The following is a 223774-nucleotide window of genomic DNA, read 5'->3' on the forward strand; positions in this document are numbered from 1 at the left end:
GGAGCGTGGGTGCCGGAACAGCCGTTCGTTTGATGTTGAACGCGAAGGTCTGGTCAAGCTCCTCTCATCGTGCCTCTCCCCCACCGCCCATACGCTGAGCACGCCAGGGCACCACCCTACAGGAGGCACGCATGTCATACGTCACGGTCGGGCAGGAAAACGGGCAGAACATCGACCTCTACTTCGAGGACCACGGCAGTGGCCAACCCGTCGTGCTGATCCACGGCTTCCCCCTCAACGGCCACTCCTGGGAGCGCCAGGAAGCCGCGCTCCTCGACGCCGGCCACCGCGTCATCACGTATGACCGTCGCGGCTTCGGCGCCAGCAGCAAACCCAGCAGCGGCTACGACTACGACACCTTCACCGCCGACCTCCACGCGCTCCTCACGCACCTCGACGTGGAGGGCGCCACCCTCGTCGGCTTCTCGATGGGCACCGGCGAAGTCACCCGCTACATCGCCCAGCACGGCACCGAACGCGTCCGTAAAGCCGTCCTAATGGGCCCCATTCCACCCTACCTCCTCAAGACCGACGACAACCCCGAAGGCGTGGACGGAAGCGTCTTCGAGGGCATCAAGGCCGCCATCCGCCAGGACCGCGCCGCGTACCTCACGGAATTCCTCCAGAACTTCTACAACGCCGACGCCCTGCTCGGCACGCGCGTCAGCGAGGAGGTGCTGCGCATGAGCTGGAACGTCGCGGCGCGCGCTTCCGCCCGGGCGACCCTCGCGTGCGTGGACACGTGGCTCACGGACTTCCGCGCGGACGTGGACGCCTTCGCGCGCACCCACGTCCCCACACTCATCATTCACGGCGACGCCGACCGCATCCTGCCGTTCGACGCCACCGCCGCGCGCCTCCCCGCCCTGATTCCCGGCAGTGAACTCGTCGTCCTGAAGGACGGCCCGCACAACATCCTCTGGACGTTCGCCGAGGAAGTGAACGCCGCGCTCCTGAGCTTCCTCAGGAAATAACCGCGGCGCTGGCCTGCCCTTCCCGAGCTTGAGCGCCCGTAACCGGGCGCTCAAGCGCCGCGCTCAGCGGTGCTCGACGTTCTGGACGGTGTAGTCCTTCTGGCGGTCGCCGAGGTCCACCGTGAAGGTGTCGCCGCGCTGTCGGCCCAGCAGGGCCTTCCCGACGGGGCTGTCGTCACTCACGTGCGTGATGCCCTCGTCGAGCAGCGTCGTCTCCACGGCGCTGACCAGCTGGACGCGCACGTCGCGGTTCTGCGTGTTGTCGTGCAGGTCCACGACGGAGCCGATGCGGACGTGACCGTCCGCGTCATCCACGGTGTCCACGATTTCCGCGCGGACGAGCGCGTCCTCCAGTTCCATGATGCGGGCGTCCATGCCCGCGAAGTCATGCTGCGCGGCCTGCAAGGAGCGGTCCTCCAGGTCGATGGCGTCGTCGAGGACGGCGGCCATGCTGGCGGTCGCTTCGTCGCGGCGCTGGCGTTCGTGTTCGAGGGCGCGCTCGAGGCGTTCGTAGCCTTCGCGGGTCATCTGGATTTTCTGGGTCATGGTCAGGCCTTTCTGGAGCGGGAGTCTGGTGTAGCCGTCAATGTAGGGGGCCGTTCCTGAAGGGCGATGATGCGAAGCTCAAGAGGAGGAGGGGAGTTGCCCCGAGGCAGCCCCGCGTCCGCAGGGCTGCCGGGGCTTCAGGCGTCGGGCTCGCCGGTGGTGGATTCGTGCTGCCGCTCGACGGTGTCCTCCTGCTCGGGCACGCGCGCGCCCTTGTGGAAGCGTGCGCCCTCGCGCAGTCGGGCGTCGTGGATCAGGCGGGTGTTCACGGCGACGGCGACGGTCATGCCACTCGCGGCGGCGCTCATGACGTACTGCGGCGCGCCCGTCATGTCCCCGACGGCGTACACGCCGGGCACGCTGGTCTCGCCGGTCACGTCGTCCGTGAGGACGCGACCCTTGTCGTTCAGGTCACACCCGAGCCGTGCGGGCAGCGCGGACGCCTGCTCCTGCTTCGGGCTGAGCAGCAACGCCGTGATCGCAAACGCGCCGTCATCGGTGTACGCGCACGCGAGGTTCTCCCCGTCGCCCTCCAGGCGGCGCAGGGGCGCCTCCACGACGTTCAGGCCGAGGCGTTCGAAGTCGAGCCGCTGCTCGTCCGTGAACTGCGAGGGGCCGTCCGTGAAGATCGTCACCTCCCGCGTCCACGACGTGAGCGACAGCGCGAGGTGGTGCGTGGCGTCGTCCGTGCCGAGCACGCCCACGGCCTGCCCGCGCAGCTCCCACCCGTCGCAGTACGGGCAGTGGTAGACGCTCCTGCCCCAGCGTTCCCGCAAGCCCGGAATGTCCGGGAGGAGGTCACGGACGCCCGTGGCGAACAGCACCTTCGTGGCGAGGACGTCCTGGCCGTCCTCGAGGAACACGCGAAACGCGTCCCCTTCCGGTTGCACGTCCGCGACCTGCACTTCGAGGTGCGTGACGGGGTACGGCTGGAGTTGCGCGAGCGCTTCGCGTTTCAGGTCGAGGGGCGCGGCGCCGTCGCGGGTGAACACGCCGTGCGCGGCGCGTGTGGGGGCGTTGCGGGGCGGGCCGCCGTCGAGGAGGAGCGTGTCTCGGCGGGCGCGGCCCAGGACGAGCGCGGCGTTCAGGCCCGAGGGGCCGGCGCCGATGACGGCCACATCGCAGGGCGGAAGGGCGTCGGGCAGGGGAAGCGACATGCCTTTCAGGTTCCGGGATGCAGGGGGCGCCGTGCGGGGGGACCGAGCACAATATGGGTGACGTCCCGTAAATCTCTTAAGACGTACTCCGGGTGCACCCCCGGCGGGAGGGCATGACTGGTGGGCAGGTGCGCCGCGTGCAGCCCGATCGCCTGAGGGCCGGCAATGTCGTTCCTGGGGCTGTCCCCGACGAACAGCGCCTGCGCGGGCGTGACCCCCAGGGCGTTCAGGGCAAGATGGTAGATGCGCGCCGCGGGTTTGCTGACACCGACCTCCTCGCTGATCACGACCGCATCGACGCGGCGCGTCAGGTCCAGGCGGTCCAGGCAGGTGCGTTGCGCGTCGCTCCACCCGTTCGTGACGACGCCCACACGGACGCCGTGCGCGCGCAGGTCATCCACCACCGCGTGCGCGTGCGGCATGCACGCGGGCCGCGCGAGCGAGTGGGTGCAGTAGTCGGCGTACAGGGCGTCCGGATCGTGCAGCAGCGCGAACTCGCGGACGAGTTGCGGGAACACCTCGCGTTTCGAGCGGTACCCGAAATCGTCGAGGGTCAGGAAGCGCGCGCCGTACGCGGCGGGGGCGGGGTAACGCTTCACGTGCCCCTGCAGGTAGGCGCGCACCGTGGCGTCGCGGTCGTGGAGGGTGCCGTCCAGGTCGAACAGGACAGCGCGGTAGGCGGAAGGGAGCACCCTTCATGCAAGCATATGGGCGGCCCGAAGTCAGGCGCCAGCGGGCGCCGTCCGCCGCGCGGCGCCCTGAGGCCCTCGCGTCGGACGTTCGGCGCGGCAGGGCTACTGCGGGAGTTGCAGGTGGTACACCGTGCCGCTCAGGTCGTCACTGAGGTACAGCCCGCCGTCCGGGGCGACCGCGGCGTCCACGGGGCGGCCCCAGCGGACCTTGTTGACGGCGTCCGTCACGAAACCCGTCACGAGGTCGCGGGCCGGCCCGAGGCCGCCTGCAGTGTTCGGGAACAGCACGAACGCGTGCCCGCTGAAGCTGGTGCGGTTCCAGGAGCCGTGCTGCCCGACGACGGCAGCACCCTGGAACGGCGCGGGGACGCTCGCGCCCGTCCAGAACGTCAGGCCGAGTGGCGCGGCGTGCGCGGTCATGCCGACGGTCACTCGATCGGCGCTGCTGCAGTCGAGTCGGCTGCCGTCGGCGTTCGTCTGCACGTCGCGTTCGAGCGGCATGTTCAGCCACCCGCCGTCCGGGTTCGGGTTGCAGAACGGCCAGCCGTAGTTGCCGCCGTCGCGCACGCGGATGAGCTCCTCGGGCGGGTAATTGTCGACGAAGCCCTGCAGGACCTTGCCGTAGTCGTCACTGCCGTCCCCGTCGATGTCCGCGTGGCGGGGGAAGGCGACGTTGTCGCGGTTGTTCACGGCCACCCACAGGTCCCGCGTGCCCGGCTGGATGGCGAGGCCCTCGGCGTTGCGGAGGCCCTGCGCGACCAGGCGTCCGGCCGGGCCGTCCTGGGCGGGCGTGTCGGCGTTGTAAGCGTACACGGCGCCGCGTTTGGGGGTGCCGGCAAGGTCCGCCGGGTCGGCGTTCGTGGCGGACGCGATGGCCACGTACAGCGTGTCGCCGTCCAGGGCAATGTTCTTCAGTTCGTGGCCGTACGCACCCTTGAGTTCGGGCGTGCTGGCGTCCGGGAGGTTCGCGACGATCACCTGCGCGGCGCTGGCATTGGGAATGCCGTTCACGAGCGGGTAGCGGGCGACGCGGTGCGTTTCACTGACGTACAGGTACGTTGTGCCGCCGCGCGTGGCGAGCACGAGATCATGCGGTTTGCGCAGGTTCGTGAGCAGTGGCGTGGGCGCGCCGCCCCCGGCGGGGATGCGGGCAACCTGTCCGGCGCCCGGCTGGGACACGAGGACGTCCCCGTTCGGGAGGACCAGCAGGAAGCGCGCGCCGGGCACGCGGGCGAGCACGCGGACGCGGCTGCCGCTGGGGACGTTGAGGGTGCGGGGCACGTTGAACGGGGCGCTGCGCAGCCCTTCGGGAACGGTGACGGTGGTGGGCGCGAGCGTGAAGTCCGTGGGGGGCGGTGTGCCGCCGGTGGGTGGGCCGTTGCCGTCGCTCGGAGTGGTGCCGGGGGTGGTGCAGGCGGTGAGGAGCGCGGCTGTGAGTGGAGCCGTCAACCAGCGTCGGTGCATACGTGAGCCTCCCTTGACGATGCGTCGAGTTCACTGTGCGGACGGCGCGGCCGGTTCGGATGAAGTGGCCGTTCAGGGGCGTTTAGCTCTGCAGTGCGCCCCTCCTGAGCAGGCCGGTGGGGCGCGCCGACGTGGCGCGCCCCACCTTGAGACACTCGCAATCAGCGCACGCCGGGGCGGACGGTCACGTCCGTGAGGTCCGCGTCGCGCGGCGCGTGCAGCACGAACCGGACGGTCGCGGCGACGCTGCGCGCATCGATGTACGCGTCCTGCTGGTACTCGCCGCCCTCCTGCGTGCGCACCTTGCGCTGCATGTCGGTGTCCGTGCGGCCCGGGTAGACGGTGGTGACGCGCACGCCGTGCGCCGCTTCCTCTTCGCGCAGGACGTCCGCGAGGGCGCGCAGTGCGAACTTGCTGGCAGCGTAGCTGCCCCAGCCGGCGTTCGCGCGCAGGCCCGCGCCGCTGTTGATGAATACGGCGTGGCCGCGCGCGGCGCGCAGTTGCGGGAGGAGCGCGCGGGTGAGCGCGGCAGGCGCAACGACGTTCACGGCGAGGGTGCGCGTCCACACGTCCGCGTCCTGCTCCGCGACGCGGCCCAGGTCGACGACGCCGGCGTTGTGGATGACGTTCGTGATCACGCCGAGGTCTTGGAGGGCGTCCGCGAACGTTTCGGGGTGGTGCAGGTCGAGCGTGAGGGTGTGGGCGTTCGGGAGGGCTTCGGCGAGGGCGCGGAGCTTGTCGGCGTCGCGACCGGCGAGGATCAGCTGGTGGTCGTGGAGGGCGTCCGCGAGGGCGCGGCCGATGCCGCCGGTCGCGCCGGTGATGAGGGTGGTGGGGGTGCTCACGCGCCCAGCGTACCGGGAATCAGTCGGCTCCCGGCGAAGTGCCGCTCCTGGAAGTGCACGGCGGCGCGCAGCTGCTCGGCCGTGCACGCCGCGCCTGTGGGCACGACGATGAGTTTGTCCTCGTGGTCGCCGGGGCGGATGACGATGGCCGCGACGGTGCCTTCGGCCTCGCGGAGGGGCACGTCCCAGCCGACGAGGTACGCGTCGATGGGGTGCCCGTCGCCGCTGGTCGTGCCGGGCAGCTCGCCGTAATTCACGGGGTACGTGAGGTCCGGGTGGCGCGGGTGGACGCTCCCGAGCGGCCGGTCGACGATGACGCGGACACGCTGCCCGAGGTAGGGCGTCAAGTCGGGTTTGCGGGGGGCGGTCATGGCCGGGCGGGCGCGGGGTGGAACACGAACACGTGCCCGTCCGGGTCGCGCGCCGCGAGCGCCCCGCCGGGCAGGGTGACGTGCGGGAGCCCTTCGGCCTGCACGCGCCGGGTCACGTCAGGCACGTCCGCGTAGAAGCTGACGGTGGCGTGGTCCCCGCCGGGCATGTCCGCGAGGCCGATTTGCGGGTCCCACGCGTACAGCCAGCGGCGGGGCGTGCCGTTCCCGTCCTCCTCGGCGCTCGGCCCGAGGGTGAACTGCGCGAAGTCGCGGCCGTCCTGCTCCTTCGCGAACGCGAAGCCGTACGCGCGGGGCAGGCGAGTCTTCATGGCGGCGTAGTCCTCGAAGGCGAGGGCGACCTCGCGCAGGCCCAGGATCGGCAGTGCCCAGGTGGGGCGCGGCACGGGCCGCACGGGCAGGAATGGGCGGCGCTCGTCGTCGGGGTTCACGCCGCGCAGCTCCAAGCCGTGGCCGCAGGGGTCGAGGAAGTACAGGCCGACGTCCGGGTGGTCGTCGGTGCCGAGGTTGATGGCCTGCCACGGCACGCCGTGCGCGTCGAGGGTGGCTTTGCAGGCGTCGAGGTCGTCCTGGTGAACCTGCCAGGCGTAATGGAGGTGCGACGCGCCGCGTGCCCGCAGGGGCGCGAGCGTGTCGTCCGGGTGGGTGCGGGTGGTGGGGCGCCACAGTGTGAGGGTCTGGTGGTCGTTCACGCGCAGGGTGGCGACGCCGCGTTCGTCGTCAAGGGTTTCCAGCGTCAGGCCGAACAGTTGCGCGTAGTACCGCGCGGCGCGTGGGAGGTGGTTGACGTCCAGCGTCACGCCCGCAAGGTCGAGGATCGGCGAGGTCATGCGCGCACCGTACCGCACGCGCGCGCGCCGTGCCTTCCCGGGCCGTTAAGGGCTTGCGAACGAAACGCACAGGCGCGCGCGTCCGTCCGGGAGGCACCCCGCACCGGCTCTTTTGCGGGGCGCCTCCCCGCCCAGGTCCACGCGCATGAGGAGGGGCGGGCCGGACGGCCCGCCCCTCCTGCAGTGCGGGTTACTCCGCCAGCCAGATGTAGCGTGCGAGCAGCAGCGCGGCGACGATGTACAGCGCGGGGTGAACGTCGCGGGCGCGGCCGCTGAGGGCCTTGATGGCGACGTAGCTGATGACGCCGAAGCTGACGCCGTTCGCGATGCTGTACGTGAGCGGCATGGCGATGACCGCGAGGAACGCGGGGATGCCGTCGCTCGCGTCGTCCCAGTGGACGTGGCGCAGGCCGTCGAACATCAGCGCGCCCACGAGGATCAGCGCGGGGGCGGTCGCGGCGGCGGGGATGGCGCCCGCGAGCGGCCAGAGGAACATGGCGAGCAGGAACAGCACGCCGACGGTCACGGCGGTGAGGCCGGTACGTCCGCCTTCCTCGATGCCGCTGGCGCTTTCGATGTACGCGGTGGTGGTGCTGGTGCCCATGAGGGCGCCGAACATGGCGGCGAGGCCGTCCATGGCGAAGGCGCGGCGCGCGCGCGGCAGGTCGCCGGTTTCGCTGAGGTACCCGCTTTTCTGCGCGAGGCCGGTGAGAGTGCCGGTCGCGTCGAAGAAGTCCACGAAGAAGAACGTGAAGACGACGCCGAGCACGCCGAGGCCCAGGGCGCCGCCGAGGTCGAGTTTGAACACGAGGTCGGCGGGCCACACGGGCGCGGCGATCAGGCCGTTCGTGAAGCCCGCGAACGGCGCGAACGTGCCTTCTTTCGCGCCGGGGTACACGGGCGCGCGGGTGATGATCGCGAGGACGGTGCTGGCAAGGATGCCCCACAGGATCGCGGCTTTCACGCGGCGGGCGAGCAGGACGGCAGTGATGATCAGGCCCGCGACGGCGATCAGGACGGGGGCGCTGCTGAACTTCCCGAGGCTGACGAACGTGGCGGGGTTGCTGATGACGATGCCGGCGTTCTTCAGGCCGATGAACGCGAGGAACGCGCCGATGCCGGCGGTGATGGCGAACTTCAGGCTGTTGGGGATGGCGCGCACGATGGCCTGCCGCGCGCCGATGACGCTGAGCAGGACGAATAGCAGGCCGGAGATGAACACGGCGCCGAGGGCGGTCTGCCAGGGGATCTTCTGGCCGAGGACGACGCTGAAGGCGAAGAAGGCGTTCAGGCCCATGCCGGGTGCCTGCGCGAACGGGTACTTCGCGACGAGGCCCATCATCAGGCTGCCGAACGCGGCGGCGATGGCGGTGACCATCAGCAGCTGCACGAAGGCGTTGTCGACGGGAATGGCGAGGCTGAGCGTCTGCGGGTTGACGAACAGGATGTAGCTCATCGTCAGGAACGTCGTGAGGCCGGCGCGCAGTTCGCGGCGGACGGTCGAGCCGTGTTCCGAGATGCCGAAGTAGCGGTCGAGGCCGCTCCGCGGGGTGGTAGTCATAGGTCCTCTTTCTCCCATCTCACGTGGTGGGATCAGCTGTTGCTCACGCCTCACGCGGCGTGAACGTTCCGACTGTAGCAGGAGAAACCTCAGGTGGGGTCAGGGGGCGGGCTGGAACGCACGGAGGCGCCCGATCATGCCGGGCGCCTCCGTGGTTGCGGGTGGGTTCAGGGGCAGAGGTTCGCGTCGGTGCTGCTGTTGCGGGGCGTGGGCGCCGCGACGCTGAAGTCAGTGCTGTTCTGGTTGGTGTCCGTGCAGCCGGCGTTCTTGCGTTGCGCGCCGGTGCTGTTGCTGAGGGCGCTGACGCCGGCGGTGCCTTCGAATTCGTTGGCGCTGCCGTACCCGACGAAGTCGAGGACGCTCGCGTCACTCTTGCCGCTGATGGCGGCGGTGCTGCTGGCGAGAGCGACCTTGCCGTTCGTGCCGCCGAGCGCGAGGGCGCCGGTGGCGTCCGGGGTGGGGAGGTCCACGGTGCCGCCGGTGCCGGCGGCGAGCTGCACGAGCACGTAACGGCCGGGCTGGACGGTCAGCGCGGGCAGCGCGAAGACGTTCGCGGTGCCGAACGCGCCGGTGGGGCCGGCGTATTGCAGGCTCAGGCCCTGCGTGCTGATGGGGCCGCTGCCGGCGTTGAACAGCTCGATGAAGTCGTTTTTGTACTGCGCGCCGTTGTTGCCGCCGCCGCCGTACACCTGGCTGATGACGAGGCGGCCCACACCGGCCTGCGCGGCGCTCACGGTGACGTTCACGGTTTTGCTGTCGCTGACGCCGGTGCCAGTGGCGGTGAGCGTGATGGGGTACGTGCCGGCGGGTACGGCGCTGTCGGCACTCACGTTGACGCTGAGCGCGGTGGTGCCGTTGCCGGCGGTGGCGGGCGTGACGGTGGCGCTCAGGCCGCTCTGGGCGGTGGCGGCGGTGACGGTGACGCTGCCGAGGTTGTACGCGGCACTCAGCGTGGCGCTCAGGGTGGTGCCGCTGCCGATGGTGACGGCGGCGGTGGCGGGCGCGGTGAGGGTCACGGTGGCGTCGCCGACGGTGACGTTTTGCGTGGCGGTCTGCGTTTCGGTGCCGCGCGTGGCGGTCACGGTGATGGTGCGCGCGCCGGCGCTGGCGTACGCGTGGCTGGCGCTGGTGGCGTTCGCCGCGACGGGTTCGGTGGTGCCGTCACCCCAGTCGACGCTGAGGGCGGTGGGGGTGCCGGTCGAGCTGATGGTGAGGGTGTACGGCTGGCCGGTGGTGGCGGTGCCCGCGCCGGTGGCGTTCACGCCGAGGGCATTGGTGGGCGTGAGGTTCAGGCCGACGAGGACGGGATCGTGGTCGCTCGCGCGGAACGGGCCGGGGCCGTAGAGGTCCAGGCCGGTGCAGCTGGCGGAGGTGCAGCCGGGGACGTTCTTGAATTCGACGTTGTAGTCGGCGACAGTGGGTTCATCGCTGTTGATGTGCCACTCGGTGATGCCCGTGACCTGCCCCGCGAGGGTGTTGGTGGCGAGGGCGTGATCGAGATACCCGAACAGGCTGCCGAACTGGTAGCTGTAGCGGTCCTCGGCGGGAATGCGCTTGTTGAGGCTCTCGAAGCCGCCCGCGACGATGGTGTTGATGGGGTCCTCGTTGCCGTACGCGTTGAAGTCGCCCATGAGCAGGACGTCCTGGTCGCCGGTGGCGGTCTTGAGGGTGTCCACGAAGTTCAGCAGCGCCTGCGCCTGCTGGACGCGCAGGGTGTTCCAGCAGCCCTGGCCGTTGTCGATGTCGCCGCTGGTGGGGCAGCTGCCTTTGCTCTTGAGGTGATTGGCGACGACGGTGAACACGCCGCCGTGGTTGTCCTTGAAGGTCTGAGCGAGCGGCGGGCGGGAGTACACGTTGTTGTTGTCGATGCGGTACGCGCCGACGGGCGTGACGTTCGCGGGCTTGTAGATCATGGCGACGTGGATGGCGTCGGTGCCGATAGTGCCCGTGTGGATGTAGTCGTACGTGCCGGCGCCGACGGCGGCGTTGAGGGCGTCGGTGAGGTTGGCGAGGGCCTTGTCGCCGTTGTTCTGCACCTCCATCAGGGTGACGACGTCGGCGTTGAGGCCCTTGAGGGCAGCGACGACTTTGGCCTGCTGGCGCAGGAATTCACCGCAGTTGTTCGCGCCGCGGGCGTTCGCGTCGACGCCGTCGGTCGTGCAGCCGGTGTTGCTGTTGACGAGTGCCGTGAAGTAGTTGAGGACGTTCGCGCCGGCCACGCGGACGGTGGCGTTCTGGCCGACGTCGTTGGGGCTGTCCTGGCGGGGGTTCGCGTCGGTGAACGCGACGAGGCCGGTGGGTTCGAGCATGTAGCCGCCGCTGTTCTGCGCCCAGATGCCGGCGAGGTCGGCGGTGGTGCTGCCGGTGCGGCGGGTGTTCTGGTCGCTGAGGTACGCGAGCGTGCCGGGGTTCTGGCTGCTGACGCCGTCGTCGAGGATGATCTTGCGGCGGGTGTTGAGGTCGGCGGTGCTGGCGTCGTTGCCGTTGGTGGGGTTGTACAGGCGGCCGCCGCTGCTGAGGCCAAGCTGGCCGTAGCGGCCGTAGCCGTAGTTGTCGGTGACGGTCAAGGTGCCGGGGAAGCGCAGGCGCATGCCTTCGTAGCGTTCCCAGGTGCCGGTGGTGGCGACGGGGAGGGTCACGTCGACGGGCGCGGGGAGCGGCTGGTTGGTGGCCATGACGTCGAGGCGCGTGACCGTGCCGAGTTGCGTGCCGCCGCCGAATTCGGCGAGGGTGCCGCTCACGCGCACGAGGTCGCCGACGTTCACGTCGGTGCAGGTGGACGTGCCGCCGCAGTACACGAACAGGCCTTCGCTGGTGGTGGGGTCGGCGTCCGCGTCGGCGTCGGGCGCCTGAATGTAGAAGCCGTTGAGTTTCCCGGCGCCGCTGTAGTTGCCGGTGACGACGCCCTGCACCGTGACGGCCTGGCCGTTCAGGGGGGTGGCGGCGTCGCCGTTGGGCGTGGCGCCCTGCGCGGCGTGAATGGCGGTGAGGGTGATGGGCTGCGGTTCGTCCGCGGCCGTGACGACGACGCTGAACGCGAAGGGGTCGCCGGCGGGCGTCTGGGCCATGTCGAGGCTGACGGCGAAGGTGACGACGCTGCTCGCGCCGGGCGCGAGGAAGGTGCTGGCGCGCCAGCCGGCGGGGGCGACGAAGTTCGCGCTGAGGCCGGCGGGGGCGTCGGGCGTGAGGGCGCTGGTGTCGAGGCCGGTGAGGTACGGCGTGGCGCTGGCGTCGTTGCTGACGCTGTTGGTGTTGGGGTCGTAGGTTTGCGCGCGGGTGGGCGTAAGGGCCGTGGCGCGGGCGCTGGCGTCGCTGCCGTCGTAGTAGCGGACGTCCTTGAAGGCGGTGGCGCCGACGGTGGGGGTGGTGGCGTTGTTGCTGGCGTCGCCGTCGGTGTCGTCGGTGTTGAGGGGCACGAACGTCAGGTTCTCGATGGCGCGGCCGGTGTTGTTCGTGACGCGGTACGTGGCGCGCACGTAGCGTTTGCCGGTGCTTTCGACCGTGAAGGTGTCGACGCTGAGCTTGCTGAAGTTCAGGGCGCCGCTGACGTTGCCGAGGGTCTGGCCGCGCAGGCTGGCGGTCGGCAGGGCGGTGACGCGCGTATCAGCATTCTTGCTGAAGGCGTTCAGGAAGCTGACTTCGTACACGCCGGCGCTGGCGGGTTGCGCGGGAGCGGGCTGGGGGCGTTGGGTGGTGGGCTGGCTGCACGCGGCGAGGGCGAGCAGGGCCATGAGGGGCAGCGCTTTTCGGGTCATGGGGGGTCCTGTCAGGTGTCCTGGGGGGTCTGGGGGTTGCTGAGGCCGTAGAAGATGCGGCTGCCGGGTCCAATGGGGACCGAGATGGCCAGCGTGACGTTCGTCCAGGCGCCGAGCGGCTTGATGGTGGGTTTCTGGTAGGGCGGGCGCATAGCGGAAGGCGCCCGAGAGGTCGTCTCGCGGGGGGTAAAAGTCATGGTTTTCTCCGGACCTGAGTTTAATGTGATTTTTGTCAAAATTATATATGCCTACTGGTCTGACCATCAGACGTTGGCCAGGGACGCTATGCTGCGCCCATGTGGACGCCCACCCCCGACGCCCTGGCCACCGACCTCGACGACGAACTGGTCCTCCTACACGCCAACACCGGCGACATGGTCAGCCTCAACGGCACCGCCCGCGCCATCTGGAACGCCCTGCCCGCCACCACCCACACCATCACGCAACTCCTGCAGGACCTCGGCGCCCCCACCCACGACGCCCAAGCTGACGCGCAGACCACGCTCGACGACCTGCATCGCCGGCACTTCGTCACGCACGCGTGAACCACTTCCGCAGCCTGCACACCACCGTCACTGTGCACGGCCCGGACCGCCCCGCCCTGCGCGCCGAATGGGCCCGGGCCACCACCCCCGCCCCCGCCCGGCACACCCTCCACGTGCGCCCTCCCCTGCCCCGCGCGGCGCACGGCGCTGCACGCACCATCACCACCGCCCAGGGCCCCCTCCCCCTGATCGCCGACGGCGCCCACTGGGCACTTGCTGGCTCCACCCTCGCCTTCCAGGTGGACGCGCACACCAGCACGCTGCACCTCCCCGACCACCCCAGCGCGCAGGAAACCCTCGCCGCGCACCTCGCCTTCACTGAGGCGCACCGCGCCAGCGGCCTCCTGCCCCTGCACGCCGCCATCCTCACGCGCGGCGCGCACACCGTCGCCCTCACCGGCGAGAGCGGCGCCGGGAAAAGCACCGCCGCGCTCCGCCTGCTCACCTCCGGCTGGCAGCTCATCGCCGAAGACGCCGCGTGGCTCGACCCCGCCACCCGGCAGACCTACGGCTGGGATGACGGCCTGCGCCTGCACGACACCAGCCTCCAGCGGTTTGCCCCCCACGTGAACCCCGCCGCCCTCCCCCGCGACGCGCACGGCAAGGTCATCCTGCCCGTGACCACGACCGCCGGTCCGCCCCTGCGGACGCTCATGGTGCTCGGCGCGCCCGCCCACCTGAGCGCCGCCGAACGCGTGCAGGCGCTGTGGGGCGCCACCGGCGTGCCCCTCACCACCGCCGCGCGCGCCGCCGTGACCGCCGCACTCCCGGGGGTCCTGCGCCACCTGCAGATCCGCGGCGCCACCCGCGAGGACGTCGTCCACCCGGACTTTCCCCACCACTGACCCGCTCAGCCCGCGCCGGCCGGACCGCCGACTGAACGGACGCGCTACGCCTCCCGGCCGCCGGGCCCTTATGGGCGCGGACGCGCGAAAGCGGCCCGTACCTGCCGAGCTGTCAACTCCAGCAGCGCGCGCTCGTTGAGCGTCCACGCGCGCCGCGCGAACCGCAGCGCCACCAGCAGGTACGTGCTGCCGTGCACAGCGCCCACCGGCACCCAGGCGGCCCCCTGCACACGCACCTCGGCCTGCAACGGGAACGGCGCCGCCAACGGCTGCAATGCGTACTCGTCCACGTACTGCGCGTCCGCCAGGGTCGGGAGCGCCTGCGTGAACACGTCGTCCGCCGCCCGCAGGTACGCCTCCAGCCGCGACACTTCCACGTCAAGGTCGGCTGGAACGTGCGCCGAATGCACCCGCACCACCCCAGCCCCGAACTGCACCAGGCCTACCCAGTCCACATCCAGCGTCTCGCCCACCACCCTGAGGGCCGCGACGCCCGCCTCCACCACCGAGTCCGCCTCCACCGCCCCCTGCACCGCCTGCACGGCCTGCACGTACCGTTCGTCCTCCACCTCGTTTGCGGTGTTCATGAGGCGCAACTGGCGGGCCTCCAGCACATCCACGGTCAGGGCCGCGAGGTCCTGCAACGTTTCGAGCGCTTCCTCACTGACGTCACGGGGCGCCTGATCCACGATACACAGCGCGCCGATCCGGTGCCCGCCAGCAGTGGTGAGCGGCACGCCGGCATACAGACGAATCCCCGGCTCACCAAGCACCAACGGGTTCGACGTGAAGCGCGGATCCTGCGTGGCATCCGGAACGACCAGCGGCGCGTCCTGACGGATCGTCCAGGCGCAGAAGGCCTGCTCACGCGGCGTGTCGCCCCGCGACAGCCCCACAGCCGCCTTCGCCCACTGACGATCCACGTCAATGAAGTTGATCGCCGCCATGGGCACATTCAGCAGGCGCGCTGCGAGACGCACGATACGGTCGAAGCTGGCCTCGGCAGCGCTGTCCAGAATGGAGGTGCGTGCCAGGTCAAAGAGCCGCGCAGGCTCATCGGGCGGGAGAGAAGCACCGGACATGCCTCAGTGTGCCGCACCGGGCAGGCCGGCGTCGTGTGTGCTGGATCAATACGCCACCCCTGAGCGGCCCTCGCCATTCCGGGCAAAACGAGCGAGGGGTGCACCCAGGCGGGCCGATGGGGTGCACGGAGAGGCCGCCGGGCGCTGCCAGCCGCCTTCCCGGCTGGCGCCGCGCGCCTCCACGGCACCCGGGGACCCTCCGGCGTCAGGCCTGCCCGGCCATCCGGGCCTCTATGACAGCTGCAGCGCGCGTGGGACCGCCGGCCTGCTCGAACGCCTGCCGGAGCGCACGGCAGCGCGAACGCACCGCTGCGTCGGCCACGAGGGCGTCCGTGGCGGCCCTCAGGTGCCGAGCACGCCGCTGGAACGGCAGCAGATTCCGGCCCACACCCAGGGCCGCCACGCGCTGCGCAATCGTGAACTGATCCGCCGCCTGCGGCACCGCGACCACCGGGACCTCGTGAGCCATGGCTTCCGACACGCTGTTCATGCCGGCGTGCGTGATGAATACCGCCGCGCGGGCGAGCACGTCCAGCTGCGGTACGTACGCCCGGGCATGCATGTGCGGCGGCAGCGGCCCGAGCGCTGCCGGGTCCGTGCTCTGCCCGACCGACAAAATCACCTGATACTGCCCATCCGCGAACGCATGAACGCACTCACGGAAGAAATCGAGTTTGTGGTTGAACACGGTGCCCAGCGAGACGTACACCAGGGGCCGCTCGTCCAGCCGGGGGAGGTCCGTGGTGGCCTCGCGGGCGCGGGGCGCGACGGACGGGCCCACAAACTGGAACCGCTCGCCGAAGCGTTCCGCGTGCGGCTGGAAGGCGCGCGCAGTGCACACCAGCACGTCGTCCCCGTCCATGGACAGCAGATCAAACTGGGTCCGAAGGTCCGCCTGGCGGTACTGACGCGACAGGCGTTGCGTGGTGCGCCGCACGGCCAGCACCTCGCGGGCACCCTGCAGGGGAGCGCCGGCGAGGTCGAGGGCCATGAGAACGGGACGTGGGGGCAGCACGCCCGGACCCAGCGCGAAGCTGCTGCTGAGGTTCACGGTGGGAAGCTGAAGGGTGCGCGCCACGATGCGACCCCAGAAGCACATGAAGTCGACCATGACGCACGCGGGGTTGAGGTCTTGCAGCTCCTTGAGGAGCTGGGGCAGCAGCGTTTCGGCACAGCGTGCCTGCTCAAGGGCGTACGCGCTCAGCCGGGGCCGCGGCGCCCGCTCGACAGGCGTGAAGTCCCAGGGCACGGCGCGCCACTCAGCGCCCGTCGCTTCGATCTTCTGGCGGACTGCCTCACCGCAGTAGTACACGACGCGGTGGCCGCGCCGGACCAGTTCAGCAACGATGGGCAGCGTGGGGTGAACGTGGCCAAGGGCCGATAATGTGAAAACGGCAACAATGCTCATACGCTGTTCTATCAGCAGCGCTGATGGTCCCGTACTGCCCGGCCAGACAAACCCGCAGTCCCACGGCTCCTGGCAGAACGCACCTGCCCCGGCAGCCCAGGCGCAGGCGACCCTCAGCGTTCGGGGCTGACCTTGAACGTCACCCGGTAGGCGTCCCGCACCCTCGGTTCCTCGAAGTCACGCAGTTCCCGTGGCCACTCCACCCATGCGTGCCCGGCAATGCCGTCCGCCGCGCGGCGAACACCACTGACGAATGTCGCGTGCAGGCCACGGCGCAGAAGCGCGTGGTACAGCGCGAGCGAGCGCGGCAGGCACACACCACGTTCACTCGCGTGGGGGTACAGCAGCCGCGTCACCCACGTGACGCCACGCACGGCAGACACCACCTGCGCGAACTGCGGCCCACGCGAACTGCGGAGGGTTAGGCGCTGCGGGGCGGCGCGCACGTCACCGCCTGCGCGTACTGCTCGGTGCGCCCACAGGATGTCCGGTGTGGCCATGAGCACATCATGCGCGGCGACCGGCAGCGTCCGCCATCGGTACCGCCGCTGCGCGGCGCGGGCATTCAGGCCGTCCCGTCGGAGCGCCGCGTCATTATCCGCGCGCGCGTGGGGTTCGTCGAGTGTGAGCGTGCCGGCCCACGGGTTTACGCGCTTCAGGAACGCCGCCCAGGTGTGCGCCGCTCCGAGGGCCGCCGCGCGCCGCGCGACCTGCTCGGGCTGCACGCTGAAACGCTCGTGCAGTGCGCGCAGGTCGAGGTAATCGGCGGGTTTCGGCTGACCGGCGTCCGCGCTCCAGCAGCGTGTGAGGGCGACCAACAGCGCGGCGTCCACGGGGGTGAGCACGCGCGCGCGGGCGTCCCCAGGGCCACGTCGTGCGCGTCGTGAATCATTGCCCGCGTGACGCGCCGGACGTGGGCGTCGCGGCCCATACCGAATCCGGTGATGCAGCGGTGCACGTCGAGGCGCGCGTGCCCGCTGGGGCTGTACGCGTGAGCGACCTCGTGCGTCCACAGGGCGCGCGTCGATCAGGCCGTCGTCCGTCCAGCCGTGGTGCCGCGCCACCAGGAGCGCGCGCGGAGCGTGCGGCGCAGGGAGCCACAGGTCCACATCCCCGTAGGGGCGCGCGGCTGGGTCCGCGTGCGTGAAGAGGGCGTGCGCGAAGCCCTTCAGCAGCACGGGCGTGATCCCGGCGGCGTTCCAGGCACGCAGCAGGAAGGTGACGTCCGCACGGACGCGCATGTGCCGGGCGAGCAGCGCAAGCCGTGGGCGGTCCAGCGCGGCCCGCAGCGGGTGCGCGTCCGTGAGCTGCGCGCGGATGGCGGCGGCGAGCCCGAGCGCGATCATGGCGGGGGCGTCTTCGAGGCGCAGGTGGTTGGCCGGGCCGGTCAGTGCGCGCGCGAGGGCGTCAGGGGTCACGCCCTGACGATAGCGCCCAGCCCGTGCATACGGCTTCAGCGTTCCATGGGTGCCGCGCTCGGTGGTCCGGCCTGCTTGCGGGACGCCCTGCCAATGCAAGCAGGGTGCCTTTACGCTCACGGTATGGTTTCTCGTTTTGTCCGCTGGGGGGCAGCCCTCGCCCTCGTTCTGTCTTCCGCTGTGCACGCCGAGACGCAGGAAAAGCGGATTCCTGGCACGAAGGCGTTCTACTGGGCTTTCCGGGATCCGTACACCGGGCAGAACATGGGGACGGTCATTCTGGACGCCGAGCAGACCAACCGCGCCAGCCTGTTCATGAAGTGTCTCGGGGACGGCAACCTGAACTTCTTCGTTTCGACACCGGTACGGCTTCTGGCGGACGATGACCGCCCGTACGACCTGCGAAAACAGATCGGGAACCTGTACCGCGTGACGGTGCAGTTCGGCGCGGAGACGGTCACGCCCACGCTGGGGATCGTCGGGTACCTGCCGGTGCAGACGCAGGCGCTCGCGTTCGACGAGGACACTTCAGCCCGCATCTATAGCGCGTTCGTGGAAGGCCGCCTTGTAAAGGTCCGCATCGAGGGGCGCGGGGGGGCACTGCAGCGCGACCTGAACGTGTCGTACACCTTCTCTCCCGAAGGGTTCGTGGACGCCTCCGAGGCCGTGGACGCCTGCGACGCGGGCTGAGCCCTGGCGAGCGCGCAGTCCGAGGTGGGACGGCCCCGGGGTGGCGCACATTGAGGGGCGTGCTCCCGGACAATCCACAGGAGTGAGAGGGCACGCAGGATGGAAGGGCACGGTGTGCCGCCTCTCCGGTTTCGAGGGGCGCTGGCCATCGCCGCTTCAGGCGTCAAGATGGCCCGCGCGGGCCACTGACGCTGCGCTGCGCACCGTGTTTTGTCATCAGGCTCTAAGGATCAGGGCAACGTTTCTTCAAGGAATGCGTCATGCAAGGGTCAGTCTGGCTGCCTACACTCAACTCATCTAAGGAGGACGGAGCACATGAGCAACTTCATGATTTATATGATCGGGATCATCGTTCTGATCGTCGCGCTGTTCATTGCGGGGAACACCTTCGGGTGGCCGCAGTCGTATGTGCTGATCGGCGCGGTCATCCTGCTGGGGATCGGCATTCTCGCGGGCGTCACCAGCACGAAGCGCCGCGACCCGCCCGCCGGCGACCCCCCCATCCGCTAACCCCACAGGAGAAGGCCCCACGGAGTGTCCGTGGGGCCTTCTCCTGTGGGGTTACTGCAGGCTGCGGAGCGTTTCGCGCATGATGTTCAGGCCGGTTTCGGCGTCCTCGCGGGTGAGGATCAGCGGCGGGCTGATGCGAATGACGGATTCGCCGCAGTCGAGGTTCAGCAGGCCGCGTTCGAACATCGCCATGCTGGCGGCGTCGCGGAGTTTCCCGTCGGGGCTGCCGTCGGGCTTCACGAACTCCAGGCCGATGAAGAGGCCCTGGCCGCGCACGTCGCCGAGGAAGGGGAATTCGGTCTGCATGTCGCGCAGTTCGCTGAGGATGTAGTCGCCGACCGTGCGGGCGTTGTCCATCAGGTTGTCGCCGCAGCCGGGGTGTTTCACGGCGCCTTCGAGCAGGTCCAGGGTGGCGTGCGCGGCGGCGGCGGCGACGGGGTTCCCGCCGAAGGTGCTGCCGTGCGACCCGACGGGCCAGGTCATGACGCTTTCTTTGGCCATCATGGCGCTGATGGGCAGGCCCGACGCGATGCCTTTGGCGAGCGTGATGATGTCCGGCTGCACGCCGTCGAAGTTCTGGTAGCTGAACATCTTGCCGGTGCGGCCCATGCCGGCCTGCACCTCGTCGAAGATCAGCATGATGCCGTGGCGGTCGCACAGGGCGCGCAGGCCAGGCAGGAAGTCGGCGGGCGGCACGATGTACCCGCCTTCGCCCTGCATGGGTTCGACGATGATCGCGGCGACCTCGTCGGCGGGGATGACCGTCTGGAACAGCACGTCTTCCAGGTAGTTGAGGACAGCCTGACCGCACGTTTCGGCGGTGCTGCCGAGGGGCGGGCGGAAGGGGTTCGGGTACGGGACGTGGCTGACGTTCGGGAGCAGCGGGCCGAAGCCGCGTTTGTACTTCGTTTTGCTGCCGGTGAGGGTGATGGCGCCGTACGTGCGTCCGTGGAAGGAGCCGATGGTGCTGATGATGTGGCTGCGGCCGGTGTGGTTGCGGGCGAGTTTCACGGCGGCCTCGACGGCTTCGGCGCCGCTGTTGCCGAGGAACACGCGCCACTTCTCATGGCGGCCGTCCGGGAGGGTGCGCTCGACGTGCCGCACGAGGCGCTCGGCGAGGCTGGTGGTGATTTCCTGCGGGTAGTCGGTGAGGCACACGTGCGCGAAACGCTCGATCTGTGCCTGCACGGCCTGCACGACGTGCGGGTGGGCGTGGCCGGTGGTGCTCACGGCGATGCCGGCGAAGAAGTCCAGCATGGTGTTGCCGTCCACATCGGTGAGCCACACGCCTTCGCCGCGGTCGGGCACGAACGGGTAGGGGCGCATGTAGCTGGTGGAGAGGTGCTTCGCGTCGCGCTCCATGATGGCCTTGGTGTTCGGGCCGGGCAGGGCGGTTTTCAGTTCGGGTTGGCGGGCGGTGGTGGCGGTCATGCGAACTCCTTTGGGGGCAGGGCCGGAGGGTGGTGCCCCTCGGCCCTGTGGGTGGTGCGGGTGAGGTTCAGTCGGCGCTGTGGGCGGGCTCGGGTTCGTTGGTCATGCCGTCCGGAGCAGTGTCCGTGACGGTGCTGGTCCCGCCGACGCCGAACGCCTGCCATTTGTCCTCGCGGCTGTTCAGGCGGTGCTGCATGGCGCCGGGGCGGACGCGGCTCTCGCTGAACTCCTTCGGTTCGATGCTGATGCGTTCGCCCTGCATCAGGCCGTACACGCCGCTCTGACCAGGTTCGTGGCGCACCCATTCCTGCGGGACGGCCATGTCCGGACCGGTGTAGTCCTCGGGTTCGGTGTACGCGGCGATGTAGCCCTCGAAGTTGCGGAGGATGACCTTGCCGCCGCCCTGCGCGAGGACGTAGTTCGGCATGACGGGAATCTTGCCGCCGCCGCCGGGGGCGTCCACGACGTACGTGGGGATGCTGTAGCCGCTGGTGTGGCCGCGCAGGCTCTCCATGATTTCGAGGCCTTTGGCGACGGTGGTGCGCAGGTGGCCAGCGCCGTGCACGAGGTCGCACTGGTAGATGTAGTACGGGCGCACGCGGATCTTCACGAGTTCACGCATGAGCTTCTGCATGATGACCGGGTGGTCGTTCACGCCGCGCAGCAGCACCGCCTGGTTCCCGAGGGGCACGCCGGCGCGGGTGAGGCGGTCGCAGGCTTCGGCGACTTCCGGGGTGATTTCCTTGGGGTGGTTCACGTGGATGTTCATCCACACGGGGTGGTTCTCGGAGAGGACGTCGCAGAGTTCCTGTGTGACGCGCATGGGCATGAACACGGGGACGCGCGTGCCGATGCGGATGATCTCGATGTGCGGGATCTTGCGGAGTTCCGCGAGCAGGCCGCCGAGGACCTTGGGCGCGAGGGTGAGCGGGTCGCCGCCCGAGAGGAGCACGTCGCGGACCTGGGGGGTGTTGCGCAGGTACTCGAGCTGGAGTTTGTACTCGTCGGGTTTGAAGGTTTCGGTGGGGTCGCCGACGATGCGGCTGCGGGTGCAGTAGCGGCAGTAGCTGGCGCACTGCGTGGTGACGAGCATCAGCACGCGGTCCGGGTAGCGGTGCACGAGGCCGGGCACGGGGCTGTGCTTATCTTCCGCGAGGGAGTCCTCCATCATGCTGGTGAAGTTCTCGAGCTCGTGGTGCGTGGGGATCACCTGGCGGCGCACCGGGCAGGTGGGGTCCTCGGGGTCCATGAGGGACGCGAAGTACGGCGTGATGTCGAGGCGGAAGATGCCGTCGGCGCTGGCGCCCTGGCGTTCGCTGTCGGTGAGGCGCAGGACTTCTTCGAGTTCCTCGACGCTGTTGATGCGGTTCTTGAGCTGCCATTTCCAGTCGTACCACTGTTCGTCGGGGACGTCGGCCCATTTGGGCGCGCGGTGGTTGCGGGGCAGCAGCATCTGGCTGCGGATGGTCGCTTCGGGGTGCACGGTCATGGCGGCTCCTTGTGGGGGAAGGGGTCGGTGGGTGGGCCGCGCGGGCGGCTTGAGAACGCTGTTCATTCAGTGTATGGGGGCCTAACACACGTTTGAATGTCGGGCGCGGGGGTCGTGGAGGCGTTTCGGCGGTGGCGCGAGCCCCGGACTTCCCGCCCGGCTTTACATTTGTTAAGATGTGGTTCATGAAGAATCACGGCGGTCCACTGGACGCCATCGATCAACGGGTGCTGACTGAACTCCAGCAGGACGCTCGCCTGAGCATGCGTGAACTGGGTCGCCGCGTCGGCCTGAGCGCGCCGGCCGTCACGGAACGCGTGCGCCGCCTGGAGGACGCCGGCGTCATCCTCGGCTACGGCGCGCGCGTCGCCACGAAACCCCTCGGGCGCGGCATCACCGCCTTTATCGGCGTGCAGGACAGCGGCAAACGCGACCCGGAACTCCTCAAGTGGGCGCAGAAACGCGACGGCGTCATGGAGTGCCACAGCGTCACCGGCGAGAACTCCTGCATGCTGAAGGTGGCCGTGCCGGACGTGCAGGCCTTGGAGGACCTGCTCGGCGAACTCATCCACCTGGGGTTCACGTGCAGCACCAGCATCGTGCTGAGCACGCCGCTCGCCACGAAGATGCTCCTGCCCCCCAGGTAACGCCCGCCCCAGCAGGCACGCCCGGCATACACTCCGGGCGTGCCTGCTTCGTTTCAGCCTTCGGCGATCCTGACCTTTCAACTGACACGCGTGCCTGCGAGAACATCGACAACGCAGCCGCTGTGGCTTACGGGCCGCCACGTGAACTGGCAGGACCGGGCGGACGGCTGGCAGATGACGCCCACGCCCGGCGGGTGGACGCTCACGCGCCCGGTGCCGCTCGGGACGCTGCTGGAGTTCAAGGTGCGCCGCGACGACGGCGTGGAGGAAGGCGACGTTCACGGCGGGCGGGCGCTCGCGCACCAGCACGTCGTCACCGGGGACGCCACCGTCCCCTTCGAAGTGACCGGCTGGCAGAACGGTCAGGGAGGCGCGCGGCCCTCCACGCGCCCGGCGCGCACAGTGGCCTTCACGCTGTGGTCACCGGAACTGCACGAGGACCGGGAGGTGCTCGTGCACCTTCCCCCGTCGTACCCGGCGGGTGGACCGTATCCGGTGCTGTACCTCCACGACGGGCAGAACATGTTCGACGAGGCGACCGCGTTCTCGGGTGTCACGTGGCGGGCGGACCGCGCGGCGGACACCCTGGCGCGCGGCGGCCGGGAGGTCATCCTGGTGGCGGTGCCGTGCGGCCCCCGGCGCTCGCAGCTGTACACGCCGTTCCGCAGTCGCGTGAACGCCTACGCGCCCTTGGCAGACGCGTACCTCGCGTTCCTGACGGGCACGCTCAAGGCGCACGTGGACCGCACGTACCGCACGCGCCCGGAGCGGCCCTTTACGGGCGTCGCCGGGTCATCGTTTGGGGGGCTGATCAGTCTGTACGCGGCGTTCACGCACGCGGACACGTACGGCGCGGCGGGCGTCTTCTCCCCTTCCCTGTGGGTGGGAGATCACGAGGTGTGGCCGTGGCTGGCCACGCGGGCGCGCGGCGCGGACCGCGTATACGTGGACATGGGCACGCATGAGGGGGACGACGTGGACGCGTCGCGGATGCTGGTGCGGCACGCGCTTGCCCTCGCGGACACCCTGAGCGACAAGGGCAGCCGGGTGCGCGCGCAGGTGGGCGAGGGGCACTGGCATGACGAGGTGGCGTGGGCGGAGCGGTTCCCGGCGTTCCTGCGCTTCTTCCTGGAGACTTGCCGAGCGTAAAGCGAGCGTTCATGAAAGCGGCACGGGCGCTCAGCGGCGCCGCCCGCTTTTTTCCGCTTGAGAACGCGCTTGAGCACGCCCGCGAACGCGTGTTAGGCTCGCGGCAATCCGACCCGGATGCCCACAAAGGAGACGCGCATGACCAGCACCCTCATGGACGGCCTGCTGCCGTTCCAGCACGAACCGTACTTCAACTACGCCGACCCGGCTGTCGCCGACGCGCAGCGCGCCGCCTTCCGCGACGTGCGCGCCCGTTACGTCGGCCGGACCTTCCCGCTGCTCCTCGACGGGCAGCCCGTGGAGGGCCCGTCCACCTTCGAGGTCCGCAACCCCGCCGACACGCGCGAGGTCGTGTGGCACTTCCAGAGCGGCACCGCCGAGCAGCGTGAGCAGGCTGTCGCGGGCGCCCTGCGCGCCTTCGAGACGTGGCAGTTCAGTGACCCGCTGCAGCGCGCCAGCATCTTCCTGCGCGCCGCGCAGCTGCTGCGCGCGCGCCGCATGGAATTCAACGCCGTCATGACCCTCGAGAACGCCAAGAACTGGGCCGAGGCGGACGGCGAGGTCGCCGAGTGCGTCGACCACTTCGAGATTTTCGCGCGCGAAACGCTGAAGTGGGCGCAGGGCAAGGCCGTCTCCCCCATGCCGACCGAGCACGTCACGACGGTGTACGAGCCGCTGGGCGTCGTCGTCGTCATCAGCCCCTGGAACTACCCGGGGGCGATTCCGCTGGGCATGGCGCTCGGCGCCATCGCCGCCGGCAACACCGTCGTGTGGAAACCCGCGAGTGAAACGCCGCTCAGCAGCCTGCTGCTGGTCGAACTGCTGCACGAGGCGGGCCTGCCGCGCGGCGTCATCCAGTTCGTGACCGGCAGTGACGACGTGTACGGCGATCCGCTCGTGGACCACAAGGACGTCCGCATGATCGCGTTCACGGGCAGCAAGGAAATTGGCAGCCGCATCTACGAGCGCGCCGCGAAGGTCCAGCCGGGCCAGCGCTGGCTCAAGCGCGTCATTGCCGAAATGGGCGGCAAGGGCGCCACCGTCGTGTGCGCCGACGCGGACCTCGACGCCGCCGCGACCGGCATCGTGCAGGCCGCGTTCGGGTACGCCGGGCAGAAGTGCAGCGCGTGCTCGCGCGTCATCGCCGAAGACCGCGTGTACGACGCGCTGCTTGAGAAGGTCAAGGCCCTGACCGAGCAGCTCACCGTTGGCCTGCCCGAGGACAACGCCCCGGTCGGCCCGGTCATCCACGCGGGCAGCGCCCAGCGCATCCTCGGGTACCTGGAGCGTGGGCAGCAGACCGCCCGCCTCGTCACGGGCGGCGCGCGCGCCGACATGGGTGACGCGCAGGGCGGCTACCTGCAGCCGACCATCTTCGCGGACGTGCCCAGCAGCGACCCGCTGTTCCAGGAGGAGATCTTCGGGCCGGTCCTGGCGTTCACGCGCGCCGCCGACTGGCAGGACGCCATCCGCCTGTCGAACGACAGCGAGTACGGCCTGACGTCGTCGTTCTACAGCCGCGACCCCCTGAAGATCGCCGAGGCGCGCCGCCGCATGCACGTCGGGAACCTGTACATCAACCGCAAGTGCACGGGCGCGCTGAGCGGCACGCACGCGTTCGGCGGGTACGGCATGAGCGGCACGAACGCGAAGGTCGGCGGGCCGGACTACCTGTTCTGGTTCGTGCAGACCAAGACCGTCGCGCAGGCGTACTGAAGTTCGCCGCGGCCGGTCTGGCACAATGACCCCCATGACGACCCCTCCTGACGACCGCGCCGCGCGCGCCCAGACGGCCCTCGCCCGCCTGATCCCGAAACTCTTCCGGGGCGGGCAGGCGTTCGTGGGCGTCGAGCGCGCCCTCGCGGGCCTCGACGCCGACACCGCCACGCGCCGCGCCGACGCACTCCCGCACTCCGTCGCGGAACTGCTCGCGCACACGAACTGGTGGCTGGGGTGGATGCTGGACATCATCGAGACCGGCGCGCCCGTCCCGTACCCCCAGCACGCCTCGGACACGTGGCCGACCGTCACCGCCGAGCAGTGGCCGGCGCTCAAGAACGCCTTCTACGACCTGCTGACGCGCGTGGACGTGCACGCCGCCCGCCCGGACCTCGCGAACCCCGTGAACCACGAGGAAACCATCGGGGAGCTCCTCGCGGACATGGCGCTGCACACCGCGCATCACTTCGGGCAGATCATCAGCGTGCGGCAGGCGCTCGGCGCGTGGCCCCCTCCGGGCGGCGGCGACACGTGGTGACCCCCACCGCGTAACGGGCAGCGGCGACCACAGGGCGTCCGGCGGTCAGTCCCAGCCCGATTCAACCCGTTTCCTTCTTCCAGCGCAGGACGTGCGGGCCGTCCCCGTGGCTCCGCGCGGTCCTGCCGCTCACCTCAAGGAGCCCCATGAGCAGTGTCTTCTACCGTTCCAAGAAGCCCTATCCGGTCGCGGTGCGCGGCGAGGGCGCCTACCTGATCGACGAGCACGGTCGGCGCTACCTGGACGGCGCGTCCGGCGCGCTCGTCGCGAACCTCGGGCACGGCAACGCGCGCATCGCGGACGCCATGCGCGCGCAGGCGCTCACGCTGCCGTTCGTGCACGGCTCGCAGTTCACGTCTCCGGTGCTGGAGGCGTACGCCGCACGCCTCGCCGGGCTCCTCTCCACGCCCGGGTACCGATTTTGGGCGGTGTCCGGCGGGTCCGAGGCGACGGAAAGCGCCATTAAACTCGCGCGGCAGTACCACGCGGAACGCGGGGACACCGGGCGGTACAAGATCATCACGCGCCGCCCCAGCTACCACGGCGCGTCCCTCGGGTCGCTCGCCGCGAGCGGGATGGGAGCGCGCCGGGAACTGTACACGCCCCTCATGAACGATGCCGCGTGGCCGAAAATGCCCAAACCCGACCCTCAGCTCGATGGCCGTGAGGACGCGCGCCGCCTTGAAGCGGTCATTCAGGAAGCCGGCGCGGGCACGGTCGCGGCGTTCATGGCCGAGCCGGTCGTGGGCGCCTCCGACGCCGCGCTCGCCCCAAACAGCGGGTACTACGCGGAAATCGCGGCCATCTGCGCGCGGCACGGCATGCTGTTCATCGCGGACGAGGTCATGACGGGCCTCGGGCGCGCCGGGAGCCTATTCGCGACGGCGCAGTGGGCGACCCCAGAGTGGAACGGCACGCCGGACATCGTGGTGCTCGGCAAGGGCCTCGCCGCCGGGTACGCGCCGCTCGCAGGCCTGCTGGCCAGCCCGGACGTCTACGACACTGTCATGGGCGGGTCGGGGGCGTTCAAGCACGGCTTCACGTACGCGGGGCACCCCGTGAGCGTCGCGGCGGGCGCGGCGGCGCTGGACATCCTGCAGGAACAGGACCTCGTGACCCGCAGCGCCACGCTGGGCACGCGCCTGCTGGACGGCCTGCGCGACCTGCAACGCGAGGCTCCGGCAATTCTGGAAGTGCGCGGGCGCGGCCTGATGCTCGGCCTGGTGCTGGGCGACCCGGACACCGGCGAAGCCTACGCCGCCCCCGGCATCGCGGAGCGTGTGGGCCGCGCGGCCATGGCCGCGGGCCTGATCACGTACCCGGGGTCGGGCGCGGTGGACGGCGTGCGCGGCGACCACCTGCTGCTCGGGCCGCCGCTGACCCTGCAGGACACCGAGGCGGACGAGCTGCTGGCGCTCCTGCGCGAGGCCTTCCGCACCGCCTGAAGGCCGACACCCAACTCCCGGCCGGTGCGCTGCCGTGCGGGGCTGGGGACACAGCAGATCAGGAGGGGGCCGCCATCGTCGCGGCCCCCTCTCCCTGCGCGGTCCGGCTTCAGGCGGGCCGGGTGCCCTGTTTCTTCGCGGCCTGCACGAGCCGCACGAACTTCAGGAGGCGGGGCGCGCGGTTCCAGCGTTTACGGTTCCCGGCGACGCGCCAGATCCATTCGACGCCCGCGCGCCGCGTCCAGCCGGGCGCGAGGTCGGCGGTGCCTGCCAGCACGTCGAGGGTGCCGCCCACGCCGATCATGACGGGTACGTTCATGACCTGCCGCCAGTACTGGTTGAAGGTCTCCTGCCGGGGGGCGCCCATGCCGCTGAGCAGCAGGTGGGCGCCGCTGTCGCGCACGAGTTCCGCGACGCGCTGGTCCTCGCTCATCTCGAAGTAGCCGTGGTGCACGCCGGCGATGCTGACGCCGTGCTGCTCCTGCGCCTTGCGGGCGGCCGCTTCGGGCACGCCGGGTTTCCCGCCGAGGAAGAAGACGCGCAGGGCGGCGCCGTGGCGGGCCATCAGGTGCGTGGCGAGGTCGAACCCGGGCGCGCGGGGCACCTCGGTGCCGCGCAGTTGCCGCGCGGCCCACTGGATGCCGACGCCGTCGGCGGTGACGAGGTCTGCGACGCGAATGGCGCGGCCGAGCGTCTCGTCGGTGCGGGACTGCACGACGATTTCCGGGTTGAGGGTGATGACGGTGTGCGGCTCGCGCTGCGGCGCGAACATCCAGGCGCTGAGCTGGTCGCTGGCGGCCTCGAGCGTAACAGGGTCGAGGGGGAGGTCCAGCAGGTCGAGGCGCGTCGTGGTGGGGTCGGTGGTCATACGGTGGGGGTCTCCGTCGGTCGAGCGAGGGCGGTGAAGGTGTGAACGGCGTGCTCGTGCTGGCGGGTGATGTGCGCGAGCACCGGGACGGTGGGCGTCTGGCCGATCAGGCTGGCGACGGCGAGGTCCTCGTGCAGGCCGAGGCGCATGAGGGTCTGGCCGCTGCGGGATTGCGCGAGCGCCTCCTGCGGGTCGGGGTAGGCGCGCAGCAGGGTGCGGGCGAGGTGCGCGCTGCCGCCGACGTTCAGGGGAACGGCGCGGACGCGCGCCTCGCGTTCGATCAGGTCGGTGATCAGCGCGGCGCACACGATGTCCTCGGTGGCTTCCTCGCCGCGTACGCCGGCGCACACGACGCGAATCTCGCTGGTGGCGAGGTCGAGGGCGGCGCGCGCGGCGGCGGGGGCGTTCTGGAAACTGCCGAGCAGCAGCGTACGTGGCGCGCCGGTTTCGGTGAGGACGTCGAGGGCGCGCGGGCCGTTTTCGCTGGTGAAGACGGTGTCGCGCTCAAGGGTGGCGGCGCGCAGTTGCGCGGGGCTGGCGCTCAGATGGAAGCCCTGCGGGGGGAGGCCGTCGCGTTCGCCAGCGAGCAGCAGGTCGTTCGCGGCGGCGTACGTACGGGCGGCTTGGAGGGAGGCCGTTACGTGCAGGCGCGGGTCGGGGGTGCTGCGGGTGCGGACGTCGAGGACGATGGGGGCGCAGGTGGTGGCGCGCAGCACGTCGACGAGCAGCACGACGTCCTGTGCGCCCGTACGCGGGAGCAGATCGAGGGTGAGTTGCATGGGTCCTCCGGAAGGCGGGGATGAGGGGATGACCGGCAAAGTGCGCGGATTCTACCACGCAGCCTGCGGAGCGCTTTCCGTAGCGGTCCGTTCCGGTGTCAGCGGCACCCCGCACGAGCTGAATCGTGCATTGCGCTTCGTTCTGGTGTAGGCCAACTCCCAATACTGGGCGCATGCTGCCCGAGTTTCTGACTGCGTTGCCCGAGGACGGACGGGCCGCCGTGCTGTCCGCCTGCCGTCACGGTGCGTGGTCCCGGGGAAGCCTGCTGTACCACAGCGAGGACGCTGCGGACACACTCTTCCTGCTGTCAAAAGGCTACGTGCGCCTGTACCGCCTGGGGTCCGGCGCGCGCGAGGTGACCGTGAACGTGCATGGCCCCGGGGACCTGCTGGGCACCGGCGCGGTCGCGCCCGGCCGCGCGTACGGCCTGGATGCCGAGGCCATGGAGGACACCGAGGCGCTGCTGCTCGGCGGGGAACTCCTGCGGGACCTCGTGCGCGCCCACCCGACGCTCGGCGTGGCGCTGAGCGCGCAGCTGACGCGGCAGACACGCTCGCTGCAGGAGCGCCTCACGCATCTGGTGTTCCTGGAAGTGTCGCAGCGGCTCGCGCTGGCGCTGCTGGACCTGGCCGTGCAGAGCGGCGGGGACCTGACTGCCGGACCGGTCGCGCTCAGCAACCGCATCTCCCACCAGGACCTCGCGCACCTCGTGGGCAGCACCCGCGAGACCATCACGAAGCTGCTGGGCGAGTTCAAGGCGCGCGGCATTCTGGATCTCGGGTACCGCCGGATCGTGATCATGGATGAAGCGGCGCTGCGGGCCGCCGCGAGGGAGCCACTGAGCGCGTGAGGAGCATTGCCGACGCTTACCGCGCGGGCGATCTGCCCGCGTTTTTCAGGCTCACGCCCGACCAGTTGACCATCGCGGACGCGCACACGCGCCCGGATGTGGACCGGGGCCGGCTCGTGGAGGCCCTGCGGGCGTACCACGCGGACCTGGGCACGCTGGACCGGTTCGTGGAGGCGCAACTGGCGCGCCTCGCGGACCCGGCGGCCATGACGGTCGTGACGGGGCAGCAGGCGGGGCTGCTGGGCGGCCCCGCGTACAGCGTGCATAAGGGCGCGGACGCCCTGCTGCTCGCGCGCACGCTGAACCGCGAGGACCGGCCGGTGGTGGGGGTGTACTGGGTGGCGAGCCAGGACCACGATGCGGACGAGGTCGCGTCCGTGACGGTCGTGGACGCGGGCGACGAGGTACGGCGCCTCACGCTGGACCTGCCGCGCGGCGTGCCGGTGGGGCGCGTGCCGTGGCGCGCGGCGTGGACGGCCGAGGTCGTGGCGTTCCTGAACAGCCTCGACGTTCCGGACGAGCACCGCGCGCGCGTACTCGCGGACGTCACGTGGGCGGCGGCGGGTGAGCGCTCCTACGCGGACGTGTTCGCCCGTTTGCTGCACCGCACGCTCGGGCCGAGCGCCGAGCGTGCGGACGGCGTGCTGCTGTTCGACCCGCTGCACCCGGCGCTCGCCGCGCTGTTTGTGCCCGCCCTCGAACGCGAACTGGCGCAGCCCACCACCGGCCCCGCGTGCATTGAGGCGGCGGCGGGCGCACTGGAACGCCTGGGGTTCACGCCGCAACTGCGGCGTCCGCCGGGCAGCACGAACCTGTTCCTTGAGGGTGACGACGGGGTACGCCGCCTGCTGCGCGCCGAGGGGCGCGCGTTCGTTGCGGAGCGCCCCTACACCCGTGAGGAGCTACTGGCCCTTGTGCGCGCTGCGCCGGGGCGACTGACGCCCGCCGCGGGCCTCCGCCCGATCCTGCAGGACGCCGTGCTGCCCACAGCCGCGTTCGTGGTCGGGCCGGGCGAGATCGCGTACGGCGCGCAACTGCGCGAAGTGTACGCTCTGCATGGCCTGGAGCAGCCGCTGCTGTGGCCGCGCCTGAGCGTCACGTGGCTGGAACCGAACGTCGCGCGGCTCCTCACGCGTTTCGGCGTGGACGCCGGGGCGTTCCAGCGTGACCCGGAAGGCAGCCTGGGCCGCGCGCTCGCGCGCGAACAGGGCGCGCACAGCGTCACGCAGGAGCGCCTGGACGCGGTCCGCGCCCTGTTCGACGCGACGGTGGCGGACATCGCGCAGCTCGACCCAACCCTCGCGGGCGCCGCCACCCGCACGCGGGACCGCAGCCTCGCGCGCCTCGCGCGGCTGCAGACGCAGGCGGCGCGCGCCCTCGCGCGGCAGGAGAACGACCGCGCGCGGCAGCTCACGCGCCTGCGCGCCCATCTGCTCCCGAACGGCGCGCCGCAGGAACGCGAGGCGGCGTACCTGACCTACACCCTCAAACACGGGGACGCCCCGCAGAAGCTGCTGCTGGCGCTCACGCCGGGCGCCCACGCCACCCTCACGATCCCTTGATGCCACCACGCAAGTGACGGCGTCCACGCGCCGCCCGCGCTAAGATTCGGGCGTGCGCTCCAATCTTCCCCGTGCCGTCCTGACCCGCCTGGAAACAGGGCGGCTGGTCGTGTACGCCCTCGTGGCGGGCGTCATCGTCGGCGTGCTCGGCGCCGGGCTGCGCGCCGCGTTCGGCTGGCTCGGCCCGCACGTGGGGCAGATCATCGGGTACACGCCCCCCGGCACGCCCGGCGAGGGGGGCCTGCTCATGGCCTTCAGCACCGGCACCCCGTGGGGCCTGCTGCTGCTGCCCGTCGTGGCGGCCGCGTGCGCGCTGCTGTTCCCCGCAGCGGGCGGCGACAGCCTCGCGCAGCTCGTGAACGGCTACCACACGCGCGGGCAGTGGCCGCGCGCGCTCGATCAGGTGCGGACGCTTGCCGCGGCCGTGCTCGGCAGCAGCGCCGGCCTGCTGATCGGCCGGGACGCGGCCTTCACGTCCGTCGGGCAGCTCAGCGCGCGCCTGCTCGCGCGCCTCACGCGCCTCGACGCGGTCGAGTTCCGCACGCTGACGCTCGCGAGCGCCGGCGCGGCCCTCGGGCTGGTGCTGCACGCGCCACTCGCCGCCGCCGTACTGATCGCCGAGGTGCTGTACCGCCGCTTCGAATTCGAGTTTGAGGTGCTGATGCCGTGCGTGCTCGCGGCGGTCGCTGCGTACGCTGTGTACGGCGTGATCTACAACTTCGACCCGCTGCTGAGCGTGAACACGCTGCAACCCCCAACGGCCGCGCAGGTGCCCGCGTACACCCTGCTGGCGCTCGGCATCACGTTCACGGCGTGGGCCGCGATGCAGGTCAGCCGCCTGCTCCCGGACGCCATCCTGGCCGGCTGGTGGCGCGTCGCGGCGGCGTTCGCGTTCGGGGCGGTCACGGCCCTCATCGCGTGGGGTACGCCCGAGGTGCTGGGCGGCGGCGCCGGCTGGCTGCAGCTGTCCGTCAGCGGGTTCGTGGCGGACGAAGGCATCGGGTACGGCGCGTGGCGGTGGGTGCTGCTGGCCCTCGGTGTGCGCCTGTGCTTCGGGGGCGGCGTGCTCCCCAGCGTCGCGATCGGCGGCCTGCTCGGCGCGGGCCTCGCGAACGCCGTGCCCGGGCTGGCGCTCGACCCGGTCGTCGCGGCACTCGTCGGCGCTGTCGCATTCCTGACGGTCACGATCAACACGCCCGTCGGCGCGACGCTGCTCGCCACCACCTGGGGCGGGGACGCCATGCTGCCAGCCGCGCTCGCCGCGAGTGCCATGGCGCACGCGCTGAGCGGCAACCTGAGCCTGATTCCCGGCCAGGTCCGCTCCCGCGCGGACAGCCCCGTCCACCAGGCGGCCACCCTGCCCACCGAGGTACTTCGCGACCCGTCGGACGTGGCCATCGAGGGCCTGCCGGAACCCGAAGGGGCCGAGCAGCTGTACCGCCTCGCCGTCCCGAGCGCCTGGGCCGGGGCGCGCGCGAACGTCGTGGCGTGGCCGGACGGCGTGACGTTCGTGGGCGTCGTCCGTGACGGCGACGTGCACCTCGTCGCGGACGACGAACCGCTCGGGGCGCACGACGAACTGGTGCTGCTGGCCACCCCGGACGCCTTCCGGGTGCTGGAGGCCAACCTCAGTGTGCAGGCGAGCCCCGTCACGCCGACCGCCTGAGCCGGCAGCGCCCCAGAATCCCCAGGGTCGTTCGCCGCGCCGCAGCGGACGTCTGACAGGGATGAGGACAGCCACGTCCACTGACGCCGTGCCCACACGCGGGCAGCTGCGCCGGGAGGGCCCGACGATCATCACGCGGCCGCTCACTCGTCTGCTTCGTCGGCGGCACGGAGCTTTCTCGCAGCCCACCTCGTTCCCTGCGTACCCCTTCTGCGTCATCCCCTGAAGCCGTTACGGTGTACGCATTGGTGGGAGGTTGCCGCCTCCTGGGCGTCTTCTCTGCCGAAACCCTGGGCCCACAGCTCAGAAGGCCTTTCACAGCGAGCGGCTTTGTCAGGGCCAGGCGGCGAGCCCTAAGGAGCTCACCGCCTGGCCTGCATGTTTACGCGGGGGCGTTTATTCGGTTTTCTTTTTGGGCTGCCATTTCGGGCGTTCACCGGTGGTGGGCGCTTCCGGCGCAGCGTCCGGGGTGGCATCCGGTTCGGCGGGCGCCAATGCGGCTTGTTCCGGGGCTTTCGCTTTGGGCGCCCATTTGGGGCGGGCGGTTTCGGCGGGTGCGTCGGCGGGGGACGCCGGGGCCGGCGCCGCCGTGGGTTCCGGGGTGGGCGTGGCGGACGTGGTGGGGGCCGCTTTGGGCGCCCACTTCTTGCGCGCTCCCTCCTCAGCGGGGGCGGAGGTGGGGGCCGCACTGGTGGTTTCGGTGATTGAGGTCGTCTGCACGTCGTCGCTGCTGGCTTTGCCACCCCACTTCTTGCGCGCGGGCGCACTTTCAGTCGAGGCGGCCTGAGGCGTGGGGGCGTCCGGGGTGGGGGTCGGTGCGGGGGTCGTCGTCTGCACGTCGTCGGTGCTGGCTTTGCCGCCCCACTTCTTGCGGGTGGGGGTGGCGTCCGCGCTCGCCTCGGGAGCCGGGGCCGGGGTGGGCTGCACGTCGTCCGCGCTGGCTTTCGCGCCCCACTTCTTGCGGGCGGGTGCCGCTTCGGTCGCCGGGGCTGGCTGGTCGGCGTTGGGGACGGGTGCGGGGTTCACGTCGTCACCGCTGGGCGCGGCTTTGCCCCACTTCTTGCGCGCGGGGGCGGCGTCCGCGGCGGGGGCGGGGCTGTCCTGGCCGGCGGTCAGGTCCGCGCCCTGCGGGATGGCGGGCGAGCCGGGCTGCTGGTGTTCGGCGTCCGCGCGGGTTTCACCGACGATGTCAGGGCTGTCGTGCGTGTTGCGGTCGGGGGTGTCCTGGGCGACGCTGAGCGCGGCGTTCGGGACGTAGGGGGTTTCGGCGGCGATGGTGTCGGCGGGGCCGGCGGGTGCGGGGGCGTTCTGCGCGATGGGCGCCTCGACCCAGTCGCCGCTCTTGCGCTGCACGCTTTCGAGCATCAGTTCGGCGATGTCCTTGACGACAATGTCGTCTGCTTCGGCCTTGCTGGGCGTGCTGTTCATCATGCTCTTGCAGAATGGGCAGCCGACGGCGAGGACTTTGCCTTCTTTGGCGGCGTCGAGGCGCGCCTGGATTTCGCGGAAGCGGTTGTCGCTGATGCGTTCGCGGCCTTCTTCTTCTTCCTTCCAGAATTGCGCGCCGCCGGCGCCGCAGCAGAAGCTGGCTTCGCGGGTGCGTTCGAGTTCGAGGATTTCGAGGCCCATGCTGCGGATGACGCTGCGGGGGGCGTCGTACACGCCGTTGTGGCGGCCGAGGTAGCAGGGGTCGTGGTAGGTGATGCTGGCGTCGAGGGGGGCGGTGTCGAGCTGGCCGCCGCTGACGAGCAGGTCGAGGTACTGCGTGTGGTGCATGACCTGGTAGTCGCCGCCGAGCTGCTTGTACTCGTTGCCGATGGCGTTCATGCAGTGCGGGCAGGTGGCGACAATGAGTTTCGGTTCGACGCGGTTGAGGGTTTCGATGTTCTCGGTGGCGAGCTGCTGGTACAGGAATTCGTTGCCGGCGCGGCGGGCGCTGTCGCCGGTGCAGGCTTCCTTTTTACCGAGGACGGCGTAGTTGACGCCGGCCTTGTCGAGGAGCTGTACGAAGCTGCGGGCGACTTTCTGCGCGCCGGGGTCGTAGGACGCGGCGCAGCCGACCCAGTAGATGACGTCGGGGGTGGGGTTTTCGTCGATGGTGGGGACCTTGAGGCCTTCGGCCCATTCCAGGCGTTTGTCACGGCTGATGCCCCAGGGGTTCGCGGCGCGTTCCATGCCGCGGAAGGCGGTCTGGAGTTGCGCGGGGAATTCACCTTCGACCATGACCTGGCGGCGGCGGATGTCGATGATGTCGAGCATCTGTTCGTCCTGCACGGGGCAGACCTGCATGCAGGCGCCGCAGGTGGTGCAGGCCCAGACGGCTTCGTCGCTGATGGCGAATTCGAGGAGGGGGCGGGCGGTGCTGGCGCCGCCTTCGAACGCGGCGGTTTGCGTGAGGCGGAACGGGCTGGGGTGCGCGCCGATCACGTTGAGTTCCATGCGTTTGTTGATTTCGAGCGCGGCGGGCGAAAGGGCCTTGCCGGTGGCGCTGCCGGGGCAGACGTCCTGGCAGCGGTTGCACTGGATGCAGGCGTACGCGTCGAGCAGGCGGGGCCATTCGAGGTCTTCGAGGTGCTGCGCGCCGAGTTTGGGTTCCTCGCTTTCCATGGCGGCTTCCAGGCCGGGCATGGGCGGGAGGACGCCGCTGTGGACGGGGCGCCGCAGGAAGTAGTTCACGGGCGCCATGAAGATGTGGATGTGTTTGGTGTAGGGGAAGTACGCGAGGAACGCGAGGATGCTGCCGAGGGCGCCCCAGTAGCCGGCGACGCGCCACGCCATCAGGGTCTGTTCGGTGGCGCCGTTGAACAGGGCGTTTGCGACGGCGCTGGTGAGGGGTTGCCAGGCGTCGGTGCCTTCCTGGGCGAGTTTGGCAGCCTGGCCGATGATGCGGCTGCCGACGTGGAAGGTGATGAAACTGCTGACGATGGCGCTGTCGCGGGTGATGAAGCGGTTCTTGACGCTTTCGTGCAGCAGGGTTTTTTCGTTGAAGCGGAAGTCGCGTTTGGCGGGGGTGCCGAAGCGGCGGATGACGAGGCCGATGACGCCGAGGAGCACGCCGAAGCTGAGGAGGTCGGCAAGGAGGTTGTAGGCGGCGCCGATGGGGGTGCGGCTGGTGATGCTGAAGTGCAGGTACCCTTCGAGGCCGTCGATAACGTTGACCAGCAGGTAGTAGATGAAGCCGTAGAAGATGAAGCTGTGCAGGACGCTGATGAACGTGCGTTTGCGGAAGGTGCGTTCCTGGGTGAGGGTGGTGCGCAGGGCGTACCACAGGCGGGCGGGGAGGTCGTTGAGGCGGGTTTCGGTGGCGGACGCGCCGCGGCGGATGCGGAGGTACAGGCGGTAGAAGCCCCACAGGCCGATGGCGCCCGTGATGAGGGCGAACAGGAAGAACAGGATTTTGGATGAGAGCGGCAGCACGGGCGTCCTCCAGACGAATTTGAACTGAGTTCAAGTATAGCGGGTGCGGTGCAACGGGCGCGGGGCGGAAGTCCGCCCATCATCGCACGCGGCCCTCAATACACGTAGAAGCCCGACACGCCCGTCTCCTCGCTCCACTGCACGTCAATGGTCTGTACGCGCGCGTGCGCCGGTCCGCGCCGCAGCCAATGCAACAGCCGCTCCAGGTCGGCCTGGGGACCCTCGGCGATCACCTCGACGCGACCGTCCGAGAGGTTCTCCGCGTGGCCACTCAGGCCGAAATCCAGGGCGTAACGCTGCGCGAAACGTCGGTAGCCGACGCCTTGCACGTTTCCGGTAATCAGGGCGGTCAGACGCATGCGCCGAGTGTAAAGCGGTCCCCGCGCTTCACACGCACCCCGAACCTCCTCATCTGATCTTCATAGAGGGCGCGCACCCCGTCGCCGTCAGGGTTCCTCACAACCCGACCCCTACAATGGGCGCGTGTCGCGCGCCCGCTGGTCCCTGGTTGTCCTGTTCCTGATCTTCTTCGCGACGCTGGCCGTCGCGCTGTTCGGCGTACCCCTGCTCGGCCCGGCCCTGCTCGGCGCCCTCCCGCCAGACCTGCGCCTGAGCGCCTCGCACCTCAGCGGGCCCCTCTGGGCACCCCGCCTCAACGGCGTGCGCCTCGTCACCAAGGGCCTGAGCGGCACCGCGAGCGGCGTGACGCTGCGCATCGGCGGCGTGGACTTCGCGCACCACACCCTGCGGATCGACGCGACCGTGAATGGCGGCAACGTGAACGTCGACCTGCCGAAGCTGTTCGGGCAACACGGCGCGCCCGGCGCGTGGTCGGTCGTGCCCGGCAACATCCGCGTGCAGGACACCAAATTGAACGTGCAGGGCCGCGAGTGGGGCGTCCCCGACGGCACCTTCCGCATCGACGGCACCGAACGTGGCCTCCGCATCACGGGCCGCACCCTGGACGGCACCCTCCGGGCAGACGTCGCCCTCAGCGCGCAGGGCAAGGACGTAACCGGCACGGCCGACCTGCGCGCGGACGCCACGGTGCTCAACGCGTACTGGCCGAAAAGCATTCGCGGCGGCGTCATCGAGGGCCGCTACACCTTCGGGCGGACCGTGAGCGGCGACCTGCGCCTCCGCGACGGCCTGCTGATCGTGCCGGACGCTCCGTTCACCCGCGTGCGAGACCTGGGCGGCGCCCTCACACACCGCGGCGACCGCATCGAGGTGACCCTCGCCGGCCGCGCCTGGGACGGCCCCATCCAGGTCAAAGGGTACGTGGACACGCGCGCGCAACACTGGGACTTCAGCGGGAAAGCAACCCCGTCCCTCGCCGGCCTCGCGCGCGCGCTCGGGACGACCGGGCAGGGCACCGCGGACCTCACCGCGCACGCGTACGGCTGGAACCAGGCGCGCGTCGCCATGGAAGGTTCAAGCGCGCGCGGGACGTTCGCGGGCGTGCCGTTCACGGGCCTCGCGCTGTCGTACGCGTACCGCGCGGCGGCCGGCAAGGACGAGGGCGAGAACACCGTCACGTTCGCCGCGCGTACGCAGCTTGCCGGGCAACAGCGCCTCTCCGGCCGCTGGGCGATCGAACGCGAAGGGCAGGCCACCTGGGCGGGCGACCTCGCGGGCCGACCGCTGGACCTGCGGGCCGACATCCTGGGCCGCGAGGTCCGCGTGGCCGGGCGCGCGCTCGGCGACGCGGCGCGCGCCTCGTACCACCTGAGCACCCGTACGCTCAGCGCCGACGCCGGCCTGAACTTCGGCGCGGTGCGCGCCCGCCTCACCGCGAACGGCACCCTCGACGAGCTGGACCTGGCGGTGCGGGACGGCACCGCCGCCGGGATTCCCCTGCAGGGTCGCGGCCGGTACGACCGGCAGGGTCTGCGGGCGGACCTGGGCGCGCTGGCCGTGAACCTGGACCGTCAGCTGCGCGGCACGTGGACCGCGCGGGACGCAAACGTGTCCGGCGTACGCCTGAACGGCGCGGGCCGCCTTGATGTGGGCGCCAGCACCCTCACGGGCACCCTGAGCGGGCAGCCGCCCCTCGACTCCGAGGTGCTGCGCGGGCCGGTACGCGTGAACTGGCGCGACCGTCAGGGCCGCTGGGCGTTCGGGAGCGGCGACGCCACCTGGCAGGGCGAGACGGCCACCGTGCAGGTGCGCGGCACACGCCTCGCCGGCTTCGACGCGCGCGGGCGCGTGACCGTCGGGTTGGGCGGGCCGCTCACCGCCACCGGGGAGGTGCGCGGCCAGAGCCCCCTGGGGACGCTGGTGCTGAGCGGCGCGGGCCGCGCGGTGGACCTGCGCGCCACGGTGAGTGGCGTGCGCGTGACGGGCCGCACGCTCCTGCATGAGCCGTATGACACGACGCTCACCCTGAGCGGCGCCGACGTCATGGCGGACGTGCGCGTGCAAAACGGCGTGGACTTCGTGGTGCGCAGTGGCCGCGAGCGCGCCACCGGACGGTTCGCGGACGGGCAGTTGGTGGCAAGCGGCCGCGTGAACCTGGGGGCGTTCGCGCCGGTGGCGCGCGCCGTGGGCGTGCAGGACCTGGGCGGGACCGTGGACTTCAACCTCGGGCGGCAGGGTGGGCTCGCGCGCGTGAACGCGTCCGCGTTCGGGGTGCGCGCCGTGGGGACGCTCACGGGCACGAACGGCGGGATGCTGAACGCGAACGTCACCCTGAGCGGTCCGGACGGCGCGGCCGCGACGCTGGCGGGCGCGGTGCTGCCCCGTGTGGACGTGCGCGGCCCCGTGACGTACCGCGGGGCGACGCTGAACGCCCGCCTGAGCGGCGAACCGGGACGGCTGGCGTTCACGGCCTCCGGTGTGGCGCCGTCGCTGGGCATGGGTGACACGAGCGTGCCCGCGCTGCCGCTGACGGTGCGCGGCACCCTTACGCCCGCCCTGAGCGCCACGGGCACGTGGGGCGGCGTGCGCGTCGCGTACGCGGGCGCGCAGGTGCGCGTGAACGGGACGCTGCCCGTCACGGTGTTCGGCGAGGCAGGGCAGGCGCGACTGAACGGCCGCTGGGCGCCCGACTGGACCGGGCGCGTGCAGGCAGACGTGCAGGCCGGACCGTACGCCCTGAACGCCCGCGGGCCCTGGACGGCCCTGAGCGTCGCGGTGCGCGGCCCGGACGGCCTGAGCGCCACCGGCACCGTCGACGCGCGCACGCAGCAGTACGCCGCGAGCGTCCGTGGTCCTCTGGCGGGCGTGTTCGTGGACGCCCGCGTGAGTGGCCGGGGCGCCGACATCCGTGGGCGTGGGACCCTCGCGGACGGCGGCGGCGGCACGGCACGCTTCACGCTCAACGGCCTGCAGGACTTCCGCCTGCAGGCCGGGGGGCTACGCCTGGGCGGTCAGGCCGTGAACGGCACCCTGAGTGCCACCCGGGGCCGCCTGAACGGCGACCTGCGCGTCGCGGGCCTGAACGTCACCGCCCGGGACGGGCGCGTGGCCGCGAGCGGCACCTTCGGCGGGCAGCAGGTCCGCGTAAACGGCGAACTGACCCTACCGCTGAACGTCCGCACGCTGCGGGTCACGTCGGACGGGCCGTACGCCCGCCTGCGCGCGAGCGGCACCGGCGGTCATGTGCGCGGCACGCTGCTCGTGAAAGCGCAGACGCTCGGGCCGGACGGCGCGCGCGTGCGCGTGACGAGCACGACCCTCCCGGTGGACGCGACCCTCACGCCGCTGCGCGTGCAGGTCGGCGGCCTCGCGTATGACGGCGGCTGGCGCGGCGCGCAGGCGCTCGGGTACGCCCTGAACGGGGAGCGCGGCGCGCTCACGCTCGCCGGGCGCGGCGCGGCCCTGACGCTCGCGCCGTCCGGCCCGGTCCGTGGGCGCCTGCAGGTCCTCCCCGACCTGCGCGGGCAGCTGGCCGTGGCCCTGCCGAGCGTCCGGGCCGCCCTGCCCGCGCAGGTGGCACGCGAACTGACGGGCGGGGAGCTCCGCGCGAACCTCTTCCCCACCGGCGCGAACGTCACCCTGAACGGCGCGCGGTACGTCGGGCAGCCACTCGGCGCGACCGCCGCGCTCACCTGGGCGGACGGCACGCGCCTCAGCGGTCTGCTCACCCATCCGGGCACGCGCGTGCCGTTCCGCGCGGACGCGGGAGGGCTGCATGTCAACGGCGCCACCCTGGACGCCCTCGCTCTGCGCCCCGTACTGGCCGCGCAGGGCCGCGTCACGCTGGACCTCGACCTGCCTGGGTACGCCCTCGACCGTGGGCGCGGGCGCGCGAGCGTGGACCTGCGCGCGGCTGGGGGCGCGGCGCGCGGCACGGTCACGCTCGGGGGTGGGCGCCTGAGCGCGGACCTGAACAGCACCCTCGGCGGGCGGACCGTCACGCTCAACGGGCCGCTGTACCCCACCGCGAACGCGACCGTGCGCGTGGACGGCGCGTCGGGCCGCCTGACCGGCAGTGTCCGCGAGGCCCTCACGCTCGTCGCGGGCGGCACGCTGGACGGGCGTGACCTGACGCTGAACGCCACGTACCGCCCGCAGGGCGCGGACGTGCGCGCCACGTACGCGGGGGCGCGCGCGGACCTCACGTTCACGCAGGTGCGCGGCACCTGGCGGGCAGACGGCGCCCTCAGCGTGCCGGACCTGCAGCCGCTGACCGGCACGGCGGGCCGCGTGAGCGCCACGGTGCGTGGTCCCCTGAACGCCCTGCGTGTGGATGCGGGCGGCACGGTGGCGGGCGCGACCTTCACCGCGCCCGCCCTGTGGGACGGTCAGGCCCTGCGCGTGAACGGCGCGACCGTCACGGCGGACTTCGCGCGGGCGCGCCTGAGCGGCACGGTGTACCCGGCGCTGAACGCGGCGGGGAACGTGACCGTGACGGACGGGCTGCCGGGGACGTACACCGCGGCGCTGCGCGGCACGTTCACGAAACCGGACGTGCGCCTCGGCGGCACGCTCGGGGGCAGCGTGCAGGGCCTCGATGCCACCGGCACGCGCCTGGACGCACGCCTGCTGGGCCGCGACTGGCGCGTGACCGCCACGGGCGAGCGCCTCGCGGGGGCAGCGCGCGGGCGCCTGGGCGGGAACGTCGCCGGTGGGCTGCAAAGCGCCCGGTTCACGCTGAACGCCACGTACGCGAACGGCGCGGACACCCGCGTGACCCTGCGCGGCCCGGTCGGCTGGAACGCCCGGACAGGCTGGCTGGGCGCGCTGGGCGCGACCGGCACGGTCGACCGGCAGGCCCTCGACGCGCGCGTGACCGGCGATGGACCGCTGGCCGTCGCCGCGGCCCTCGGGGGCGCCACCCTGAACGGGCGTTTCCCGGCGAGCCTGCTCACGCAGCCGGGCGGCGAGCTTAACCTCGCGCGGCTGGACGCCGGGGCGCTGTGGGGCCGCCCGGAGCAGGTGCGCGTGACCGGCACGGCCCGTCTGGGCGGCACGTGGCAGCACCCCAGCGCCGCGCTCACCGGCGCGCTCGAGGATACGCGCGGCGACCTGAGCGGCAGCTTCCGCGGCGCGTACGCGGGCGGCAACACGGACGTGACCCTCACCGGTCTGCGCCTGAGCGGCACGGCCGCCCTGCGCGACGGGACCTTCAGCGTCACGGCGCGCGCAGCGGGCGCCGACCTCGCCCGACTCGCGCCTGCCAGCTGGAACGTGACGGCGCTGCGCCTGAGCGGCCGGGTCGACGCGCGCGGCCGCACGGCGGGCGGCCTGGAACGCGCGACCCTCACCGGCCTGGATGTGCGCGCCGCGAGCGAGGCAACCGGTGACGTGCGCCTGCTCGGGAACGCCACGTACACGCCGGACGCGCTGAGCGCCGACCTGACGGGCCGCGCGCTCGGCGGGACGTTCACGGCGCGCGGCGCCCTGCCGGACGGCGTGACTGTGCGCGTGCAGGACGTGGACGCGCGCGGCGCGGGCCGCGTGAACGGCACGCTGACCCTCACGGGCCGCGCCGCCGACCCGGCCGTGCGAGCCGACCTGGCCGTGGCGCGCGAGGACCTCACGGCCCGCGTGCAGGCGTTCGGGCGCGCGCGCGACCCGCTGGTGCGCGCCACGGCGGACCTGCGCGGGAGCGCTTCGGGCCGCGTGTACGCGGAAGCGCGGGACGTGCGCCTGAACCCGCCGGGCGCGAACGTCCGCGTGTACGGCGCGGCGGGCACGACGGCCGGGTCGGCGCGGCTGGACTTCGCGGGGGCGTGGCCGGCGCTGCGCGGGCAGGCGACCGTCACGCTGGGCGCCCTGCAGGACCCGGTACGTGTCATGGGGGACGGCAGCGGCGCGTACACCCTGGATGCGGGCCGCCTCGGTTCCGGCCGCGTGACCCTCGCGGGCCTGGTGCCGACCGTGACGGGCACGTTGCGGCTCACGCCGTTGGCCCTCGTGGACGGCGCGACCGGCAGCGGCACCGTGAATGTGAACCTCAGCGGGCCTGTGACCGCCCTGCGCCTCAGCGCGGACGGCGTCCTGCGCGGCGTGAACGCCGCCGGCGTGCAGATCGCGGACCTCGGTGTGAACGTTGCCGGGACGCCTGCGGACCTGCGCGGCACGGTCACGCAGGCGGGACGGACGACGGGGACGTTCGACGGGCAGACCCTCACGCTGCAGGGCCTCACGGCGCGGGCGTTCGGCACCGACGTGACCGCGAGTGGGCCCGTGGCCCTCGCGGGCCGCGCGGACCTGACCGTCACCGCGAGCGGCAGCATAAATGGACGCGCGCGCGTCACGTACGACGGCGCCCGCCTCACTGCAGGCGGCGCGCTCGGCGCGGGCGGCGCGAACGTCACCTTCGACGTGCAAGCCAGCGACCGACTCGGGTGGAGCGGCAACGGGCGCCTCACCGGCCTTCCCTCCCCCCTGCTCACGGGTGACGCGGCCTTCACCGTGAGCGGTCCCCTGCGTGACCCGCGCGTGCAGGGGGACGTGCCGCTGCTCGGCGCTCGCGGCCAGCTGAACGCCCGCCCGCTCGGCGGGACCCTCACCCTCGCGCTCACGAACAGCCCGGACGCGCGCGGCGAGGGGGCGCTCACGCTCGCGGACGGGCAGTGGGGTGGCCGCGCGCAGCTCACCCGCGACGAGGGGCAGCTGGCGCTCAGCCTCAGCGGGGCCCTCGCGGCGCCCGTCGCGGGCGTGGACGTCACGGTGGGCGCGTGGCACGCGTCCGGTCAGGTCGCGAACGGCGACGCGCTGCTGAGCCTCACGGACGGCGCGGCGCGCGGGACGTTCGCGTGGCAGGGCGACCGGCTGCTGCTGGACGTCCCGCCCCTGAATCTCGCGGGCCTGGGCCTCGCGGCCGTGCGCGGCACCGTCAGCGCGAGCGGTGAGTACGCCCTGTCGAGCAGCGCCGGGAACGTGCGCGTGACCGGCACGGACCTGCGCACGGGCCTGACCCTCCCGGTCGTGGACCTCCCGCTGGACGGCACGCTCAGCGCGACCGCCAGCGTCCGCAGCGGGCGCCTGCAGGTCGCCGCGAACGCCGGCACGCCTGCCGGGACGCTCAGCGCCGACCTGGCCCGCGCGGACGGCCGCTGGTCCGGGCTGCTGCGCGCCGACCTGAAACGCGACGCCGGCACGCTCGGCGCGAACATCACGCTCGGCGCGGACGGCGCGCGCGGCGTCGTGAGCGCGACCGCGTTCCCGCTCGCGCTCGGCGGCGTTCAGGCGGACCTGGGCGGCACCGTGCGCCTGAACGGGAGCACCTTCGCGCTCGACGCGAGCCTGAGCAGTAACCAGGGGCGCGTGAGCGCCACCGGCAGCGGCGGCCTTGCGGACGCCGTACCGCAGCTCACGGCGCTGCTGGGCACGCCCGCGACCGGGGACGGTTACCAGGTGCAGGCGCAGCTCGCGAGCGTCCGCCTGGAGGACCTCAGCATCGCGCCGTACCTGCGTGGCCGCGTGAGCGGCACCGCCACCGTCACGGACGGCAGCGGCACCTTCTCCCTGACGTCCGCGGACCTGAATGCGGCGGGCACGAACCTGCCCGCGCGCGTGGAGGGCACCCTGACGGACGGGGCGTGGCGCCTGCGCGGCGCGGTCGGCGACTCGCAGCTGTTCGGGTCGCTCGGGAACGGCACGCTCACGGGTCGCCTGGAGCTGCAGGCCCTGCCGGTCGGCGCGCTGCTGAGTGCTGTGAGCGGCCCGTTGCCGGGCGAGGGCTTCGTGACGGGCACCGCGCGCTTCAGCGTGCCGCTCGCGCGCCCGCTGGACGGCACCGTGAACCTGGTAGCGGAACGCATCCGCGTGGCCGCCGGGGATCAGTCCCTCACAGGGACGGGCGTCCTCGCGTACGCCGACGGTGAGCTGCGCGACGTGAACGTCCAGCTGAGCGGCGCGGGCCGCTGGGACGTGCGCGGCGCGTACACCCGCGAGCGCGTGAACCTCACCGCGAACTTCCAGAACACGACGTTCACGCCGGTGCTGTCGCTGCTGCCGGGCCTGCGCGGCTCCGCACCGAACCTGAACGGGAACCTGCGCCTCACGGTGGCCGGCACGTACGACCAGCCGACCGGGCGGCTCGATGCGAGCGCACTGCAGGGCGCCGTCGGGAACGTCCGCGTCCACGTGCCAGCGCTCAGCGGTACGCTCGAGAACAGCGGTCGCCTCACGGCAGGCGGGACGGTGCAGGTGGGCGGCGGTGTCGGCGCGAACGGCGCCCTCACGCTGCGGGCGCAGCTGACGCGCGGCGTGCTGAGCGGCACCGTCGCGGAGTACGCCGGGGACGCGTCTATCGAGCAGGTCGGCTCGTTGGGCCGCACGGCCCTCTCGGTTCGTCAGACGGGGGACGCGTGGACGCTGGACGGCACGGCCGTGCAGGGTGGGACGCTGCGCCTCTCCGGGACGGTCGCCCCGCGCATCGACGTGCGCCTCACGGCGCGCGGGTACGCGCCGCAGGTCCAGGCCATCTACGCGCGGGAGACGAGCATCGACGCGGACCTCAGCGCCGCCGAGAGCGGCAGCACGCGCGACATCACGGTGTCGGGCGCGGTGACGCTCGGGCGGCTGGTGCTGGGCCGCACGAACGTGCCGGCGTCCACGCTGCCCGCGCCGAGCGGCACGCCCGCCGCGAACGCGGGGACCCGTTCCGACTTCGTAAGTCCCCTGCCAGAAGAGCTGCGGCGCTTCCCCACCCCGGAGGGAGAGGACGTGGACAACCCGCTGCTGGAGCGCGTGCGGTTCGCGGACATTCCGGTGCGCGCGCCGAACGGCATCCGGGTGAACGAGAGCCTCGGTCAGGCGGAACTTGCGGGCGGGTTGGTGCTGTCCGGCACGGCCGCCGACCCGGTCCTGTCCGGGGGCGTGCAGGTGGTGCGCGGCAGCCTGTTCCTGCGGGAGAACGAGTTCCGACTGACGCAGGGGAACATCAATTTCGACGGCACGAGCGTGTACCCGACGTTCGCGGTCGTCGCGGACGGGACGGTGCTGGACACGAACGGCGGCGGCCTCGTGGGCGTGAACCTGAATGTGCAGGGCAGCTTCCCGAGCCGCGCGGGCCTGCAGCTGGAGACGCGCCTGACGTGCACCAGCAACTGCGGCGCGTCGTACGACCCGTCGAGCGGGGCCGCGGAAGCGAACCTGTACGCCCTCGTGGCGCTCGGCACGCCGGACCTGAATTCCCTCCCGGCGAACTTCGGGGCGCTCGGGAACAGCGCGCTGCGCACGGCCCTGAACCTGTTCGTGCTGGGCGAGCTGAACCGCAACATCGCGCGGGCGCTCGGTGTGGACGTGTTCCGCATCAACGCGGACCTGATCGACCCGGTCACGGGCTTCAGTGCGGGCGTCACCATCGGCACGTACCTGTCGCGGCAGTTCTACCTGCAGTACCAGATCGACCTGAGCGGCGCGGGCCTGCTGGACGCGACGTACACCACTGAGGACGGGCGGTTCACGTTCAAGCTGAGCAGCCCCCTGAACGGCCTGGACCTCAGTTCGCTGCGCCCGTCGTTCAGCGTCGGGTACAACCTGAACAACCGCACGACGGTGCAGCTCGGGGTGACCAGCGGGAACCGCAGCACCACGTTCCGCTTCGGCCTGACGTACCGCCCGTGAGGGCCGCCCGGCGAGCGCAGTTGCGCTCGCCGGGTTCCGGGCCAGCAAGCAGGAGGCGGACCCACGCGCGTGGGTCCGCCTCCTGCTTGCGTGTTACTTGCGCGTGACCGCGCGGGGTTCCAGGGCGTAGAACGCCACGGCGGCGACGAGCGCGCCGACCCAGCCGGGGGCACTGCCGAGGTTGAGTTCGAAGGTGCGGCCCAGGACGGTGCTGCCGAGCTGCCCGACGAGCTTCTCGCCGTTTTGCTGCGCGACGATGTTCCAGCCGATGATGGGTTCGCCGAGGAAGCCGGTCACGCGGTCCACGCCGCGCAGCGTGATCTTCTCGCTGCCGACGTTGCCTTTGAGTTCGCCTTCCTGGAGCTGGATGCTGACGCTCTCGTTGCCGACGGTGCCGACCACGCCGGTTTCGGTGATTTCCAGGGTGATGTCCTTGCCGTGGAGCTTGCCGCCCGCGCGTCCGCGGATGGCGTCGCCGTCGAGGTTGCAGCGGACTTCATAGCCCTGCTCGCCGCCGATGCGGCCTTTCATGACGTCTTCCATGCGGGACAGTATGGCACAGGTCACGCTTCGGGCGAGAAGCGGCGTGGGGCGCGCGTGGATGCGCCCTCAGGGGTGGCGGACGTAGCCGCTGCGCTCGAAGTACGCGCGGCGCGTGAGGGTGGGGCCACCGTCGCCGAGGGTGGCGCGGGTGACGCCGAGCCGCTCGAACAGCAGGCGGAGGGCGCCGCCGAGCAGCGCCGCGCCGTACCACGCGGGCGGCGGGGTACTCCAGCGGAGGGTGGCGCCGTCCCACGCGAGGTGCGGGCAGTCCGGGTCGCGGGCGGCGTGGAACATGGCGCCCGCGCCGAACAGGGTGGCGTGGATGGTGAGGGCGCCCTCACGGGTGCGCAGGTCCCATTGCGGCGCGGCGTACGCGTCGCCATAGGCGGTGTAGAGGTCCTGGCGCAGGCGGTGCTGGCGGGCGCGCAGGCGGGCTTCCTCGCGGCCGGTGGGGCCCGGGTGCGTGTCGAGGGCGCGGGCGATGTCGGCGAGTTTGCTTTCGAGCGTGCGGACGCGTTGGCGGGCGGTGGGGGGCGGCGGCGGCGGTGGCGGGTCGCCATCGAGGGTGCGGGCGGGGTCGAGTTCGGTGCGTTTCCCCCAGCCTTCGCGTTCGATCAGGCGGGCGTCCTCGATGACCCACAGCCGCGTGGCGACGTTGCGCGCGAACGCGCGGTCGTGCGTGACGACGATGACGGCGCCGCCGTAGGCGTTCACGGCGGCTTCGAGCGCTTCGAGGGTTTCGACGTCGAGGTGGTTGGTGGGTTCGTCGAGCAGCAGCAGGTCGGCGCGCAGGGCGCTGACGAGCGCGAGGCCGGCGCGGGCGCGCTCGCCGCCGCTGAGCTGCCGGGGCGTGAGGGGCCAGTGGGCGCCCGTGAACCCCGCGCGGCCGAGCAGGGCGTTCGCGCGCGGACCGAAGCGGTCCTCGAACTGTCGGCGCAGGGGCGCGTCGGGGTCGAGGCCGTGCCAGGTCTGGTCGAGCGTGGCGACGTGCACGCCGTCAGCGACGCGCAGGACGGCGTCGTCGTTGTCAGGGTAGGTTTCTCCGCTCAGCAGGCGCAGCAGGGTGGTTTTGCCGGTGCCGTTGGCGCCCATCAGGGCGATGCGGTCGCCGTGACGGACTTTCAGGCTGGCGTCGCGCAGGATGGCGCGCTCGCCGTAGCTCTTGTGCAGGTGGTCGGCCCACAGCACGACGCGGGCGCGCGCCTGCCCGGCAAGCAGGCGCATGCGGATGGCCTTTTCGGCCTGGGGGGCGTCGGGGACGTCCATGCGGGCGAGGCGGCCGCGCAGGGCGGTGGAGCGGCGGCCCCATTCGTCGAGGCGTTCGGCGCTGCCTTCGAGGCGGGCGTGCTCGCGCGCCTGAATGCGGTGCGCGCGTTCGCGGGTGCGCTGTTCGAGCTGACGCTGCGCGCGGGCGCGCGTGAAGCCGCCGGGGTAGGCGGTGGCGACGCCCCCTTCGAGGTACAGGCTGCGGTGGGCGGCGCGGTCAAGGAAGGTGCGGTCGTGGCTGGTGAAGAGGGCGGCGCCTCGGTGCGTGGCGAGCCAGCTTTCGAGCCATTCGCGCATGCGGATGTCGAGGTGGTTGGTGGGTTCGTCGAGCAGCAGCAGGTCAGCTTCCTGCAGCAGGGTGAGGGCGAGGGCGAGGCGGGTGCGTTCGCCGCCGCTGAGGGTGGCGGCCTCGCGGTCGTGGTAGGCGGCAAGGTCGAGGATGCCGAGGGTGCGGGCAGCGCGGGCCGGCCAGGTGTACGCGCCGACGAAGTCGAGGCGGGCCTGGGCGGCGCTGTATTCGGCGAGGACGTCGTCGCCGTGCGCGAGACGCTGTTCGAGGGCGCGGACGTGCGCTTCGAGCGGGCCGTACGGGTAGGCGGCGTCCACGAGGGCGTGGACGGCCACACCCGGGGGGTAGACGGGCTGTTGCGGCAGGACGGCGAGGCGCGTGTCGGGCGCGCGCCAGACGGTGCCATCGTCGGGGGTTTCCTCGTGGGCGAGGGTGCGCAGCAGGGTGGTTTTGCCGGCGCCGTTGCGGCCCAGCAGGGCGAGGCGGTCACCGGCCGTCACGGTCAGGCTCACGTCGTCGAGGATGAGGCGGTCGGCGCGCGTGAGGCTGAGGTGGTCGGCGGTGAGCAGCGTGGTCACGGGCGAACTGTAGCGCGCGGCGCATGAAAGCGAATGCGCCCGATGGCCCAGCCTCTTGAGGTTCAAGTGGGCCTGTTTCGGCAGCGGCCACTGGAATCGCTTCCCGAAGGGCACGGTGTTGTTACCGCATGTGTAACAACACCTACGGGCGGGCGCGACGTGCGGAGAACGCCGGGCAGAGGGGTATACTGTCGCGGGACATTTTACCGGGGTCGCCCCCCATCTGCCCCCATAGCGGGGCAGAATTTCTGGCGACCCCCCGGAGGAACGAACGTGAAACTCCACGAGTACCAAGGCAAAGAACTGCTCCGCCGTTTCGGCGTGAACGTTCAGGAAGGCAAGGTCGCGCACACCCCCGAGGAAGTGCGCGCCATTGCTGAGGAATACGGCCAGCCGGTCGTCGTCAAGGCGCAGGTGCACGTCGGTGGCCGCGGCAAGGCCGGCGGCGTCAAATTCAGCCCCACCGCCGACAAGGCCGTCGAGAACGCCCAGAAGATCCTTGGCATGGACATCAAGGGCCTCACGGTCAACAAGGTCCTCGTCACCAAGGCCGTCGACATCGACGCCGGCGTCGAGTACTACGTCGGCATGATCGTGGACCGCAACGTCCAGTCCTTCACGCTGATGGCCTGCGCCGAAGGCGGTATGGAAATCGAGGAGCTCGCCGCCGAGCGCCCCGAAGCGATCATCCGTCACCGCGTGGACCCCGTCGCGGGCCTGCGCCCCTTCGAAGCGCGCGAAATCGCCCTCAAGGCCGGCTTCAAAGGCAACCTGAACAAGATCGCCGACATGATGGTCAAGATGAGCAAGGCCGCGCTCGAACTCGACGCGACCCTCGTGGAGATCAACCCGCTGTTCGTGGACGCCGACGGCACCCCCCTCGCACTCGACACGAAGTTCGACATGGACGACAACGCCGTGTACCGCCACAAGGACATCGCCGCGTGGCGCGAACTCGAAGCGGAACACCCGCTCGAAGTGGAAGCCAGCGAGTACGGCTTCGCGTACGTGAAGCTCGACGGGAACGTCGGCGTGCTCGGCAACGGCGCCGGCATCGTGATGACCAGCCTCGACGTCGTGAACCGCGCCGGCGCCAAGCCCGCGAACTTCCTCGACATCGGCGGCGGCGCCCGCGCCGACATCGTCTACAACGCCGTGAAGCTCGTCAGCAAGGACAGCGACGTGAAGAGCATCTTCGTGAACATCTTCGGCGGCATCACCCGCGCCGACGAAGTCGCGAAGGGCATCATCCAGGCGCTCCAGGAAGGCATCCTCACCAAGCCCGTGCGCATGCGCGTGGCCGGCACTGCCGAAGAGGAAGCCAAGGCGCTGCTCGCGGACGTGAACAGCCCCCTGATCCAGATGTACCCGGATATGTTCCAGGCCGCGGAGGCCGCCGCCCAGGAGGCCAACAAATGAGCATCCTCATTAACCAGGACACGCAGGTCCTCGTCGTCGGCATGACCGGCCGCGAGGGCGCGAACCACACCAAAGCCATGCGCGAATTCGGCACGAAGGTCGTCGCAGGCGTCACCCCCGGCAAGGGCGGCCAGACGCACGAAGGCCTCCCCGTGTACAACAGCGTCGGCGAAGCGCAGGCGCAGCACCAGATCGACGCGAGCATCATCTTCGTGCCGCCCGCCGGCGCCGCTGACGCCGTGCTCGAAAGCGCGTACGCGGGCGTGCCCCTGATCATCCTGATCACCGAAGGCGTCCCCACGGTCGACATGATGCGCGCCGTGCAGGAAGTCAAGACCCTCAACGCCCAGAGCCTCGAGCAGGGCGGCAAGGGCGTGCGCCTGATCGGCGGCAACTGCCCCGGTCTGGTCAGCAGCGGCGAAGCGAAGATCGGCATCATGCCGAACCGCATCTACCAGCAGAAGGGCCGCATCGGCCTGATCAGCCGCAGCGGCACCCTCACGTACGAGGCGGGCAAGCTCCTCCTCGACGCGGGCCTGGGCACCAGCACCACCGTCGGCATCGGCGGCGACCCGGTCATCGGCACGACGTTCGCGGACGTGCTTCCCCTGTTCGAGCAGGATCCCGACACCGACGCCATCGTCGTGATCGGCGAGATCGGCGGCGCCGACGAGGAAGCCGCTGCGGAGTACATCCAGAACCACATGAAGAAGCCCGTCGTGGCGTTCATCAGTGGTCGCAGCGCGCCCGCTGGGAAGCGCATGGGTCACGCCGGCGCCATCATCATGGGGAACGTCGGCACGCCTGAAAGCAAACTTGCGGCGTTCAAGGCGGCGAATGTGCCCGTCGCGGACACCATGCCGGAAATCATCGACCTCGTGAAACAGGTCCTGAACAAGTAAGGTCAGAATCGACAGGGCGCGCATCCTTTCTGGATGCGCGCCCTCTCATGCAGTGTTCTCAGCAGGCCCTCAGGAACGTGAGGTTCAATGTGCGTTTTCGTCAAACACGCATCAGGCCCGCACCTATACTGCAGGCATGAAACAGCTGATGCTGGCGATGGCGCTGCTCGCGTCGGGCGCACAGGCCCTCACCGTGAGTGGCAGTGTGACCGGCGCGGCGCCGCGTGGCGCCCGCATCGCGGCGTGGACCGTAAACGCCACAGGCGCGCCCCTCGCGTCCCTCACCGACGCCCCACTGAACGGCAGCGCATTCGACCTGGACCTGCCGGAGGGCGCGCCCGGCGCGCGCGCGGTCAGCGCCCTGCGCAGCGACACCCTGGTGTGGCCCGGCGTCGTAGACCCCGTCAACGTGAGCGCGCCCGTGAACGCCGCCGAGGTGAAGTTCTTCGTGTACACCGACGCGAACGGCAACGGCCGCCGCGACGCGAACGAGGACCTCAACGAGGTCACGCCGCTCGTCGGGCGCGCGCAGGCCGTGGTGGTGTGGGCAGACAACGCGGCGCGCGTGACCGCCGGGCGCGGCTTCGACGTGAACCTGAAGCCCGGCTGGAACGCCTTCGCGGTGGAGTTCGGCCGCGCCACGAAAGTCACGTCGCTCGGCGCGAGACCCGCCCTGCAGTTCAACCTCGGCAGCCGTTAAATGCAGGGCCCGGGGCAATCCCGGGCCCGCTCGCCCGCTCAGTTCAGGCGCGACCGGCAAGCTCGGTGTACGCGTCCAGGTACTGCGGCAGGATCAACGACGGGTGGAACCGCGTGACTGCCGCGCGCCGCGCCGCCGCGCCCATCGTGCGGTAGACGTCCTCGCTGCGCAGCACCCGCAGGGCCGCGTCCGCCATGCCGTCAACGTCACCCACAGGGCATGTGAACCCGGTCACGCCGTGCTCCACCACCTCGGGAATGCCGCCCGCATTGCTCGCCACGACCGGCACCTCGCAGCTCATGGCCTCCAGCGCCACCAGCCCGAAGCTCTCCTGGCTGCTGGGCAGCAGGAACAGGTCCGCGATACCGAGAATCGTCTGCACGTCCGGGAAGCTCCCCAGGAAGTGCACGCGCCCGATCACGCCGAGCTGCTGCGCCAGTTCGAAGGTTCGCGCGCGCTCGGGCCCGTCACCGATCATGAGCAGGCGCGCGGGTATTTCGCTGGCGATGCGCGCGAACACCCGCACGACGTCCTCCGTGCGTTTCACACCGCGGAAGTTGCTGACGTGCACGACAATCGCTTCGTCGGGCTGCGCGAACCGCAGGCGCACGCCGGGCTCGTGAATCCGCACGAACCGGTCCGTGTCCACGAAGTTGTGAATCACCTGAATGTCACGCTGCACGCCGAACAGGTCCTGCGTCTGCTGGGCGAGGAAGTGCGACACGGCCGTCACTTGATCGCTGCGTTCGATGGCGTCGCGGGTGGTGTGCTGGAACGCCGGCTCCAGCCCCACGAGCGTCACGTCCGTGCCGTGCAACGTCGTGATGACGCGGGAACTCCCCGTGATCTCCCGCGCGTGAATGGCCGAGCTGGCATGCGGGATGGCGTAGTGCGCGTGCGTCAAGTCGACGTTGTGCTCGCGGATCACCTCGACGAGGGTGTTGGTGCTGGCGAGCTCCGGAAAAGGCTGCTCGAACAGCGCGTACGCATACGAGCCGACCTGATGGAAGTATGGGCCGCGCGGGCCGGTCTGCCCGGCGAGGCGGAAGGGGACGTTGGAGCCGATGAAGTGAACGTCGTGACCTGCCTGCGCGACTTTCAGTCCAAGCTCGGTGGCGACCACGCCGGACCCACCGGCGCTCGCGTGACACAGGACGGCGATTCTCATGCGTCCGGGATTATAAGCGCCCTCCGTACGGCACTTTGTCATGCGAGTTGCGGCGAGGGCCCGCAAAATCCCGCAGAGGGCCCGGTCCTCACGCCGCCAACAGCCAAGAGGGAGCAGCGAAGAGGCCCGGCTGGTTTGGCAGTGCCGGGCTTATCTGATCCAGGGCGGGGTTGCTTCCTCACCGGTTTCGCGGAAGAACTGCATACCTGCGGCTGAGATGATCAGCCACTCGGCGTCGGTGGGTCCAGCGTTGTCCACGCGGTGTGGCGTGTGGGGCGGCACGATGAGGGTGTCGCCGGGGGCGAGATCGATGCGGGCCTCGTTGCTGCTGATGGTGACGTGGCCGGCGAGCATGACCATGATTTCCTCGCGGGTCTGGGTGTGGGTGGGGTTGAAGCCCCCGGGCACCTGGCGTTGGCGGACGACAGTGACCTCGTTGGCACCGAGGTGAGGCGTGGCGAGGCTGGTGCCGTGGTTGCCGTTGGGTGTTTCGAGAGCATGGGTGTCGTGCGCGCGGATGACGTTCATAGGGCCTCCTGTTCGGGCAGAGCCTGAACGCCCACATAGTAAATTAGCTTGTCCAATTAGACAAGTAGAATGACCACTATGATGAACCTCCCCGACCCCGCCACGCTCGAACAGGCCCGGCAGCAGCACATCGGGCGCCTTTTGCACCGCGCCGCCCGCGCCTACAACGTCCTCGCACTCGACAGGCTCCACGCCCACGGTCACACGCAACTGAGCCTCGCCCACACCAACCTGCTCCCCCACCTCGATACGCAGGGCACCCGCATCGTCACCCTCGCCGAACGCGCTGGCATGACCAAGCAGGCCGCCGGGCAACTCGTTGCCGAACTCGAAGCCGAAGGCTACGTCGAACGCCACCCCGACCCCGAAGACCGCCGCGCCACCCGCGTGCAGTTCACCCAGAAAGGCTGGCGCTACCTGCTCGACGCACAACAGGTCAAACGCACCATCGAAGACGACTACCGCACCCAACTCGGCGACCCCCTCTGGACACACCTGAACACCGCCCTCCACACCCTCCTGCGGGAACACACGCCCCCTGCCGAATCAACAACCTGAACCCTGTGCGGAAAGAACCCTGTCAGAGTCATGCAAGGGCCCCGTGCTTAGACTCACTCCATGATTGCTGTCGTCACGGATTCCACCTGCGACCTCAGCCCTGCGCAACTTCAGGAGCAGGGCGTCACGGTCGTTCCCCTTCACGTCCAAGTGGGCGATCAGCAGTTCCTGGACTGGGTGGAACTGGACCCAGACGACCTCTACCGACGCATGGAGCAAGGCCAGAGCGCCAGCACCCGCCCGCCCAGCGCCGAGACGTTCGCCGACATCTATCGCCAGCTGCTCACCACCCACCAGCACGTCGTGAGCCTGCACATCTCCGCACAACTCAGCGAGACCCTGCAACACGCCCGCCAGGCCGCGCAGCACCTCGGCGCAGAAGACCGTATCACCATCATCGACAGCGGCGTCACCACCGCCCCCCTCGCCGAGCTCGTTTTGCGCGCCGCGCACACAGCCCGCACCACCGAGAACCCCCGCGACGTCGTGACCGCCGTGACGCGCGCGCGCAGCCGTATGCACGCCGAATTCACCGTCACCGACCTCGAATACCTCCGACGCGGCGGGCGCCTGTCCCGCGCGGGCGAATTCATGGCGAACCTCCTGAACATCCGCCCGGTCCTCACCTTTGACGACGGCCGCATCGTTCCGGCCCGCCGCGTCCGCGGCAAAGGCGCCACGCAGGACATGATCGCCCGCATGACCGAACGTTTCGGCAACACGCCCATCAACGTCACCATCGCCATTGCCGGCCGCGACAAGGACCGCATCAACGAACTGCGCCTCGCCCTCAGCAACAGCAGCCTCAACATCGCGCAGGGCCGCGTGCAGCTAATCGGCGCCGTCACCGGCGCGCACGTCGGGCCAGGCACGTACGGCTTTCAGGCTGTGCCCGCAGACGCCTGACTTCAGGCCGGGAGGACATGACCATGCCCGCGCATGGTCACGTCCTCCTCTGCGGCGAGAATCGCACGACGTGCCCGGCGGATGTGACGTACATTAAGTGAACACATGAGATTGGTTTTGCTGGTCATTTTCCTGGGCCTGGCCCTTGCGTACTTCACGGCCGGCGTACGCCTGGGCTTCGTGACGCTGATGCCGACGTACATGCTGAACGCCAAAGGCACCGCCGAATACACCTACCGCGCGTACAATACGGACGATCAGGTGGGGGTCTCCGGCGAGTGCCGCAACGTCGAAGGGAAGGCCACGCTGCGCCTATACGCCCCGGACGGTCGGCAGATCGACGGGCGTACCTGCCCCGAAGGCACGTGGACGCTGCAGCTGCTCTCGAACGGGCAGCAGGGCTACTACCGGTTGTACATCGAGTACGACCACTTCACGGGCGTGCTGAACCTGAAAGAAAAACGCCAGTAACGGTTCAGGCTGATGCAAAACAGCCTGAACCGTTACTGGCGGATATCAGGAAAAAGGAGGCCCCAGTCTGACTGGGGCCTCCTTTGCTCCGGTGAGGGAGCTTACGCCTGAGCGGCGGCTTTGGCTTTGTTGATGCGCTTGGCGAGGCGGCTCTTCTTACGGGCCGCCGCGTTCTTGTGCAGGGTGCTGCCCTTGGCGGCCTTGTCGATCAGGCTCTCGGCCTTGCTCTGCAGCGCCACGGCGTTCTCGGCGCCTTCCTGGATGGCCTGAACGGCCTTTTTGGTGAAGGTCTTGATGGTGCTCTTGCGGCTGCGGTTGCGCAGGCGGCGCTTGAGGCTCTGACGGTGACGTTTCTGGGCGGACTTGTGGCGAAGGGCCATGGGATGCTCTCTTTCTCCCGCGCTGCGGGGCGGTCCCCGTCTTCCGGGAACTCGATGCGCGCCCCGTCGTGGGTGGGACCGCGCGCCGCAACGGTCAGCTGCGGGTCACCCACGGGTGTGCGTGGGCAACTTCGTTAAGATACACGCTCACGCGCGTGACAGCAAGCGCGCGGCATAGTAGGGAGCGTGCGCGCCCGACGCCCCCGCCCACCTGAAAGTGCCGCCGACGCCTCCGCTCCCCGCGCGCCGAGCGGCGCGGACCGCGAAGCCCTCATGCAGTACGCGTTCCGTGCCTTGGCGGCGCGGGCGCTGAGTGTCGCGGAGCTGCGCACGCGCCTGCTGCGCCGCGCCGCGAACGCCGAGGACGCCGAGTCGGTGCTGGCGCGCGTGCAGGAACTCGGGTACCTCGACGACGCGGCGCTGGCGCGGCAGGTGGCGGGCCGCTCAGGGGTGGGGCGTCACCGCGTGCGCGCGGACCTGACGCGGCGCGGCGTGGACGCGGACACGACGCAGCAGGCGCTCGAGGTCCGCGACGATGACCGGGAGGCGCAGGAAGCGGCGGCGCTGCTGGAGCGTCAGCTGCCGCGGTTCCTGCGGGCGCGTGATCCGCGCGGGAGTGCGTTCGCGTTCCTGGCGCGGCGAGGGTTCGGGAGTGGGGTGATCTGGCAGGTGCTGCGGCAGCATGATTTCGCGCCGCCGGACGACGGTGAGTGACGCGCGCGGTGCGCTTGACACGTTTGGGGCGCGCGGATAGACTACCTTCCGCACGAAGGGAATCACCCCAAGCGGGGCACCCTGAGGCGTGGATCGGGGCGTAGCGCAGCCTGGTAGCGCACTTGCTTCGGGAGCAAGGGGTCGGAGGTTCGAATCCTCTCGCCCCGACCACACGGAAACGGCCCTTCGCACCTGCGGGGGCCGTTGCTTTTGCGTAGCGGCGCCGCTAACGGGAGTCTGCTTGAGAGTTTTCGCCATCGCTGACCTGCACCTCGCGTTCGTTACGCCCAAGCCCATGACGGTCTTCGGACCAACGTGGGCGGGGCACCCGGACGCCATCTTCGACCGCTGGCGCGACGTGGTCCGCCCGGACGACGTGGTGCTGCTGCCCGGCGACCTCTCATGGGCCATGAAGCTCCCCGACGCCCTCACGGACCTCGCACCCATCGCGGCGCTGCCGGGCACGAAAGTGCTGCTGCGCGGCAACCACGATTACTGGTGGCCGAGCATCAGCAAACTGCGCGCGGCCCTGCCGAGCGGCATGTACGCCGTGCAGAACGACGCGTTGCGGTTCGGGGACGTGGTGGTGTGCGGCACGCGCGGCTGGAGCACCCCCGGTTCGGATGAGTTCGGCGCGGAGGACGCCCGCATCTACGCGCGCGAGCAGGAGCGCCTGAAACTCAGCCTGGACGCCGCGGGCCGCCTGGGCGGCGCGCGCACCGTGCTGATGCTGCATTACCCGCCCACCAGCGCAAACTTCAGCGCGACCGGCTTCACGGCGCTGATCGAGGCGTACCGGCCGGACGCCGTGGTGTACGGCCACCTGCACGGCGCGAACCCGGAGCGGACGCTGCGCCGCTGGCAGGGGACGCCCGCGCACCTCGTCGCGGCGGACGCGTTGCAGTTCACGCCGAAGCTGATCCTGGACGACGCCCTGAACGTGATGATCTGACCGCGCGAGAGGAGCCCCAGCTGGTGGGGCTCCTCTCGCGCGGTCAGTTAGGCGCTGCTGGGGTCGTACGGCGCCTGCGCGCGCGGGTAGCTGCCGATAATCTTCGCGAAGCTCGCCTTGCGCAGCACGCCCGCCAGCGCCAGCGCCACCTGCGGATCACGCGCGCTCCCCTCAATGTCGATGTAGATGAGGTAACTCCACGCGCGGTCCTTGCGGGGGCGCGACTCGATGCGGCTCAGGTTCAGACCGCGCAGTTCATTCAGCGTTTCGAGCAGGAACCCCGGCGTGTGCCGCACCGCGAACACCAGGCTGGTCTTGTGCGGCGCGTCGCTCGGCGCGGGCTCCTGCCGCGACAGCACCAGGAACCGCGTGTAGTTGAACGGCTCGTCCTCAATGGCCGCCGCGATGGACGCCAGACCGTAGATCTCCCCCGCGCGCGCGGACGCGATGACCGCCTCGTCACGCGCGCCACGCTCCGCGAGGTCCTTCGCGCTGCCCGCCGTGTCATGCGCCGCCACCGGCACCAGCCGGTGCCGTTCAATGAACCCCGTGCACTGATCCAACGCCGGCTGCTGCGACAGCACGCGGCGCACGTCCTCAACCGGCACGCCCGGCAGGGCCAGCAGGTGGTGGCTCACGCGGACGATCACCTCCCCGGTCACGTGAAGGTCCGTGTCCACCAGGAGGTCCATCGCCTGCAGGATGGCGCCCATCAGACTGTTCTCGACCGGCAGCACGCCCAGGTCCGCGTGGCCCTCGCGGACGGCAGCGAGCACCTCATGGAAGGTGGCGTGCGGCAGCGGCTGCGCGTGCGGGTGCGCCTGCAAAGCGGCCATTTCGCTGTACGCACCCGGGTTGCCCTGATACGCGACGGTGACGGTGGACGGGGCAAGAGGGTCAGTCATGGCGCGCAGCGTACCGCACGGCCCGCACCGCGCGGCGCAGTCGTCTGGCCCGCAGGGGCCGCCGCACGGTACGCTGCGCGCATGCCGGACAACCTGCTCACCCTGGGCGCCGCGGAACTCGCCGCCCGCGTGCGCGCCGGCCTGGACACCCAGGCCCCCACGCGCACGTATCTGCAACGCATTCAGACGCACGGCGCCCGCACCAACGCCATCACCCTCGTGAACCCCGACGCGGAAGCTGACGCCGCGCGCGCCACGCCGGACGGACTGCTCGCGGGCGTACCCGTCCTGGTCAAGGACAACATTGACGTGGCCGGGATGCCCACGACCGCCGGAAGCGCCCTGATGCGCGCCCACGTCCCCGACGAGGACGCCCCCCTCACCGCCCGCCTGCGCGCCGCCGGCGCCGTCATTCTCGGCAAGGCGAACCTGACCGAGTGGGCGAACTTCATGACGGTCGGCATGCCGAACGGGTACTCCTCCGGCGGCGGGCAGGTCCTGAACCCCTGGCGGGCCGGGCACGACGTGGGCGGCAGCAGCAGCGGCAGCGGCGCCGCCGTCGCAGACCGCCTCGCGCCCATCGCCGTCGGCACGGAAACCAGCGGCAGCATCCTCTCCCCCGCCCACCAGAACGGCGTGTACGGCCTGAAGCCCACCGTCGGCCTGATCCCCCGCACGGGCATCGTCCCCATCGCCAGCAGCCAGGACACTGCCGGGCCGCTGGGCCGCAGCGCCCGCGACTGCGCGCTTCTCGCGCAGGTCATGCAGGGCCCGGACGAACGCGACCCCGCCACGGCCGGCGCGCCCACCCTCGACTTCCTCGGCGCGCTGAACGACGCGGCGCTGCAGGGCGCCCGCATCGGCGTCGTCCGCGAACCGTACTTCTCGAACCTCACGGACGCCGAACGGGACGTGATGGAACGCGGCCTCGCCGCGCTGCGCGCCGCGGGCGCGACCGTCGTGGACGTCACCCTCGACACGGCGCAGGACCTGGAGGCGTGGCGGCTCGAAGTGCTCGTGCACGAATTCAAACGTGACCTGAACGCGTACCTTGCGGGCGTCCGCCATGGACCCCGCAGTCTCCGCGACGTCATCGACGGACTCAACGAGGACCCCGAACGCCTCGCGCTGCACGGCGCCACGCTGCTGCTCGCCGCTGAGGGCACGCGCGGCGACCTGAGCGAACGCCTGTACACGCAGGCGCGCGCCCGTGACCTCGACCTGACCCGCACGCGCGGCCTGGACGTCCTGTTCACCCGTAACGCTCTCGACGCCGTCCTGTTCCCGAAGTACCTGGGCTGCCACGTCGGCGCGAAAGCCGGGTACCCGAGCGTCGCGGTTCCAGTAGGCACGGCGGACGGCGTGCCGTGCGGCTTCATGCTCACCGGACCCGCCTGGAGTGACGCGCGCCTCCTTGCCTTCGCGCACGCCGCCGCGCCGCACCTGGGTGCGTGGACGCCCGCCCCGGACGCGAGCAGTTGACCTTCGCGCGGGCGCCCAGTAGCATGAGCGCTCGCGGGCGGTTAGCTCAGCGGTAGAGCGTTCCCCTTACAAGGGAAGGGTCGGGGGTTCAAATCCCTCACCGCCCACCAAGACAGGACCCCGTCAATGGCGGGGTCCTGTCAGTTCGGGGTGTTGGTCGCGCGGGCACTCTGACCTGCCACAGTTCTGGAGGGCTCATCCAGGTGAGCCGCGTCACCTGCAGAGGCCATTGACCCTGGGGACCTCCGGCTCCTGGTTCGGTGTGCACGTGGTCGTGTGAAGTTTTTCGGGGGCCCGCTGCAGGTCGGCCCCTATCATGTGCAAGCTGCTGCTCGCTGGGGGGCGAGTGCAGCGGGTAGTGACCTCCGGCTCGGGAAGAGTGGAGTGTGTTGCACCGCGCCCCGCTCTGGATGACTTCATCGGGCGGGGCGCTGCCTTTGCGGGCCAGCGGTCACGTGCGGCGAGGCCGGGTGGCAGACAAGGTCGCGCAAGCCGCCGTCCCGCAAGAGGACTTTGTTTGTGAGTGCCGTTTGACGTTCGCAGAGTGCGCGCCTTGACGCCTCCCCCGTCGCGGGAATGATCCTGCCACGCCCGCGCAGGGCGAGAAATGAGCAACGGAATGTCGATCCCTGAGCTTCAGGGCCGCGTGACTGCTGGTCTGTCAGGATGCTCAGTAAGGGAGGGCGCACGCCCTCATCAGGTTGTGTGCCCGGAGGAGACGCTGCCGTATGACCCCCACGCCACCCGCCCACGCTGACGACCTGGCTGATTACCAGGCACTCTTTGACCATGCGGGCGTGGGCCTGCTTGAGATCACGTTCGGGGGGTGCATCCGCCGCATTAATCCTGATGGGGCGGCGTTCTTCGGACTGCCTCGGGAGCAGCTGCTGGGCATGAGCGTGCTGGACGTCACGCACCCTGAAGACATCGAGCGGACGATTGAGGCGCTGGGGCGTGTGGTTCGCGGGGACGCGCCTGTGGTGGTGCTGGAGAAGCGGTACCTCCGTGCGGACGGTGAGGTTGTCTGGTCCCGGTCGCGGGTTTCGCTGCTGCCTGGGCGTGCGGGGCCGGCGGATTCGGTGGTGGCGGTCGTGGCGGACATCACGGAGTTGAAACGGGCACAGCAGGATTTGGAGCGGCTCAACGTCAACCTTCAGGCGACGCTGGAGGGGGGGCTGCTGGGTCTGGGGATCGCGCTGGAGGCCCGTGATCTCGAAACGGCCGGGCATACCGAGCGGGTGATGACGCTCAGTCATCAGCTCGGGGCCGCGCTGGGGCTGGACGGCGTGACACTGAATGAGCTTCGGCAGGGTGCGAGCCTGCATGATCTCGGGAAGTTGACGATTCCTGACGCGGTCCTGCTCAAGCCGGGGCGTCTGGACGCGGCGGAGTGGGCGCTCATGCAGACGCACGCCCATAACGGTCATGCGATGGCCGCGCGGATTCCCACGCTGGCACCGGCGGCCATGGGGGTCATCCGGCATCACCATGAGCGCTGGGACGGCACGGGGTACCCGGACCGGCTGAGTGCCGATGAGATTCCGCTGCTGGCGCGGATTTTCGCGGTGTGTGACGTGTATGACGCGCTGACCAGTGAGCGGCCATACAAGCACGCGTGGGCGCACGGGGACGCTCTGGCGGAGGTGCGTGCGCAGCGTGGCCGTCAGTTCGACCCGCACGTGGTGGACACCTTCCTGACCCTATTCGGGTCGTCCGGAGCAACCCCGTTGGGGCGGGCATGACCAGCGCTCACGGGACGTAAACGCACGAATTCTGCTGCGGCCGAGTCCGACGCTGCACCTGCTGAGCACACAGGAGTTCGCAGTGGGCCATCACCCGAGTGGACGTCCGCTGGAGTGATCCTGCACGTACCAAGTGACCTGCTGATCGGCACGGCGCACGCTATAGACGCCATGATCACGTCGGCCCTGACAGTGATCGTGCACCAGAACCGGCGGTGCCTGCCGTTCGGTTGGGTGTGCTCGCATTCGGGGTGCTCATCGTCCCGTGCGGGTTCACGCGTGTTCTGCATGTCGCCGGTGTCTGGTTGGATGCATACGTGCGGGTCATCACGGCGGTGGCGAGCATCGTCACCGCGGACGCGGCGTCTCCTTGATTTTGCGGCTCTCGCAGGCGTCGCAGGGTTGCCAGCGGGAGCTACAGCGGTCCAGGGCAGTCAACGCGGCGTTGCTGCGCCTTGTGCCGGTCCGCGGAATGGTCGGAGGACCCGCGTGGTATGGCGTGCGCTGCCGGGAGACGTGTCCTGTGAACGGGCTGGCGTCAGGGGCAGTGCGGCGACGCCCTCTCCACCAGCCTTCGCTGCAGAGCAGGTGATGGGCGCGCCTTCGCGTGCGGATGGCGCTGCGGGTTCGTGGCCTGCTTCGCCGCTGCGGGGTTCTCTTTGACCTTTTTCTATAGCAATTGGGGGCTCGCGTTCTGGTGTGCGGCGGGGTACTGTCGGGGAAAGGGGGAGCATGACGTTCGACGAAAAACGTTCAGCCACTGCGGCCACACCCGGCCACCTGCCGCACCTGCCGGTGCCCGCGAAGCCCGTCGCGCAAGCGGACGCGACGCGCGTGCAGGTGCGTGCGCCCGCACCGACCCTGAACCCGAATGGCCCGGCGGATGACGCCGCGCGGGCGCTGCACCGGGTGGTGGAGCAGCAGACGCGCCAGACGCCCACCACGGGCAGCCCGGCGACGCTTCTGTTGGGTGTGGAGGCGGCGGCGTCCATGCGGCTGGGCAGCACCCGGCACCTCGTGCACGACGAAGGCTGGTTGAGCGGCCCGAAGTACGCGAGTCTGGACGGTGCGGAGGGTGCGCTGGGCGGCATGTTGCGGCAGCTCAAAACGGCCGGTCGGCTGGACGGGGCGCTCAAGGCGTACGCGCGCCTGTACGGCAAGCAGTTCACGGCGGTGCTGGGGGAGCGCGTCCGTGATGTGAACGTCCGTCAGCGGTTGTTGAAGCTTCTGCCGCCGCTGATTCCGGCGGAGCAGCTGACCATGGACAGCTTCCTGGAGCAGTTGTCGGTCGGGTACGTGTACCTGAATGACACGGCGGAGCAGCTGCAGGGCAAGAGCAGCGATGGTCGGCGCGGCTCAAGCCCGAAGAACGTGCTGGAGACGTTCGGGTACCGTGCGGGCGCGCCGGTCAGCGGGAAGTGGGGCTTCCAGATGCGCGTGTTCTACCCCATTCCCGGCAAGGCGAAATGGCCGAACCCGATTGTGGCGTTCCGCGGGACGGAAGGCATTTCGTTCGACATCAAGGGCAAGCCGGAGGGCACCACGGACACGGTGATCGGGGACATGTCCCCGAAGGGCGTGGGGTACAACCAGTACGACCCGAACCGGGCGCTGATCCAGCGGAACATGGACGCCGCCGCGAAGCACGGGGACCTGATCATTACGGGGCATTCGCTGGGCGGCGCGCTCGCGCAGATCGCCGCGGTGGAGTACCGCGCGCAGACCCGCGCGGTGGTGACGTTCCAGTCGCCGGGCATTGACGAGGACGACACGGCCCTCGTGGAGGCGTACAACAGGGCGCATCCGACGGATCCGCTGCTGAGCCGCCACTACCGCATTGATGGGGACGCCGTGCCCACCGCCGGGGAAGAGCACCTGCCGGGGCAGATCTACTATTTCGACCGGGTGCAGCGCGCGAGGGGGAGCACCGCGCCATTCAAGTCCGAGCTGAGCTACGATTCGGCGGACCTGACGCGCGCGACGGCCGGGCACGTCATTCCGATGCTCAGCACGTACGTGCGGGGCATGGGCGTGACGCAGGGTCTGCTGGGCGAGATCGCCCGGGACGGCCTGCGTGACGAGAACAGCCTCGGTGATGACGCCAAGGACGTGCAGGTGGTGTTCGGCGGGCAGTACGGGACGGCGCAGGACCCGCGCCTGCAACTGGAGAAGAAGCGCACGACGACCGCCGTGAAGGGCATGGACATGATCTCGGCGTACACCGACGTGTATTACGACCAGATCGCCTACAACACGCTGCTTGCCACGGTGGAGCGGCGCGTTCCGAGGTACGCGAGTGCGCAGGCGTTCATGGCGGCCATGCGGACGTACCTGGATGGGTTCGCGGAAGGGCAGCAGCGGCTGCCGCTCACCGCGAATGACCGCGCGCTCGGTCAGCAGCTGCAGCTGCCGATGTTCACGCGGGATTACGCGCACCCGATTCCGACCGGCATGGGGATGCCCACGTACCCGATGATGGATTCCAAATGGGCGGACATGCAGGAGCAAGGGGTGACGATCAGTCAGGCGGCGGCGTTGCGCGTCGCTGCGGAGCTCGGCCGGATCTGGACGGCGTGGCACCCGGAAGGCGCAAAGTGAAGCTCGTCGTGATGCTGCTGGCGACGCTGGGGCTCGCGCTGGGCGCCCTGACGCAACGCAATTCCGCTCCCTCGACCGCTGGAAAGGACGCTTCCATGACCACCTCTTCGCTTTTGAAAGACCTCGGGGCTGCGCTGCAGGGCGCGGACCTGCAGCCCGCGGACTGCCAGTGGCTGTATGGGCGCATGCGGACGGGCACGAGTGCCTGCTGGATGAGCCGCGTCGCGCCGGACGCGCTCCTGAAGCAGGTGCAGGCGCACCTGAAGCCCGTGGGCGTGACGAGTGGCTGGAGCAATGATTATGGCGTGTGGGGGGCGTTCTATGCCCTGAACGGGCAGCCGGGGCGGACGTTCGGGGTGACGATCAAGCCGATTCCGGGTGAGCTGGAGTTCGAGGGCGTGAAGGCCGTGCAGGGGTACGAGAGTTTCGTGACGCTCACTGTGAACGAATCAGCCACCAGCAAGTAGCTGGTGGGGGCTGCGGGGTTGTGCCGCCCTGCTGCGCCTCGCTGGGGCCAGGGCGTTCGGTGCCCTGTCGGTTGAGGGCTCCTGGGCAGAATGGTTCCTCGCGCGTTGGGGATTGTTCTAGGGTTTGGCGCCTGAAGATGAAGAAGCCTTCATGAGGTTCAGGGGTGATGGGGGAACTTCAGCACGGGATCTTCATTCGCGCGGGACCTGTGCGTGGAGGCCGCGCGCCACAGTGAGGCACTGTGACCACGGACATGACGTTCTCACCGCCCGTCCCGGCGTCCACCGACGCGCTTCGGCGCACGTACATTGAGACGCTGCAGGACCTGCACAGAACCGAGCAGGCGCTGCTCGACGCGCTCTGCGCGTGGTGCAGTGCCGCCACCGAATCGACCCGCGCCCTGTTCGCCCGGCGCCTGGAGCACACGCGGGCACAGGCGATCCGGCTTGGGGGGTTGCTGCACCGCCTGGACGCGCCGCTTGATGCCGGGGCGTGCGCGGCGGTGCACGCGGAGCTGCAGGCCGCGCGGGACGCCGTGCGCGGCTGTCCCCGCGGGGCGCGGCGGGACACGCTGCTGCTGAACACGGCGGAACGCCTGAAGCTGCACCAGTTGCGGCAGTACGAGGCGGCGTGCCGGTACGCGCTGATCCTGAATGACGAGGAGGCGTTCGGGGTGTTGATGCTGGCCCTCGCGGACGAGCGCACTTCGGAGTACATCGTGCAGTACCTGTCCGACGGGGACTGGCCGGGCGATCCCGCCCACTGACGGACCCGGCTTGAGCCCCAAAGGCGCCCCGCGTAGGAGGCGCCTTTTTCGTGGGTGCGGGTTTTCATGCGTCGTCAGGTGGTGGGCGTACGCTGCAGTGGAGGCTTGGGGTGCACTTCAGGCGTCGGAGAGTGAGGGGCATGAAACGGGAGTTTCCACAGTTGTTCTGGGGGTTGGTGGTGCTGGCGCTGGCGCTGGCGGGCGCGGCGGTGTTCACGGTCGCGGCCGTCCGGGACGCGCGGCGGGCGAACGACGAGATCACGGTGACGGGCAGCGCGAAGCGCAGCATCACGAGTGACAACGCGATGGTGCGCCTGACGGTCAGCAATACGGGGTTCACGGCGCGTGAGGCGTACCCGACCGTGCAGGGGGACGCGCGGCGGGTCCTGTCGTTCCTGTCGGCGCAGGGCGTGCCGGACGCGGAGGTCACGCGGGTGCCGCTGCGCACGGAGTCCGGGACGTACACGGAGACGCTGCCGGACGGCCGGAAGGTGGAGCGCGCGACGGTGACGCTGACGCGTTCGTTCGAGGTGCAGTCTGCGAATGTCGCGCGGGTGGTGGCGGTGTCTCAGGGGGTCGGGAGCCTGATTGAGGAGGGCGTGGCGGTGCAGGTGGACCCGGTGCAGTACCTGTACACGCGCCTGGCGGATGTACGCATCCGGTTGCTGGCGGACGCGACGCGGGACGCGCGGGAGCGGGCGCAGGCGATTGCGGAGGCGAGCGGCGCGCATGTGGGCGCAGTGCGGAGTGCACGCATGGGGGTGTTCCAGATCACGCCGAAGAACACGACGCAGGCGGATGATTATGGGAGCTTCGATACGACCAGCCGGGAGAAGGATGTGACGGCGGTCGTAGGGGTCACGTTCGCGGTGCAGTAAGGGGGGATGAGAACTGGGCTGGGCAATCGTGAGGAAACCCGGGTTTGCAATACGGGTTTTACGGGTTTAAGATAGGAACCATTCCTATGTGGATCTCGACGAAAGCACAGTACGGCCTGCGCGCCCTCGTGGAAATCGGTCGCCGCCCCGGCGAGGCCGTCCCCCTCAAGGACGTCGCCGCCAACCAGGGCCTCAGCCAGCACTACCTCGAGCAGATCGCCAGCAACCTGCGCCGCGCCGGGTTCATCCGCAGCGTTCGCGGCGCGCACGGTGGCTACAAGCTCACCCGCACGCCCGACCTCATCAACACCTGGGACGTTGTCGTCGCCATGGAGGGCAGCCTCGCGCCCGTCGCGTGCGTTGAGGAAGGCCACTCCTGCGAACGCGAGGGCGTATGCGCCACGCAGGACCTGTGGCAGCGCGTCGAAGGCGCCGTGCGCGGCGTCCTGGGCGGCACGACCCTCGCGGACCTCATCCGCGAGAACGAACGCATCGAACACGCCCGCCTCGTGCAACTCGAACCGCTCCGCGCGGACGTCCTCACGCCGCGCCTGTAACGGCGCGCAGGCATCGCCCCTCAGGCTGAACTGGTAGCCTGAGGGGCGATGCTGTACGAGCGCCTCGCGAAGCCCGTCCTGTTCCGTCTCGACCCGGAGGACGCCCACCACCTGACCCTGCGCGGCCTGGAGTGGGCCTCCCACCTGCCCCTGCCGAACCTCGGTCCGGCCGACCCAGCCCTGCAGCAGACCCTGCTGGGCAGCACGTACGCCAGCCCCATCGGCCTCGCCGCCGGACTCGACAAGAACGCCGTGGCGGTGCCCGCCTTCAGCGCCATGGGCTTCGGTTTCGTGGAGGTGGGCACACTCACGCCCCGCGCGCAACCTGGCAACGACCGTCCGCGCCTGTTCCGCCTGCCCAGCGACGACGCCCTCATCAACCGCATGGGCTTCAACAACGACGGCGTGGACGCCGCCGCGCAGCGCCTAGCGCGCCTGCGCGTGCGGCGCGCGCCCGTATGGGCCAACGTCGGCCGCAACAAGACCACGCCGAACGAGACGGCCGCGCAGGACTACCGAGCGGGCGTGCGCGCCCTGTGGGACGTGGCGGACGCCTTTGTCGTGAACGTCAGCAGCCCGAACACGCCGGGCCTGCGCGCCCTGCAGCACGGCGACGACCTGCGCGCCCTGCTCACCGAAGTCATGCACGAGGCCGAAATGCAGCGGGTCCGCACGGCCCTGCGCCGCCCCGTGCTCGTGAAACTCGCGCCGGACCTCACGGGCGAGGAGCTGGAAGTCAGCGTGGAGGCCGCCCTCACGGCAGGCATCGAGGGGCTGATCCTCACGAACACCACCCTCAGCCGCGAGGGCCTCACGCACGCGCACCGCGAGCAGACCGGCGGCCTGAGCGGGCGGCCCCTCACGGCCCGCAGCACGCAGCTGGTGCGCGACGCGTACCGCCTCACACGCGGGCGCGTGCCTATCGTCGGCGTGGGCGGCGTCTTTACTGCGCAGGACGCGCTCGACAAGATCACCGCCGGCGCGAATCTCGTGGAGCTCTACACGGCCCTGATCTACCGCGGTCCCGGCGTGGTGCGCGCCCTCAACGCCGGGCTGACGCGGCGGCTGCGTGAGCGCGGCTTCCGCAACGTCGCGGAAGCGATCGGCACGGACGCCTGACGCTCCCTGCGCCTCCCTCGCCGGCCCCGGGGCTCACCCAGGGCCGGCTTTGCCTGAAGGCGCGCCGCTCAGGGCCGCCCGCTGATGGTCACGAGGGTCGTGCCGCCCTCACGCTGCGCGAGGTACTGCACGCGCCCCGTGGGGCCATCCAGGAAGACGCTCAGGGTCCCTGCGTTGATGGGGTCACGGGCGATCAGCCGCCACCCGTTGCGGCGCAGGCTCGGCAGGAGCGCCTCCGGCTGCCACCCCTGCACGCGGAAGCTCTCCACGCGCGACACGCGCTCCCGGACCTCCTGCACGTAACTGGAGGATGACGGGCATTCCGGCGTCGCCCCGGCGGGAATCGGCCCGGCCTGCCCGGCCCACACCTGCCCGCGCACGTCGAAGCAGTACAGCGGGCCGCGCCAGCGCGCTTCCCGCATCCAGAAGGCCCCGAGGAGCGCGACGACGAGGGTGGCAGCGAGGATGGGCGGGAGGGCGCGGCGCATGCGCCCCAGCGTAAACGAGGGAGGGCGGGCCGCATGACCCGCCCTCCGCTTCCGGTGCCCGGAGCTTACGCGCGCTCGAACGCGACGCGCCCTCCCACGACCGTCAGGGTGGGCCAGCCGCGCAGCGTCTCCCCCGCCCACGGCGTGTGCTTCGCCTTGCTCTTGAACGTCGACGGGTCCACGACGCGTTCCGTGTCGAGGTCCACCACCGTGAAGTCCGCAGGCGCGCCCTCGGTCAGGTTCGGCTCGTCCCAGCCCATCAGGCGCGCGGGCGCTGAGGTCATGAGGTTCACGATGCGCTCCACGCCGAGCGTGTCCGCGAATCGCGTGACCATCAGCGGGAACGCCAGCTCGATGTACGCAATGCCAAACGGCGCTTCCAGCAGGTCGCGTTCCTTTTCCGCGCGGGTGTGCGGCGCGTGGTCCGTGCTGAGGCAGTCCACCGTACCGTCCAGCAGGCCCGCGAGGAGCGCGTCCGCGTCCGCCTGCGTGCGCAGGGGCGGCGCGACCTTGTACAGCGCGTCGAAGGACCGCAGCGCCTCGTCCGTGAGGGTCAGGTGGTGCGGGCACACCTCGCACGTGACCGGCACGCCGCGTTTTTTGGCTTCGCGGACGAGGTCGAGGGCGCGGGCGGTGCTGAGATGCTGCACGTGCAGCCGCGCGCCCGTGAACGCCGCGATCTCAATGTCGCGCGCCACGCGGGCCGCCTCCGCCGCTGCAGGGTTGCCGGGCAGGCCGAGCGCCTCACTCACCGGGCCCTCGTTCATCACGCCGTCCGCGCGCAGGGTGGCGTCCTCCGCGTGGACGCTGACCATCAGGCCGAGGGAGTGCGCGTACTCCAGCCCGAGGCGCAGCATGCGGGCGTCCTCGTTGGTGCGGCCGTCATCGGTGAACATCACGGCGCCCGCGTCCTTGAGCAGCGCGAGTTCCGCGAGTTCCTTGCCCGACTGCCCCTTCGTGAGGGCCGCGGCGGGTCGCAGACGCGCGAGCCCAAGGCCGTCTGCCTTCTCGATCAGGGCACGCACGATGCTGGGATCATCCACGACGGGGCTGGTGTTCGGCATGCTCACGACCGTGCCGTACCCGCCCGCTGCGGCGGCCGCGAGGCCCGAGGCGAGGTCCTCTTTTTCGGTCTGGCCGGGTTCGCGCAGGTGCGCGTGCAGCTCGATCAGCGCGGGAATGACGGTGCCGCCGCGCCCGTCGAGGGTCTGCTCGGCAGTGTCGTTCAGGTTCCAGCCCTTGATGTAGCCGTTCTCGACGAACAGCGTTTCGAGTTGCTCACTCCCGAGGCGTTTCACGTTCTCAATTTTCAGCATTGCTTTTGCCTCTTCTCTTTCAGGCTCGTCCGACGAGGAGGTGGTACAGGACGCTCATGCGGATGGCCTGCCCGTTCTCGACCTGCTGCAGGATGCGGCTGCGCGGGCCGTCAGCGGCGGCGCTGCTGATTTCCACGTCGCGGTTCATAGGGCCAGGGTGCAGGACGATGGCGTCGTCGCTCGCGCGCGCAAGGAGCGCGTCGTTGACCTGGTACTCGCGGATGTACTCCTGGAGGCTGCCGAGGTAGCCGCCGTTCATGCGTTCGCCCTGGAGGCGCAGCGCCATGACGGCGTCGGCGCCGGTGACGGCGTCCTGCGCGTTCGTGGTGAGTTTCACGCCGGGGAGGTGCGCGAGGTCGCGCGGGAGGAGCGTGGCGGGGCCGCAGAGGGTGACGTTCGCGCCGAGCATGGGGAGCAGCTGGGCGTTGCTGCGGGCGACGCGGGAGTGGCGGACGTCGCCGATGATGGTGACGTTTTTGCCTTCGAGGCTGCCGAGTTCGCGGCGGATGGTGTACGCGTCGAGAAGCGCCTGGGTGGGGTGGGCGCGGCGGCCGTCGCCGGCGTTGATGACAGGTTTGCCGCTGTACTTGGCAACGAGGTGCGCGGCGCCGCTGGCGTGGTGGCGGACGATGAACGCGTCGACCTTGTAGGCGGTGAGCGTTTCGATGGTGTCGCGGAGGCTTTCGCCTTTGCTGACGCTGCTGCTGCCGGCCGCGAAGCTGAGGACGTCGGCGCTCATGCGGCGCGCGGCGAGTTCGAAGCTGGTGCGGGTGCGGGTGCTGTTCTCGAAGAACGCGGTGCAGACGGTGAGGCCCTGCAGGGCGGGGACCTTCTTGACGGGGCGGTCCAGGACGGCGCGCATGACGTCGGCGTTGTCGAGGATGGCACCCAGGCGTTCGGGGGTGTAGTCGTCGAAGTCGAGGAGGTGGCGGGGGCGGGCGTTCATTGGACGTCCTCGAGGTTCCAGAGTTCGACGCTGTCGCTGCCGTCGGTTTCGTGGAGTTTCACTTTGACGACTTCGCCCTGGCTGGTGGGGAGGTTCTTGCCGACGTAGTCCGCGCGGATGGGGAGTTCGCGGTGGCCGCGGTCGACGAGGACGGCGAGCTGGATGCCGGCGGGGCGGCCGAGGTCGATGAGGGCGTCGAGGGCGGCGCGGATGGTGCGGCCGGTGTAGAGGACGTCGTCAACGAGGATGACGCGGCGTTGGTTGAGGTCGAAGGGGACCTGCGTTTCGCGGATGATGGGTTGGCGGGCGATTTCGCTGAGGTCGTCGCGGTAGAGGGTGATGTCGAGGCGGCCCTGGGGAACGTCGACGCCTTCGAGTTCGTGGAGTTTCGCGGCGAGGCGGGCGGCGAGGGGGATGCCGCGGGTGTGGATGCCGACGAGGGCGAGGTCTTGGGCGCCGCGGTTGCGTTCGAGGATTTCGTGAGCGATGCGGGTGAGGGCGCGGCGCATTTCGTCGGCGTTGAGGATGGTGGCTTTGGGGTTCATGCGTTCACCTGGGGGGTGGGCATGAAAAAACGGCCGTCCAGCGGGTGCTGGCGGCGGTGGTGGTGGTCGTTCATGTGGTGCTCCTTTCCTGCCTCACGGGGCGGGTGCGGACTCGCGGTTCCGCGTGAAAGGGGGTGGCGTCCGGGGGTCGGGCGCGCTCGGGTGAGTGTAGGGGGGGCGGGCGGTTCCGCGCAAGTCCCGCCTAAGGAGTCAATTAACTTGACACAATAGCACTCAAGTAATAAGATAGTGACACATCGGAAGTGCGTTTCCGATCCCGACACCAACACTCAGGAGGTCAACACATGATGCGTTTTGATCCTTTCCGCGAAATTGAAGAGCTGAGCCAGCGTATGGACCGCGTGTTCGGCGCGACCACCAACACCCCCGCCCGCTTCGCCCCCAACGTGGACATCCACGAAGACGACCAGGGCCTCGAAATCGGCCTGGACCTCCCGGGCGTCGACCCCGCCAACATCCAGGTCGAAGCCGAGAACAACACCCTGACCGTACAGGCCGAACGCAAGTACGACCGCAGCGAAGGGCGCACCGCCCACCGCGTCGAACGCGCGTACGGCACCTTCAGCCGCACCTTCAGCGTCCCCGCGAAGTACGACCTCAGCAAGCTCGAAGCCACGTACACCAATGGCACGCTCAGCCTGCGCCTCCCGCGCAGCGAAGCCAGCCTGAAGCGCACCATCGAAGTGAAGGCCGTCACCAACGTCAGCAAACCCGCCATCGAAGCGGCGGCCACCAACCAGGCCTGACCCACCGAAAGCGCCCGCGTGCATGCACGCGGGCGCTTTTCCTTTTATCCTGCGCGCATGACCCCACCGGACCCGCGCGTCCCGGACCTGATGCGCCGCGAGGTGTACTGGATCGCGCGCGTCATGCGCGAGCAGGGCAGCCGTTTCTACGCGGCCCTCGCGGACGCCCTCGACGCCGCCGACGCCACGAACCGACGCACGCTGTACGCTACGTGGACCGACGCCTTCTGGGACTTCGCCCAGCGCGCCGACGCCCTCGCCGCCCGCGAAGAGCCCGAGTGAGCAGCCGAGCGGCAGCCCCCGCCTGACCTGCTGACAGCGCCGAGCAGCCCGGCACCGCCCTCCCCCACCACCGAAGCGGAAGCGCCGCCCCTCACCCTGTGGCCTTCAGCGCCGGCGGGCGTCAGGCGGAGGCGTGCAATTCCCGCGCGAGGTTCAGCACGTCCGTCCAGGCCTGCGGCGCGCGCTCGTCAGGCACATCACGCACGAGGACGCCCGCTTCGGCCGCGCGGGTGTACGCCGCGTACGCCCGCACGGTCTGCGCCGCCACGCGGGTGCCTCCAGCACGCAAGCGTGCGCGCGCTGCCTCGGCCGCGCCGCCCACCGGCGGAACGCGCGTCAGCACCACGACCGGCGAGGCGCCCTCCGCGCGCAGGTACGCGTCGAGGGCCGCGGCGCTCTCCAGTTCCAGCGGGCTCACGCCCGTGGGAATCACAATCAGGTCGGCGCTCTGCGCGAACGCGCGCAGCTCCTTGCGTTTCGGTCGGCCCCACGTGTCCGTAAGGACCACGTCGGCGTCCGCGAGGCGCTTCGGGCGCGCGTCGTCCTCCGCGAACACGTCGAACGGCAGGCCCGGCCCGCGCGCGTGCCACGCGAGGCTCGACCCGACGCGGTCGTCCCCATCGAGCAGGACGACGCGCACCCCCAGGTCCACCCAGGCGCCCGCGAGGTGAACGGCCAGGGTGCTTTTCCCCACGCCTCCTTTTTCCGACGTGACGGCCACGCGCTGCTTCATGGCTGGAAGCGTACCGCACCCGCGTGCCGGGCCGGTAGACTGGCGGGCATGACGCAACAGGCGACGATCATGGCGGTATTCGCGCATCCGGACGATGAAGCCTTCAGCGTCGGCGGGACGCTCGCGCACTACGCGAAACGGGGCGTGAAGGTGGTGCTGGTGTGCGCCACGCGCGGCGAGGCAGGCAAGATCACCGACCCGTCCCTCACCATCGAGGACCTCGGCCGGCACCGCGAGGAGGAGCTGCGCCGCGCGTGCGACGCGCTCGGCATCCCCGCGCCGACCTTCCTCGACTACCACGACTCCGGCCGGTACGAACGCACCCGGTACGACGACCCCGTCGCGCTGATGAACGTGAACCCCCTGGACGTGGAAGTGAAGCTGCGGGCGCTGATCGAGCAGCACCGCCCGCAGGTGCTGCTGACGTTCGACCCGCACGGCGGGTACGGACACGTGGATCACCTGCAGATGCACCGCGCGGCCACAGCGGCGTTCTTCAGCACCGGACACCTGAACCCCGGACCGCAGCGCCTGTTCTTCACGGCGCTCACGACGGAAGCCGCCGAGGGGCTATCCCGCATGGGCCAGAACCTCGACCCGCTGGTGTACGGCGTCAGCCACGACACGGTGGCGTGCGTCATGCCGGTCGGCGCGTACCGCGAGCAGAAAATCGCGGCGCTCGCGGCGCACGGCAGCCAGATGGGCCCGAACAGCGTGATGGGCCGCATGAGCGCCGAGGAGCGCGAGGCGATGCAGGCCCGCATGCTGGACCGCGAGGGCTTCAGCCTGGGCGGCACGCGCCTGCCGGTGCAGCAGTACCCGCTGCGTGGCCTGTTCGACGGCATTCCCGGTTTCGAAACGCTCGATGAATGACGCGGTAAGGGCGTTCGCAGCCGCGCGCGCGCGGCATGCGGCAGCATGGCAGGCATGGCCCGCAAGTTGCCCACGTCCTGGCCGCCACCCCCGCGCCCGCCCGAGGTGTGTGGCCTGTGCGGGCGGGCCGTGCCGCACCTCACGGAACATCACCTGGTACCGCGCTCGCAAGGACGGCGGCGCGGCATGAAGGTCGCGGAACTCCCCACCGTGATGCTGTGCGGCGCGTGCCACAAGTTCCTGCACAAGACGTTCACGAACGCGGAACTCGCGAGCGACTACCCGACCGTGGAAGCGCTGCGCGCGCACCCGGACGTGGCGCGTTTTCTGGCGTGGCTGCGCAAGCAGCCCGCCACGCGGAGCGTGCGCGTCCGGTGAGCGGCCCGAAGTTCGGCGCGGCCGTCCTGATCGGGCGGTTCCAGCCGCCGCACGCCGCGCACCTGCGCGTCATGCTGGAGGCGCTGGACCTCGCGGAACACCTCGTGGTCGTGCTGGGCAGCGCCCGCGCGCCGCGTACCCCGAAGAACCCGTTCACGGACGCTGAACGCGCGACGATGCTGCGCGCAGCCCTGCGCAGCGCGGACGTCCCGGACGATATGGTCAGCGTGGTCGGCGTGCGCGACGTGTACTACCACCTGCCCCTATGGGTGCAGGACGTACAGTCGGCGGTGCACAGCGTCGTCGGCGAGGACGCGCACGTCGCCCTGGTGGGCTTCGAGAAGGACGCCAGTAGCTTCTACCTGCGGCTGTTCCCCACGTGGTCGTTCGTGCCGTCCACGCCGCACGGCACGTTGAGCGCCACCGAGGTGCGCGCCGCCCTGATGGCCGGCAAGTGGCGCGCGCTCGCCAAGCGCGTCCCGTACCCGGTCCTCCCGACCATCTGGGCGTTCGCGGCTTCCACCGACGGGCAGACCGTGGAAGCAGACGCGCGGGCCGCCGAGAAGCTCTCGGAGAACGGCGTCCGCCGGACCGCTGCGGCCGTCGTCGTCGCAGGGGACCGGTTGGTGCTGCGCCCCCGTGACGACGCGCCCGGCGCGGGCCACCTCGCCCTGCCTGAACGCATCGGGTGGGACGCGCACGACGCGGCGCGCGCCGCCGCCGAAGCGCTCGGCCTGCCCGCCGCGACCCTGCTCGCCGCTCACCAGGACGCGCGCCTCCTGAACCACCCGGACCGCGTGCCGGGTGCGCGGTGGGTCACGCAGGCGCACCTGTTCCGCCTGGACGCGCCCACCGGGAACCCGGCGGACTGGTGGCCGCTCAGCGCGCTCGACACCGAAAGTGAACGCATCTTCGCGGATCACGCCCGGGGGGCGCAGGCGCTGCTGGAAGGATGGCCCACCCCCGAAGGCGCCTGAAGGGCCGCGGGAGGAGCGGCGCCCCTCCCGCCCCCTACACTGACGGCATGAACAGCCAGTCCACGCGGCGCCCGGACCGGCGCGCACCCTGGCGGGTGAAGCTCGGCAACGTCATTTACAACAACGACACGCCCGCCGGGCGCGCGTTCGACCTGCTCCTGACCGTCCTGATCCTGTCGAGCGTGCTGCTGGTGCTGCTGGAGAGCGTCAGCGGCTTCCGCGCGAAGTACGGCCCCCTGCTGCGCACGCTGGAGGCCACCTTCGCGCTGCTGTTCACGCTGGAGTACCTGCTGCGCATCGTTACGGCGCGGCACGCCTCGCATTACGCCCGCAGCTTCTTCGGCGTGGTGGACCTCCTCTCCATCCTGCCCGGGTACATCGCGCTGCTCGTGCCCGGCGTGCAGGCGTTCCAGGTGGTGCGAGCGCTACGGCTGCTGCGCATCTTCCGCATCCTGAAGCTCGCACGGTACCTGAACGAGGCGAGCGTCATCACGGAGGCGCTGCGCGCAAGCGCCGCGAAAATCACGGTGTTCCTCGCAACAGTGCTGACCCTCGTGCTGATCATCGGCGCGACCATGTACGTCGTCGAAGGTCCGAAGAACGGGTACACCAGCATTCCCACGAGCGTGTACTGGGCGATCGTGACCATCACGACCGTGGGGTACGGCGATATCGCGCCGAAAACCGGGCTGGGCAAACTGATCGCGTCGGCCACCATGATCCTCGGTTACGGGATTCTGGCCGTGCCAACCGGGATCGTGACCGTCGGGCTCACGCAGGCGCACGCGCGGCGCGCAGCGGCGCAGCGCACCTGCCCGAACTGTGGGCAGGTGCAGCGCGACGAGGAGGCCGTGTTCTGCTCGCGTTGCGGCACACCCCTGCCGCCGCCGTCGCCGTGACGCGGAGCTTCAGGCGCGCGGCCACCAGGTGTCCAGCGGCGACACCGGCAGGGCGCGCTTGTGCTGCGTGCCCGCGTACAGGCCTTCCAGGCGGGCGGCCACTTCCGGCGTGACGGGGCGGCCTTCCAGGTAATCATCGATCTGGGTGTACGTGAGGCCGAGCGCCACCTCGTCCGGCAGGCCGGGCCGGTCGTCTTCGAGGTCGGCGGTGGGCGTCTTGCGCCACGTGTGTTCCGGCGCGCCGAGGTGCTGGAGCAGCGCTGCTCCCTGCCGCTTCGTGAGGCCCGTCAGGGGGGTGAGGTCCACGCCGCCGTCCCCGTACTTCGTGAAGAAGCCGGTGATGGCTTCGGCGGCGTGGTCCGTGCCGACCACGAGGGCGCCCAGCTGGCCGGCGAGGGCGTACTGCGCGACCATGCGTTCGCGCGCCTTGATGTTGCCCCGCACGAAGTCCCGCAGGGGCGTCCCGAGGGCGTCCGCGGCGGCCTGCGCGGCCGCGTCTACGGCGCCCCGGATGTTCACGGTGACGGCGCGGTCCGGCCTGATGAAGTTCAGCGCCGCCTGCGCGTCCGCCTCGTCGGCCTGCGTGCCGTACGGAAGGCGCACCGCGACGAACGTGACATCATGCCCGTCCGCGCGGAGCTCCTCGGCGGCCAGCTGGCACAGGCGCCCCGCGAGGGTGCTGTCCTGCCCGCCGCTGATGCCGAGCACGAACCCGCGCGCGGGCGTGCTGCGCAGGTACGCTTTCAGGAAGTCCACGCGGGCGCGCACCTCCGCGGCCGGGTCGATGTCGGGGCGGACGCCGAGCGCCCGCGAGATTTCCGCTTGCCGTTCAGTCATGAGGGTATGCTTGCACACCTCCCATCCTTCCGCGGCGCGCGTGAAGGACACTGCGGGGCATGACCGACCCCGCCCTCACGCTCGACCCACGCTCGGCGCGCGTGCTGCCGCCCGCCCTGTTCACGGACCTGTACCAGCTCACGATGATGCACGGGTACTGGCGCGCGGGCCTGCACGAGCAGACAGCCACGTTCGACCTGTATTACCGCCGCAACCCGTTCCGCGGCGGGTACGGCGTGTGGGCGGGCCTGGGGGACGCCGTCACGTTTCTGGAGCGCGCGCGGTTCACGCCGGCGGACCTCGCGTTCCTGGCAGACACCGGCTTGTTCCCGGACGACTTCCTCGCGGCACTCGCGGACTGGCGGTTCACGGCGCGCGTGGACGCGTTCCCGGAAGGGGCCGTGGTGTTCCCGAACGAGCCGCTGTTGAGCGTCACCGGGCCGCTGTGGGAAGCGCAGCTGGTCGAGACGGCGCTGCTGAACATCCTGAACTTCCAGACGCTCATCGCCACGAAGGCCGCGCGGGTGGTCGGCGCGGCCGCGTCCTCCCCGCACGGCGGGACGGTGCTGGAGTTCGGCGCGCGCCGCGCGCAGGGCCCGGACGGCGCGCTCGGCGCGGCCCGCGCGGCCTTCGTGGGCGGCGTGACGTCCACCAGCAACGTCCTCGCGGGCGCGCGGTACGGCATTCCGCTCGCGGGCACGCACGCCCACGCGTGGGTGGAGAGCTTCCCATCCGAGCTGGACGCGTTCCGGGCGTACGCGGCGCTGTACCCGGACGCCACCACCCTGCTGCTCGACACGTACGACACCCTCGCGAGCGGCCTGCCGAACGCCCTCACGGTCGCGCGGGAACTGCAGGCGCGCGGGCATGCGCTGCGCGGCGTCCGCCTGGATTCCGGCGACCTCGCGTACCTCTCCAGGACGGTGCGCGCGCGACTGGACGAAGCGGGCTTCCCGGACGTGCGGATCGTGGCGAGCAACGATCTGGACGAGTTCGTGATCGAGAGCGTCATCCGCGAGGGTGGGCGTGTGGACATCTACGGCGTCGGCACGCGCCTCGCGACGGGCGGCGGCGAGGGCGGCGGCGCGCTCGGCGGCGTGTACAAGCTCGTCGCCCTGAACGGCGAGGACCGCATGAAACTCACCGGCGATCCCGCCAAGGCGAGCGTGCCCGGTCTGAAACGCGTGTGGCGCGGCGAGGGGGCCGACGGGCGCCTCGTGGGTGACGTCATCACCCGCGACCGGCAGACGCCGCGCGCAGGCGAGGCCGTCTCGGACCCCACCAACCCACTGCGCCGCATCACCCTCCCGGAGGGCGCCTCGTGGCGTGACCCGCGCGTGACCGTTATGGACGGCGGGGAGCGCCGCTGGTCGGAGCCGCTGGAGGCCGCGCGGGAGCGTGCGCGCACGGACCTGCAGCGCACCCCGGAAGGCACGACGCGCCTCCTGAACCCGCACCTGTACCGCGTGAGTCTCGGTGCGGCGCTCGCGGAGGACCGCGCGCGCCTGATGGAGCAGCTCCGCGCGCGCATGGGCGGCACCTGACCCCACTGACCGCGTGGGGTGCCCCCTTCAGGGCTCCAGGGTCGTCGGGCGACCGGAACGGGCTGAGGTGCTCAGTGAGTATTCCGGTCGCCCACCTGAAAATTGTTTGGGGCGGCTTCGTCGTCCCGCCCGTCCAGCAGGCCGGAGGATACAGGCGCCGCGCTGCCCAGCAAGGCAGTTTCTTCCTGCTGGACGGCCCGGTGGTTCCTGTGAGCGGCCTCCTCCAGTTGGCCTACGCGCCGAATCCGACGGGGTGCCCGCCCGTCCAGCCGCCCAGGACGTGCACGTGCGTATGGAACACTTCCTGGCCGCCGCCCGGGCCGACGTTCACGATCAGCCGGTAGTCCTGCAGGTGCGCGCGGGCGACGCGCGTGGCCGTGAGCCACAGCCGACCCATTTCGGCCTCGTCGGCAATCTCGTCGACGCGCGTGCTGAGGCGTTTCGGGATGACGAGCAGATGCACCGGCGCTTTCGGCGCGATGTCCCGGATGGCGATGAACTCGTCGTCCTCGAACACGATGTCGCTGGGGATTTCGCGGTCGATGATGCGTTGGAAGATCGTCTTGTCGGCCATGCCGGTAGTGTACCGGCCCGGTCCGGCAGGGCGGCACATCCAAATGCGAAGCCGCTGCGTACAACTGGTCAGCGCAACCTCAGAAGCGGGCCCGCTTCCATTCACCTCAATTCACCTGCAAGGAGTAACGAACATGAGCGACCAGAACCCCATGAACCGCCGCGCCGCCCTCAGCACCCTCGGGAAGGTCGGCCTCGGCGCCGCTGCCGCCAGCGTCCTGCAAGGGGGCGCGCTCGCTGCGCCCGCGAAGAACATCGACGTGGACGTCCTGAATTTCGCCCTGAACCTCGAGTACCTGGAAGCGGCGTTCTACGCGGCGGCGGTCGGCCGCCTGAGTGAGCTGCGCGCCATTGGCGGCGGCGCGCCCATCAAACTGCCCGCCGGGCTGGACCTGACGCGCGGCATGCAGTGGAAGGACGGGAACGTCGAGGCGTACATCCGCGACATCGCCGAGGATGAGATCAGCCACGTGAAGTTCCTGCATAAGGCGCTCGGGAAAGCGGCCGCGCCGCGTCCGGCGCTGGACCTCGCGACGGCGTTCGACGCGGCCGGTCAGGCGGCGAGCGGCGGGAAGATCAAGGGCTTCAACCCGTACGCGAATGACCTGTTCTTCCTGCACGGCGCGTTCATCTTCGAGGACGTCGGCGTCACGGCGTACAACGGTGCGGCGACGCTGATCACGAACCCGGCGTACCTGCAGGCAGCGGCGGGCATCCTGGCGTCCGAGGCGTATCACGCGGGCGCGATCCGGACGCTGCTGTACGCGCACGCTCAGGAAGCGGCAGCGGCGGGCCTCGTGGTCGGTCAGGTCGTCGCGGCGATCAGCGGCCTGCGCGGCAAGGTCGGCGGCGGCAAGGACGCGGCGCTGAGTGACCGCATGGGCGCCGTGATCGCGCCGACGGACATGAACGGCGTGGTGTACGCCCGCAACACGCGTGAAGTGCTGAACATCGTGTACCTCGCGCCGAACGCGAGCCGTGGCGGGTTCTACCCGAACGGCCTGAACGGCAGCATCAAGTAACCTTCACCCCCGGACTGGGCGGCGCTCGCATGCGGGCGCCGCTCGTGCCTGCTGTGTCAGGCTGGGCGGATGCTCATGGGTGTGAACGGGGCGCACGTGCCGAGGCGTGGCGCGCCGATGCTGCTGCATGGCGGTTCGGGTCTGCCGGATGACCTAGGACGGGGGCGTCATGCTCGACGCCCCCGTTCGACATGCCGACGCTGCTGGGGACCTGAAGGGCCTGCGGGTGCTGTTGGGGTTTGGGGTGACGGGGCACTCGTGGGGCGCGGACCTCGCGCCCGCGTGCGCGCTGATGCACCCGGAGCGCCCACGGACGCTGGTGCACCTCAGTGGGACGGGCATTCAGAACGACCGGGACTGGAAGGCGGCGTGCAGGGGTTGCTGGACGGCCGGGAGGTGCACGTGGCCGTGCCGGTGCGCGAGGACGTGAAGCGGCCGCTGCTGGCTTCGTGGCGGGCGCTCCTCAGGGCGCCGGACCGGCTGCGGCGTCTGGCAGGCCGTTCGTGCGCGTTGAGGGCGCGGCGTACCTTCCGTGGGCGACGCACGCGGCGCAGGTGCAGGCGGCGTTACGCGCGTTCCTGGCGGGCGGGCGGGAGGAGCGCGCGGACGCCCTGCACGGGGGTGAGCTCGCCGGTTTCGACCTGCGCGCGCACGTGCCGCAGTGCCGCGTGGTCCGCTCCGCGCTCGAACGCGTGCCATACGGCTTCCCGCAGCAGGGCCTCGAACCACGCCACGGTCTGCGTGCGGCGCCGCGCGGGGATGTCCACGGCGTCCGCGTGCGCCTGCAGGGCCGCCCAGACTTCCGGCACGCCCGCGCCGGTCAGGGCGCTCACCTGCAGGACGGGCGGCGTCCACGGCGCTCCGTGGGGCGTGAGGAGGCGCACGGCGTTGCGGAGGTCGGTGCTGGCGCGGTTCGCGGCGTTCGGGTCCGCGTCGGCTTTGTTCACGACGAGCACGTCTGCGAGTTCCATGATGCCGCGCTTGATGCCCTGCAGTTCATCCCCGGCGTTCGGGAGGGTGAGGAGCACGAACGCGTCCGTCATGCCGGCCACGTGCACTTCGGACTGCCCGACACCGACGGTTTCCACGAGGATCACGTCGAACCCGGCGGCTTCGCAGGCGATCATCGCTTCGCGGGTGCGGCGCGCGACGCCGCCGAGCGTGCCGCGGCTGGGGCTGGGGCGCACGAAGGCGTTCGGATGCACGCTCAGGCGGGCCATGCGGGTTTTGTCGCCCATGATGCTGCCGCCGGTGCGTTCGCTGCTGGGGTCCACGGCGAGCACGGCCACGCGCTTTCCCGCGTCCGCGAGGGCGGTGCCGAGCGCCTCGATGAACGTGCTCTTCCCCACTCCGGGCACGCCGGTGAGGCCTACGCGGACACTGCGGCCCGCGCGTGGCAGGAGGGCCGCCAGGAGCGCCTGCGCGCGGACCTCGTGGTCGGCGCGGGTGGATTCGAGCAGGGTGATGGCCTTGGCGAGCGTGCGGCGGTCCCCGTCCAGCACGCCCGGGAGGAGGGGGTCGGCGGGCGTCATGCGCGCCAGCGTATCACCCGCGCACCCCGGGCCGGGCCACTCAGGGGCAGCGGCCGGCGCGGACGGCGCGCGGGTCGACCATCAGGGTGCGGATGTTCGCCTGTTCGCCTTTCGCGCGGTAGCCGCGTTCGCTGACGACGCGGCCGCGGCTGTCGAACTGCACGGTCAGGTCGTAGCGGAGGCCCGCGAAGCCGCTCGCGCTGGCCTGCACGGTCGTGAGGCGCCCGCGTGCGTCGTACCGCTGCGTCAGGCGCGAGGTGTTGTCGGGGACCATGCGGACGCGTTCGAGCAGGCGCGTCGCGCCGGTCTTGTCGGCGTACACGACGTACCCGGCGCGTTTGCACGCGCTGAACAGGATCACCTCGCGCAGCCCGGCGGGCGCCGTGGGCGCGGCCGTGGTGGGGGCGGCGAGGGCCAGGGTGGTCAGCAGGGAAATCAACATGACTCCCTGCATATCACCGAATTCTGAAAAGTTCCCCAGGTGACGAACCTGGGGAAGCGGGGTTCAGGAGGGTTGGCGTTCGTTCAGGAGGCGCAGCACCTCGCGGGCACTCACGGGGATGGGCGTGCCCGGCCCGAAGATGGCGGAGACGCCGTGCTCCCGCAGGTACGCGTAGTCCTGCTGCGGGATGACGCCGCCCGCGATGACGAGGACGTCGTCGGCGCCCTGGTCGCGTAGCGCCTGAATGAGGGCGGGCATGAGGGTCTTGTGCCCGGCGGCCTGGCTGCTCACGCCGATGACGTGCACGTCGTTCTCGACGGCCTGACGGGCGGCCTCCTCGGGCGTCTGGAACAGCGGGCCGACGTCCACGTCGAACCCGAGGTCCGCGAAGCCGGTCGCGATGACCTTCGCGCCGCGGTCGTGGCCGTCCTGGCCCATCTTCACGACGAGCATGCGTGGGCGGCGGCCCTCGCGCTCCGCGAAGGCTTCAACGTCAGCCTGGAGGGCCTGGAATCCCTCGTCGCCGCCGAAGCCCTGCGCGTATACGCCGCTGAGCGTGCGGACCTCCGCGACGTGGCGGCCCCAGGCGCGTTCGAGCGCGTCGCTGACCTCGCCGACGGTCGCGCGGGCGCGCATGGCCTCCACGGCGAGCGCGAGGAGGTTCCCTTCGCCGCTGCGGGCGGCGTCCTCCAGCGCGGCGAGGGTGGCCTGCACGGCCTGTGGGTCGCGTTCGGCGCGGAGGCGGTTGAGGCGCGCGATCTGTGCTTCCCGCACGCGGGTGTTGTCGATGTCGAGCACGTCCACGGGCGTCTCGGTGTTCGGGCGGTACTTGTTCACGCCGACGATGACGTCCTCGCCCCGGTCGATGCGCGCCTGCTTGCGCGCGGCGCTCTCCTCGATGCGGAGTTTCGGCAGGCCCGTTTCGATGGCTTTCGCCATGCCGCCCATGTCCTCCACTTCGCGGATCAGCTTGCGGGCTTCCTCGGCGAGGTCGTGCGTGAGGCGCTCCATCAGGTAGCTGCCGCCCCACGGGTCGATGACGTTGGGAATCCCTGTCTCTTCCTGCAGGATCAGCTGGGTGTTGCGGGCGATGCGGGCGCTGAAGTCGGTGGGCAGGCCGATGGCCTCGTCGAAGCTGTTGGTGTGGAGGCTCTGCGTGCCGCCCATCACGGCGGCCATCGCCTCGACGGCGGTGCGGATGATGTTGTTGTACGGGTCCTGCTCGGTGAGGCTCCAGCCGCTCGTCTGGCAGTGCGTGCGCAGCGCGCGGCTCATGGGGTTTTTCGGAGCGAACTGGTCCATCAGTTCGCTCCACAGCAGGCGCGCGGCGCGGAGCTTGGCGACCTCCATGTAGAAGTTCATGCCGATGGCAAAGAAGAACGACAGCCGCGGCGCGAATTCGTCCACGTGCAGGCCCTGCGCGCTGGCGGCGCGCACGTACTCCAGGCCGTCCGCGAGGGTGTACGCGAGTTCCAGGGCGGCGTTCGCGCCGGCTTCCTGCAGGTGGTAGCCGCTGATGCTGATGCTGTTGAAGCGCGGCATCTCCCGCGCGGTGTACGCGATGATGTCCGCGACGACCCGCATGCTGGGCGCCGGCGGGTAGATGTAGGTGTTGCGGACCATGAACTCCTTGAGGATGTCGTTCTGGATGGTGCCGCTGAGCTGCGCGCGCGGGACGCCCTGCTCCTCGCCCGCGACGATGAACGCCGCGAGGACCGGGAGGACGGCGCCGTTCATGGTCATGCTGACGGACATTTCCGCGAGGGGGATGCCGTCGAAGAGGATTTTCATGTCCTCGACGCTGTCCACGGCGACGCCCGCCTTGCCGACGTCGCCGACGACGCGGGGGTGGTCGCTGTCGTACCCGCGGTGCGTGGCGAGGTCGAATGCGACCGACAGACCTTTCTGGCCGGCGGCGAGGTTGCGTCGGTAGAAGGCGTTCGATTCCTCGGCGGTGCTGAAGCCCGCGTACTGGCGGATCGTCCAGGGCCGCTGCGCGTACATGGTGGCGCGCGGGCCGCGCACGAACGGCGGCAGGCCCGGCAGCGTGTCGGCGGTGGGGACGTCGTCAAGGTCCGCGCGGGTGTACAGGGCCTTGAGGGTGAGGCCTTCGGGCGTGAGGGTGTTCAGGGTGGCCGGGTCCGCGCCGCGCAGGTCCTTCTGCGCGAGGGCCTTCCAGGCGTTGAGGTCCGCGTGGGCGGGCTTGTCGGTGGGCGTCATGGGTCCTCCTGTGCAGACGCATGATAAGCCAAACGGTCGTTCGGTTCGCGCGGCGCGGCGTATGATGCGCGCAAGCACAACTGGAGGAGAAACATGACCGGACAAGTCATCCCTGTTCACGGTGAGGGCAGCGCAGGCGCCCGGATGTTCCAGGCGGCGCGCGCGGTGCTGCTGGCGCACGCCCACGACCCGGTCGCGGCGCACGCCGCGTTCCGCTGGCCGCAACTGGACACGTTCAACTGGGCGCTGGACGTGTTCGCGCCCCTGGCTGCGCGGCTGGGGGACGCGCCCGCGCTGTTCTGGGAGGGCGGGGCGTGGTCGTACGCGGCGCTGGACGCCCGCGCGAATCAGGTGGCGAACTTCCTGGCGAGCCTGGGCGTGCGGCGCGGGGACCGCGTGCTGGTGATGCTGGGCAACACGCCGGAGCTGTGGGCGGTGCTGATCGCGTGCATGAAGCTGGGCGCGCCGATCCTGCCGGCGGCGACGCTGCTCACGCCGGAGGACCTGCGGGACCGCGTGGAGCGCGGGGGCGTCACGACGGTCGTCACGGATGCGGGCGGCGCGGACAGGTTCGCGGGCCTGCCGGGGGCGCTGCGGCGCGTGAGCGTTGGTGACGTCCCGGGCTGGCAAGCGCTGAGCGGCGCGGACGCGCAGGCGAGCACCTTCATGCCGGACGGGGCCACGCGCGCCACGGACCCGCTGCTGCTGTACTTCACGTCCGGCACGACCAGCCGGCCGAAACTGGTGGTGCACTCGCACGCGTCGTACCCGGTCGGGCACCTCAGCACCGCCTTCTACATCGGGCTGCGCGAAGGGGACCGTCACTGGAACATCAGTTCGCCCGGGTGGGCGAAGCACGCGTGGAGCAGCTTCTTCGTGCCGCTCACGACCGGCGCGGGCATCTACCTGGATGACGCGCGCTTCGACGCGCGCGCGACGCTGGAAAAACTGGTGCGGCACGGCATCACGACCATGTGCGCGCCGCCCACCGTGTGGCGCATGCTGATCCAGCAGGACCTCGCGGCGTACCCCGTGGCGCTGCGCGAGGCGGTGGGCGCGGGCGAGCCGCTCAACCCGGAGGTGATTGAGCGCGTGCAGGCGGCGTGGGGCGTCACGATCCGCGATGGCTACGGTCAGACGGAGACGACGGCGCAGGTCGGCAACCCGCCGGGCGCGCCCGTGAAGGCCGGCAGCATGGGCCGTCCACTCCCCGGGTACGACGTGGTGCTGCTGGACGCCGCCGGGCAGGAAGCGGACGAGGGCGAACTCAACCTGCGCCTGGGCGCGCAGCGTCCGCTCGGGCTGATGGTCGGGTACGACGGCGACCCGGAGCGCACGCGGGAAGTGCTGGGGGGCGTGGCGTACCCCACGGGCGACGTCGCCCGCCGGGACGAGGACGGCTACCTGTTCTACGTGGGCCGCGCGGACGACGTGTTCAAGAGCAGCGATTACCGCCTCTCCCCGTTCGAGCTGGAGTCGTTCCTGGTGACGCATGCGTACGTGGCGGAAGCGGCGGTCGTGCCGAGCCCGCACGCGGAGCGCCTGAGCGTCCCGAAGGCGTACGTGGTGCTCGCGGCGGGCGTGGAGCCGTGCGCGGACGTTGCGCGCGAGCTGCTGGCGTACGCCCGCGAGGGCCTCGCGCCGTACAAGCGGGTGCGCCGCCTCGAGTTCATGGAACTGCCGAAAACCATCAGTGGGAAGATCCGCCGGGTGGAGTTGCGGGCGCACGCGGCGCGGAGCGTGGAGGGTGGCGCGCGCGGGGCCCTGGAATTCTGGGAGGAGGATTTCCCGGTGGCGTAAGGCGAGGGGGCACGGTACTTCACCGTGCCCCCTCGCTGGTGGTTCAGGTCAGCTGTTCTTGATGGTCACGGTGAAGGTCTTGCTGACCTGCCCGTTCGCGGGCACGTCCGCCTTCAGGACGAGGCGGCCGTCGTTGCTGCGTTCCGCGCCGTCCACGGTGACGTTGCCAGGCAGGTTCTCCCGCACTTCCGCGCGCACGGAACGGTCCGTTTTGGCGTTTTTGAAGGTGTACGTGACGCGGTACACACTGCCGTCCTTGTCCTGCCGGGTGGTCTGCACGGCGCGGGTGTACGTCATGTCGGGGTCCGCGCCGAGCGTGAAGTCGACGTTCTCGCCTTTGGGCGTCTCGTTGATGTTCGTCTGGCCGACGATGCGGCCGTCCTCGCGGACGGTGAGCGGCCCGCCGGGCAGCTGCGTGTCGGCCTTCACGCGGTAGAAGCGGCTGAGCGTGCCCGTGCGCGCTTCAGTGCCGAAGTACGTGTTCAGGCCGGCGTAGCGCTCGAAGGTCACCTTGGGCTGCAGGAACGCGAGGCTGACGGTGCTGCTGGCCGGCAGCGTGAACCCGGCACTGAGGCCGTAGCGGTACAGGCCGCGCAGCTCGCCGAGGCTGGAGATCTTGGTGGCGTCCTCCACGTCGGCGGCGGCGAGGGCGACGTTGCCGCGCGCCATGTACGGCGCGGGCACCGGGCCGCCGCCCTGCACGTCCACGTCCCCGGCGAACAGTTCAGTGTTCTGCACGGTATAGGGCGTGTCGGTGTTGTTGCGGATGTCCGCCATGGCACTCAGGGCGGCGGCACTGCCGTTGATCTTGAGGGTGTAGCGGGGCGTCCAGGTGATGGCGCGCGTCAGGTACGACAGGGTGCCGTTCCCGGGCGCGGCGACGCGCAGGGCCACCTGCTGCTGCGGCTGCTGGGGGTTCTCGGGCGGCAGCGCGTCGAAGGCGAGTTGCGTGTACTGCACGTTGCGGTACCGGCCCTGCGCGTCGCGGATCAGCAGGTCGCTGGCGCGCACGAGCGTGACGCGCTGCTCCTGGCCGTCCTCGCGGAGCGTGACTTCCTTGCCTTCCTGGCTTTTGAGCCAGGTGGCCTGCGGCGTCAGCACGGCCTGCAGGACGTTCAGGCCGTCCACGTCGAGCGTGCCAGGAATGATGCTGCCGTACGTGTTGGCGGGCAGGGTGAGGGTCAGGTCCGGGGTGGCCGCGCGGACACTTTCGCGCACTTCCGTGAACGAGGGGTAGATGCGCAGGTCGGTGGCACTCGCGGCGCTCACGGTGAGCAGGGCGGCGGTCAGGAGGTGCTTGAGCATGCCGTCAGTGTGCGCTGCCGCACCTGACGGCCCGTGAGAAGCGCCTGACGCGCACTCAGCACCTGAGGAAACAATGCGAGGAGGAGGCGCCGAGCAGCAGTGCTCGGCGCCTCCTCCCTGAGCGCGACTTACAGGACGTCGTCGCGGATGCAGGCCTTGAAGTGGCCGGGGCTGACTTCACGCAGTTCCGGTACGATGTTCGCGCAGTCCGGGATGGCGTAGCGGCAGCGCGTGCGGAACACGCACCCGCTCGGCGGGTTGATGGGGCTCGGGATGTCCCCTTCGAGGATGATGCGTTTGCGCTTGATGGCCGGGTCCGGGATGGGCGCGGCCGACAGGAGCGCTTCGGTGTACGGGTGCTTGGGGTTGGTGTAGAGCTCGCGGCTGGTGGCGATCTCCATCACGCGGCCCAGGTACATCACGATGACGCGGTCGCAGATGTACTCGACAACAGCGAGGTCGTGCGCGATGAACAGCATCGTGAGGCCCAGTTCCTCCTGGAGGTCCTGGATGAGGTTCACGACCTGCGCCTGGATGGACACGTCAAGCGCGGACACCGGCTCGTCGGCGACGACGAAGCTCGGGTCGACCGCGAGGGCGCGCGCGATGCCGATGCGCTGACGCTGACCGCCGGAGAACTCGTGCGGGTAGCGGCGCATGTGCTCGGGCCGCAGGCCCACGCGTTCGAGCAGCTGCGAGATGCGGTCCACACGGTCCTTGCCGGGATAGAGGTTGTGGATCTGCAGGGCCTCGCCGATGATGTCGGCGACGGTCATGCGCGGGTTCAGGCTCGCGAACGGATCCTGGAAGATGATCTGCATCTCCCGGCGGTAGTCGCGCATCTGGCTCTTGCCGAGCTTGGTGATGTCGGTGCCGTTGAAGAGCACCTGACCGCCGCTCGGTTCGATGAGGCGCAGGATGCTGCGGCCCGCGGTGGTCTTGCCGGAGCCGGACTCGCCGACCAGGCCAACCACTTCGCCGCGGCCGACCTTGAAGCTCACGTCGTTCACGGCCTTCACGTTCGCGACGACGCGGCTCAGCAGGCCCCCGCGAATGGGGAAGTACTTCTGCAGGTTGTTGACCTCAAGCAGCGTTTCGCCCGTAGCGGGCATGGCGCGGTTGCCGGTCTTGTTGTGGGGGGCAGTGGTCACGCTTGGCCTCCGAATTCACGCCAGCGGATGCAGCGGCTGGTGTGGCCGCCACCGGTGTCCTCGAGGGGCGGCACGGCTTCGCTGCACTGCGCGATGGCGAACTTGCAGCGCGGCTCGAACGAGCAGCCCTTGGGGAGGTTGAGGGGGTTGGGGACGTTGCCGGGGATGGCTTCGAGGCGTTCTTTCTTCGCGCCGTGCCCTTCGTACGCCTTGGCGTGGTCGACGCGGGGGATGCTGTTCAGCAGGCCCATGGTGTAGGGGGGCTTGGGCGCCTTGAAGATCTCCATGACGTCGCCTTCCTCGACGACGCGGCCGCCGTACATGACGACGACGCGGTCAGCCATTTCCGCCACCACGCCCAGGTTGTGCGTGATGAACAGGATGCTCATGCCGATCTCCGTCTGGAGTTTGCGCATCAGGTCGAGGATCTGCGCCTGGATGGTCACGTCGAGCGCGGTGGTGGGCTCGTCGGCGATCAGCAGGGCCGGGTTGCAGCTCAGCGCCATGGCGATCATGATGCGCTGGCGCATCCCGCCGGACATCTGGTGCGGGTACTCGTTGACGCGCTTGTTCGGCGCGGGAATGCCGACGAGTTCCAGCATGTTGACGGCCATCTGCATGGCGTCTTTCTTGTTCTTGCCCTGGTGCAGCATGATCGCTTCAGCGATCTGATCCCCGACGGTGTACACCGGGTTCAGGCTGGTCATGGGCTCCTGGAAGATCATGCTGATGTCGTTGCCGCGAATCTTGCGCATTTCGGCTTCGCTGACCTTCACGAGGTCTTTTTGCTGGCCGTCCTTGCCGCGGAACAGGATTTCGCCTTCGACGATCTTGCCGGGGGGGCTGGCGATCAGGCGCATGATCGAGAGGCTGGTGACGCTCTTGCCACTGCCGGACTCGCCGACCACCGCGAGCGTCTCGCCGCGGTCGATGTGGAAGGTCACGCCGTCGACGCTTTTGACCACGCCGTCATCCGTGTAGAAATAGGTCTTGAGGCCGTTCACGGCCAGCAAGACGTCCGTGCTGTGCGTCATTGATCCTCCATGGAAACTGCGCGCATCATAGCAAACGTTAAGGAAAAGTGGACGTGAGCGCGCCTGAACGGGGTTCAGGCGCAGGGCTCAGCGTCGGCGGCGCGGGTCGAAGGCGTCACGCAGGCCGTCACCGACGAACTGCCACGCGATGACCGCCAGGAAGATGAAGACACCGGGGATCAATACCCACGGGCGACCGCTGATGCTCTCGAAGCCGCCGTCCTGCGCGAGTTTCAGCAGGCTGCCCCACGAGGCGTACGGTTCCACGATGCCAATCCCGAGGAAGGACAGGCCGCTCTCCGTGAGGATGTACCCGGGAATGGACAGCGAGAGGCTCACGATGATGTAGGACAGGGTGTTCGGCAGCATGTGCCGACCGATGATGCGGCTGTCCGACGCGCCAAGCGAGACGGCCGCCTGGACGTAATCCTGCTCGCGGGTGCTGAGCAGCTGACTGCGCACGACGCGGGCGATGCCGCCCCAGCCGACCAGCGCGAGAATGCCGATAATCAGGTACATCACGAGCAGCGGATCAATATCCAGCGGGAACAGGGCGCGTAAGGTGATCAGCAAGAAGAGCTCCGGGACGGCCGTGAGCACCTCGACGACGCGCATGATGAGGCTGTCCACCCAACCGCCGAAGTACCCGGCAAGGCCGCCCATGATCATGCCGATCACGATGCTCATCAGCGACGCGATGATCCCGATGGTCAGGCTGAACTGCGCGCCGAACAAGATGCGCGAGAACTGGTCGCGGCCGAGGTTGTCCGTTCCCCACAGGTGAATGGCGGCGGGTTCCTCCACGCCGAACAGGTGCACGGTGCTGGGGATGATGCCGAGGATCTTATACGGGGCGCTTTCGCGGCGCACGAAGAACTTCACGGGGTACTTGGTGGAGCGGTCTTCGGTGTACTTGTCGCGGAAGGTTTCGAGGTCCACTTCACGTTTCAGGCCGTACACGAACGGACCGAAGCGACCTTTGTCGTCGCGCCAGTGCACGGTGGTGGGCGGCGACCATGAGATGCGGTTCGAGCCGGATTCGTACTCGGTGAGCGAGTACGGCGAGAGGAACCCGGCGAGCAGCGCGATGATGTACAGGACGATCAGGATCGCCATGCCGGCGCGCGCGAGCGGGTGCTTCTTGAATTGAATCCAGGCGATCTGGTAGAGCGACTGGGACTTCACGGGTTGCGCCGGGGCGGCGGGGGCAGTGGTTGTGCTCATGCTCAGGGCCTCAGTTGTACCGGATGCGGGGGTCCACGGCGGCCAGCAGCAGGTCGGAGATCAGGTTGCCGAAGATGTACAGCAGCGTGGACAGGGCCGTGGTGGAAACGATGACGTACAAGTCCTGGTTGGCGAGCGAGTCGAGCAGCAGCGGGGTAAGGCCCGGCCAGCTGAACACCACCTCGATGAACCCGGCGCCGCCAATCAGGGCGGGCAGCAGCGCGCCCAAGCCCGCCACGAGCGGCAGGGAGGCGTTGCGGAAGGCGTGCTTGTACGTGATCTTGTTGCTGGCGAGGCCCTTGGCTCTCGCCGTGCGGATGTAGTCCTGGTTGAGGACTTCCATCATCTGTCCGCGGATGAATCGGCTCTCGGACGAGATGCCGCGCAGCGCGAGAATGATGCTGGGCGCCAGGGCGTGCAAGAAGACGTCACCAAAGTTCTGCCAGAACGATGGGTCCTGCAGCGAGCCGCTGGTTTTGCCGCTGATCGGCACTTCCAGCCCGGTGTTCTGCTTGAGCTTGACGAGGAAGAACAGCGCCAGCAGGGCGAAGAAGAACGAGGGGACGCCCAGCCCGAAGTACGCGAAGATCGTCATGATGCGGTCGCCGATGCTGTACGGGCGCAGCGCACTGTACACGCCGATCAGGATCGCGAGCACGTAGGTCAGGACGGTGCTGATGATGACCAGGATCAGGCTGTTCCACAGGCGCGGCGCCACGAGGTCCCATACGGGGCGGTTCGCGGCAAAGCTGCTGCCGAGGTCACCGGCGAGGAATTTCGTCAGCCACTTCCAGTACTGAACGACGACAGGCTGGTCGAGCGCGTAGATGCGCCGCAGCTGGTCGATGCGTTCGGGGGTAACCTTGGGGTTCTGGCTGAGCTGCGTCAGGAAGTCGCCAGGGGCGGCTTGCACGACCGCGAACAGGATGATGGTCGCGAGGATGAAGGTCGGCACGAGTTGCAGGAGGCGCCGAACAAGAAAAGGAAGCACGGTGGTCCTTTCGGGGTGAGCGCGTCAGGTTCGCGTCACCTTCACACTTTCAGGGACCTGCGCGAGACCCCAGAGGGGTCTCGCGCAGGCGTCAGGGCAGAAGGGGGATCGTCACGCCGGGCGCAGCGAGACGCCTTCAGGCGTCAGTCGCTTACTTGCTCACCCAGGTCAGCGCGATGTCGCGCGGCCCGAAGTAGCTGCTAGCCCACAGGGGGTTGGCGATCTTCTTGGGGTACTCGCCCTGGACGCGGCTGTCCCAGGCGTAGTGGGCGTTCTGGCTGGCCAGGTAGATGAAGCCGAGGTTTTCCGCCTGGAGCTTCTGGATCTGGTTGGCGATCGCCTTACGCTTGGCCGTGTCGAATTCCGCCGTGCTCTTGTTGAACAAGTTGAACTGCTGCGTTTCCCAGGGCTGGATGCACTTGCTGCTCTGGTTGTAGCCGTTCAGTTCGCCGCCGCAGGCGAGGCTGGCGGACACGCCGACGGGGTTGATGAAGCCGCCGCCGCTGAGGCCGGTGATGGAGGCGTCGAACTTGCGGTCCAGCTTGCCAGCGTCCGTTTCGGGGTACACGACGCCGAGGAGCTGGTTGAAGGGCACGAAGCTGGTCTTGACTTCCACGCCGGCCTTCTTCGCTTCGTCGGCGAAGAGGCGCGCCATCTGCTGGCGGCGGGTGTTTTCGCCGTTCGTGGTCAGCGTGAAGCTCAGGCGGTTGCCTTTGCCGTCCACGCGGATGCCGTCAGCGCCGCGCTTCTTGAAGCCGAGGCTGTCGAGGACCTTGTTGGCCTGCGCAGGGTTGAACTTGTACTTGTCGACGTCGGGAGCGATCCAGTCCTTGTACAGGGGGTACACGCTGGTCCACGCCGCCACGCCGAGACCGCCGAGCACTTGGTCAACGATGGCGTCCTTGTCGACGAGCATGCTCATCGCCTGGCGGAACTTCACGTTGCGGAACAGCGCCTGCTTGAAGGGATCGCTGCTCTTGTTGAAGTTGAAGTACAGGAAGTCCACGCTGGCGTTCGGGCCGGCGTTGGCGAGGACGTCTACGCTCAGCTTGCCGCTGTTCTTGGCGGCGACAATCTGCGCGAGCTGGTCGCGGTTGCTGGGCTGGTACAGGTCCACGTTGCCCGCGAGGAACTGCGCGAGCTGCGCGTTCTGGTCCTTCACGACGCTGTACTGCAGGCCGTCGAGGTACGGGAGGGCCTTGCCGGCGCTGTCCTTGTTCCACTGCCCGTAGAAGGAGTTCTTGACGAGCGTGAGGCGCTCACCACGGGCGTACTTGCTGACCTTGAAGGGCCCGCTGACGACGAGCTTGCTCACGTCGGTGCCGACGTCCCAGAGGTCGCGCACGGCTTTCACGCCGGCTGCGCCGCCGTTACCGAAGGCCTTGCCGAAGATGTGGTCAGGCTGCGGGGTCAGGTAGGAGATGGTTTCGAGGTTCTGGACGGTGGCGCGGGGGAAGGTGAGGCTGAGCTTGCGGTCGCCCAGTTTCTTCCAGGTCACGGCCTTGCCGTTGTCGAACAGGTAGGAGTTCAGGGAGGTTTCTTCGTCGGCCGCGATGATCTTGAAGGTGCTGATGTAATCGTCGGCGGTGATGGCCTGGCCGTCGCTCCACTTCAGTTCGGGGCGGAGCGTGAAGGTGTAGGTGCGCTTGTCGGGGGAAATGGTGAAGCTTTCCGCCATGTACCCTTCGTACTCACCCGTGTTGGGGTCGGAGGTGATGAGACCGCCGGCGTCGGTCAGCTCGGGGATGTTCGGGCGACCCTGCGCGGTGAAGGGGTTGTACGTGTCGAAGTCGCCAGCCACCGTCAGGCGGATGGTGCCGCCGGTCTTCGCGTCGCTGGCTTTGCTGACGGTGGTGTCCGCCGCGTGCACGTAAGGTTTGGCCATGGCGCTGCCCATGGTGAGGGCCGCAACGAGCATAAACGCTTTTTTCATGGGGGTTTCCTCCTGGTCTGGAATTGCCGGTACGGCGACTGGCGCCTCGGCTCGGGGCAGTCGGGGTACAGCGAAAAGCTTAGGTTTCCAGCCAGACAACTATATGCAGTGGTGCGTGAAGCGTCAAGGTTTTTTCGCTGCGGAGGCGGTTTTTTTCGTGTGCTTGATGAGCGCCGGGCTGGATGTTTATGCGTCCGCCGTTCACCCGAACCGCGGATTGTGGCGTGCTGCGGCCTATTTTGATGGTTGCAGAACGTAATTCAGGTGGCAAGACTTCTCATGTTCCAGGGTTTTCCTGCAAAGACGCGAGGGGCGCACCCATGGGTGCGCCCCTCGCGTCTTGCGTTCCTGGCTTTAGCGCTGAATGATGTTCAGCAGCAGGGCCATCAGCATGAACAGGCCGCCCAGCACGCTCGTGATGCGCACCAGTCCGCCTTCCACGCCGCGCCCACCAAACAGGTCGCCGCCGCCACCGAGGCCGGCCGACAGACCGCTCTGGCGCGGCACCTGCAGCAGCACGAACAGCACGAGCGCCGCGCAGATCAGCGCGAACAGAATAACCAGAAGGGTTGCGAGCATGGTTCCTCCACGTTGGTTGGTGCCGAAGGCGGGACTCGAACCCGCACGGTCGCCCGCTCGATTTTGAGTCGAGTGCGTCTACCAATTCCGCCACTCCGGCACGGCGTCCCACGCTGGGGACGCCGTGATGCTAACAGAGTGGGCAGGGCCGGTCAACGCAGAGTGCGCGACCCGCACGGTTCACAGGCCGATCCGGAACCCGATATCGCGGCGAATCTGCGCGCCGGGGAAATTGACGCGCCCAACCAATTGGTACGCGCTCGCGCGGGCAGTCGCCAGGTCCGGGCCCTGCGCCACGATGGCCAGCACGCGCCCGCCCCGGCTCACAAGGTGCTCGCCGTCGCGGCCAGTGCCGGCATGGTAGATGGCCTCACCGGCGCGCAAGTCCGGGAGGTTCAGCGTGATGCCGGTGCGCGGCTCACCCGGGTAACCGGGGGCGGCCATGATGACGCACACGGTCGCGCCGGCGCGGAAGCGCACGAGGTCCGCACTGAGCTGCCCGTCGACGCAGGCCTCCGCGATGCGCGCGAGGTCCGAGTCGAGGAGCGGCAGGACCGCCTCGGCTTCCGGGTCGCCGAACCGGGCGTTGAACTCCACGACCTTCGGGCCGTCTGGAGTGAGCATCAGCCCGGCGTACAGCACGCCGACGTACGGCTGCCCCTCCGCGCGCAGGCCGCTCAGGGCGCGATCCAGAATTTCCGTCTGAATACGCGCGGCGTCTTCGGCGCTCAGCGGGAACGGGCAGATGACGCCCATGCCGCCCGTCATCGGGCCCACGTCATTCTCGAAGATGGTCTTGTGGTCCTGGCTGGGCAGCATGGGCACGGCGCGCGTTCCGTCGCAGAACGCGAGAACCGTGACTTCCTGGCCGGACATGAAATCCTCGATGACGGCCTGCGCATTGTCCTGCGTGAAGATGTCACGCACGGCGGCGCGCGCCTCATCGTGCGAGCGGCAGATGGTGACGCCCTTCCCGGCGCGCAGGCCGGCGTCCTTCACGACGACGGGCAGCGGGTGCGGCGTGACGTACGCGAGCGCCGCGTCGAGGTCGTCGAAGCTGGCGTGGCGGGCCGTGGGGATGCCGTGACGCAGCATGAAGGCCTTGCTCCACGCCTTGTCGCTTTCGAGGCGCGCGGCCGCCTGCGTGGGCCCGAAGGCGCGCAGGCCGCGCGCCTGGAATTCGTCGACGACGCCCGCGGCGAGGGGCGCTTCCGGCCCGACGATCGTGAGCTGCACGCCCTCTCGCACCGCGAGGTCGGCGAGTGCAGCCGGGTCGACCGGGCTGGGCAGGCAGCGGGCGAGTTCAGCAATGCCGGGGTTGCCGGGGGTGCACAGCACCTCGGTGACGCTCGGGGAGCGGCGCAGCGCGGCGACGATGGCGTGTTCGCGGCCACCGCCGCCGATGACGAGTACTTTCACAGGGTGGTCCTTTCCCACTCGTGCGCGGTGACGTGCACGGCGGCGTCGAATTCCTCGGCGAGGTGAAGGGCCTGCGCGCGTGCGCGCAGGGGCGCGCGGTCCGCCCAGGTGGCGTGACGCTCGTTCAGGGGCGCGTCCGTGGTCCAGGCGAGGCGCAGGTCGTCAGTGGCGAGCGCGAGCGCCGCCACGGGATGAGGCGCACCGGCGAGAACGGCCGGGACCGCTTCGGGTCTTCCCCACTGCTGGAGCAGCCGGGCAGCGCGCACCTGCCGGACGCTGGCGTGCGGCGGCGCCTGGTCCCCGAATTCCGCGCGCAGGTCGTCGGGCGTGGGCCGCGGGAAGGCGAGGCCCGCGCGAACGAGACGAACCGCCTGCGGGTACGCCTCGTGTTCCGCCGTGAGGATGCGCGCAGCGAGCGTGTCCGCGGTATCACTGCGCAGAACCGGCACGCGCTTCTGCAGGATGATGTCGCCGGTGTCCATGCCGGCGTCCACGAAGTGCACGGTGCACCCGCTCCAGGCGGCGCCGGCGTCGAGGGCCTGCTGCTGCGCGTGCAGGCCCGGGAAGGCCGGCAGGAGGCTCGGGTGGATGTTCAGGATGCGTCCGCGCCAGCGGCCCGTGAAGTCCGCGCTCAGCAGGCGCATGAACCCCGCGAGCAGCACCAGCGTGACGCCGTGCGTGTCCAGCAGGGCCTGCACCTGCGCCTCGAACGTCGCGCGTCCCCCTTTCGGGAAGGGGACGTGCGCGGCGGTGATGCCGGCCTCGCGGGCGCGGTCCAAGGCGGCGGCGTCCGGTTTATCGCTGATGACGAGGCGAACGTCGCCGGGAAAGGCGTCGAGGAGGGCCGCGAGGTTACTGCCGCGGCCAGACGCAAGGACAGCCAGCGTCATGCGTTCGCCTTTCGGGTCCAGTAACGCGTGAGGCCCTGCACGCTCATCCACGCGGGGCAGGCGTAGCGGAAGCGCGCAGCGAGGTCATCGCCTTCCTGCGCGAGGTCAGCTTCGACGGCACGCGTGAATTCGGCGGTGAGGGCGTCCGCGCCGAGCTGGCGTTCCAGGCCCTCGCGGACGCGGGCGGCGTCCGCGTGCATGGTGCGCAGCAGGTTGTCCCAGTGGGCGTCCGTTGCCGGGTAGCTGCCGTAGTGCGTGAGGTGCAGCGTCCGCGCCGGCAGCGCCCGCAGGCGCGCGACGCTCGCCGCCCAGGCGTCCAGGTCGATGTCGGGCGGCGGCGTCGGCGCGCGCGGCGTCTGGCGCGCGTCGAGACGGACGCCGGCCACGTCACCGACGAACAGGTCGTCACCGTGCTGCCAGGCGACGTGGTGCACGGCGTGACCGGGCGCGTACGTGGCGTGGAAGGCGTCGCTGCCAAGCGTGACGGTGCTGCCGTCCTGCACGGCGTGCAGGCGTTCGCGCGGCACCGGACGCATGTCGCCCCACAGGGCGTCCATGTGTTCGGCGTAGATGGTGCGCGCGCTGGCGAGCAGCCGGTCCGGGCGGGCGAGGTGGGCCGCGCCGCGCTCGTGGACGTATACGTCGGCGCCGCGTTCCGCGAGCGTCCCGGCCACCCCGGCGTGGTCGAGGTGAATGTGCGTGAGCAGCACGGCGCGGACGTCTTCCAGCGTGAAGCTGAGCGTTCCGAGACCTCGTTCGAGGGTGGTGAGCGTGCTGGACGGGCCGGGGTCGATGAGGGCGACGCCGCCGCTGTGGAGGGGGACGGCGTACGCAGCGATGACGCCGGGGGTGCCCTGAAAGTGCAGGTCGAGGAGGTGCGGGGCCATCAGGCTTTCCCGGCGAGGCGCGCACCGGCCAGGAGGAGCGCCGCGGCGTACTGCACGTACGCGAAGGCGCGGATGGTGCGGACGTTCGCGGCGGTTTTCAGGGGCCCCAGCGTGAGCGCCAGAATCAGGGTCGCGGACATCAGGATGAAGGCGAACAGCAGCCACAAAGCCATGCGCGGAGTCTAACTGTTTTCACATTCGCGGGGTTGGGGCGCCCTTCAGACAGGTCATCCGCGAGGCCGGCGCTACTCGCGTGGGCGGGCGGACAGGCGCACAAGGGCGTCGTAGTCGTCGGGCTGGTCCGGGTCGTCCAGTGCGGCCTTGTTGCGGCCAAGAAAGCCGCAGCGGGTGCATTCGTGCACGATCATCCAGCCTTTCTTGGGGTGCTGGTCCACGCCGACCGGCCGCATGACACCGTGGCAGTCGCAGGCGCGGTCGCCGGGGTGGACGTCCACGTGCAGGCTGTGCAGACAGGCGGGGCAGTGGTTGCGGACGCTGCCGTTGCGCAGGGGCTGCACGGTGGCGCCGCACTGTGCGCACGTGAAGGCATTGTTGGTGCCGGTGACGATGAAGCGGCGCGTCATCGTGGGCCGCCGGGCCGGGGGATGAGCTGGTGCCGGTCAAGGAAGTCCCGGACGGGCGGGTAGCTGATGAGGGCGAGGCCGATGCCGATGAAGCCGAGGCCGACAGCCAGGACGGCCAGGCCGAACAGGCTGACGCTGGTGCCGAGCATGCCGAGGATGACGCCCGCGACGCCGCTGAGCATGCACAGCCCGACCGTGAGGGTCCGGGCGGCGCCGCTGCCGGCGTACACGCGGCGCAGCAGGAAGGCGGTGGCGAGGAGCGTGAGGAGCTGAATGCCGATGCCGGCGAATTCGCCGTGCACCCAGCGCGCGATCATGGGCGCGAGGATCAGCAGCATCAGGGCGCCGAGCAGCAGGCGCGTGGCGGCGCGGCCGAGCGCGTCTGTGTGCGGGGTGGTTCGGGCGGGCACGACCTCAGTACAGCACGGGTAGGGGCGGGCGCACAGGGTCGAGCGTCACGGCGCACCGGGCACGGGGCAGCTGACGCGAGCGGCGTGGAGGGTAAACTGCACTTCATGAAGCTACGCGGTACCCTCGGCGGCCTGAATCTCCTGCTGGAACCTCAAGACACGGGCGTGGGCGTCACGGACGCGCTGGGCAGCCGCACGGAGCTGCTGAACGCCCGCGTGACGCTGGAGGTGGCGGAGGAAACCAGCGTGGACGCCCTGGAGTCGGCGCTCGGCGCGGTGCGCGGCGCGGGCGGCTCGGTGAGTCGCGTGCGCGCGCCGCGCGTGAACGTGGCGGCGCCGGTGACGCCGGAGGATGCGCGCACGGTGATCGTGCCGCACGGGCTGCGCGCAGGAACGCTCGGGCAGTACCCGGGCAGCGTCGTGATCCTCGGCGACGTGAACCCAGGCGCGGAGATCGTCGCGGGCGGCGACGTGATCGTGGTGGGCGCGCTGCGCGGGAAGGTGCATGCGGGCGCCGGAGGGAACGCGGGCGCGATCGTGTGGGCGCGGCCCATCGCGAGCCCGCAGATCCGGGTGGCGGACGCGCTCGCCCGCTCCCCGGAGGACAGCGCGCTGGAAGGCATGCGGAAACTGGAGGGTGGGCAGGCGGAAGTGGCGCGTCTGCAGGACGGCGCGATCGTGATTGAGGTGCAGCCGGGCCGCTGATCGGCGCGCGGCGCACAGGTGCCAAGGGGCGGAAAATGTCGCGCTCGACTGGATTTTCCGCCCCTTGGTGCTATACTGTGTGGGCAATTCCTCGAACGGGGGGTGGGCGAGGTGCCCACCTTTTTTCGTGGAGGGAGGTGGAGCGGCCCGTCACCTCGGTGCGGGCAACACAACTTATGAACAACTTGGAACAATTGGCCACCGAAGCCCTCTCGCCGCTTGGCTATGAGGTGCTGGAAGTGCATCTGCAAAACCCCGGGCGCCGCCCGACCCTGCTGGTCCGCATCGACCGTCTCGACGAGCAACCCGTCACGGTCGACGACCTGGAAACCGCCAGCAAACTGCTGGGCCTGGAACTGGACCGCACGGACCCCATCAAGGGTGAGTACCGCCTGGAACTTGAGTCACCCGGCTCGAAGCGCCCCCTGCGGCGCACGCGCCACTTCGAACGCATGGTGGGGCTCAAGGCCCGCGTGCGCGGCGAGGGTCACAGCTTCACCGCGCCGATCCTGAAAGTCGAAGGGGACCTCGTGACCTTCGACGCGCCCGGCGGGCCCGTCACCCTGGAAGTCGGGACCTTCGAGGGGAACCTCGCCGAGTTCCCGCCCAGCCACCGCTGAGTCCCGAGCGGGCCAGCACCACCGAAAGGAAGCGTGATGTCGGAATTTAACTTTGCCGAGGCGCTGCGCGAGGTCGCGCAGTCCCGCAACATCAACGAAATGCAGCTGATCGAGGCGTTCGAGCAGTCCCTCGCGCAGGCGTACACCCGCAACGTCGACCCGGACAAACGCGTCGAAGTGCACCTCGACCCCAAGAGCGGCGAGATCGAAGTGCTGGTCGTCAAGGAAGTCGTCGAGAAGGTCGAGGACGAAAACGTCCAGATCAGCCTCGCCGACGCCCTCGAACTCGACCCGGAAGCGGAACTCGGCGAGGAAATGGTCTTCCCCGTGGAGCGCGAGAAATTCACGCGCATCGCGCTGCAGGCCGCCAAGCAGACCCTCACGCAGAAAATGCGCGAGACGGAACGCAACGTCGTCTTCAACGAGTACAAGGACAAGGAAGGCCAGGTCCTCAACGCCGTCGTTGCCCGCCTCGACAACAAGGGCAACTACTTCGTGGACCTCGGCGCCGGCGAAGCGATCCTCCCGCAGCGCGAAGCCATCCCCGGCGAGCGCCTGATGCCCGGCAACCGCGTGAAGATCTACCTCAAGGAAGTCCGCAAGACGCCCAAAGGCCCGACGATTCTCGCGTCGCGCGCCGACGAGCGCCTGCTCGACTACCTCCTGAAGCAGGAGATTCCCGAAGTCGCCAACGGCATCGTGGAAGTCAAGGCCATCGCCCGCGAAGCCGGACAGCGCAGCAAGGTCGCGGTGTTCAGCCACAACCCGAACGTCGACCCGATCGGCGCGTGCATCGGCCACCGCGGGAACCGCATCCAGGCCGTCACGGGCGAACTGGGCCGCGAACGCGTCGACGTGATCCTCTGGGACGCCACGCCGCGCGAATTCATCCGCAACGCCCTCTCCCCCGCCAAAGTCGGACTGATCGAAGTGAACGCGGACACCCGCGAAGCGACCGTGACGGTCACACCCGACCAGCTGTCCCTCGCCATCGGCAAGGGCGGCCAGAACGTCCGCCTCGCCGCGAAGCTCACCGGCTACAAGGTCGACCTACGCGAAACGCAGGCCGTGAGTGACCTTGACGCCGCCATGCAGCAGGCGCTGGAGGACGAAGGCAGCAACGCCAGCGAGTCCAGCAGCAGCGCCCGCGCCGCGTTCGACGCGCTGTTCCGCGACAGCAAGAGCGTCGCAACCGCCACGCCCGACGGCGACACCGACCTGACGGAGTAACCCTGAGCACCCCGGAGCCCCTCCCCATGCCGCACACGCCCGAACGCACCTGCGTCGCCTGCCGCCGCAAGCGCCCTCAAGCCGACCTCACGCGCCTCACGCGCGTGCTGGACGGCTGGACGCTGCAACGCGGCGCGCGCGCAGGGCGCGGCGCCTACGTGTGCGCCGACTCGCCCGCCTGCTGGGCAGAGCGGCGCCTGCGGCGGGCGTTCGGCGCGCATGCCCCCGCGGTGAGCGCGCAGTTGAGCGTGGCCACGCTGCCGGAGGAACCGGGTCTGCCCCAGAGCCAGCAACGCAATACCGCCGCCCCGAGCGGGCGGCCCGGAGGTAGTTGATGTCGAAAGTTCGCATTTACACCCTCGCCAAAGACCTTGGCGTTGACAATAACCGCATGCTGCAGATGCTCGACGAGCTCGGCGTTTCGTACAAGAGCGCCAGCAGCACCCTCGACGAGGACACCGTCGAAACCATCAAGGGCCTGATCGCCGACGAACAAGCGAACGGCGGCAGCGCCGCGGCCCCGGCCGCCACGTCGTCCACCCCCGCGGCGGAAGCGGAGCCCGCCGCGGCCCCCAGCGAGCCCGCCGCCACGGCGGACGCCAGTGACGACGGCGTCCCGCACCGCGCGCCCGTCGTGACCATCATGGGCCACGTCGACCACGGCAAAACCAGCCTGCTTGACTACATCCGCAAAACGAAAGTCGCGGCGAAGGAAGCGGGCGGCATCACGCAGCACGTCGGCGCGTTCGAAGCGAAAACCAGTAAGGGCAAGATCGTGTTCATCGACACGCCCGGCCACGAAGCCTTCACGACCATCCGCGCGCGCGGCGCGAACGTCGCGGACATCGCCATCATCGTGATCGCCGCGGACGACAGCCTCATGCCGCAGACCCGCGAGGCCATCGCGCACGCGCAGGCCGCGAAGGTCCCCATGATCGTCGCGATCAACAAAGTCGACCTGCCGCAGGCCGACCCGGAACGCGTCAAGACGGACCTCACGACCGTGAACCTCGTCCCCGAAGAGTACGGCGGTGACATCATCGTCGTGCCGCTCAGCGCGAAAACCGGCGAAGGCGTCGAGGACCTGCTGGAATACATCAGCCTCACCGCGGAACTCGAAGACCTGCGCGCCGACCCGAAAGCGGAGTTCTCCGGCGTCATCATCGAAAGCCGCGTGGACAAACAGGCGGGCGTTCTGGCGACCGTCATGGTGCAGCAGGGCACGCTGCGCGTCGGGGACTTCCTGGTCGTCGGCGAGAAGTACGGCAAGATCAAGGCCATGACAAACAGCAACGGCGACCGTATCAAGGAAGCCGGCCCGAGCACGCCCGTGCAGATCCTCGGGTTCAGCGAAGCGCCGACCAGCGGCGAGAAGGTCAGCAGCGCGAAGAACGAGCACGCCGCGCGCGAACTGGTCGCCAGCCGCGTCGGCGAACGCCGCGATGCCGAAGCCGCCCGCCAGAACCGCAAGCTCAGCCTTGAAGAAATGATGGGCAGCCTCGAAACTGTGCGCGAAGTCAACCTGATTCTGCGCGCCGACACGCAGGGCAGCCTCGAAGCGCTCCAGGGCATCCTGGCCCGCAAGGAAAAAGACGACGTCAAGATCAACGTGATGCTCGCCGGCATCGGCGCGCCCACCGAAGGCGACGTGCTGCTCGCCAGCACGGCCGGCGCGACCATCCTGTGCTTCAGCGTCACGCCCAGCGGCAGCGTCACGAAGATCGCGGACCAGAAAGGCATTGACCTCAAGAGCTACCGCATCATCTACGAACTCATTGACGAAGTGGACCGCCTCATCAAGGGCAACGTCGAGCCGGTGTTCGAGGAGCAGTACCTGGGCCGCGCGGAAGTCCGCATGGTCATCCGCCACCCGAAGAACGGCAACATTGCCGGTTCGTACATCACCGACGGCAGCTTCAAGCGCAACGCGAAAGCGAAAGTCACGCGCGGGAAGCAGGTCGTGTACGAGGGCACCATCGTGGGTCTCAAGCGCTTTAAGGACGACGTCCGCGAAGTGCAGAAGGGCTTCGAGTGCGGAATCAACCTCGACTGGAACGACGTGCAGGAAGGCGACATCATCGAAGCGAGCGAGATGGTGGAAGTGCCTCAGGCGTAAGCCGCAGGCCAATAGAGGGGAGGCGTCATGCGCCTCCCCTTTTTTGTGACTGAGTTAAGTCCATACGGAATTCATACGCGCCGAGAAAGCGCTCGGCGCCGCGATGGGCGTGGCCGCACAACACCGGAGTGGCTAATGCATAAGCGTGGGTGGAGGGCAGACACGGCTGCACGGACGGCGCAACGGGTGGGTTCGGTCTTTAAGGCGTGGCCACCTCCCACCGCTCTCCAGGGAACGCCCTTGAATTCATTGCATGGGCTTCGGCGGTCAGGCTGCGCCCCCTCAGAGCGGGTAGGCGCGTGCGGCCAGTCAGACGCGGTCGTCGCTCATGGCTAAGCACAGTGGTGCGGGCGGTGCCTCCGCACTTTCCGGGCGTTCGTCAGGCTCCGCAGGATTACGCCCGGCCCTTTGAACTTGGGGAACTGTGGTCGCGTGAGACCGAGTTCAAGGGCAAGCGGTGTGCCTGTACCCATGCAAGACTGACTGGACTACCGAGGGCATTCACGGCTCAGTCCAGCGTGCCGCACGGACTGGCCTGCGTTGCCGTCTGGGCGAGCAGCGCGGTCCTGAGAGCTCAGGCAAGCGTGAGCTGAAGTCAGCCTGAAGGGGCGTGTTGAAGGTCGGGCAGGCCTCCGCGTGCAGGCTCAGGTGCCTGCGGTGATGTCCTGGCTTAGCGGGCAGCGCGGCGGTCGAGCAGCGTCCACAGGGCCGCGCCGACGAAGGCGATCAGCAGGACCGTCCAGGCCTGCGCGAAGTGGTACGCGCTGTCGAGCACGCCGTTCGCGGGCAGGTTCGGCGTGAGCCCGAGCGCCAGGAACTCCTGACCGACCCAGGTGATCAGGCGCGCCCACGGCGCGAACAGGGCGAGGCCGGTCGTGAGGGCGTACAGGATGGCGTACGTGCCGGCCAGGCGAGTGGCGAAGCGCCGCAGCGACAGCGACGTGCCGCGCGCGCCGGAGGTCAGACTGGTCATGCCTGTGACCGTACACCACCCGCACCCCCCCGGTGTGCGAAAGTGCGCATTTTCGCCGCACCTCATGAGGTTTTGCTAGAGTGCTGAGGTTCGACACGCCCAGCCTGCCGCCTTCCGGGCGCGCACGACGCGTGCAACGCGAGAACACATGAAGTGGATTGAGCAGCTGCGGGTCAGGGCGGGCGCGTACGGTGGCCTGCTGGCCGCGCTGCCATTCCTGCTCGCGCTTCTCGGGTGGACCGCTGCCACGCACGACCCGACGCGCCCGGTTCTGGCGGCCGGCGCGCCCGCCGCGCCTGAACTGCGCGCGGCGCCGCCCAGCCCCACGGGCGGTGGGGTCCTGCTCGACGTGGCCCTGCCCGCCCGCGCGCCGCTGCCCCGGCCGACCTTCACGAGGGCCGGTCGGGCGCAGGGCACCGCGGCGCCGCGCGCGGCCCGTACGCTCGCGGAACTGGGGCGACGGCAGACGGACGGCGGCTGATCGGCACGCGCCGTCCGCCTCACCTTCCCTCATCCTCTGCTGTAAGGAGCTCCTCTCTTGACCATTTCAAACCCCAACCAGAAGCGGCGCCCGCCGCCCCGCAACCGTGGGCGCGCGCCGCAACCCAAATCCCGCGTGCCGTGGACGGCGCTTGTGCTGCTGCTCGCGCTGCTCGGCAGCCTCGCGTACATCTGGCGCCCGTGGGAGCACCCCAAGACGCCCGGTGAGCTGTGGGGTAAGAACTACCAGTTCATCAACCTCGGCCTAGACCTCAAGGGCGGGTTGCGCATCGAACTGGCGCCGGAAAACGGCACCACCGACCGCGACACCCTGGACCGCATCAAGACCATCATCGAGAACCGCATCAACGCGCTCGGCGTGGCCGAGCCGACCGTGACGGTGCAGGGCGGCAAGCGCGTCGTTGTGGAGATCCCCGGCGCGACCGAAGCTGTGCAGGAACGCACGCGCAGCATCATCAACCAGCAGGCGAAGCTGGAGTTCCGTATCGTGAATCAGGGCGCGCAGCCGGACGCGCAGGAAGCCAGCAAGAACCCCGCCTCGGGCGGGTACAAGCTCAGCGACCTCGGCCCGGCCGAAGCGACCGGTGAGGTCATCGCGTCCGCCGCCGCGGGCGCCGACCCGCAGAGCGGCCGCTGGGTCGTGAACTTCACGACGACGCCGAAGGGCGCCGACCAGTTCGGTGAGTTCACCCGCAAGAACGTGAACCGCTTGATGGCGATCGTCCTCGACGACCAGATCAAGAGCGTCGCCACCATCAACCAGGCGCTGTACAGCAACATTCAGATCAGCGGCAGCTTCACGACCGAGGAGGCCAGCCAGCTCGCGCTGGTGCTGAAGAGCGGTTCGCTGCCCGTGAAGATCAAGGTGGAGGCGGAGCAGGCCATCGGGCCGACGCTCGGCGCGGACGCCATCCGCAGCGGCGCCATCGCGGCCCTGGTCGGCATCGGCCTGGTGTTCGTGATGCTGTTCTTCTATTACGGCCTGTGGTTCGGCCTGGTCGGCGCGCTTGGCCTGCTGTTCAGCAGCGTCATCATTCTCGGCATTCTCGGGGGCTTCGGCGCGACGCTCACGCTGCCCGGCATTGCGGGCCTCGTGCTGACCATCGGCGCGGCCGTGGACGGGAACGTCATCTCGTTCGAGCGCATCAAGGAAGAACTCCAGCGCGGCAAGGGCATCAAGAACAGCATCAACGCCGGTTACGACCACTCGCTGTGGACGATCGTGGATGTGAACCTCTCGCACCTGCTGTCCGCGCTGGCGCTGTACAACTACGCGACCGGGCCCGTGAAGGGCTTCGCGCTGACGCTCGCCATCGGCGTGGTCGCGTCCGTGTTCAGCAACCTCGTGTTCGCGAAGTGGATGATGCGCGCCTTGGCGTCCCGCCGCGAGTTCGGCGCGCCTCGCCGCGTCGGCGTCCCGAACATCGACTTCATCAAGGCCAGCCCGATCATCACGACGCTCAGCGTGCTGCTCGCCATCGGCGGCATCGCTGCGCTCGCTGTGAAGGGCCTGAACTACGGCGTGGACTTCACGAGCGGCACGAACATCACCGTGAAGGCTGCGCCCAGCACGCAGGTGGAGGACGTGCGCCGCGCGCTCGGCGACGCGAACCTGAACGTCGCGCACGCCGAGGGCGCCACTATTCAGCGCAGCGTCACGCCGGGCACGAACGCCGCGGTGTTCAACGTGAAGGTGCCTGAGCTGAACACTGCGCAGGTGGAGCAGCTCCGCGCGCAGTTCACGAAGCTGCCGCAGGCGAGCGTGCAGTCCGTCGAGACGGTCGGTCCGGCGGTCGGCGGGGAACTGCGTGACAAGACGATCCGCGCGGTGCTGCTGGGGCTCGCGCTGATTCTGGTGTACGTCGGGTTCCGCTTCGACTTCATCATGGGTCTGGGCAGCATCCTGGCGGTGCTGCACGACGTGGCGATCGTGATGGGCCTGTACGCGCTGCTGGGCCTGGAGTTCAATATCGCGACTGTCGCGGCGGTCCTGACCCTGATCGGGTACTCGCTGAACGACTCGATCATCGTGTCTGACCGCATCCGCGAGAACCTGAAGCTGATGCGCGGCCGTTCGTACCGGGACATCGTGAACGCCAGCATCAACCAGACGCTGTCGCGTACGGTGATGACGTCGGTGAGCACCATGCTGCCGCTCGTGAGCCTGCTGATCTTCGGCGGGGCCGTCCTGCGTGACTTCAGCCTCGCGCTGCTGGTCGGCATCCTGATCGGGACGTACAGCAGCATCTACATCGTCGCGCCGATGGTGGTCGTGCTGGAGAACTGGTTGAAGAACCGCCGCGCGCAGCCCAAGGCGAGCGCATAACGGAGCGGCGTACAAGAGGAGAGGGCGGGGGCTTCCCCGCCCTCTCCTCTTGTACGCGCGGGACGCGGAACGCCGCGGCGCGCGGTAGTATGGCGTAATGCGGGTCGTTCAGTTCGTTCAGGTCATCGTGCTGCTGCTGCTGGGGGCGTACGTGCTGCTGCTGCAACTCCAGAATCCCGTGCGGGTGACGCTGCCACTCCCGTTCGGCCTGAACGCCATGAACGTCCCCCTGGGCGTCCTCGTGGCCCTCACGCTGCTCGTCGGCGTGCTGTACTCGGCGTTGCTGTTCGTGCCGCGCCTGCTGCTCGCCCGCGCCCGCCGGGCACGGGCCGCGCGCGCCACCCGCGCGTTGGAGGAACGTCTGAACGCCACGCTGCGCGCCAAGCTCGCCGCGCCCGCCACCCGCGAATCCCACGCGGCCGTCACGGCGCCCACCGTGCAGGAGCAGGCATGAGCGCCTCGCCGGTCGTGCCGGTCAGCGCATGGCAGCTCCGGGCGCCCGCAAGCAACGAGGCGCTGCGCGCCGTCATGGACGCGTACCGCGTGAGCCCCATGCTCGCGCAGGTGATCGTCGGCCGGAACCTCAGCGCCGCGCACGTCACGCCGGATCTCACGCTCACACCCAACCCGGCGCTGCGCGAAGCGGCCGCGCGCCTCGTCCGCGCCATTCAGGATCGCAAACGCATCCGCGTGCACGGCGACTACGACGCCGACGGCGTGACCGCCACCAGCGTCCTCGTGCTGGGCCTGCGGGAACTCGGCGCGGACGTGCACGGCTTCATCCCGCACCGCCTGAACGAAGGGTACGGCGTGCACCCGGACCGCGTCCCGGAACACGCGGACGCCTGCGACCTGCTCGTCACCGTCGACTGCGGCGTCACGAACGTGCAGGAAGTCCGCGCGCTGCTCGACCGGGGCGTGGACGTCATCGTCACGGACCACCACGCGCCCGGCCCGGACTTCCCCGACTGCCTCGTCGTCCACCCGCACCTCACGCCCGAGTACGACGGGGACCTGCACAACCTCACGGGCGCCGGCGTCGCGTACCACCTGCTGTGGGCCGTGCGTGAGCACCTGGGCCTCGGGGAGCCGCGCGCATACGCGGATCTGGCGAGCATCGGCATCATCGCGGACGTCGCGCCGCTGCTCGGCGAGAACCGCGCGCTGGTCCGCGCGGGACTGCACCAACTCGCCGACACGCAGCACGCGGGCCTGCGCGCCCTGATGGGCGGCAAGAAGCTCGGCCTGCCCAGCGCGCGCGACGTGGCGTTCGTAATCGCGCCGCGTATCAACGCCGCCGGCCGCATGGGCGAGGCGGACCTCGCGCTGGAACTGCTCACGACCACCAGCGAGCGGCGCGCGCAGGAACTCGCCACGTACCTGGAGGTCCGCAACGGCGAGCGGCGCGTCGTGCAGGACCGCATGTTCAAGGAAGCCCTGACGCTCGTGAACCCGGACGACCCGGCCATCGTCGTCACGAAGGACGACTGGCACGCGGGCGTCATGGGCATCGTCGCGAGCAAACTGCTGGAGGCGTACTACAAGCCGGTGTTCATCATCGCGCAGGGGAAAGGCAGCGTGCGCAGCACGCCGGGCATCAGCGCCGTGGCGGGCCTGCGCGGCGCGCACGACCTGCTCAAACGGTACGGCGGGCACACGGGCGCGGCAGGCTTCGCGATTCAGGAGGACAACATCGACGCGTTCCGAACGCGCATCCACGCGTTCGCCGAGGAGCACCCGCGTCCCGTGCCGAGCGTGCTGCTGGACGCCCCGCTACCCGCCGGCGCGGTCACGCGCGCGCTGTACGAAGCGGAAGGCACGTTCGAGCCGTTCGGCGAAGGGCTGCGCCGACCGCTGTGGTGGGTGCGCGACGACCTGGGCGGCGCGCGCCTCGTCGGGAAGCGCGGCGACACGCTGCAGTTCCGTGTGGGCGGCGTGAAAGGCGTGAAGTACGGCGAAGGGGCCGTGCGAGAGGGACCGCATGACGTGGCCGCGCACCTCAGCCTGAACGCCTGGGCGGGCCGCGAGAACATCGAGGTGGCCGCCGAGGCCCTGCGCGCGCCCACCACCCTGACGCTGCTCGGCGCGGATGACGCCCGGCCGCTTCCACCCACACCCCGCCTCGACCCACGCGAAGCCATGCGGCACCTGCACGCAGGCGCGCGCGCGTACGCGACAGGTGCCGTGCGCGAGTACCTGAGCGTGAACGTGCCGGGCCTCGCCCTCGCGGACGACGCGGACACACCGGACGGCGAGGTCATCGTGTACGCCCTGCCGCCCGAACGTACGCTGCGCGCCTGGCTGACGGGCGGCCGCACGCGCGTGGCCTTCGCGTTCGGCCCGAAAACCCTCGCGGAGCTGGAGGACGGCGCGGTCCGCGTCGCGGGGCCGTTGCGGGCGCACGCGAGCGACTGGAGCGACCCGGTCATGCGGGCGGGCGCTGCGGACGCGTACACGCGGTTCATGTGGGCAGCGCTGTACCGCGCGCTGGACGACGCGAGCTTCACCCGCGCGGTGTGGCACCTGGCAGGCCTGAATCCGGACGAGGTCGAGGCGGGCGGGGCAGGGGTCAAGGCCGAGCCAGCCCGAACGCTGCACGCCGCCGCTCACTGACCCCGCATGAGGGGCCGACGGACGCGGTCCTCCACTCCCGAGCGCTTCAGCAGGCGCTCAGGAGGTGCCCGCCAGGCAGGTGCGGGGCCCACGGTCTGCTGTTTCCGCCCGGGCACAGGTGGCCATGCCGCCTGACGGCCATGACGTCGATCAACAGTCCTTCCTACTGTAGGCGGGCTGCGTAAGATCATGAGCACTGCAGCGCGTGAACCTCGTGGGTTCCTCAAGCTTGGCGGGCGTGCAGGCAGAGAGGCCGAGCAGGCAGCTCAAGGTGCTGAAGCGGTGAGGAAACGCGGAGCACAACCTCACGCGGCCAGCGCTCGGCGGGCAGTGTTCCGCTGAGCTTTCCCGGCTGGCGGGTGCGCCAAGAAACCCTGAAGGCAGCGGCGGCGCCGAGCCTTTAGGCTGCCGCGAGGAGGTTCATATGCTGCACGCCACCCGTCCGCCTCTGGACAGCACCGTGCCGCTGCTGACGCAGGGGTATGCCTTCGTCGACCGGCAGTGCCGCGCCACGGGCCGCACCGTGTTCGATACGCGCCTGCTGCTGGCCCTGCCGGTCACGTGCATGCGGGGTGCGTCCGCCGCAGCCCTGCTGTACGACCCGGAACGGTTCGTCCGGCAGGGCGCGATGCCGAAACCTGTGCAGAAGACACTCATCGGTGAGGGGGGTGTGCAGTCGCTCGATGGCGCTGCGCACACGCACCGCAAGGCGATGTTCATGGGCCTGATGACACCTGCGAACATCACGCGGCTCGTGCGCCTCGCGGACCGTGAATGGCACGCCGCGAGCGTCCGCTGGGCCGCTCGGGACACGGTCGTGCTGCTGGATGAGGCGCACGAGGTCCTCACCCGCGCTGTGTGCGCCTGGGCGGGCGTGCCCCTGGCCGCGGAGGAGGTTGCGGGCGTCACTGCGGACCTCGCGGCGCTGATTGACGGGCCCGCCAGTGCCGGGCCGCGGCACTGGCGGGCCCGGGCCGCGCGGCGCCGTGCGGAGGCCTGGGCGGCGGGGCACATCCGCGCGGCCCGGCAGGCCCCGACCGGCGCGGAGGATGGGGCCCTGCACGTGGTCGCCACGCACCGTGACGAGCGGGGCGCGCTGCTGGATGAGCACACGGCGGCCGTGGAGCTGCTGAATGTGCTGCGCCCGACCGTGGCGGTCGCTCGGTACGTGGTGTTCGCCGCGCATGCCCTGCATCAGCATCCGTCGTGCCGCGACGCATTGCTGCGCGGTGATGACGACGCGCTGCTGCGGTTCGTGCAGGAGGTGCGGCGGTACTACCCGTTCTTCCCGTTCGTGGCGGCGCGGGTGCGGCGCACGTTCGAGTGGTCCGGGCACACGTTCCCGCAGGGCCGGCTGGTGCTGCTGGACGTGTACGGCACGAACCGTGACCCGTCGGTGTGGGCCGCGCCGGAGCGATTCGACCCTGAGCGCTTTCGCACGTGGAACGGCAGCCCGTTCAACTTCGTCCCGCAGGGTGGTGGGGACCATGACCTCGGGCACCGCTGCGCCGGGGAGTGGCTCACCATCGAACTCATGCGCGGCGCCGTGCGGTTCCTGACGCGCGACGTGACGTACGACGTTCCCCCCCAGGACCTGCGTGTGCGCCTGACGCGCATGCCCGCGCAGCCGGAAAGCGGTTTCGTGCTGCGCGGCGCTCGCCGGACCGTCGCGTTCGCGGGCGGGCTGCGTTGACCGTGCGGTCCGCAGGCGGGGTGGGCGCTCCGCGACGCGCGGCTTCGGCCCGGGCATCGCCGCAACACTAAACGGGCGGTGGTGCTTTTGACCGTTGTCCTCACACGCTGCTCGTTCATGCTGACTACGCTGCGTTCTACCAAAGCCTCGCGCTGGATCAGGAGGAACCCTGCTCATGACCACCTATTCCATTCACCCGAACCCACTGCTGGAGCGCGCGCACTGGCGCGACCTGGGCGGCGCGTGGGACTTCGCGTACGACGATCAGGCCGCGTGGGCCGAACCCGACGACGTGACCTTCGACCGCGTCATTCAGGTGCCCTTCTCGCCGGAAACGCCCGCCAGCGGCATTCATGACACTGGCTTCCATCCGGTCGCGTGGTACCGGTGCCGCGTGGACCTCACGGCGGACGAGCAGGGCCGGCCCCTGCTGCTGCACTTCGGCGCGGTGGATTACCACGCGCGCGTCTGGGTGAACGGCGACCTCGTCGCGGAGCATTTTGGCGGGCACACGCCCTTCACGGCGTACGTGACGGGCGCGGCGCGCGGTGAGACGTCACTCGAGATTGTCGTGCGCGCCTTCGATGACCCGCATGACCTCACGAAGCCGCGCGGGAAGCAGGACTGGCAGTTGGAGCCGCACAGCATCTGGTACCCGCGGACGACCGGCATCTGGCAGCCGGTGTGGCTGGAGTGCGTCCCGACGACGCGCATCGCGGAGTTGCGCTGGTCGTCGTTCATGGACGCGTGGGAGATCGGCGTGGACGCGCACATCGAGGGGCCCCTGCGGGACAACATGCAGTTGCGCGTGCGGCTGGAACACGAGGGGGCGCTCATCGCGGATGACCGCTACACGCTGCGCTGGCCGGAGGTGACGCGCCGCATCGCGTTGCCCGACCCGGGCATCGACGACTTCCGCAATGAGCTGCTGTGGAGCCCGAACCACCCCACCCTCATAGACGCGACGGTGGAGCTGCTGGTGGACGGCGAGGTCGTGGACCGCGTGCTGAGCTACACCGCCATCCGGTCCGTGAGCGTGCAGGGCCGCCGGTTCCTGCTGAACGGGCGGCCGTACTACCTGAAAATGGTCCTCGATCAGGGGTACTGGGAGCAGGGGGGCCTGACCGCCACGGATGATGAGCTGCGCCGCGACGTGGAGCTGATCCGTCAGATGGGCTTCAACGGCGCGCGCAAGCACCAGAAGGTCGAGAATCCGCGCTGGCTGTACTGGTGTGACGTGTACGGTCTGCTGGTGTGGGAGGAGATGCCCAGCCCGTACCGCTTCACGACGCGCGCCGTGGAGGACCTGACGCGCGAGTGGACGGAGGTGTTGCGGCGCGACATGTCGCACCCGAGCATCGTCGCGTGGGTGCCGCTCAACGAGTCGTGGGGCGTGCCGGACCTGCCGACGAACGCCGCGCACCGCGATTACGTGCGCACCCTGTATCACCTCACGCGGACGCTCGACCCAACGCGGCCAGTCATCGGGAACGACGGGTGGGAACACGTCGCCACGGATATCGTCGGCGTGCACGACTACTCCGCGGAGCCGGCCGCGCTGGTGCGCCGCTACGCGGACACGGAAGCCGTGAACCTCACGTTCGAGCGGCAGCGTCCGGGGGACCGCGCGCTCACGCTCGAGGGCTTCCAGGTGACGGGGCAGCCGGTGGTGCTGAGCGAATTCGGCGGGATTGCGTTCATTCCGGGTGGGCAGCCCGGCTGGGGGTACAGCGAGGCGATGGACGAGCAGTCGTTCATGGACGCCTACGAGGACCTGATGTCCGCCGTGTACGCGTGCGAGGGCCTGTCCGGGTTCTGTTACACGCAGTTCACGGACACGTACCAGGAACGCAACGGGCTGCTGTTCATGGACCGCTCGCCGAAGGCGGACATGTTCGCCATTGCGCGGGCCACGCAGGGCAGCCGCACGCCGCGCGAGATGAGCGTGGACCCGCAGATGAACCCGTACGGGTACTCGCTGCGGTGGCGTGAGCGGCTCGCGCGGCTGGAAGCCGAGGACCTGAGCAGCCAGGCGCCGCCCGAGCCGGTGGGCCGCGGCGAGGACGACTGAGGAGCGCCAGTGGGGCCGTGGGGAAACCTGCGGCCCCTTCGCGTGGCGCTTCAGGGGTGGCTCGCGCTCTTCCTCAGGGCGTTCAGGCCGGTTGCCAGTCGTCGCCGTGGCGGACCAGGACGACCGGTTTCAGCCCGAACGGTTCCGGCACGATGAAGCGCCCGAAACTCATCAGCTCGAGGCGGTCGGGGGTGAAGCGCAGGAGCGCGAAGTCCGCGCCGAGCGGGCCGCTGAAAAACAGGCGGTGGTGCGGACGCCAGTACCGCTGACGCCGGGCGTCGTCGTGGACGCGCGTGACGGTGCCGTGCAGGACGATGTTTGCCTGCGTCCGGTCGTCCATCAGGGCGAACGTGGCGCGGGGGTGCGCCTGCACCTCGCGCGCCTTGCGGGATGATGGGTGGGCGCCGATCCAGACTGTCAGGTCCTCTTCGGCGACGTGTTCGATGAGGCGAGCGTTCGGTGCGTCCGTGCCGGTGGTGACCAGGAACCCGTAGCGTTGCGTGCGCAGCAGCTGGCGGGTGACCTGCAGGGCGCGCGTGGGCGTGAGGTTGCGTTGGCGGCGGACGCGCCACTGGTACGCCCGCAGGAGCACGTCGAGGGACCGCTGCCGCAGTGGTGGGTGCATGCTGACCTCCGGCCTCATGGTGCGCGGCCCGCGCGGGCGCATTGTCCTGCGCGCCCGCACGGGTGGAAGCTCATGCGGGGTTTACCCGCCGGCGGCTTCGACGTCTTCGTGGGCTTTCGCCCAGGCGTCCATGCGGTCGTTGAGCGCGGCTTCGAGGCGGGCGACCTCCCCGCCGAGCGCGGCGAAGTCAGCGTTCGCGTCGGCGTGGCCGAGCGCGGCCTGCGCGGCGCCCAGTTCCGCTTCGAGCGCGGCGATGTCCGCCTCGATGGCCTCCAGCTGCCGTTTCAGGTGCCACAGCCCCTTCCCTTTGGGTTTCGCGGGCGTGGCCGACGCGGGTTTCGCGGGCGTGGTCGTCGGCGCCTCGGCCGGCAGGTGCTTTTGTTTGTAATACGCGTACCCGCCGGGGTACTCGTGGAACTGCCCGTCCTCGATGAGCCAGATGCGGTCCGCGAGGTTCTCGATGAGGGCGCGGTCGTGGCTGACCATCAGCAGCGTCCCGCTGAAGTCCTCCAGGGCCTCTTCGAGTGATTCGAGCATTTCCATGTCGAGGTGGTTGCTGGGCTCGTCGAGCACAAGGAAGTTGTGGTCCTCCTGCGCGAGTTTCAGCAGGGCCAGGCGGGCGCGTTCGCCGCCGCTGAGGACCCGGGCGGGTTTGTCGTGCGCGTCGTACGGGAACATGAACGTGCCGAGCAGGTCGTGCGCCTGCTGGTCCTTCTCGACGTACTCGCGGGCTTCCTGGTAGAGGGTGCTGTCCGGGTCGACGCCGCGGAGTTGCTGGTCGTAGTACCCGGTGGTGACGCGCGCGCCCGTGAGGACCTGCGAGCGCGGGTCGTCACTCGCGTCGAGGCCGAGGAGCGTGCGCAGCAGGGTGGTTTTGCCGGCGCCGTTGCGGCCGATCAGGGCGACGCGGTCGCCGCGGCGCAGCTGGACGTTCACGTCGCGGAACAGGGTGCGCCCGCCGAGCGCGCGGGTGAGGTGGCGGGCGTCGAGGACGACGTCGCCGCTTTCGGGCGCGTGGAAGGTGATGCGGGTGGTGCGCTCGTCCGGCGGGGGCGCCTTGGTGGCGGTGGCGCGCATGCGGTCTGCGCGGGCCTGCATGCCTTTGGCGCGCCGCGCGAGTTTGCTCATGCCGAGGCCCCAGATCTTCATGCGGTCCACGCTGCGCTGGTAGTCGGCGATGCGCCGCTGCTCCTGCGCGTAGCGGGCGGCCTGCCGTTCGAGTTCCTCGTCAAGGGCGGCGCGGAACTGCGTGTACCCTCCGGCGTGCAGGCGCGCCTGGCCGTGCCAGAGGTGCGCGGTCTGGTTGGTGACGGCGTCGAGGAACGCGCGGTCGTGGCTGATGACCATGACGGCGCCCGGGTAGCGGCTCAGGAAGTTCTCCAGCCACTCGACCATGCCGATGTCGAGGTGGTTGGTGGGTTCATCGAGCAGCAGCACGTCCGGGTTCTGGATGAGGAGCGCGGCGAGGCTCAGGCGGGTGCGTTCGCCGCCGCTGAGGCGCGCGGCGAGGTCGTCTTCGCGGCCCCGGAAGCCGAACGCGAGCGTCACGGCGTCGCGGCGGGAGCGGCGCTCGAAGCCGCCGCGGCGGGCGTACTGTTCGAGCAGCTGCTCGTGGTGGTGGATGCTCGCGTCGGTACCGTCGCCCATGGCGTGCGCCGCCTGCTCGAGTTCCGCTTCGAGCGCGTCGAGTTCGGTGAAGGCAGCGTCGAGGACGGTGCGGACGGTCGCGCCGTCCGGGAAGAAGGGGTCCTGGCGGAGGGCGGCGGCGCGCACGCCCGGCAGGAAGCGGACCGTGCCGAGGTCCGGTTTCTCCTCGCCGGTGATGAGGCGCAGCAGAGTGGTTTTGCCCGCGCCGTTGCGGCCCACGAGGCCCACGCGGTCTCCGGGGTTGAGTTTCAGGGTGAGGTCATTCAGGACGGTTTGCGCGCCGTAGTCCTTGTGAATGCCTTGCAGGGCGACCAGCATCCCCGGAGTATACGGTGCGCCGCGGGTGTGGTTTCCTGTAAGAATCCGCACGTTACACTGCTCGCGTGAAGTGCCGAGCTGCGCCAGTGCGTCCTGTGCCGCTGCGGCGCGCCGCGTGAATCCTCCCGGCGCGCGCTGGGCGCCGCTGCTGGTGACGCTGCTGGCGTTGGCGGTGACGGCGCTGCTGCCCAGCAACCCGCGCCTGTGGGCGCTGACGGGGTCGCTGTTGAGCGCGCTCCCGCACGCGCACGCCACGCCGCTGCCCTTCCCGGTCACGGCGGGCCTCGCGGCGCTGCTGGCGGCCCTGGCGTGGCACGCGCGGGGCGCGCGGGCGGCGGCGCTGGTGATGGTCGCGCCGCTGCTGGCGCTGCCGGCGTGGGCGGCGGGGTGGCTGCTGCCCGCTGTGACGTTGTCGCTCGCGGCGCTGGTGGGGGCGTTCGCGGCGGAACTGCAGCATTGGTGGTTGACGGCGCAGCTGGCGCACACCGATCCGCTGACGGGCATCGGGAACCGCGTGGCGTTCACGCGGGCGTTGGAGCGCCGGTGGGCGGGGCGTGTGGAGCAGCCGCTCGGGCTGATCGTCGTGGATTACGACGGGTTCCGCGCGCTGAATGCCCGCGAGGGGCGCGCGGCGGGGGACGCGGCGCTGCGGGCGCTCAGCGCGCAACTGCGGACCCTGAAGCGCCCGCGCGACGAGGTGTTCCGCTGGGACGCGGACCGGTTCGCGCTGCTGCTGAGCGGCGCGGACGAGCGCGCCGTCACGCACGTGACGGCGCGCGTGAAGGACGCCCTGGGCGGTCAGGTGCTGCGCGTGAGCGTGGGGGGGGCCACCACCACCCCGCAGATGCGCGCGCCCGGGGAACTGGTGGACCGCGCGGCCCGGCGGCACCAGCGTGACAAGTCCATCGGTTCGGCGTTCTGAGCGACGGCTGCGCAGCGCCTGGGCGCTCGCAAAGGCCTGAAGCGCCAGCCCATACTGCCGTTGAAGGTCAATGAAGCGGGGGCGCGTCCACAGGGGCGCCGTCCCTCATGCATGTCGGCGGGCAGCAAAGGAGAGGGCCATGAACGAGCAGAGCATCCGGGCAGCAGTGGTGGGCACGTCTCGGCGCGCGCGCACGTGGGGTGCGGCGTTGCTTCTGGGGGTCGCGCTGGCGGCCTGCACGCAGCAGGCGACCGTGCCGGCGGCGCAGGGCGTGCAGCTGGAAGCGACGTCCACGAACGTCGGTCGGCCCCTGTCACCGCAGCTGATGACGGACCCACGACCGGGCGGGTGGCTGATCAGCGACCCGAACGCCAGCGGCGGGCAGGCCGTGATGCTGTACGGCGCGCGCGACTCCGTGAACTTCAAGCTGCCGCGTCAGGTGACGCCGGGCACGTACACCGTGTCGGTGGTGGCACGCGGCGAGCAGTTCGAGGGGGCGCCCATCGTGGAGCTCACGAACGGGAACGGCCAGTCGCTGGGCACGCTGACGCTCGACAACACGGCGTACGCCGAGCGGGCCTTCACGACCACGGCGCTGAAAGCCGGTGACGCCCTGGTGGTGCGGCTCCTGAATGACGCGTACGCCGGCCCGGATCAGGACCGCAATGCCGTCATTGACTACCTGGTGGTCACGCCCGCGCAAGGCGACTGACCGCCGAGCCTCTGAGGGGTGCGGGGAGGGGCGCGCCCTCCCAAGCGCCCCTCAGACGAGTTCGGCGAAGTCGTCGTCCTCTTCGGGACCGAGTGGGAGCGTGAAGGTGAAGGTCGTGCCGACGCCGCGCTCACTCTCCACCCAGATGCGTCCGCCGTGCTGCTCAATGGCGAGCTTGCAGAACGCGAGGCCCATGCCCGTGTCGAACCGCCCGTGCAGCGTGAGGCGCGACTGCTCGAACGCCGCGAACAGGTTCGGGAGATCCTCCGCGGGAATGCCCTCGCCGTCGTCCGCGACGGTGAACTCCAGGGTGTCGCCGGTCTGACGCGCGCCGATGTCCACGCGGCCCCCGGCGGTGGTGTGCTTCACGGCGTTCGAAATCAGGTTCGCGAACACGCGCCGCAGGATTTCCGGGTCGCCGTGCGCGGGTGACAGGCCGAGCGGAAAGTTCAGGTTCACGCGGCGGTCCCGGAGGCCTGCACCGACGTCGCCGAGCGCGAGGTTCACGACGTCACTGAACATCGGCGCGAACATCGTCTGCCGGTCGAGGTGCATCTTGCCGGCCTGCATCTTGCGGACGTCGAGCATGTTCACGGCGAGGTGCAGGAGGTGCTGCGTTTCTTCGCGGGCGAGGCGCAGGAGTTCCGCGAGGTCGTCGGGGATGCGGCCCTCGTCCTCCATGACGACTTCAAGGAGGCCCATCACGGCGCTGATGGGGTTCTTGAGGTCATGGACGAGCATGTGCGTGAGCTGGTCGCGGACGCGTTCGTCGTGCTCGGCGGCGGTGAGCTGCGTCTGGAGTTTTGCGGCGCGGTCCGTGAGGTGCCGCGTTTGCCGGACGCGGCGTAGCAGCGCGTACACCAGCGCGGGCGTGGAGGCGTCCTGCGCGGGCGTGGCGAGGTCCGCGCCGGCGGTCATGAGGGCGGCGGCGTTCCCGCCGATGAGCAGGTGGTGGGTGTGCGTGAGGTCGTCGCGGCCGCGCAGCATGCGCAGCACCTCGGCGATGGGCACGCGGCTGGGCAGCGACGCGTGAATGACGGTCACGTCCGGCGTGAAGGCGTGCGTGTCGCGCAGCAGGCTTTCCGCGTCGGCGGTGTGGCGGACGCGCGCGTCGGGCAGCGCGGCCTGCAGGTCGCGCGCATGGCGTTCGTCGGCGCTGGCGACGAGGACGGTGGGACGCTGTGGGTCACTCAAGGGGCCTCCCGGGGTGGGGCGCTGGCGGGCGCCCGCTCCACAGCGGTCAGCATAGCAAGGGGCGGCGGGCTCCCCGGCCCACCGCCCGGGCGTGTCATCCGGTGGCGAAGAGGCGCAGGCGAGGTCCGGGACCTCGCCTGCGCCGGTTGTGCGCGGTGTGCATGCCGCTGCGCGCGGTCGTTTTACTCGGTGAGGCCGCTGCGGCGCAGCAGGGCGTTCGCGTCGGGGTCGCGGCCGAGGAAGGTGCGGAACAGCACGCCGGGGTCCTCGCCGTTCCCGCGGGACAGGACGTTGTCGACGAACGCGCGGCCGGTGTCAGCGTTGAACACGCCTTCCTGCTCGAATCGGCTGAACGCGTCGGCTTCGAGCACCTCCGCCCACTTGTAGCTGTAGTAGCCGCTGGCGTAGCCGACGGGGTTCGCGAACAGGTGCGAGAACTGCGCGATGAAGGCGTTATCGTTCAGCATCGGCACGGGCGCGAACCGCGCCAGGATCGGGTACGTGTACGCGACGACGTCGCCGTGCTGCGGGGTGTACTCGGTGTGCAGCGCGAGGTCGACGGTGCCGAACGAGTACTGGCGCATGGCGAAGTTGCCGGCGCGGTAGTTGCGGGCGCGCAGCATTTTGTCGTAGAGCGCCTGCGGGATCACGTCGCCGGTCTCAAAGTGGCGGGCGAACAGGTCGAGCGCCTGCTTGTCCCACGTCCAGTTCTCCATGATCTGGCTGGGCAGTTCCACGAAGTCCCACGCGACGTTGGTGCCGCTGAGGCTGCGCACTTCCACGCGGGAGAGGGCGTGGTGCAGCAGGTGCCCGAACTCGTGGAAGACCGTCTGCACCTCGTCGTGGCTGAGCAGGGCGGGCGCGTCGGGGCTGGGGGGCGTCATGTTGCCGCACATCAGACCGATGTGCGGTTCGAAGCCGCGCTCGCTGGGGCCGCCCGTGACGAAGGCGTTCATCCACGCGCCGCCGCGTTTGTTGTTGCGCGGGAACCAGTCGGTGTAGAAGCTGGCGACGTGTTCGCCCTCGCTGTTCTTGAGGTCGAAGTAGCGCACGTCCGGGTGCCAGCCGGGCGCGTCGGCGGGCGTGACTTCCAGGCCGAACACGCGGCGGGCCACTTCGAACATGCCGCTGAGGACGCTGTCCACCTGGAAGTACGGGCGGAGTTCCTCCTCGTCGAAGTCGTACAGTTCCGCGCGTTGCTTTTCGGCCCAGTATGTGACGTCCCACGGCTGGAGGGCCGGGGCGTCCGCGCCGGCCCGGGCGCGGTAGTACGCTTCGAGTTCGGCGTTCTCGCGCTCGAACGCGGGGCGGGTGCGCGCCTCCAGGTCCTGCAGGAAGGTTTTGGCGCGTTCGCCGCTGCCGGCCATGCGGTCCTCGGTGACGAGGTCCGCGAAGTCGCGGTAGCCGAGCAGCTGCGCGCGCTCCTGGCGGAGCTGCAGGATCTCGGGCAGCAGGTCGCGGTTGTCGCGGCCCTCGCCGATGCCGGTGCGGTTGTACGCGCGGGTGAGTTCTTCGCGCAGGGCGCGGTCGTCGGCGTACGTGAGGACCGGCAGGTACGTGGGCATGTGCAGCGTGAGGCGGTGCTCGCCGGGGTGCCCGTTCGCTTCGGCGTCCGCGCGGGTGGCGGCCTGCACGCGCTCCGGGACGCCGGCGAGGCGCTCGGTGGGGACGTACAGCTCGAAGGCCTTCACGCCGTCCATGACGTTCTCGGCGTAGCGCTTGGTGAGTTCCGCGAGGCGGACGTTGATGTCCTTGAGGCGGGCCTTGCCGGCGTCGTCGAGGTCGGCGCCGTTGCGGCGGAACTCGTCCATGGTGAGCTTCAGGAAGCGGGCGCGTTCACCGGTGAGGGCCTGCGCCTCGGGCGTCTCGGCGTACGCCTTGAGGGCCTGCCAGAGGCCCTCGTGCAGGGTGATGTCCGTGAAGAACGCGCTGTACAGCGGCAGGATGTCGCCTTCGGCGGCGCGCCACTCGTCGCTGCTGACGACGCCGTTCAGGTGCCCGACGATGGTGGCGACCGTCTGGATCTGCAGGGTGTGCCGGTCGAGGTCATCGAGGAACCCTTCGAAGTTCCGTTCGGGCGCGCGCGCGAGGCGCTCCAGGTCCGTGCGGGCCGCGTCGATCAGGGTCTGCATGGCCGGAAGGGCGTGCTCGGGCTGGATACGGTCGAAGGGAATGCGGAAACCGAGGTTCAGCAGCGGGTTTTCCGCGTCCACACCGGGCGCGGCATTCACGGGTTCTGTCATGCGCGCAGTATAAGCCTGCGTTTTGCAGCACTCGGCCAAATGGCGGATGCCGCGCCCGGCGCCTTAGGGGGCGCGCTGGAGCAGCATCGCGTCCCCGAGGCTGTAGAAGCGGTACGGGTGGTCCAGGGCCGCCTGATACGCGGCGCGGATGCGGTCCTCACCGGCGAACGCGGCGACGAGCAGCAGCAGGGTGCTGTTCGGCAGGTGCAGGTTCGTGATGAGCAGGTCCGGGACGCGCCACGCGTGCCCAGGCGTGATGAAGATGCGGGTGTCGCCGTCACCGGGATGCACGGTGCCGTTCACGTCAGCGGCGCTTTCGAGGGCGCGGACGGTGGTGGTCCCAACTGCGATGACGCGCCGGCCTTCGCGGCGCGCGGCGTTGATGGCGTCGGCGGTGTCGGACGTGACCGTGTACCGCTCGGCGTGCATGGTGTGCTCCGCGACGCTCCCGCTGATGGGCTTGAAGGTGCCGGCCCCGACGTGCAGCGTGACGAACGCCGTCCCCACCCCCATGGCCTGCAGGCGCGCCAGCAGTTCAGGGGTGAAGTGCAGCCCGGCGGTGGGCGCGGCGACGCTGCCGGCTGTGCGGGCGTACACGGTCTGGTAGCGGTCCTGCCATACCGCGTCGTCCTCGCCCGCATCGATGTAGGGCGGCAGGGGCAGGCGGCCGAGCGCGTCGAGGTGCGGCTTGATGTCCTCGCTGAAGCGCAGCAGGCGCGCGCCGTCCTCCAGCGTGCCGATCACCTCGGCGTGCACGCTGCCGAACAGCAGGTCCCGCCCGGCGCGTTTGGCGCCCTTGAGGTACGCGCTCCACACGTTCGCTTCCTCCTCGCGCAGCAGGAGCGTCTCGACGGCGCCGCCCGTGGGTTTGCGGGCGATGATGCGCGCGGGAATCACGCGGCTTTCGTTGAACACCAGCAGGTCCCCGGTGCGCAGGAGGTCCGGCAGGTCCCGGAAGATGCGGTGGTCGATGCCGCTCTCCCCCACCACCATGAGGCGGCTGGTGTCGCGCGGTTCCGCGCCGGTCTGGGCGATGCGTTCGGGCGGCAGGTCGAAGTTCAGGCGCGCGAGCGCCTCGTCCGCGCCGGGGTTGGCGTGTTCGGTGATGGGGTGGGGGGTGTCACTCACTGCTGTCGTTGCCCTTGCGTTTCGCGGGTGGCATGAAGGCGCCGTCCACGTCGGACCAGTTGGTGTAGCGGTCGCAGGCGTCCACGAGTTTCTGCGCGGTGTGCTCGCGGAACGCGATGACTTCCACGCGTACGCCGCGCTCCTGGAAGACCTCGACCATGTCGGTGAAGTCGCCGTCGCCGCTGCCGAGCACGATGACGTCCAGGTGGTCGAGCAGGCGGGTCATGTCGGCGACGATGCCCATGTCCCAGTTGCCTTCCCAGATGGCTTTGCCCTGCTCGTTGGTGTGGTGGAGCTGCAGCGTCATGCGGCGCACCTTGTACCCGATGGTGCTGAGTTTGTAGATGAACGGTCGGGCGGTGCCTTCGCCTTCCCGCTCGACGACGTACGAGACGGCGCGCACGAGTTCGCGGCCCTCGGTGGCGTACTGCAGGAGCCGCTCGAAGTTCACGGTGCGCTCGTAGAGGTCGCGGGCGCTGTGGTACAGGTTCTGCGTGTCGATGAACACGCCGACGCGGGGTTTGCGGGTAATGGATTGCATTGTGGGTCCTCTCGAAACACCCCACGGTGGGGGCGACTCTCGGCGTCAGCGGAGGCTGCGCGTGTTTCGCGCGGCCGGGTGGCGGCGCGGGTCTGAAATGGCGCGGGGTTCGCCCGTGCGGGCGCGCGCGTTCCCCACTGTAGCAGCGCGCCCCAGGCACAGCCCAGCGGCACGCTGCGGGGGCGGTGCGCGCGGTTCAGCCGGTGTTGCGGACGCCCGCGGCGATGCCCTGCACGCTGAGCAGCAGGGGGCGCTCGTAGCGGTCGAGGCCGCCGTCCTCACGGCGCGCGCGGCGCAGCAGTTCCACTTGCAGGCGGTGGATGGGGTCAATGTAGGGGTTGCGCAGCCCGATGCTTTCGTGCAGGCGCGGTTCGTTGCGGAGCAGGTCCGCGCCGACGATGTCCTGCACGAGCGCGACGGTGTCCGCGTACGCGGCCTTGAGGTCCGGGCCAAGCGCGGGCCCGCCGAGCGTCAGGTACTCGTCGAAGATCAGCAGGTCGCTCTTGGCGAGGCTCATCTGGGCGTTGTCGAGCATGCTGCGGAAGAACGGCCACTGCGCGTACAGCTCGCGGGCGAGCGGTACGCCGATCTCGCGCAGGCCCTCGCGCAGGCCGTACCAGCCGGGCAGGTTCGCGCGGTTCTGCGTCCAGCTCATCACCCAGGGGATCGCGCGGAGGTTCTGCAGGGTGGGCGCGCCGGGGCGACGCACCGGCCGAGAGGCGATGTTCAGGCGGGAGATCTCGTGGATGGGCGTGGCGGCCTCGAAGAACGGCAGGAATTCCGGGGTGGTGACGAGCGCGCGGTACGCGCCGGCGCTGGCGCGCGCGGCCCGGTCGAGCGCCTCGGTCCACGCGGCAGGCAGGTCCGCGGCGGGACGCGCGGCGGCGAGCAGCAGCCCGGAGAGGGCCTGCTCCAGGTTGCGGTGCGCGAGGACGGGGTGGCTGTACTTGTCGGCGAGCGCTTCGCCCTGCTCGGTGATGCGCAGGCCGGAGCCGATGGTGCCGGCGGGCTGCCCGAGAATGGCGCGGCTGGCGGGGCCGCCGCCGCGGCCGATGCTGGTGCCGCGCCCGTGGAAGAAGCGCCACGGGACGCCCGCGCGGCGGCACACGTCCGCGAGGCGGCGCTGCGCTTCGTGCAGCGCCCAGTTGGCGGCCAGGAAGCCGGCGTCCTTGTTGCTGTCGCTGTACCCGAGCATGATTTCCTGCACGTCGCTGCCGAGCACGGCGCGGTACTCGGGGAGGCTCAGGAGTTCCCAGACGACGCTGGGGGCACGCTCCAGGTCGTCGAGCGTCTCGAACAGCGGGACGGGCAGCACGCGGAACCCGACCTCACGGGCGAGCAGCAACGGCTCGAGGACGTCACTGACGCTTTCGCTCATGCTGATGATGTACCGCCCGAACGCGCGCGGGCCGACCTTGCGGACCGCCCGCGCGACCTCGCGGATCGGGCCGACCGCGCGTTCCAGCTCCTCGGGGAGGGCCTCACCGGCGGGCCACAGGGGGCGGCGGGAGCGGAGTTCGCGCGTGAGCAGTTCGGTTTTGGCGTGCTCGGGCAGGTCCGCGTACCCGGGCATGCCGGCCGCGTCCAAGAGGGCAGCGGCGGCCGCGCCGGTGAGGGCGCTGTGCTCGCGGATATCGAGGCTGACGAGGTGCTGCCCGAACGTGCGCGCGTGCGTGCGGAGCGGCGCGAGCAGCACGTCCGCGCTGCGCGCCTGCCCGTGCTCGCGCAGGCGCGCGTCGAGGGCGTCGAGCTGCGCTGTGAGGTCCACGTGCTGCCCGGCCTGCACGGCGTCGTGGAGCGCCTGCAGTTCGGCGCGGTACGTCTCCTCGCCGCGCTCGTCCTGGCTGAGGTCCGCGTACGTCTGCCGGATGGCGTTCAGGAGCAGGTCGCGGGCGCGGTCGCGGTGCAGGGTGAGCGTGTCGCGCGTGGCGTCGGGCGTCACGAAGGGGTTGCCGTCGCGGTCGCCGCCCATCCAGGAGTGCAGGCTGAGCGGCACGCGCGCGCTCGTGGGGCGTCCGTACACGCGCTCGAAGGCGCGCTGCAGGTCACGTTGCAGGCGCGTGACGGCCTGCGCGATGCTGGGCACGTAGCTGAGGCCGCCTTTGACCTCGTCGAGGACGGTGGGTTTCAGGCGCCGGAGTTCCGGGGTGTTCCACAGTGCTTCCACGTGCGCGGTGATGCGCTCCACAGCCGCGTCGTACGTGGTGGGGTCGCTGAGGTCAGGAATGTCGCGCGCGACCTGCACGAGGTGCGCGCGGACGGTGCGGCGGCGCATCTCGGTCGGGTGGGCGGTGAAGGTGAGGCCGAGGTTCACGCGTTGAATCAGTGCTTCGGCGTCGTCGGCGCTCAGGCCGCTCGCGTGCAGTTCGGTCAGGGCCGCTTCGAGGCTCTGCGGGCGGACGCCTTCGCGGCCGGCGAGGGTGCGGACGCGCTCGTACTCCTCAGCGAGGTTTACCAGTTGGAAGTACAGGCTGAAGGCGCGCACGAGGTTCTCGGCGTCCTCGGGGGTGGCGCCTTCCAGAAGTTCACGCAGGGGCGCGTCGCCGTCGCCGGCGCGCGCCTGGCGGACGAGCGCGCGGACGCGCTCCACGGTGTCGAAAAAAGCCTCGCCTTCCTGTTCCTTGAGGACCTGCCCGAGCGCGCGCCCGAGGGTGTTCACGTCTTCTCGTATGCCCATGTGGACCTCCGCTGTTGGGGTTACTGCTCGAGGTGCGTGACGCGTTCGATGCGTGTGGCGCGCCCACCCTGAATGTCGATGGCGACGGCGTTGAGTTGCGCGGGACCTTCCGCGACGACGTACCGGTGCGGCAGGCCGGTCAGGAACCGCTGGATGGGCCCTTCGGGGTCCGCGCCGATGATGCTTTCGTACGGGCCGGTCATGCCGGCGTCGGCCTGGAAGGCGGTGCCGCCGGGCAGCAGGCGGGTGTCGGCGGTGGGGACGTGCGTGTGCGTGCCAATGACGGCGGCGACGCGTCCGTCGAAGTGCCGCGCGAACGCGACCTTCTCGCTGGTGGCTTCCGCGTGGAAGTCCACGAAGACGGTGCCGAGGTCCGGGCGGGTGAGGAGGTCCTCCATGAGGCTGAACGGGTTGTCGACGTTCGGGTCCATGTAGACACGGCCAAGCAGGTTCACGACCGTGAGGCGCTCACCGCCGACGGTGAAGGTGGTGTAGCCGGCGCCGGGCGCGCCGGCTGGGTAGTTGAGGGGGCGGATGACGCGTCCGTCCTCGAACAGCGTGTGGACTTCCTTGTTGTTCCACGTGTGGTTCCCGAGCGTGATACAGCCGGCGCCGGCCTTGAAGATGGCCTGGGCGCTTTCGCGGTTCAGGCCGAAGCCGCCGGCGGCGTTCTCGCCGTTCACGATGATGAAGTCGTACGCGTCCCGGATGGCCGGAAGGTGCGTGCCGAGCACGCGCCTTCCGGGTTTCCCGTACACGTCTCCCACGAACAGCAGCCGCAACATGACGTTCACTTTAACGTGGGCCGCACACCAATTCGCTGGGGGCTGTCTGATCGGGCGCCACGCTTCCTCCTGCGGCCCTTGAGGGAGGGGCACTGGAACGGCGCCGGCCCCTCCCCCGCTCAGCGGATGATCTGCGCGGGTTCCACGCCCGCAGCGCGGCGCGCGGGCAGGTACGCGGCGAGCAGTGTGGTGGCGAGACCCACGGCGTTCACCCACAGGACGTCGGTGGCGCGGACCTCCACGGGCAGGGCCGTGATGAAGTACAGGTCGCCGGGCAGCCGGAACGGATACGCCGTGAAGTACGCGCACACGGCGAGGCCCAGCAGGTCCCCGAGGATCAGGCCGCTCACGCCGAGGATTACGCCCTCGATCAGGAAGGTGCGCGTGATCACGCCGCGCGTCGCGCCGATAGCGCGCAGGATGGCGATCTCCTGCGTCTTCTCGAACACGGTGAGGGTGAGGACGCTGGCGATGCCGAACGCCGCGACGATCACGATCAGGAACACCACGAAGCCGATCACGCGCTTCTGCAGGGCCAGCTGGTCCAGCAGGGTGCGGTACAGGTCCTGCCACGCGATGGGGCTGAAGGTGCCGCCCGCGACGACGCTGCTCGCGACGGCGCGCGTCTGCTCGGGGTCGTGGAGGCGCACCTGGTACCCGGTGATGTTCGTGGTGCCCTGCAGGTCCTGCAGCGTGCGCAGCGTGACGAACGCGTACGCGCTGTCGATCTGGTAGTTGCCGGTGCTGAACAGCGTGCGGACCTTCAGCGCGGCGCGGCGCTGCATGCTGTTCAGCAGGCGCAGCTCGTCGCCGCTGAACGCGCCGATGGACTGCGCGAGGGCGCTGCCGAGGATGACCTCGCCGTCCTTGAGGGTCCGGAGCGCCTGCGTGGTCGGCCCGGGGAACTGCAGGACGCCGGCCGCGTCGGGCGTCACGCCGAACAGGGTCGCGAAGTCCACGCCGGCGTTGCGGTTGCGGCTGGCGGGACGCGTGAGCAGGCCCTTGTCGGCGAGGAATGGCGCGATGGCCTCGACCCGCGGGTCGGCGCGGAGGGTGCGTTCGAGGTTCGGGTCGCGTCCGCCGGGCACATAGCGTTGCAGGCTGAGGTGGGGGGTGGCGCGCAGCGTGGCGTCCACGAGGGCGCGCGTGAAGCCGTTGGTGAGGCTCAGCGCGGTGATGAGGACCATCATGCCGACCGCGATGCCCAGCATCGTAATGAGGTTCTGGGCGCGGCGGCGCGTGAGGTGCGCGCGGGCGAGCGTGAGCGGCAGGGAGGGAAGGCGGGCCACGTTCGGGCAGCATAGCGCGCCCGGCTGGGGCCGGGCGCGCCTGGGACGACAGGGTCAGCCTGGGGGAGTGGCGGGCGCTTCGGAGGCAACGCGGGCGCCCCACAGTTGCGGCTCGGCCGTGGGCCGATCGGAGGCGCCAGCGGGTTCGTCAGCACGGAGGAACGCGGCGAGCACCAGGGGCGGCTGGTCGTGATCGGCGCGGGTGAGCTGGTAGCGGCCGTGATGCTGCGCGCGGGCACTGTCGGTGCCGAGTGGCTGGCGGCCAGGGTGGTACGCGACCGTGACGGGCTCGCCGGCGTGGAAGCGGCCGGTGGTGCAGTGTTCGACGGTGCCGGTGAAGTGGCGGTCGGCGTCGTTCATGGCGCCGTGCCAGTGGCCCCGGATGGAGATGACCCAGTCGTTCATGCGGCTCCTGCGGCGGGTATCGCCGGGTGGGCGTGGGACGGTGGCGGGTGAGCGTGGCGGCGCGCCTTGGAGTCAGGGTAGGGCTGCTCGTCAGGTGGGCGTGTGGGCGGGCCTAACGGCGCTACGGGTGCTTCTCACTGGAAACGCAGACGGGCCGCGTGCGCGGCCCGTCTGCGTGGGTGGTGGGGTTCATTTGAGGGCGGTGATGCGGATCTGGCGGTTGCCCCACTGGAGGGCCTGGCCGCGGCTGGGCATCCAGACGTCGACGGTGTTGCTTTTGCGGGGGCTCATGGTGTCTTCGACAATGAAGACGCGGCCGGCGAGGACGCTGTTGTAGCGGCCGCTGAGGTCCTCGATCTTGATGCGGGTGCCATACGGGAATTTTTTGAGCAGGTCGCGGCTGAGGGCGACGGTGCCGAAGCGCACGCGGGTGCCGGTGGCGGTGATGAACGGGCTGCTGTCGGTCTGCCCGGGGGTGCTGTTGTAGGCGGTGCTGCGGACGACAGCGCTGGCGCCGGTGGCGCGAGCGGCAGCAACGACCGGTTTGGCGTTGGCCTGGGCGGCGCGCTCGGCCTGCTGGATGGCCTGTTGGCGTGCGGCAGCGGCGCTGGCGGCGGGTTTGGCGGCGGTCGTGGCGGGTTTTTCGTTGGCCAGGGCGGCTTTGACGGCCGTTTCGGCAACGGCGCTGCTGGGGAGGGCCGGGGCGGCCAGGGCGCTGCCCATGAGGGCGGCGGCGGTCAGCAGGGCGCGGTTGGTGGTGTTTGACATGCAATCTCCTGCGAACGGAACCGGAGGGGTTCCGTTCGGTGGGGGGGAGTGTTGTACGTGGGGAGCAGATCGCTCAACTGTCTTGAGGTTAGGTAAGCATCATGAGCAAAAAATTTGTTTTTTGGTTTTTTTAACTCATGGAATCGCGATCTGGCAGGTTCATCCAGACTTTATAAACTCGATTTTTGACGTCCTGGATTAGGTTTTGTAAATGAGTGATCTTCTAATATTCTCATTTAACTTCTCATGGATTTTTGCGGAAAACCCCTCAAAATCGCCTGCTGGATCTGAAATTTCACCACGAAAGGGCTTTAAAAAGTGCGGAGTCTCTCTGTTCACGCCTAAGACACGCATGAGCTTCAGAAAGCACCGTTCACGACCGTCTCGAACGGCGACGGATGCTCATAGAACACTCATCTTTAGAGCAACAGAAAAGCCGGGTTGCCCCAGCTTCTCGCCCACACGCCTGATGTCACTCCTTCTCAGGAGGCGACTTCTGCGGCGGGGCCGCCCAGCGCGCAATAATTTCCCCCGCAATGTCGCGGTAGATCGGCGCCGCCAGCATGCTCCCGTGATAATCCACCTTTGCCCCATGCACCATGACCGCCAGCGTCACGCGCGGCTGCTCCGCCGGGAAGAACCCCGCGAACGTGCTGTTGTAATCCGTCTGGCTGTACCCGTGTTCCGTGACCACCTGCGCCGTCCCGGTCTTCCCGGCCAGGCTGTAACCCTTGATGCCCGCCTGCCTGGAAATCCCATCCTCAATCACGCCGCGCAGCAACATCCGAATCGTCCGCGCCGTCTCGGGCCGCAGCACCTCGCGCCGCTCACCCTGCACGGCTCCCTGCACCAGCTGCGGGCTGACGTACATCCCGTCATTCGCGAGCGTGTTGTACGCCGCCGTCAGCTGCAGCAACGACCCGCTCATCCCTTGCCCGAACGCGTTGTTCACGCGCACCAGATCGTCCCAGCGCCGCAGCGCCTGCAAGGGGTAATACGACGTCGGCATGTCCGGCAGGTCCACCGAACGCCCGAACCCGTACTGGTACAGGTAATCGCGCAGCTTCGCCTTATCGAACCCCTCCACGATGTGGCTCATGCCGACGTTGCTGCTGTAGCGCAGCACCTGCCGGGTCGTCAGCTGCCCCGGGTGATCCACTGCGTCGTGAATGGCCTTGCGGCCCACCACACGGACCATGGGCGTGCTGTACTGCGTGGTCGGTGTCGTCAGGCCCTCGTTCATGGCCGCGGCCACCACCAGCCCCTTCACGGGGCTGCCCGGCTCGAAGGTGTCCACGAACGGGCGGTTGCGACGCACGCTCGCGTCATAATTCCGCCAGTTGTTCGGGTCGAACGGCGGGTACGTCGCCGCGGCGAGCACGCGCCCCGTCTTCACTTCCAGCGCCACGACCATGCCCCAGTCCGCGCGGTGCTCCGGCACATACTTCGCCAGGGCCGACTCCGCCGCCGCCTGCGCACCCGGGTCGATGGTCAGCACGACGTCCTCCCCGCGCGACAGCTGTTCGTCGAACACCCGTTCGGCGCCTTCCAGGCCACCGTCCATGTTCGTCATGCCGAGAATCTGCCCAGCCAGAGGGCCCTGCGGGTACATGCGTTTCTGACCGACGCTGCGCGCCAGAATGGTGCCGTTCATGGTCTTGATGCTGCCGCGCACGGGCGCGTGCGGCGCCGTCACGGTGCGCGGCAAGTGCCATTCCAGCTGCGCGTACGCGTACACCAGGAACAGGAACGACGCGAGCGCCAGCACCAGCATCAGGCGACTGCGGTTGCGGATCTTCACTTCCATCGCGTGATCACCTCGAACGTCGGATGCGTGACGAGCGCTGCCGGTACCGGCAGCGCCTTGAAGGCGGCGGCGGTCTTGTCGATGCGCGTGAACGGCGTCATGCCGTTCTGGAGCGCCCACGCGCGGACGCGCGGCTCACTCGTGAGGCCCTGCACGGTCAGTTCCAGCGCGGCGCGCTGCTGCTGCAGGCTCACGCGCTCGGCGTTGAGGGTGTTCAGGGTGGGCCGCACGTCGCGCGTCTGGTACCGCAGGCCCACCAGCACGCACGCGAGCAGCACGTAGATCAGGGTGTACCGCAGCGCGCGGGCGCGCCAGGTGTCGGTGGGGGTGTTCACCCGCTCACCTCCTCGGCGCGTTTGCGGGCGCCGCGCAGTTTCGCGCTGCGGGCGCGGGGGTTGCGGGCCTGTTCGTCCTCGGCCGCCTCGATGGGCCGCTTGGTGAGGGGATCCAGGGTGGGGTCCGCGAGCAGGAAGCGTTTCACGATGCGGTCCTCAAGGCTGTGGAAGCTGATGACCGCGAGGCGGCCGCCGGGGCGCAGGAGGTCGCTGGCGCCCTGCAGCCCGTCGCGGAGCGCACCGAGTTCGTCGTTCACGGCGATGCGCAGGGCCTGGAAGGTGCGGCGGGCCGGGTGGATGCCGCGCGCGTGCCCGCCCGGGTACGCGCGTTTGATGATGTCGGCGAGTTGCGTGGTGGTGCTGATCGGACCCTTGTCGCGGGCGTTCACGATGCCGCGCGCGATGCGGCGCGAGTGGCGCTCCTCGCCGTACTCGAAGATGATCGCGGCGAGGTCCGCTTCCTCCATGTCGTTCACGAGGTCGGCGGCGCTGTCGCCCCCCTGACTCATGCGCATGTCGAGGGGCGCCTCGGTGTGGTAGCTGAAGCCGCGCGCGGCGTCGTCGAGCTGGAAGCTGCTCACGCCGATGTCGAGGAGCACGCCGTCCACGTGGTCCACGCCCGCGTCGTTCAGCAGGGCGCGCATGTCGCGGAAGTTGCCTTCGAGAACATGCAGGCCGTTGAGGCCGGCGGCGCGGTTGCGTTCGAGGGCGTACGGGTCCTGGTCGATGCCGTACACGGTGGCGCCCGCGGCGAGCAGCAGGCGGGTGTGGCCGGCGCCGCCGAGGGTGCCGTCGACGAACACCTGCCCGGGCTGGGGCTGGAGGGCATCGAGGACTTCGGTGGCGAGGACCGGGATGTGGGTCAGGGGGGACTGGTCGGTCATGATTGGGAACCGCCTCAGGCGGTGAAGTTGGCAAGGAGGTCGGGTTTGGGCGGGTCGTCCTGCACCGCCTGGATCATGGTGTCCCACCGTTGCGGGTTCCAGAGTTCCAGGCGGTTCGGGGCGCCCGCGACGATGACGTCCGTCTCGAGCACCGCGAACGCGCGCAGCGTCTGGGGGACGCTCACGCGTGATTGGTTGTCCAGGCGGGTCTTGCTGGCGCCGGAGTAGAAGAAGCGCACGAACGCGCGGCTGTCGCGGTCCGTGAGCGGCAGGCCTTCCAGTTGTTCCTCCACGCGCCGCCACGCGGCGAGCGGAAAGACGTACAGGCAGCCTTCCATGCCGCGCGTGAGGATCATCCCGTCTTCCACGAATTCACGAAAGGTCGGTGGGATGACCACGCGGCCTTTGTCGTCAATGGAGTAGGGGTATTCACCGAACGGCACAGTTCTCCTGGTTTCCCCACCGTCTCCCACCCGGAGTGAGGGAGGGCGAGCGGCGTTCGAACAGCTTCAGAGCGCATGGGAGCTGTTGTGGCGAGTGTAACAGGGCCTCCCACGATTTACCACCAAATCCCACAATTTCCCCCACTCGCCCCCACTCTTGCCCCACGGTCCCCACCGGGCGTCAACGGCAGGCCCAAATGACCCGGCGCCCGGCCCGTACACTGCGGTCATGACCACCACACCCAATACGAACGCGGCCCTGTGGGGCGCGCTGCTCGCGGGGAGCGGCGTGGCGCTCGGCGCGTTCGGCGCGCACGCGCTGAAAAACACCCTGAGCACCGAGGCGCTCGCCACCTTTGAAACCGGCGTCCGCTACCAGATGTACGCCGGGCTCGGTACGCTCGCGCTCGCCGCGCTGCCCGGCCAGACGCGCGCCCCCACCCTGATCGGTGCGGGCGCGGTGGTGTTCAGCGGCAGCCTGTACACCCTGACCCTCACCGGTCAGAAGTGGCTGGGCGCCGTGACGCCCATCGGCGGGGCGCTGATGATCGCCGGGTTCGTGCTCGCGGCCGTGGACGCGCGTCGGCGCGCATGACCCTTTAAAGGGCACGCCCCCACCGTGAACGGTGGGGGCGTGCTGATGGGTGCGGGAGGGAGTAAGCCGGGTTCTGTCCCCACCGTTCGGGTGGGTCACGGTCATCTCTCTGGGGCGCGCGTCGCCGCGCGGCTCTAGCGGCCATCCTGGGGATCAGGGGAACGGGCCGTTCCTCCCCCGCTGTCGGGCCTTGCACCGGATGGGGTTTACCAGCGCCCCGCGTTGCCGTGGGGCCTGGTGCGCTCTTACCGCACCGTTTCACCCTTACTCGCCCCGCGTCCGGAACACGCGTGATGGGGCGGGCGGTCTGGTTTCTGTGGCACTGTCCTTCAACTTCGCGCGTGCCCGCCCGTACGTTCGGCGTGGCGGGCCGTGTGCTCGCTGACCAGCCGTTAGCTGGCATCCTGCCCTGCGGTGCCCGGACTTTCCTCACGTCCTCACCCGCGTTGCCCCGAGGGGCGAGCGGGCCTGGGCGCGCGACCGTAACTTCTCCCGCGCCCAGGAGTATACAGGAACGCCGCGGGCGCGCGTCAGTGCCAGCGGTCGAGCATTTCCAGGTCGAGGCGCTCACGCACGCGGTGCGGCACCAGCGACACGTTCAGGAGTTCCTGCAGGGCGCGCTCGTCGAGCTCGCGGTACTCGCCGGGACCCAGGTCCTCCAGCCACAACCCGCCCACGCGGGTGCGCACGAGGCGCGTGACCGGGTAGCCGACCGCGTCGAGCATGCGGCGCACCTGCCGGTTGCGGCCCTCGCGGATGGTGACCCACGCGCCGTCCGGTGCGGCGCGCACCTCGGCGGGACCGGTGGGGCCGTCCTCGAGGTTCATGCCACGCGCGAGGCGACCGAGCGCGGCCTCGTCCGGCTGGCCGTCCGTCCAGGCGCGGTAGACCTTCTCGTGCCCGTAACGAGGGTGCGTGAGCGTGAGCGTCAGGTCGCCGTCGGTGGTGAGGAGCAGCAGGCCCTCGCTGTCGCGGTCGAGGCGCCCGACGGGATGCAGGCCCGGCACGTTCGGCATGGCGTCCAGGACGGTGCGGCGCCCGAGTTCGTCGCGGGCGGTCGTCACGAACCCGCGCGGTTTGTACAGCGCGAACGTGACGTGCTGCGTGGGGCGCTGCGCGATGGGCTGGCCGTCCACGAGGACCTCGTCCGCTTCGGTGACGGTCTGGCCGAGCTGCGCGGTCACGCCGTTCACGGTGACGCGCCCGCTGGTGATGAGCGCTTCGGCGGCGCGTCGGGAGGCGACGCCCGCACGGGCGAGCCGTTTCTGCAGGCGTTCAGTCATACAGGCCCCTCCGGGGGCGGCGCAGGCCCACAGCGAGCAGGCCGAGAATGAGGACGTAACCGCCCAGGATGAGCAGTGACAGGCGGACGGGCGCGTCGGTGGCGCGCAGCGCCGCTGGCAGGATGGTGGCGGCCACCAGCAGGTTCGCGAGCGCCAGGCCAATGCGGGAGGCGCGTTCCGCACCCACAGCGCCGAACAGAAGCTGCACGCCCCAGGCGCTCAGGACCGCGCCGGCCACGCGCGGCAGCCAGAGGGGCTGCACGCCCAGCATGGCCGCCCAGTCGGTCGGCAGGAACATCAGCAGGACGCCGACGGGAAGGTAGAGCAGCCCACTCAGAACGTAAACGGCACGCAACACGCCTCGCAGCATAGCGCCAGGGCGTACGGGGTCGCCCGCCCTGCTACCCTGCTTGGCATGCCGGTCGTCGTTGCGGATAAACCTCTGGGCCTCACTTCTCATGACGTGGTCGCGCGTGCGCGGCGCGCGCTGGCCACGCGCCGCGTGGGGCACACGGGCACCCTGGACCCGCTCGCCACGGGGGTGCTGGTGCTGTGCGTGAACGACAGCACGAAGCTGGTGCAGTTCATGGAGCACGACAGCAAGGATTACCTCGCGTGGGTGAGCCTGGGTGCAGGCACCCCGACCTTGGACGCGGAAGGTCCGGTGGACGCGACCGCCGACGTGGCGGGCGTGGACGAAGCGGAAGTGCGCGCGGTGCTGCGCGGGTTCCTGGGCGTGCAGCAGCAGGTGCCACCACAGTACAGCGCCGTGCAGGTGGGCGGGCAGCGGGCGTACGCCGTGGCGCGCGCCGGGGGGGCGCTGGACCTGCCGGCCCGCGAGGTGGTCCTGCATGAACTGGAGCTGCTGGGCGTCTTCCCGAGTGTGGACGCGGCGCCGCGGACGTTCGCGCCGAACGAGCAGGGACAGTACGCGCCGGCGGCGGACGGGCGGACCTTCACGCTGCCGCCGGCGCTTGGGGCGTTCCCGACGCTCCTGGTGCGCGCGCGCGTGGGGAGCGGGACGTACATCCGCAGTCTCGCGCGGGATATCGGCGCGGCGCTGGGCGTGCCGGCGCACTTGGCGGGCCTAGTGCGGACGCGGGTGGGCCACTTCACGCTTGCGGGCGCCATGGGACTGGAGGACCTGGCGGTCGCGCCGGTCACGCCGGACGCGGACGCGCTGGACCTGCCGCGCATCGAGGCGACCGAGACGCTCGCGCTGATGCTGCGTCAGGGTAAGCGGCCCCGCCATCCCCTGCAGGGGCGCGCGCTGGTGCTGCGTGGTCAGGAGTTGGTGGCGGTCGTGGACGGCAACGGGGAGCAGCTGCGGGTCGTGCGCGCCTGGGCGTGAGCAGCTGAGCCGGGCGCGGCTCTCCCCTTCGACCGGACCTGGGCTGGCGGGCCGGGTCTGGCTTTAGGGGCTTTTATTCGATTGGGAGGACGGTGGTGTGTTTCTCCTGGCGGACGGTGATGGTGCTGTTGGTGTTGCTGACGCCGGGGATGGCGGCGAGGACGTCCACGAGGAAGCGCTGGTAGGCGTCGAGGTTGGGCACGCAGACCTTGAGGATGAAGTCGCTTTCGCCGAGGCACAGGTAGCATTCGAGGACTTCCGGGCGTTTGCGCATCTGGTCGGCGAAATCGATGAAGCCGGTTTTGGTCTGCTTGTCGAGGCTGACGTGCACGAACACGGTGAGGTCCTGCCCGATCATCTTGGGGTCGAGCAGGGCAGCGTAGCGTTTGATGATGCCTTCGTCCTCGAGGCGCTTGACGCGGCGCAGCGTGGGCGCGGGGGTGAGGCCGATCTCGTCGGCGAGTTCGGTGTTGGGGATGCGGCCGTCGCGCTGGAGGATTTCGAGGATGCGGCGGTCGGTATCATCAAGGTGGGCGTGCGCCATGTTGCCGCGCATGATACTCAAAATTGGGCAACATCGTTGCGCAGGTGGCCTGTTTTCGGCCACGCTGCGCAATCCCAAAAAGCGAACATTCGTTAGGATGAAAGCAACTCCAACGAACGTCATCCCCACGCGGGATGGAAGGGAACGCATCATGATCATTGGCCTGCCGAAAGAGATCAAAGTTAAGGAAAACCGCGTGGCACTCACGCCCGGGGGCGTCGCCAGCCTCGTGCGCCGCGGCCACACCGTCATCGTGGAACGCAGCGCCGGCGTGGGCAGCGGCATCCAGGACACCGAGTACGAGCAGGCCGGCGCGCAGCTCGGCAGCGCCGCCGAGGCGTGGGCCGCGCAGATGGTCGTGAAGGTCAAGGAGCCCATCAAGAGCGAATACGGGTACCTCCGCCCGGACCTGCTGCTGTTCACGTACCTGCACCTCGCTGCGGACCAGCCCCTCACGGACGCCCTGCTGAGCGCCGGCACGACCGCCGTTGCGTACGAGACGGTGCAGCTCGACGACCGCAGCCTGCCGCTGCTCACGCCCATGAGTGAGGTCGCGGGCCGCCTGAGCGTGCAGGCCGGCGCGTACCACCTGCAAAAGCCCATCGGCGGGCGCGGCGTGCTGCTCGGCGGCGTGCCGGGCGTGCAGGCGGGCCACGTCGTCGTGATTGGCGGCGGCGTCGTCGGCACGAACGCCGCGAAAATGGCCATGGGCCTCGGCGCGAAGGTCACGGTGCTGGACGTGAACCACGGGCGCCTCTCGTACCTCGACGACGTGTTCTTCGGGAAGCTCACCACCATGATGAGCAACGAGGCGAACATCCGCTCCATCCTGCCCGAAGCGGACCTCGTGATCGGCGGCGTGCTGATCCCCGGGGCGAAGGCGCCGCACCTTGTCACGCGCGACATGCTGGCGACCATGCAGGAAGGCAGCGTCATCGTCGACGTGGCGGTGGACCAGGGCGGATGCGTGGAGACCATTCACGCGACGACGCACGACGATCCCACGTACATCGTGGACGGCGTGATCCACTACGGCGTGGCGAACATGCCGGGCGCGGTGCCGCGCACCAGCACGTTCGCGCTCACGAACCAGACCATTGGGTACGTGCTGCAGCTCGCGGACAAGGGCGTGGAGGCACTCAGCGCCAGCAAGCCGCTGCTGCGTGGCCTGAACACCATCGGCGGGAAGCTGACGTACGCGGGCGTCGCGGAAGCGTTCGGCCTGACGTACACCGCGCCTGAAGTGGCGCTGGCGTAACCGTACCCCGGCAGAGCGGGCGGCCTTGGATGGGCCGCCCGCTCTGCCGTTCAGGGGACCAGGCGGGCGAGGTGCGCGTCGAGGGTGCCCGTGGCCTGCTCGGGGGTGAGCTTGCGCATCAGGAGGTGCAGGGTGAGGCCGTCGAGCAGGGCGTGCAGCGCGAGGGCTTCGGTGGTGGGGTCCGCGCCGGGGGTGAGCAGGTTGCGGCGCTGCAGCGTCCAGAGGCCGTCGTGGAAGGCGGCGTGCAGGGCGTCGAAGGCGACGCCCTGGGTGTCCGCGAGCTGCGGGGTGGCCTGCCCCTGCGCGACGAAGGCGAGCCAGATGCCGGCTTCGAGGGTGCGTTCCTCGTCGAGGGGGAGGAACTGGTGGAGGATGGCGCGCAGCTGCGTGCGTGGGGGGCCGCTGACGTCGGTGTGCTCGATGCGGGCGTTGACGCGGTCGCTGACGTGCTGCGCGGCGAAGGCGAGGATGGCTTCGCGGGTGGGGAGGTAGTGGCGGATGGCGCCGGTGGACCAGCCGGTGGCGTCGGCGAGGTGGCGCAGGGTGACGTGTTCGATACCGCCGGTGCGGATGAGCGCCCAGACGGCCTGGGCGAGTTCCTGACGGCGGGTTTCGTGGTTGACTTGCCGGGGCATCTCCTCTTTTTAGCACGTTTGTGCTATATAAAGAGCTAAGGTTTTCGCACACTTGAGCGAAATAAGGAGGCGAGATGACCTACACCCTGCTGATCGCACTCGAAGTCCTGTTCTGGGCCCTGCTCCTCGGCGGCCTGCTCACCCGCTACGCCCTGCAGCACCCCCGCCTCGGCGCGCTCCTGCTCACCCTCGCGCCACTCACCGACCTTGCCCTGCTCGGCCTCAGCGCCGCCGACCTCCACCGGGGCGGCACCGCCACCTTCGCGCACGCCCTCGCGGCCGTCTTCATCGCCCTCAGCGTCACCAGCGGCCGGACCATGCTCCGCACCCTCGACCACCTCGTCCAGCGCGGCCTGCGCCGCCAGCCCCTTCAACGGCCCAGGCTCACCGGCCACGCGCACGCCCACGCCGAACGCCGCGGATGGCTCGTCCACGCCGCCACCTGGCTCATCGGCACTGGCCTCATGCTCGGCGCTGCCGCCTGGATCGCCGCGCCCGAACGCACCGCCGCCCTCACCGGCGCCGCACGCCTCTGGACGCTGATCCTCGCCATCGACTTCCTGGTTTCATTCAGCTACAGCCTCTGGCCCCGCAAGCCCCACAACGCCTGAGCAACAGCGGGTGGGGCGCAGCGTGTACGCTGCGCCCCACCCGCTGCCCGCCTCACGGGGCGCCCGGCACCCCCGCCTCCGCGAACGTCTGCATCTCCCGCAACGTCGCCGCCGCACCCAGCAGCAACGGCGCGGCCAGCACGCCCCCCGTCCCCTCCCCCAGGCGCAGCCCCAGGTGGAACATCGGCGTGAGCCCCAGGTGCGCCAGTTGCGCAGCGTGCCCCACTTCCGCGCACTCCCCCGCCGGGAACAGGTACGCGCGCAGGTGCGGCTGGAGGGCCACGCCCACCAGGGCCGCGCTGCCCTCCACGAACCCGTCCAGAATGATCACGCAGCGCGCCCCGGCCGCCTGCAGCATCACGCCCAGCATGAACGCGATCTCCAGCCCGCCCAGGTCCGCGAGAACGCCCAGCGGGTCGGCAGGGTCACTGCCGCCGCGTGCCAGCGCCGCCTCGATCACGCGGACCTTGCGCTCCAGCGTGTCGTCCGTGACGCCCGTCCCACGGCCCGTCACGGCGCGCGCCGGCACGTTCAGCAGGCGCGCCGTGAGGGCCGCCGCCGGCGTCGTGTTCCCGATGCCCATCTCGCCAGGAATCAGGACGTCCGCGCCGCCCTCCATGGCCTGCGCGGCGAGGCGCGCGCCCGCGAGGATCGCCGCTTCGGTTTCCTCGCGGGTCATGGCCGCCTCCGCGCGGAGGTTGCGGGTGCCGCGGCGGATCTTCAGGGCGTGCAGGCGCGGATGCGCGGGCAGGTCCGCGTTCACGCCCACGTCCGCGACCAGCACCTGCGCGCCGAGGGTGCGCGCGAGGGCGTTTACGGCCGCGCCGCCCGGACCGGCCGGGGTGTCCGCGAGGAAGTTCGCGACCATCGCGGGCGTCACCTCGGGCGGAAAGGCGCTCACGCCCTCCGAGACGACGCCGTGGTCACCGGCGGCCACAATGACCGTCACGCCCTGCGGGTGCGGCGTGGGCGTGCCGAACGCGCCCGCGAGGCGCACACTCAGGTCCTCCAGTGCGCCGAGCGCGCCGGGCGGCTTCGTGAGCTGCCCCTGGCGCGCTCGGGCGGCGCGCATGGCGTCTTCGTCGGCAGGCTGAATAGACTGAATCAGGCGGTGCAGTTCCGGGTTCATGAGGGCTCCGTTCGGGTCAAGGGCTTATTTGAGGCGCAGCGGCAGGCCGCTGGCGAGCAGGTACGCTTCGGTGCTGGCGCGCGCGGCGCGCTGGTTCGCCCAGCCGAGCACGTCGCGGTAACGGCGCGCGAGAGCGTTGTCCGGGACGATGCCCAGGCCCACCTCATTCGTCACGACGATCAGGGTGCGGGTGTTCTCGGCGAGCAGGTCGTCCACGCGGCGCAGGATGGCGTCGTCAGGGTGGTCGGCGAGCATCAGGTTGCTGACCCACAGGCTCAGGCAGTCGAGCAGCACGACCGGGTGGCGGGCTGCTCGGAGCGCACCAGCGACGTCGAGGGGTTCTTCGAGGGTGTCCCACGCGGCGGGCCGGTCGGCGCGGTGCCGCCCGATGCGGTCGCGCATCTCGTCGTCGAACGCCTGCGCCGTCGCGAGGTACGTGACGCCCGCGCCGCCCAGCGCGTGCGCGCGCGCCTCCGCGAAGGCGCTCTTGCCGCTGCGCGCCCCGCCCGTCACGAACACGAGCTCAGCGGGCACGTTCAGCCTCCGTCAGGAAGCGCTCCACGAACGCCGGGTCCGCGGCGAGGTGCAGGTGCAGGTAGCTGGCGAGGACGTTGCCGCGCGCGTACCCTTCGGGCGTGCCGTTCACGTCGTACGCTGGGTGCGTCGGCGCGTGCGTCAAGGCGCTGTAATGAAACTCGTGCGCTCGCACCGGCGCGCCCGCCGGTGCGAGCGGCGTGTCCGCGAGGGCGCGCGCGTCGCGGTAGCCGAGTGTGAGGCGGCCGGTCATGCGCGTGCGGTACGGGACGACGCCGCACATGGCGTGCACGTCACCGCGCTCGTCCTCCAGGTGCTCCGAGAGGTACATCAGCCCGCCGCACTCCGCGACGACGGGCCGCCCGGACGCCGCGAACGCCTGCACGGACGCGCGCATGCCCGCGTTCGCGGCGAGGGCCGCCGCGTGCGCCTCGGGGTAGCCGCCGCCGATCAGCAGGGCGTCCGCGTCGGGCACGCGCTCGTCGCGCAGCGGGCTGAACGGCACGAGGTCCGCGCCCGCCTGTTCGAGCGCGTCGAGCGCGTCCCAGTAGTAGAAGCTGAACGCTTCGTCGCGGGCGAGGGCCACGCGCACGCGGGCGTCCGCCCGCGCCGTCCGTGCCGGCGTGGGCAGCGGCGCGCGGGTGGTCGCGGCCAGGAGCGCGTCCAGGTGGAGGGTGGCGGCCGCGCCGAGCAGCGCGGCTTCGTCGTGCGGGTGCGTCTCGGCGGCGAGCAGGCCCAGGTGGCGGGCGGGCAGCCCGAGCGCGGGGGTGCGCGGCACGAACCCCAGGACGGGCAGGCCCACCTGCGCGAGCGCCGCCTCGCACAGCTGCGCGTGGCGCTCACTCCCCACACGGTTCAGGATGACGCCCGCGACGTGCAGGTCCGGCGCGAAGTCCCGCAGGCCCGCCGCGACCGCCGCGACGGTCCGCGCCATGCCGCCCGCGTCGATCACGAGGACGACGGGGCAGTCGAGGGTGCGCGCGAGGTGCGCGCTGGAGTGCAGGTCGCTCGTGGGGTCGCGGCCATCGAACAGGCCCATGACGCCCTCGATGACGCTCACGTCGGCGTCCGCGCTCGCGCGCGCGAACAGGGTGCGCAGCGTCTCCTCGGGCAGCAGGAAACTGTCGAGGTTCCGCGCGGCCTGCCCGGCCGCGCGGCTCAGGTGCGTCGGGTCGAGGTAATCCGGGCCGGCCTTGAACGGTTGCACGCGCAGGCCGCGCGCGCGCAGGCCCGCGAGGATGGCGCTCGTAACAGTCGTTTTGCCGCTGCCGGAGTGCGGCGCGGCAATCAGGAACCGGTGGGGGCTCACGCGCGGCCTTCCGCGAGGCGGACGATCAGGTCCCAGTCGAGGTGCGTGCGCGTCGCGGCGGCGAGGCGGTCGAGGCGGGCGTCCAGCGCGGCGAGCGCGTCCGGCGCGGGCAGGCCGGCCCAGCCGAGGAACGCGCTCAGGTACGCGGGGTTCTCGAGGATGCCGTGCAGGTACGTGCCGCGCACGTTCCCCTGCCGCCACAGCCGCTCGGGCGCGAGCGTGGTCACGCCCTCTCCCGCGTCGGTGACGCCGTGGTGAATCTCGTAGCCGTGCAGGGCCGCGCCGGTTTCCGGGTCGTGCAGTTCGGTGACGCGCGTGGTCTTCTGCGGCGCCATGACGGTCCGCAGGTCCAGCAGGCCCAGGCCGGGCGCGGCGCCGCCGCCCTCGATGCCGTGTGGGTCGAGGACTTCGGTGCCGAGCATCTGCAGGCCGCCGCACACGCCGAGCACGGGCATGCCCGCGTGCGCGGCGCGGGTGACCGCTCCGGCCAGGCCGGACGCGCGCAGCCACGCGAGGTCCGCGATGGTGGCCTTGCTGCCCGGCAGGATGATGGCGCGCGCGCCGTCGAGCTCCTCGGGGCGGGTCACCCAGCGGGCGAGCGGGCCGAGCGGCGCGAACTCGTCGAGGTTGCTGACGCGCGGCAGGCGCGCGATGGCGACGGCGCCCTCCGCCCCGTCGTGGCCCCGCGCGTCGGCCCACAGGCCGTCCTCTTCGGGGAGGGTGATGTCCAGCATCGGCATGACGCCCACGGTGGGCACGCCCGTCTGCGTTTCCAGCCATTCCGGCGCGGGCGCCAGCAGGCGCGCGTCCCCGCGGAACTTGTTCAGGATGAACCCGCGCAGCAGCGCGCGCTCCTCGGACGTGAGGCAGTGCCACGTGCCGAGCAGGTGCGCGAACGCGCCGCCCCGGTCGATGTCGCACGCGAGCAGCACGGCGGCGTTCGCCTCGCGGGCGACGCGCATGTTCACGATGTCGGACGCGCGCAGGTTCACTTCCGCCGGGCTGCCCGCGCCCTCGATAACGACCACGTCGTACTCGCTCATCAGGTCGTGCAGGGCGGCCTGCACGTGCGGCCACAGCTGCGCCTTGCGTTCACGCCATGGGAGGCTCGTGAGGCCCGGGTGGGCGCGGCCCATCAGGACGACCTGCGAGCGCGTGTCCGCCTCGGGTTTCAGCAGGACGGGGTTCATGCGCACGTCCGCCGTGACGCGCGCGGCGAACGCCTGCACGATCTGCGCGCGGCCCATTTCCAGGCCCGCGCCGCCCGCATCGGACGCGCCGCGTTCCGGGACGACGCCAGCGTTGTTGCTCATGTTCTGCGCCTTGAACGGCGCGACGCGATAGCCGGCGTCCGCGAGCGCGCGGCACAGGCCAGCGGTGAGGTAGCTTTTGCCGGCGTTGCTGGTGCAGCCCTGAATCATGATGGCGCGTGCGGTCATCCGTGGCCTTTCGGGAGGGGGTTCGCGGCGCTCAGCACGTCGTGCAGGGCCGTGACGAGGAGGGCGTTTTCGGTGGGGGTGCGGGTGGAGACGCGCAGGTGGTGCGGCTGGCCGTAGCTGGTGCAGTCGCGGGCGCGGACGCCGCGGGTCAGCAGGGCGCGGGCGACGCCGGGGGCGTCGCCGACGTGCACGGTGAGGTACGGCGTGCCCGCGTGCGTGACGGGCGCGAGGCGCGCGAGGGCGCGCGCGAGGTCACGGGCGTGCGCGGCCACGCGCGGCAGGGTTTCGGTCAAGAATGCCTGCGCGGGCGGGTCGTGGAGGGCGCGCAGGAGCGTCGCGGTGCCGGCGGGGAGGGCCCAGGCGGGCGCGAGGTTCAGCAGGGCGCGCGTGACGTCCGGTGCGGCCAGGGCGTACGCGGGGCGCGCGCCGACGAGGCCGTGCGCCTTGCCGGGCGACTGCAGCCGCACGAGGTTCGGGTGCGCGGCCGGGGCGGACAGGTTCAGGAACGGCGCGTACGCCTCGTCGAGGATCAGCAGGGCGTCCGCGCGGGCGCAGGCGTCCAGCAGGGCGTTCAGGTGGTCCTGGTGGGCGTGGTGCCCGGTGGGGTTGTGCGGGTGCCCGACGTACACGAGCGGCACGCCCGGCCGAACGGCGCCCGGCAGGTCGTCCGGCGCGGCCACCTGCACGCGCCCCCGGCCGAGCGCGACGGCACGCGCGAACTCCCCGAACGGCGCGCCGCCACTCAGGGCCACGCCGCCCGGCGGCAGGTACGCGCGCACGAGGCGGTGCAGCAGGTCCGACGCGCCCACGGCGGGCGTCACTTCGTCGGGCGCGTACCCGTGCGCGCCGGCGAGTGCGGCGCGCACATCCGTGTACGCGGGGTCGGGGTAGTGGGCGTGATCGGCGCCTCGCACGGCCTGCAGGAGGTGGGGGTTCGGGCCGTACGGGTTGGTGTTCACGCTGAAGTCCACGCCCGTAAAGGCGCGGGCGTCCGCGCCGCCGTGCGGGGCGGGCGGGAGCAGCGGGCCCTGCAGTTCAGGCACGGCGCCCGCCGATCAGAAGGGCCGGGACGGCCAGCGCGAGTGTCCAGCGGGCGAGGCGCAGCGCGCGGTCCACGTCGCCGGGTTCGGGGTCGCGGCCGCCCGCGTTCAGGGCGTACTGCCCGCGTTTCGTGAGGCGAATGCCGAGCGCGCCCGCGAAGGCGCTCATGGGGTGCCCGGCGTTCGGGCTGTCGGTGGTGCGCGCGTCCCTGCGCCACGCGCGGTGCGCGACCGCGCCGCTCAGGCCCGCGAGGGGCGTGGCCAGCAGCGCGCACACGGCCGTGAGCCGCGCGGGGGCGAGGTTCAGGAGGTCGTCGGTGCGCGCGGCGACCTTTCCGGCGTGCTCCAGTTCGGGCGTGCGGTAGCCCCACATGGCGTCGGCGGTGTTCGCGTAGCGGTACAGGGCCGCGAGGGGCAGGCCACCCGCGCGGTACGCGAGCAGCGGCGCGACCACGCTGTCGCTGAGGTTCTCCGCGAGGCTCTCAATGGCCGCGCCCGCGATCTCGGCGGCGCTCAGCTGCGCGGTGTCGCGGCTCACGAGGTGCCACGCGGTCAGGCGACGCGCGGCGGGCAGGTCCCCCGCGCGCAGGGCCGCGCCCACCTCGCCGACGGCGTCGAACAGGGCCTTGCGGGCCAGGAGCGTTTTCAGCAGGGGCGCGTCGAGCAGCCAGTGCCACCCACCAAGGGCGCGACCGACGGCGTACGCCACCGCGGCCCCGGCGGCCCAGTCGCGGGCCCCCACCATGAGGCGGGCGCGCGGGGGCCCGCTGCGCCAGCGCCGCCGACGCGCAGTCAGGTACGTGCCCATCCACACGACAGGGTGGACGCGCGCGGGCGGCTCCCCGAGCGTGTCCACCAGCAGGGCCAGCAGCAGCGCGCGCCGCGACCCTGAGTGCCGTTCAGTGCTCAATGCCTGCCTGGGCCTTGATGCCCGCCTGGTACGCGTGTTTCACGAGCGTCATTTCCGTGACGGTGTCCGCGTACGCGACGAGTTGCGGCAGCGCGTCGCGGCCCGTGATGATCACGTGCATTTTCGGGTCGCGGGCCTCCAGGGTGGCGTGCACGTCGTCCCACGCGACCCAGCCGTACTTGAGGGCGTACGTGAATTCGTCGAGGACGACCATGTCGTGCTCACCGGCGAGGATGGCGGCGCGGGCGATCTGCCAGCCCTGCGCGGCGAGGTCCGCGCTGCTCTCCAGGTCGCGGCTGCGCCACGTGAACCCGTCGCCCAGGCCCGCGAACGGCACGCCGAGCGTATCGAGCGCGCGGTGCTCGCCGAATTTCGCGCGTTCGTGCTTGATGAACTGGAACAGTTGCGTGCGCAGGCCCCGGCCGTGCGCGCGGAGCATCAGGCCGAGCGCGGCGGTGGTTTTGCCTTTGCCGTGCCCGGTGTTCACGATGACGAGGCCGCGGCGGCGCGGGCCGGTGCTGGGGCCGTCCTCCTTGACGTGCGCGTCGCGGCTCGCCTGCAGTTCACGCATGGCGGCCTCGCGGCGCGCCTGGGTGTCGTCAGTCATGGGATTTTCGGGAGCGTCGGTCATCAGAAGCGCTCCGGGTGGAGGAATTTCGCGAGGGCGCGCAGCGCGACGGGCAGGCGCGGGCCGGGGCGGGACAGCGCGTCCCGCTCCTCGGCGGTGGGCTTGAACACGCGGCTCGCCGTGACGGCGTTCAGGTTCGCCCAGCCGGGGCGCGCGCGGGCGTCCTGCGCGGTGAGGCCGATCATGACGCTCGGGTTGGCCTTCACGATGAGCTCGGGGTCGATTTTCGGGAAGTCCCCGAGGTTCGCAGGGATGACGTTCGCGCCGCCCGCCATCTTGAGGAGCACGCCGATGAAGCTGTTCGGGCCGACGCTGTACGGGCTGGGGTCGACCTCATAGTACGCGCTGACTTTCGGGGCGCCGCGCACGAGGTCCTGCACGGCGTTCAGGTCGCGGCGCATGCTCGTGATGAGCTTGGTGGCGCCCGCCTCGCGGTTCGTGAGCTTGCCGAGCGTGCCGATCTTCTCGAAGACCTCGGTGTACGTCTGCGCGGTGCCGCCATACACGGTGAGGCCCGCGTTGGCGAGCTTCTCAGTGAGGCGCGAGCCGCTGGATTCGTCGGCGAGGACCAGGTCGGGCTTCAGGGCCAGGATCGCTTCGAGGTCCGGCTGGTAGGCGCTGCCGACCTTCTTGAGTTTGTCGGTGGCGTCCTTCGGGTAGTTGCTGAAGCGGTCCACGGCGACGAGCTTGTCGCCGGCGCCGATGGCGATGAGCGTCTCGGTGTGGCTGGGCAGCATCGCGATGATGCGCCGGGGTTCGGCGTTCAGGGTGACTTTGCGGCCGAGGTCGTCGGTGACGGTCAGGGGGTATTTGGTGGCGAGCGCGGTACTGCCGAGCAGCGCGCCGAGAATCAGGAGGTGTCGCATGAATGCTCCGCCGTGCGGGCGTGGTCCCCGGGTGGGCGCACGTGAAACCCGCCCCGGACGGGCCAGGGCGGGCGCGGTTGGGCGCTCGTGGTGTTCCCTTGCCCTCTTTCGTCGAGAGGTGACGCCGCGCGGGCGTCGTCCCTGGCGGGCATTCGGGCTTGCGCGCGTGAGCGCGACCACCGTTGCGGAACAGCGCCGGATTCGCACCGGACTTCCCCACGTTCACCCCGACCTACGCGGCTCAGGGACCAGGTGAGGCGATGCTAGCACAGGGCCGCGCGGGGTCAGGGGCGAGCGAGGGCGCGGCGCGCAGCGGCGGCGGCAAGGCCGCCCGCGGCGTACCACGCAACAGTCAGGAGGGGCGTGCGGGGAGCGCGCGCGCCGGGCTGCTCGCCAAGGCCGAGCGGGCGCGGCAGGGTGGCAGCGCCCACACCGGCGCTGAGGCCCAGCAGGGCGCCGTGCGTCCACGCGCGCTCGGCGGAGCCCACGCCCACGAGGGCGTAGTAGGCGGTGTTGGAGAGCACGTCGCCGAGCATGGCGCTGGCGTACAGCGCGCGGCCCCGCGGGGGCGTCGCGCCGGCAGCGCGGGCGGTGCGTGCGAGCGCGCGTTCGCCGATGACGTCCATGCGGGGCGCGTGCGGCAGGACGCGGCGGACGCCCTCGTTCAGCAGGGTGACGGTCAGGGCTCCGGCGAGGCCGCTCAGCAGGGCCGTGGGCAGGGTGGGACGGGTCATGCCTCGCAGCTTGCCGCGCGGGCGGGTGCGTTTGCTGAAGCGCCGCCCAGGGTCGCTTGAGGTTCAGCGTGATGCGGCTCAGGCGTTCAGGGTAACGAGCCACCACGCGCCCTCATGACGGCGCAGGTGCGTGACGCGCGCGGCGTGCACCTCGGCCGCGCGCAGACCCACCGTGAGGCGCAGGGCCGCGAGCACCACGCCCGCGTGCGTGAACGCCACAACCGGGCCGGCGTCCGGGAGGTCATTCAGCCACCCCTGAACGCGCGCGTGGAAGGCGCGCCCGGTGTCGCCGCCAGGCGGACCGTGGTCGGCGTGCGGGTCGGCGAGCGCGTCGATCCACGTGCGGGGCGCGTCGCCGTGCTGCGTTTCGAGGGCCGCCCAGGTGTGCCCGTGCATCACACCGAAATGCGCCTCGTGCAGGGCGGGTACGGGGCGGGCGTCCGGGACGCCCGCGAGGACGGCCGTCTCGAACGCGCGGCGCGCGGGGGACACGAACGCGGTCGCACCGGGCAGGCGACCCTGCAGGGCGCGCGCCTGCGCCCTCCCCTGCTCGCTGAGGGGCGCGTCCTCGTGCGCGTGCGGATAACGGCCATCCGCGTTCGGGGCGGTGTGCGCGTGGCGCACGAGGTACAGGTCAAGCACCCCGGCCCCAGGTGAGCGCCGTGAGGGCCGCAACCTCGGTAAGGGTGACGCACGCGCCATACACGTCGCCGTTGATGCCGCCGCCCAGGCGGCCAGCGCAGAACCGCGCGACCGCCAGCGCCGCGATGATCGCCACGAGCGCCGCGACGGGCGCGCCGGGCAGGAACAGGACCGGCACGGCCAGCAGCGCGGCCACAGGCCAGTGGCCTTCGCGGCTGCGCGCCCCGAGGCTCTCCACACGCGCAGCGGGGAACAGGTTCATGGGCGCGAGCAGCACGGCGCGCGCCAGGACCGCCGCGACGAGCGCGTCGGTGGGCCGCGCGACCTGCACGAGGCTCCACAGGCTCAGCAGGGTCAGCACGCCCGTCCCGAGACCGAACGCGCCGACGTGCACGTCCCGCAGAATCTCCAGGCGCCGCTGCGGACTCTTCATGGCGAACACGGCGTCCGCGCAGTCCACGAGGCCGTCGAAGTGCAGCATGCCGGTGGTGGCGAGCCACGCCGCGACCGCCAGGGCCGCGCGGACGCCGTCCGGGATGGGCGCGGGCACCCACAGGATCAGCGCAACAATCGCGCCGACGGCGTACCCCGCCAGGGGGTAATAGCCGCTCGCGCGCGCGAACTCGCCGTCGCGCACCTCATGGACATGCGGGAACGGCAGGGTCGTCAGAAAGGTCAGCGCGAGGTGCGCGCTACGCAGGGCATCTCGGAACACGCCCCGCATCCTAAGAGCACCGAACGACAAAGGGCAACGAGCTCCACGGTCCCTTCGGTCAAACGCCGCCTGAACGCCGATGGGCACAGTGCACCGGGAAGGCCAAGCAAAATCAGTGGGGTTCCCGTGGGCCTCACTCCGCGCGTCACGTCTTTGGGTAAACCCGGGTGGGTGTTCAGCACGCTTAGAACGGGGAGCGCGGCAAAGCAGACACCAGCGGCACCGAAGGCCGGGCGGACGGCGGCCATGAGTGCCGTGTGCTGGCCTGTGCAGGAGGCGCAACGTCCTGGCGGGTGTGTTTGATTGTGCCCCCGCACACCGTTACACTCTGGCTGTGTCCGCACCCCTCCCCGTGCCGAGTGACCCGTACACCCAGGCTGAGATCGTCACGGCGCTGGGTCAGCAGGCGGATGACCTGCACCTGTTTTTCAGGGGCGTCCCCGCAGACCGATTCTTCATGGGGACCGAAACACGCTGGGCGCCGGCGCACCACGCTCAGCATCTCGTCCAGACGGTGCGGCCGTTGGCGGCCGGTTTACCGTGGCCTGTGCTGGTTACGGCGTTGCAGAGGGCCCGCCCGCTGGCCGAACGCCTCCGCGCGCCCGGGTGGACCAAAGGTCCACCGAAACCCAGAACCTACACGCAGATCCGGCGTGATTACCAGCAGGTCCTCCGGCAGGGCGCGCGGGCCCCTGCGCGGTATGTGCCCCGGCTGCGTGCGGGGCACACGCAGGACCGGCTGGCACGTTCGGTGCAGGTGTCCATCCTGAACCTTCAAGCCGCCCTGCGGGGCTGGGACGAGTGCCGACTGGACACGCTATGGCTGCCGCACCCGCTGCTGGGTCTGCTCAGCATTCGAGAGATGATGTTTTTTACGCTTTACCACAACAGCCATCACGTGCTCGGCGTGCAGCAGCTCCTGGGCTGACTGTCCGCCCGCCTGCTCGGGTCAACGTCCGCACGAGCGTCTCTAAACGCGCATATGCCCAGCTGGCGCCGGTTGAGTGTCTGGAGTGAAGCTTGCGTCGACTTTCCTCATAGGTGTCGCCACACTGGAGTTCTCCCCCGCTTGGTTGTCCATCCTCGCAGGTGCCTGGTGCTGAGGCCTTACCCCAGCCGCCAGGCGGGCCGCTTGGGCTGTGGGGGGTTTGTCGTTCTCAGCGTGCCGAGCACTCATCTAAATCCACCCGGATGTCTGACGCGCAGAGGGAGGCCCGAAAGTGATTCATCTGATCTCTGTCCGGCCTTCTCAAGTGCGGCACCTGTCCATCTCGCGCAGGCACGTGCGCGGGGGGGGCTGGTACACTCCGGTCATGTTGAGCGCGCGTGCCCGCATGCGTCCCGCGCCGCGCGCCTGAAGTGGGTTCAGGTGGGCGGCGCGCGGCGTGGGCCGCGCGTTCTTTTGTACACTGACGCAGTTGCCGCGCCCTCGGGGCGCGATCTAAGGGGACCGCATGAGCGAGCGCAAGGAATTTTTCATTACGACGGCGATTGATTACGCGAACGGCGCGCCGCACATCGGGCACGTGTTCGAGAAGATCCTCACGGACGCCATCGCGCGGTACCACCGCCTCGCGGGGTACGACGTGACGTTCCTGACCGGCACGGACGAGCACGGCGAGAAGATCGCCAAAGCCGCCGCGAAGGCCGGGCAGACGCCGCAGCGGTTCGTGGACGACCTCAGCCTCGGCGCGTTCAAGGGCCTGTGGGACCGCCTGGGCATCGGGTACGACGACTTCATCCGCACGACCGAGCCGCGCCACAAGGCGTACGTGCAGGACGTCCTGCAGCGCGTGTATGACGCGGGCGACATCTACTACGCGGAGTACGAGGGTCTGTACTCGGTAGGGGCCGAGCGGTACGTGACCGAGAAGGAACTCGTGAACGGCGTTCTGCCCGGCGACAGTGCGCCGCCCGAGGTGCGCCGCGAGGCGAACTACTTCTTCCGCATGGAGAAGTACCAGGCGTGGCTCGTGCAGCACCTGCAGGAGCACCCGGAGTTCATTCAGCCGAGCGGGTACCGCAATGAGGTGCTGGAGATGCTGCGCGAGCCCATCGGGGACCTCAGCATCAGCCGCCCGAAGTCGCGCGTGCCGTGGGGCATCGAGCTGCCGTGGGACCCGGATCACGTGACGTACGTGTGGTTCGACGCGCTGCTGAACTACCAGTCCGCGCCGGCCAGCAAGGGCAAGGCGGCGCTGTTCAGGCACGCGTGGCACGTGATCGGGAAGGACATCCTGAAGCCGCACGCGGTGTTCTGGCCGACCATGCTCAAGGCGGCCGGGAGTGACCTGTACGAGCGGCTGATCGTGCACGCGCATATCCTCGCGGAGGACGGGCGCAAGATGGGCAAGAGCCTCGGGAACGCCATCGACCCGGGCGCGCTCGTGGACGCGTACGGCGCGGACACCGTGCGGTACACGCTGCTGCGCGAGACGACGCTCGGCGCGGACAGCCCGTACGGCGAGGGTATCCTCGTGAGCCGCCTGAACAGCGACCTCGCGAATGACCTCGGGAACCTGCTGTCCCGCACGGTCAGCATGGTGCAGAAGTACCGTGAGGGCGTCGTGCCCGCGCCGGGCCCGCGCGCAGAACGCGAGGCGGGCATCGAGGCGAGCGCGCGGGCGCTGCCGGAACGCGTGCTGGGTCTCGTGCGGGACCTGAAGATCAACATGGCGCTGGAAGCGGCGTTCGAGTTCGTGCGGGACCTGAACCGCTACATCGCGGAGAGCGCGCCGTGGGCCCTCGCGAAGGACCCTGCGCAGGCCGAGCGCCTGAACACCGTGCTGTACACGGCTGTGGAGGGCTTGCGCGTGGCGTCCGTGCTGCTGGAGGCCGCGATTCCCACGAAGGCGCGTGAGCTGCGCGCGCAGCTGGGCCTGGGCGGGCTCGCGTACCGCCTGGAGGGCGCGTGGGGCCTGACGCCCGCAGGGACGCGCGTCGCGGGCGGCGCGGTGCTGTTCCCGAAACCCGAAGTGAACCCCGAGAAGAACGCGAGCCCCGCCCCGGCGAAGCCCGCCAAGAAGGAGAAACCCGTGACGACAGAACCGAAGAGCACTCCGCAGCCCGCCGAGGCGGCGCCTGAAGCCACCCCGGACACCAGCCTGATCAGCATTGACGACTTCGCGAAGGTGGACCTGCGGATCGTTGAGGTCATCGCGGCCGAAGCGGTCGAGAAGGCCGACAAGCTCCTGAAGCTCACTGTGCGCCTCGGGGATGAGGAGCGCACTGTCGTGAGCGGCATCCGCAAGTGGTTCGCGCCGGAGGATTTGGTGGGCCGCAAGGTCGTGCTGGTCGCGAACCTGAAGCCCGCGAAGCTGCGCGGCATCATGAGTCAGGGCATGATCCTCGCGGCCGAGGACGCCGAGGGGAACCTCGACCTGCTCGGCACGCGCCTCGACATGCCCAGCGGCACGCAGGTCCGCTGAGCCTGCAAGAAGGGCGCACCCCGTGTGGGGTGCGCCCTTCTCCTGGCCGGCTGGCCGCTTATTTCGTGAGGACGATGGCGGTGCGGGGCGACACCTGGAAGGTGTGGCGTTCCGCGAAGGTGTACTGCTGGCCGGTGAGGACGTCCGTGTACGTGCCGGGCGCGAGGTTCGTGAGGGTGAGGGAGTGGGCGTGCGCGTCCGTGTTGATGAGGGCGTACGCGGCTTCGCCGCCGTGCGTGCGGGCGTACGCGAGCAGGTCGCCGTGCGCGTGCAGGACGCGGAAGTCTCCGCGGCGCAGGGGGGCGCTGGCGCGGCGCGCGTGCGTGAGCTTGCGGGTGTACGCGAGCGTGTCCGTGTCCCACGTGTCGGGGTGGTCCCAGGGGAACGCGCGGCGGCAGTCGGGGTCGGGGCCGCCGGGCAGGCCGATCTCGTCGCCGTAGTAGATGCAGGGCGCGCCGACGAAGGTCATCTGGAACGCCGTGGCGAGCCGGAAGGCGGTGGCGTCGCCGCCGACGGCGGTGAGGTAGCGGGCGGTGTCGTGGCTGTCGAGCAAGTTGAGCTGCGCGGCGACCACTTCCGGGTGGTACATGTGCAGCGTGTCGGTCATGCGCTGCGCGAAGGTCTGCGCGTCGATGGGGTCAATGTGGCCGGTGCCGCTGACCTCGTTCACGGCGTTGTTGAGGGTGCGCGCGCCGAAGTACGCGAGGGCCGGGCGGGTGAAGAGGTAGTTCATGACGGCGTCGAACTGGTCGCCGCGCAGCCAGCGGGTGGCGTCGCCCCAGATTTCCCCGACGATGTACGCGTCGGGGTTGATGGCCTTCACGCGGCGGCGGAATTCCTGCCAGAAGCGGTCGTCGTCGATTTCGTTGGGCACGTCGAGGCGCCAGCCGTCGATGCCGAAGTGCATCCAGCGTTCGGCCACGTCGAGGAGGAATTCGCGCACGGCGGGCGTGCTGGTGTTGAATTTGGGGAGCGCGCGGTTGCCCCACCAAGCGGCGTATCCGCTGGGGACGTCGGCGTCATGGTACGCGCGCAGCGGCAGGTGCTCAATGTGGAACCAGTCGAGGTACGCGCTGTGCTCGCCGTTTTCGAGGATGTCGTTGAACTGGAAGAAGCCGCGGCTGGCGTGGTTGAAGACGCCGTCGAGGACGACCTTGAGGCCGCGGGCGTGCGCGGCGTCGATGAGTTCGCGCAGGGCGTCGTTGCCGCCGAGCATGGGGTCGACGACGTGGTAGTCGTGCGTGTGGTAGCGGTGGTTGCTGGCGGACTGGAACACCGGGCAGAAGTAGATGGCGGTGATGCCGAGGTCCACGAGGTGGTCGAGGTGTTCGGCGACGCCAAGCAGGTCGCCGCCCTGGTACTTGTAGATGTGAGGGGCGGCACCCCAGGGTTGCAGGTGGTGGGGTTTGGGAACGCGGGTGCTGCGCGCGAAGCGGTCTGGGAAGATCTGGTAGAAGACGGCGTCTTTGACCCAGTCCGGAGTGGTGACGTTCACGCGGGCAGTTTACCGCCCGAACCTTTACGTTTTCCTGACGCTCCTCTCACGGTGCCAGGTCTGCAGGAGCGCCCGGGCGTCGGCGGGCGTAATGACCTCTCCGAGCGCCTGCGCTTCCGCGAGGGCGCGCGCGGCCGCGCCCACCTCCGGGCCAGGAGTCAGGCTCAACAGCGTCATGATGTCCGCCCCGTTCAGGAGTGGCCTGGGCGCTTCCGGCTGGGCGTCCAGTGCGGCGAGCACGCGGTCCATGGCGCGGGCGTACGCGAGCCGAGTCCCAGGGTGGCTGCTGGGGCCGCGCGCGGCTTCGCGGTCCGCGAGCATCAGGCTCAGCAGGTCCGGCAGCAGCGCGCGGCGGCGGTACACGAACCGCCGCGCCTCGCGCTCATCCGCCGGGAGGGGCAGCATGTGCGCCTTCACGAGGGCCGAGGCGTACTCGGTCAGGTCCGCCGGGAAACGCAGGCGCGTCAGCAGCGCGCGGGTGAGGTCGGCGCCCACGCGGTCATGCCCGTGGTAGCTGACGCGGCCCGTCGTGGGGTCGACGGCGCGCGTGCGGGGTTTACCCACATCGTGCAGCAGCGTCGCCCAGCGCAGCGTGAGGGTGGCGTCCGGGGAGCGCGCGAGCAGCTGGTGCAGCGCCTCAATGCCGTGATGCAGCACGTCAAGGTGGTGGAAACCGCCCTGCGAGACGCCCTCCCCTTCCGCGAGTTCCGGCAGGTACAGGCGGAGCAGCCCGAGGTCCTGCAGGCGCAGGACGCCCCGCGCGGCGTCCGGATGCAGCAGCAGCGCGTTCAGCTCCTCCCGGACGCGTTCCGGCGCGGGGAGCGGCAGGTTCGCCGCCGCGAGGTGCCGAAGGGCCGCTTCCGTGGCGGGCTCCACGCGGAACCCGAGGGTGGTGCTCAGGCGGGCGGCGCGCAGCAGCCGGAGCGGATCTGCGCGCAGGTTCGCTTCGCTGACCATGCGCAGCTGCCGCCGCTGCAGGTCCCGCCGCCCACCCGTCGGGTCGGTGACGCGCCCGTCCGCGTGCAGCGCGAGGGCGTTCACAGTGAAGTCGCGCCGCAGCAGGTCGTCCTCCAGGCGATCCGGCTGCGGCACGAAGTCGTGCTGCACGTCCCCGGCGCTGACCCGCCAGTACCCCCGGTCCGGGTCCAGCGGGAAGGCGCTTCCGCCCGTCTGAGCGGCCACGGCGCGCGCCGCGCCTTCCGGGTCGGGCGCCGCCCAGTCGAAGTCCTTCGGGGTGCGGCCGGACAGCAGGTCGCGGGCGGCGCCGCCCACCAGCAGCGCGCCGACGGGAAACGCGGGGAGGCGGGGTCGGCGGAACATGACGCTCAGGGTACAGGGTGAGCGGCAGGTCGGGCGTCCGCGTTCTGGCGGACGCCTACGGCCTAGCGGCTGCCCGCGCGGCGCTTCGCGATCGCTTCCGCGACCTTCGCGTCGAAGTACTTCGCGCTGCCGGCGAACAGCGCCCGCCACGTCGCGGCGTCCACGACGCCGTTCGCGGGCAGCCCGTTCGCACTCTGGAACGCAATGATATTCGCTTCGGTCATGGGGCCGTACCAGCCGTCCCCGCCCTTGCCCCGGTCGATGCGGGAAACGTCCATCAAGCGGTTCTGCAACGCGCGGATGTCCTCGCCGTTCATGCGCGGCGACGTGAGCCGCAGGGTCCGGCGGAACGCGGGGGTGTTCGTGACTGCCGGGGCGGGCTTCGTGGTGGGCGTGGCCGTGCGGTCCGTGCCGGTCACGGGCCCGGCCGTGCCTGGCTTTGCAGTGCCGGAGGAGGCTTTCGTGTCGGCGGGCGCGTCGAGGATCAGCAGGGCAGCGTAGCGTTTGGTGGCGTCCGGCCCGACGGTGACGTTGACGTACCCGTTCGGGGTCTTCACCCAGTTGTAGACGTAGCTGGTGTTCGTCTGGCTGCGCCACGCGCCGTACAGGCTCAGGTTCGCGGAGGACAGCGTGCGGCGCACGACGTCCACGCCGTCATCCGCGCCGATGCAGCGTTTGTCGGCACTGCCGTAGTTCTTCAGGCTGGCGGGGCACGGGAGGATGACGCCGTCGAGCGTGCTCGCGACCTGTTCGGTGACGCGGTTGATGTCGGTGGGGGTGGGCGCAGCGGCGGCCACACTCAGCAGGAACGGCAGCAGAGTCCAGCGGCGAGCGTTCATGCTCTACAGGTATCACGCGGCGTCCCCGGCGCTCCACGCGGTTAAAGCAGCGGTGATGCCCGCATGAGAGTCCTGCCCGCTCGGGCGCGCCGTAGGCCTGCTGGCCGACGCGGTGCGTCCCGGCGGTGGGTACGCTCGGGGTATGTCTGCACGTGAACGGTACCTGTCGCCCTCCACCGTATTCATCCTGCTGCGCCGTGACGATCAGGCCCTGGTGCTGCAACGCGTCCGCACTGGCTGGATGGACGGGCATTACAGCCTCCCTGCGGGCGCGGTCGAGGCGGGCGAGACGCTGCGCGCCGCTGCCGCCCGCGAAGCCCGCGAGGAAGTCGGCGTGCGGGTCGACCCGCACGCGCTCCGCCTCGTTCACGTCCTGCACTGCCGCACGCAGGGTGGCGCGTGGACGGGGCATTTCTTCGAGGCCACCACCTGGGAGGGTACGCCCGCGCTGGGCGAGCCGCACAAGCACGGGCACCTGCACTGGGCGCCCCTGGAGGCCCTGCCGGAGCCGTTCGTGCCGTACGTCCGCGACGCGCTGCTCGGCGCTGCACGCGGCGAAACGTACTCCGAGTCCGGCTGGGCGCCCGAAGTGCCGGCCGCTCACCTGCCGGTGGGGGCCGCCACTCTAGATTGAAGGCATGCGCCGCCCGTCCGCCCTGCTGCTCGCCGCGCTCCTCACGGCGTGCGCGCCGGCCACGACCGCGTGGCCGACCCTCAGCCCGTACAGTGGGGCGCTCACGGACCGTCCCGCGGACGCGCCGGATGTGCTGCTGCTCAGTGTGTCCGGCCGGTGCGCAGGGTTGTGCCCGACCGCGCCGGGCGACAACTGGGACTACCTGACGCCGCGCGGCACGGTGGGTGCCGTCGCGGACGCCCTGCGTGCCGAGGGCCTGAGCGTGCAGGCGGAAGGGTTCAGCGCGCATCTCACGGCGCACACGTCATCCCTGAGCGGCCGTGAGGAGCGCGGGTTCCTGCAACTGGAGGACGCGCTCGTCCGCGCGCACGAGACGCTCATGCGCGGTCGGCGTCACCCGACGCGGGTCGTGCTGCTCGCGCACTCGCACGGCACGGTGTGGACGCATCAGCTCACGCGCCTGCACCCCGAGGTGACCTTCGACGCCGTGATCGACCTCGACAGCGTGTGCGACCTGTGGGAGCGCGACAACGCCGCGGCCGTGCGCGCGTTCGTGCGGGGTCCCGGCACGGGCCGCTGGCCGTTCGACCCATCCAACCCGTGCGGGAGCGTCCTCGTTGGCCCGGCGCGCCTGGACGTGAAAGACGTGGTCTTCCCGAACGTCCACGCGAACCTCGAGGTGCAGTCGCAGCGGTTGGTGGGGCGCAGCACGGAACCAGCGGTGGGCCCTTTCGGCGCGAACTTCCCGTTCGACCTGGTGCGGAACGTCCGCTTCGACGGGACGCGAACGGGCATTCAGACGTACCGTTCGGGCACCGAGAACCACAGTCGCGTCACGTACCCGGGTGGGCCGAGCATGACGTGGGTGGTGAGCAGGGTGCGGGAACTGGCGCGCGCGTGGGCGCTGGACAACGCGCAGTAGCGGTGCTACCCTGATTCGGCCTGGGGGCATAGCTCAGCGGGAGAGCGTCTGCTTTGCAAGCAGAGGGTCTGCGGTTCGAATCCGCATGCCTCCACCAGAACAGGACCCTGCCTTCGGCAGGGTCCTTCGCTTGTGCCGCGCCTAGCGCCCCTCCAGGGAATGCCGTGCTGGCCCAGGGGCTTTCAGGGCCAACGGACATCCCACAGGGTGCAGCGGGGACGCCGCGTGTGGCGTCCCCGCATTCATCACTTGACGGTACTGACGGCCTTCACGGCCGCTTCGGCGTCGACGATGCCGGTCCCGCAGGTCTTGCGGGTGTCCGGGTCGCAGCGCCCACCCGGGAAGGGCGCGGCGGTGCGTGTCAGCAGGTCGCGGAGCTGCGTGGGGCTCAGGCGCGGGTTGAGGCCGAGGAGCAGGCTGGCGACGCCGGCCACGTGTGGCGCGGCGAGGCTGGTGCCGTCGCGCGGGCCGTACGCGGTGGGGATACCGTCCTCGCGGGTGCCGCCGGGCGCGGCGAGCGCCACGGCGCGGCCGTAGTTCGCGTACGGCGCGCGGCGCCCCGCGCGGTCCGTGGCGGTGACGGTCAGGACGCCTCGGCAGCCGGCGGGCGTGTACCCGCTCGCGTCGCGGTTGTCGTTGGCGGCGCCCGCGACGACCAGCACGCCGCGCACCGCGACGGCGTCGAGCGCAGCCTGGACACGCGTGTCGCAGCGGGTCAGCGGAATGAAGTCCGCGAACAGGGACGCGTTGATGATGCGTGCCGGGTTGGTGTTGATGGGTGCGCCCGTGACGGGCAGGCCCGCCGCCCAGCGCAGGCCGTCGGCGAGGTCGCGCGCGTCGATCTCGCCGTTCTGGTCGGCAACGCGGACCTGCACGAGGCGTGCGCGCGGGTTGATGCCGCTGATCAGGTCGGCGATCAGGCCCGGGTGGGTGGCGACGCCCGCACTCGCGGCGGGGTCGCGGTCGCGGGCGTCGCCGTCGCCGGCGCGGGCGGCGTCGCTCACGAAGTCGTAGCCGGGGAGGGCGGTGCTGGCGGCGGTGCGCGTGTAACCGGCATCGAGGATGGCGACGGTCACACTCGCGACCGTCGCACTGGTGCGCGCGCCGCTGAGGTGGATCGCCTGGTAGTTCCACGGCAGGGCTGCTGTGGCGGGCGCGGGCGTTGTCGGGGGAGGTTCCGGGAGGGGCGCGAGGTCGTCCGGCACGGTGACGCTCGGCGGGGCGGCGGGCGTCGTGGAGGGTGGTGGGGTGGGCCGCGTGGGCGGCAGGGCAGGGATGGTGGCCGCACTGGCGACCGCGAGGGTCAGCGCGGCGAGCGCCGGGAGGCGCAGGGCGGAGCGGGGCATGCGCTCACGCTAGCGACCGCATCTGACGCGCGGCTGAGTGGCGAGGGCCGCAGCATGAAGGTTCCGGGCGTGGCGTGCGCCCCGGCCCCTGCGGGTAGACTGTGCGCGTGACCGCGTTCAAACGAATGCTGCCCCTCCTGGAGCGCGCGGTGTCGCTGATGGATACGGCGACGCAACGGTACATTCATCCGCGCCGCGCGCGGGGCAGCCTGATCGTCATGCCGTACTGCGGGTGGGGCACGCCGCACCGTGTGGAAGTGAGTGGGCGCGTGCTGCTGCCGCGCACGATGCGCCCCCCGAACCGCGCGGACCCGCGCTGGCGCAACAGCATGAACATCCTGCGGCGCCTGTTCTCGCGCGAGGTCGCGGGCGTGCGCGTCATGGGCACGCTGGGCAGCGTGACGGTGTCGAGCGTGTCGGACGGGGACGGGTTCTTCAAGCTGGTGTTCGAGTCGGACGCGCCGCTGGCCGGCGGGTGGCACGACGCGACGCTGCGCCTGGAGGGGCGTGAGCGGGTGGATCTCGCGCGGGTGCTGGTGGTCGCGCAGGCGCGCTACGGCGTGATCAGTGACCTGGATGACACCGTCATTCAGTCGGACGTGACGCGCGCGTGGCGGATGCTGAAAACGGTGTTCACCGGGAATGCGCGCACGCGCTCGCCGTTCCCGGGAGTGGGATCGTTCTACCGGGCGCTCGCCCGGGAACCGCAGGGGCGCAACCCGATCTTCTACGTGTCGAGCAGCCCGTGGAACTTCTACGACCTGTTGTGGCAGTTTCTGTCGTACCGGCGGATTCCGCTGGGGCCTCTGTTCCTGCGTAACTGGGGCATTGAGCTGCTGCGCGGGCACGGCGGGTACAAGCATGAGCAGATCGAGCGGATCTTCAAGGTGTACCCGGACCTGAAGTTCGTGCTGGTGGGCGACAGTGGTGAGCGCGACCCGGAAATCTACGCGGAGGTGGTGCATCGCCATCCGAACCGCGTGCTGGCGGTGTACATCCGGGATGTGACGCCGCTGGACCGGGATACCGGCATCCTGAAGCTGGGGGAGGAGGTGTGGCGTGCGGGCGTGCCGATGGTGCTGGCGTCGGACAGTTACGACGCGGCGCTGCACGCGATGGCGATGGGGCTGATCACGCCGGCGGAACTGCGGAGCGTGATTCAGTCGCTGGAGCGCACGTACGCGCGCGCATGAGCGGGCCTCTCCCCCGCTGCGGATGACGTGAGGGGGCCGCGATGACGCGGCCCCCTCGGCGTGTGCGGTTTACTGGTCGAACTTCTCGTAACCGGCGGCGCTGCGGCGCTGCGCGCCGCGGGCGTAGTCGAGCTGCATCTCGACGTCTTCGTGGCGTCCCTCGCTGAAGACCGTGTCGGGCATCCAGTAGTTGAGGCGGTCGTCGCCGAGTTGCACCCACAGGCGCTGCGCGTCGTCGGCGTCGCGCCAGAACACGATGCGCTCGAAGTGGTTGGTGTCCGCCCAGGCCTGCACGTCCTGAAGCACGCGGGCGGCTTTGGGATGCACCATCTCGAACGGGCTGCCGTCCTTCTCGTTGCGGAAAAGCACTTCGGACATGCGCTCAGCTTACTCCGGGCGTCTGGGAGCGTCAGCGGCGACGATCCTTCCATGAAGCTCCCCTCAAGGCCGCCGCATCCGCCAGCCCTGCGCGTGAGGGTGACGTGCGGGGTGAACGCCTGCTTTATGCTGCGCGGGTGCGCATCACGACGCTGAATGTGAATGGTCTTCGTTCCGCCCTGCGCAAGGGCCTGCGCGAATGGGTGGTCACGCACGCGCCGGACGTGCTGCTGCTGCAGGAGGTGCGCGCCGACCCGATGCCGGAGGCGTTCGAGGACCTCGGGTACGCGTCCGCGTGGCATCCAGCGGTGAAGCCGGGGTACAGCGGCGTGGCGATCCTGTCCCGGCGGGGCCTGGAGGACGTGCGCGTCGGCATGGGCCTGGCGGACGTCGACGTGGAGGGCCGGGTGCTGAGCGCCGTCACGGACGGCGTGCGCGTCGCGAGCGTGTACCTGCCGAGCGGGTCGAGCGGGGAGGTCCGCCAGGGGTTCAAGGACCGCGTGCTGCCCCTCTACCACGCGTGGGTGGAGTCGCTGCTACCGCTGGGGCCGCTGGTGATCGGCGGGGATTACAACGTCGCGCATCAGAACGTGGACATCCGCAACTGGCGCGGGAACCTGAAGAACAGCGGGTTCCTGCCGCATGAGCGTGCGTGGATGACGCAGCATCTCGCGGCGGGCCTGACCGACGCGCACCGCGCGCGCCTGGGGGAGCGCGCGGAGTACACGTGGTGGTCGAACCGCGGGAACGCATACGCGAATGACGTGGGATGGCGGATTGATTACCTGTTGACGTCTGGGGTGGCGTTGCGGGAGGTGCGCGTGGACCGCAGTGTGCGCCTGAGCGATCACGCGCCGCTCACCGGGGAGGTGGTGCCTGACGGCGCGGCTGACGGTGCGCTGACGTGACCTTACGGTGATCTTGGCCTTTGCTGATGCGCGTCTGGGCGCGTGGTATGCTGGCGGTGCTTGCGGGCGCAGGATGCGCCGCACCACAGGACGTTGGCGAGTTGGTTTGCCGCGTCGGCTGGGTGGGCGCTGCGACCCGTAACACAAGGTGCTGAATGCCGAAAGCGAAAAAGGAGCGCGTGGCCGATTCCCAGGCCGCCCCGGCCTCCGAAAAGCGTCGCCGCAAGGCTGACCCGGACGCCGACAACACCCCGCAGCGCACCGCTCAGGAGAGCGTGAGCGCCTCGCCTCGTCGAACGCGCGCCGTGAGCGCCGAACCGACCGAGACCCCCAGCAGGAAACCGCGCGCCAACCGCGCAAAAACCCCGACCGCTCCGCTTGAGGCGGACGCGACCGAACCCACCGCGGCCGAAGCGCCCACCCCGGCGCGGCGCGGCCGGAAACCCAAAGCCGCCCTGGCCGACGCCGAGGCCACCACGCTGAAACGCACGCGTGGCCGCAAGGCTGCGCTGCAGGAACCCCAGGCCGTGCCCGCGCCGGTGGCGGAGCTTGACGCTGCGCCGGAAGTGGCCGCCGAGCGCCCTGACATCACCCCCGCGCCCGAAGCGGAGCCCGTGGTGGCGGACACCCCTGCCGTGCAGGCCGAGCCTGCGGCGGCGCCCGCGCCAACCGAGGCCAAGCCCCGCCGTGGCCGCCGTAAGAACGCCGAACCGGACGCGCCGACGCCCGAGCCCACCCCGGCCGTGAGCACCGTGGCCGAGGCCCCCGCCGAGTCCGCGCCGGCGAAACGCACGCGCCGCAAGAACGCACGCGTACCGGACGCCCCCACCCCCGCGCCGGTCGCCGAGGCTCTCTCGGTCGAGGCGGCCGTGGAGGGTGACGAGCAGGAACCGCCCGTCCCGGAAGCGCCCGCCATGGACGCCCCTGTCACGGCGAAGCCCACCCCTGAGGCGCCTGCACGGCAGACGCGCCGCCGCAGCGTCCGCGCGAACCGCGCGGCGCCCACGCCGGACGCGCCGTCCACACCGCGCGCCGACGCGCCCGCCCAGCCGGACTCGCCCGTCCCCGTGGCGCCCGCCGCGGACCTTACGCCCGAACCAGCCTCGCTGGACGAGCCGGACGCCAACGAGCGCCTCGACAACGAGGCCAGTGACGACGACGCCGGCGAGATCGTGACGGACGACCTGCCCGACACGGCGGACGCGCAGAACGTGGACGCCGCCCGCGAACTGCTGCTCGCGCAGCTCAAGAAACTCGGGCGGCCCGTGCACGTCCGCGACCTCGAGCGGACCTTCACCCGCCGCGACCGTGACGTGCTCGGCTCGCGCCGCGCGTTCACGGACCTGCTCTCGGACCTGGCCACGCAGGGCCTCGTGGTCCGCACGCGCAAGCACACCTACGGCCTGCCCGAGGCGATGAACCTCGTGCGTGGGCGCTTCCAGGCGTCCGCGGCGGGCTTCGGGTTCGTCGTGCCGGATGACGGCGGCGACGACTACTACGTCGCGCCGGAAGGGACGCTGGAAGCCTGGAACGGCGACATCGTCCTCGTGCGTCCCGAAGGGCGCGGCGGACGCCGCGGCGACAGCCCCGCAGCGGTCGTGGTGCGCATCGTGCAGCGCGCGTACACGCAACTGGTCGGCACGCTGGAGTACGCGCGCGGCTACGCCATCCTGAAGGCCGACGACGCCCGCGCCCGGCACCGCATCATGCTCGTTCCGGACGGCACCGAGGACGTGCCGGGCGGCGCGCGCGTCGTGGCGGCCCTGTTCTGGCCGGAGCAGACCGGCGAGGACGAGGTGTACGGCCAGATCACCCGCGTGCTCGGCGAGCAGGACGACCCGGAAACCGAGACGCAGGCCGTCATCGTGAAGTACGGCCTGCACGACGACTTCCCTGAGGAAGCCCTCGCGGAGGCCGAGGCAATCCCCCGCCAGCTGCCGCCCAGCGCGCTCGTGGGGCGCCTGGACCTGCGCGACCGGAACATCTTCACGGTGGACGGCCGCGACGCCAAGGACTTCGACGACGCCATCCACATTCAGCCGACCGAGGCGGGGAACTTCCTGATTGGCGTGCACATCGCGGACGTCAGCCATTACGTCACGCAGGGCAGCGCCCTGGATGACGAGGCGTACGCGCGCGCCACCAGCGTGTACCTGCCGGGCCGCGTGCTGCCGATGCTGCCCGAGCACCTCAGCAACGGCGTGTGCAGCCTCGTGCCGTACGAGGACCGCCTCACGATGAGTGCGCTGATCGAGCTCACCGCGGACGGGGACATCCTGAACGTGGAACTCGCGAACAGCGTCATCAACAGCAAGGCGCGCCTGACGTACGACGAGGTGCAGGCGTACAGCGAGGGCACGGCGACCATGCCGCACCACGCCCGCCACCTCGAAGGGGACCTGCACCTGCTGCTGAAGCTCACGACGCGCATGCGTCAACGGCGCCTGCGTGCGGGCAGCCTGGACTTCAAGCTGCGCGAGGTGAAGGTGGACGTCGGCCCGGACGGCCGCATGGAACTCATCCCCATCCGCGAGGAAACGGCGCGCGGCATGATCGAGGACCTGATGCTCCTCGCGAACAAGGTCGTCGCGCGGTACCTGCTGGAGCACCACGTGCCCACGCTGTACCGCGTGCACGAGGAGCCCACCGCCGGGCGATTCGGTGAGGTGAGCGCCGCGCTGGGCCGCATGGGCCTCGCGTTCCAGGGGAGTGACCCGACGCCGCAGGCGTACCAGGGCGTCCTGAAGCAGGTCCGCGGCACGCCGCAGGAGAGCGCCGTGAACACCCTGCTGCTGCGCAGCCTCAAGCAGGCGCGGTACGCGGAGGAGAACCTCGGTCACTTCGGGCTCGCGTTCGACGAGTACCTGCACTTCACCAGCCCCATCCGCCGGTACCCGGACCTGCTCGTGCACCGCGTCCTCAAGGCGCAGCTGAGCGGCGAGGCGACCGAACGGTACAAGGCCGACATGTCCGCCAAGCTGCCCGAAATGGGGCAGCACACCAGTGACCGTGAACGCACCGCCGCCGAGGCGGAACGCGACCTCACGAAGTACTACCAGGCGAAATGGGCCGAAGAGCACCTCGGGGAAACCTTCGAGGGGCACGTATCGGGCGTGGTGGCCAGCGGCCTGTACATTGCCCTGGACAACGGCGTGGAAGGCAAGCTGCACATCAGCAACCTCGACGACGACTACTACCTGTTCCTGGAGGACGCCATGATGCTGCGGGGCCGCAGCACCGGGCGGATGTTCCGCCTCGGGGACGCGGTCACCGTGACCATCGCGCAAGTGAACCCGCTCGCGCGTCAGATTGACTTCACGCAGGAGAACCCCATGAATGCAGGCGACAGCAAGGCGCGCGCGCGCCGCCGTGACGAAAAAGAAAAGGAAGTACGCCCTGGCCGGGGCGCACCCCGCCAGGGCGGCACGGACGGCGACCGAGAGCGCGGCGGTGAGCGTCGCAGCGGACCCGGCGCGCGCACGAACGGCACGCTGAGCGCCGCCGGTCAGGGCAGCGGGCGTGGCCGCAGTGGCAGCTACGAGTCAGCGCGCCCCCAGAGCGGGGGCGGGCAGCGCCGCCGCATTGTGACGCTCGAACGCGCCCGCAACGAGCACCTGCGCCCCGTAAACATCACGGTGCAGCGCATGTACTTCGGGGACTGGAGCATCGAGAACCTCCCGCCGGACGACGGGCAGGGCAACGGTGGCGGCCGTGACCGTGGCGGGCTCCGCGAACGCGGCGGCTTCCGTGACCGCAGCGCGCCCCGCGAGGGGCGCGGGGAGCGCCCGGAACGCAGCGGCGGGGACCGCGAGCGTGGGCCGGCGCGTCAGGCGAGCGCCCGCCCGGCGCAGCCGCGTGAACGTGCGGAGCGCGCGCCGGCAGCGCCCGCACCGGAAGCTCAGGCCGCCCCGGTTGCCGAGAGCGGCCTGGATGCGGACGGGCAGCGCCGCCGCCGTCGGCGCCGTGGCCGCCGTGGCGGCGGGAACGGCACCGCCGAGTAAGATCCCGGCACGTGAAGGAGGGGGCACCGAGGGGTGCCCCCTCCCCTCTTCCCGGGCGGGTCAGGGCTGCAGGGTGTGCACGACCAGCGAGAGGGTGTCGGGCCACGTGGCCGGGAGCGCGCGCGGGTCAAACGTGACGCCCGGCAGGAGCGTGGAGGCGTCCGTGCGCGTCAGGGTGACGGACCACGTGAGCACCTGGCTGCGTGGGGCGGCGCCAAGGGCGCGCAGGTGCTCCAGCAGGGTGTCGTGCGCGTCTGGTATCTCACCGGCGGAGTGGCGCAGCGCCTGCAGGTGCGCGGGCCCGTGGGCAGCAACGATGACCTGCCCGCCGGGGCGCCGGACGCGCTCCGCTTCCCGCAGGGCTGCGGCGGGGTCCTGCAGGTGCATGAAGACCCGGACGAGGAGCACCGCGTCGAACGTGCCTTCTGGGTACGGGAGGGCGTGCGCGTCGCCCGCGCGGACCGTGCCGTGCGGCGCTGTGTCCAGGCCTTCTAACCGCCCGGTGTGCCCGGCCGCGCGCAGGGTCCGCAGCAGGTCGCCCGTGCCGGCGCCCACGTCCAGAACGTCCGCGTGCCCGGAGAGGCGCAGGGCGTCCAGCAGGGCGGCGTGCGGCCACGCCCGGCCCAGCCGCGTGGACAGCAGGGCGTCACGTTCGCTCAGCGCCATGTCTGCGTGAGGGTGGCGTCTACGCGGGCGCGGAAGGTGACGTTGACGCTCGGGTCCACGTCCGGGAGGGGCACGCGGATGATGGCGGTACTGCGCCCGATGACGCCGATGGGCAGGCCGCGCGGGTCCGTGGCGCCGTCCACCGTCCGTGAACCGCTTTCGAGGGTTACGCGGCCGCCCTGAACGCCGACATACCGTCCCGGTTGGAGGGTGGCCGTGGCGGTGAAGGAGCGCGCGCCAGTCCGGTCGGCAGCCCCGAGCCGCAGGGTGCTTTTGGTGGGGAGGTCCTCGGCGATGAACGCGTCGAGCGCGAATGGCTGCGGCGGGTACGCGCCGCGCGTTTCCGTGGTGGTGCGGGTGTCGTCCTCGGCGGCGGTGGTGAAGGCGTCACTGAGAATGGCGGCGATCCAGGCCTGGTTGTACCGGATGGTGCTGAGGCCGACGCCACGCCTAGGGTCTGTGCGACTGAATCCCGCAGGCCAGATTTCGGGGTGTTTCGGCATCGGATGGCCGTTCAGTCGACGGATTTCGCGGCAGTTTCCTGTAGCTTCGTCTCTTCAACGGACGACCCAGCCCTTCGTCCGCGTTCAGTCGCACAGACCCTAGGCTGCACGTCTTTCAGCTGGAGTTGGAAACGGGCGTTGTCGTACGTGCCGACGGGCGCACCATTCGCCTGAATGTCGACGCGCATGCGCGCCCCGAACAGCAGGTCGAAGGCGTCGAGGGTCACCGTGAGGTCGGCGGCGCTCACGTCCGTTCCGCTGGGCGCGGCGCCGGCGCCCTGGAAGGTCCAGCGGTTCGGCAGGGGGACCGGCTGGGCGGCGAGCGCTTTCTGCCACCTGGTTTTCGCGGCGGCGAGCGCCGTGGCGCTCAGGCGCACGTTCGGTTTGGGTTGCACGTCCACGCTCAGGAACGTCACGACGCGCTCGAAGGTGACGGTGGCGTTCACAGGCTGGCCGGGTGTGAACTGGAGCCGTACGGGCGCCGCGAGTGCGGGCGTGAGCAGCAGGACGGTCAGGGCAAGGGAGCGCACCCCGCGACTGTAGCGGATGGGGGCCCGCGGGTGCGCGAGGGTGCCCCCGGCGCCCGCTCCAGCCTGCACCGCTGAACGGGCGGGGGGCGGGGCGACCGTGGCCGCCCCGCCCCCCGCCCGTTTGCTTACATCTCCATGCGGGTTTTCAGGAAGTTCGTGAGGACCGCGCCGCGTTTGTAGAACGGGTTGTCCATGATCTTCACGTACAGCGGCACGGTGGTTTTCGGGCCGTCAATCACGGTTTCCTGCAGCGCGCGCTTCATGCGGGCGATGGCAAGGTCACGCGTGTCGTGGTGCACGATCAGCTTGCCGATCAGGCTGTCGTAGTGCGGTGGGATGGTGTAACCGCTGTACGCGTGGCTGTCCACGCGCGTGCCGGCCCCGCCGGGGAAGTGGACGTTCTCGAGCTTCCCGGCGGCCGGGCGGAAGTCCTTGTCGGGGTCTTCGGCGTTGATGCGGCATTCGATGGCGTGCCCGCGCAGTTTCACGTCGTCCTGCTGGATGGCCAGGCCGTACCCGGCGGCGATTTCCAGTTGGAGTTTCACGAAGTCCAGGCCGCTGATCATCTCGCTGACGCAGTGCTCCACCTGGATCCGGGTGTTCATCTCCATGAAGTAGAAGTTCCCGTCGGTGTCCACGATGAATTCGAGCGTGCCCGCGCCTGCGTAGTTCACGTGCTGGGCGAGACGCACGCCGGCCGAGAGGATCTCCTGACGGAGCGTGTCCGGGAGGGTGCTGGGTGCTTCCTCGATGAGTTTCTGGTTGCGGCGCTGGATGCTGCAGTCACGCTCGCCGATGTGGATGACGTGCCCCTGCCCGTCGCCCATGACTTGCACCTCGACGTGCCGGAACTCCTCGAGGAATTTCTCCATGATGATGGCGGGGTCGCCGAAGTACAGGCGCGCTTCCTCCTGTGCCTGCCCGAAGGCGCTGCGCAGTTCATCCTGGGTGCGGACGACTTTCTGGCCGCGTCCGCCACCGCCGGCGCTGGCCTTGAGCAGCACCGGGTAGCCGATGTTCTTCGCGGCGAACAGGGCGTCCTCGACGCTGTCCAGCACGCCCGTGCCGGGCACGGTGGGAACATTGGACTGCGCGGCGATGTCGCGCCCGCCGGCCTTGCTGCCGAGTGCGCGCATGCTTTCGGGCGTCGGGCCGATGAAGACAATGCCGTGCTCGCGGCACATCTCGGCGAAGTCGGGGTTTTCGGCCATGAAGCCGTATCCAGGGTGGATGGCTTCGGCGCCGGTCATAAGCGCGGCGCTGAGGATGTTGGGGATGTTGAGGTAGCTGGCGTTGCTGGGCGCGGGACCGACGCACACGGATTCGTCGGCGAGGAGCACGGGGAGGCTCTTCTCGTCGGCCTGGGAGTACACGACGACGGTCTTGATGCCCAGTTCGCGCGCGGTGCGGATGACGCGCAGCGCGATCTCGCCGCGGTTGGCGATCAGGATTTTCTTGAACATGACACGTCCTTGCCCGCGTGGGGGCAAACGTCGGCGCGCGGGCCGGGCGCAGCGGGCCGTCCCGGCGCGGCGCGCGCCGGGCGTTTCACTCGATGATGAACAGGGTCTGGCCGTACTCGACGGGTTCGGCGTTCTTCACGAGGATCTGCTTGATGGTCCCGGCCTGCTCCGCCTCGATCTCGTTCATGAGCTTCATCGCTTCGATGATGCACAGGACCTGCCCGGCTTCGACGCGGTCGCCGACTTTCACGTATGCGGGAGCGTCGGGGCTGCTGGCGGAGTAGAACGTGCCGACGATGGGCGCCTTGACGGGCGTGCCGGTCGCGGCGGGCGCGGGGGCCGGCGCGGCCTCGGCGGCGGGCGTAGGGGCCGGCGTGGCGCTCGGGGTGGGCGTGGGGGCTGCGGGCGCGGGGGGCGTGGACGACCGGGGCGGGCGCGGCGATCATCTGCACGGGCGCCGCTTCGGGGCCGCGGCGGATGTTCAGTTCGTACTCGCCGGTCTTGAGGCTGAATTCACGGACGTCGGCGCTCTCAAGCGCGTTGAGGATGTCTTTGAGATCTTGCGGATTCATGGGTTCCTCCCTGCACGGTGTTGGCCGGTCAAACGTTTGTTGGCTGGCAATCCTCCGGGGATTGTACCGCGCAGACGCGCCCCAGGCGCGCAAACTGGACTGGGTTCAGCGTCACAAAGCAGCAGCCGCCCCCAGCGTGGGAGCGGCTGCTGCTTTCAGGCATGGCGATTACGCGCGGCCGAGGTACTCGCCGGTGCGGGTGTCGACCTTCACGTCAGTGCCCTGCTCCACGAACAGCGGCACCTGCACGGTCGCGCCACCTTCGAGCTTGGCGGGCTTGGTGCCGCCGCTGACGGTGTCGCCGCGCACGCCAGGATCCGTTTCGATGATCTTCAGGATCACCTGGTTGGGCAGCGTGATCTTGAGGGGCTTCTCGCGGAACATCTGCACTTCGACTTCCATGTTTTCCTTCAGGAAGCGGCCGGCTTCGCCCGCGAGGACGGGGGGCAGGCTCACCTGGTCGAAGGTCTCCATGTCCATGAACATGAAGTCGTCGCCGTCCTTGTACAGGTACTGCATGGTCTTGCCTTCAACGAAGATGTCCTGCAGTTTTTCGCCGCTGTTGAAGGTGCGGTCCACGATGCTGCCCGTCTCCATGTTGCGGAACTTCGTGACGACCTTCGCGCCGCCGCGCCCCATCTTGAGGTGCGAGTACTCGAGGCATTCCCACAAGCCGCCGTCCATTTCCACTTTCGTTCCGTTGCGCAGTTCCGTCACGCTGATCATGTTGTTCTCCTTGGTTTTGGCCGGGGCGCGTCGAGGCGCCACGCGGCAACAGGAGCCAGTTTACCAGATCAGGGCGGGACGCCCAAAGCGTCCCGCCCTGACGGGGCCGTCACTGCGTCGACTGAATAGCCGTCAGGGCGATGGTGTACACGATGTCGTCCACGAGTGCGCCGCGCGACAGGTCGTTCACGGGTTTGTTCAGCCCTTGCAGCATCGGCCCGACCGCCACGACGCCCGCGCTGCGCTGCACGGCCTTGTAGGTGGTGTTGCCGGTGTTCAGATCCGGGAAGATGAACACCGTCGCGCGGCCCGCCACGGGACTGCCAGGGGCTTTCTGCTCCCCGACGGACAGGACGCTCGCCGCGTCGTACTGCAGGGGCCCGTCGATCATGATGTCCGGTCGGCGCTCGCGGACGAGGTCCGTGGCGCGCTTGACCTTCTCGACGTCCTCGCCCGCGCCGCTCGTGCCAGTGCTGTAACTGATCATGGCGACGCGCGGCGTGATGCCGAACGCCTTCGCGCTGTCCGCCGACTGCACGGCGATTTCCGCGAGCTGCTCCGCGTCCGGGTTTGGGTTGATGGCCGCGTCGCCGTACACGAGGACCTGCTCGGGCATCAGCATGAAGAACACACTCGACACGATGGTCGCGCCCGGCGCCGTCTTGATCAGCTGCAGCGCGGGCCGCACGGTGTTCGCGGTCGTGTGCACCGCGCCGCTCACGAGGCCGTCCACTTCGTCCTGCGCGAGCATCATGGTGCCGAGCACGACCGTGTCTTCCAGCTGCGCTTCCGCCATGGGCGCCGTCAGGCCCTTGCTGCGGCGCAGCTCCACCATCGGCTCCACGTACCGGCCGCGCACCTCGTCCGGGTCGATGATCTCCAGCTCCGGCGGCAGCGTCACGCCCTGCGCGTCCGCGACGGCGCGCACCCGCTCGGGCTTGGCGAGCAGCACACACCGCGCGATGCCTTTCTCATGGCAGATGGCGGCGGCGCGCACGGTGCGCGGCTCGTCCCCTTCCGGCAGCACGATGCGTTTGTTCGCTACGCGCGCCTTCGTGATGAGGTGATGCCGGAATGCCGCCGGCGGCAACCGCACCTCGCCCCCACCGGTCGCGCGCGCACGCAGCGGCGCCGTGTCCAGGCGGTCCGCGACGTACTCCAGCGTGCGCTCCATGCGGGCCGTATCGTCCGGCGGAACAGCCCGGTCGAGCTGCGTGAGGCGGCCCGCCGTCACGTACGTGTTCGACTCGACCAGCAGCACCGGCAGCGTGCTGCCGAGCGCCGGCTGGCACAGGCGCCAGATCGGCTCCTCAGGCGCCTGACCCGCCGTGAGCAGCAGCCCGGCCAGCGGCGTTCCCGCGAGGTGCGCGAGGCTCGTCGCCATGATCACGTCCTCACGGTCGCCGGGCGCCACGACGAGCGTCCCGGCCTTCAGGAGGTCCACGATGTACGGCGCGCTCCGCGCGGACACCAGCGTGCTCGTCACTCGGCGTGTATCCATCTCGCCGGCGTTCAGGACGCGCGCGCCGAGCGCCACCGCGATGTCCCGCGTGCGCGGCGCGGCCACCTCGGTGTTCTCGCCGATTACGCCCAGCAGCGGCAGGCCCGCCGCGAGCGCGCGGCTGCGGCCCCGCAGCTCGGCAAGCAGCGCGCCGAAATCCAGGCCGCGCGGCAGGAAGTTCAGGACGTACCCCGCGAGGCCCTCCCCGCTGGACCCGGAGTAGTCCTGCGCGGCGATCTCCAGCCCGTCCGCGAGGTCCGCGGGCGTGCGCCCCTCCAGGCTGGCCACGAGCACAGCGCGCGCCGTCAGGTTGCGGTTCAGGGCGACGTTCAGTTGCGCGGCGTACGGGTTGCGGCCGCCCAGGCTGACGCCCTCCACCACGAGGACGTCCGCGCCGTCCTGCGTGGCCTGCGCCGCCAGGGTCACGACCTCCTCCATCAGCTGCTCGTCCGCGCTGCCACCCAGCAGCGCCTCGGCGCGCGCGAGCGGCACGGCGTCCGGCACGTGCGGCGTGATCAGCGCGCGCGCGAAGTGCACGCTCGCGTCGGGCGCCGCGTGATCCTGCGCGACCGGCTTCAGGAACGCGACCTTCAGACCGCTGCGCTGCAGCGCCCGCGCGAGCCCCAGCGCGACGCTGGTGAGGCCCACGTTCTGCGCCGTCGGCGCGACAAACAAAGTCACCATACGGCCTCACTGTAAACGCCGCGCCGCAGGGCGCCCTGTCAACGGCGCGCGCACACCTTTACACCTCGTTCACCTCAGCGCGTCGCGAACCGGCAGCGGCCTGCGTTCCGTGGGGGTGCGCCCGAGCCCCGCTACCCGCCGGTTACAGTTCGTTCACTTGCGGGCGGAAGTTCACGTCGCGGATGAACTGCAGGTACTCCGCTTCGCTCAGCGCTTCCTTCTTGCCGGCCAGCGCGACGAACATGGCCTCCATGACGTTCGTCGCGAAGTTCCGCGACCCGATCTTCGGCGTGGTCGTGATGAGCCGGGCGACGCCCCGCTCCCGCATCCACACGCGGTCCGGTTCGGTGATGGTCTGCGTGAGGACGGTCTTCCCCGCCAGGTCACGGGGTGCGTAGCGCTTCACGTAGTGCGTGTCCCCGGCGATGACGTCGGCCCACGCGTAGTACTGCGTGCCTTTGCCCTGCACGCTCTCGTTCTGCTTGTCGCCGGTCGGGTAGAACCAGTCCTGCGGGAGGTGCGTGATGACCGGCAGGACAGTGCGCGCCACGTTCCGCAGGGCGCTCAGGGTCCGCAGGGGAATGTTCATGCTCAGCCCGAAGATGATGTCGCCGTACACGAGGTCCGCGCCGTGCTCCGCGAGCGCCTCGGCCATCCCGAAGCGGTCGACGGCGCTGACCATCAGCACCCGTTGCGTTTTCCAGCGCAGCACGCTGTCGAGCTGCCGGACGGCCTCGCGCTCCAGGGTGTTCTTCAGGCCGCTGCCGTCCAAGACAGGCGTCTGGCGTGCATTCGCGACGAGTTTGCGGACGTTGCTGAACGAGTAGCGCCGCCCGGCCGCGACGACGTACAGGTCCGCGCCGCCCAGCCCGAACGCGTCCACACGACCGTCGAGGGCGCGCAGCACCTCGGCGGCCTGCCGGGCGTCCCCGTCGGTGCCGAGGCGCTCCAGAATGAACCGCTGCCCGAGGACCTCGGTTTCCTCGCGCGCGTTGCGCTTGCTGGAGCCCAGGGAGACACTCACGACGTGCCGCACGCCACTCGGCGCGGGCTGCCAGTTCTTCAGGAGATCGGTCATGTGCCGCTCATTCTAGTCGCGCAGTGCCTCGCCGGTCGCGCGGCCGAACGCCCGCGCGGCGCGCAGCAGTTCCCGCCGGAGAGCGTCCCCTTCGCTGGCCTGCACGGCCCGCACGCGCGCGAGTTCGTTGGCGCTCAGGTACGCGTTCACGCGCCACGCGCCCACCGCAGCGTCCGGAGAGTGCAGGCTCGCGGGCACGCCCGACAGGGCCGCGCAGACGGACGCCAGGAACGCGCCGGTCAGTTCGCTGTCGACGCGCAGGGCCCGTTCGGGCCGGGCGAGGCGCGCAGCGTGCAGCAGCGAGAGGTCCCGGACGGCGTCCGCGAGGGTCCGCGCGGGCGCGCCCGCCACCTCTGCGTCCCCAAGGGTCTGGGCGGCGCGGACCAGCAGGTCCGGCGTGATCTCGGCGTCCGGGTGGCCGTACACCCAGCCTTCCGCGCGGGTCTCCGCAAGGCGGGCCACGTTGAGTCTTTCCAGCACGCGCGCGCGTTCGGCGGGTGTGAGGTCCGGTTCATCCACGAGGGCGAGGATGGCGGCGTCCACTTCTTCCGGCGTGCCGTTCAGGGCGAGGAGCAGCGCGTCGGCGGGGCGTACGTCGCCGGTGAGGGCCGGGTCGGTGAGGGCCGGCAGGGTCGCGTCGAGGTCATGGAGGGTCAGGCCTGCCTGCGTGAGGAGGTGCATCAGGACGTTGCGGGCCTTGTCACGCTCGCCGCCCTGGGCGGCGCGCCACAGCGCCAGCAGCCGCTGCCCTTTTCGGATCGCCGCGTCAGTCATGGCGTGAATTCTAGGCGCTCCGGCACGTGGCGCGCGCCCATGCGCCGCACGGGCCGCGTTCATGCAGCGCCGCTCACCCGGAAAGAAGCGTCACACTGCGTTCAGCCGGACGCCGGCGCGCTGCCGTTGGCGTTCCCTGGCCTGAACCTGGCCGCACAAGGCCAGCGCCCGGAAGCGAACTTCCGGGCGCCACTCAGGGATGCCGGCTTCGGCTCAGGGGTAGAGGCCGCGGAGGGCGCGCGCTTCGAGCACGCGGGTGCAGGCCACGATGTACGCGGCCGTGCGCAGCGTCACCTTGTGCCGGGCTGCCACGTCCCACAGGCTGCCGAACGCCTCGGTCATGATGCGGTCGAGGCGGGCGTTGATCTCGTCCTCGGTCCAGAAGAAGCTGCTGAAGTCCTGCACCCACTCGAAGTACGACACCGTCACGCCGCCCGCGTTGGCGAGCACGTCCGGCACCACCGTCACGCCCCGCTCGTGCAGGATGTCGTCCGCGGCGGGCGTGGTGGGGCCGTTGGCGCCTTCCACGATGACTTTCGCGCGGATGCGACCGGCGTTCGCTTCGGTGATCTGGTTCTCGAGCGCGGCGGGAATCAAGACGTCGCACTCGGTTTCCCAGAAGGCGTCGCGGTCGAGGGTGTCCGTATCGGGCATCCCGAGGATGCTGCCAGTGCTGCGCAGGTGCTCGATGGCCTGGTGCGGGTTGATGCCGGCACTGCTGTAGATCGTGCCGGTCACGTCCTGAATGCAGACGATTTTCGCGCCGTGGTCGTGGAAGATGCGCGCGGCGGCGTTACCGACGTTCCCGAAGCCCTGCACGGCCACGCGGGCGCCTTCGAGAGGCACGCCGAGTTTCTGCATGGCCTGCGCGCCGGTGACGAACACGCCGCGGCCGGTGGCGTCACTGCGGCCCAGCGACCCGCCGAGGCTGATGGGTTTCCCGGTGACGACGCCGGTGGCGGTCTTGCCGGTGTTCATGCTGTAGGTGTCCATCATCCACGCCATGATCTGCGGGTTGGTGTTCACGTCGGGCGCGGGAATGTCCTTTTCCGGCCCGATGATCAGGCCGATTTCGGTGGTGTAGCGGCGCGTGAGGCGTTCGAGTTCCGCGGTGCTGTACTTGCGCGGGTCGATGCGGATGCCGCCCTTACCGCCGCCGTACGGGAGGTTCACGGCGGCGTTCTTGACGGTCATCCATGCCGAGAGCGCCATGACTTCGCTGAGCGTGACGTCCTGGTGGTAGCGGATGCCGCCCTTGGCGGGACCTCGGCTGGTGTTGTGCTGGACGCGGTAACCCTCGAAGTGCGCGACGGTGCCGTCGTCGAGGTGGATGGGGACGTCTACCACCAGAATGCGTTTGGGCCGCTTCAGCGTTTCCACCCAGTACGCCAGTTTCCCCAGGTACGGCGTTACCCGCTCCACCTGCTCCAGGAAGATGCCATACGGGCCGAGGTGGCGGGGGTCGAGGTACGAGGGGATCTCGTGCGTGTGGCGTGGTGGGGTGGTGTCGTGCTCGGTGGTGGTCATGGGCACTCCTTTTGGGGGAGAAAGGAACGTGGGGGTGTGGGGTTGGCCGTGGCGCGCCGGGGCGCTTACGGGTAGATGCCGCGCAGGATGGTGGCGTCGTGCAGACGGTTCAGGGCGACGGCGTACCCGGCGGTGCGGAGATCCGTCTGGCGCGTGCGGGCGAAGGCCATGACGTGTTCGAGCGCGGCGAGGATGCGCGTGTCGAGCGCGCGGACGATTTCGTCCTCGGTCCAGAAGAAGTTGCTGGCGTCCTGCACCCACTCGAGGTAGTTGACGATGACGCCGCCGTTGCTGGCGATCAGGTCGGGGATGACCTGCACGCCGCGCCGGTTCAGGAAGGTTTCCGCTTCGGGCATGACGGCGCGGTTGGTCGCCTCAACGAGGGTGCGGGCGCGGACGTCGGCGGCGTTGCCGGCGTTGATGGCGCCGTAGTCCCAGGCGAGCACGAGGATGTCGACGTCGAGCGCGAGGAGTTCCTGCGCGGTGAGGCGCAGGCCGGCGCCGTCGACGCTGCCGGTGAGGTCGCGGTGCGCGATGACGGCGTCGAGGTCGAGGCCGCCGCTGGCGTACGCGCCGCCGGCCTGGTCGCTGACGGCGACGATGTGCGCGCCGCGCTGCGCGAGGACCTGCGCGGCCTTACGGCCGACGCCGCCGAAGCCCTGCACGGCCACGCTGAGGTTCTTGACGCTGCCGAGCACCTGTTCGGTGACGAGGGCGGCGCTGCGGCCACGGGCGTCCTTGCTGCCGTAGCTGCCGCCGAGCGGGATGGGTTTACCGACGACGACGCCGCTACTGGTGTCACCGAGGTTTTCGTTGTAGGTGTCGAGCATCCACGCCATGACCTGCTCGTCGGTGCCGATGTCGGGGCTCATGATGTCCTCGCGCGGGCCGATGAGTTCGACGAGTTCGCTGGTGTAGCGGCGCGTGAGGCGTTCGAGTTCGCCGGGGCTGAGCGTGGTCGGGTCGACGTTCACGCCGCCTTTGGCGCCGCCGATGGGCAGGTCCGCGATGGCGGCCTTGAGGGTCATGATGCCGGCGAGCACTTCGCATTCGTGGGCGTTCAGGCCGTCCTTGTAGCGGACGCCGCCCATGGCGGGACCGCGGCCGATGCTGTGCACGGTGCGGTAGCCTTTGAAGACGCGTACGGCGCCGTCGTCCATGCGGACGGGGAGGCTGAGCGTCACGGTGCGTTTGGGGTATCTGAAATAAGCCAGCGACGCGTCGCTGGCCTGGGTATGCGGCAAGGCGCGCTCCATCTGCTCCATGAGTCCTTGCCAGTTGAGTCCTGCGGCGGTCATTCGCGTTCCTCCGGTGTGGTGTTGGTCGAGGCGCCCCGGACCCGACCTAACAAACGTCCATTCGTCCGGTGGCGCTGCTCACACTACTCCGATCCTACACCCCACGCAACCCGCTCCAGGCGGCCCCCAGCGCTGCTGCGAGACCATGCACCCAGAACCGCTTCCACCCCCCACCACGTGCATAAAGTCGCGTGGGACTGCGTACAGCGCGCGCCGCGCCGCACGCGGGAATCTTCGCGGCGACGAGGGGTACACTGCTCGTAGCGTGAAGGGAATGCCGGTGCCCTCCCCCTCCAGCGACCCGGACCACAACTGGCGTCGCAGCCTGCTGGTGGCCGTGCCGTGCGCGGCGCTCGCGTTCCTGAGCGGCGCATGGTTCGAGCAGCGCACCCCCGAACCCATCGAACTCGACCTGTACGCGTACCCGCTCCTCGGCGTCCTGATGGGCCTGATGTGGCTGGGGCTGCTGCTGCGCCGCGTCAGCGTGGCCCAGAGCGTGAACGCCATCGTGTGGACCGCGAGCGCGTTCTTCTTCGCGAAGTTCGCGTTCCTGCTCACCCGCACGCCCACGCTCGACGTCACCGCGGAAATGACCGAGACGTTCTTCTGGATTCCGGCGCTGTACGTCCTGTCGTTCTTCGTCCCGAACGTCCGCATTGCCCGCACGGTCTCGCTGGCGTTCTTCGGGCTGATCCTCGCGGGCACCGCGCTGTACACCGCGCGGTGGGCAACCGTGCCGAGCGCCACGCCGGTGCTGTTCGCGCTGCTGCAGCTGAACCTCGCGAACCTCACGCTGCTCGCGCTGACCGTGTCATTCATCGGGTTCAAGGAGCGCTACGCGCGCGCCGAGGTGCGTTCCGAAACGCTGCAACGCCTCGCGTACACGGACCTGCTCACCAGCCTCCCGAACCGGCTGCAGCTGATGCAGGAACTGCACCGCACGCTCGACCACGCGCAGCTCAGCGGCCTGCCAGTGTCGCTGCTGTACATCGACATCGACGGGTTCAAGAGCGCCAACGACACGCTCGGGCACGAGGCCGGCGACGTCGTCCTGCGGGAGATCGCGGAGCGGCTGCGCGCCCTGAGCCGACCCAGCGACGTCGTCGCGCGCCTTACCGGCGACGAGTTCGTCGTGGCCCTCTGGAACACGGACGTGCACGACGCTGAACGCCTCGCCGCGCGCGTTCTGCAGGACCTGACGCGGCCCATCCCGTACGCCGGGCAGACGCTGCTCATCACCAGCAGCATCGGCATCAGCAACGCGCCCCTGCACAGCACCGACGCGGGCACGCTGCTGCGGCAGGCGGACAGCGCCATGTACCAGGTGAAACACAGCGGCAAGAACGCCGTGCGCCTGTACGCGCCGGAACTCGACGCGGCCATCGAGGGCCGCGCGCGCCTGGAACGCGCCCTGCAGGGTGCGCTCACGCGCGGGGAACTGCACCTGCATTACCAGCCGCTGTACGCGCTCGACTCGGCCCGGCCCATGAAGGTCGAGGCGCTGATGCGCTGGACCCACCCGGAACTGGGCGTGGTCTCCCCCGCAGAGTTCATTCCAGTGGCGGAAACGAGCGGCCTGATCGTGCCGCTGGGCGCGTGGGCGCTGAACGAGGCGTGCGCGCAGCTCGCGCGGTGGCGCGCGCAGGGCCTGCCGGACGTGCGCATGTGCGTGAACGTCGCGCCGCTACAGCTCGCGCACCCGAATTTCACGCGGACCGTCGAGGCGGCTCTGCACGCCAGCGGCCTGGACGGGCACCTGCTGGAACTGGAAGTCACCGAGAGCAGCGTGATGCGCAGCGCCGAGGCGACCAGCGACGTGCTGCGCGAACTGCGCGCCCTGGGCGTGACGCTCGCCATTGACGATTTCGGCACCGGGTACAGCAGCCTCAGCTACCTGCGGGACCTGCCGATCCAGACGGTGAAGGTGGACCGCTCGTTCGTGCGGGACCTCGGGTCGCCGCGCGTCGCCCCGCAGTACGCGCTGGCGCTCATCGAGGCGATCGTCAGCATCGCCGGCACACTCGACCTGGACGTGACCGCTGAAGGCATCGAAACGCCCGAGCAGCTGGCGCTGCTGCGGGACCTCGGGTGCGCGCACGGCCAGGGGTACTTCCTGGCCCGGCCGGGTCCGCCCGAGCAGGCCGAGGCCGTACTGCGCCGCGACGCCGTGCGCGCCCCCTGACCCATGATGCCGATCCCCTCGACCCCCGACCCGCTGAACATGGACGCGCTGCTGGCGCGCATCTGCGTGCGCCCCCCGTACTTCGCGCTGCGGAACGCCCGCTGGGACGCGGGCCTGTTCACGGCGAACGTCACCGCGGAACTGCCTGCCACGCAGGAACTCAGCCCGATGCAGGGCGCGGAGCTCAGCCGCCACGCGGCCATCGCGGGCCTGTGCGCCGCGGCGATGACCCAGACGGACGACCAGCGCCGCTACTACCTGGCGCGCTCCGCAGAGTACACGGGCGTGCGGAACGCCGCGCCGTACGGCACGCCCGTGCAGCTGACGGCGCAGGTCGCGTCCCTGACGAAGCGGGAGGTGCGCGCCCGCGTGCAGGCCACCGCCCTCGGCCAGCCGCTCGCGCACCTGGACGTGTCGTACACGATCCTGACGGACGCGGCGTTCGCGCGGCTGTTCCGCACCCGGCACCAGCCGACCCCCCGGCACCAGGTGCTGATGGGCACGCTGCCTGAAGGGCACGTGGCGCGGCAGCAGGGCGCCATCCTGCGGGCCGTGCCGAACGTTCCGGTGGAAGCCTGCGCCGGGCACTTCGAGGATTACCCCGCGATGCCTGTGGCGATCCTGATGGGGCAGTTGGCGGACCTAAGCGGGCAGCTGCTGGGCGGCGAGGCGTTCTGGATTCCGCACGCGGTTGTGGACGCGCAGGACTTCTGCTGGGCCGGGGAGGCCGTCACGTTCCACGCGCAGGGCCTGTCGGACGACGGCGCGCGCGCGTCGTTCGCGTGCCGTGCGGATGCGGGCGAGCGCACGGCCGGACGCATGACGCTCACGCTGGAACGCACGCACACCTGAAGGGCCACGGCCGTCCGGGGCCATGACCGGTGGCCTTCATGTGTTCATGAGGTACGGCCTGAACGGGCGGGATCGTACGATTTCACCCGCTTGGGGTGTGCGAAGGTGCCGGGCAGGAGGTCACGATGCACGATCAACTTCAGGAGACCCTGAACCTGCTGCGCGGCGGCGCGCAGAATATCGACCCGAACCTCGCCGTGACGCACCTGCGCGCGTGGCAGGCAGCCCTCAAGGACGTACCCGAAGCGAGCCTGCTGTCCGCGGAGCTCGCCAAGGTCGCCGAGCACCTGCAAAGCGGGCATTACACGGAAGCGCTCGCGCTGCTGACCGGCATGGCGGCGGACGTGGAGTACCTCATTCCGCTCGCGCCGCCTGAAGATCAGGAGGGCCTGAAAATCCTCGCGGAGCAGCTGCACCTGATTGACGGTGGGCCTGACGCCGGTTCCGGCTGAGAGGCCCGCAAGCTGCAGGCGCTCGCCGGGTGACCGGCGAGCGCCTGCAGCTTGCGGGGGAGGCTCTTCAGCCCACCCACCGGAAGAACGCGCCCCACTGCAGCACTATGCCGAACGCGGCAAGCAGCGGCACGCCGGCCAGCCACGCCGCACGCCGCCGGAGCGTCAGGGCGCTCGCACCGCCCAACACGAACGCCGCGGAGGTGCTCCACTTCGCGGTGAGGATGGTGGTGCTATTGGTGGACCCTCCGAACGAGCCGCTCGTCTGAAACCACGCGGGCCACGGTACCAGCGCCGTCAGGAACAGCCCTGCTGCTGCTGCCGCGAGCGCCGCACAGCCCAGCAGCCCGAAGCCCGCGCGAGGCACGCCGCGGCTGCGCCACGCGCGCCAGGCGGCGAACACCGCGAGGACCGGGCAGGCCAGGAACACCAGAAAACCAAGCACGTCCTCACGGTAACGCGCCCCGGGTGCGGGGCGCGTCTCAGGATCGGGTTTACTTCAGGCGGCTGGTGAGGTACGCGGCGAGGTCGCTGATTTTTACGCGTTCCTGCGCGAGCGTATCGCGGTCGCGGACGGTGACGGTGTCCACGAGCGCTTCGTCCTCGCCCTTGCCGACCGTGTCGAAGTCGACGGTGACGCAAAACGGCGTGCCGACCTCGTCGTGACGGCGGTACGCCTTACCGATGTTCCCGCTGTCCTCGAACAGGATGCGGCCCAGGCCGAGCTTCTGCAGGTCCGCCTTGACGCTCTTGGCGACGCTGACGATCTCCTCGCGGTTGCGGGCGAGGGGGATCACGGCGACCTTGATGGGCGCGAGGTGCGGCTTGAGCTTCAGGACGATGCGCTCGGAGCCGTTCTCCAGTGTCTCCTTGGTGTACGCCTCGCTGAGCACAGCGAGCATCGCGCGGTCCACGCCCGCCGACGGCTCAATCACGAACGGCACGACCGGTTTGTTCGTGTCGGGGTGCGGGATGGTGAGCTTCGCGACGCTGTCGAGGTTCTCCTCTACGCGCGCCTGAATGCCCAGTTCACCCTGCGCTTTCGTGTGGCTGCCGAGGTCGTAGTCGCTGCGGTTCGCGATGCCCTCGATTTCCTCGTACCCGAGGGTGGGGTAGTCGTACATCAGGTCGTACGTGCGTTTGCTGTAGTGCGCGAGGTCCTCTTTGGGCACGTCGAGAATCTGGATCTTCTCACGCGGGACGCCCTGCGCCGCCCACCACGCGAGACGGGCCTGCAGCCAGTGCTCGTGCCAGTCCTCGTCGGTGCCGGGCGCGCAGAAGAACTCGATTTCCATCTGCTCGAGTTCGCGCACGCGGAAGATGAAGTTGCGGGGCGTGATCTCGTTACGGAACGCCTTGCCGATCTGCGCGATGCCGAACGGGAGGCGACGGCTGGTGCTGTCCACGACGTTCTTGAAGTTCGTGAAGATGCCCTGCGCCGTTTCCGGACGGAGGTAACCGTAGCTGTCCTCGTCGGCGGTCGGGCCGATGGTCGTCTTGAACATCATGTTGAACGGCTTGGGTTCCGTCCAGTCGCCGACCTCACCGCTGAACGCGTCACGCACGCCGCCGGCGATGAGCGCCTCGCTCGCGCGCGCGGGGTTCTTGACCATGGCGGCGACGAGCGCCGCGAAGTTCTCCAGGCTCTCCCCCATCGCTTCGGCGACGGCCTGCTGCACGGCGGGCTTCTGGTCCTTCACGAGGTGGTCGAGGCGGTAGCGTTTCTTGGTTTTGCGGTTGTCGACCATGGGGTCGCTGAACGTCGCTTCGTGGCCGCTGTGGCGCAGGACCATGCGGTGCATGATGATGCTGGCGTCCAGGCCCTCCATGTCGTCGCGCTCGTAGACGTTCGTGCGCCACCACGCCTGCTTGATGTTGTTCTTGAGTTCCACGCCGAGGGGGCCGTAATCGTAGAAGCCTTGGAGGCCCCCGTAGATTTCGCTGCCCTGGAAGATGAACCCGCGGCGTTTGCAGAGGCTGACCAGTTCTTCCATCGTTTGTGCCGGCATACTGCTCCTTTCCGGCGCCGCCCGTGGACATGAAAACGCCCCAGGCGATGCGCTCGCCTGGGGACGCAGCCGTGCTGCGCGGTTCCACCCCAGTTCCCCAGTTCAGTGTCTCTGCGCTGGGGCACCTCGTGTGCCGTTGTTCGCTCGTCGCGACGCTCCCCGCTGCCCTTCCCGGACCTCTGCCCGCCTGACTCGCACCGTCTCAGGCTCGCTCCGCGTGGACTGCGCCCGCGCTTGGGTGACCCGTCCGGTACTCCTGCGGATCAATGCCTCCCCAGCATGCCGCAGCGTTCAGGGCGGGTCAAGTGCGCGTCAGAAGCGGTACTGCACGCCGGCGCGGACCGTTGCGCTGACCAGGCCGGGCAGGAAGGCGCGCGCGACGCCCTCGCCGTAGAGGTTCACGCGGTCCGTGACGGCGTACTGCACGCCGAGCAGCGCGTGCGCGTTCAGGAGCGCCAGGGTGCTGGCGCCCATGCGGGGGACGTTGCCCGGCACGACGCCGCTGCCCAGGCCGAAGCCGTAGTACGCGAAGGGCGCCCCGTCGAAGCTGCGGACGGCGGCACTGTCGAACTGCACAACCGGATAGTGGTCCACGACCTGCACTTCCAGGGTGTGCTGCAGTGACCAGCGGCCGTCACCCCAGCGTACGGGGTACTGAATGCCGAAGTGCGCGCCACCGTACGGGCCGGCCACGGCAGGGTTCAGGCCGACGTAGCCGCCCTGAGCGCCCGCACGGAGGTTGAGGGCGCCGGCCACCGTGGCAGCGCTGAGCAGGGCGAGCATGAGCATCTTGTTCATCTGGCGTTTAGGCTAGCGGGTGGAACCTTCAGCGGCAAGCAGGGGTGGCGCGCGTCGTTCGGCTGCCCGTAGCCTGAGGCATGGTGCTGTCTGCCCTGATCTTCGCTGCGGCGAGTCCGGCGTTGCTGTACGACCCGCGCCCGCCGGCCCTTCCACAGACGCTCAGCACGGCGGACCGGGCGCGCGCCCGAACGCTGGCAGGACGCGTCAGTCCGTTCAGCGTCCGGAACGACTGCGGGCCTGATCGGGACCGGCTCGTCATGACGATTCGCGCCGGTCAGTGCACCGACACGGCCCACCGAGCGGCTGGACGTGCTGACGCTGTGCGATCAGGAGCGCCTGACGTACCTGTTCCTGGTGTCGGACGGCTCATCCCTGAAGGCGTGGCTGTTGAGCCCGGACTTCAACGCGGGCATCTGCAGGGGGCAGCCGCCGTTCACGCTGCGGGATCTCGACGCGGACGGCGTGCGGGAAATCGCGCTGCCGTATGGCTGCGGCGACGGCCCGGGTGGCCATGAGCGCCTGCTGGTGCTGCAGCTCGGCCCTCAGGGGCGCCTGCTGCTCGACGCGGAGGTGGAACGCCACTTCAGCGCCGACGGCACCGGGGAGCACGCGGGCGCGCTGCTGACGGTCCTGAAGGGTCCGCGGCCTCAGGTGTTCGCGCGGACCCTGGCGTTTCAGGGGTACGACGCCGCTTCGGGGCAGGTGCGGTGGACGCTCACGCCGAACATCGCGCCCGTGCCGCTCGGTGGGATCACGGGCTGGCGACTGACGCCCCTGCGCGCGCGTTGAGCGTCCCCCCTGCGCGCGTCAGTGGCGGCTTTGGCTTTGCGTGTCGTCGTTGGGTGTCTGGGTGGCGGTGCCGGCGGCCTGCTCCCGGTCCTGCGCGCGGCGGCGCAGTTCGGCGGCGAGGTCCCCGAAATCACTCGCGCTCGGCAGGACCCGCTTGGTGCTGCGTTTGGCCTCCTGCACGACCTGCGCGCGCTCCCGGTCACTGAACGGGAGCCCCTGGCGTTTGCGGTCGAAGTACTGCTCGGCCATGCGGCCCAGCGCGAACGTCCAGCCGTACACGGCGGGCGCAGTAATGAGGCCCCCGAGGACAGGCAGGGCGATTTTGGCGAGGCCGCGCATGACCTGCCGGGCGGCCATGCCGTACGCGACGGTCATGCCGAGTTCCTTCGCGACGTCCTGCGCGCGTTCCGGCGTCAGGTCGAAGCCGTAGATCTTGCCGATGTGCAGGACCATTTTCGCCTGCACGGGCGTGATGAGGAGGATGTCGGCGAACGGCAGAGGCTCGACGGCGATGGCGCCGCTGAGCAGCGCGGCGCTTTTGATGACTTCCTCGGTGTTCTGTTCGGGGGTGAGGTCGGGGTCCACGTCGAAGTTGAAGTTGTCGAGAACCTGTTTAAGGAGGGGCGGCAGCATGAGCGGAGTGTACCCGTCCGGCCCGCGCCCGCGCCCTCCGGGTTCCTTACGGTTTGGGGCGGCGGACCGCTCAGCCCACCAGGGCGTGCCTGGCGTTCAGGCCGACGACGCCGTCGGCAGTGAGGCCGCGTCTGCTCTGGGAGTCGCGGACGGCGCTGTCCGTGCCGTCGCCTCCGGTAGAGCCGTAGGCGCTGCGGAGCCGGTCCTGCAGCGCGAGCACGGTGTTGTCGCCCGGGCGGGCGTTGACGATAGGTTTTCCCGCCGAGGCCATCCAAGGTGGAGCCGCTTGCGCGCTGCACCTTGGATGGCGGTATCGGTGCCCCTGCCGGAGGCGCCGTCCGCGGTGAGCGTCTGCCTATGCTGGCGAAGCAGGTACTGGAGGGCAACGTCGCGGTCGTTGTCGCTCCGGAGGAGGGCCGACCAGGACAGCGCGGACTGCGTGCTGCAGGCGGCGAAGGTGAGCGCGGCGCCCACCAGCAGTGCGAGTCTGTGCATGGCTTCCCGGGTCGCGCGTGGGTGCGGGCGACGCCCCTGGTTGATCAGCGCGGCAACCGCGTCCATGATCCTTGGAGGTTCATGGACTCTTCGTGCGCCCGGCCCTGGAGGGGAACGTTGAAACGCCGCCCGGGTGGGCGGCGTTGGGTGGCGGAGAGGATGAGATTCGAACTCACGGTACAGTTACCCGTACATACGCTTTCCAGGCGTACCCCTTCAACCACTCGGGCACCTCTCCTTGGTTCCTGGGCTGGCGTGAGCGCAGCGGCTAGAAGGTTAGCTCAATCGGGGGGCTGCGCGCAAGGTTTACAGGTCCCGGACCTTCGCGCGCGAGGGAGGAACCGCCCACACAGGGCGGTTCCTCCCTCGCGTGGGCGGGTTACTTCTCGAGGTCGGCGGCGTTCACGACGACGAGCTTGGAGATCTTGATCTGGTAGGTGGGGTCGACGTTCATGACGTACACGAGCGTGCGCTGGCGTTCGCCGTTGGGGGTGAAGGCCACGGCGCCCGTGATGGAGCGGCAGTTGTCGGTGACGCTGGCGCAGGCGGGCTGGTTGGTTTTGCGGACGGCCTGGATGACCTGCGCGCGGGTGGGGGTGCCGCCGCTGTTTTTGGCGGCGCTCTTGATGGCTTCGAGCAGGGTGTTGGTGGCGTCGTAGGCGTAGGCGCTGATGCCGTTGGGGGCGCTGTTGTACATGGCGCGGTACGCCTTGTCGAACGCGAAGCGGTTGGTGAAGCCGCTGAGAGGGCCGAAGCCGGTGGTGTAGGCGACGCCTGCTGCGGCGGTGCCGGCGCGGCTCAGGAAGGCTTTGTTGTCGAGGCCGTCGGCGCCCATGATGTTGGCTTTGACGCCGGCGGCGCGCAGCGATTTGATGAGGTTGCCGCCGACGTCGTCGGTGCCGCCGAAGTAGATGCTGTCGGCGCCGCTGGCCTTGATGCGGGGGACGAGTTTGGCGATGTCCTCGTCGCTGGACGCGCCGGTGTATGCGACGATGCTGATGCCGCGTGCCTTGAGGGCGCTCATGAGCTGGCGGGTGAGGCCGTTGCCGTACGTGGTGTTGTCGGAGACGACGTAGACCTTCTTGCTCTTGAAGGTGTCGGCCATGTACTGGGCGGCGGCGTTGCCCTGGGCGCTGTCGGGGGCGACGACGCGGCTGAAGAAGTTCCAGCCGTTCTGGGTGAGTTTGTCGTTGGTGCTGGTGGGGGTGATGAGCGCGACGGGGCTCTGGACGAGCGCGGCGGCGACGGCGTTGGTGACGCCGGAGTTCAGGGCGCCGACGATGCCGAGGACGCTGTTGTCGGCGGCGACCTTCTTGGCGAGCTGTTCACCCTGGGTGGGGTTGGCCTGGTCGTCGTAGGTGACAAGCTGCAGGTCGATGCCGAGGGCCTTGAAGTCGGCCTGATGCTCGCTGAGGGCGATGGTGGCGCCGCGTTTGACTTCGGTGCCGGGGCTGCTGAGGTCACCGCTGAGCGGGCTGATGGTGGCGATGCGGATGGTGGCGGCGGAGGCGGTGCTCAGGGCCAGGGCGGCGGCGATGCCCAGCAGGGCGGTAAGTTTTGAACGCATGATGCATAGTACGTTAATTTTGCCTTTATTCAAGAGGGGTTTTATACATTCTCATGACTGCATCTGGTAATGGGTTTTTGCCGTCATCATGGGCAATTTCCTACTCTACTCGCCCAATTCATACAAAGTTCTTTCAACACGCCGGGGACGCATAGTTATGCGTCCCCGGCGTGCAAAACCTGGTGAGCTCAGCGTGTTGTGGCGTTGTTCTTCCGAAGATACCAGTGTGCGAGTGCCTGCATGACGACTTTGCCCTCACTGTCGGTCACCCGGACCGGAACGAGCAGCCGGGCCTTGCCGTCCTGCGCGTAGGCCGCCTGCGCGCTGGCCACGTCCGCCGGTTCGGCTTCAGCGTGCGCGGTGACGTCACCGCGGGCAATGGCCACGTAGTGCGTTTCGAGCTTTTCGATGAGTGGGGTGGCCCCGTCGAGGTGCGCCACGAACGCGCCGGCGCACGCCGCGCCGCTGACGGCTTCCGCCAGGCAGAACTGCGCGGCGGCGTGGATGGTGCCGATGTGGTTCTGGATGTCCGGGCGTACGGCGCACGTGCCGTCGGCGCGGCCGACGCCTACGCCGGTGATGTGTACGCCGAGCGTGCGGTTCATGGGGATGGCATGCAGGGCGGCCTGGACGGCTTGAACGGCGGGTTGGGGCAGGGTCGTCATGGGTGAAACCTCCTGATTATTTGAACTGAGTTCAAGTATAGGGGTCTTCCACGTAGCGCCGCACTACCTCCAGCGGCCCGAACGTCCCCGCGTGCAACGCCGCGCGGAGCTCACGGGCCTCCGCGTACGCCCACGCCACCTGCGCCGCCGAAATCACGCCCGCCGCCCGCGCCGCATGCAACTCGTCCTCGTCCTGCAGCCCCGTCTCCTCCACCGCCCAGGCCGCCCCCCACCCGGCAGGCCCAGCACGTCCAGAAACAAGTCCAGCCCATACGGGATGCCGTCCTCGTCCACGCCGTTCTCCTCGTTCACGTCCACATAGAACTGCACCGGGCGGCCCGCCGCGTCCAGCTGCACCGTCAAGGTGTGCGGCATGTCCGACGGCGCGAGGTACACCCACCGGAACCCCGAATCCAGCACGCGCAGTGTCCGCCCGCAGCACGGCACGTCCAGCGGCAGCGTCACCTCACCCGCACGGTAATCCACGAGGACGCCCTGCGGGAGCGTCAGGACCGTCTGCGTGCCCGAGACGACGCGTCGCCACTGCCGATGATCAAACCGTTTCCTCTTCACACCCGCATGAAAACACGCGCGCCCGCATCTCGGGCGCGCGTGCCTCACCGCCGTTATCGACCGAGCTTGCCGATTTCCTGCAGCAGGGCGGCGCTCACGCGAATACCGTTATGGTAGTCGTCCAGCGCGAAGCTCTCGTTCGGGGAGTGCAGCGCGTCCTCGTCCAGCCCGAGGTCCACCAGCAGCACCGGCGCGCCCAGCACCTCGCGGAACGTCGCCACAATCGGGATGCTCCCCCCCGTGCGCGTGAACGCCGGCGCCTTCCCGTACACGCTCTCGATGGCCGTGCTGGCTGCCTGCACGAACGGGCTGTCGAGGTCCACCTTCACGGGCTCGCCGCCGTGCAGGTCACGCACTTCCGCTGTGACGCCTTCTGGCGCGATGCTCGCCACGTACTCGCCGATCAGGTTCGTGATGCGGTGGCTGTCCTGCCCGGGCACCAGGCGCATGCTGACTTTCGCGCCCGCACGCGCCGGGATGACGGTCTTGCTGCCCTCGCCCTGGTAGCCGCCCCAGATGCCGTTCACGTCGAGCGTCGGGCGCGCCCACAGGCGCTCCAGCGTCGTGAAGCCCGGCTCGCCCGGCAGGGCGCGCGCGTTGATGCTGCCCGCGAACGCCTCGTCGCTGTGCGGGAGCTTCGCCCACATCTCGCGTTCCTCGTCGCTGAGCGGCTCGACATCGTCGTAGAACCCGGGAATCAGGATGCGGCCTGTCTCGTCCTTGAGTTTCGCGATGATGTGCGCGAGCGCGTTGATGGGGTTCGGCGCGGCGCCGCCGTAGCTGCCGCTGTGCAGGTCGCGGCTGGCGCCCTGCACGTGAATCTCCACGTAGCTGATGCCGCGCAGCGCGTACGTGAGGCTCGGCACGTCCTTCGCGAAGCGGCTGCCGTCGCTGATGACGATCACGTCGCACGCGAGCGCGTCCCGGTGCGCGGTCAGGTACGCCCCGAGGTTCACGCTGCCGACCTCCTCCTCGCCTTCCAGCAGGAACTTCAGCGTCACGGGCAGGTCCCCGCCCTGCAGGAGCAGATCCGCGCCCATGACGTGCGCGTACGCCTGGCCCTTGTCGTCGGTGGCGCCGCGCGCGTACACGCGCCCGCCACGGACGGTCGGTTCGAACGGCGGCGTGTGCCACTCCTCGACGGGCGCTTCGGGCTGCACGTCGTAGTGGCCGTACACCAGCACGGTCGGGGCGCCCGCCGGGCCCTGGCGCTGCGCGAACACGATGGGGTGGCCGGGCGTGGCGTCCACGCGCGCGTCGAAGCCCAGGCCGGTGAGTTTCGCGTGCAGGAATTCGGCGGCGCGGACCATGTCGGCTTTGCGGGCCGGGTCGGCGCTCACGGACGGGATGCGCAGCAGGTCGAACAGTTCCGCGTCGGCGCGGGCGGTATCCAGCTGGCCGTTCAGGTCGGTGTGCGTCATGCGCGGATCATAACGTGTTGTGCCCCCCGCACCGGGCCGCGTCCCTGCGGGCGTTACTCGTCGTCCGCGCGGAACCAGAAGTTCCGGTCCGGCGGGCGGATGACCGTCCCGACGTCCGTGTCGGTGAGGCGCACGATGAACCCGCCGTTCGGGACGTACGCCATGCCGCCGTCCACGTTCAGAGCGAGCCCGCCGCCGCTCCACAGCGGCGTGCCGCGCTCGTCATGGTCCGGGTCGTCCTGCGTGATGTACTGCACGGGCGTGTGCCCGTGCACGATGCGGTCCCCGCCGTACGCGCGCAGCATGCGCTGCGCGCGGTCCGCGCCGCGCGCGCCCCGGAACGCGAGGCGTTCCGCGAAATCCGCCATGAAGATCTCCCAGTCGGGTGCGTTCACAGTCGTCATGACGGTCAGGACGTTCTGGTTCAGTTCGCGCAGCGACTGCCCGTACTGCAGGTACATGGTGCTGTCCGCGTGCATCATCAGCCAGTTGCCGTCGCGGTGCGCGGCCGGCCGCTCGCGCAGCCACGTGAGGTCGTCGAAGCTGACGCCCGTGAGGTCCGGGTCCTGCCCGCCGTTCGCGCGCCAGTACTCGCGGTACGTGATCTGCCCGAACGTCGGGCTGTGCCGGATGAGCTTCGGGTACTGCAGCGCCGCGAGGAACATCACCTCGTGGTTGCCGAGCAGCGCGGTGACGTTCCCGCCGCGTTTCGCCGCGTCGCGCTCCAGGGCGCGCACGAGGCGCACGACGCCCAGTCCGTCCGGGCCGCGGTCCAGGTAATCCCCGAGGAACACCACGCGGGCGCTGCCGCCCGTCCAGCGGCCGCGCGCGTCCGTGAGGCGCGCGGCGTGCAGCATGCTGATGAGCTTGCGCAGGGCGCCGTGCACATCACCGACCACCCACACATCGCGTCGGCGGCCTCGCAGGCTCACGCCGTCTCGCCCTCTTCGTCCTCGGGCGGCGGGGCGGGCAGCTCCCGCCACTTCGTCATGCGGTCCGTGATGTCCCGCTGGATGCGCGCGATGGAACCCTCCATGCGGTCGCGGGCGTGGTTGAGTTCTTGCCGGAGCCGCATGATCTCCTCGACGCCGGCGAGGTTCACACCGAGTTCCTGCGTGAGGCGCCGGATCTCGCGGAGGTGCACGATGTCACGCTCGCTGTACAGGCGCGTTTTGCCGCCGCTGCGGCCCGGCTGGATCAGGCGCTTGCGTTCGTACAGGCGCAGCGTCTGGGGGTGCATGTCCACCAGCTCCGCAGCGACGCTGATCACGTACACGGGGCGGTCGAGCGGGTCAGGCTTCTCACCGGGCGCGGGGAGCGGCTGCGGCTGGCTCTGCGCCTCGATTTCGCCTTCCAGCCGCTCGATTTCCGACTCGAACTCGTCTTGCAGGTCGTCCAGCTGGTGCTGGAGCCGCATGACTTCCTCGACGCCGGCGAGGTTCACGCCGAGTTCCTGCGTGAGGCGCCGGATCTCGCGGAGGTGCTCGATGTCGCGTTCGCTGTACAGGCGCGTTTTGCCGCCGCTGCGCCCGGGGCGGATCAGGCCCTTGCGTTCGTACAGGCGCAGCGTCTGGGGGTGCATGTCCACCAGCTCCGCAGCGACGCTGATCACGTACACGGGGCGGTTTTTGGTGTCGCCGGCCATCAGTGACCTGAGTATACCGGAATCAGGTTCCCTTCACGCCGCATGTCCTGCCCGCCCCCGCCCGCGGCACGCCGGTTCAGGCAGGCTCCGTGTCGTGCAGGCGCGTCGCGTCGATGGCGAGATGCCCCCGCTGGGAGCGGCGGTACAGGTTCACGAAACGCCGACCCCAGCGGAATTCCGCCGCGCGGTAGCTGGTGCGCGCGTGCACGTTCTGGTGCGACGCCTCCTCTACGGCGCGCAGCACCACCAGCACCTCCGCCTCCCAGGCGAGCAGATCCTCAGGCGTGGCGCCCCACAGTGGACTGTCGGGCGTGATGGCGTGCACGACCGTCCACGCGAGCGGAAAGAACGTGACGCTCGCGCGCTCCAGTCGCAACGGCTGGAACTGCCGCGCGCGCCGCACCGACGTGTCCGCGAAGCGCGTGAACACCACGTCGACGTTCACGTCCATCAGGTCCGCGCGGCGGCCGTTCACGAGCCGGAACATCAGCGCGCGCCCATCCGCGTACGGCGCGATCACCGCGTGCTGGCTGAACAGCACGCGGTGCGTGGGGCGAGAGAACCGCGAGAACAGCACGCCCGTGGCGAGCGCCACGCCCAGCAGCCCCACGAACGCCTCGATCGTCACGAGGGCGTCCGCCGCGAACGTCTTCGGGTACACGTGCCCGAACCCGATGGTGCCGAACGTCTGCACGCTGAAGAAAAAACACGACAGGTAGCGGCCGTAGCCGTCCGTAGGGGCGTCGCTGAGGGCGCCCGGGCCGAGCGCGTAGTACGCCGCGCCGAACAGCGCGTTCAGCAGCAGGTACGCGCCAGCCAGCAGCGCGAAGAACACCGGCCACGACACGGTCAGCAGGTCACCGTACGCGCTCACGGCCCGCCACCCGAGGCCTTCGCGGCGCACGTTGAAGCTGCCGTCCTTGTTCAGGAACCGCTCCTCGGCCTGCTCGGCGACGACGCGGCCCAGCCCGAGGTCGTGCGGGGGTTCCGGGAGGGTCATGGGCGTACTGTAGCGGCTGCGCGTTACGCTGGGAGCGTGCGTGTGAGCATCATCGGGACGGGGCGCGTGGCGGGGGTGCTCGCCCCCGCCCTGGCGAGCGCGGGCGTGCCGGTCGTCGCCCTGGCCGGACGCGCGTCGGCGCGCGCCGACGCACTGGCGGCCCGCACGCCCGGCGCGCGCGCAGTGAACGCGCAGAGCGCGGTGGACCGGGCGGACCTCGTGCTGCTGGCCGTGCCGGACGACGCCATCGCGAGCGTCTGCGCCGGGCTGCACTGGCGCGCCGAGGTGGCGTGCGTGCACCTGAGCGGCGCGACCGAACTGGGCGCGCTGGACGCGGCCGCGCAGGCGGGCGCGGCGGTGGGTGGCCTGCATCCCCTGGTCGCGTTCGCGGAGGCGGAGGCCGCCCGCGCGGCCCTCGCGGGGGCGGTGTGGGGTGTCGAGGCGCCGAGCGACAACCTGCGCGCCGCGCTCGAAGGGCTGGTGGCGCGGCTGGGCGGCACTCCGCTGCGCATTCCGCCGGGCGGGCGGGCGCTGTACCACGCGGGTGCGAATTACGCGGCGGCGTTCCTCGTGGCGACCCTCGCCGAGGGCGCGCGCCTGTGGGCGCACCTTGGGGTGGATGAAGGCACCGCGCTGGCGGCGTTGCTGCCGCTCGCGCGCGGCGCGCTGGGCGGCGTGGCCCGCACGGGCCTCGTGGGGAGCCTGCCGGGGCCGCTTGCGCGCGGGGACGTGGGGACGATTCAGCGGCACGTGGAGGCGCTTCAGGCAGAGGTGCCGGACGCGCTGCCGTTTTACCGGGAGGTGTCGCGCGCGGCGCTGAAGGTCGCGCGGGCGCAGGGCCTGGACGCCGGGCGGAGCGCGGCCTTGAGCGCGGCGCTCCGCCCGGCCGATGACGTGGGGTAGACCCCGCTCGGGGCCTCACGGGGGGTGTCTGTGGGCACTTGGTGGGTGGCCGGAGCCTGCTGGACATCCTGTGGCGTTTCCGACCCTGCCTAACGTTTGTTAGACTGCGGGTATGACCCAGACGACCAGCGCATGGCAGGCTGCGCTCGACCAACTCGCTCAGGACCAGACCAAGGCGCGCGCCGGCGGCGGCCCCAAAGCCGCCGAACGGCAGCACGCCAAAGGGCGCCTCACCGCCCGCGAACGCATCGCGCAGCTCATCGACCCGGGTACGCCCTTCGACGAACTCATGACGTTCGCCGGCTGGGGCATGTACGAGGACCTCGGCGGCTGCCCCAGCGGCGGCACCGTCGCCGGCATCGGCCACGTGCACGGCCGCCCGTGGATGATCGTCGCGAACGACGCCACCGTGAAAGCCGGCGCGTTCTTCCCCATCACCGCCAAAAAGGTCATCCGCGCGCAGACCATTGCGCTCGAAAACCACCTGCCGGTCATCTACCTCGTGGACAGCGCCGGCGTGTACCTGCCCATGCAGGACGAAATCTTCCCCGACCAGGACGACTTCGGCCGCGTCTTCTACCTGAACGCGCGCATGAGCGCCGCAGGCATCCCGCAGATCGCCGCGATCATGGGCAACTGCGTGGCCGGCGGCGCGTACCTCCCTGTCATGTGTGACACGCTCGTCATGACCGAAGGGTCCGGGCTGTACCTCGCCGGGCCGGCGCTCGTGAAGGCCGCCATCGGGCAGGTCGTGGACAGCGAGGACCTCGGCGGCGCGGACATGCACGCCAGCATCGCCGGGACGGTCGACTACAAAGAGAAGGACGACGACGCGGCCCTCGCGCGCGTGCGGTCGCTCGCGGACCTGTACGCGCAGGGGGACGTAGCCCCGTGGGCGCGCCGCCGCAAGGACGCCCTCGCCCCGGCCGTGGGCGGCGACCTCACCGACCTCGTGGGCTTTGACAGCAGCAAGACGTACGACGTCCGCGACCTGATCGCGCGCCTCGCCGACGCGAACGAGGCCGGTGAGAGCAGCTTCCAGGAATTCAAGGGCGAGTACGGGCAGACCCTCGTGTGCGGGTTCGCGCGCGTGGGCGGCTACCCGGTCGGGTTCGTCGCGAACCAGCGGACCGTGATCAAGAAGCAGCTCAAGAGCGGCGGCGAGCCGGGCCTGCGCAGCCGCATCGAGGTGGGCGGCGTCATCTACGGCGACAGCGCCGACAAAGCCGCGCGCTTCATTCTGGACGCGAACCAGGCGGGCGTGCCGCTGGTGTTCCTGTCGGACGTGACGGGCTTTATGGTGGGCCGCGACAGCGAGCAGGAAGGCATCATCCGGCGCGGCGCGAAACTGGTGAACGCCGTGTCGAACAGCGTCGTCCCGAAAATCACCATCATCACGGGCGGCAGTTACGGCGCGGGGAACTACGCCATGAACGGCAAGGCGTACGGCCCGCGGTTCCTGTTCGCGTGGCCGAGCGCGAAGTACGCCGTGATGAGCGGCAACGCCGCCGCGAAAACCCTGATGGACATTCAGGTGGCCGCCCTCAAGCGCGCCGGGCACGAGCCGGACGACGAGGAGGTGGCGCGCCTGTACGCGGAAGTGAAGGCCAAGTACGACCAGGAGCTCGACCCGAAGTACGCGGCGTCGCGCCTGTGGGTGGATGAACTGATCCGCCCGGACGAAACGCGCGAGCGCCTGATCCGCGCGCTGGAGGCGTGCGCGCAGAACCCCACGCAGGACGCCCTGAAGGTCGGCGTTTTCCAGGTGTGAGGTGTAAGGAAGGGCGCCTGGGCCAAAGCCCGGGCGCCCTTCCTTACGCCCTCAGAGGGTCGGCGCGACCGTGACGTGCTCCAGCGCCCGCTCGATGTCCTCGATCAGGTCGAGGGGGTCCTCGATGCCCACCGAGAGGCGCGCGAGGCCGGGCGTTACGCCCTGGCGCGCCAGGGTGTCCGCGCCGAGTAGCTGGTGCGTGGTGCTGGCCGGATGGCACGAGAGGCTCTCCACATCACCGAGCGATACGGCCTGCACGAACAGGCCCAGGCCGTTCAGGAAAGCCTTGGCGGCGTCGTACCCGCCGTGCAGGTCGAAACTGACCATACCGCCGAACGCGCGCATCTGCCGCGCGGCGACGTTGTGGCCCGCATGCTCGGGCAGGCCCGGGTAGTACACGGCGCGGATGGCGGGGTGCGCGCGGAAGTGTTCTGCGATCATCTGCGCGCCGGCGCAGTGCGCGTCCATGCGCAGCGGCAGGGTCTTCATGCCGCGCAGGAACAAGTACGCTTCCTGCGGGCCGAGACTCGCGCCGACGTGCCTCAGGCCCGTGACGCGCAGTTCGCCCATCAGGTCCGCGTTCCCGGCGAGGATGCCGCCGATGGCGTCGCCGTGCCCGCCGAGGTACTTCGTGGCGGAGTGCAGGACGACGTCAATGCCGTGCTCGGCGGGGCGCGTGAGGGCGGGACTGGCGAAGGTGTTGTCGGCGACGGCGAGCGCGCCGACGCTGTGCGCGAGGTCCGCGGCGCGCTTCAGGTCGGTGATGCGCAGGGTGGGGTTGGTGGGCGTCTCGACGTACACCATGCGGACGTTCGGGGTGAGGCGCGCGGCCAGGTCGTCGAGGTCGTCGGCTTCCCAGACGGTGACGCCGAACTTGTCGAGGATGTGCCGGAAGAACCCTTCGGTGCCGCCGTACAGCGGGCCGATGAACGCGACCTCGTCGCCGGGCTTGAGCACGGTGAGGGCGAGGGCGCTGACGGCGCCCATGCCGCTGGCGAACGCGACCGCGTCCTGGGTGCCTTCGAGGCTGGCGAGTTTCTCCTCGAACGCGCGGACGGTGGGGTTGCCGAGGCGGCTGTAGAAGTACCCGCGTTCCTGTCCGCTGAACAGCCGTTCACCCCGGTCGGCGTCGCCGTACCCGAAGGTGCTGGTCTGGAAGATCGGGACGGCGTGCGCGCCGGTGCTGGGCTCCAGGCCGTGGCCCGCGTGCACGGCACGCGTCCGGAATCTTGAGTTGTTCATACGACCAGTGTACCCAAACGAACGTTCGCTGGTACGTGAGGTTCCGCCACCGCCCGGCAGGCCCGCGCGACCGGACACGTCAGCAGCGGATGCTCTAGACTGCGCGCCATGACCGACGTGATGGGCGCGCTGATGTCCGCGCTGAGCGAAGCCGGGTACGCCCTCATCGACGCGCACGACGACCACCTGACCGTAGCGGTCCGCGCCGGCAGCCTCCCGGGCGGCTCGCACCTGCCCGTCACGTTCGCCCTCGCCGAAGAAGACGGCGTCGTCACGGTGCAGCTCAGCGCTACCCTCGACGTGGACGCCCAGGACACCCCCGCGCTGCTCACCGCCGTGAACGCCGTCAACGCCGACACGCTGTTCGCGCGCGCCTTCGTCGCCCAGAACGAGGACGACGCCGGCACGCAGCTGTGGCTGGAAGGCGCCGCGCCGCTCGGCACGCCCGACGACGCTGACGACGGCGCCGCACGCTGGGCCGTGTGGCTCGCCGCGCAGTTCGAACGGGACTTCGAGGTGACGCTCGCCGTGCTGCTCAGCGAACCCGAATACGGCACCGTCCAGGCCTGAAACACCATGACGCCCAGCCGCCCCGGACCGCATCCCCCCCTGCCCCGCAGAACAGGGTGACCATGCAGTTCACCGGACCGCTGTGGTACTGGAGGGGGCCCGCCCCGTGGTACTTCGTGACGGTCCCCGCCGAACACAGCGTGGACCTGCGCGCCGCCGCGGCGCTCGTCACGTACGGCTGGGGCATGATTCCCGTCCGGGTCACGATCGGCGCCACGGTCTACACCACCTCCCTGTTCCCCAGGGAGGACCTGTACGTCGTGCCCGTCAAGGCAGGCGTCCGCGCCGCCGAACGCCTCCACGAGGGCGACAACGTGACCCTCACCCTGGAGCTCCGCCGCTGACCCGCACCCCTCACCCACCGCGGCTGGGCGCCCGGGAACCGCAGGCCACGTGCACCAGCGCGGCCCGCCATGCTGGTCATGGTCGAGACGGCACGCGTTTTGCCGTCAAGCTCTAAGCTGGGCGCATGTACGAATTCTTCCTCACGGCGCACAACTGGTTGCGCTGGGCGGTGCTGCTCGCCGGCCTGTACGCGTTCGCGCGCGCGCTGTCCGGCATGGGCGGCGCGAAACCGTTCACGCGGCAGGACCGCACGGCCGGCAGTCTCTTCACCGGCCTGATGGACCTGCAGCTCCTCATCGGGCTGATCCTGTACTTCGCGCTCTCCCCCATCACGAAGCTCGCCCTGGCGAACTTCGGCGCGGCCATGAAGGTGCAGGAGCAGCGGTTCTTCGCCGTCGAGCACCTCCTGGCGATGATCGTCGCGGTGGTGTTCGCGCACCTCGGCACCGCCCTGAGCAAACGCCAGGACACCGCGCGCGCGCAGTTCCGCACGCAGGCGCTGTGGTACGGCCTGAGCCTCGTGGCGATGCTCGCCATGATCCCGTGGTGGCGTCCGCTGCTGCGCGGCCTCACGGGCGCATGACCGACACGACCCGCGAGCGCATCCTGACGCACGCCGCGCGCCTGTTCGTGGAGCGCGGCTACCACGGCGTGAGCATGCGCGAGGTCGCGGAAGCCGTGGGCGTCACGAAACCCGCCCTGTACCACCACTACGCTGACAAGGAAGCGCTGTTCCTGGCGATCCTGGACGCGTCCCTCGCGGACCTGGAGACGCTCCTCGCCGCCGCGCGCGCCGAAGCGGGCGTGCGTGAGCAGCTCACGGCCCTGGTGGGCCGCATGCTGACCGACGCGCCCCGCTACCGCGCGGGCCTGCAGCTCGCCAGCGAACTGAAGCACGTCACCGCGGAACGCCGCGCGAACTTCGAGGGCCGCTACCGCGCGGCGTGGGCAGGCGGCATCGCCGCGCTGATCGGGCAGGGCGTCCAGAACGGCACGCTGCGCGAGGACGTCGACGCGGCGTTCCTGGCGCGCACCCTGATGGGCCTGGCGTACCCGCTCGTCACGTCGGGCCGCCCGGTAGACGACCCGGACGGTCTCGCCCGCACGCTCGTGAGCGTGTACCTGGACGGCGTGGCCCGCCGCTAGAGGCCCCACGGACGGGGCCGCGCCCACGGTGGGCGCGGCCCCGTCGCCGTTCAGGTTCCGGGGACCCGGCCTTCCAGCTGAGCGAGCAGCGCTGCGGGACGGTCCACGAGGAACGTCGGCTGCGCCGCGCGCAGGGCCGACGGCAGGTCGGCGCCCCACGTGACCGCGGCCACGGCGACGCCCGCAGCGTGGCTGGCCTGGACGTCACGCACCTCGTCGCCGACGTACAGCAGCTGGGCGGGGCTGATGCGTTCGCGCCGCACAAGGGCGCGCAGCAGGTGCGCCTTGCCGAACATGCGGTTGCTGGTGTGCACGTCCCCGACGATGCCCAGCAGGTCGTGGCGGCGCAGCACATCCCGGATGTTCTCCGCGTGGTTCGTGGACACGACGCAGACGCGCACGTTGCGAGCGTGCAGGTCGCGCAGGACCTCCGGGACGCCCTCATGCAGCGCGAGCGCGTCGGTGACGTGCCGGTACCGCGTGGCGAGCTGCGTGATGAAGCCCGGCAGGTGATGCAGGGGCAGGCCGACAGCGCGGCAGCGCTCGCGGACGCTCAGGGCGCGCAGCGCGCCGAAGTTGTCGGCGGTGATGCGCGCGTACCCGCGCTGCGCGGCAAGGTCGTTGTACAGGTCCAGCACCAGCGGCAGGGAGTCCGCGAGGGTCCCGTCAAAGTCGAAGGCGATGTGGGTGAGCATCAGTCCCCGCATCATGCCGGGTCCGCAGGGCCGTCGCCTCCGCCGGACGACCGATCCGGCGACCGCCAGCGCGCGTAGGCGGACCTCCGGCCAGCGGGGTTACGCGTCCGGGTTCAGGAGGGGTTCGCTGGGGCACAGGTCGCGCAGGACGCACGCGTTGCAGCGGGGCGCGCGGGTCAGGCAGGTTTCGCGGCCATGCCGGATCGTGGCAACGTGATACGCGTACCGCTGCGCCCAGTCACGGGGGAGAACCTCGTCGTACCACCGTTCGGCTTTCAGGACGTTCCAGCGTTCCGGGATGAGGTGCAGGCGTTTGCTGACGCGGTCGATGTGGCCGTCGACGGGCATGGCGGGGCGGGCGAGGTCGAAGAGCAGCAGCGCTGACGCGGTTTTCATGCCGACGCCGGGCAGGCTCTCCAGCGCCGTCCGCGCGTCAGCGTCATCCAGGTGCCGCAGGTGCTGCAGGCTGAGGTCGCCGCGTTCCAGCAGGGCGTATAGGATGTTCCAGACGTAGTCGGCCTTGACGCGGGCGAGGCCGCCGCCCGCGTCGCGCAGGACCGCCTCGATGCCGTCGGGGCCGTCGGCGAGCGCGGCGTCCCAGGTGGGATACGCGCGGCGCAACGCGGCGTACTGCCGCTCAGTGGTGGCGCGGGTGTTCTGTTGGTTCAGGACGGCTTCGATCAGGTCGTCGAGCGGTTCGGCGCTGACGCGCGGTGCCGGCAGGGTGGGGAGGTAGCGTTCGCGGAGGCGCGCGGCGATCACGCCGAGGTCCGGGCGCGGCGGGTGCTGCTGTGCGAGCGTCGGGCGGGGCGCGCGTGGAGGGAGGGCAGAGCGGCGCGGCATGGGATCGCCTGCGAGTGTAGAGCGTCCATGCCGGCCGGAAAGAGAGCTGCTCGGCCTTCATGGAGCTCCACGGCCAGCCTTTTGCATGAAGCCGGGGCGCTTTGAGGGATGGCGCCGCGCGAGGTGAAGCCCGCTCCTGCCCGGACGGCACGCTGCGCGTGGGCCGCCCGGTGGGAAGGGCTCCGGTTGCGGCGTTCCGCCCGGCTTTTCGCCGTCGCCCGTTGCCGATGGTGCTCCTGCGGCTGGGGCGTGTTCAGAGCGGACACCACTGGCGGTAGCTCCTGTACGTTCGGGGCAGCGCATAGCCGGGCAGGCCAGGGCTGCCCGGCTATGCGTCGGCCTGCCCGCCATGACGGCCGGTGGTTTGGACGGCCAGCGGCTGGGCGCGCGTCCTGCAGTGGTTCAACACCGGGAGCGGAACTGGGGCTGAACAGGCCGGGGGCTCTGCACCCCTGGCCTGTTCGCTTCGGGTTACTTGCCGGTTTCCGCGTGGGGAGCGCCGACGGGTTTGGATTCGGCGGAGTGCCGTTCGCGCAGGAAGATCGTGAGGACGACCATGGAGCCGACCGCGAGGAATTCGCTTTGCCAGTTCTCCAAGGACTGCGACCAGAACCGCGCGCTCGTGACGAATTGCGCGACGGTCACGGGCTCCTCGCCGTGCTCCTGGCGTTCCTCGTTGTACGCGGCGGTGCCGCCGAGCGCGTGGACGGTCATGGACAGCACGAACAGCAGGGCGAGCGCGGTGGAGAGCGAGTGGGCGTACAGCCCGAGCTGCCAGCCGCCGCGGCGGACCGGGCCGGGTGCGTCGGGGCGGGGGTGGTGGACGCTGTCCTCCTCCTGTTGTTTTTCCTCCTGCGCGCCGGGTTCGTCGGGCAGTTTGTTGGATTCGGCGGAGCCGCGCTGGTGCAGGACGGCGGTGAGGACGACGAACGCGGCCATCTGCAGGAATTCGCTTTCCCAGTTCTCGCCGGCGGACTCCCAGAAGTCGCCGCTCTGCAGGTACTGGCCGTACGTGACGGTCGGCTGGTGGTGTTCGCGGGCGTCGTCGTTGTGGTCGAGGAAGCCCGCCCAGGATTGCGCGCCCCAGAACAGCAAGAACAGCGTGAAGGCGACGATGGACAGGCCGTTGTGTTTCCAGATGCGTGACATAGACCTCCTGTGAATGCAGGAAGTGTAGCCTCGCTTACGGGTTGCGGAGGGCAGAATGGGTAAAGGCCCCTGAATGTTCAGGGGCCCACGCGAGGGTCACCGGACGCGCTGCTTGGTGACGTTCCCGGCGGCGTCGCGGACCTCCACGTCCGCCCAGATGCCGGTGGTTTCCGCGTAGAATTCCACCTCGCGGCCGGGCGTGATGTTCAGGCGGTTTCCGTCCACGCTCACGAACGCGACCTTGATGTTGTCGCGGGCGCGACCGGTGACGCGCAGCGTCCGGCCGTCCCGTTCGAACTTCGTGATGGTGAGGGTGGGGCGCGCGGCGTCCACGCGCACCGGCAGTTCCAGTTTCGTGGTGTTGCCGGCGCCGTCGGCGGCGGTGATGGTGTAGGTGGCGCGGTCCGTGTTCACGAGCGCGCGGAACTGGAACGGGACGATGCGGTGCCCGTCCACGGGCAGGGCGGTGGTGCCCACGCGGATGGACGCGACCGGGTTGTTGTCCATGACGTACCCGCGCACCACAAACTGCGCGGCGCGCGCGACGGCGCCCCCATCGGGTTCCGTGATGACGATGCGCGGCTTGAAATCGTCGCCGGTGCGGGTGCACGCGCCGAGCGTGGACGCCAGGAGCAGCGGCGCGAGGACGGACAGGAGCGGGCGGAGCATCTGCTGCGGAGTATACCGGGCTGTGCGCAGCGCGGCGTTATGATGGGCCGCGATGACGGTTGTATTCGGTAATGACGGCGGCGGGCGATGCTGACGCCCGACGGTACGCGTGATGTCCTTCCTCCCGAGTGGGCGTGGCGTGAACACCTGCGCTCGCGCCTCCACGCGTACTTCGGCGCGTTCGGGTACCAGGGCGTGGAACTGCCGGCCCTGGAGTTTCAGGACCACGCGCACCCGCAGGACGCCCGGGCGTTCAAGCTGATCGACCGGGACGGGCGGGTGCTGGCGCTGCGCAGCGAGTTCACGACGGCGGTATTGCGTCTGGTGCGTTCGCGCTTCCCGGACGGTCCGTTCCCGCTGCGGCTGCAGTACGGCGGACGACTGTGGTTGCGCGCGCAGGCGAGCGAGCTGGGGCGCCTGCGGGAGTTCGCGCAGGTCGGCGCGGAACTGGTGGGCGTGGACACGCCGCACGCGGACGCGGAACTGCTGCTGGTGGCAGGCGGCGCCCTGAAGGACCTGGGGGTGCGCGCGCGCCTGGAGGTCGGGCACCCGGGCTTCGTGGACGCCACGCTGGAGGACGCGGGCATTACGGGTGAGGCGCGTGAGGCGCTGCACGCCGCGCTGGACCGCAAGAGCGGCCCGGATGTGGCGCGGCTCGCGCGTCTGCATGGGTTGAGTGCGGACGTGCAGCGCGTCCTGAACGCCCTGCCGGACCTGTACGGCGGCGCGGAGGTCCTCGCGGACGCCCGCCGGCTCGCGCATGGGGAGCGTGCCCGCGCGGCGGTGGAGCGCCTCACGCGCATCGCGGACCTGTACGGCGACGACACGCTGCTGTTCGACCTCGGCATGTCGCGCCGGTACGGGTACTACTCGGGGTTCACGTTCCGGGCGTACGCGGACGGCGTGAACCGCCAGATTCTGGGGGGCGGCCGGTACCATGACGCGGCGCACGGCACGGGTCTGGCCGGGGCGGGCTTCGCGGTGGGCCTGGAGCGCCTCACGGAGGTCGCGGCGCGCCTGATGCCGCCGCCGGTCGAGACGGTCCTCGCGTACGACGCGCACGGTGCGGCGTTCGCACACGCGCAGGGGCTCACGGTGGAGCTCGCGTGGACGGAGGACCCGCTGGCGCTCGCGCGGTACGCGCGAGCGCGCGGGATTCGGCGCGTGGTGCGCGGGCAGCACCTTGAGTTTCTGGAGGTGCAGGCATGACGGCGCCGTCGACGCTGACGCTCGCGGTGCCCAAGGGGCGCATTTTCGAGAGGGCCGTGGACCTGCTGTCCCGCGCGGGTCTGCCCGTGCACTTGCCGGCGGCGAGCCGCGCGCTGCGGCACCATTTCGACGGCGTGACGCTGCTGGAGCTGCGCAATCAGGACGTGCCGGTGTACGTGGACCTCGGCGTCGCGGACGCGGGCATCGTGGGCCGGGACGTGCTGCTGGAGAGCGGGCGGAGTGTGTTCGAGCCGCTGGACCTGCGTTTCGCGGGGTGCCGCCTGAGCCTGATTCGTGAGGTGGGCGCGGCCGGGCCGATCACGCGCGTGGCGAGCAAGTACCCGCGCCTGACGCGCGCGTACCTGCAGGAGCGGGGGCTGGCGGCGGAAATCGTGAAGCTCAGCGGCAACATCGAGCTCGCGGCCCTGACGGGTCTCGCGGACGCGGTGGTGGACCTCGTGCAGACCGGTGGGACGCTGCGCGCGAACCACCTAGAGGAGGTGGACGTGATTCTGGAGTCCTCGGCGCGGCTGGTCGTGAACCGCGTGGCCCTGAAGCTCAAGCGTGAGCAGTTGCGTCCGTTGATTGAGCGCCTGCGGACGCTCGTCGCGGAGGGTGACGCCTGAGTGACTGGCGCTCGACGCTGGAGCGCCTGCGGACGCTCGTCGCGGAGGGTGACGCCTGAGTGACTGGCGCTCGACGCTGGAGCGCCTGAGCCCGGCCACGATCCGGGCGGGCGCGGCCCGCTGGGGCGTGCTGAACGTCCGGCTCGTGAATGCGGGCGTGAATCACGTGTACGCGGGCGAGGACACCACCGGCTCGGTGTACGTGCGGTTCACGCACGCGCGCCTGCGGGACGAGGCGTTCCTGAGCCCGCCAGTCGCGTACCTGCGGCACGCGTTCGAGCGGGGGGCGCCCGTAAACGCGCCCCTGCCGAGCGTGGCGGGCGCGTTCGTGGAGGTGGTGCGGCAGGGCCCGGACGTGTTTCTCGCGTCGGCGGTGCGGGGCGTGCCGGGGGTGCGGCTGAGCGCCGTGCCGCCGACGCCGGAGGGGTACCGCGCGTTCGGTCGGGCGCTGGGGGAACTGCATGCGGCCACGCGCGACTTCCGGCCGGCACGGGGCACGCCGCACATGCTGGAGCCGTCCTTGCCGGGGGTCTTTCCGACCTGGCGGTGGTTCTGGTCGCGCGCGCGGGCCGACGCGGCACGCGACCCGGTGATCGGCGCGGCGTTCGAGGCGCTCACGCCGTTCGTGCACGCGGTGGGGGGCCTGCCGACCAGCTGGCCGGACGCGCCCGAACTGCCTGGCGGGTGGGGGCTGACGCACGGCGACGCACGCCCCGGAAACGCCCTGTGGCATGCAGGCCGCGTGGCGTTGATCGATTTTGACGAGCCGGTGCATGGGCCGCTGGCGAACGACCTCGCGCGGGCGCTGCTGGACCTGCCGCCGCACACGTGGCGGACCTTGAGGGGGCCGTTGCTTGACGGGTACCGCTCGTTCGCGCCGCTCACCGAGGCGTGGGCGGCGCGGCTGCCGCGGCTGATGGCGGCGCGCACTGCACTGATGGCCGCGTGGGGCCTGGAGGGCGGCGAGGGGTCGGGCGGTGCGAGTGGCAGTGGCGCGGTCGTGAGCGTACGGGCCCTGCGGGCGCGTCTGAGCAGCGGCGAGTTCGGCCCGCTCGGCGACCCGTCCTTCTGAGGGGTTCGCACGGGACTCGTGAAGGTCTGGCGCCGCGTGGAGGGCGCGCTCACGAGTTCCGGCAGCGCGTGCGTTAAGCTGTGCCGGTGATTTCTGCGGAGCAACTCACGGACCACCTGCCGATGGGCTTCATCGCCGTGGACGATCAATGGCGCGTGACGCGCGTGAATGCCCGCGCGCGCTTCCTGTTCCGCGGACAGACCCTGACGCCTGGATTGTCGTTGCGCGACCTCATTCCGAACGAGCCGGGTTCGCGGGCGTGGTCGGATCTGGAACGCGCGATGCTGCGCCGCACGCCCGTGGAATTCGAGGTTTTCTACCCAAGCATGTTCGCGTGGCATGAGCTGAGCGTCATTCCGGACGAGCATGGCGGCCTCGCGCTGCTGCTGCGAGACGTGACCGACCGTCAGTGGCTGCTGCAGAAGGACGCGGAGCACGCCTACCTGCGCACGCTCTTTCAGGATGCGTCCGTCGCCATTTCCATCATGCGCGGGCCGAAACACACCTTCGAGTTCAACAATGATTTCGCCCGGAACCTCGTGGGCGGCCGTGACCTGGAGGGCAAGACGGTGCGCGAGGCCTTCCCGGAGTTGGAGGGGCAGGGGTATTTCGAGCTGCTGGACGGCGTGTATGAGCGGGGCGAGGCGGTGCAGGGCGAGGAGCTGCCCGCGACGCTCACCGACCCGGCCACCGGTCAGACGACCCCGCTGCTGGTGAACTTCTCGTACCTGCCCCTGCGGGGGTTTGACGGTCAGGTGTCCGGCATCCTGACCCTCACGATTGACGTGACCCGTTACGCCCGCCGCGCGTAACATGCGGGGCAACTGAACGGGCGCAGCCCTGCGGGGCTGCGCCGGGGTTCATGGTGGGTTCAGCGGCTGGCGCCGCCACGCGCGCGGCGCGCTTCCTTGGCGTCGTACATGATGCGGTCAGCGGTCATGACCAGTTCGCTGCCGTCGAGTTCCAGGCCGCGCCCGGTGGAGACGCCGATGTTGGCGCGCAGGCCGCCGCCGTGCACGTTGATGGCCTCCACGGCGGCGGTGATGCGCGCGGCGACCTCGTGCGCGCCGTGCTCGTCGGTGTGTGGGAGGAGCACGGCGAATTCGTCGCCGCCCCAGCGGAACACCTCGTCCGCGCGGCGCTTCTGGGCTTGGAGGGCGCGGCCCACGCGGATCAGGGCCTCGTCGCCGGCGAGGTGCCCGTAGGTGTCGTTGATGCGCTTGAAGCCGCTCATGTCCATGACGACGACGCTCAGCGGGCTGCTGTCGTACCGCGCGGCCTGCACGAGCGCGGCGAGGCGTTCGTTGAAGGCGCGGCGGTTCGGGAGGCGCGTGAGGGTGTCGGTGCGGGCGGCGTGCTCGATGGCCTGCCGCTGGTGGCTTTCGTGCAGGAGCGCAGCGGCCTGCGCGGCGAACAGTTGCGCCGCTTCGATGCTGTCGCTGCTGAAGGCGTCTGCGTTGCGGCTGTTGTCGAGGTTCAGGACCGCGAAGACCCGCCCGGCGTACGGAATGGGGACGCACAGGTTCGCGGCGATGCCTTGCACGGACGGGAGGGTGCTGGGCGTGTGTTCCTCGCGGACGCGGTAGCCGACGCCCTGCACGAGGATGCGTTCTTTCGTGAGGATGCGCGGCTGTCCGCCCTGCCAAGCGTCCTCGGGCAGGCCGTACCAGAGTTCGCGCGTGGACGCCTGCGGGAACTGGACGTGCCGCAGCTCCGCCCAGTCGAACCCGACCTGCGCGCGGTACACGTAGTGCTCGCCGTCGAGCACGAGCAGGGAGCCGACCTCGCTGCCGGGCACGAGACGCACGGCTTCTTCAAGGAGGGGCTGGTACAGGTCGTCGGGCGTCCGGTCGATCATTTTCGTCTGGAAGTCGAGCAGGGCGGACAACAGGCGCTGGGCGTTGCGTTGCTCGAGGTGCGTGACGTACAGGTCGAGGACGGTTTCGGTGAGGTGCACGCTGGACGGGTCGGGGGGGTGCGCGGTGGTGACGTGCAGGGCGCTGCGGGTGGCGGCGCGGCCTCGGACGGGCAGGGTGAAGGTACCGGGCGGGCCGGGTTCGTCCGGGTGGAGGGTGCTGAAGTGGACGCCGTCGGCGTGCAGGAGCCGCGTGATGAGGCGCAGGGTCAGGTCAGTCGCTTCAGGCAGGTCGGTGCACGCCCAGAGGCGCTGGGTGTAGTGGACGACGGCGGTGGCCTGCTCACGCTGCTCGATGTGCTCGAGCAGCGTGCACAGGGCCGTGCGGAAGACTTCGGTGACGTCGTGACGGTCCGGGTGGACGGGGGGGCACGCCCACCACAGCAGCCCCAGGGGGCGGTCGCGCAGACGCAGCGGGAGGAGGTCCGCACAGGGGGCGTTCAGGAAGCGGTGGCTGTCCGGGTGCGTGTCCAGGGTGACGCTGTGGGCGTCGCTGTTGAGGGCGCCGACGTAGGCGGGGGCGTGCAGGGTGTCGCCGGTTTCGGGGTCCGTCCAGGTGTCCGGCGCGTGGTACAGCCAGAGGCGCGCGTCGGCGACGGCGCGCAGGGTGGGCGCGAGGCGCGTTTCGGCGTCCGCGAGCGACGGCGAGGCCGCCAGCTGGATGAGCGTGGCGTTCAGGAAGTCACGGAGGTCCCGGAGGTCATCGAGCATGGCCGTGCGTTCATGGTGGCATGTCGCTGCGCGGACGGATGTGGGAAACGCGTGATTTGCGATGAGCGAGCGGCCACCCCGGTGTGGGGTGGCCGCTGGTCGGGCGCGTGGGTTTAGAGGGGTTTGCCGACGCTGGCGCGCCAGCGCCACTCACTGGCGCGTTTCATGATGTGCGCGGCGCCGCCGGACATGTTGAGTTTCATGTTGCCGGGAAGCTGCATCCAGCCGACGGCGAGCAGGCCGCCGAGGCTGATGAATTCGCCCTGGGTGTAGGGCTCGTACGGCATGAGGTTCTCGCCGCGCACGAGGCGCATGAGGTTCTCGCCCATCAGGCGGCCTTCCTGGCCGGCGTGCTGCGCGGTGGTGGGCACGGGTTTGCCGTCCTGGTTGGTGGCGAGGGCGAGGTCGCCGAGCACGAACACGTCGGGGTAGGCGGGGAGGCGCAGGGTTTTGTCGACGAGGAGGCGCCCGGCGGGGCCTTTTTCGATCTTGCTGCCGCGCACGCGGTCGACGGCCATGATGCCGCCGGTCCAGATGACCTTGCCGCCGTCGATGGTGCGTTCGCCGTCTTCGGGGGTGCCGACCTTCACGCCGGTTTCGGTGGCGCCGAGGAGTTTGTGGCTGGTGAGGACCTGGATGCCGTAGTCGCGGAGGATGTCGAGCGTTTTGGCGCGCAGGGCTTCTTCGACGATGGGGAGGATCACCGGAGCGGCTTCAACGAGGTAGATGTTGAATTTGGGCAGGCCGGTTTCCTTGCTGATGGCCTCGTTACGCTTGGCGAGTTCGGTGACGAGTTCCACGCCGGTGAGGCCGGCGCCGCCGACGATGATGTCGCGGTTGCCTTTGAAGTCGGGTTTGGCGGCGCGCTGCACGAAGTTGTAGATCTCGGCGGCGTCGCTGAGTTCCTTGAGTTCGCTGGCGTGTTCCTGCAGGCCGGGAATCTTGTAGAAGTTGGTGATGCTGCCGAGCGCGATGACGAGGGTGTCGTAGCTGAGCTGCTGGCCGTCTTTGGTGTGGACGGCTTTGGCGTCGAGGTCGACGTGGTCGATGCTGGCGACCTGGAATTTCACGCCGGTGTTGGCGAGCAGGGGTTCGATGGGGAGGGTGACGTTGGTGTTGTGTGCGGCGGCCTCGTGGAGGCGGGTGTCGTACACGTGGTAGGGGTTCTGGTCGATGAGGGTGACGTCGAGGCCGGGGGTGGGTTTGAGTTTGGTGGCTGCTGCGAGGCCGCCGTAGCCAGCGCCGAGGATGAGGGTCTTCATGTGTGTGCTCCTGAGGTCGGGGGTGTGAAAGTCTTCACGAGTAAAAGTCGGGGCAGTCCCGACCCGCCATGTCGCCGGGATGACCCGGTCACGTGCATCAGTGTACACCGGACACCAAGGTCACGTCACGCCCAGAGCACAACCTGCAGAAACGATCAAGGTCAAACGCCGCCCCAACCCCTCGACCCCCAGCAGGCGCACGCCCAGACCTCTGACCTCCGTCTATACGGCCGACCCGATAGCCGATCTTAAGGCGCACGAACGGACGGCCAGGCCAGCCCCGCAAAGCACCCGCCGCCCCCCGTGACGCCGACCCATCCCGACCGGGCCTACCCGGCTGTGCCCTCCCCGCTCGTGCTGCCGCGCACGATCAGGGTCGGCTCGAACCGCCGCGAACGCGCCGGCCCCTTATGCCCCGCGAAGCGCGACAGCAGCAGCTGCGCCGCCTCGTACCCCATCGCCTCGACCGGCTGATGCAGCGTCGTCAGGCCGCGCGCCTCCGCCCACGGCTGATCGTCGAACCCCACCACCCGCAGGTCCTCCCCCACCCGGATGCCCCGCACGCGCGCCTCGTCCAGCAGCGCGCCCGCCAGCAGGTCCGCCGACGCGAACACCGTGCACGGCAGCTGCGCCTCATCCAGCAGCTGCGACGCGACCGTGCGCGCCGCCAGCGGATCGAAAGAACTCACGTACTCCGCCGTCACGGCGCGGCCCGACGCGCGCATCGCTTCATGGAAGCCGGCGCGGCGCTCGTCGAAGACGCGCGTCGTGAACACCTGATCGAGTTCCGTCTCGACCCAGATGGCGCGCACCTCTCCGGGCTGCGCCGCCACGTGCTCCCCGGCAAGACGCCCCCCCAGGCCGTTGTCCATGAACGCGCAGTCCACGTCCGCGCTGTGCGCGTCCACCAGCACCGTCGGCTGCGTGCGCGGCAGCTGATGCCCCTGGAACAGGTGCGTGAGGTTGTACGTCGCCATGACGAGGCCGTCCGCCTGGTACGCGAGCGTGTGGCTGCCCAGGTAGCGTTCCAGTCGGCGGCGGTCCAGCAGCGGGAAGATCGCCACGTCGTACCGCGCTTCCTGGAAGGCGTGCTCCAGGCCGTCGAGCAGGCGCAGGTAGAACTCGGTCGTGACGACCGGCAGCAGGACGCTGACGGTGTAGGACTTCCCGCCCGCGATGCGCCGCGCGTGCGGGTTGGGGGTGTACTCCAGTTCGCGGATGGCGCGCAGGACGCCCTCGCGGGTGCTGTCCTTGACGGCCGCGTGGTTGTTGAGGACCCGTGACACGGTACCGACGCCCACGCCGGCCAGCCGCGCCACGTCCTGAATGGTGGGTTTGCGCATGACCTCACGATTCTAGCCAGTTCGTGGAACGCCGTGGAACCACAAGACGCGCGGCGCGAAACGTCAAGGTGACCTTCATGCACCTGCGGTCCGCGCGCCGGCACGCCGCACCTATCATCAGCGCCTGACGATCCGTCCCCCAACCTCTCCCCCGTTCGCACCACACAAGGAGCGTGTCTCACCCCATGCCACCCCGCAAGAAGGACCTCGCGCGCGCGCAGCAGATCGCGCAGGACGTGTTCGGTTACGACCACCTGCACCCCGGGCAGAAGGAAGCCATCGGCACGGTCCTGCGCGGCCAGGACACCCTGGCCGTCATGCCGACCGGCGCGGGCAAGAGCGCCATCTACCAGATCGCCGCGCTGTCCCTGAACGGCCCGACCGTCGTCGTGAGCCCCCTGATCGCCCTGCAGCGCGACCAGGTGGACGCGCTCGAAGCGTACTCGCCGGGCAGCGCCGCGCTCGTGAACAGCACCCTGAAGGCGCACGAGCGTGAGGCGGCCTTCGCGGCGTTCCGCACCGGCGACCTCGACTTCCTGTTCCTCGCGCCAGAGCAGCTCACCAGCGAAGAAACCCTGCGGACCCTGCGAGAAGCGGAACCGGCGCTGTTCGTCGTGGACGAGGCGCACTGCCTGAGCGAGTGGGGGCATGACTTCCGCCCGGACTACCTGCGGCTCGGCGCGGCCGTCGAGGCGCTCGGGCACCCGACCGTGCTGGCGCTGACCGCCACGGCCGCGCCGCCTGTCCGCGCGGAAATCGTGGAGCGGCTCGGCATGCGCAACGCGCAGACGCTCGTGTACGGCTTCGACCGCCCGAACATTCACCTTCACGTGCAGCACTTCGCGGACGTCGGCGTGAAGCGGCGCACCCTGATTGACGACGTCGTCCGCGCCGGGAAGCCCGGCATCGTGTACACCGCCACCCGCAAGGCCGCCGAAGCGTGCGCCGAAGCGCTCGCGGAACGTGGCGTGCGCGCCGCGGCGTACCACGCGGGTCTGCCCGCGCCCGAGCGGGAGCGCACGCAGGCGGCGTTCATGGCTGACGAACTGGACGTGATCGTGGCGACCATCGCGTTCGGCATGGGCATCGACAAGCCGAACGTGCGCTTCGTGTACCACCTCGACATTTCCGGGTCGGTGGACGCGTACTACCAGGAGATCGGCCGCGCGGGCCGCGACGGGGAGCGCGCCGAGGCGCGGCTGTACTTCACGCCGGACGACCTGAAGCTGCGACGCTTCTTCAGCGGCAGCGGCCTGATCGACGCTGACCAGGTGGAGCGCGTCATGCGCGCGCTGGAGGAACACGACGGTCCCGTCCGCACCGATGAGCTGCGCGAGCAGACGGACCTCTCCCAGACGAAATTCCTGACCGCCGTGAGCCGCCTGGAGGACGTGGGCGCGCTCGAAGTGCTCCCGAACGGCGAACTGAGCGCCGTCGACGGCGCGGACACCCCGGAAGTCGCGGCGCAGGCGGCGCTGATGCAGGAGCACCACCGCGCGTACGAACGGTCCCGGCTGGACATGATCCGCACGTACGCGGAAACGCACGGGTGCCGCCGTGAGTTCCTGCTGAACTACTTCGGGGAGGCGTTCGCGGCGCCGTGCGGCGCGTGCGACAACTGCGACGCGGGACACGTGCAGACCCGCGCGGACGAGTACCCGTACCCCGTGAGTTCCCGCGTGACCCACGCGACGTTCGGCGAGGGCGTCGTCGTGCGGTACGAAGGGGACAAGGTGACGGTGCTGTTCGACCAGCGCGGGTACCAGACGCTGGCGCTGCCGTTCGTGCTGGAGCACGACCTGCTGCGCGCCCTGCAGGCAAGCTGAGGCGGCGGGAAGGGGGACACGCGCCCTCATGAGGGCGCGTTAGCATTCGGGCACGATGACGCACGCCCCCAGTTCCCGCCCCGGCCGCCACTGGACGCAGTCGCTCACCCTCGCGCTGCTCGCGGTCGCGGCGCTGCTGGCGCTGGCCTGGCTGTACGCCCGCACGAAGAGCGCGTATCCGCACTACGGCACCGTGTACGACACGACGCCCGCCGCGCCCGCGCTGCGCGGCACCGACCAGCAGGGCCGCCCGTTCGACCTGGCGGGCCTGCGCGGGCAGACCGTCGCGGTGTTTTTCGGGTTCACGCACTGCCCGAACATCTGCCCGCTCACGCTCAGTTACCTCGAGAAGGCGCGCGAGCAGCTGCCGGCCGCGCAGCGCGGGAACCTGCGCGTGGTGTTCGTGACCCTCGACCCGCAGCGCGACACGCTGAAGCAGATCCGCCCGTACGTGCAGTACTTCGGGCAGGACATCACGGGCGTCCGCATTGAGGAGCCGCAGCTCGGGCGGACCGCGAAGGCGTTCGGCGTCGGGTACAGCAAAGCGGACGTGAAAAGCGCCGAGGACTACCAGATCAACCACACCGCCGCGACGTACCTGATTGACCGGGACGGGAAGCTGCGGCTGCTATGGGACTACACGCAGCTTCCGCACGTGGACCGCGTGGTCGAGGACCTGAAACAGGTGATGTCGTGAGCGTCGGTGCGCCCGCCCCGGACCTGCTGACGCTGCTGGCGCCCCGCCCGGACCTGCTGGTCCTGGTGCCCACGCTGCTCGCCGCGGGCGCGTACGCGTACGGCGCCGCGCGCGCCGCCCGGGCCGGTCAGCCGTGGCCGGCGTGGCGCGTGGTGTCCTTCGCGCTGGGGGTGCTGCTGACGCTGCTGTGCACGCAGACGAACGCCGTGAGTTACACCGTGAACAGCATGGCGCTGTACATGGGGCGCCTGATGGTGCTCGCGGAACTCGCGCCGCCGCTGCTGGTGCTGGGGTTGCCGCGCACGCTCGCGCCCGCGCCGAGCAGCGCGCTCGGGCGGGCGCTGGGCGTCCTGCTCGATCCGTTCGTGACGTTCGCGCTGTGGACGACCATCATCGTGTTCTGGAACCTGCCGGTCGGCATGGGGGCCAGCCTGGTCAGCAACACCGCCGCGACGCTGCTGCCGTCCCTGTACCTGCTGGGCGGCCTGCTGGTGTGGGCGGTGACGCTTCGGCCCTTCCCGACGCTGCAGGGCACCGGCGTGGGCGGGCGCGGGTGGTTCGGGTTCCTGAACAGCCTGCCCATGATGGTCGTGGCGATGGTGTGGCTGAACGTCCCGCGCGTGCTGTACAGCCCGTACGTGGGCGTCCCATGCTTGTGGAACCTGACGCCGCTGCAGAACCAGCAGATCAGCGGGTGGGTCATGATGATCGCCGGCACGCCCGCGCTGCTGATTGCGTTCGTGCAGCTGTTCGCGTGGCTGATTCACCTGGCGGACAGTGGCAGCACGCCGCCCACCGACCCGCCCGCCACCGCCGCCGACTGACCTGCGCGGCGCACTCGGCGGTACACTGCGCGCAGTGGACATCCCGCCGCTTCCTGATGGCCTGCGCGTGTCCGGGCGGACGCTGCTCACGGCGGAGCACGCGCTGGACCTCACGCGCGTGCTCGGCAGCTTCACGACGGAGGTGCGCGTGGGCCGCCCGCAGGATCGCCGCCGGTACGACGTGGCCCTCACGGTCCTCGCGTCGTTCGCGGTGGTGAGCAGTTTCGTGCTGCGTGACGCGCAGACGCCGCTGCTGGCGTGGGCGCCGCTGGGGTTCGTGGCGCTCGGCCTGCTGCTGGGCGTCCTGGAAGTCCGCGCGCGCCGCGAGGTGCACTTCGAGGTGTGCGTGCACCTCCAGCGGCCCGGCGGGCTGCCGGACCGCGCGATCGTGCACCGCACGGCCAGCGCGCTGGAAGCGAAGCTGCTGTGCGTGACGCTGGAGCACCTCGCACGCAACGCGAACCCCTGAACGGGGGCGCCCCGCTCCCGGACGCCCCCGTTGCGTCCTCACGCGTTTACAGGGCGATGCTGTCGAGCGGCACGCTGATCGGGCTGCCGGTCACGCCGTACGCGGCGCCGCGCGCGAGCACCGCGCGTGCCCACGCGGCGTGCGTGCTCGGCTCGCACATGGCGTCCCCGATGCGGAACACGGCGGGCGCGTCGTCCCGCAGGATCGCGTGGGCCATGTCCATCTCGCTGGCGCTCACGCGGTACGCCGCTTCGATGACGCTCACCTGCCGCGGGTGAATGGCGGTCTTCCCGAACGTGCCGTGCAGCAGGTCCTCGTGCGCTTCGCGCGCGAGCGTTTCCGGGTCGTCGGTGAAGTCGTACACGGGCGCGCTGACATTCAGGCCCCACGGTTTGAACAGGCTGACGAGCCGGTCGATGAGCGGGCCGAGCGGCGTGTGGTACGCGGTGACGCCGCGCGTGCGGCGCATGCCGAGCAGGCCCAGCAGGTCGTTCCCGCCAACGCGGACGCACGGGACGCCCACGTCGCTCTCCAGCAGCGCGTCCCGCAGCGTCTCCATGGCGCGCGCGCTGAACGCCTCGCGCGTTTCGACGGTGACCATGGCGTGCTGCCCGGTGCCGCGCAGGAGCGTGAGGCTCTCGTGCGCGTTGCCCGCGTGGATTTTCGGCAGGACGAACCCGGTGAGGTGCTGCGCGCCGCGCATGCCCAGGATCTGCTCCAGCACGCGGGGCGTGCGGGGGCGCACGAACATCAGGGGGCCACTGCCGGGGGCGGGCAGGTGCGGCAGGGCTTCCTGCAGGCGCGCGAGGGCGAGCGGCAGGTCCTCCTCGCGGACGGCGTCCTCGGTGCACAGGATGAGGCTGCGCGCGCCGAGGGGTTTGGCGCCGCTTACGAGGTCCGTGAGGTCGTCGCGGGTGGCGGGGATGTAGAGGCTCGCGCCGAGCGCGAACGGGAAGTTGAGCACGGGAGTCCCCCTGGGGCGCCCGCGCGGGGCGGGCAGGACGTGACGGTACGGGCGGGTGGTGGAACGGGACGGTCGGCGCGTTGCGCCGCATCATAGCGGGGCGCGCGGACGTCCGGGCAATAATCAGCGCCTCACGGGAGCGTGAGGCGCTGGGGCGGTCGGCCCGTTGGGGGCGGCCGCTCAGTCCTTGAGGGCGGGCTGCTCTGCGTGCGCGTTCAGGCGGTTGTAACGCAGGCTGGACCAGATGGACAGCACGATGAAGCCGACGCCGATCAGGCCGGTGACGACTTCGGGGATGTGCACGTTCGGGTTCATGCTGAGCAGCATGATGATCGCGAGCGCGCCGATGCCGTAGTGCGCGCCGTGCTCGAGGTAGCGGTACGCCTGGAGGGTGCCGCGGTGCACGAGCATCAGCGTGATGGAGCGGACGAACACCGCGCCGATGGTGAGGCCGGCGGCGATCACGACGATGTCCTGCGTGATGGCGAACGCGCCGATGACGCCGTCGAGGCTGAACGAGGCGTCGAGAACTTCGAGGTACAGGAAGCTGATGGCGCCGGCCTTGGCGGCGTCCGCGGCGAGGTTGTCCGCGTCGAACAGGCCGCCCAGGGCGTCCACGAGGACGTACGTGAGGATGCCGATGACGCCGGCGAGCAGCGCGCTGAACTTCTCGGCGCTGGGCACCGCGAAGTGCACGAGCAGCAGCAGCAGCACGCCGGTGATGAACACCTGGATGGTGTCCAGGCGGCCGAGTTTGCTGAGGCGACGCTCGATGGGCGCGAGCCAGTGGGTGTCCTTGTCCGGGTCAATGAGGTACTTGAGGAACACCAGCATCAGGAACGCCCCGCCGAAGGCGCTGATGGGGATGTGCGCTTCTTCGAGGTGGTGGGCATACGCGGGCGGGTTGGTGAACGCCAGGTTGATGACCTCGCCGAAGCCGAGGCCGGCGACGACCGCGACGATCACGATGGGGAACAGGAAGCGCATGCCGAACACGGCGATGAGGATGCCCCACGTGAGGAAGCGGCGCTGCCAGACTTCGCTCATGTTGCGCAGGACGGTGGCGTTCACGACAGCGTTGTCGAACGACAGCGAGAGCTCCATGACGCCGAGGATCGCGGCGATCAGAAAGTAACTGAGGGCCTGGGAGACGCCGCCGGTGCGCAGACCGTACAGCGCGGCGACGACCAGGCAGATGACCGTGACGATGCCGGCGAAACCGAATTCTTTGGTGAGACTGGGCATGACTGCTGTGTTCCTCTCGAACGCCCCCCGCTGGTGAGCGGGGGGCGGGCGCGCGTGCGGGGCACGCGCGGTGGGGTTAGATCATGATGCCGTAGGCGTTGCAGAGCGCGCGGAGGCCGCCGGCGTAGCCCTGGCCGACCGCGCGGAACTTCCATTCGTTGTTGTGGCGGTAGACTTCCGCGAACACGACGGCGGTTTCGGTGCTGAAGTCCTCGCCGAGGTCGAAGCGGACGATTTCCGTGCCGGTCTGCTCGTTCATGAGGCGCACGAAGGCGTTGCGGACCTGCCCGAAGTTCTGGCGGCGCGCGTCGGCTTCGTGGATGGTGACGGTCAGCGCGATTTTCTGCACGTCGGCAGGAACGCGGGTCAGGTCGATCTTGACCTGTTCGTCGTCACCTTCGCCGGCGCCCGTGCGGTTGTCGCCGGTGTGTTCGACGCTGCCTTCGCTGCTGCGCGGCTGGTTGTAGAACACGAAGTCGGCGTCGCTGCGGACCTTGTCGTTCGCGCCGAGCAGGAACGCGCTCGCGTCGAGGTCGAAGTCCTGCCCTTCGGTGGCGCGCACGTCCCAGCCGAGGCCAATGAGGACGTTCGTGAGGGTCGGGTCCTGTTTGGTGAGGCTGAGGTTGCCGCCTTTGCTGAGGGAAATCGCCATGCGTTCAGTCCTTTCAGAGGTGAGGGAGCTTGGAGTGCGCGATGAGGACCACGTCGCGGACGTTGAAGTCCAGCGCGTGCGGCTCGCCGGGCGTGGCGGGCCGCTGATAACGGACGTTGGCGCTGGCGCCGCTGCCAGCGTAATACTTCCCGGTGCGGACCGTGAGGTCGAAGTGGTCCAGGTGTTCGGCGCTCAGGCGCACGTCGAGGCGCACGCCGCCAGCGAGCGTGACGGTGCACGGCACGCCGGCGGGGTCCTCGGTGTACACGAGGCGGCCATTCACGGTGGGGACACTCACAGGTACCGGCTCAGGGCGGGCACGAGTTCCGCGGCGGTGCGCCCGTTCAGGCGGTCGCCGAGGGCGGTGAGGCTCCACGTGCTGCCGTTGCGGACGAGTTTGACCATCACGAGGCCGGTGTGGCTGCCCTGTTCGCTGAGGTTCAGGCGCGCGATCTCCTGCCCGCTGACCTCGTCGACGACGCGCGCGAACGCGTTGGCGACCTTGTCGAAGGTCTGGCCGCGGAAGGAGTTCACGGTGAAGATCAGCGTGCGGGCCTTCGCGGGGAGGCGGGAGAGGTCCACGAAGATGCGTTCGTCGTCGCCGTCGCCCGCGCCGGTGAGGTTGTCACCGCCGTGGCGGATGGCGCCGCTCTGCCCGGTCAGGTGCCCGAAGTACACCGTCTCGACGTGCTCGCCGACGTCCGTGAACACCACGCATGAGGCGTCCAGGTCGATGCTGCCCCCGCCGCCGCCGAACAGGCCGCGCAGGCCGCCCGCTTTGGCGACGTCCCAGCCCAGGCCCAGGAAGACGCGTGTGAGGCCCGCGCCGCCCTTTTCGAGGCTGATGGTTTGTTGCTTGGTCAGTGAAATGCCCATACGCTCCTCAGGTACGCGCGCTCGCGACGGTTGGTTCCCGTCACGGCAGCAGGCCGCGGTTCCGCGCGGCGCTCAGCCAGCCGTCGTACTCCTGCAGCAGGCGCTCGTAGAATTCGGCGTCGCTCAGGCGATCCACGTCGCGGATGGCGACGAAGTCGGCGTTGTCCACGAAGCGGCCGCGCAGGTCGTCGAGTTTCTGCAGGAACGCGAAGCGTTCGTCGCCGACGCCAATGAACTTCCAGAACAGCGGTTCATGGCTGGCGTCGCGCAGCTGCTCCTCGGCGAGGTCGCGGCCCTGCGTTTCACCGTCCGTGACGAACAGGACGTACACCGGCAGGGCCTGCTGGACGGGCGCGCGGCGATGCTTGTGCTCGCCGAGGTAGTGACGGCGGACGGCCTGCATGGCGCGGCCATACTGCGTGCCCCCTTCGAGGGCGTGGCGGCGCATGACGCGGTCGACGGCGCCGGTGATGTCGGGAATGCCGATCTCGCCGACGTCGTGGGCGTGCTCGCCGAACAGGAACACGTCGAGGCGGCCGTCGTCGTCGAAGCGGCTGGCGAGCGCCAGGGCTTTTTCGGCGACGCGCTGCACCACGCCGTGGCGGTACAGGGTGCCCATGCTGCCGCTGATGTCGAGCACGAGGGCGACGCGGGCGGTGTGCTCGTCGAGGCCACGTTTTTTCAGACTGACCTCGGCCGCCTTCACGAGGCTGACGAGTTGCGGCGCGTGCGTTTCAATCTGCTTGTCGAGGCGCACCTGCGCCTGCTTCTTGAGGCTGACGGTCGGCGCGGGCGACGGTGCGGGCGTGCTGGGCGCGGTGGTGGCGGGCGGCGCCTCCTCGGCCTGACCGCCGAAGTACTCCAGCAGGGCCTGCAGACCGCCGCTGAAGCCCTCTCCGACGGCGGCGACCTTCCAGCCGCCCGCGTGACGGTACACTTCCGCGATCATTACGGCGCGTTCGGACGTGAGGGCCGCGCGCGGGTCGAAGGTGCCGGTCCCGAGCGTGAAGTGCAACGTGCCGGCCTCGCGAACGGGCCGGTCATCGTGCGTGGCGACGAACACGAGGCGGGCCACGCTGTCCGGCAGGGCGGCGAGGTTCAGCGTGAAGCGCGCGCGGCCCGCGCTGAGGTCGGCGCGCAGCTCACCGGCGGGGCTGGCAGGCTGGTTGTAGAACACGAAGTACCGGTCGTCCTGGAGTTTCCGGTCGGCGTTCAGGCCAAAGACGCTCACGTCAAGGCCGGGCAGGTCGAAGGTGACGTCGGCGGTGATGGTGGGCGGCGCGGCGAGGTCCGCGAGGTTGAGTTTCTGCCCGCGTTGAAGTTCCATGCTTACCTCATGCGGGGGCGGCAGGGGGCCGGGCTGCGCGCCCAGCCCCCTGCCGCCCCCGCCGGTTCAGGCGTTGACGCCGTAGCTGCGGACGAGGGCTTCGAAGCCCGCGTCGTACCCCTGTCCGATGGCCTTGAACTTCCACTCGCCGTTGTGGCGGTACACCTCGCCGAAGATCATGGCGGTGACGGTGCCGCCGTCCTCGGTGAGGTCGTAGCGGGCGATTTCGGTGCCGCCGTCGCCGTTCAGCACGCGGATGTAGGCGCGTTCGACCATGCCGAAGTTCTGCTTGCGGTTGGGACCGTCGTAGATGACGACGGCCGTGACGATTTTCTGCACGTCGGCGGCGACGCTCTCCAGGTTGATCTGGATGGTTTCGTCGTCGCCCTCGCCGGCGCCGGTGCGGTTGTCGCCGGCGTGGACGACGGTGCCGTCCGCGCTCTGCTTGTTGTTGAAGAACACGAAGTCGGCGTCGCTGCGGACCTTGCCTTGGTCGTTCACGAGGAACACCATGGCGTCCAGGTCGAAGTCGGCGCCGTCGGTCTTGCGGACGTCCCAGCCGAGACCCACGACGATCTTCTTGAGGCCGGGGGCTTCCTTGGTGAGGCTGACGTTGCCGCCTTTGGTCAGGGATACGGGCATGTTTTTTCCTCCTGAGGGGGTGTGGGATTGCGCGCCTATTGTACTCACGGCCTTGTGAGGCCTGGGGCGCGCGTGGGCGCGTGAAGGTTCACTCAAGGCCCACTGCCCACGGAGTACGCCGTTCACGCGAGAAAGGTTCCCGGCGTTCAGTGGCGGGCGCCGCCGCTGGCGTTCAGGACGACGACGCCGGCAATGATGAGCGCGATGCCGCCCAGCGCGCCCCACTGGAACGCGTCGCGGAAGTACACCCAGCCGATCAGGGCGGTGAGGGCCGTGCCGACGCCGCTCCACACGGCGTACGTGAAGCCCATGGGGAGCTGTGTGAGGACGCGGCTCATGAGCGTGAAGGCCGTGCCGTACCCGAGGACCACCACGACGCCCGGCAGGAAGCGCGTGAAGCCTTCGCTGGCGCGCAGGGCGCTGGTGCCGAGCACCTCCGCAAGGATGCTGAGGGCGAGAAGCAGCATGGGGTTCATGTGGGGCGGCCCCGGTGCAGCAGGTCGAGGGCGAAGGCGTGCAGGTCGGCGCGCTGCGTGGCCGTGAGCGGCGCGAGGCCCAACAGGTCCGTGAACCACAGGCCGTCTGCGGCGTGGACGATGAGGTGCGCGACGGCGCCGGGTACGCCGTCGGCTTCGGTACGGGCGCGGTAGGTGGCGTAGCGCGCGCGGATGGGCGTGAGCAGGTCGTCGCCGAGGTTCTGCGCGGCGAGCGTGAATAGCGGTCCGAGGTGGGGGTTGGGGGTGAGGCTGAGGTTCAGGTACGCGCGCGTAAAGGCGCCGTGCGTGTCCGGGTCGGCGGCGATGTGGGCGTCCAGGGCGGCGTCGAACGCGTCGAGTTCGCGGTGGAGCAGCGCGAGGGCCAGGGCGTCCTTGCTGGGGAAGTGGTAGAGCAGCCCGCCTTTGCTGACGCCGGCTTCACGGGCGACGGTGTCGAGGGTGAGGTGCTGCGCCCCGCGCGTCAGGACGCGTGCGGCGGCGTCCAGCAGGGCCTCGCGGTTGGAGGATCGAGCCATAAGCAAACTATACCGTCTGGACGGTACATACTTCATCACGGTGCCGCTCCCCCGCCACGCGTACAATGCTCACGTGCACCTGCGCGCCCTCACCACCCTGCATTACCGCAACCTCAGCCCCGCCACGCTGGACCTCCCGCGCGGCATCACCAGCATCTGGGGCGAAAACGGCGCAGGCAAAACCAACCTGCTGGAAGCCGCGTACCTCGCGCTCACCGGCCTCACCAACGCCCCCCGCGTCGAACAGCTCGTCACCCGCGGCGAACGCGAAGGCTACGTCCGCGCGGACCTCCACTCCGGCGGCAGCACCAGCATCCTCGAAGTCGGCCTCGCCCGCGGACGACGCCACGTGAAGGTCGACGGCGTCCGCGCCCGCAGCAGCGACCTCCCGCGCGGCAGCGCCGTCTGGATCCGCCCCGAAGACAGCGACCTCGTGTACGGCAGCCCCAGCGCCCGCCGCGCCTACCTCGACGCGCTCCTCTCGCGTCTCAGCGTCCGCTACGCCCACCAGCTCAGCCGCTTTGAGCGCACCCTCACGCAACGCAACGCCGCCCTCAAAAGCGGCGAAACGTGGGCCATGGACGTCTGGGACGACGCGCTCGTCACGCTCGGCAGCGAACTCATGACCATGCGCCGCCGCGTCCTCGTGCGCCTCGCGGAACTCACGCAGGCCGCCCACACGCAGCTCGGCGGGCACAAACCCCTCACGCTCGCCCTCACCGAAAGCACCACGCCCGAAACGTACCTGGCGGACCTGGCCGCCCGCCGCGCCGAAGAGCTCGCACGCGGCCAGACCGTCATCGGCCCGCACCGCGACGACCTCGCCCTCACCCTCGACCTGTTCCCAGCCGCGGACTTCGCCAGCCGCGGCGAGGCCCGCACCGTCGCCCTCGCCCTGCGCAAAGCGGAACTCGACCTGCTGCGCGAACGCTACGGCGAGAACCCTGTGCTGCTCATCGACGACTTCACCGCGGAACTCGACCCGAACCGCCGCCAGTTCCTGCTGGACCTCGCGCACAGCGTCCCGCAAGCCCTCGTGACCGGCACCGAGCACGCCCCGGGCGCGCGCCTCACCCTCCGCGCCGAAAGCGGCACCTTCATGCCCGACGCCGCCCAGCAACCCCTGCCGGCGGAGGCCACCCCATGAGCCGCCGCGGCGGTGGCCCCCGCAACATGAGCGCCCTGCTGCAGCAGACGCTCGGCAAACACCGCCTCGCCCGCGGCGTCGGCCGCGCCCGCGCCATTCTCGCGTGGCCCGGCGTGGTCGGCCCGGAACTCGCCCGCCTCACCCGTGCCCGCAGCCAGCACGGCCCCGTCCTGTACGTGGAAGCGCGCGACCACGTCCTCGCCAACTTCCTGACCATGCAGCGCATGATGTTCCTCGAACGTCTCCAGGCGGCCCTCGGCGACGAGAGCGTCACGGAGCTGCGCTTCACGGTGGGCACCATCCACCACAAACCCGCCGCGCCCCCACCCGAACCGCTGCCCGCCCCGGACCGCGAGGCCGCGCGGCGCATGGCGAGCGCCACGCAGGGCAGCGACCTGCACCGCGTCACCCTGAAAGCCGCCGAGGCCGTCACGCGCGCGCGCCGCTGGCGTGAACGCCAGGGCTACCGCCCCTGCCCGATCTGCGGGGAACCCACCCCCGAACACCCCTGCAAGGCCTGCCAAGTGACCCTGCAGAACCCCGTGGTGCGCCGCGCCGCGCACACCCTCACCCGCGACCCGGACCGCTACCCGCACCTCGTCACGTCGCTGACGGAGAGCGGCGCGGACGCCGCGCGGTACCTCGCGCTCGGCACGCTGCAGGAGCAGCTGGAGGTGCTGGCCCTCGAATGCGTGCGCAGCGGCGGCGAAGCCCACTACCGCGAGTTCCTCGCCCAGCAGGCCGACACGTACCTCTCCCTGACGCTCCGCAAACCGCGCGCCCTGCTGACCCCGCAGGACCGCCGGGCCCTGCCGGAGCGCGTGCAGCACGTCCTGAACGCCTGAGCGGCTCACCGAGCCGGCGTTCAGGACGCTAAGGGGTTCAACGCCCTGCGCGGGCGATCACCCTGGTCCTCAATGCCCCGGCGCCACCAGCAGGACCGCCTGCCCGTCGTGGTCGTCCGTGGTGAGCGTGGGCGTGTTCAGGGCGTTGCCGAGGTCCACGCTGCCCGCAGCCTTGAAGTCCGAGGTGTCCGTCATGCGGCGCGCGAAGTCGTCCCGGGCGACACGGAAGGAGTTGTACGGGTGGTGCATGCGCGCGAACAGCGCGAAGTCCTCTCGGCTGAAGCTGGCGATCCACACGAACCCGCGCGCGGTGCGGGCCGGGCCGAACACGCGGCCGTGGTTGTTGCTGCCCCACCAGGGCGCGTCACTGAACGCCTCGCCGTTCCCGGCGGGCTGCTGCGCATAACGCTCGCCGTTGATGACGCCGCTGTAGCCGGTGCTGTGACCGCCCTTCGGGCCGTACCCGGCGCGCGTGGCGGCGTCCAGCAGGCGCGCTGCGGCCTCCTCGGGGGTGGCAGCACGCTCGTCAATCAGGATGATGTTGATGGGTTCGCGCAGGCCACGCCCGGCGAGGGTCGTGTTCAGCCACGACGCCGGCTGGCCTTTCGGGTCGAGCATCCAGCGGCTCACGGTCACGCCCTCCCCGACGGGGCTGGTGTCGGTGGCGGCGGGGAGCACCTCGGCGGTGCGGGGCGTGGCGTTGTTGGGCATGACGGCGGGCGCGCACGCGGCGAGCAGCGCGGGCAGCAGGAGCGGACGGGCGAGTCTGAACATGGTGAACCTCGTTTCGTGGGTGGGTGGCTGGGAGTGTACCGCAGGGCCGAGGGGCCTCCACGCGCAACCTCGGCCGGCACACCACACGCGGGAATCGTGCCGTGACGCCCGACGCGCGCGCTGGGCGGCGCATACGATAGCCGCATGAGCCGCCCCGACCATCAACAGCAGGCCCCCCACACGGTGCGCGTCGCCGTCCTGACCATCAGCGACACGCGCACCCCCGACACGGACGAGAGCGGCACGTACCTGCAGGCGCACCTGCGCGCCGACGGGCACGACGTGACGGGGTACAGCATCGTGCCGGACGACGGCGTGCAGATCCGCGCGGCGATCATGGCGTTGATGCCGGTCGCGCAGGTGATCCTCACGACCGGCGGGACTGGCATCGCGGGGCGGGACGTGACCATCCCGGTGGTGGAGGGCCTGTTCACGAAGGCGCTGCCGGGGTTCGGTGAGCTGTTCCGCATGCTGAGCTACCGTGAGGTGGGCGGCGCGGCGATGCTGTCCCGCGCGACGGGCGGCCTGGCCGGAGAGACGCTGATCTTCGCGCTGCCGGGCAGCCTGAACGCCGTGCAGACCGCCTGGACGGGGCTGCTCCGCACGGAACTCGGGCACCTCGTGCATGAGGTGTTCCGGCAGGGGCAGGTGCGGCCCTGATGACGCTGAACATCACGCCGCTGTACGCCGTGGCGGTGCTGCTGATCGCGTTGTACCTCACGGGCCGCTACGTGCGCGAGACGGCGCGCGGGCGCACGCCGCGCCTCGCGTGGCTCGCTCCTGCAGGCATCTTGACGCTGCTGCTCGCCCCGGTGCTGGACGCCCCACCGCTGTTCGGGCTGGGCGTGGTGCTGCTGCTCGCCGCGGAGTACCTGCCGGGCGCGTACCTCGGGTGGGGGCTGCCACGCCGCGCGCCGCAGCCGGTCGGGGGGGCGTGGGCCATCACGAGCGCGCTGCTGATCCTGATGATGGGCCTCTCGGCGCAGCGTGAACAGTGGCTCTTCGCCGCGGGTGCCGCACTGGTGCTCGCCGCGGTGCTGGTGCGGACGCTGGCGGTGGCGCTGCGTGAGCGGAACGTCGCGCGCGCGTGGCGGGACGCCGGACGCCCGGTGGGGCTCGCGTTGCGCTTCAGTTCGGCAGTGGAGCCGCTCACGCCGGACCTGGAGTTGGAGCTCACGGGCGACGCGGCGCGCGTGCGGAACGTCGGCGCGTTCCCCGTGACGCTGCACGGCTGGACCCCCACGGCGTTCAACGCGTACCTGCCGGCCCTGCCGGAAACGCTGCCGGTCGGGGAGCAGGCCACACTGACGCCGTGGCCGGCAGGTAACTCGGGCCTGCGTATCTGGTACACCCGCGCGGGCGAGCCGACCACGTACCTGTACCGCGCGAACTGGACGCCGCCCGAAGGCCTGCCCGCGGACGCGCGCGTCCTGAACTGAAGCGCCGCAGCGGACGAGGTCGCCCTGTCAGGGCGACCTCGTCCGCCCGAGTCACTTGATGAGGCCGTTCACGCCGTTCGGGAAGAACCCGCCGCTCTTCGCGCCCGGCTGGAGGTAGACGATGTTCAGGAC

Annotated in this window: 211 protein-coding genes, 5 tRNA genes, 1 other RNA gene, 1 pseudogene and 1 riboswitch (1 of these 219 only partly in view); of the genes and pseudogenes, 88 read left to right on the forward strand and 130 right to left on the reverse strand. The window is 70.3% G+C overall.

The genetic code is table 11. The features are described 5' to 3' along the window. The first annotated feature begins 131 nt into the window (after positions 1-131). Positions 132-974: an alpha/beta fold hydrolase gene (locus tag DEIMA_RS09885; protein WP_013557114.1), complete on the forward strand. Its 843-nt coding sequence runs from the start codon at positions 132-134 to the stop codon at positions 972-974. 63 nt (positions 975-1037) lie between these two features. On the opposite strand, the gene DEIMA_RS09890 is transcribed toward DEIMA_RS09885, so the two are convergent. From DEIMA_RS09890 to DEIMA_RS18260, 10 genes are all read right to left on the reverse strand, one after another. Continuing rightward, the gene (locus tag DEIMA_RS09890) at positions 1038-1520 is read right to left on the reverse strand and encodes a GreA/GreB family elongation factor (RefSeq protein ID WP_013557115.1); all 483 of its coding nucleotides are present in this window, start codon (positions 1518-1520) and stop codon (positions 1038-1040) included. A gap of 137 nt (positions 1521-1657) precedes the next feature. Further along, positions 1658-2677, reverse strand: coding sequence for an NAD(P)/FAD-dependent oxidoreductase (locus DEIMA_RS09895; protein WP_013557116.1), 1020 nt, complete (start codon positions 2675-2677; stop codon positions 1658-1660). A 5-nt stretch (positions 2678-2682) separates the two neighbouring features. Next, complete coding sequence (locus DEIMA_RS09900) at positions 2683-3369, reverse strand: HAD family hydrolase (protein WP_013557117.1); 687 nt, start codon at positions 3367-3369, stop codon at positions 2683-2685. Between the two features lie 102 nt (positions 3370-3471). After that, positions 3472-4833 carry a PQQ-dependent sugar dehydrogenase gene (locus tag DEIMA_RS09905; RefSeq protein ID WP_013557118.1) on the reverse strand — a complete coding sequence of 454 codons (1362 nt, stop codon included), beginning with the start codon at positions 4831-4833 and terminating at the stop codon, positions 3472-3474. A gap of 161 nt (positions 4834-4994) precedes the next feature. Continuing rightward, positions 4995-5678: an SDR family oxidoreductase gene (locus DEIMA_RS09910; protein ID WP_013557119.1), complete on the reverse strand. Its 684-nt coding sequence runs from the start codon at positions 5676-5678 to the stop codon at positions 4995-4997. After that, entirely contained in the window at positions 5675-6049 is a 375-nt protein-coding gene (locus DEIMA_RS09915) for an inorganic diphosphatase (RefSeq protein ID WP_013557120.1), read from the reverse strand. Before DEIMA_RS09915 ends, DEIMA_RS09910 begins: the two co-directional genes overlap by 4 nt. Next, a complete protein-coding gene (locus tag DEIMA_RS09920; protein ID WP_013557121.1) occupies positions 6046-6897 on the reverse strand; it encodes a VOC family protein in 852 nt (283 codons plus the stop codon). The genes DEIMA_RS09915 and DEIMA_RS09920 overlap by 4 nt, the downstream gene beginning before the upstream one ends. A 190-nt stretch (positions 6898-7087) precedes the next feature. Further along, positions 7088-8458 carry an NCS2 family permease gene (locus DEIMA_RS09925; protein ID WP_013557122.1) on the reverse strand — a complete coding sequence of 457 codons (1371 nt, stop codon included), beginning with the start codon at positions 8456-8458 and terminating at the stop codon, positions 7088-7090. Positions 8459-8625: 167 nt separating this feature from the next. Further along, positions 8626-12213 (reverse strand): ExeM/NucH family extracellular endonuclease, encoded by a 3588-nt coding sequence (locus tag DEIMA_RS09930; protein WP_013557123.1) that lies wholly within the window; start codon positions 12211-12213, stop codon positions 8626-8628. 11 nt (positions 12214-12224) lie between these two features. Continuing rightward, complete coding sequence (locus tag DEIMA_RS18260; RefSeq protein ID WP_218915635.1) at positions 12225-12365, reverse strand: hypothetical protein; 141 nt, start codon at positions 12363-12365, stop codon at positions 12225-12227. A 144-nt stretch (positions 12366-12509) separates the two neighbouring features. Here DEIMA_RS18260 and DEIMA_RS09935 point away from each other — a divergent pair, with 144 nt between their 5' ends. Together DEIMA_RS09935 and DEIMA_RS09940 are read left to right on the forward strand one after the other, a co-directional pair. Then, positions 12510-12758 (forward strand): PqqD family protein, encoded by a 249-nt coding sequence (locus DEIMA_RS09935; protein ID WP_013557125.1) that lies wholly within the window; start codon positions 12510-12512, stop codon positions 12756-12758. Next, positions 12755-13603: a phosphoenolpyruvate carboxykinase (ATP) gene (locus tag DEIMA_RS09940; RefSeq protein ID WP_013557126.1), complete on the forward strand. Its 849-nt coding sequence runs from the start codon at positions 12755-12757 to the stop codon at positions 13601-13603. The genes DEIMA_RS09935 and DEIMA_RS09940 overlap by 4 nt, the downstream gene beginning before the upstream one ends. A gap of 68 nt (positions 13604-13671) precedes the next feature. Here DEIMA_RS09940 and DEIMA_RS18420 read toward each other — a convergent pair whose 3' ends face one another. The 3 genes from DEIMA_RS18420 to DEIMA_RS09955 form a co-directional block, all read right to left on the reverse strand. Then, positions 13672-14685, reverse strand: a complete 1014-nt coding sequence (locus DEIMA_RS18420; protein WP_013557127.1) for a GAF domain-containing protein — start codon at positions 14683-14685, stop codon at positions 13672-13674. Positions 14686-14890: 205 nt separating this feature from the next. Then, on the reverse strand, positions 14891-16093 hold the full coding sequence (locus tag DEIMA_RS09950) for a macrolide family glycosyltransferase (RefSeq protein WP_013557128.1): 1203 nt from the start codon (positions 16091-16093) through the stop codon (positions 14891-14893). Between the two features lie 113 nt (positions 16094-16206). Further along, positions 16207-17511, reverse strand: coding sequence for a lasso peptide biosynthesis B2 protein (locus tag DEIMA_RS09955; RefSeq protein WP_013557129.1), 1305 nt, complete (start codon positions 17509-17511; stop codon positions 16207-16209). 123 nt (positions 17512-17634) lie between these two features. On the opposite strand from DEIMA_RS09955, the gene DEIMA_RS18270 reads away from it, so the two are divergent. After that, a complete protein-coding gene (locus DEIMA_RS18270; protein ID WP_013557130.1) occupies positions 17635-18201 on the forward strand; it encodes a hypothetical protein in 567 nt (188 codons plus the stop codon). A gap of 315 nt (positions 18202-18516) precedes the next feature. After that, positions 18517-18711: a hypothetical protein gene (locus DEIMA_RS09965; protein ID WP_013557131.1), complete on the forward strand. Its 195-nt coding sequence runs from the start codon at positions 18517-18519 to the stop codon at positions 18709-18711. A gap of 51 nt (positions 18712-18762) precedes the next feature. On the opposite strand, the gene DEIMA_RS09970 is transcribed toward DEIMA_RS09965, so the two are convergent. Both DEIMA_RS09970 and kamA read right to left on the reverse strand, forming a co-directional pair. Continuing rightward, positions 18763-20142 (reverse strand): acetyl ornithine aminotransferase family protein, encoded by a 1380-nt coding sequence (locus tag DEIMA_RS09970; RefSeq protein ID WP_013557132.1) that lies wholly within the window; start codon positions 20140-20142, stop codon positions 18763-18765. Between the two features lie 67 nt (positions 20143-20209). Beyond that, the gene (gene kamA / locus DEIMA_RS09975) at positions 20210-21631 is read right to left on the reverse strand and encodes a lysine 2,3-aminomutase (protein WP_013557133.1); all 1422 of its coding nucleotides are present in this window, start codon (positions 21629-21631) and stop codon (positions 20210-20212) included. Between the two features lie 185 nt (positions 21632-21816). Here kamA and DEIMA_RS09980 point away from each other — a divergent pair, with 185 nt between their 5' ends. The 5 genes from DEIMA_RS09980 to DEIMA_RS10000 all read left to right on the forward strand — a co-directional run bounded on the left by DEIMA_RS09980 (position 21817) and on the right by DEIMA_RS10000 (position 27129). Continuing rightward, entirely contained in the window at positions 21817-22278 is a 462-nt protein-coding gene (locus DEIMA_RS09980) for an Lrp/AsnC family transcriptional regulator (RefSeq protein WP_043817287.1), read from the forward strand. 39 nt (positions 22279-22317) lie between these two features. After that, positions 22318-23427 carry an alpha/beta hydrolase gene (locus DEIMA_RS09985; RefSeq protein WP_148234944.1) on the forward strand — a complete coding sequence of 370 codons (1110 nt, stop codon included), beginning with the start codon at positions 22318-22320 and terminating at the stop codon, positions 23425-23427. A 138-nt stretch (positions 23428-23565) separates the two neighbouring features. Next, positions 23566-25143, forward strand: coding sequence for an L-glutamate gamma-semialdehyde dehydrogenase (locus DEIMA_RS09990; RefSeq protein ID WP_013557136.1), 1578 nt, complete (start codon positions 23566-23568; stop codon positions 25141-25143). Positions 25144-25177: 34 nt separating this feature from the next. After that, positions 25178-25684, forward strand: coding sequence for a DinB family protein (locus DEIMA_RS09995; RefSeq protein WP_043816637.1), 507 nt, complete (start codon positions 25178-25180; stop codon positions 25682-25684). Between the two features lie 146 nt (positions 25685-25830). Beyond that, positions 25831-27129 (forward strand): aminotransferase family protein, encoded by a 1299-nt coding sequence (locus tag DEIMA_RS10000; protein ID WP_013557138.1) that lies wholly within the window; start codon positions 25831-25833, stop codon positions 27127-27129. 109 nt (positions 27130-27238) lie between these two features. Here DEIMA_RS10000 and DEIMA_RS10005 read toward each other — a convergent pair whose 3' ends face one another. Both DEIMA_RS10005 and DEIMA_RS10010 read right to left on the reverse strand, forming a co-directional pair. Then, entirely contained in the window at positions 27239-27997 is a 759-nt protein-coding gene (locus DEIMA_RS10005) for a WecB/TagA/CpsF family glycosyltransferase (RefSeq protein ID WP_013557139.1), read from the reverse strand. Then, on the reverse strand, positions 27994-28776 hold the full coding sequence (locus DEIMA_RS10010) for a 2-phosphosulfolactate phosphatase (protein WP_013557140.1): 783 nt from the start codon (positions 28774-28776) through the stop codon (positions 27994-27996). Before DEIMA_RS10010 ends, DEIMA_RS10005 begins: the two co-directional genes overlap by 4 nt. A gap of 173 nt (positions 28777-28949) precedes the next feature. Between DEIMA_RS10010 and DEIMA_RS10015 the strand changes: the two genes are divergently transcribed. From DEIMA_RS10015 to DEIMA_RS10025, 3 genes are read left to right on the forward strand one after another with little or no spacing between them, the layout of a single operon-like run. Further along, positions 28950-29627: a Crp/Fnr family transcriptional regulator gene (locus DEIMA_RS10015; protein WP_013557141.1), complete on the forward strand. Its 678-nt coding sequence runs from the start codon at positions 28950-28952 to the stop codon at positions 29625-29627. Beyond that, positions 29624-31189, forward strand: a complete 1566-nt coding sequence (gene bshC / locus DEIMA_RS10020; RefSeq protein ID WP_013557142.1) for a bacillithiol biosynthesis cysteine-adding enzyme BshC — start codon at positions 29624-29626, stop codon at positions 31187-31189. The genes DEIMA_RS10015 and bshC overlap by 4 nt, the downstream gene beginning before the upstream one ends. 52 nt (positions 31190-31241) lie before the next feature. After that, positions 31242-32855, forward strand: coding sequence for a chloride channel protein (locus DEIMA_RS10025; protein WP_013557143.1), 1614 nt, complete (start codon positions 31242-31244; stop codon positions 32853-32855). A 396-nt stretch (positions 32856-33251) separates the two neighbouring features. Here DEIMA_RS10025 and DEIMA_RS10030 read toward each other — a convergent pair whose 3' ends face one another. Both DEIMA_RS10030 and DEIMA_RS10035 read right to left on the reverse strand, forming a co-directional pair. Further along, positions 33252-36272, reverse strand: a complete 3021-nt coding sequence (locus tag DEIMA_RS10030) for a heterodisulfide reductase-related iron-sulfur binding cluster (protein ID WP_013557144.1) — start codon at positions 36270-36272, stop codon at positions 33252-33254. A 95-nt stretch (positions 36273-36367) separates the two neighbouring features. Further along, positions 36368-36631: an acylphosphatase gene (locus DEIMA_RS10035; protein ID WP_013557145.1), complete on the reverse strand. Its 264-nt coding sequence runs from the start codon at positions 36629-36631 to the stop codon at positions 36368-36370. 124 nt (positions 36632-36755) lie between these two features. On the opposite strand from DEIMA_RS10035, the gene DEIMA_RS10040 reads away from it, so the two are divergent. Continuing rightward, positions 36756-46298 (forward strand): translocation/assembly module TamB domain-containing protein, encoded by a 9543-nt coding sequence (locus DEIMA_RS10040; RefSeq protein ID WP_013557146.1) that lies wholly within the window; start codon positions 36756-36758, stop codon positions 46296-46298. Between the two features lie 93 nt (positions 46299-46391). Here DEIMA_RS10040 and DEIMA_RS10045 read toward each other — a convergent pair whose 3' ends face one another. Then, entirely contained in the window at positions 46392-46841 is a 450-nt protein-coding gene (locus DEIMA_RS10045) for a hypothetical protein (protein WP_043816640.1), read from the reverse strand. Positions 46842-46907: 66 nt separating this feature from the next. After that, positions 46908-48974 carry an ABC-F family ATP-binding cassette domain-containing protein gene (locus DEIMA_RS10050; protein ID WP_013557148.1) on the reverse strand — a complete coding sequence of 689 codons (2067 nt, stop codon included), beginning with the start codon at positions 48972-48974 and terminating at the stop codon, positions 46908-46910. Positions 48975-49247: 273 nt separating this feature from the next. Here DEIMA_RS10050 and sucC point away from each other — a divergent pair, with 273 nt between their 5' ends. From sucC to DEIMA_RS10065, 3 genes are all read left to right on the forward strand, one after another. Then, positions 49248-50393, forward strand: a complete 1146-nt coding sequence (gene sucC / locus DEIMA_RS10055) for an ADP-forming succinate--CoA ligase subunit beta (RefSeq protein WP_013557149.1) — start codon at positions 49248-49250, stop codon at positions 50391-50393. Next, on the forward strand, positions 50390-51295 hold the full coding sequence (gene sucD, locus DEIMA_RS10060) for a succinate--CoA ligase subunit alpha (protein ID WP_013557150.1): 906 nt from the start codon (positions 50390-50392) through the stop codon (positions 51293-51295). The genes sucC and sucD overlap by 4 nt, the downstream gene beginning before the upstream one ends. Before the next feature lie 136 nt (positions 51296-51431). Further along, on the forward strand, positions 51432-51995 hold the full coding sequence (locus DEIMA_RS10065; protein ID WP_013557151.1) for a hypothetical protein: 564 nt from the start codon (positions 51432-51434) through the stop codon (positions 51993-51995). Between the two features lie 43 nt (positions 51996-52038). Here the strand turns inward: DEIMA_RS10065 and bshA are convergent, their stop codons facing one another. Both bshA and DEIMA_RS10075 read right to left on the reverse strand, forming a co-directional pair. Then, on the reverse strand, positions 52039-53163 hold the full coding sequence (gene bshA, locus DEIMA_RS10070) for an N-acetyl-alpha-D-glucosaminyl L-malate synthase BshA (protein WP_013557152.1): 1125 nt from the start codon (positions 53161-53163) through the stop codon (positions 52039-52041). A gap of 150 nt (positions 53164-53313) precedes the next feature. Then, a complete protein-coding gene (locus DEIMA_RS10075; RefSeq protein ID WP_013557153.1) occupies positions 53314-53691 on the reverse strand; it encodes a cupin domain-containing protein in 378 nt (125 codons plus the stop codon). A gap of 78 nt (positions 53692-53769) precedes the next feature. Here DEIMA_RS10075 and DEIMA_RS10080 point away from each other — a divergent pair, with 78 nt between their 5' ends. The 3 genes from DEIMA_RS10080 (at position 53770) to DEIMA_RS10090 (ending at position 55626) form a co-directional block, all read left to right on the forward strand. Then, positions 53770-54249, forward strand: a complete 480-nt coding sequence (locus tag DEIMA_RS10080) for a MarR family winged helix-turn-helix transcriptional regulator (RefSeq protein ID WP_043816641.1) — start codon at positions 53770-53772, stop codon at positions 54247-54249. A 60-nt stretch (positions 54250-54309) separates the two neighbouring features. Further along, positions 54310-55155: a DegV family protein gene (locus DEIMA_RS10085; RefSeq protein WP_013557155.1), complete on the forward strand. Its 846-nt coding sequence runs from the start codon at positions 54310-54312 to the stop codon at positions 55153-55155. 117 nt (positions 55156-55272) lie between these two features. After that, entirely contained in the window at positions 55273-55626 is a 354-nt protein-coding gene (locus DEIMA_RS10090) for a hypothetical protein (protein WP_245528308.1), read from the forward strand. Between the two features lie 101 nt (positions 55627-55727). On the opposite strand, the gene rpsT is transcribed toward DEIMA_RS10090, so the two are convergent. Further along, on the reverse strand, positions 55728-56006 hold the full coding sequence (gene rpsT / locus DEIMA_RS10095) for a 30S ribosomal protein S20 (protein ID WP_013557157.1): 279 nt from the start codon (positions 56004-56006) through the stop codon (positions 55728-55730). A gap of 186 nt (positions 56007-56192) precedes the next feature. On the opposite strand from rpsT, the gene DEIMA_RS10100 reads away from it, so the two are divergent. From DEIMA_RS10100 to DEIMA_RS10110, 3 genes are all read left to right on the forward strand, one after another. Beyond that, positions 56193-56720, forward strand: a complete 528-nt coding sequence (locus DEIMA_RS10100; RefSeq protein WP_052303301.1) for a regulatory protein RecX — start codon at positions 56193-56195, stop codon at positions 56718-56720. Between the two features lie 94 nt (positions 56721-56814). Next, positions 56815-56891: transfer RNA gene (locus DEIMA_RS10105), tRNA-Pro, on the forward strand. A gap of 70 nt (positions 56892-56961) precedes the next feature. Then, positions 56962-57672 carry a metallophosphoesterase gene (locus DEIMA_RS10110; protein WP_013557159.1) on the forward strand — a complete coding sequence of 237 codons (711 nt, stop codon included), beginning with the start codon at positions 56962-56964 and terminating at the stop codon, positions 57670-57672. A gap of 47 nt (positions 57673-57719) precedes the next feature. On the opposite strand, the gene DEIMA_RS10115 is transcribed toward DEIMA_RS10110, so the two are convergent. Beyond that, on the reverse strand, positions 57720-58577 hold the full coding sequence (locus DEIMA_RS10115) for a prephenate dehydratase (RefSeq protein WP_013557160.1): 858 nt from the start codon (positions 58575-58577) through the stop codon (positions 57720-57722). Between the two features lie 81 nt (positions 58578-58658). Here DEIMA_RS10115 and DEIMA_RS10120 point away from each other — a divergent pair, with 81 nt between their 5' ends. From DEIMA_RS10120 to DEIMA_RS10155, 9 genes are all read left to right on the forward strand, one after another. Continuing rightward, positions 58659-60059, forward strand: a complete 1401-nt coding sequence (locus DEIMA_RS10120) for an amidase family protein (protein WP_013557161.1) — start codon at positions 58659-58661, stop codon at positions 60057-60059. 35 nt (positions 60060-60094) lie between these two features. Next, a tRNA-Val gene (locus tag DEIMA_RS10125) sits at positions 60095-60169 on the forward strand. 618 nt (positions 60170-60787) lie between these two features. Further along, positions 60788-61801 (forward strand): HD domain-containing phosphohydrolase, encoded by a 1014-nt coding sequence (locus DEIMA_RS10130; RefSeq protein ID WP_013557162.1) that lies wholly within the window; start codon positions 60788-60790, stop codon positions 61799-61801. A gap of 732 nt (positions 61802-62533) precedes the next feature. Continuing rightward, positions 62534-64399, forward strand: a complete 1866-nt coding sequence (locus DEIMA_RS18505) for a Tle-like phospholipase domain-containing protein (protein ID WP_013557163.1) — start codon at positions 62534-62536, stop codon at positions 64397-64399. A gap of 95 nt (positions 64400-64494) precedes the next feature. After that, positions 64495-64866 carry a hypothetical protein gene (locus tag DEIMA_RS10140; RefSeq protein WP_013557164.1) on the forward strand — a complete coding sequence of 124 codons (372 nt, stop codon included), beginning with the start codon at positions 64495-64497 and terminating at the stop codon, positions 64864-64866. A 242-nt stretch (positions 64867-65108) separates the two neighbouring features. Further along, positions 65109-65633, forward strand: coding sequence for a DUF892 family protein (locus tag DEIMA_RS16955; RefSeq protein WP_052303302.1), 525 nt, complete (start codon positions 65109-65111; stop codon positions 65631-65633). 140 nt (positions 65634-65773) lie between these two features. Then, complete coding sequence (locus tag DEIMA_RS10145; protein ID WP_013557166.1) at positions 65774-66511, forward strand: SIMPL domain-containing protein; 738 nt, start codon at positions 65774-65776, stop codon at positions 66509-66511. 86 nt (positions 66512-66597) lie between these two features. Continuing rightward, positions 66598-67068, forward strand: coding sequence for an RrF2 family transcriptional regulator (locus DEIMA_RS10150; RefSeq protein WP_013557167.1), 471 nt, complete (start codon positions 66598-66600; stop codon positions 67066-67068). Between the two features lie 51 nt (positions 67069-67119). After that, a complete protein-coding gene (locus DEIMA_RS10155; RefSeq protein WP_148235070.1) occupies positions 67120-68187 on the forward strand; it encodes a quinone-dependent dihydroorotate dehydrogenase in 1068 nt (355 codons plus the stop codon). Between the two features lie 68 nt (positions 68188-68255). On the opposite strand, the gene DEIMA_RS10160 is transcribed toward DEIMA_RS10155, so the two are convergent. The 4 genes from DEIMA_RS10160 to pyrR all read right to left on the reverse strand — a co-directional run bounded on the left by DEIMA_RS10160 (position 68256) and on the right by pyrR (position 71482). Beyond that, positions 68256-68675, reverse strand: a complete 420-nt coding sequence (locus DEIMA_RS10160) for a hypothetical protein (RefSeq protein ID WP_013557169.1) — start codon at positions 68673-68675, stop codon at positions 68256-68258. A 65-nt stretch (positions 68676-68740) separates the two neighbouring features. Continuing rightward, entirely contained in the window at positions 68741-69991 is a 1251-nt protein-coding gene (locus DEIMA_RS10165; RefSeq protein ID WP_013557170.1) for a dihydroorotase, read from the reverse strand. A gap of 19 nt (positions 69992-70010) precedes the next feature. Then, on the reverse strand, positions 70011-70937 hold the full coding sequence (locus tag DEIMA_RS10170) for an aspartate carbamoyltransferase catalytic subunit (RefSeq protein WP_013557171.1): 927 nt from the start codon (positions 70935-70937) through the stop codon (positions 70011-70013). After that, positions 70934-71482, reverse strand: a complete 549-nt coding sequence (pyrR, locus tag DEIMA_RS10175; protein WP_013557172.1) for a bifunctional pyr operon transcriptional regulator/uracil phosphoribosyltransferase PyrR — start codon at positions 71480-71482, stop codon at positions 70934-70936. Before pyrR ends, DEIMA_RS10170 begins: the two co-directional genes overlap by 4 nt. Before the next feature lie 305 nt (positions 71483-71787). Between pyrR and DEIMA_RS10180 the strand changes: the two genes are divergently transcribed. Together DEIMA_RS10180 and DEIMA_RS10185 are read left to right on the forward strand one after the other, a co-directional pair. After that, a complete protein-coding gene (locus tag DEIMA_RS10180) occupies positions 71788-72249 on the forward strand; it encodes an Hsp20/alpha crystallin family protein (RefSeq protein ID WP_013557173.1) in 462 nt (153 codons plus the stop codon). Positions 72250-72306: 57 nt separating this feature from the next. Beyond that, positions 72307-72531, forward strand: coding sequence for a hypothetical protein (locus DEIMA_RS10185; protein ID WP_013557174.1), 225 nt, complete (start codon positions 72307-72309; stop codon positions 72529-72531). A 121-nt stretch (positions 72532-72652) separates the two neighbouring features. On the opposite strand, the gene DEIMA_RS10190 is transcribed toward DEIMA_RS10185, so the two are convergent. Then, a complete protein-coding gene (locus DEIMA_RS10190) occupies positions 72653-73264 on the reverse strand; it encodes a ParA family protein (protein WP_013557175.1) in 612 nt (203 codons plus the stop codon). A 48-nt stretch (positions 73265-73312) separates the two neighbouring features. Here DEIMA_RS10190 and DEIMA_RS10195 point away from each other — a divergent pair, with 48 nt between their 5' ends. From DEIMA_RS10195 to DEIMA_RS10210, 4 genes are read left to right on the forward strand one after another with little or no spacing between them, the layout of a single operon-like run. After that, on the forward strand, positions 73313-74137 hold the full coding sequence (locus DEIMA_RS10195; protein ID WP_013557176.1) for a PIG-L deacetylase family protein: 825 nt from the start codon (positions 73313-73315) through the stop codon (positions 74135-74137). A gap of 54 nt (positions 74138-74191) precedes the next feature. Then, positions 74192-74515 carry a hypothetical protein gene (locus DEIMA_RS10200; protein WP_013557177.1) on the forward strand — a complete coding sequence of 108 codons (324 nt, stop codon included), beginning with the start codon at positions 74192-74194 and terminating at the stop codon, positions 74513-74515. Beyond that, positions 74470-75492 (forward strand): adenylyltransferase/cytidyltransferase family protein, encoded by a 1023-nt coding sequence (locus DEIMA_RS16960; protein WP_083810852.1) that lies wholly within the window; start codon positions 74470-74472, stop codon positions 75490-75492. The genes DEIMA_RS10200 and DEIMA_RS16960 overlap by 46 nt, the downstream gene beginning before the upstream one ends. A 47-nt stretch (positions 75493-75539) precedes the next feature. Then, entirely contained in the window at positions 75540-76391 is an 852-nt protein-coding gene (locus DEIMA_RS10210; RefSeq protein ID WP_013557179.1) for an ion transporter, read from the forward strand. 9 nt (positions 76392-76400) lie between these two features. Here DEIMA_RS10210 and nadE read toward each other — a convergent pair whose 3' ends face one another. After that, the gene (gene nadE, locus DEIMA_RS10215; RefSeq protein ID WP_043816647.1) at positions 76401-77228 is read right to left on the reverse strand and encodes an ammonia-dependent NAD(+) synthetase; all 828 of its coding nucleotides are present in this window, start codon (positions 77226-77228) and stop codon (positions 76401-76403) included. 59 nt (positions 77229-77287) lie between these two features. Here nadE and DEIMA_RS10220 point away from each other — a divergent pair, with 59 nt between their 5' ends. After that, on the forward strand, positions 77288-78772 hold the full coding sequence (locus tag DEIMA_RS10220) for a nicotinate phosphoribosyltransferase (protein ID WP_013557181.1): 1485 nt from the start codon (positions 77288-77290) through the stop codon (positions 78770-78772). A 232-nt stretch (positions 78773-79004) separates the two neighbouring features. Here the strand turns inward: DEIMA_RS10220 and DEIMA_RS10225 are convergent, their stop codons facing one another. After that, positions 79005-79346, reverse strand: a complete 342-nt coding sequence (locus tag DEIMA_RS10225) for a histidine triad nucleotide-binding protein (protein WP_013557182.1) — start codon at positions 79344-79346, stop codon at positions 79005-79007. A 133-nt stretch (positions 79347-79479) separates the two neighbouring features. Here DEIMA_RS10225 and DEIMA_RS10230 point away from each other — a divergent pair, with 133 nt between their 5' ends. Further along, positions 79480-80367, forward strand: a complete 888-nt coding sequence (locus tag DEIMA_RS10230; RefSeq protein WP_013557183.1) for a ferritin-like domain-containing protein — start codon at positions 79480-79482, stop codon at positions 80365-80367. A gap of 566 nt (positions 80368-80933) precedes the next feature. Here the strand turns inward: DEIMA_RS10230 and meaB are convergent. The 3 genes from meaB to scpA all read right to left on the reverse strand — a co-directional run bounded on the left by meaB (position 80934) and on the right by scpA (position 84561). Further along, positions 80934-81899: a methylmalonyl Co-A mutase-associated GTPase MeaB gene (gene meaB, locus DEIMA_RS10240; protein WP_013557184.1), complete on the reverse strand. Its 966-nt coding sequence runs from the start codon at positions 81897-81899 to the stop codon at positions 80934-80936. Positions 81900-81939: 40 nt separating this feature from the next. Next, complete coding sequence (locus tag DEIMA_RS10245) at positions 81940-82341, reverse strand: hypothetical protein (protein WP_013557185.1); 402 nt, start codon at positions 82339-82341, stop codon at positions 81940-81942. A 63-nt stretch (positions 82342-82404) separates the two neighbouring features. Beyond that, positions 82405-84561: a methylmalonyl-CoA mutase gene (gene scpA / locus DEIMA_RS10250; RefSeq protein ID WP_013557186.1), complete on the reverse strand. Its 2157-nt coding sequence runs from the start codon at positions 84559-84561 to the stop codon at positions 82405-82407. A gap of 93 nt (positions 84562-84654) precedes the next feature. On the opposite strand from scpA, the gene DEIMA_RS10255 reads away from it, so the two are divergent. Then, positions 84655-86361: an AMP-binding protein gene (locus DEIMA_RS10255; RefSeq protein ID WP_013557187.1), complete on the forward strand. Its 1707-nt coding sequence runs from the start codon at positions 84655-84657 to the stop codon at positions 86359-86361. Between the two features lie 48 nt (positions 86362-86409). Here the strand turns inward: DEIMA_RS10255 and DEIMA_RS10260 are convergent, their stop codons facing one another. The 14 genes from DEIMA_RS10260 to DEIMA_RS10320 form a co-directional block, all read right to left on the reverse strand. Beyond that, the gene (locus tag DEIMA_RS10260; RefSeq protein ID WP_013557188.1) at positions 86410-87666 is read right to left on the reverse strand and encodes a DUF4139 domain-containing protein; all 1257 of its coding nucleotides are present in this window, start codon (positions 87664-87666) and stop codon (positions 86410-86412) included. A gap of 128 nt (positions 87667-87794) precedes the next feature. Further along, positions 87795-88778, reverse strand: coding sequence for an ABC transporter ATP-binding protein (locus DEIMA_RS10265; RefSeq protein WP_043817296.1), 984 nt, complete (start codon positions 88776-88778; stop codon positions 87795-87797). Positions 88779-88813: 35 nt separating this feature from the next. Further along, positions 88814-89851 (reverse strand): ABC transporter ATP-binding protein, encoded by a 1038-nt coding sequence (locus DEIMA_RS10270; RefSeq protein ID WP_013557190.1) that lies wholly within the window; start codon positions 89849-89851, stop codon positions 88814-88816. 87 nt (positions 89852-89938) lie between these two features. Further along, positions 89939-91075, reverse strand: a complete 1137-nt coding sequence (locus DEIMA_RS10275) for an ABC transporter permease (RefSeq protein ID WP_013557191.1) — start codon at positions 91073-91075, stop codon at positions 89939-89941. Positions 91076-91085: 10 nt separating this feature from the next. Then, a complete protein-coding gene (locus tag DEIMA_RS10280; RefSeq protein WP_013557192.1) occupies positions 91086-92066 on the reverse strand; it encodes an ABC transporter permease in 981 nt (326 codons plus the stop codon). Positions 92067-92217: 151 nt separating this feature from the next. Next, on the reverse strand, positions 92218-93999 hold the full coding sequence (locus tag DEIMA_RS10285; RefSeq protein WP_013557193.1) for an ABC transporter substrate-binding protein: 1782 nt from the start codon (positions 93997-93999) through the stop codon (positions 92218-92220). 354 nt (positions 94000-94353) lie between these two features. Beyond that, positions 94354-94578, reverse strand: a complete 225-nt coding sequence (secG, locus tag DEIMA_RS10290; RefSeq protein ID WP_013557194.1) for a preprotein translocase subunit SecG — start codon at positions 94576-94578, stop codon at positions 94354-94356. A 17-nt stretch (positions 94579-94595) separates the two neighbouring features. Beyond that, positions 94596-94678 (reverse strand) — tRNA-Leu (locus DEIMA_RS10295). Between the two features lie 80 nt (positions 94679-94758). Then, positions 94759-95997, reverse strand: a complete 1239-nt coding sequence (gene purD / locus DEIMA_RS10300) for a phosphoribosylamine--glycine ligase (protein WP_013557195.1) — start codon at positions 95995-95997, stop codon at positions 94759-94761. After that, positions 95994-96887: a phosphoribosylglycinamide formyltransferase gene (gene purN, locus DEIMA_RS10305; RefSeq protein WP_013557196.1), complete on the reverse strand. Its 894-nt coding sequence runs from the start codon at positions 96885-96887 to the stop codon at positions 95994-95996. Before purN ends, purD begins: the two co-directional genes overlap by 4 nt. Beyond that, positions 96884-97774, reverse strand: a complete 891-nt coding sequence (locus tag DEIMA_RS10310) for an MBL fold metallo-hydrolase (RefSeq protein ID WP_013557197.1) — start codon at positions 97772-97774, stop codon at positions 96884-96886. The genes purN and DEIMA_RS10310 overlap by 4 nt, the downstream gene beginning before the upstream one ends. Continuing rightward, complete coding sequence (locus DEIMA_RS18275) at positions 97774-97947, reverse strand: hypothetical protein (protein ID WP_013557198.1); 174 nt, start codon at positions 97945-97947, stop codon at positions 97774-97776. The genes DEIMA_RS10310 and DEIMA_RS18275 overlap by 1 nt, the downstream gene beginning before the upstream one ends. 72 nt (positions 97948-98019) lie before the next feature. Next, complete coding sequence (locus DEIMA_RS10315; RefSeq protein WP_013557199.1) at positions 98020-98358, reverse strand: RNHCP domain-containing protein; 339 nt, start codon at positions 98356-98358, stop codon at positions 98020-98022. Then, positions 98355-98768, reverse strand: coding sequence for a hypothetical protein (locus DEIMA_RS10320; protein WP_013557200.1), 414 nt, complete (start codon positions 98766-98768; stop codon positions 98355-98357). Before DEIMA_RS10320 ends, DEIMA_RS10315 begins: the two co-directional genes overlap by 4 nt. 105 nt (positions 98769-98873) lie before the next feature. Here DEIMA_RS10320 and DEIMA_RS10325 point away from each other — a divergent pair, with 105 nt between their 5' ends. From DEIMA_RS10325 to infB, 5 genes are all read left to right on the forward strand, one after another. Continuing rightward, positions 98874-99473, forward strand: a complete 600-nt coding sequence (locus DEIMA_RS10325) for a septum site-determining protein MinC (protein ID WP_043816652.1) — start codon at positions 98874-98876, stop codon at positions 99471-99473. 176 nt (positions 99474-99649) lie between these two features. Further along, positions 99650-100093, forward strand: coding sequence for a ribosome maturation factor RimP (rimP, locus tag DEIMA_RS10330; RefSeq protein ID WP_013557202.1), 444 nt, complete (start codon positions 99650-99652; stop codon positions 100091-100093). A gap of 36 nt (positions 100094-100129) precedes the next feature. Further along, complete coding sequence (nusA, locus tag DEIMA_RS10335; protein WP_013557203.1) at positions 100130-101323, forward strand: transcription termination factor NusA; 1194 nt, start codon at positions 100130-100132, stop codon at positions 101321-101323. A 26-nt stretch (positions 101324-101349) separates the two neighbouring features. Further along, positions 101350-101658: a YlxR family protein gene (locus DEIMA_RS10340; RefSeq protein ID WP_013557204.1), complete on the forward strand. Its 309-nt coding sequence runs from the start codon at positions 101350-101352 to the stop codon at positions 101656-101658. Beyond that, positions 101658-103439: a translation initiation factor IF-2 gene (gene infB / locus DEIMA_RS10345; protein WP_013557205.1), complete on the forward strand. Its 1782-nt coding sequence runs from the start codon at positions 101658-101660 to the stop codon at positions 103437-103439. Before DEIMA_RS10340 ends, infB begins: the two co-directional genes overlap by 1 nt. Before the next feature lie 670 nt (positions 103440-104109). Here the strand turns inward: infB and DEIMA_RS10350 are convergent. Beyond that, positions 104110-104412, reverse strand: a complete 303-nt coding sequence (locus tag DEIMA_RS10350) for a hypothetical protein (protein ID WP_013557206.1) — start codon at positions 104410-104412, stop codon at positions 104110-104112. Between the two features lie 148 nt (positions 104413-104560). Here DEIMA_RS10350 and DEIMA_RS10355 point away from each other — a divergent pair, with 148 nt between their 5' ends. The 6 genes from DEIMA_RS10355 (at position 104561) to DEIMA_RS10380 (ending at position 113616) form a co-directional block, all read left to right on the forward strand. Beyond that, positions 104561-104893, forward strand: coding sequence for a hypothetical protein (locus tag DEIMA_RS10355; RefSeq protein ID WP_013557207.1), 333 nt, complete (start codon positions 104561-104563; stop codon positions 104891-104893). A 57-nt stretch (positions 104894-104950) separates the two neighbouring features. Next, entirely contained in the window at positions 104951-107239 is a 2289-nt protein-coding gene (gene secD / locus DEIMA_RS10360) for a protein translocase subunit SecD (RefSeq protein ID WP_013557208.1), read from the forward strand. A 97-nt stretch (positions 107240-107336) separates the two neighbouring features. Continuing rightward, positions 107337-107693: a lipopolysaccharide assembly protein LapA domain-containing protein gene (locus tag DEIMA_RS10365; RefSeq protein ID WP_013557209.1), complete on the forward strand. Its 357-nt coding sequence runs from the start codon at positions 107337-107339 to the stop codon at positions 107691-107693. Then, positions 107690-109852 carry a single-stranded-DNA-specific exonuclease RecJ gene (locus DEIMA_RS10370; protein ID WP_013557210.1) on the forward strand — a complete coding sequence of 721 codons (2163 nt, stop codon included), beginning with the start codon at positions 107690-107692 and terminating at the stop codon, positions 109850-109852. The genes DEIMA_RS10365 and DEIMA_RS10370 overlap by 4 nt, the downstream gene beginning before the upstream one ends. Positions 109853-110276: 424 nt before the next feature. Then, the gene (locus DEIMA_RS10375) at positions 110277-111545 is read left to right on the forward strand and encodes a cytochrome P450 (protein ID WP_013557211.1); all 1269 of its coding nucleotides are present in this window, start codon (positions 110277-110279) and stop codon (positions 111543-111545) included. Positions 111546-111720: 175 nt separating this feature from the next. Next, a complete protein-coding gene (locus DEIMA_RS10380) occupies positions 111721-113616 on the forward strand; it encodes a glycoside hydrolase family 2 protein (RefSeq protein ID WP_013557212.1) in 1896 nt (631 codons plus the stop codon). Positions 113617-113698: 82 nt separating this feature from the next. Here DEIMA_RS10380 and DEIMA_RS10385 read toward each other — a convergent pair whose 3' ends face one another. Together DEIMA_RS10385 and abc-f are read right to left on the reverse strand one after the other, a co-directional pair. Further along, positions 113699-114241 carry a pyridoxamine 5'-phosphate oxidase family protein gene (locus DEIMA_RS10385; protein ID WP_013557213.1) on the reverse strand — a complete coding sequence of 181 codons (543 nt, stop codon included), beginning with the start codon at positions 114239-114241 and terminating at the stop codon, positions 113699-113701. Positions 114242-114322: 81 nt separating this feature from the next. Then, complete coding sequence (gene abc-f, locus DEIMA_RS10390) at positions 114323-116206, reverse strand: ribosomal protection-like ABC-F family protein (RefSeq protein ID WP_013557214.1); 1884 nt, start codon at positions 116204-116206, stop codon at positions 114323-114325. A 115-nt stretch (positions 116207-116321) separates the two neighbouring features. Between abc-f and DEIMA_RS10395 the strand changes: the two genes are divergently transcribed. Next, entirely contained in the window at positions 116322-117128 is an 807-nt protein-coding gene (locus DEIMA_RS10395; RefSeq protein WP_013557215.1) for a GGDEF domain-containing protein, read from the forward strand. A gap of 139 nt (positions 117129-117267) precedes the next feature. Next, entirely contained in the window at positions 117268-117840 is a 573-nt protein-coding gene (locus DEIMA_RS10400; protein ID WP_013557216.1) for a carbohydrate-binding domain-containing protein, read from the forward strand. Positions 117841-117891: 51 nt separating this feature from the next. Here DEIMA_RS10400 and DEIMA_RS10405 read toward each other — a convergent pair whose 3' ends face one another. The 13 genes from DEIMA_RS10405 to mraZ form a co-directional block, all read right to left on the reverse strand. Further along, positions 117892-119034: an ATP-binding protein gene (locus DEIMA_RS10405; RefSeq protein WP_013557217.1), complete on the reverse strand. Its 1143-nt coding sequence runs from the start codon at positions 119032-119034 to the stop codon at positions 117892-117894. A gap of 182 nt (positions 119035-119216) precedes the next feature. Continuing rightward, positions 119217-121277 carry a M3 family metallopeptidase gene (locus DEIMA_RS10410; protein WP_013557218.1) on the reverse strand — a complete coding sequence of 687 codons (2061 nt, stop codon included), beginning with the start codon at positions 121275-121277 and terminating at the stop codon, positions 119217-119219. Positions 121278-121340: 63 nt separating this feature from the next. Next, the gene (queA, locus tag DEIMA_RS10415) at positions 121341-122405 is read right to left on the reverse strand and encodes a tRNA preQ1(34) S-adenosylmethionine ribosyltransferase-isomerase QueA (RefSeq protein WP_013557219.1); all 1065 of its coding nucleotides are present in this window, start codon (positions 122403-122405) and stop codon (positions 121341-121343) included. Beyond that, entirely contained in the window at positions 122398-122946 is a 549-nt protein-coding gene (locus DEIMA_RS10420) for a LabA-like NYN domain-containing protein (RefSeq protein ID WP_013557220.1), read from the reverse strand. The genes queA and DEIMA_RS10420 overlap by 8 nt, the downstream gene beginning before the upstream one ends. A 196-nt stretch (positions 122947-123142) precedes the next feature. Further along, positions 123143-125623 (reverse strand): phosphoenolpyruvate carboxylase, encoded by a 2481-nt coding sequence (locus DEIMA_RS10425; RefSeq protein WP_013557221.1) that lies wholly within the window; start codon positions 125621-125623, stop codon positions 123143-123145. Between the two features lie 20 nt (positions 125624-125643). Further along, positions 125644-126408, reverse strand: a complete 765-nt coding sequence (locus tag DEIMA_RS10430; protein WP_013557222.1) for a TIGR00282 family metallophosphoesterase — start codon at positions 126406-126408, stop codon at positions 125644-125646. Positions 126409-126527: 119 nt separating this feature from the next. After that, positions 126528-127697 (reverse strand): ABC transporter permease, encoded by a 1170-nt coding sequence (locus DEIMA_RS10435; RefSeq protein WP_013557223.1) that lies wholly within the window; start codon positions 127695-127697, stop codon positions 126528-126530. A gap of 54 nt (positions 127698-127751) precedes the next feature. Next, positions 127752-128102: a hypothetical protein gene (locus DEIMA_RS10440; protein ID WP_013557224.1), complete on the reverse strand. Its 351-nt coding sequence runs from the start codon at positions 128100-128102 to the stop codon at positions 127752-127754. A gap of 189 nt (positions 128103-128291) precedes the next feature. Next, on the reverse strand, positions 128292-128870 hold the full coding sequence (locus DEIMA_RS10445) for a 3D domain-containing protein (RefSeq protein WP_013557225.1): 579 nt from the start codon (positions 128868-128870) through the stop codon (positions 128292-128294). Positions 128871-129342: 472 nt separating this feature from the next. Further along, positions 129343-130677, reverse strand: coding sequence for a peptidoglycan D,D-transpeptidase FtsI family protein (locus DEIMA_RS10450; protein WP_013557226.1), 1335 nt, complete (start codon positions 130675-130677; stop codon positions 129343-129345). Beyond that, a complete protein-coding gene (locus DEIMA_RS10455; protein ID WP_013557227.1) occupies positions 130668-131012 on the reverse strand; it encodes an FtsB/FtsL family cell division protein in 345 nt (114 codons plus the stop codon). Before DEIMA_RS10455 ends, DEIMA_RS10450 begins: the two co-directional genes overlap by 10 nt. Continuing rightward, the gene (gene rsmH / locus DEIMA_RS10460) at positions 131009-131896 is read right to left on the reverse strand and encodes a 16S rRNA (cytosine(1402)-N(4))-methyltransferase RsmH (RefSeq protein ID WP_013557228.1); all 888 of its coding nucleotides are present in this window, start codon (positions 131894-131896) and stop codon (positions 131009-131011) included. Before rsmH ends, DEIMA_RS10455 begins: the two co-directional genes overlap by 4 nt. A 14-nt stretch (positions 131897-131910) precedes the next feature. Beyond that, a complete protein-coding gene (gene mraZ / locus DEIMA_RS10465; RefSeq protein WP_013557229.1) occupies positions 131911-132339 on the reverse strand; it encodes a division/cell wall cluster transcriptional repressor MraZ in 429 nt (142 codons plus the stop codon). 229 nt (positions 132340-132568) lie between these two features. Between mraZ and DEIMA_RS10470 the strand changes: the two genes are divergently transcribed. Next, positions 132569-132934: a DUF423 domain-containing protein gene (locus DEIMA_RS10470; protein WP_013557230.1), complete on the forward strand. Its 366-nt coding sequence runs from the start codon at positions 132569-132571 to the stop codon at positions 132932-132934. A 46-nt stretch (positions 132935-132980) separates the two neighbouring features. On the opposite strand, the gene rnpB is transcribed toward DEIMA_RS10470, so the two are convergent. The 3 genes from rnpB to DEIMA_RS10480 form a co-directional block, all read right to left on the reverse strand. Further along, an RNA gene (rnpB, locus tag DEIMA_RS17140) (RNase P RNA component class A) lies at positions 132981-133431 on the reverse strand. Between the two features lie 33 nt (positions 133432-133464). Next, the gene (locus DEIMA_RS10475) at positions 133465-134217 is read right to left on the reverse strand and encodes a pseudouridine synthase (protein ID WP_013557231.1); all 753 of its coding nucleotides are present in this window, start codon (positions 134215-134217) and stop codon (positions 133465-133467) included. Continuing rightward, complete coding sequence (locus DEIMA_RS10480; RefSeq protein WP_043816656.1) at positions 134210-134575, reverse strand: hypothetical protein; 366 nt, start codon at positions 134573-134575, stop codon at positions 134210-134212. The genes DEIMA_RS10475 and DEIMA_RS10480 overlap by 8 nt, the downstream gene beginning before the upstream one ends. A gap of 57 nt (positions 134576-134632) precedes the next feature. Between DEIMA_RS10480 and truB the strand changes: the two genes are divergently transcribed. After that, entirely contained in the window at positions 134633-135568 is a 936-nt protein-coding gene (gene truB / locus DEIMA_RS10485) for a tRNA pseudouridine(55) synthase TruB (RefSeq protein WP_013557233.1), read from the forward strand. Between the two features lie 73 nt (positions 135569-135641). On the opposite strand, the gene DEIMA_RS10490 is transcribed toward truB, so the two are convergent. Continuing rightward, positions 135642-136112 (reverse strand): Lrp/AsnC family transcriptional regulator, encoded by a 471-nt coding sequence (locus DEIMA_RS10490; RefSeq protein ID WP_043816658.1) that lies wholly within the window; start codon positions 136110-136112, stop codon positions 135642-135644. Between the two features lie 151 nt (positions 136113-136263). Between DEIMA_RS10490 and ald the strand changes: the two genes are divergently transcribed. After that, the gene (gene ald, locus DEIMA_RS10495) at positions 136264-137370 is read left to right on the forward strand and encodes an alanine dehydrogenase (RefSeq protein ID WP_013557235.1); all 1107 of its coding nucleotides are present in this window, start codon (positions 136264-136266) and stop codon (positions 137368-137370) included. A 50-nt stretch (positions 137371-137420) separates the two neighbouring features. Here the strand turns inward: ald and DEIMA_RS10500 are convergent, their stop codons facing one another. Beyond that, entirely contained in the window at positions 137421-138005 is a 585-nt protein-coding gene (locus tag DEIMA_RS10500) for a TetR/AcrR family transcriptional regulator (RefSeq protein WP_013557236.1), read from the reverse strand. Positions 138006-138079: 74 nt separating this feature from the next. Here DEIMA_RS10500 and DEIMA_RS10505 point away from each other — a divergent pair, with 74 nt between their 5' ends. Further along, entirely contained in the window at positions 138080-138616 is a 537-nt protein-coding gene (locus DEIMA_RS10505; protein ID WP_013557237.1) for a hypothetical protein, read from the forward strand. Positions 138617-138668: 52 nt separating this feature from the next. Here the strand turns inward: DEIMA_RS10505 and cobT are convergent, their stop codons facing one another. The 11 genes from cobT to DEIMA_RS10560 form a co-directional block, all read right to left on the reverse strand. Further along, positions 138669-139745: a nicotinate-nucleotide--dimethylbenzimidazole phosphoribosyltransferase gene (gene cobT / locus DEIMA_RS10510; protein ID WP_013557238.1), complete on the reverse strand. Its 1077-nt coding sequence runs from the start codon at positions 139743-139745 to the stop codon at positions 138669-138671. A gap of 24 nt (positions 139746-139769) precedes the next feature. Further along, a complete protein-coding gene (gene cobU / locus DEIMA_RS10515; RefSeq protein ID WP_013557239.1) occupies positions 139770-140279 on the reverse strand; it encodes a bifunctional adenosylcobinamide kinase/adenosylcobinamide-phosphate guanylyltransferase in 510 nt (169 codons plus the stop codon). After that, positions 140269-141588 (reverse strand): cobyrinic acid a,c-diamide synthase CobB, encoded by a 1320-nt coding sequence (locus tag DEIMA_RS10520; RefSeq protein WP_013557240.1) that lies wholly within the window; start codon positions 141586-141588, stop codon positions 140269-140271. Before DEIMA_RS10520 ends, cobU begins: the two co-directional genes overlap by 11 nt. Next, entirely contained in the window at positions 141585-143027 is a 1443-nt protein-coding gene (locus tag DEIMA_RS10525; RefSeq protein WP_013557241.1) for a cobyric acid synthase, read from the reverse strand. Before DEIMA_RS10525 ends, DEIMA_RS10520 begins: the two co-directional genes overlap by 4 nt. Beyond that, positions 143024-144070, reverse strand: a complete 1047-nt coding sequence (locus DEIMA_RS10530) for a pyridoxal phosphate-dependent aminotransferase (protein ID WP_013557242.1) — start codon at positions 144068-144070, stop codon at positions 143024-143026. The genes DEIMA_RS10525 and DEIMA_RS10530 overlap by 4 nt, the downstream gene beginning before the upstream one ends. Further along, on the reverse strand, positions 144063-144977 hold the full coding sequence (locus DEIMA_RS10535) for a CobD/CbiB family cobalamin biosynthesis protein (RefSeq protein WP_043816660.1): 915 nt from the start codon (positions 144975-144977) through the stop codon (positions 144063-144065). Before DEIMA_RS10535 ends, DEIMA_RS10530 begins: the two co-directional genes overlap by 8 nt. Next, positions 144967-145584 (reverse strand): cob(I)yrinic acid a,c-diamide adenosyltransferase, encoded by a 618-nt coding sequence (gene cobO / locus DEIMA_RS10540; protein ID WP_043816662.1) that lies wholly within the window; start codon positions 145582-145584, stop codon positions 144967-144969. The genes DEIMA_RS10535 and cobO overlap by 11 nt, the downstream gene beginning before the upstream one ends. Positions 145585-145607: 23 nt before the next feature. Further along, positions 145608-146471, reverse strand: coding sequence for an ABC transporter substrate-binding protein (locus tag DEIMA_RS10545; RefSeq protein ID WP_013557245.1), 864 nt, complete (start codon positions 146469-146471; stop codon positions 145608-145610). A gap of 126 nt (positions 146472-146597) precedes the next feature. Continuing rightward, positions 146598-146739: riboswitch (cobalamin riboswitch) on the reverse strand. A 16-nt stretch (positions 146740-146755) separates the two neighbouring features. Beyond that, positions 146756-147205: a hypothetical protein gene (locus DEIMA_RS10550; protein WP_013557246.1), complete on the reverse strand. Its 450-nt coding sequence runs from the start codon at positions 147203-147205 to the stop codon at positions 146756-146758. Positions 147206-147283: 78 nt separating this feature from the next. Next, entirely contained in the window at positions 147284-147847 is a 564-nt protein-coding gene (locus DEIMA_RS10555; RefSeq protein ID WP_013557247.1) for a histidine phosphatase family protein, read from the reverse strand. Further along, positions 147840-148571 (reverse strand): adenosylcobinamide-GDP ribazoletransferase, encoded by a 732-nt coding sequence (locus DEIMA_RS10560; protein WP_013557248.1) that lies wholly within the window; start codon positions 148569-148571, stop codon positions 147840-147842. The genes DEIMA_RS10555 and DEIMA_RS10560 overlap by 8 nt, the downstream gene beginning before the upstream one ends. 325 nt (positions 148572-148896) lie before the next feature. Between DEIMA_RS10560 and DEIMA_RS10565 the strand changes: the two genes are divergently transcribed. Both DEIMA_RS10565 and metG read left to right on the forward strand, forming a co-directional pair. Continuing rightward, positions 148897-149490: a hypothetical protein gene (locus tag DEIMA_RS10565; protein WP_013557249.1), complete on the forward strand. Its 594-nt coding sequence runs from the start codon at positions 148897-148899 to the stop codon at positions 149488-149490. A gap of 526 nt (positions 149491-150016) precedes the next feature. Beyond that, positions 150017-151990, forward strand: coding sequence for a methionine--tRNA ligase (metG, locus tag DEIMA_RS10570; RefSeq protein ID WP_013557250.1), 1974 nt, complete (start codon positions 150017-150019; stop codon positions 151988-151990). A gap of 58 nt (positions 151991-152048) precedes the next feature. Here the strand turns inward: metG and DEIMA_RS10575 are convergent, their stop codons facing one another. The 3 genes from DEIMA_RS10575 to DEIMA_RS10585 form a co-directional block, all read right to left on the reverse strand. After that, a complete protein-coding gene (locus DEIMA_RS10575) occupies positions 152049-153485 on the reverse strand; it encodes a glycoside hydrolase family 13 protein (protein WP_013557251.1) in 1437 nt (478 codons plus the stop codon). 24 nt (positions 153486-153509) lie between these two features. After that, positions 153510-154805 (reverse strand): tRNA nucleotidyltransferase/poly(A) polymerase-related protein, encoded by a 1296-nt coding sequence (locus DEIMA_RS10580; RefSeq protein ID WP_013557252.1) that lies wholly within the window; start codon positions 154803-154805, stop codon positions 153510-153512. Positions 154806-154867: 62 nt separating this feature from the next. After that, complete coding sequence (locus DEIMA_RS10585; RefSeq protein WP_013557253.1) at positions 154868-155644, reverse strand: peptidoglycan-binding domain-containing protein; 777 nt, start codon at positions 155642-155644, stop codon at positions 154868-154870. A gap of 142 nt (positions 155645-155786) precedes the next feature. Between DEIMA_RS10585 and DEIMA_RS10590 the strand changes: the two genes are divergently transcribed. From DEIMA_RS10590 to DEIMA_RS10600, 3 genes are all read left to right on the forward strand, one after another. Continuing rightward, positions 155787-156278 (forward strand): NUDIX hydrolase, encoded by a 492-nt coding sequence (locus tag DEIMA_RS10590; RefSeq protein ID WP_013557254.1) that lies wholly within the window; start codon positions 155787-155789, stop codon positions 156276-156278. 4 nt (positions 156279-156282) lie between these two features. Further along, positions 156283-157200 (forward strand): hypothetical protein, encoded by a 918-nt coding sequence (locus DEIMA_RS10595; RefSeq protein WP_013557255.1) that lies wholly within the window; start codon positions 156283-156285, stop codon positions 157198-157200. A gap of 22 nt (positions 157201-157222) precedes the next feature. Beyond that, positions 157223-157297, forward strand: a tRNA-Ala gene (locus DEIMA_RS10600). A gap of 148 nt (positions 157298-157445) precedes the next feature. On the opposite strand, the gene DEIMA_RS10605 is transcribed toward DEIMA_RS10600, so the two are convergent. Next, complete coding sequence (locus tag DEIMA_RS10605; protein ID WP_013557256.1) at positions 157446-158546, reverse strand: S8 family serine peptidase; 1101 nt, start codon at positions 158544-158546, stop codon at positions 157446-157448. Between the two features lie 125 nt (positions 158547-158671). Here DEIMA_RS10605 and DEIMA_RS10610 point away from each other — a divergent pair, with 125 nt between their 5' ends. Then, complete coding sequence (locus DEIMA_RS10610; RefSeq protein WP_013557257.1) at positions 158672-159739, forward strand: App1 family protein phosphatidate phosphatase; 1068 nt, start codon at positions 158672-158674, stop codon at positions 159737-159739. Between the two features lie 69 nt (positions 159740-159808). Here the strand turns inward: DEIMA_RS10610 and DEIMA_RS10615 are convergent, their stop codons facing one another. Next, positions 159809-160117 carry a hypothetical protein gene (locus DEIMA_RS10615; RefSeq protein ID WP_013557258.1) on the reverse strand — a complete coding sequence of 103 codons (309 nt, stop codon included), beginning with the start codon at positions 160115-160117 and terminating at the stop codon, positions 159809-159811. A 104-nt stretch (positions 160118-160221) separates the two neighbouring features. On the opposite strand from DEIMA_RS10615, the gene DEIMA_RS10620 reads away from it, so the two are divergent. Together DEIMA_RS10620 and rnr are read left to right on the forward strand one after the other, a co-directional pair. Next, on the forward strand, positions 160222-161025 hold the full coding sequence (locus tag DEIMA_RS10620) for an exodeoxyribonuclease III (RefSeq protein ID WP_013557259.1): 804 nt from the start codon (positions 160222-160224) through the stop codon (positions 161023-161025). A gap of 155 nt (positions 161026-161180) precedes the next feature. Then, on the forward strand, positions 161181-165026 hold the full coding sequence (gene rnr, locus DEIMA_RS10625; protein WP_013557260.1) for a ribonuclease R: 3846 nt from the start codon (positions 161181-161183) through the stop codon (positions 165024-165026). 60 nt (positions 165027-165086) lie between these two features. Here the strand turns inward: rnr and DEIMA_RS16965 are convergent, their stop codons facing one another. The 11 genes and pseudogenes from DEIMA_RS16965 to DEIMA_RS10680 form a co-directional block, all read right to left on the reverse strand. After that, entirely contained in the window at positions 165087-165692 is a 606-nt protein-coding gene (locus DEIMA_RS16965; RefSeq protein WP_013557261.1) for a class I SAM-dependent methyltransferase, read from the reverse strand. Further along, positions 165683-166195: a hypothetical protein gene (locus tag DEIMA_RS10635; RefSeq protein WP_013557262.1), complete on the reverse strand. Its 513-nt coding sequence runs from the start codon at positions 166193-166195 to the stop codon at positions 165683-165685. The genes DEIMA_RS16965 and DEIMA_RS10635 overlap by 10 nt, the downstream gene beginning before the upstream one ends. A gap of 11 nt (positions 166196-166206) precedes the next feature. Further along, on the reverse strand, positions 166207-166725 hold the full coding sequence (locus tag DEIMA_RS10640) for a hypothetical protein (protein WP_043816663.1): 519 nt from the start codon (positions 166723-166725) through the stop codon (positions 166207-166209). 125 nt (positions 166726-166850) lie between these two features. Then, positions 166851-168188, reverse strand: a complete 1338-nt coding sequence (accC, locus tag DEIMA_RS10645) for an acetyl-CoA carboxylase biotin carboxylase subunit (RefSeq protein WP_013557264.1) — start codon at positions 168186-168188, stop codon at positions 166851-166853. Positions 168189-168273: 85 nt separating this feature from the next. Further along, positions 168274-168760 (reverse strand): annotated as a pseudogene (gene accB, locus DEIMA_RS10650) (acetyl-CoA carboxylase biotin carboxyl carrier protein). A gap of 168 nt (positions 168761-168928) precedes the next feature. Continuing rightward, positions 168929-169486, reverse strand: coding sequence for an elongation factor P (gene efp, locus DEIMA_RS10655; RefSeq protein ID WP_013557265.1), 558 nt, complete (start codon positions 169484-169486; stop codon positions 168929-168931). 109 nt (positions 169487-169595) lie between these two features. After that, positions 169596-171671, reverse strand: a complete 2076-nt coding sequence (gene pta, locus DEIMA_RS10660; protein WP_013557266.1) for a phosphate acetyltransferase — start codon at positions 171669-171671, stop codon at positions 169596-169598. Between the two features lie 142 nt (positions 171672-171813). Continuing rightward, complete coding sequence (locus tag DEIMA_RS10665; protein ID WP_013557267.1) at positions 171814-172749, reverse strand: hypothetical protein; 936 nt, start codon at positions 172747-172749, stop codon at positions 171814-171816. Positions 172750-172761: 12 nt separating this feature from the next. Continuing rightward, on the reverse strand, positions 172762-173523 hold the full coding sequence (locus DEIMA_RS10670; protein ID WP_013557268.1) for a hypothetical protein: 762 nt from the start codon (positions 173521-173523) through the stop codon (positions 172762-172764). Positions 173524-173736: 213 nt separating this feature from the next. Next, the gene (locus DEIMA_RS10675; RefSeq protein ID WP_013557269.1) at positions 173737-175050 is read right to left on the reverse strand and encodes a Glu/Leu/Phe/Val family dehydrogenase; all 1314 of its coding nucleotides are present in this window, start codon (positions 175048-175050) and stop codon (positions 173737-173739) included. A gap of 65 nt (positions 175051-175115) precedes the next feature. Next, positions 175116-176348 (reverse strand): Glu/Leu/Phe/Val family dehydrogenase, encoded by a 1233-nt coding sequence (locus DEIMA_RS10680; RefSeq protein WP_013557270.1) that lies wholly within the window; start codon positions 176346-176348, stop codon positions 175116-175118. Positions 176349-176622: 274 nt separating this feature from the next. Between DEIMA_RS10680 and DEIMA_RS10685 the strand changes: the two genes are divergently transcribed. The 3 genes from DEIMA_RS10685 (at position 176623) to DEIMA_RS10695 (ending at position 179834) form a co-directional block, all read left to right on the forward strand. Continuing rightward, positions 176623-178530 carry a putative bifunctional diguanylate cyclase/phosphodiesterase gene (locus DEIMA_RS10685; RefSeq protein WP_013557271.1) on the forward strand — a complete coding sequence of 636 codons (1908 nt, stop codon included), beginning with the start codon at positions 176623-176625 and terminating at the stop codon, positions 178528-178530. A 3-nt stretch (positions 178531-178533) separates the two neighbouring features. After that, positions 178534-179382: a hypothetical protein gene (locus DEIMA_RS10690; RefSeq protein WP_013557272.1), complete on the forward strand. Its 849-nt coding sequence runs from the start codon at positions 178534-178536 to the stop codon at positions 179380-179382. Positions 179383-179507: 125 nt separating this feature from the next. Then, positions 179508-179834, forward strand: coding sequence for a hypothetical protein (locus DEIMA_RS10695; RefSeq protein WP_013557273.1), 327 nt, complete (start codon positions 179508-179510; stop codon positions 179832-179834). Positions 179835-179901: 67 nt separating this feature from the next. On the opposite strand, the gene DEIMA_RS10700 is transcribed toward DEIMA_RS10695, so the two are convergent. The 3 genes from DEIMA_RS10700 to DEIMA_RS10710 all read right to left on the reverse strand — a co-directional run bounded on the left by DEIMA_RS10700 (position 179902) and on the right by DEIMA_RS10710 (position 182641). Then, a complete protein-coding gene (locus DEIMA_RS10700) occupies positions 179902-180279 on the reverse strand; it encodes a hypothetical protein (RefSeq protein ID WP_013557274.1) in 378 nt (125 codons plus the stop codon). 49 nt (positions 180280-180328) lie between these two features. Continuing rightward, on the reverse strand, positions 180329-181843 hold the full coding sequence (locus DEIMA_RS10705; protein ID WP_013557275.1) for a glycine--tRNA ligase: 1515 nt from the start codon (positions 181841-181843) through the stop codon (positions 180329-180331). Between the two features lie 312 nt (positions 181844-182155). Beyond that, on the reverse strand, positions 182156-182641 hold the full coding sequence (locus tag DEIMA_RS10710) for a hypothetical protein (RefSeq protein WP_013557276.1): 486 nt from the start codon (positions 182639-182641) through the stop codon (positions 182156-182158). Positions 182642-182953: 312 nt separating this feature from the next. Between DEIMA_RS10710 and DEIMA_RS10715 the strand changes: the two genes are divergently transcribed. Next, positions 182954-183433, forward strand: coding sequence for a hypothetical protein (locus DEIMA_RS10715; RefSeq protein ID WP_013557277.1), 480 nt, complete (start codon positions 182954-182956; stop codon positions 183431-183433). A gap of 18 nt (positions 183434-183451) precedes the next feature. Here the strand turns inward: DEIMA_RS10715 and DEIMA_RS10720 are convergent, their stop codons facing one another. From DEIMA_RS10720 to DEIMA_RS10765, 11 genes are all read right to left on the reverse strand, one after another. After that, complete coding sequence (locus tag DEIMA_RS10720) at positions 183452-184066, reverse strand: YcjF family protein (RefSeq protein WP_013557278.1); 615 nt, start codon at positions 184064-184066, stop codon at positions 183452-183454. Positions 184067-184136: 70 nt separating this feature from the next. After that, a complete protein-coding gene (locus tag DEIMA_RS17550) occupies positions 184137-184337 on the reverse strand; it encodes a peptidoglycan-binding domain-containing protein (protein ID WP_083810855.1) in 201 nt (66 codons plus the stop codon). 372 nt (positions 184338-184709) lie between these two features. Continuing rightward, positions 184710-184799 (reverse strand) — tRNA-Ser (locus tag DEIMA_RS10730). Positions 184800-184940: 141 nt separating this feature from the next. Next, positions 184941-186128 carry a branched-chain amino acid ABC transporter substrate-binding protein gene (locus DEIMA_RS10735; RefSeq protein WP_013557279.1) on the reverse strand — a complete coding sequence of 396 codons (1188 nt, stop codon included), beginning with the start codon at positions 186126-186128 and terminating at the stop codon, positions 184941-184943. Positions 186129-186316: 188 nt separating this feature from the next. Next, positions 186317-186793: a DUF4442 domain-containing protein gene (locus DEIMA_RS10740; RefSeq protein ID WP_013557280.1), complete on the reverse strand. Its 477-nt coding sequence runs from the start codon at positions 186791-186793 to the stop codon at positions 186317-186319. Positions 186794-186824: 31 nt separating this feature from the next. After that, positions 186825-187007, reverse strand: coding sequence for a DUF402 domain-containing protein (locus DEIMA_RS18980; RefSeq protein ID WP_483459006.1), 183 nt, complete (start codon positions 187005-187007; stop codon positions 186825-186827). Then, positions 186947-187366 (reverse strand): DUF402 domain-containing protein, encoded by a 420-nt coding sequence (locus DEIMA_RS10745; RefSeq protein WP_245528310.1) that lies wholly within the window; start codon positions 187364-187366, stop codon positions 186947-186949. The genes DEIMA_RS18980 and DEIMA_RS10745 overlap by 61 nt, the downstream gene beginning before the upstream one ends. Before the next feature lie 53 nt (positions 187367-187419). Beyond that, positions 187420-188787 carry a dipeptidase gene (locus tag DEIMA_RS10750; RefSeq protein WP_013557281.1) on the reverse strand — a complete coding sequence of 456 codons (1368 nt, stop codon included), beginning with the start codon at positions 188785-188787 and terminating at the stop codon, positions 187420-187422. Positions 188788-188840: 53 nt separating this feature from the next. Beyond that, positions 188841-189719, reverse strand: coding sequence for a metallophosphoesterase (locus DEIMA_RS10755; protein ID WP_013557282.1), 879 nt, complete (start codon positions 189717-189719; stop codon positions 188841-188843). Beyond that, the gene (gene hspR, locus DEIMA_RS10760) at positions 189716-190432 is read right to left on the reverse strand and encodes a heat shock protein transcriptional repressor HspR, fused homodimer type (RefSeq protein ID WP_013557283.1); all 717 of its coding nucleotides are present in this window, start codon (positions 190430-190432) and stop codon (positions 189716-189718) included. Before hspR ends, DEIMA_RS10755 begins: the two co-directional genes overlap by 4 nt. A gap of 76 nt (positions 190433-190508) precedes the next feature. Further along, the gene (locus DEIMA_RS10765; protein ID WP_013557284.1) at positions 190509-191432 is read right to left on the reverse strand and encodes an ion channel; all 924 of its coding nucleotides are present in this window, start codon (positions 191430-191432) and stop codon (positions 190509-190511) included. A 36-nt stretch (positions 191433-191468) separates the two neighbouring features. Here DEIMA_RS10765 and DEIMA_RS17940 point away from each other — a divergent pair, with 36 nt between their 5' ends. Together DEIMA_RS17940 and DEIMA_RS10775 are read left to right on the forward strand one after the other, a co-directional pair. Next, positions 191469-192335: a DUF2520 domain-containing protein gene (locus DEIMA_RS17940; RefSeq protein WP_043816669.1), complete on the forward strand. Its 867-nt coding sequence runs from the start codon at positions 191469-191471 to the stop codon at positions 192333-192335. Positions 192336-192447: 112 nt separating this feature from the next. Beyond that, positions 192448-194106: an acyl-CoA carboxylase subunit beta gene (locus DEIMA_RS10775; protein ID WP_013557286.1), complete on the forward strand. Its 1659-nt coding sequence runs from the start codon at positions 192448-192450 to the stop codon at positions 194104-194106. Between the two features lie 51 nt (positions 194107-194157). Here DEIMA_RS10775 and DEIMA_RS10780 read toward each other — a convergent pair whose 3' ends face one another. Next, positions 194158-195348 carry a trans-sulfuration enzyme family protein gene (locus tag DEIMA_RS10780; RefSeq protein ID WP_013557287.1) on the reverse strand — a complete coding sequence of 397 codons (1191 nt, stop codon included), beginning with the start codon at positions 195346-195348 and terminating at the stop codon, positions 194158-194160. 108 nt (positions 195349-195456) lie between these two features. On the opposite strand from DEIMA_RS10780, the gene DEIMA_RS10785 reads away from it, so the two are divergent. The 4 genes from DEIMA_RS10785 (at position 195457) to DEIMA_RS10800 (ending at position 197409) form a co-directional block, all read left to right on the forward strand. Next, the gene (locus DEIMA_RS10785) at positions 195457-195918 is read left to right on the forward strand and encodes a YbjN domain-containing protein (RefSeq protein ID WP_013557288.1); all 462 of its coding nucleotides are present in this window, start codon (positions 195457-195459) and stop codon (positions 195916-195918) included. A gap of 62 nt (positions 195919-195980) precedes the next feature. After that, on the forward strand, positions 195981-196262 hold the full coding sequence (locus DEIMA_RS10790; protein ID WP_013557289.1) for a DUF1905 domain-containing protein: 282 nt from the start codon (positions 195981-195983) through the stop codon (positions 196260-196262). Between the two features lie 125 nt (positions 196263-196387). Then, positions 196388-196846 carry a hypothetical protein gene (locus DEIMA_RS10795; RefSeq protein WP_013557290.1) on the forward strand — a complete coding sequence of 153 codons (459 nt, stop codon included), beginning with the start codon at positions 196388-196390 and terminating at the stop codon, positions 196844-196846. After that, a complete protein-coding gene (locus DEIMA_RS10800) occupies positions 196843-197409 on the forward strand; it encodes a TetR/AcrR family transcriptional regulator (RefSeq protein WP_013557291.1) in 567 nt (188 codons plus the stop codon). Before DEIMA_RS10795 ends, DEIMA_RS10800 begins: the two co-directional genes overlap by 4 nt. 50 nt (positions 197410-197459) lie before the next feature. On the opposite strand, the gene DEIMA_RS10805 is transcribed toward DEIMA_RS10800, so the two are convergent. The 4 genes from DEIMA_RS10805 to DEIMA_RS10820 form a co-directional block, all read right to left on the reverse strand. Then, positions 197460-198104 (reverse strand): HAD hydrolase-like protein, encoded by a 645-nt coding sequence (locus tag DEIMA_RS10805; RefSeq protein WP_043816673.1) that lies wholly within the window; start codon positions 198102-198104, stop codon positions 197460-197462. Positions 198105-198203: 99 nt separating this feature from the next. Continuing rightward, positions 198204-198947, reverse strand: coding sequence for an endonuclease III domain-containing protein (locus tag DEIMA_RS10810; protein ID WP_013557293.1), 744 nt, complete (start codon positions 198945-198947; stop codon positions 198204-198206). Between the two features lie 471 nt (positions 198948-199418). Beyond that, positions 199419-200096 carry a DUF6766 family protein gene (locus tag DEIMA_RS10815; RefSeq protein WP_013557294.1) on the reverse strand — a complete coding sequence of 226 codons (678 nt, stop codon included), beginning with the start codon at positions 200094-200096 and terminating at the stop codon, positions 199419-199421. A 96-nt stretch (positions 200097-200192) separates the two neighbouring features. Beyond that, a complete protein-coding gene (locus DEIMA_RS10820; protein WP_013557295.1) occupies positions 200193-200765 on the reverse strand; it encodes a hypothetical protein in 573 nt (190 codons plus the stop codon). Positions 200766-200852: 87 nt separating this feature from the next. Between DEIMA_RS10820 and hisZ the strand changes: the two genes are divergently transcribed. From hisZ to DEIMA_RS10840, 4 genes are all read left to right on the forward strand, one after another. Further along, positions 200853-201974 (forward strand): ATP phosphoribosyltransferase regulatory subunit, encoded by a 1122-nt coding sequence (gene hisZ / locus DEIMA_RS10825; protein WP_013557296.1) that lies wholly within the window; start codon positions 200853-200855, stop codon positions 201972-201974. After that, positions 201971-202600 (forward strand): ATP phosphoribosyltransferase, encoded by a 630-nt coding sequence (gene hisG / locus DEIMA_RS10830; protein WP_013557297.1) that lies wholly within the window; start codon positions 201971-201973, stop codon positions 202598-202600. The genes hisZ and hisG overlap by 4 nt, the downstream gene beginning before the upstream one ends. Positions 202601-202727: 127 nt before the next feature. Continuing rightward, positions 202728-203672, forward strand: coding sequence for a phosphotransferase enzyme family protein (locus DEIMA_RS10835; RefSeq protein WP_013557298.1), 945 nt, complete (start codon positions 202728-202730; stop codon positions 203670-203672). An 86-nt stretch (positions 203673-203758) separates the two neighbouring features. Then, positions 203759-204484: a PAS domain-containing protein gene (locus tag DEIMA_RS10840; protein WP_043816674.1), complete on the forward strand. Its 726-nt coding sequence runs from the start codon at positions 203759-203761 to the stop codon at positions 204482-204484. Between the two features lie 59 nt (positions 204485-204543). Here DEIMA_RS10840 and DEIMA_RS16970 read toward each other — a convergent pair whose 3' ends face one another. The 3 genes from DEIMA_RS16970 to DEIMA_RS10855 form a co-directional block, all read right to left on the reverse strand. Continuing rightward, positions 204544-206298 carry a sensor domain-containing diguanylate cyclase gene (locus tag DEIMA_RS16970; protein ID WP_013557300.1) on the reverse strand — a complete coding sequence of 585 codons (1755 nt, stop codon included), beginning with the start codon at positions 206296-206298 and terminating at the stop codon, positions 204544-204546. A gap of 113 nt (positions 206299-206411) precedes the next feature. After that, on the reverse strand, positions 206412-207560 hold the full coding sequence (locus DEIMA_RS10850; protein ID WP_013557301.1) for an NAD(P)/FAD-dependent oxidoreductase: 1149 nt from the start codon (positions 207558-207560) through the stop codon (positions 206412-206414). 329 nt (positions 207561-207889) lie between these two features. After that, positions 207890-208903, reverse strand: coding sequence for a LacI family DNA-binding transcriptional regulator (locus DEIMA_RS10855; RefSeq protein ID WP_013557302.1), 1014 nt, complete (start codon positions 208901-208903; stop codon positions 207890-207892). Between the two features lie 173 nt (positions 208904-209076). On the opposite strand from DEIMA_RS10855, the gene DEIMA_RS10860 reads away from it, so the two are divergent. Genes DEIMA_RS10860 through DEIMA_RS10875 form a run of 4 tightly spaced genes read left to right on the forward strand, consistent with a single transcriptional unit; the run spans position 209077 to position 212719 of the window. After that, positions 209077-210729, forward strand: coding sequence for a RecQ family ATP-dependent DNA helicase (locus tag DEIMA_RS10860; RefSeq protein WP_245528311.1), 1653 nt, complete (start codon positions 209077-209079; stop codon positions 210727-210729). Between the two features lie 55 nt (positions 210730-210784). Beyond that, positions 210785-211426 (forward strand): SCO family protein, encoded by a 642-nt coding sequence (locus tag DEIMA_RS10865; protein WP_013557304.1) that lies wholly within the window; start codon positions 210785-210787, stop codon positions 211424-211426. Then, complete coding sequence (locus DEIMA_RS10870) at positions 211423-212250, forward strand: cytochrome c oxidase assembly protein (RefSeq protein WP_013557305.1); 828 nt, start codon at positions 211423-211425, stop codon at positions 212248-212250. Before DEIMA_RS10865 ends, DEIMA_RS10870 begins: the two co-directional genes overlap by 4 nt. Before the next feature lie 34 nt (positions 212251-212284). Continuing rightward, complete coding sequence (locus tag DEIMA_RS10875) at positions 212285-212719, forward strand: hypothetical protein (protein WP_043816676.1); 435 nt, start codon at positions 212285-212287, stop codon at positions 212717-212719. 46 nt (positions 212720-212765) lie between these two features. Here DEIMA_RS10875 and DEIMA_RS10880 read toward each other — a convergent pair whose 3' ends face one another. The 9 genes from DEIMA_RS10880 to DEIMA_RS10920 form a co-directional block, all read right to left on the reverse strand. Continuing rightward, positions 212766-213683 (reverse strand): HpcH/HpaI aldolase/citrate lyase family protein, encoded by a 918-nt coding sequence (locus tag DEIMA_RS10880; RefSeq protein ID WP_013557307.1) that lies wholly within the window; start codon positions 213681-213683, stop codon positions 212766-212768. A gap of 180 nt (positions 213684-213863) precedes the next feature. After that, positions 213864-214928, reverse strand: a complete 1065-nt coding sequence (locus DEIMA_RS10885) for a DUF475 domain-containing protein (protein ID WP_013557308.1) — start codon at positions 214926-214928, stop codon at positions 213864-213866. A gap of 76 nt (positions 214929-215004) precedes the next feature. After that, positions 215005-215580 carry a TerD family protein gene (locus tag DEIMA_RS10890; protein WP_013557309.1) on the reverse strand — a complete coding sequence of 192 codons (576 nt, stop codon included), beginning with the start codon at positions 215578-215580 and terminating at the stop codon, positions 215005-215007. A 13-nt stretch (positions 215581-215593) separates the two neighbouring features. Then, positions 215594-215878, reverse strand: coding sequence for a hypothetical protein (locus DEIMA_RS10895; protein WP_013557310.1), 285 nt, complete (start codon positions 215876-215878; stop codon positions 215594-215596). After that, a complete protein-coding gene (locus tag DEIMA_RS10900; protein WP_013557311.1) occupies positions 215875-216456 on the reverse strand; it encodes a TerD family protein in 582 nt (193 codons plus the stop codon). Before DEIMA_RS10900 ends, DEIMA_RS10895 begins: the two co-directional genes overlap by 4 nt. A gap of 40 nt (positions 216457-216496) precedes the next feature. Continuing rightward, positions 216497-217783, reverse strand: coding sequence for a VWA domain-containing protein (locus DEIMA_RS10905; protein WP_013557312.1), 1287 nt, complete (start codon positions 217781-217783; stop codon positions 216497-216499). 66 nt (positions 217784-217849) lie between these two features. Then, positions 217850-218425 carry a TerD family protein gene (locus DEIMA_RS10910; RefSeq protein ID WP_013557313.1) on the reverse strand — a complete coding sequence of 192 codons (576 nt, stop codon included), beginning with the start codon at positions 218423-218425 and terminating at the stop codon, positions 217850-217852. A gap of 146 nt (positions 218426-218571) precedes the next feature. After that, positions 218572-218892, reverse strand: coding sequence for a DMT family transporter (locus DEIMA_RS10915; RefSeq protein ID WP_245528312.1), 321 nt, complete (start codon positions 218890-218892; stop codon positions 218572-218574). Positions 218893-218897: 5 nt separating this feature from the next. Continuing rightward, complete coding sequence (locus DEIMA_RS10920; protein ID WP_013557315.1) at positions 218898-219437, reverse strand: TetR/AcrR family transcriptional regulator; 540 nt, start codon at positions 219435-219437, stop codon at positions 218898-218900. A gap of 73 nt (positions 219438-219510) precedes the next feature. Between DEIMA_RS10920 and recF the strand changes: the two genes are divergently transcribed. Continuing rightward, a complete protein-coding gene (gene recF / locus DEIMA_RS10925; protein ID WP_043816679.1) occupies positions 219511-220584 on the forward strand; it encodes a DNA replication/repair protein RecF in 1074 nt (357 codons plus the stop codon). Continuing rightward, entirely contained in the window at positions 220581-221429 is an 849-nt protein-coding gene (locus DEIMA_RS10930) for a DciA family protein (RefSeq protein ID WP_013557317.1), read from the forward strand. The genes recF and DEIMA_RS10930 overlap by 4 nt, the downstream gene beginning before the upstream one ends. A 69-nt stretch (positions 221430-221498) precedes the next feature. Here the strand turns inward: DEIMA_RS10930 and DEIMA_RS10935 are convergent, their stop codons facing one another. Continuing rightward, complete coding sequence (locus DEIMA_RS10935; RefSeq protein ID WP_013557318.1) at positions 221499-222203, reverse strand: hypothetical protein; 705 nt, start codon at positions 222201-222203, stop codon at positions 221499-221501. A gap of 144 nt (positions 222204-222347) precedes the next feature. Between DEIMA_RS10935 and DEIMA_RS10940 the strand changes: the two genes are divergently transcribed. Then, a complete protein-coding gene (locus tag DEIMA_RS10940) occupies positions 222348-222863 on the forward strand; it encodes a MogA/MoaB family molybdenum cofactor biosynthesis protein (RefSeq protein WP_013557319.1) in 516 nt (171 codons plus the stop codon). Beyond that, positions 222863-223642, forward strand: a complete 780-nt coding sequence (locus DEIMA_RS10945) for a hypothetical protein (RefSeq protein WP_013557320.1) — start codon at positions 222863-222865, stop codon at positions 223640-223642. Before DEIMA_RS10940 ends, DEIMA_RS10945 begins: the two co-directional genes overlap by 1 nt. Positions 223643-223693: 51 nt before the next feature. Here DEIMA_RS10945 and DEIMA_RS10950 read toward each other — a convergent pair whose 3' ends face one another. Beyond that, positions 223694-223774, reverse strand: the end of a protein-coding gene (locus tag DEIMA_RS10950; protein WP_013557321.1) for a ferritin-like domain-containing protein. The gene runs 861 nt beyond the window's last position; only the last 81 of its 942 coding nucleotides appear in the window; its start codon lies off the right edge, out of view — the gene reads right to left on this strand; it ends in the stop codon at positions 223694-223696.

Source organism: Deinococcus maricopensis DSM 21211 (genome assembly GCF_000186385.1).
In the GTDB taxonomy this organism is placed as follows: domain Bacteria; phylum Deinococcota; class Deinococci; order Deinococcales; family Deinococcaceae; genus Deinococcus_B; species Deinococcus_B maricopensis.

Excerpts from the sequence above, each read along its gene's own strand:
- DEIMA_RS09885 (WP_013557114.1), top strand. The coding sequence starts at position 132 with ATGTCATACGTCACGGTCGGGCAGGAAAACGGGCAGAACATCGACCTC.
- DEIMA_RS09890 (WP_013557115.1), bottom strand. The coding sequence starts at position 1,520 with ATGACCCAGAAAATCCAGATGACCCGCGAAGGCTACGAACGCCTCGAG.
- DEIMA_RS09895 (WP_013557116.1), bottom strand. The coding sequence starts at position 2,677 with ATGTCGCTTCCCCTGCCCGACGCCCTTCCGCCCTGCGATGTGGCCGTC.
- DEIMA_RS09905 (WP_013557118.1), bottom strand. The coding sequence starts at position 4,833 with ATGCACCGACGCTGGTTGACGGCTCCACTCACAGCCGCGCTCCTCACC.
- DEIMA_RS09915 (WP_013557120.1), bottom strand. The coding sequence starts at position 6,049 with ATGACCGCCCCCCGCAAACCCGACTTGACGCCCTACCTCGGGCAGCGT.
- DEIMA_RS09920 (WP_013557121.1), bottom strand. The coding sequence starts at position 6,897 with ATGACCTCGCCGATCCTCGACCTTGCGGGCGTGACGCTGGACGTCAAC.
- DEIMA_RS09925 (WP_013557122.1), bottom strand. The coding sequence starts at position 8,458 with ATGACTACCACCCCGCGGAGCGGCCTCGACCGCTACTTCGGCATCTCG.
- DEIMA_RS09930 (WP_013557123.1), bottom strand. The coding sequence starts at position 12,213 with ATGACCCGAAAAGCGCTGCCCCTCATGGCCCTGCTCGCCCTCGCCGCG.
- DEIMA_RS18260 (WP_218915635.1), bottom strand. The coding sequence starts at position 12,365 with ATGCGCCCGCCCTACCAGAAACCCACCATCAAGCCGCTCGGCGCCTGG.
- DEIMA_RS09935 (WP_013557125.1), top strand. The coding sequence starts at position 12,510 with ATGTGGACGCCCACCCCCGACGCCCTGGCCACCGACCTCGACGACGAA.
- DEIMA_RS18420 (WP_013557127.1), bottom strand. The coding sequence starts at position 14,685 with ATGTCCGGTGCTTCTCTCCCGCCCGATGAGCCTGCGCGGCTCTTTGAC.
- DEIMA_RS09950 (WP_013557128.1), bottom strand. The coding sequence starts at position 16,093 with ATGAGCATTGTTGCCGTTTTCACATTATCGGCCCTTGGCCACGTTCAC.
- DEIMA_RS18270 (WP_013557130.1), top strand. The coding sequence starts at position 17,635 with ATGGTTTCTCGTTTTGTCCGCTGGGGGGCAGCCCTCGCCCTCGTTCTG.
- DEIMA_RS09965 (WP_013557131.1), top strand. The coding sequence starts at position 18,517 with ATGAGCAACTTCATGATTTATATGATCGGGATCATCGTTCTGATCGTC.
- DEIMA_RS09970 (WP_013557132.1), bottom strand. The coding sequence starts at position 20,142 with ATGACCGCCACCACCGCCCGCCAACCCGAACTGAAAACCGCCCTGCCC.
- kamA (WP_013557133.1), bottom strand. The coding sequence starts at position 21,631 with ATGACCGTGCACCCCGAAGCGACCATCCGCAGCCAGATGCTGCTGCCC.
- DEIMA_RS09980 (WP_043817287.1), top strand. The coding sequence starts at position 21,817 with ATGAAGAATCACGGCGGTCCACTGGACGCCATCGATCAACGGGTGCTG.
- DEIMA_RS09990 (WP_013557136.1), top strand. The coding sequence starts at position 23,566 with ATGACCAGCACCCTCATGGACGGCCTGCTGCCGTTCCAGCACGAACCG.
- DEIMA_RS09995 (WP_043816637.1), top strand. The coding sequence starts at position 25,178 with ATGACGACCCCTCCTGACGACCGCGCCGCGCGCGCCCAGACGGCCCTC.
- DEIMA_RS10000 (WP_013557138.1), top strand. The coding sequence starts at position 25,831 with ATGAGCAGTGTCTTCTACCGTTCCAAGAAGCCCTATCCGGTCGCGGTG.
- DEIMA_RS10005 (WP_013557139.1), bottom strand. The coding sequence starts at position 27,997 with ATGACCACCGACCCCACCACGACGCGCCTCGACCTGCTGGACCTCCCC.
- DEIMA_RS10010 (WP_013557140.1), bottom strand. The coding sequence starts at position 28,776 with ATGCAACTCACCCTCGATCTGCTCCCGCGTACGGGCGCACAGGACGTC.
- DEIMA_RS10015 (WP_013557141.1), top strand. The coding sequence starts at position 28,950 with ATGCTGCCCGAGTTTCTGACTGCGTTGCCCGAGGACGGACGGGCCGCC.
- DEIMA_RS10035 (WP_013557145.1), bottom strand. The coding sequence starts at position 36,631 with ATGCGTCTGACCGCCCTGATTACCGGAAACGTGCAAGGCGTCGGCTAC.
- DEIMA_RS10045 (WP_043816640.1), bottom strand. The coding sequence starts at position 46,841 with ATGGAAGACGTCATGAAAGGCCGCATCGGCGGCGAGCAGGGCTATGAA.
- sucD (WP_013557150.1), top strand. The coding sequence starts at position 50,390 with ATGAGCATCCTCATTAACCAGGACACGCAGGTCCTCGTCGTCGGCATG.
- DEIMA_RS10065 (WP_013557151.1), top strand. The coding sequence starts at position 51,432 with ATGAAACAGCTGATGCTGGCGATGGCGCTGCTCGCGTCGGGCGCACAG.
- bshA (WP_013557152.1), bottom strand. The coding sequence starts at position 53,163 with ATGAGAATCGCCGTCCTGTGTCACGCGAGCGCCGGTGGGTCCGGCGTG.
- DEIMA_RS10075 (WP_013557153.1), bottom strand. The coding sequence starts at position 53,691 with ATGAACGTCATCCGCGCGCACGACACCCATGCTCTCGAAACACCCAAC.
- DEIMA_RS10080 (WP_043816641.1), top strand. The coding sequence starts at position 53,770 with ATGATGAACCTCCCCGACCCCGCCACGCTCGAACAGGCCCGGCAGCAG.
- DEIMA_RS10085 (WP_013557155.1), top strand. The coding sequence starts at position 54,310 with ATGATTGCTGTCGTCACGGATTCCACCTGCGACCTCAGCCCTGCGCAA.
- rpsT (WP_013557157.1), bottom strand. The coding sequence starts at position 56,006 with ATGGCCCTTCGCCACAAGTCCGCCCAGAAACGTCACCGTCAGAGCCTC.
- DEIMA_RS10115 (WP_013557160.1), bottom strand. The coding sequence starts at position 58,577 with ATGACTGACCCTCTTGCCCCGTCCACCGTCACCGTCGCGTATCAGGGC.
- DEIMA_RS10120 (WP_013557161.1), top strand. The coding sequence starts at position 58,659 with ATGCCGGACAACCTGCTCACCCTGGGCGCCGCGGAACTCGCCGCCCGC.
- DEIMA_RS10130 (WP_013557162.1), top strand. The coding sequence starts at position 60,788 with ATGACCCCCACGCCACCCGCCCACGCTGACGACCTGGCTGATTACCAG.
- DEIMA_RS18505 (WP_013557163.1), top strand. The coding sequence starts at position 62,534 with ATGACGTTCGACGAAAAACGTTCAGCCACTGCGGCCACACCCGGCCAC.
- DEIMA_RS10140 (WP_013557164.1), top strand. The coding sequence starts at position 64,495 with ATGACCACCTCTTCGCTTTTGAAAGACCTCGGGGCTGCGCTGCAGGGC.
- DEIMA_RS10145 (WP_013557166.1), top strand. The coding sequence starts at position 65,774 with ATGAAACGGGAGTTTCCACAGTTGTTCTGGGGGTTGGTGGTGCTGGCG.
- DEIMA_RS10150 (WP_013557167.1), top strand. The coding sequence starts at position 66,598 with ATGTGGATCTCGACGAAAGCACAGTACGGCCTGCGCGCCCTCGTGGAA.
- DEIMA_RS10160 (WP_013557169.1), bottom strand. The coding sequence starts at position 68,675 with ATGCGCCGCGCCCTCCCGCCCATCCTCGCTGCCACCCTCGTCGTCGCG.
- DEIMA_RS10165 (WP_013557170.1), bottom strand. The coding sequence starts at position 69,991 with ATGCTGAAAATTGAGAACGTGAAACGCCTCGGGAGTGAGCAACTCGAA.
- DEIMA_RS10170 (WP_013557171.1), bottom strand. The coding sequence starts at position 70,937 with ATGAACGCCCGCCCCCGCCACCTCCTCGACTTCGACGACTACACCCCC.
- pyrR (WP_013557172.1), bottom strand. The coding sequence starts at position 71,482 with ATGAACCCCAAAGCCACCATCCTCAACGCCGACGAAATGCGCCGCGCC.
- DEIMA_RS10180 (WP_013557173.1), top strand. The coding sequence starts at position 71,788 with ATGATGCGTTTTGATCCTTTCCGCGAAATTGAAGAGCTGAGCCAGCGT.
- DEIMA_RS10185 (WP_013557174.1), top strand. The coding sequence starts at position 72,307 with ATGACCCCACCGGACCCGCGCGTCCCGGACCTGATGCGCCGCGAGGTG.
- DEIMA_RS10190 (WP_013557175.1), bottom strand. The coding sequence starts at position 73,264 with ATGAAGCAGCGCGTGGCCGTCACGTCGGAAAAAGGAGGCGTGGGGAAA.
- DEIMA_RS10195 (WP_013557176.1), top strand. The coding sequence starts at position 73,313 with ATGACGCAACAGGCGACGATCATGGCGGTATTCGCGCATCCGGACGAT.
- DEIMA_RS10200 (WP_013557177.1), top strand. The coding sequence starts at position 74,192 with ATGGCCCGCAAGTTGCCCACGTCCTGGCCGCCACCCCCGCGCCCGCCC.
- DEIMA_RS10210 (WP_013557179.1), top strand. The coding sequence starts at position 75,540 with ATGAACAGCCAGTCCACGCGGCGCCCGGACCGGCGCGCACCCTGGCGG.
- nadE (WP_043816647.1), bottom strand. The coding sequence starts at position 77,228 with ATGACTGAACGGCAAGCGGAAATCTCGCGGGCGCTCGGCGTCCGCCCC.
- DEIMA_RS10220 (WP_013557181.1), top strand. The coding sequence starts at position 77,288 with ATGACCGACCCCGCCCTCACGCTCGACCCACGCTCGGCGCGCGTGCTG.
- DEIMA_RS10225 (WP_013557182.1), bottom strand. The coding sequence starts at position 79,346 with ATGGCCGACAAGACGATCTTCCAACGCATCATCGACCGCGAAATCCCC.
- DEIMA_RS10230 (WP_013557183.1), top strand. The coding sequence starts at position 79,480 with ATGAGCGACCAGAACCCCATGAACCGCCGCGCCGCCCTCAGCACCCTC.
- meaB (WP_013557184.1), bottom strand. The coding sequence starts at position 81,899 with ATGACGCCCGCCGACCCCCTCCTCCCGGGCGTGCTGGACGGGGACCGC.
- DEIMA_RS10245 (WP_013557185.1), bottom strand. The coding sequence starts at position 82,341 with ATGTTGATTTCCCTGCTGACCACCCTGGCCCTCGCCGCCCCCACCACG.
- scpA (WP_013557186.1), bottom strand. The coding sequence starts at position 84,561 with ATGACGCCCACCGACAAGCCCGCCCACGCGGACCTCAACGCCTGGAAG.
- DEIMA_RS10255 (WP_013557187.1), top strand. The coding sequence starts at position 84,655 with ATGACCGGACAAGTCATCCCTGTTCACGGTGAGGGCAGCGCAGGCGCC.
- DEIMA_RS10260 (WP_013557188.1), bottom strand. The coding sequence starts at position 87,666 with ATGCTCAAGCACCTCCTGACCGCCGCCCTGCTCACCGTGAGCGCCGCG.
- DEIMA_RS10265 (WP_043817296.1), bottom strand. The coding sequence starts at position 88,778 with ATGCCCGCTACGGGCGAAACGCTGCTTGAGGTCAACAACCTGCAGAAG.
- DEIMA_RS10270 (WP_013557190.1), bottom strand. The coding sequence starts at position 89,851 with ATGACGCACAGCACGGACGTCTTGCTGGCCGTGAACGGCCTCAAGACC.
- DEIMA_RS10275 (WP_013557191.1), bottom strand. The coding sequence starts at position 91,075 with ATGAGCACAACCACTGCCCCCGCCGCCCCGGCGCAACCCGTGAAGTCC.
- DEIMA_RS10285 (WP_013557193.1), bottom strand. The coding sequence starts at position 93,999 with ATGAAAAAAGCGTTTATGCTCGTTGCGGCCCTCACCATGGGCAGCGCC.
- secG (WP_013557194.1), bottom strand. The coding sequence starts at position 94,578 with ATGCTCGCAACCCTTCTGGTTATTCTGTTCGCGCTGATCTGCGCGGCG.
- purN (WP_013557196.1), bottom strand. The coding sequence starts at position 96,887 with ATGACGCTGGCTGTCCTTGCGTCTGGCCGCGGCAGTAACCTCGCGGCC.
- DEIMA_RS10310 (WP_013557197.1), bottom strand. The coding sequence starts at position 97,774 with ATGGCCCCGCACCTCCTCGACCTGCACTTTCAGGGCACCCCCGGCGTC.
- DEIMA_RS18275 (WP_013557198.1), bottom strand. The coding sequence starts at position 97,947 with ATGGCTTTGTGGCTGCTGTTCGCCTTCATCCTGATGTCCGCGACCCTG.
- DEIMA_RS10315 (WP_013557199.1), bottom strand. The coding sequence starts at position 98,358 with ATGACGCGCCGCTTCATCGTCACCGGCACCAACAATGCCTTCACGTGC.
- DEIMA_RS10325 (WP_043816652.1), top strand. The coding sequence starts at position 98,874 with ATGAAGCTACGCGGTACCCTCGGCGGCCTGAATCTCCTGCTGGAACCT.
- rimP (WP_013557202.1), top strand. The coding sequence starts at position 99,650 with ATGAACAACTTGGAACAATTGGCCACCGAAGCCCTCTCGCCGCTTGGC.
- nusA (WP_013557203.1), top strand. The coding sequence starts at position 100,130 with ATGTCGGAATTTAACTTTGCCGAGGCGCTGCGCGAGGTCGCGCAGTCC.
- DEIMA_RS10340 (WP_013557204.1), top strand. The coding sequence starts at position 101,350 with ATGCCGCACACGCCCGAACGCACCTGCGTCGCCTGCCGCCGCAAGCGC.
- infB (WP_013557205.1), top strand. The coding sequence starts at position 101,658 with ATGTCGAAAGTTCGCATTTACACCCTCGCCAAAGACCTTGGCGTTGAC.
- DEIMA_RS10350 (WP_013557206.1), bottom strand. The coding sequence starts at position 104,412 with ATGACCAGTCTGACCTCCGGCGCGCGCGGCACGTCGCTGTCGCTGCGG.
- DEIMA_RS10355 (WP_013557207.1), top strand. The coding sequence starts at position 104,561 with ATGAAGTGGATTGAGCAGCTGCGGGTCAGGGCGGGCGCGTACGGTGGC.
- DEIMA_RS10365 (WP_013557209.1), top strand. The coding sequence starts at position 107,337 with ATGCGGGTCGTTCAGTTCGTTCAGGTCATCGTGCTGCTGCTGCTGGGG.
- DEIMA_RS10370 (WP_013557210.1), top strand. The coding sequence starts at position 107,690 with ATGAGCGCCTCGCCGGTCGTGCCGGTCAGCGCATGGCAGCTCCGGGCG.
- DEIMA_RS10375 (WP_013557211.1), top strand. The coding sequence starts at position 110,277 with ATGCTGCACGCCACCCGTCCGCCTCTGGACAGCACCGTGCCGCTGCTG.
- DEIMA_RS10380 (WP_013557212.1), top strand. The coding sequence starts at position 111,721 with ATGACCACCTATTCCATTCACCCGAACCCACTGCTGGAGCGCGCGCAC.
- DEIMA_RS10385 (WP_013557213.1), bottom strand. The coding sequence starts at position 114,241 with ATGCACCCACCACTGCGGCAGCGGTCCCTCGACGTGCTCCTGCGGGCG.
- abc-f (WP_013557214.1), bottom strand. The coding sequence starts at position 116,206 with ATGCTGGTCGCCCTGCAAGGCATTCACAAGGACTACGGCGCGCAAACC.
- DEIMA_RS10400 (WP_013557216.1), top strand. The coding sequence starts at position 117,268 with ATGAACGAGCAGAGCATCCGGGCAGCAGTGGTGGGCACGTCTCGGCGC.
- DEIMA_RS10410 (WP_013557218.1), bottom strand. The coding sequence starts at position 121,277 with ATGACAGAACCCGTGAATGCCGCGCCCGGTGTGGACGCGGAAAACCCG.
- DEIMA_RS10420 (WP_013557220.1), bottom strand. The coding sequence starts at position 122,946 with ATGCAATCCATTACCCGCAAACCCCGCGTCGGCGTGTTCATCGACACG.
- DEIMA_RS10425 (WP_013557221.1), bottom strand. The coding sequence starts at position 125,623 with ATGGGCATACGAGAAGACGTGAACACCCTCGGGCGCGCGCTCGGGCAG.
- DEIMA_RS10430 (WP_013557222.1), bottom strand. The coding sequence starts at position 126,408 with ATGTTGCGGCTGCTGTTCGTGGGAGACGTGTACGGGAAACCCGGAAGG.
- DEIMA_RS10440 (WP_013557224.1), bottom strand. The coding sequence starts at position 128,102 with ATGAACGACTGGGTCATCTCCATCCGGGGCCACTGGCACGGCGCCATG.
- DEIMA_RS10445 (WP_013557225.1), bottom strand. The coding sequence starts at position 128,870 with ATGTCAAACACCACCAACCGCGCCCTGCTGACCGCCGCCGCCCTCATG.
- DEIMA_RS10450 (WP_013557226.1), bottom strand. The coding sequence starts at position 130,677 with ATGGAAGTGAAGATCCGCAACCGCAGTCGCCTGATGCTGGTGCTGGCG.
- rsmH (WP_013557228.1), bottom strand. The coding sequence starts at position 131,896 with ATGACCGACCAGTCCCCCCTGACCCACATCCCGGTCCTCGCCACCGAA.
- DEIMA_RS10470 (WP_013557230.1), top strand. The coding sequence starts at position 132,569 with ATGACCACCACACCCAATACGAACGCGGCCCTGTGGGGCGCGCTGCTC.
- DEIMA_RS10475 (WP_013557231.1), bottom strand. The coding sequence starts at position 134,217 with ATGACTGAACGCCTGCAGAAACGGCTCGCCCGTGCGGGCGTCGCCTCC.
- truB (WP_013557233.1), top strand. The coding sequence starts at position 134,633 with ATGCCGGTCGTCGTTGCGGATAAACCTCTGGGCCTCACTTCTCATGAC.
- DEIMA_RS10490 (WP_043816658.1), bottom strand. The coding sequence starts at position 136,112 with ATGGCGCACGCCCACCTTGATGATACCGACCGCCGCATCCTCGAAATC.
- ald (WP_013557235.1), top strand. The coding sequence starts at position 136,264 with ATGATCATTGGCCTGCCGAAAGAGATCAAAGTTAAGGAAAACCGCGTG.
- DEIMA_RS10500 (WP_013557236.1), bottom strand. The coding sequence starts at position 138,005 with ATGCCCCGGCAAGTCAACCACGAAACCCGCCGTCAGGAACTCGCCCAG.
- DEIMA_RS10505 (WP_013557237.1), top strand. The coding sequence starts at position 138,080 with ATGACCTACACCCTGCTGATCGCACTCGAAGTCCTGTTCTGGGCCCTG.
- cobT (WP_013557238.1), bottom strand. The coding sequence starts at position 139,745 with ATGAACCCGGAACTGCACCGCCTGATTCAGTCTATTCAGCCTGCCGAC.
- DEIMA_RS10525 (WP_013557241.1), bottom strand. The coding sequence starts at position 143,027 with ATGACCGCACGCGCCATCATGATTCAGGGCTGCACCAGCAACGCCGGC.
- cobO (WP_043816662.1), bottom strand. The coding sequence starts at position 145,584 with ATGACTGACGACACCCAGGCGCGCCGCGAGGCCGCCATGCGTGAACTG.
- DEIMA_RS10545 (WP_013557245.1), bottom strand. The coding sequence starts at position 146,471 with ATGCGACACCTCCTGATTCTCGGCGCGCTGCTCGGCAGTACCGCGCTC.
- DEIMA_RS10550 (WP_013557246.1), bottom strand. The coding sequence starts at position 147,205 with ATGACCCGTCCCACCCTGCCCACGGCCCTGCTGAGCGGCCTCGCCGGA.
- DEIMA_RS10560 (WP_013557248.1), bottom strand. The coding sequence starts at position 148,571 with ATGCGGGGCGTGTTCCGAGATGCCCTGCGTAGCGCGCACCTCGCGCTG.
- metG (WP_013557250.1), top strand. The coding sequence starts at position 150,017 with ATGAGCGAGCGCAAGGAATTTTTCATTACGACGGCGATTGATTACGCG.
- DEIMA_RS10580 (WP_013557252.1), bottom strand. The coding sequence starts at position 154,805 with ATGTTCCGCCGACCCCGCCTCCCCGCGTTTCCCGTCGGCGCGCTGCTG.
- DEIMA_RS10585 (WP_013557253.1), bottom strand. The coding sequence starts at position 155,644 with ATGAACGCTCGCCGCTGGACTCTGCTGCCGTTCCTGCTGAGTGTGGCC.
- DEIMA_RS10590 (WP_013557254.1), top strand. The coding sequence starts at position 155,787 with ATGTCTGCACGTGAACGGTACCTGTCGCCCTCCACCGTATTCATCCTG.
- DEIMA_RS10595 (WP_013557255.1), top strand. The coding sequence starts at position 156,283 with ATGCGCCGCCCGTCCGCCCTGCTGCTCGCCGCGCTCCTCACGGCGTGC.
- DEIMA_RS10605 (WP_013557256.1), bottom strand. The coding sequence starts at position 158,546 with ATGCCCCGCTCCGCCCTGCGCCTCCCGGCGCTCGCCGCGCTGACCCTC.
- DEIMA_RS10610 (WP_013557257.1), top strand. The coding sequence starts at position 158,672 with ATGCTGCCCCTCCTGGAGCGCGCGGTGTCGCTGATGGATACGGCGACG.
- DEIMA_RS10615 (WP_013557258.1), bottom strand. The coding sequence starts at position 160,117 with ATGTCCGAAGTGCTTTTCCGCAACGAGAAGGACGGCAGCCCGTTCGAG.
- rnr (WP_013557260.1), top strand. The coding sequence starts at position 161,181 with ATGCCGAAAGCGAAAAAGGAGCGCGTGGCCGATTCCCAGGCCGCCCCG.
- DEIMA_RS16965 (WP_013557261.1), bottom strand. The coding sequence starts at position 165,692 with ATGGCGCTGAGCGAACGTGACGCCCTGCTGTCCACGCGGCTGGGCCGG.
- DEIMA_RS10635 (WP_013557262.1), bottom strand. The coding sequence starts at position 166,195 with ATGCCGAAACACCCCGAAATCTGGCCTGCGGGATTCAGTCGCACAGAC.
- accC (WP_013557264.1), bottom strand. The coding sequence starts at position 168,188 with ATGTTCAAGAAAATCCTGATCGCCAACCGCGGCGAGATCGCGCTGCGC.
- efp (WP_013557265.1), bottom strand. The coding sequence starts at position 169,486 with ATGATCAGCGTGACGGAACTGCGCAACGGAACGAAAGTGGAAATGGAC.
- pta (WP_013557266.1), bottom strand. The coding sequence starts at position 171,671 with ATGGTGACTTTGTTTGTCGCGCCGACGGCGCAGAACGTGGGCCTCACC.
- DEIMA_RS10665 (WP_013557267.1), bottom strand. The coding sequence starts at position 172,749 with ATGACCGATCTCCTGAAGAACTGGCAGCCCGCGCCGAGTGGCGTGCGG.
- DEIMA_RS10670 (WP_013557268.1), bottom strand. The coding sequence starts at position 173,523 with ATGACTGACGCGGCGATCCGAAAAGGGCAGCGGCTGCTGGCGCTGTGG.
- DEIMA_RS10675 (WP_013557269.1), bottom strand. The coding sequence starts at position 175,050 with ATGACCACCACCGAGCACGACACCACCCCACCACGCCACACGCACGAG.
- DEIMA_RS10680 (WP_013557270.1), bottom strand. The coding sequence starts at position 176,348 with ATGACCGCCGCAGGACTCAACTGGCAAGGACTCATGGAGCAGATGGAG.
- DEIMA_RS10685 (WP_013557271.1), top strand. The coding sequence starts at position 176,623 with ATGCCGGTGCCCTCCCCCTCCAGCGACCCGGACCACAACTGGCGTCGC.
- DEIMA_RS10690 (WP_013557272.1), top strand. The coding sequence starts at position 178,534 with ATGATGCCGATCCCCTCGACCCCCGACCCGCTGAACATGGACGCGCTG.
- DEIMA_RS10695 (WP_013557273.1), top strand. The coding sequence starts at position 179,508 with ATGCACGATCAACTTCAGGAGACCCTGAACCTGCTGCGCGGCGGCGCG.
- DEIMA_RS10705 (WP_013557275.1), bottom strand. The coding sequence starts at position 181,843 with ATGCCGGCACAAACGATGGAAGAACTGGTCAGCCTCTGCAAACGCCGC.
- DEIMA_RS10710 (WP_013557276.1), bottom strand. The coding sequence starts at position 182,641 with ATGAACAAGATGCTCATGCTCGCCCTGCTCAGCGCTGCCACGGTGGCC.
- DEIMA_RS10720 (WP_013557278.1), bottom strand. The coding sequence starts at position 184,066 with ATGCTGCCGCCCCTCCTTAAACAGGTTCTCGACAACTTCAACTTCGAC.
- DEIMA_RS17550 (WP_083810855.1), bottom strand. The coding sequence starts at position 184,337 with ATGGCCTCGGCGGGAAAACCTATCGTCAACGCCCGCCCGGGCGACAAC.
- DEIMA_RS10735 (WP_013557279.1), bottom strand. The coding sequence starts at position 186,128 with ATGCGTTCAAAACTTACCGCCCTGCTGGGCATCGCCGCCGCCCTGGCC.
- DEIMA_RS10740 (WP_013557280.1), bottom strand. The coding sequence starts at position 186,793 with ATGACGACCCTGCCCCAACCCGCCGTTCAAGCCGTCCAGGCCGCCCTG.
- DEIMA_RS10750 (WP_013557281.1), bottom strand. The coding sequence starts at position 188,787 with ATGACGCACACCGACCTGAACGGCCAGCTGGATACCGCCCGCGCCGAC.
- hspR (WP_013557283.1), bottom strand. The coding sequence starts at position 190,432 with ATGGCCGGCGACACCAAAAACCGCCCCGTGTACGTGATCAGCGTCGCT.
- DEIMA_RS10765 (WP_013557284.1), bottom strand. The coding sequence starts at position 191,432 with ATGACCCTCCCGGAACCCCCGCACGACCTCGGGCTGGGCCGCGTCGTC.
- DEIMA_RS10775 (WP_013557286.1), top strand. The coding sequence starts at position 192,448 with ATGACCCAGACGACCAGCGCATGGCAGGCTGCGCTCGACCAACTCGCT.
- DEIMA_RS10780 (WP_013557287.1), bottom strand. The coding sequence starts at position 195,348 with ATGAACAACTCAAGATTCCGGACGCGTGCCGTGCACGCGGGCCACGGC.
- DEIMA_RS10785 (WP_013557288.1), top strand. The coding sequence starts at position 195,457 with ATGACCGACGTGATGGGCGCGCTGATGTCCGCGCTGAGCGAAGCCGGG.
- DEIMA_RS10790 (WP_013557289.1), top strand. The coding sequence starts at position 195,981 with ATGCAGTTCACCGGACCGCTGTGGTACTGGAGGGGGCCCGCCCCGTGG.
- DEIMA_RS10795 (WP_013557290.1), top strand. The coding sequence starts at position 196,388 with ATGTACGAATTCTTCCTCACGGCGCACAACTGGTTGCGCTGGGCGGTG.
- DEIMA_RS10800 (WP_013557291.1), top strand. The coding sequence starts at position 196,843 with ATGACCGACACGACCCGCGAGCGCATCCTGACGCACGCCGCGCGCCTG.
- DEIMA_RS10805 (WP_043816673.1), bottom strand. The coding sequence starts at position 198,104 with ATGCTCACCCACATCGCCTTCGACTTTGACGGGACCCTCGCGGACTCC.
- DEIMA_RS10810 (WP_013557293.1), bottom strand. The coding sequence starts at position 198,947 with ATGCCGCGCCGCTCTGCCCTCCCTCCACGCGCGCCCCGCCCGACGCTC.
- DEIMA_RS10815 (WP_013557294.1), bottom strand. The coding sequence starts at position 200,096 with ATGTCACGCATCTGGAAACACAACGGCCTGTCCATCGTCGCCTTCACG.
- DEIMA_RS10820 (WP_013557295.1), bottom strand. The coding sequence starts at position 200,765 with ATGCTCCGCCCGCTCCTGTCCGTCCTCGCGCCGCTGCTCCTGGCGTCC.
- hisZ (WP_013557296.1), top strand. The coding sequence starts at position 200,853 with ATGCTGACGCCCGACGGTACGCGTGATGTCCTTCCTCCCGAGTGGGCG.
- hisG (WP_013557297.1), top strand. The coding sequence starts at position 201,971 with ATGACGGCGCCGTCGACGCTGACGCTCGCGGTGCCCAAGGGGCGCATT.
- DEIMA_RS16970 (WP_013557300.1), bottom strand. The coding sequence starts at position 206,298 with ATGCTCGATGACCTCCGGGACCTCCGTGACTTCCTGAACGCCACGCTC.
- DEIMA_RS10850 (WP_013557301.1), bottom strand. The coding sequence starts at position 207,560 with ATGAAGACCCTCATCCTCGGCGCTGGCTACGGCGGCCTCGCAGCAGCC.
- DEIMA_RS10855 (WP_013557302.1), bottom strand. The coding sequence starts at position 208,903 with ATGCGCAAACCCACCATTCAGGACGTGGCGCGGCTGGCCGGCGTGGGC.
- DEIMA_RS10865 (WP_013557304.1), top strand. The coding sequence starts at position 210,785 with ATGACGCACGCCCCCAGTTCCCGCCCCGGCCGCCACTGGACGCAGTCG.
- DEIMA_RS10885 (WP_013557308.1), bottom strand. The coding sequence starts at position 214,928 with ATGCCCAGTCTCACCAAAGAATTCGGTTTCGCCGGCATCGTCACGGTC.
- DEIMA_RS10890 (WP_013557309.1), bottom strand. The coding sequence starts at position 215,580 with ATGGCGATTTCCCTCAGCAAAGGCGGCAACCTCAGCCTCACCAAACAG.
- DEIMA_RS10900 (WP_013557311.1), bottom strand. The coding sequence starts at position 216,456 with ATGGGCATTTCACTGACCAAGCAACAAACCATCAGCCTCGAAAAGGGC.
- DEIMA_RS10905 (WP_013557312.1), bottom strand. The coding sequence starts at position 217,783 with ATGGAACTTCAACGCGGGCAGAAACTCAACCTCGCGGACCTCGCCGCG.
- DEIMA_RS10910 (WP_013557313.1), bottom strand. The coding sequence starts at position 218,425 with ATGCCCGTATCCCTGACCAAAGGCGGCAACGTCAGCCTCACCAAGGAA.
- DEIMA_RS10915 (WP_245528312.1), bottom strand. The coding sequence starts at position 218,892 with ATGCTGCTTCTCGCCCTCAGCATCCTTGCGGAGGTGCTCGGCACCAGC.
- DEIMA_RS10920 (WP_013557315.1), bottom strand. The coding sequence starts at position 219,437 with ATGGCTCGATCCTCCAACCGCGAGGCCCTGCTGGACGCCGCCGCACGC.
- DEIMA_RS10930 (WP_013557317.1), top strand. The coding sequence starts at position 220,581 with ATGAGCCGCCGCGGCGGTGGCCCCCGCAACATGAGCGCCCTGCTGCAG.
- DEIMA_RS10935 (WP_013557318.1), bottom strand. The coding sequence starts at position 222,203 with ATGTTCAGACTCGCCCGTCCGCTCCTGCTGCCCGCGCTGCTCGCCGCG.
- DEIMA_RS10940 (WP_013557319.1), top strand. The coding sequence starts at position 222,348 with ATGAGCCGCCCCGACCATCAACAGCAGGCCCCCCACACGGTGCGCGTC.
- DEIMA_RS10945 (WP_013557320.1), top strand. The coding sequence starts at position 222,863 with ATGACGCTGAACATCACGCCGCTGTACGCCGTGGCGGTGCTGCTGATC.